This is a genomic window from Pseudoalteromonas sp. D15MCD-2 (genome assembly GCF_038562745.1).
In the GTDB taxonomy this organism is placed as follows: domain Bacteria; phylum Pseudomonadota; class Gammaproteobacteria; order Enterobacterales; family Alteromonadaceae; genus Pseudoalteromonas.
Genome location: NZ_JBCFQE010000002.1, coordinates 57,672 through 288,357, shown reverse-complemented (window position 1 = coordinate 288,357; position 230,686 = coordinate 57,672). Strand labels below are relative to the sequence as shown.

The window sequence follows — 230,686 nt, the reverse complement described above, 5'->3', positions numbered from 1 at the left end:
AAGTTAGCAAACCCACATAACGCGAATGTGACAATCGCTTGTGTGTGCGCACTTAACGTATCGCGATAATTAATAAAGTCGAGGTAAGCAACGAATTCGTTAACTACCACCTTCTGACCTATAAAACTGCCTGCGATTACTGCTTCGTTCCAAGGTACACCTAATAACCATGCAACTGGAGCGAATACGTAACCTAAAATTTCTTGTAGCGTTAATGTTGGATGATCAAACCAACCACCAATACCGCCTAATAACCCATTTAGAAGTGCAATAAGTGCTACGAAAGCAAGTAACATCGCACCTACGTTCAGTGCTAGTTGCATACCGTTTGCGGCACCTGATGCAGCTGCATCAATTACGTTAACCGGTTTTTCTTCTTGTACGTCTAAATCAGCTAAATCTTCTTTTGGTGTTTCGGTCTCTGGCACAATCATTTTTGCCATTAAGAAACCACCAGGTGCCGCCATAAAGCTGGCTGCAATTAAGTATTTAAGCTCTACACCAATTGTTACGTAACCTGCCATAACAGAACCTGCTACGGTAGCCAGGCCACCTACCATTACCGCAAATAGCTCTGACTTTGTCATGCTGGCGATAAATGGTTTAACAATCAATGGTGCTTCTGTTTGGCCAACGAAAATATTGGCGGTTGCAGAAAGCGATTCTGGGCGCGAGGTTTTCAATAGCTTTTGTAAGCCACCGCCTAGAATCTTGATTATCCAATCCATCACCCCGATGTGATACAAAACAGCAACGAGTGCTGAGAAAAACACGATAACGGGTAATACTTGTATCGCAAAAATGAACCCTAAGGTATCTTGCGATGCCAGTGAGCCAAATAAGAAGCTAATCCCGTCATTGGCATAACCAATAACCGATGAGACTCCTCGTGACATACTTGCCAGTACGTTTTTGCCCACTTCGAAGAACAAGACAAAGCCACCAATTAACACTTGAAGTAAAAAGGCGATGCCTACAGTTCTTAAATTAATTGCTTTACGGTTCGTAGAAGCCGCAAAAGCAATGCCTAGTAGCACAACAATGCCTACTAAGCTCATAAATGTTGTCATACTGACTATTTCCCGTTGTTATTGTTGCAGTAAATATTTTATTTTACTTTTAATTATATCAATGGCAACGCGATTCATACCGCCGCGTGTGACTACGAGATCAGCTTTGTGCTTTGATGGCTCAATAAACTGATAAAACATAGGTCGCACTGTCGCTTGATATTGATCAACAACGGACTGTAATGTTCTGCCACGCTGCTCCATATCTCGTTGCATACGGCGCATAAGGCAGATATCTAACGGTGTATCAATAAACACCTTAATATCAAATTCTTTTCGAAGTGCCGGATCACTCAGTAGCAAAATACCTTCAACGATAAGTACTTTTGCAGGTGCTACTCGACGCGTTTCATCGCTACGGGTATGCATTGCATAGTCATAAGTTGGTACGTCTACTGATTTTCCAGCGCGCAATTGAAGTAAGTGCTCATGCAAAAGCTCATGCTCGAAAGCATCAGGATGGTCGTAATTGGTTTGCGTTCGATGGTCAAACGGCAAATGCGACTGGTCTTTGTAATAAGCATCTTCTTCGATCACTGCGATCGCGCCCGGTTCAAGCTCATTGACTAATTCGTTATAAATTGTCTTGCTAAAAAGAGACTTGCCCGACGCAGATGCGCCAGCAATAGCTATAATTGTTCGTGTCACTAAAGTTCTCGCCCACACAGAAGGAAACATTGTTAGGTAGATCACAATAGCAAAAAAGACACGATTAATCTCTTTTGCTTCGCTTAGAGATGCAAATTTATAATGTTTCTGTTTTATGAAACAGGACTTATGTCCTGTACCAAAAATTCGAAGAGCATATAAAGTATTCACATATTGATAACGAGGTACCCATGGCAAGAGCACTCATCTTAATGGCAGATAGCCTAGGAATTGGCGCAGCACCTGACGCAGAGAAGTTTGGTGACGTAGGCGCAAATACCTTTGCTCATTTACTTAAAGCCTACGCAGAAGAAACAGGTGAGCACTTATCGCTACCTAATCTTACCCGTTTAGGTTTAGCTGATGCATGCGAAGCCGCAGGTAAAGAGCCTTGTTTAGTCAGTGACCGACAAGCACCTATTGGCGCATGGGGTTACGCTAAAGAGTTATCAAGTGGCAAAGACACGCCTTCAGGGCACTGGGAAATGGCCGGTGTACCTGTGTTATTTGATTGGGGTTACTTCCCTAATACACAGCCGTGTTTTCCACAAGAATTTGTTGACGAGCTAATTGCTCGCGCTGAGATTCCTGGCATTTTAGGTAACTGTTATGCCTCAGGAACAACCATTTTAGAACAGCTAGGTGAAGAACATATGCAAACCGGTATGCCGATTTGCTACACCTCAGTTGATAGCGTGTTTCAAATAGCCGCGCACGAAGAATCATTTGGACTGGAGAAACTTTATCAGGTTTGCGAAATCGCACGGGCGCTGCTTGATGAAATGAACATAGGAAGAGTGATTGCGCGGCCATTTTTGGGTTCGAGCCGTGACGATTTTGCCCGTACAGGCAATCGTCGTGACTATTCGGTGCTGCCACCGTCGCCAACCTTGCTTGATAAATTATCGCAAGACGGCGGTGAAGTGATCAGTATTGGTAAGATTGCCGATATCTATGCGCACCAAGGCATCACCCAAAAACACAAAGCGCCAGGGCTAATGAACTTACTTGAGAAAACATCAGAAGTAATTGCAAGCGCACCTGACCATAGTTTGATTTTTACAAACTTAGTTGATTTTGATGAAAAGTACGGTCATCGCCGTAATGCAGTTGGCTATGCCGAAGCATTAAAAGAGTTTGATGATTACCTACCGACTATTTTAAATCAGCTAAATAGTGATGATGTATTAATTATCACAGCCGATCACGGATGTGATCCAACAGCAGCAGGCACTGACCATACACGTGAATACGTGCCAGTACTTGCATACCAACCGGGAATGACAAACACCCCGCTTGGAGAACGAGCTAGTTTTGCAGACATAGGTCAAACCCTTGCCCAGTGGTTTAATCTTCCTGCACTTGAATACGGTGATAGTTTTAACGACAAGCTATTAGCGAACAAAAAAGGAAACCAATAATGAGTACTCCTCATATCAGCGCCAATGTAGGCGAATTTGCAGAAACGGTATTAATGCCGGGTGATCCGCTTCGCGCTCAATACATTGCTGAAAACTTTTTAGATGACGCAAAACAAGTAACAGGCGTTCGTAATATGTATGGTTTTACCGGTACCTACAAAGGTAAACCAGTGAGTATTATGGGCTCTGGGATGGGTATTCCATCAATGTCAATTTATGCCCGTGAATTGATCGTTAGTTACGGCGTTAAAAATCTAATCCGTATTGGTACCTGTGGCGGTATTGGTAGCGATATCAAAATCCGTGACGTTATCTTTGCACAAGGTGCAAGCACAGATTCAAACGTAAACCGTGCGCGAGTACGTGGTTACGACTTTGCCGCAATTGCTGATTTTGGTTTATTACTTAACGGTGTTAACGCAGCAAAAGAATTAGGTATTGAAGCGAAAGTAGGTAATGTATTTACAACAGATACATTCTACCAAGCAGATAACACATTCTATCAAGAATTAGACAAGCTAGGCGTACTTGCTGTTGATATGGAAACAGCTGGCATGTACGGCGTAGCTGCTGAATACGGCGCAAAAGCGATGGCACTATTTACTGTAAGTGACCACGTAATCACTGGTGAAGCAACACCAAGTGAAGAGCGTCAAAGCACTTTTAACGAAATGGTTAAAATTGCTTTAGAATCAATTTAAATAAGTTCCTTGGTAACGTATTCACTGAAATTTGGAAACACGCCCAAAGTGAAGTGAGACTAACCTCAAAGCCGCATTTATGCGGCTTTTTTTATAGCTGCCTGTTTACCTCGCGTAAAATCCTGCCCGCATCTCGCAACCGGCCCTTAAAACTTGAAAATTCAACCAATTGTTGCCACTTTTAATAGAGGAACAATAATTGAGGATGTGTATGTCTAATTGGGTTGAAGCTAAGGTAAAAGACGTTAAATGGTGGACCGACTCATTATTTAGTTTAATCGTTAATGCCGATGTCGAACCATTCACGGCTGGGCAGTTTACAAAGCTAGCGATGCAAGTGGGTGATAAACGTGTAGCTCGTGCATATTCTTATGTGAATGCACCGAACAATCCCGACCTCGAGTTTTATCTTATCAATGTCAAAGACGGTCAACTTTCTCAACAACTCGCACAATTAAAGCCGGGTGACTCAGTGACTATAGAGCGCCGCGCGACAGGCTTTTTTACCCTTGATGAAGTACCAAGCAGTGAGCAGCTCTATATGCTGAGTACAGGTACTGCGCTTGGGCCTTTTATTTCAATATTAGAGCAGGGCGAAGTGTGGCAAAAGTTTGAGCATGTTCATTTAGTGCATGGAGTTCGTCTTAATGAGGACTTAAGTTATCAGGAGCGCATTAAAGCACTACAGCAGCAGTTTCCAAATCTTTACTATTCGCCTGTAGTCAGCCGAGAGTCAGCCACAATCGGTTTTAATGGCCGGATCACAGACGTAATTAAAGATCATCGTTTATTTGATGTAATAGGGCGCCCAACTGTACCTGATACCGCACAATTTATGATTTGCGGTAACCCACAAATGGTAAAAGATACTACGGCTATTTTGTTAGAGCTTGGTTTTAGCCGCAACAGACGCCGTGAACCAGGGCAGATCACAGTAGAGCAATATTGGTAAAAAACTATGCCAAACAGCTAGAATTTGCTACCTTAGCGCCTCAAATCAGGAATGATGCATTTAGGAAAAGTATGAAACCGTTATTTTTTGCAATCAGTTTATTACTCTCTTGGCAGTCAATTGCAAGTGACGAAACCACCGAACAAACCCAACCTCAAACGAGCAATGAACAAAAAGCCGAAAAGAAGGACGTACCTAGCTTAGAGTTTATTGAAGAAAAGCCAGCTACAGAGCAAAAATCAGCGTCTGAAACTGAAAAAGCGACTGTAGAATCCGCTCAAGTAGAAGAAAAAGCTGAAGAAGCCGCGAAGGCAACGAGTGAAACAACCACAAGCAGCGACGAACAAAAAGCGACAGCCGCAGCCTTAAAAGCGGTTGCAGAAGTTGATGATAGCAAAGTACTCGGTACACAAACCCCAGCACCTGCAGAGCAACCAAAAACAGTTGCCGAAAAACAGCAAGCCGTTGCAGAAGCAGAAAAAGCCGTTAACCAAGCTAAAGAAGCACTAACAGCGAAGCAGCAAGAAAAAGCACGTCAGTCACGTGAATCGATGGCGGTGATTGAACAGCTGATTGCAGCTTATAATGCTCGTAACATTGATGCTTTTATTAAGATGTACGATGAAAACGTTGAGTTTTATACATTCCCGAATGAGTTGATGTTCACCGGTAAAGAAAAACTTATTGCACGATACGGCATCATGTTTAAAAAGCTAAAGTGCATTAAGTCATCGCCAATAAAACGCATTGTACTTGGCAACATCGTGATTGATCACGAACTCTCTGAAACCTGTACACAAGACCCCAAAGTCGTCGACAAGCGCTCTGAGTTCGTTACCAGCTACAAAATAGAAAATGGCAAAATAACCAAAGTGTTATTCTTCCGTTAGAAAAAAGAGCAGCTCAGCTGCTCTTTTTTTATGGGTGAAAGTTAGTGGGTTCAAGTTAGCGAGAGTAAAGTTAGCAAGAGTAAAGTTAGCGAGGTACGAGATTCGAGGTAGCAGCGATTTTACATCGCGTCCTAGAACCCAAAGCCTAGCGCCTAATGTTTCCCCCGTAGGACTGGCTTTAGCCGGGAATTGTCTTAAGTTAGCGAGAGTAAAGGTACGAGTAACGAGATGCGAGATATGAGATGCGAGATATGAGGTAGCAGCGATTTTACATCGTGTCCCAGCGCCTAAATCCTAGCTCCTATAACGCGGGATAAAACGTAGGCGTGAAGCTTGTTTCGCGCTATTAATCTTCATTAATTTCAGGAATTACACCTTTTAAACGGGTGATATCTTCATCACTAACGTCTGCAAAATGTTTAAAGTGAGTCGGCCAATCTTTGCAATATTCTTCAATCTCTTTAATGATGTTTTTTGCTGCTGAATTTGCTAACCCAAATCGCTTAGCCTGAGATAAAAAATTGCTTTTACTTGCATAACGCCCATCATCACCAAAGCCAAGACCATGTTGTTTTGAGTTGTTGATTGGAGTGATGTCATAGGCTGGACTTAATCGCCAATTTTTTTGTGAAAATGAATATAGGAATGCATGATTGCGAGTGTGATCATCTGTATTACCAATATACGCATTGAACACCATTCGCTTAAACAACTCTTCAGCATCACCTGCATTTTGCATCGTTTGATGCCTAATAAATTCAGCTAATTGACCATATGAGTAGTCAATTGAAAGATCACTCATAGAAACTTTGGGTTTTTGAAGTAAGCTATTCGCACTTAAAAAGTGGTGTGTTGGTAACCCATTACTAACATCAAACCGCTCAACAAGTAGCACATCACCGGTATGTGTTTTATGAATAAAGGTAGGAGCCGTTCGAATACCAAGCTGTTCCGCCATTTTCATTGCAGCATGTTCAGCACTGACTAGATTGAATAAATCATCTTGGCGATTGAATTTTGCTAAGTAGAGTTTGTTGTCAATTTGTATAGAGGTCTTTGGTCTAGCTCCCCCCATGCTTTGGCCAAATTCAAATGCTTTCTTAGCTTCATCAGAAATTGTTTTATTCGCCAGCAAGTCATCTTTAGCTTGGTCTAGCAAGGCTAAATCAGACAAGGTATTTTTGTTAGTTTTATGCTTTGAGGCACTTCGCGAGAGACTAAAAACAAGAGCTCCTACGCCATACCCAGACCCGGCTAATAAAAATTCTAACTCGTTTTTGGGTTTTGAAGTATGAAGCGAAAGAATTAACTTGCGCCCCCACGAGTCGGCTCCTGCATCACTTAATACGCCAAATACACCTCTGTTTGCGCTGTAACTGAAAATCCCCGACTTTAATGGCAGATGTATTGGATCTAGAGCAAAGGCATCGCTTCGGGCTAAATAGCTCTTACCATAGTTGAACTCACCTCGACCTGATTGATTATCTAATTTAAAGTAACCACAGATAACGGGTTTTTCTTCTAAACCATCTATAAAAACATAGCACTCAGAAGTCATCATTGATTTCCTGTGGTGAATTTCGTTTGCGCTGGCGAGCATTGTATCCACCTACGTCGGCCGCTAATTCATTTATTTCATCAAGAAGCGATCCCTGTAAGTTAAGTACAACCAGCGCTTCAAAAAGAATGTCACTTTTCACAACATCACCTTGCTCTAACTTTTGTACAGTCGAACGTGATACCCCAATCATTTTCGCAAATGTACTTTGCGTATAATGAAGTGTTCGGTGCTGGCGTATCAAATCTCCCAGCTTTTGTGCCATTTTAGTAGCCTGTTCAGAACGCATATTGATTACTTTTATAATCATTAGATATTTAATGATTAGTTTAGCGGTATTTAATGTTTTTGCAATAGAGGGGCATAAAGTTACAAGTTAGCGAGTTTCAAGGGGAAAGGAGAAGGTTACGAGATGCGAGATGTAGGAGGCGTTTTAACGCCGAACAAGTAGAAGCGATTTTACATCGCGACCTAGAACCCAGAGTCTAACGCTTATGACGCGGGATAAACCTGCTGCTACATGTAGGCGTGAAACTTGTTTCGCGCGTCTGATCGCTGACCGCTCTTTTCTACGTTCAATTCGGCACTAAAGTAACTCCTACAATGCCTCGAACAAGGTTTTCATTGCAGAGAAAAACACTCGAACTAACCAACCCCGCAGTTCGGCTGATATCTAATACCTGACCTCTAACGGCTAAAAGCCAGCGATTTCACATCGCGTCCTAGCGCCTAGGACCTAGAGCCTAGGACCTAAAACCTAAACCCTAGCACCTGATGACGCGGGATAAACCCACTGCTACACGGGTTTCGGCTATGCCGTTTCGTTTAGCAACGAATTAAAGCTGTCGTTGTCGTGAAGGCTGGCAAACGCGCTTTCGTGTAATAGCTCGTTACGTAGGTTAGGTGAATACTCAAGGGCCATACGAATATCAGCCATTGCATCGGCGTGTTTGTGCAGTAACGCATAGGCGCAAGCACGCTGCCAGTATGCGTAGCCGTAGTCGCTATCAATTTCTAATGCTTGATTACAAAGCTCGATAGCTTCACCTGTTTCGTTAATTTCTAACAGTGCATCTGCTTTATAGGCAATGGCTTCTACGTCTTCTGGTTTACGTTTTAAAATCTCGTCAAAAATCTCAATCTTATTAGCAACGTCGCTTTCTAAATTGGCACGCATCCATAAAGAGTGAACTTCATTAGTGATTGAGATCTTTTGTTGGTTTAATAAGATCTCTTCAGATCGCTCACGTAGCTTTTCTTCAAGTACTTTTAGGCGCTCTTCGTATTCTTGTGTAATCGCACTAACACGTGAGTTTACTATGTCTTCTACTTTGTTTTTCACATCACGCAGTGAATTCCAACCAACTAAAACCAAAATTGAAGCAGTAATCGTAATAATGAAAAACACATTATTAATGGTGTCTGTTGTATAAGTTAATGCTCGATCGGCAGTATCTAGTTGCGTATGAGCAACTTGTTTTGTCACATCTTCGCGCAGTTTTTGTTGGTCTTGGCGCACAGATTTTAATTCATCAAGAATATAGCGCTCTAACAATGGCTTATACATAGGTTCTTGAAGCTTATCGAGAGCTTGTTGTTGCTCTGCTTCGGTTAAAGCAGGGCGGTTTTCTGGCTCATTTTGAGCTGCTGCAAATGTACTAAAGCTCATTAAAAAAGTGATTAAAATTAAGGTATAACGCATGACATATTAATTTTTAGTGATTTCTGAGGTAACTGTAACATGCGTGAGCATTGTGGACTAGGCAAAAAAAAGCCAGCTCGGGGGAGAGCTGGCCAAACTGCTTAAACAACATAAAGTCGTAAGGGGTATCAACAGGAGTTAGGTACAATATACCCATTTTAATCTGAACAACTACTTAATACTTAATGAGTTTTTAAAAACTTATATTCGTTCTGTCAGAATCACAATGTTCGTCTAGACTTAAGGAGTCGTAAAACTAAAAGGTGAGAGTATGCGCCAACAACTAGTCCAACTGCTGTATGGAGTATCGATTTCTTCTGATCTTGATAGTGGCAATGTTGAATTAGCTGAACGCTTAATTCTGAATGCTGTACTTGATGGCCTAGAAATTGGCCGAGCTGGGATCTGGCTGTTAAACGCCGAAAATACGGCGATTGAATGCCGTTTATTACTTGATAGAGAAAACGGCAAAGAAATTCAAATGTTAGTGCTCCCTCGTGATGCATATCCTGCCTATTTTAAAGCGCTCGACACCCAACGTACGATTACCGCAGTAGATGCTCATACCGACCCTGCCACCTTTGAATTTAGCGAAAGTTACTTAACACCTCTTAACATAGGTGCAATGCTCGATGCGCCAATTCGCTATAAAGGAAAAATGATCGGAATATTTTGCTGTGAGCACATAGGTGGAACAAGGCAATGGACAGAAGATGAATGCTCATTCATCGGTGCTTTGGCAGATCTTTATGGCAGAGCGCTCTCGGCACAAGAAAACGAACGTATCAATGCTGAACTTGAGCGTGCCAATCAGCATCTAGAACAACGTGTTGCAGAACGAACTCGTACGCTTGAAAAAACCTTATCTGAACTGACTGCGATGCAAGAAAAACTCATTGAAGCCGAAAAAATGGCTTCACTAGGTAACCTTGTTGCGGGGATTGCTCATGAGGTAAATACGCCGATTGGCATAGCTGTCACAGCAAATAGCTCAGCAAAAGATAAGCTAAACACGCTTAATAAACACATAGATTCAAATACCTTAACAAAAGCGGCCTTACTTGAAGGCATGAATCATTTAAACGAGTGTATCAAAATATCGTTTACCAACCTTGAGCGGGCCGCAAAACTGATTAGTGACTTTAAACAAACGGCGGTTGATCAATCATCCCTTAATTTACTCGAAACCAACATTAAAGATTACTTTGAAAATATTTTACATAGCTTAATGCCACTTACACGAAGTCATAATGTTGAAGTAAACATCAACTGTGTTGATGACTTTTCGCTTATAACTGTTCCGGGGGCACTTAGCCAAATATTCTTAAATCTTGTAAATAACAGCTGTGTGCACGGATTTGTTGGCCGTGAGCAAAACCGCATAGATATCGCTGTAAGTATCGATAACGACACCAATAGTTACACCATAACCTATAAAGACAACGGTCATGGCATGACCGAAGATGTAATGTACAAGGTATTTGAGCCATTTTTCACTACCAAGCGAGGTAATGGTGGCAGTGGTTTAGGTATGTCGATAGTTTATAACCTTGCAACGCAAGCGCTGCAAGGCGAAGTGAACATCGATAGTAAACCTGATAACGGCGTTACTGTCACCTTCAAATTGCCGCAAAAACTCACATAACTAATTAATATTTATACAAGTTGTTGGCTAAATAATCTGGTGACTGGGTAATAAAATTAAAAATTAATCAGTTTGCTTAGCAAGGCAAGAAATATCAGTGCATTTGTTGTCTTTGCAAAACTGTTTGATACGTTTTTTAGAATATAAATAATTTATGCTTAAAGGTGTGATTAACAGTGCCAGCCAAAACAACACCGAACTTCTAAAGGTTAGCCCCACAAGCGTAGCAACTACCAGCCCCGTTAACATTAAAATAGGTAAATTGGCGATAAAAAAGTTAATGCTTAGTTGTCTAGCAACGTCAGGATTAATAGTTTTCATAAGGGCTACTCGCTGTTAAAAAATACCCTTATAAAATGGACGGTTTTACAAAATGAATCAAATCAGATTTTTCTATCGGTGCAATCGATTTAAAACCATGATCTAGATCTAGCTTTATTTATATTCAACTCCTATAGTTTTAAACAACAGGAACTTATTTGCTATTAGTTATTCATAACTATTAGAAAATCTCTCTTTATGACGAAAGGGATAAAAGCGACTTTTTAGCGTTTCGTCATATTTTTAGCTTATGAGGAGCATATAATGAGTAATGGAAAAACGGGCCAATGCCCGGTAATGCATGGTAGTAACACTGTCACTGCTCAATCAAATACTGACTGGTGGCCAAACGCGCTCAATTTCGACATTCTTCATCAACACGACAGCAAAACGAATCCTTACGGCAAAGACTTTAATTACGCAGAAGCTTTCAAATCTCTTGACCTTGAAGCTGTTAAAACCGATTTAAAAAATCTAATGACCGAAAGCCAAGAATGGTGGCCGGCTGACTGGGGCCATTACGGTGGTTTAATGATCCGTATGGCATGGCACTCAGCGGGTTCATACCGTTTAGAAGATGGCCGTGGTGGCGGTGGTACAGGTAACCAACGTTTTGCGCCATTAAATTCGTGGCCAGATAACGCTAACTTAGACAAAGCACGTCGCTTACTTTGGCCAATCAAAAAGAAATACGGTAACAAGCTTTCTTGGGCAGATTTAATGATCTTAGCCGGTAATATGGCATATGAATCAATGGGTTTAAAAACCTTTGGCTTTGCCGGTGGCCGCGAAGATATTTGGCACCCAGAAAAAGACGTTTACTGGGGCGCTGAAAAAGAATGGTTAGCACCTAGTGATGAGCGCTATTCAAATGTAGCTAAACCAGACACCATGGAAAACCCATTGGCAGCGGTACAAATGGGCTTAATTTATGTAAACCCAGAAGGCGTGAATGGTAACCCAGACCCGCTTAAAACGGCAGAACAAGTTCGCGAAACATTTGCCCGTATGGCAATGGATGACGAAGAAACTGCAGCGCTTACAGTCGGTGGCCACACTGTGGGTAAAACTCATGGTAATGGTAGTGAAGAAAACGTAGGCCCTGAGCCAGAAGCAGCTGATGTATTTGAGCAAGGCCTTGGCTGGAACAACCACAATTCACGTGGTATTGGTCGCGATACCATGACGTCGGGCATCGAAGGCGCATGGACAACTCACCCAACTAAGTGGGATAACGGCTATTGCTACTTACTGCTTAACTACGAGTGGGAACTTAAGAAGAGCCCGGCAGGTGCGTGGCAGTGGGAGCCAATCGATATTAAAGAAGAAGACAAACCAGTTGATGTAGAAGATCCATCAATTCGTTTAAATCCTATTATGACCGACGCCGATATGGCGATGAAGATGGACCCAACCTATCGTAAGATTATCGAGCGTTTTAACGATGATTTTGAATACTTTAGTGATGTGTTTGCACGTGCATGGTTCAAACTAACGCACCGTGACTTAGGTCCTAAATCACGTTATTTAGGTGCCGATGTACCAAGCGAAGATCTGATCTGGCAAGATCCGATCCCAGCTGTTGATTACACCTTATCAGACAGCGAAATTAGCGAGCTTAAAACCAAGCTACTTAACTGTGGTGTAAGCCAAGCAGATTTAATCGCAACAGCATGGGATAGCGCGCGTACTTACCGTGGTTCAGACCATCGCGGTGGTGCAAATGGTGCGCGTATTCGCCTAGCGCCACAAAAAGATTGGCAAGGTAATGAACCAGAGCGTTTAGCTAAAGTATTAAGCGCACTCGAGTCAGTACAAGCGGGTTTAAGCAAACCAGTAAGCCTCGCTGATTTAATTGTTCTGGGTGGCTCAGCAGCGGTTGAACAAGCAGCAAAAGCAGCTGGTGTTGATATAACTGTGCCATTTGCGCCTGGCCGTGGTGATGCTACAGACGAGATGACAGATGCAGACTCGTTCGACGTGCTTGAGCCAATTCACGATGGTTTCCGTAACTGGCTCAAAAAAGACTATGCGGTTTCAGCAGAAGAGCTAATGTTAGAGCGTACGCAATTAATGGGCTTAACAGCACCAGAAATGACCGCTCTTGTTGGTGGCATGCGTGTTCTTGGTACTAATCATAACGGTACTTTACACGGTGTATTTACAGATAACGTAGGCACACTCAGTACTGACTTTTTCGTTAACCTAACCGATATGGCTAATACGTGGAAGCCACTAGGTAAAGGCTATTACGACATCATTGATCGCAGCACAGGTGTAACTAAATGGACAGCAACACGCGTTGATTTAGTGTTTGGTTCAAACTCAATCCTACGCTCATACGCAGAGTTTTACGCGCAAGACGACAACAACGAACGTTTTGTAAAAGACTTTGTCGACGCATGGGTCAAAGTAATGAACGCCGATCGCTTCGATATTTAATCTAAAATTCCGTTAAGTACAAAGGCCACACAGTTTAACTGTGTGGCCTTTTTTATTTAGAGAAGTTAGCGAGTTACAAGGGGAAAGGGGAAAGTTACGAGGGGAAAGAGTAAAGTTACGAGGGGAAAGAGTAAAGTTACGAGGTAAGAGATGCGAGGGGGCAGCGATTTTACATCGCGTCCTAGAACCCAGAACCTCGCTGATGACGCGGGATAAACCCGCTGCTACACGTAGGCGTGAAACTTGTTTCGCGCGTCTGATCGCTGAAGGCTGACAGCTGACCGATTCTATATGTTGGGTGTCGCTCCGCTCGACCCAACTTACCTGGAAAGTGAAAAGGTCGAATGCTGAGAAGGACACTCGACCTAAATAACCCCACAGATCTGCTGACATCTAACATCTGACCTCTATCGACTAAAAGCCTGCGATTTTACATCGCGTCCTAGTGACTAGAACCTAGCGCCCAGCGCCTGTTGTTTTCATCCGTAGGCGTGAAACTTGTTTCGCGCGTCTGACCTGAAGGCTGAAAGCTCTTTTACTTATCAACCCCAAACCAATAACTATTTTGAAAAATACTCTCTTTTAACTCTCTTTCACTATAAGCATACGTGCTTTGCCAAAACAGACGATCAAAAAGGTACTTATCACCTTCTTTAGCAAGAATTTTAAAATTGAGTAATGATGAATAGGCAACTTCTTGATTTGCTAACACTTCATTTTTACAGCTAGTATAATCAACTGCACTTGGGCACTGTGACATCATTGCAAAGCTAATGCTGTTATCAGCTTCTAATTGCCAATAACTACTTGGCGTAAAGTTAGCTCTGTTTTCTAGGCCATATTGGTCAGCATAATAGAAGCTGCCTTTACCATCATCATTTATATACCAGTATATCTTCTGGTTGCCGCTGGTATAGCCTTGACGTAAGTAACTAAATAGCTGCTTATAGTCATCAAGTGTGATGGTTGAATCATCAATCACTTCCATAAATTCATACCCTAAGCGAGCTTGGCGTTCGTCTTTATTTCTTTCGCGCGCCATGATCATTTTGCCATCAGGCTGAGTGAAAAATTGTAAGCTAGTATCTAGGCCATTGCCTGTTACTTTAACTGTTTCGCCATTATTGTCTAAGTCGTAATGCCATTTAAACGAGTCAGTATTTTCAGGCGTATTAAATGTTACCGTTGCAGTATCGGCGGCAGTGATGGTGAAAAATGTTGGTAAATAGCGGAACGTTAGGCCTTCACCTGTATCTGAATTTTTGTTATTCAAACGGCCTGTATATGATTTGCCTACTGTAAGCTCAGGAACCGCAATAGGAGTAAGTTTGCGCAGTGTGCTAATCGTTGTTTTTACTTGCAATGCTTCAGCAAGTTCGGCTGACTCATTAATATAATTCTGAGCACTTTCATCTTGATAAGTTAGAGCATGACGTAGTTTTAGCACTAAAAAGTCATCAAATTGGGCAATGACTTCTGCATCAACAAGATCAAGATCAAATGCGACATCTACCTCATGACCAAGGTTACTAAATTGTTTTGTGTTTTGAGTTACAACTAATGTATCACTCTCAATTTTTAATGTTTTGCCATCTAACGTTGCCGAAAATTCAGCATGAGGGAATGACGTAGTATTTCCTGAAGCCGTCGGAATAAAGCTTGCTAAAGGTACTTCAAAGTAACTTTTTTCACCTGCTGCACTTAAAAAATTAACTGAGTGGAATGAGCTTTGCTCTACATCAGCGTAGTACGCAGAACTAAACTCTGTATTTGATTTATAAAGGGTAACGACTTCGCCTTTATCGGTTGAAACATTAAAAAGCTCAACACGAATAGCATCATCGCGCTTAGCCAACACTTCCATTTCAAGAAGGGCTTGTTGATTACATTCTTGCAAGCAATCAATCGCTTGGGTATTTAATGCAATCACATCAGGGTTCGACCAATCAAAACGGCTTAGCTCACCATTTTGAGCAATTACCCCGGCATCTTCAGTAGCAAATACCAGCTCTACGCTACCATCGCTTGATTGCCAATTACCCATCACTTCGCTATTGCTAAGCTCAATAGGTTGCCATGCTGCACGATTCTCGGCGACATTAACGGTTAGAGTATATTGATTACTCGCTTTACCGTCAGACACTTCCACAGTAAAAGCATGGTTAGCTACTTCGAATAAGCTTGGTTCTGCACTAAAAGTTACTTGATTACTGCTGGTGGTTACAGTCAGCCACTCTGGTTTATCAATAATCGTTGTTGTCACACTGTCGTTTTGCTCATCTTTTAAATCAACAACTAAATTAGTTGATTCAAGCGCTTTGGCTGAGAGAGTGAGTGAGCCAGAAAGCGTCGGTGCAGTATTTTGCTCTACTTTTACATCTGGCGTTTTATCTGTTGATGAACCGCCACCACAGGCTGTTAGAGCCAAAGTCAGTGCCGATACGCTGAGAAGTTTTTTCATTTAGGTCCCTTAAATTTATTGTTCTATTGAAGTCAAAGAAATTTAAGTTACCTAAAACGGGTAATTCAGTAAAGTGAATATGTAACTGAACGTAAACAAAAAAGGTGAGCTAACTTGCTCACCTTTTCTTGGAAGGGCTTATTGCGCTTGTTGCGCAACATGGTCCATATATTCGTCAAACGTGCCCTGAAAATCGATAAGCTGTTGATCTTTAATATCGATGATCCGAGTCGCTAAAGACGATACAAACTCACGGTCGTGGCTTACAAAAATTAGCGTGCCTTGGTAATCTTTTAATGCATTATTGAGTGCTTCAATGGCTTCCATATCCATGTGGTTGGTTGGCTCGTCCATAATGAGCACGTTTATGTCTTGCATCATTAACTTACCAAATAACAGGCGGTTCTTTTCACCCCCCGAGCAGTTACGTGCTTTTTTGTTAGCGTCATCTGCGGTGAATAATAAACGGCCTAACATAGCACGAACCATTAAATCGTTGTGCTTAGCGGTGCGCCACTGCGACATCCAATCAAATAAAGTTAAGTCGTTATCAAAGTCTTTACTGCTGTCTTGCGGGCAATAACCAATGCTGGCATTTTCAGACCACTTAACCACACCTTCGTTACTTTGTAATTCATTCACTAGGCAACGTAATAGGGTGGTTTTACCAACACCGTTTTCACCAATAACTGCAAGCTTAGCGCCGGCTTCAAGTAATAACTCACCACCGCTGAACAGAGTTTCGCCATCAAAGCCATGACCTAGCTTGGTAAGCTCTAATGCTTGGCGATACATCTTTTTGCCTTCGTCAAAACGGAGTGACGGGCTAATACGGCTTGACGATTTTACCTCATCAAGCTTAATTTTATCCATGCGCTTAGCACGAGAACTCGCTAGTTTTGCTTTTGATGCGTTAGCACCAAAACGGTTTACGAACTCTTGTAGCTCGTCAATTTCGGCGCTCTTCTTTGCGTTTTCCGCAAGTAGCTGTTCGCGTTGCAAGCTTGAAGCTTCAATCCACTTTTCGTAGTTACCTGGATAAATTCTTAGCTCACCGTAATCGATATCGGCCATGTGTGTACACACCGAGTTCAAGAAGTGACGGTCGTGCGAGATGATAATCATCGTACATTTACGCTGGTTAAGCTCGTTAGCTAGCCAAGTAATGGTGTGAATATCAAGGTTATTGGTTGGCTCATCAAGCAGCAAAATATCAGGGTTTGCAAATAGCGCTTGTGCTAACAGCACACGAAGTTTCCAGCCCGGCGCAACGTTTGCCATTAAGCCATAATGAAACTCTTGCTCAATACCCGCTTGGATCAAAATTTCTTCCGCACGGCTTTCTGCTGTGTAGCCATCCATTTCGGCAAAAATGCTTTCAAGCTCAGCGACTTTCATGCCGTCTTCTTCACTCATTTCTGGCAGTGAGTAGATACGGTCGCGCTCTTGTTTAACTTTCCATAGTTCTGCATCACCCATGATCACCGCATCAACCACAGTGTATTGCTCAAATGCAAACTGATCTTGGCTTAGCGTACCTAGCTTTAAACCCGGCGCAATCGACACATTGCCAGACGTTGGCACAAGCGCACCACTTAGAATTTTCATAAAGGTCGATTTGCCGCAGCCATTCGCACCAATTAAACCATAGCGATTACCGTTACCAAACTTAGCTGAAATGTTCTCAAACAGAGGCTCTGCACCAAATTGCATGGTGATATTTGCGGTTGAAATCAACGAATTGTTCCTAGAAAAATACTGACAGGGTTATGGGCGCAGCAACTGCGAAAATAAACAAGCAATAGGGTAAATAATAGGCCGCGGATTATACAGATCAGCCCCTAATAACGCTATTAAAAAAGGAAAGTTTCAAGTTACGAGGGGAAAGAGTAAAGGGGAAAGTTAGCGAGTTTCAAGGGGAAAGAGTAAAGTTACGAGATGCGAGATGCGAGATGCGAGATGCGAGATGCGAGATGCGAGATGCGAGATGCGAGTCTGTAGCAGCGATTTTACATCGCGTCCTAGAACCTAGAACCCAGATCCTAGCGCCTATGTTTCATTCGTAGGCGTGAAACTTGTTTCGCGCGTCTGAGAGCTGAAGACTGAAAGCTCTTTTTATGTTCGATTCGGCACTAAAGTACCTCCTACAATAACTCCTAAAGGCTTTTCATTGCAGAGAAAACATTCGAACTAACCAACCCCGCAGCACGCCTGACATCTAATATCTGACGTCTAACGACTAGAAACCAGCTATTTCATATAGCGTCCTAGAGCCTAGCACCCAGCGCCCAGACCCCAGCACCTAGCGCCTATGTTTCATTCGTAGGCGTGAAACTTGTTTCGCGCGTCTAAGAGCTGAAGGCTGAACGCTCTTATTTATTTTTGGTTCGGCACTGAAATACCTCCTACAAGACCTCCTACAAACGGAACAAATTACGAAAAAAACCTGAAAATATATAAATATAGTTAATACTTTAGGTAAATCAGGCGATAATACTAAGTAATATGACAACAAAGGTGGATTCAATGTCTGCAGGTATTTCTTTCAACAATTTGAGCATCACAAAAAAAATACACGCTATAACATGCATTGCCATAACGGCATTTGTCATTATCGTGGTGACGAACTATATCGCGATGAATGACAATAAAATCTCGCTCGACGAGTTAGAAAAGTCGTCTTATCAGGTAGTAAAACTTACTTCAGAAAATGTAGCATTACTCGAAAAACTAGATGAGTTATACACTCAAGCAGTCACGTTTGGTGAGTCAGACTTAGTCGATAGTGCTTCACAAACGTATAAAAAGATTAATGAAAACCTACAAAATATCATCAGCATTAACGACAGCTATGTGCAAGCCGATACAAAAAAACAATTAGAGCTTTATGCGCAAACCTCGTCGATGATTGCCACTTCAATGATCGATGGCACTGCTGACTTTAGTAAAATTCAGCAGCAAGCACAGCAAAAAACACAGCAATATGAGGCTGTTTTAGCGGGATTTAAACGTGCACAAACCCGTGCAGACGACCGCTTTTTTGAACTAGTGCAAGCAACTAAAGCCCGTTCAGACAATGCACTAAACTTAATGCTTATTGTGTCTGTAGTGTCACTGATTCTGCTTATTGCTACCTCAATTTGGATTGCTCGAGGAATTGGCTCATCAGCAAGTGCTGCGGCAAATAACTTACGTCTATTAGCTGACGGTAAAGGCTCACTAAGCACACAACTTGAAGTACACGCTAAAGATGAAATTGGCCAAGTGTCAATTAACTTTAATGCGTTTATACAGCTGTTAAAAGCGGCGGTACTTGAGGTAATAGCGGTTTGTGAACCATTAATGGAGAACTCAACGCGACTTGTGCAAGGTATGGAACGTGCAGAGCGCGCAACAACCAAACAAACATCAGATGCCGAAATCGTTAAACAGTCGATGGAAGAAATGCGTCAAAGTGTTGCTGATATTTCTCATTCAGCGGCAAATGCATCACAAGCTGCACAAACAGCCGAGCGCGAAGTTGAGCAAAGCAGAACGCAAATACAGCGCTCTGTGACTGAGTCAAAAACATTAAGTGATGAGATTAACCAAGCGGCATCAACAATTAACCAGCTGGCAAATGACACTAAAAATGTGACTCAAATCTTAAACGTAATTACCTCGATTGCAGAGCAAACCAATTTGCTTGCTTTAAATGCGGCTATTGAGGCTGCGCGTGCCGGTGAACAAGGCCGTGGCTTTGCGGTTGTAGCAGATGAAGTACGTGAGCTTGCCTCAAGAACGTCGCACTCAACTAACGAAATCAGGGAGCTGCTTTCAACTTTGACAACCGCAGCAAGCCATGCGGTAAATGCTATGAATTCGGCTCGTGATATGGCTACAAACAATGCCGAAGCTGCAGAAAATACAGGACAGTCTATTGATAAAATCTCTGAGCAGATTTTAGAAATTAACGGTATGAATTCGCAAATCGCCGCAGCCACCGAAGAGCAAACATCAGTTGCTAGTATGGTTGTTGAGAACGTGTCGAATATGCATATGTCGTTTGAGGAAACAATGGATTCATTGTCGGCGGTACGTGATGTCGCGAAAAACCTTCATTACCTTTCTGATTCGTTGCTCGACGCCACAGCTAAATTTAAAATTGAGTAATTTAAGCGAATAAAAAACCAGGCACATTTGAACTGCCTGGTTTTTTATTAATGAAAGTAAAGACTTAAAAAGTACCGACTACTTTAACTTTATCAGTTACTTTTGCTGCATCGATATAACCAATGGCGTCGCCGTTGGCTGCAACAAAATCAATAACAGCTTGATCGTTTGCTAGTTTCTCAGGTGGCGTACCTTTACCGGTAAATACCAGTTTTGACCAATAAGCGTTAAGCTGGCTGCCCGACTTACCAACCACCTTATCGTTAAACTCATCGCTTACGCTGTTGCCGTCTTGGTTTACCGGGTTTACTTTAGTGCCATCGTCAAACGATTTTGTCTTGCCAAGGTAAATCTTTTTGATTGTTCCTTCATCAATAGCATTGCCATTTGCAGGATTTACAATAACAGCAACCTCAGCAAATGCAGCGTGCGAGCAAAGAGTCATTGCTGTAGCGATTAATAATTTTTTCATCATGAGCTCCAATTAAAAAACTAAATCAACAGCAACAGCAACAACGTCGGTTTCTGTATCTGAAATGTCATCTTTAAAGCGGCTGAAATCTACTTTTAATGCAGCAGATGGGTGGAAGTCATAACGAGTACCAATGGTATACACATTGCTTTTTGCTCTAACGCCTTCAAGCACCTGATTAATACCCGCGTTTAAAGCAGGTACTGCAGGTAGCGCGTTGTAGCGATTGCTATCGTGTTTGTCGTCGTTATTTTCGTAAGTTAAGTGCACAATCCACTCATCCATACGGTAACCAACAGACGTGTAGTATTGAGTTTGTTTAGCAAGAGCACTGTTTTCTACTTCAAACTCAGTGTATTCCGCATCAAACAAAATGTCGTTGTAATCAATTGAAAAGCCCACAGCGAAGAAAGAACCATCATCTTCGTCTACCGCAATATCATCTGCTTGATCAACAAAGCCGGCAGCGCGAAGAGTTTGCTCAAGGCCATTAAGTGCAACACCTGCATCGGTGTCGTTTTCAATTGCAATTGTTGTATCGGCTACAAAGTACGCAGCACGAGCACTGAACCAGTCATAGCTCATCGTCCAGTTGATACCAGCAATATCATTAAGCTCTGTATCGCCATTAACCGATACCACAGCAATGTTGCCATCGAAGCTACCGTAAATAACTTGAACGGTTGAATCCCAATCACCTAATTGCGTGTTATGTAACAGGCTTAGGCCTTCATACGTTGAAAATGGAAGGTTATAAACAGATTGCGGCGGACGAACCCAACGGTAAGTGTAACCAACGTCTAAGAAGTCTGAATAACGGTAAAAAGGCACGCGCATTTTACCAGCACTTACTTGTAGCTCATCGCTGAACTCATAAGTTAAATAAGCCCATTCAAATTCAGCATCAAAATCATCACTACCACGCGCCACAATTTGTGCCGTAGCGCTCAGCTTTTCTTGTAAATCTGCAGAAAGCTGTAATGCGAACATACTTTCGTTTTTAAACGAAATATCGTCATCGTAACCGTAAAGAGTTGCGTCGTCGTCAAGGGCTTTACCGCCAACAATAGAAGCAAAGCCGTTTATGCGAACCTCTGCCATTGTGTTTGCAGACACAAAAGCAGCACATAGAGCCAATGCAATAGGAAGTTTTTTCATTGTGTATCCCTAGTATTTAGTATGAAAATGTTGATTTCGCTTAATATTATAGTCGTGCGTAGCGAAATGGGCGACACAAGTTACAGATAAATTGTAACTACATCAACGAATACGTCGTTATTTTTCACAAAAACGGTACTAAAAGTGGGGAAAGAGTAAAGTTGCGAGATGCGAGATGCGAGATGCGAGATGCGAGATGCGAGATGCGAGATGCGAGATGCGAGATAAGAGTTTCGAGATAAGAGTTTCGAGATAAGAGTTTCGAGATAAGAGTTTCGAGATAAGAGTTTCGAGATAAGAGTTTCGAGATACGAGATATGAGATGCGAGATATGAGATGCGAGATGTAGGAGGCGTTTTAACGCCGAACAAGTAGCAGCGATTTAACATCGCGTCCAAGCGCCTAGAACCTAGCGCCCAAAACCTAGCACCTAATGTCTTCATGCGTCTGAGGGCTTACGGCTGAAAGCTCTTGTTTTGTCGCAACTCGATTCTCGTTACTCGGACTTACTCCAACTTACTAAAATCAACTTCTGGTAGGCTCTCAAACCCTGGGCGAGCGAAGAAATACCCTTGCATTAAACTTACGCCGGCTTGGCGCAACCATTGATACTCTTCAACTGTTTCAATGCCTTCGGCAAGGGCAGTGATGTTGAGCTCTTCAAACATAGCAATGCAATGGTTCACTATGATTTGTCGTGCTTTATTTAAATGAATATCGCGTATCAGCTCCATATCGAGCTTAATAATATTGCTCTGAAAATCAGCCAATAAATTTAAACCTGAGTACCCAGAGCCAAAGTCGTCGGTTGCGGTAATAAACCCGAGTGATTGGTAATACTCAACAACACGTTTGATGTGCGTACTGTCTTCAACCTTTTCAACCTCGGTAAACTCAAACATAATTTGTTCTACCGGAAAGTCATATTGTTTAGCAGCTTCAAGGGTTGTTCTAATACAACGCTCAGGCTTGTAAATCGCGTTAGGTAAAAAGTTAATACTCAAAATAGAATCAAGCTTCAGCTTAGCTGCAAGCGAAATAGCTTTAATACGACAAAGCTGGTCGAAGGTATAACGGTTCTCATCGTTCACTTGTGAGATAACAGAATAAGCCGACTCATTATTAGGCCCTCTAACTAAAGCCTCATAGCCAAAAATATGTTTATCGGTGCAATCAATAATTGGCTGAAAAGCCATTGTAAAATCAAAACCAAGTTCTAATTTGTCTTTACAGTTATTGCAACCTGTTGGCTGGCAATGAGTTTGCTTGTCGTGCATGCTTACCTCAGACTAAAGTCTTCTTAATACATAATAGTGCTAGCAAATTGCCAATTGTGCAATGTTGTTGAGTTAAAAGTATAAAACCTCGCACCTCGTTCCTCGCACCTCGTCCCTAGCACCTCGTTCCTCGCACCTCGTTCCTCGCACCTCGTTCCTCGCACCTCGTCCCTCGCACCTCGTCCTTCGCATCTCGTCCTTCGCACCTCGCATCTCGTCCCTCGCATCTCGTCCCTCGCACCTCGCACCTCGTCCCTCGCACCTCGCACCTCGTCCCTCGCACCTCGTAACTACAACCTTCTTCCTCCCTCCAACTAACTTCTAATATCCATTCTAAAATCGTTGATTCTTAGCATCTAAAATCACATTTCATCCTTTGCGTTACCTAGCTTTAATGGTATTTTAGCGCCAAGCAATCTTGCCAATATAAAGGAAGTAACATGGCATCCAAAACCGTCGAATACTACAACCAAAATGCGCAAGCATTTGTCGATGCCACACTCGATGTAGACCTCAATGAACTTTATGACGAGTTCTTACCGCTGATCCCAAAAAAAGGCGCTTTACTCGATGCCGGTTGTGGCTCTGGCCGCGACGCTTTCATCTTTAAAGAGCGTGGTTATAGCGTAGATGCATTCGATATCAGCCCAGCTATGGCAAAGCTGGCGTCAGAATACTTAAACCAAGACGTAGCAGTAAACAGTTTTCTAGAGCTAAACGACGTTGCCAAATACGACGGCATTTGGTGCTGCGCAAGCCTTATTCACGTAGCAAAAAACGACTTAACCGACGCATTCAATAACCTTGCCCGCGCATTAAAGCAACAAGGCATCGTGTATGTATCGTTTAAATACGGCGACGGCGAGCGCGAACACAACGGTCGTGAATTTACTGACCTAAACGAACAAGCCCTTGAGAGTATTATTAAAGGCACCGACCTGTTTATCCTCAAGTCATGGCAAAGCGCCGACCAACGCCCAGAGCGCGCAACAGAAACATGGCTAAACGCCATTTTGCACAGAAGAACGATATAATAATTTATATGCGGTATAGCAGGCTGTACCGTAACTCTCCCAATATTGTATGGGTTTTAGAGTATAGCTCTACCTAAAATCCTATATTTGCTATAGCTTTTCATGCTAGATTGTTCCTAAACTAAATCGCCAATATTCAAGCTACAACAATGCGTTATGAGCATAAGTGGCAAATGTGTCGGCGTAAGCAGGGAACAGTTCATGAACTTTAAAGCACTTTTAAAAAGTACACATAAGGCTTGATTGATGATAGCCATGCAGCAGCAACTCGATTTTATTGCTTACATTCAGCGTATGCTGGTGGAAGGTGATTTTAGTGCTACCTATAAGTTTGCACTATTGCATGCCTTGGCTGATGTTTGTGTTGAGCAACCAATGATCTATGAAGCAAGCGAGTTAAACATTGATCTTGCTAAGCTTGCTGAAAAGTTAATAGAACTTTATTGGCACCATGCTGTGCCATTTTCTTCTGCTCATAGTGGTGAAAGTGCTTTACTAAAACAAAACTCGGGTGCGCAATCAAAAGTAATTGCAGTGCTATATGAGTGCCAGCAAAATAATATTCGTAGCTTGCGCCAGCTCAAATTAAGCCCTTATTGGCACACCACTTATAAAGCAGCTTTAGACACTTTAAAAACAGGCCCGTTATGGCGCTTACAAATTCTAGCCAAACAAGAAGAGTGCTTTTTATATCCGCACACAAAAGGCAAAAGCTACATAACTCTAAATGCAGGCATAGCCGCTTGCTTTAGACGCTTTTACGATTTAGTTGTGTACTTAGCTAAAAATGCATGGCTACAAAAAATTCAAAGCATTAAGCACAACCAATCGCTAATCGGCCCACAGAGCCAACTTCATGACTTTTTATTTGGTTTCGACCGCACAGCACTTAACAAAGCAAAACCAATTTTAGTCGAAATACAAAAAGGCCAGTGTTTTTATTGTCAAAAGCCACTCACAAGTGCGATAGAAGTTGATCACTTTATTCCATTTGCCCGCTACGCTAACGATTTAGGCCATAATTTTGTTGTTGCCCATCGAAGTTGTAATAACAGCAAACGCGACTTTTTAGCCGCACAATTACACCGTGAACGTTGGCAAGATCAAAACCTAGATCGCCACAGTCAGCTACTCACTGATGAACTAACTCGCTATTTTCATTGTGATGTTGATAAATCTCTTGCAGTAAGCAACTGGGCATATCAAGTTGCCAGCAGCAATGGCGCAAAACTTTGGCTTGCAAAAGATAGATTTGAGTTGGCGGGAAGTAATGTTGCTCACCAATTGCCAAGTAATGAACTTGGCTTAGTGGCGGACAGTAAGCCAACATTTGATCTTAAATAAAAAAATTGTAAGTGCAGCATTAGTGGGCAAGAACACTTTTCAAGTTTTGCCAATTACACATAACTTCTTTGCTTGATATTCAAGGGGAAATTATTTTGTTAAAAGTGACTTAAATAGCGATTTAGTGACTATTGAATTATAAATTGATACCATCTTGAGATAATTATATGTATTAATTTTTGAGCATTTTCATTGAATGTAATTGATTTTTTTTGTGGTTGTGGAGGCGCTAGTAAAGGTTTAGAACTTGCTGGTTTGAATGTTTCACTTGGAATAGATTTTGACCCAGACGCCGCTGCTACCTATCAGGCTAACTTCCCAAATGCTGAGTTTATTTTAGATGATGTTAGAAATATCAGTGTTGTAGACGTCATATCCAAAGTCCCAAACCTAACAGAGGAGCCTTTGTTACTTTGTACCTGTGCTCCTTGTCAGCCGTTCTCGAATCAAAATAATAAAAGATCTGAATCTGATATTAGGCGAACTTTACTAGACGAAACTCATAGGTTTATTTTGGCCTTAAATCCAGAGTACATTTTGCTTGAAAATGTGCCAGGTATGCAGAATGTAAACCCTGAAATTGAAGGTCCTTTCTGTCGATTCTTATCTTTTTTGAGTGATAATGGATATCAATATATTAAATTTATAGCAAATTCTGAAGATTACGGAGTTCCTCAGAAGAGAAAAAGGCTTGTATTAGTTGCAAGTAGACTAGGAGCAATTGATGAGCCTAAAAAAACTCATGGCGAAGACGGTCTTCCATTCGTGACAGTAAGAGATGCCATTGGTATGTTACCTCCTATTAAAGCAGGTCAAACATGTGACAAAGATCCAATCCATAAGTGTTCTAATTTGCAAGCTATTAATATAGAAAGAATTAGTTTAACACCTGAAGGTGGAGATAGACGCGATTGGCCAAGCCACTTGATAAATAAAGCACATAAAGGCTATAAAGGTCATTACGATACTTATGGCAGAATGAGTTGGGATAAGCTTTCTCCCACACTAACGACAAAGTGCCATGGCTATTCTAATGGGCGTTTTGGTCACCCAGACACAAACCAAAATAGAGCAATAAGTGCTAGGGAAGCAGCAAATATCCAAACATTTCCTAGTGACTATATTTTTAAAGGTGCGCTAACATCTATTACTAAACAAATAGGTAATGCTGTACCATGTGAATTAGCAAGAAATTTTGGTTTAGGAATTTTACATCACTTCAATCAAGTTCAGGAAGGACAAAATAATGGCTCAGATTAAAACAAAAGCAAGAGCTTTAGATATGTTAGGTAGGCAGCAGATCGCTGGTATACCAACTGCTTTGAGTGAATTATTTAAGAATGCTCATGATGCATATGCAGATAATGTAGAAGTTGATTATATTCGTAAAAGAAATTTACTGATTCTTCGAGATGATGGTTTAGGAATGACTCGAGGTGAGTTCGAAGAGCGTTGGTTGACTATCGGAACAGACAGTAAATTTGTTGATGAAAATAGTATTGCTTTACCTGCAATAAACACAAATAAAAAGCTACGTCCAGTAATGGGAGAAAAAGGAATTGGGCGTTTATCTATCGCCGCCATAGGTCCTCAAGTGCTTGTTTTGACAAGGGCAAAGAGAGAAGATGGTTTATCTAGTTTGGTTGCTAGTTTTATCAACTGGACTTTATTCTCTCTTCCCTCTCTAGATTTATCCGATATAGATATTCCTCTCATAGAAATTAAAAATAGTGAGATGATAACGAATGAGCAGTTTTTAGAGTTGTTATCTCAAGCAAAAGAAAATGTAAAATCACTTAATCATAAAATATCTCAGAGTAAAATTGATTCTGTTATTCATCAAATCGATTCGTTTGAATTTAACCCCGAAGTTTGGTACAGAAATTTAAAAGCTTTTGACACAAAGGTTGATGAACAATTAGAAAGCGAAGGCATAGTATCAAATAGAAAGCTCTACTTAGACGAAGATGGATTTGGTACTCACTTTGTTATTTCTCCTGTTGATGAAATCTTAAATGAAGAAGTGGAAGGCGACTTACACGCAAAAGCAGCTACAGATCAGGCTTCTCGTTTAGAAAAAGCCTTACTTGGTTTTACTAATACAATGGATCAACACAACAAGCCACCCATCGTAGCTCGTTTTAGAGACCATACAACAGATGGCTCCGTCATTGATAGAATAAGTGAATCGATATTTTTTACTCCAAACGAATTTGAACAATCAGATCATCATATTAAAGGGTCATTTAACGAGTTTGGTCAGTTTACTGGTACAGTAACCATTTACGGTGAAGAAAAAAGAGAATATGTATTGTCTTGGCCAGATGGGCTTAATAAACAAGTGTCTTGTGGTCATTTTAAGATTAACTTAGCTATCATTATGGGTACAGCTAGGGAGTCAAAATTACCAAATAACTTATGGCAAGAGATTTACAATAAAACTAATAGAATTGGTGGATTATATATTTACAGAGATGGAATTCGAGTGTTGCCTTATGGAGATTCGGACGTTGATTTCCTACATATAGAGCAAAGGCGTAGTAAATCTGGACAAGCATTCTTTTCTTACAGAAGAATGCTTGGCAGTATTGAGCTAACTAAAGAAAATAATTATGCTCTTCACGAAAAAGCAGGACGTGAAGGTTTTATTGAAAATAAAGCGTATAAGCAATTTAGATCAATTTTAGAAAATTTCTTTATTCAAACAGCTCGTGATTTCTTTAATGAAAAAGGTGATCTTTCAGACCAGTTTGTACAAATTAGATCAAGACATCAAGAAGCGTACGATTTATTGAAAAAAAGAGAAAATTTAAAAAGTACGAAGAAAAAAAAGCTGCAAGAGAAGCTAGAGCAATTTTTTGAGCGCTATGATAATGACTTTTGGGGGAGAGGAATTGCAAGTTTAACCAATAAAATTAACTATAAATTTGATAATTTTAATATTGGTTCTGACTCTGTCGATGATTTTATTTTTGATATTCAAGAATCTTTATCAAACGGAATAAAACCACTTGTTAGTAACCTCCACATTACGTTTCCTTCAGGTATAGGGTTTGGGAAACAGCTTACCGATTTATGTGATAAATATATAATTAAAAAAGAAATAATTGAAAAAGATATTTATGATTATAAGGAACAGATTGAGAAGCGTTTAGTAGAGTTTGAAGATAAATTTGGTAATCGAACGGGTATGCGTAGGAGATTTACTGACTCTATTGATACACAAACTGAATATCAACAAAAACAGCTAAATACGGTTTACAACAAAGCAAGTAAAGTATTGGAAGAATTGGAAAGTTGGACGAAAAGTGAAATTTCTAGAAATAGAGAATTAGCTAGAACAACTTTAGAACAGGTTAAACACGATTTATCTTCTGTTAGTTTTAGTGAAAAGTCAGCTCATGAATTATATGAACTTAAAGCATCGCTAGAAAATAAAATTACTGAAACTGCGAATCTCGTTCTCGATAGAGTAGAGCATTTATCAGAGCAAATCCAAACTATAAAAGAAGGTAACGAGCAGAATTCAATCTCAGGTAATAAACTCACAGAGATTCTTGAGTCAGAATATGAACATTTAAAAGAAGTCAATGAGCAAAACTCTGAGATGGTGCACTTAGGAATGGCTATTGGAATAATACACCATGAATTTAGCGGTAACGTACTAGGAATAAGGCATGCTTTAAAAGAAATGCAGCCATGGGCAAATAAAAATGAGAAGCTTAATCTGATATACCAAGATATCCGAAGTGGTTTTGAGCACCTTGAAGGTTATCTAAAATTATTTACTCCACTTACTAGAAGGTTAGCCAGAAAAAAAGTACGAATAACAGGGAAAGCGATATCAGATTTTGTTGATAGTGTTTTTTGGGAACGATTGGCAAATGAAAACATTGAATTGAAAGTAACTGATAAATTTTTAGAGCAGAGTTTACTCGGTTTTACTTCTACTATTTACCCCGCAATAATTAATCTAATCGATAACTCAATATTTTGGCTAGGAAAAGCCAGTGGAGAGAAAACGATAACCTTAGACGCTAGCAAAACGGGGTTTATAATTAAAGATTCTGGTCCAGGCATCCCAACGATAGATAAAGATAATGTGTTCGAATTTGCTTTTTCCAGAAAAGTTGGAGGTCGAGGGATGGGCTTATACGTGGTAAGAAAAACACTGGAAGATGAAGGGTTTGAAATATCTTTAGCTCCATATAATCCTAATGAAGGCGCATGCTTCACAATTACCCCAAAACAAGAACAAGATAAAATTGATACAGAGGCGTAAAGGATGACACAAGTATTAAACTTCAAAGATAATTCAAAAAAAATTGCACAGCACTTTTTACAATCGGTGGTAGCTGTTGATGATAATATTAGATTTGAACCAAGGCCCGCAGTAGATAAAGACGAACTAAAAGTACCTAATGATACAGGCTTAGGTGAGCTTGACGTTAAAAACGACGATAAAGCAGTTAAACCTTTGGATCATGGACTTTACTATCAAGATTTATCTCATGAGTTTGCTCGTAAAGGGATCATATGCGGTGGGGTTTCCCCAAAACAGGGGGATTTGGACTCTTCAATTGATGCTGTTGTCAATACTTCGAAAAATTCGGATATCACAATATTAGATTGGCAGATGGAGGTTGCTGAGGCTGACGGAAAATTTGCTACAGATGTGATTAAGAAAATTTCAGAATTAGACCAGTCTGAAGGAGGACGAACTCGTTTAATCTGCATCTACACTGCAAAAGATACTAAAGCCGTTGCAGATACTCTAAACAATTCGCTGAAATCCCTTAAACCCACATTGAAAGACTGTACGATAACATTTAGTACTCTTAACTTAACGCATTGGAAAATAGAAGTTGTAGATAAGGGTGACATTCAGGAAATTGCTTTGTGTAATTACTTGGTTAATTCCTTTACAAATCTAACAACAGGTCTATTGTCTAATGCTGCTTTAGCTTCAATAGCGGCTATACGTGATAATACTCATCATTTGTTGCATAAATTTAATAGCGGTCTAGATACAGCTTATTTATCACATGTTTTAGGTTTGATCTCTTCTCCAGATATGCGTGAACAAGCTAATGAGGTAGCATTTGATTATGCTGTGGATTTGATATCTGAGGAGTTAAAATCAGAATTACAGATAAGCCAAATAGTTAAAGACAGTCTTTCAAAAGAAGTACTAGAAACGTGGCCTAAACATATGAGCCCAAAACAAAAATCTCTTCGTTTTAAGATTAAAATGGGTCAGGAGAAAGTTGAGTTTAATAATGAGACTATGAAGCAACTCCTATCTGCGACGAAAGAAGAGGACTTAATTAATGTTTTAGAAAATAATTTAAAGTTAAAAGGCGATGGAGATAAATCTACTTTAGATTTTTTTAATAAGGCATTGATTCAATTGACATTTGATAATTATGATACAGTACCTTTACTTGATTTTTGCTCATTAGAAAGTACCAGGCGAAATTTACTTACATTAAATGATCATATACCAGTGTTAAAGCAAGGAACTCTAATTAAAGAAAAAACAAATGATGAATATTATCTCTGTATTCAGCCTCTTTGTGATACTGTCAGGCTAAAAAAAGGTTATCAAAATTTCACTTTTTTGAAGACGAGTATAAGTAATAGTGACTTTACTCATGTAATGAGAAAACTGGATGGCCATTTGAAACTAAAAATAGCACCTTCTGCTAAGAATATAAAAACAATCCACTTTCTAGTTAATGATGACAAGAAAGCCGTATTATCAGCAATCAATGAAACTGGGACACCTGAGTTTTTTAGCGGCAGTAATGAAAAACCTGTTTTATTCGAATGGTGTGGAGAATTTAAGTTCACAATATCTCAAGCGGTAGTTAATGGCTTAGCAGCACAATTAGCAAGAGTTGGTTTGGATTCTTTTGAGTGGCTTAGACAAAAACAAAAATAGAAGTTTGAATGCCATTTCATTTGATGTATTTGTTAGTAGCTTCTAACTATCAGAATTGGCATTTTTCTGGAGATAACAAGTCTTATGTACTTATTAGTTATTTAGGTTAAGCATAGCGAAGACTGGACCTTGATTATGATGCGGTTTTCGTGGTTCAGCTCGTAATTGTGGAAATGATCTTTAAGTTTTACCGCAAAGCTGATTGCGAAATTTTTATATTGCAAGTTTTCGCTTGAATTTGGAATTGCATCAATTGCATACTTAACCAACTTACCTAAAAAGCGCGAAAGTTAATTAGTCGCCCCTGCCGATGCAAGTCGGCGTTTACTTCTCTTTGGTTGCCGTCGCCAACGCGACATAACTAAATAAATAGTTAAAAGGTCACTTTTTCCTCGCCCTGAATTTGGTACAATGTGGCCTACCAAATTACACAGATGTAATGTTATGAATAAATGGATTTTAATACTCGCTACTTTGCTTGCGAGTTTCTACACGGTTGCTGAAGAGCAATATTCAAAAAGTCGCTGCGATAGTATTGAAGCTGAGCGTGAGAGCATTCGTAAAAGAATGAATCGTAGCTATACGGCTAGGCAAGGTGAACGTTGGAATCAGCGTTTAGATGAGCTTTTTACGCTGCTGGCGAGACACTGCAAACACCCAAAAAGAAGCTCTGGTAATGGCGGTAATTATACGTATCGCTCTAACCCTACCGCACTTTTAAACACCAAAGTACATAACTCTACGGTGTATTCAAATTCATATAATGACGATAAAAAACGCCATGCTTGGGGTCAATTTTATCAATTACCTGATCGCTGTAGAGCGAAAAATATTCAGCAAGCTGATTTTGTATGGTGTAGTGAAAATAAAGCTGAGCAAAAGGCGCTATTTGAATCGGCTTGGAGCGGTAAACAGAAATCAGAATACAAAGATGTAGTTATTACAGTAAAGCCAACCATTACAGAAATAAATGCCAATAAAAAACCAAACAAAGTTGTAATGAATGACCCGGTAATTGAACTGCCAATAAAACAAGCTTCGCCGCCTTTAGATGAGAGTGTCAGTCCGCAATTTACAAAGTTGAATGACCTTAAAATTTGGCAATTAGCCTTGGCTGGCATTGCAGCCATGTTTTTTGTGTTTGGTCTTTATCGTTGGTTTAAAGATTGATGTTTCACGGGCTAAAGCCCGACCTACAATGCCTCGCATCTCGCATCTCGCATCTCGCATCTCGCATCTCGCATCTCACATCTCACATCTCACATCTCGCAACTCGCAACTAAAGCACCAATACCTCTCCTTGTAAACTCGGTGAGTCTGCAATACTGGTTTGGAGTTGTTCTATCAACAACTGGGCATTCGCTGATGGTGTGCGTGAATGTGGCCAGAGAGCGTAAATTGGCCTTGCGGGAATGTTGAGGGGGGAGTCGATATAACTAAAGTTGCTGGTGTCGTCTATACAGCAAATTTCGCTCATGGGTAGTAAGCCAATGCCATAGCCTGCTTCAACCATTTTTCTGGCGATTGTAATATCAAAGCAAAAGCTTATATGTTCATACTCGGTTTTTAATTTATTTAGCAAACCGCTGGGTAATTGTGACTCTGAATAGGGCAATATCAGCCTTGATGTTGGGGCACCTGTCTTTTTAATCAGCTTTATTGCGATCATGCCTAGGCGCTTTTGAAAATAACTTGAGTCTTGTTGTTCGCCAATGCGAATGGCTAAGTCAAAACGTTTTTGGCTTAGTTGGCTGTTGGCATTACTTGGGTAAATGTGGAGGTTTAACGCAGGGTTTGCTATTGCAAACTGATTAACTGCCGCCATCAGTGGGCCCGCAATGATGTTTTGTGGGCACAACAGGTAAAACTCTTTTGCGGCGGGCGAGTCATTTAATTGCTCAAGCTGGCTGTTAAGAGCAAGCACCTGCTCGCCTAATTCGTTATACAGTGATTCACCTTTGGCGGTTAACACAATGCCTCGGGCTGTACGTTGCAGTAATGGCTCAGCGAGTTTTTCTTCTAACGCCTGAATGCGCCTTGATAGGGTCGATAGATTCAGTCCTAAATCTTTTGCTGTTTGGCTCATGCTTTTACGGCGCGCTATTTCAATAAATAAATGCAGATCATCCAGCATACGACTCCCTCAATCTTAGTTTGCATTTTCGTGACTGTTGCCACTTGGCCTGTGCAAATATAGTAACGCCAAGGAGGACATATGAAAATTCATTTTACTTTTACTGCGGCATTTTCGTTTTTAATGTCGTTTTTACTTTCGGCATGGGTCACTTATGTCAACTTAGGGCTAAGCGATACATTTTTTCTAAGTTGGATGAAGGCGTTTGCTAATGCGTGGCCTGCTGCGTTTGTGGTGGCTTTTACGGTTGCCCCGCCTATTCGGGCATTGGTTTTAAAGTTATATAGTAAGGAGTCAGTATGATTAATATCGTGGCAAAAATTACACCAAAGGCGGCATTATTTGACGACTGTAAAGGGCGTTTACAGGGCATATTAGCAGCCACTCGCGCAGAGCCTGGTTGTAATCGTTTTGAGTTGTTTGCGAGTAAAGAGCAGCGTTGTTTGTTTTTAGTTGAGCAGTTTGCATCGCAAGCCGCCCTTGATGAGCATTATGCTCAGCCTTATACCCAAGCTGTGTTCGCGTTTTATGAAAATGCCTTGGCGGAGCCTGTTGAGGTAGAGAAGGTGGAGGTGTGTTGAGAAAAAGTTAGCAAGATGCGAGGGAAAGGAGCTAGGCTCTAGGGGCTAGGTACTAGGGGAAAGTCGATCTGTGGGGTTGTTTAGGTCGAGTTTTCTCTCTGTAATAACAACCTTGTAGGAGGTATTGTAGGAGGTACTTTAGTGCCGAATGAAACATAAAAGAGCGATCAGCCGTCAGACAAAACAGGTCACGCCGACAGCTAAAAAACTAGGCTACTGGGGAAGTACTGCTATTCGTAGCCTAGTTTAACAAGGTTGAAATGGTTACAGCATATGCAGGATTTGTTTGGCTTTTTCGCGGGTTAAACACGCGGCCATTGGGCGTTTTGCAAACAACTTGGCTGAGACTGTTTGTTCTTTGCCCATGTATTGGTTATGCAGTGTTTGCACATTGACTTTGCAGGTCACCGAATGGCTGTTTTCTACATAACGAATTTCTACTCGCTCTACTTTTTTAATTAAGTTTTTATAAGGGTAGCCTTCATCGGTATCAAGCTGAGTAATTACGGGTTGGTTGGCGTAACTAAAGCTTGTGGTAAATAAAATTAATAAAATAACTTGGTATTTCATGGTGGTTGTCCTTATCTTGTCGCGGTTGGCAATATGAGTATTACTCGTGTCACCACTACTGACAAACGATTAAAAATTGCCTATGCTTAAGTTTTTGTTAACTATAAAAGCGTATGCAGTTACCCCCATTAAAAAGCCTTTGGTATTTTAAGCACGCGGCAGAGTTAGGTAGTTTTAAGCTAGCGGCAGAGCAATTGTTTGTTAGCCAAGCTGCGGTTAGCCAACAAATTCGCTTGTTAGAACAACAGCTTGATTGCAGCTTGTTTACTCGTCATACCCGTTATGTTGAGTTGACTCGCCAAGGCGAACAGCTATTACCCCATGTACTTAAGGGATTTAGTCATTTACAGGCAGGTGTGCAGGCTGTTAGCCAAGATAGCCACCCGAATACGTTAAACTTAACTGTGCTGCCTTCGTTCGCCAGTGGTTGGTTACTGGGACGTATTAGTGATTTTCAAAACAAATACCCCAATATCAAAGTGCGTATTGAACCGAGCGATCAACTTGCCGACTTTTCAGCGGGGCAGGTTGATTTAGGTATTCGATATGGGCAAGGTAGCTACCCAGATTTACACAGTGAGCTTATCAGCGACGATAGCCTATTTTTGGCTTATAAACCCGGTGCTATTGATGTTAATAAACCTCTTAAACCGCAGATTCTGGCACAAAAATTAATTAAAGATGTGTGCCCTGATGCTGAGCGCGGTTGGTCAACTTTGGCTCAGCAATTAGCAGTAAGCCCAGATGCGCTTCCCGCACTTGAAATTGATAATGCAGCATTGGTTATTCAAGCCACGTTAGCAGGGCAAGGTATTGCATTGGTAAGACGGCGCTTAATCGAAACTCAACTTCAACTTGGTCAGCTAGAGATTTATCCAAGCTTTGAATATCACTGCCAATTTAAGTATTACCTTGCAGCGCCTACCGATCATTTTAAATGGCAAAAAGTACAGCTGTTTAAAGCTTGGTTACTTGAGCAGTTTGCTATGGATGATCAGCAGTTTGATAGTGGAAATAATTAACCTTAAGCCCTTCATGATTATTGCTCGTTCGCTATGTAAAATTGTTAGGCAGGTAATTTGTCATTCTTTTAGATGAATTTGCCGCAGATTTGTTGCAGTTTTATTAGAAACTGATAATCTGTACCCCTAACCTTTACAGTGACGTAAATTAATGATTAAACGGATTTTAATGACAACAGCCTTGTTGTTGCCCGCTTTTGTTTGGGCGCAGCAAAGCGCTCCTTCAGATGCATGTCAAAGCATGCAAACCGAACGTATAGAGCTACAAATAGCCCTGCGTAAAACCAATCTTCTCGACAAAATTGAAGCCTATAAGCAGCGCATTCAAAGCTTGTCGGCGCGAATATCTGAAACTTGCTTTAGTGAAGAGCAAATTGCTGAGCTAAAGTCGTCTTTGTATAACCCTGATATTACTGAGCTTGAAAACACCTTGGCAAAGCCATTAACTGAGCAAGCCTACATCAGCAAACAAGCTGCATGGGACCGCTTTTATGTTATGCCGCCACGTTGTGCTGCTCGTTCGTTACAGTTGCAAAACCTTGAGTCGTGTCTTGAAAATAAGCAAATTCAGTTTCAGCAATTTGATATGTTATGGCAGCAAAAAAGTGCGCAACTTGCCCGTACAGAAGCAAAACCAACAGATTCGTTTCATGAGTTTGTTTTACCTAGCAAAGCCGAACGAGCTAAATTAAGCGCCGAGCAAGAATTAAAGCGCTACAGCTACAGCACAGATTCGTTCTTACCAACCAACATCATTGTGTTGTGTGCTTTAGCTGTATCGGTGTTCTTTGGTTTGATATTTATTTTCCATTGGTTAATGCGCCCACGGCCAGTGGTGAAGTGAGCATTTAGTTAGCGAGGGGAAAGTTAGCGAGGGTAAAGGGGAAAGAGTAAAGGGGAAAGAGTAAAGGGGAAAGAGTAAAGTTAGAAAGGAGCTAGGTGCTAGGAACTAGGCGCTAGGTCGCGATGTAAAATCGCTGCTTTAGTCGTTAGAGGTCAGATGTTAGATATCAGTCGAACTGTGGGGTTGGTTAGGTCGTGCGTTCTTCTCTGCATTTGAACCTTGTAGGAGGTACTTTAGTGCCGAATCAAACATAAATGAGAGCTTTCAGCCTTCAGCTCTCAGACGCGCGAAACAAGTTTCACGCCTACGGGGAAACATAGGCGCTAGGATCTGGGTTCTAGGCGCTAGGACGCGATGTAAAATCGCTGCTTTAGTCGTTAGAGGTCAGATGTTAGATATCAGTCGAACTGTGGGGTTGGTTAGGTTGTGCGTTCTTCTCTGCATTTGAACCTTGTAGGAGGTACTTTAGTGCCGAATCAAACATAAATGAGAGCTTTCAGCCTTCAGCTCTCAGACGCGCGAAACAAGTTTCACGCCTACGAATGAAACATAGGCGCTAGGATCTGGGTTCTAGGCGCTTGGACGCGATGTAAAATCGCTGCTTTAGTCATTAGAGGTCAGATGTTAGATATCAGTCGAACTGTGGTGTTGGTTAGGTCGTGCGTTCTTCTCTGCATTTGAACCTTGTAGAAGGTACTTTAGTGCCGAATCAAACATAAATGAGAGCTGTCAGCCTTCAGCTCTCAGACGCGCGAAACAAGTTTCACGCCTACGAATGAAACATAGGCGCTAGGATCTGGGTTCTAGGCGTTAGAACGCGATGTAAAATCGCTGCTACAAACTCGCATCTCGCATCTCGCATCTCGAATCTCGCATCTCGAATCTCGAATCTCGCACCTCGCATCTCGAATCTCGCACCTCGTACCTTTCCCCTCGAAACTCGTACCTCGTAACTTGATCACTCATCCGTTTTAAACTGTTTGGCGCGTTCTTCTGCGTCAATTAAGGCTTGTGATTTTGGCTGTTTGGTTTTACTTTCTATCACAGGCTTTTCGTCTGAATTTGGGTCCCAGGTTGGATCTAGCGATAAGTTCGCAAATGGATTATACGGCTTATCATCTTGTTGCTCTGGCTCTTTGTCGGCTTCTTCACTTTTTTCTTCAGGCGTTTCTTCAAGCTTATCGTCGTTACTCAGTTCGTCAGACAAATCAACAGTTTCTACCGCTGGCTGTGACGGCTCTTCTACATTAACGGAAGCTGGTTCATCTTGTAGTTCTTGTTCTAGTGCTTGTAAGGCTTTAGCTAAATCATCATCGTTAATGTCGTCGTGTTCTTCTGCTGGGTTTGGCGCAGTGACTGTGTGCTCATCTTCATTAAAATGATCAGCAAACGATAAATCATCACCCATAAATGATGATAAGTCATATTCGGGCACTTCATCTTTAGACGGTTCTTCGTCAGAAATCGGCTCTTTTGTAGAATACTCATCAAAACCGAAAGATGAAGATGCAGTAAAGCTTGGCTCTTCAAATTCTGATTTCTCTAACTCATTGATTTCCGGTTTTTCGAGTTCTTCTATCTCAGCTAATACTGGTTCATCGTCGGCAATAGGTTCTTTAGTTGAGTATTCATCAAAGCCAAACGATGACGAACTCGTAAAGCTTGGCTCCTCAATTTCTGGTTTCTCCAGCTCATCGATTTCCGGCTTTTCGAGTTCTTCTATCTCGGCTAACACGGGTTCATCGTCGGTAACAGGCTCTTTTGTAGAATACTCATCAAAACCGAAAGATGAAGATGCAGTAAAGCTTGGTTCTTCAATTTCTGGCTTCTCTAGTTCATCGATTTCCGGCTTTTCGAGTTCTTCTATCTCGGCTAATACTGGTTCATCGTCGGCAATAGGCTCTTTAGTTGAGTATTCATCAAAGCCAAACGATGACGAACTCGTAAAGCTTGGCTCTTCTAATACTGGCTTTTCAAAGTCATCAAGTTCAGTTACTTCAGGGGCCTCGGATTTAGGCTCTGCAAATGGCTCAGGTGTAAGAGGCTCGTCTTCAATAGGCTCTTTGGTTGTGTACTCGTCAAAGCCAAATGATGACGAAGCAGTATAACTCGGTTCTTCTGATTCAGGTTGTGTTTCAGGCTCGTCTTGCTGAACGTCATCAGCTTGCGGCTCAGCTTCCTCGTTGATGCTATACGATGAATCTTCTAGGCTTGCTAATTTTAGCTCTTGCTCTAGGCCGCGCTGCTCATCCAAAAAGTCGTCATCAGCGTCACTTACGTTTTTCTCGTCGTAACCTAGTTCAAGATCTTCGAATTGATGGGCATCAGCAAAGTCTTCTGCTGGTGGTTGTTCAGGTGAAGTTTCAGACTCTTGTTCTTCTTTATCACGCTGAGCACTAAAGTGCATAAGCTCAGAAAGCTCGTCATTATTGTCAGTTTCGGTTGCTGTAAATGTATCGTTGGCAAGCGGGTAGCTGTCTTCATGAGGGTGCTCTTGTTCTTCAGCCAGCACTGCGGCTGTTGCTTCTTTGAGTTCTTCAGCTTCTTTTTCAGCAGCTGCTTGTGCTTCTGCAGCTGCTTTAAGGGCTTTAGCTTGCATTAAGCTTTGTTCAAGTTCTGAATCGGCGTCTGCTTTTTTGCTTTGACGAATACGCACAATCACTAAGCCTGCAACAAGTAATACCAACAACACAATTAAGCTTGGCATTAATAATGAGCTTGAAGAGCTATCGCTGTTTGCAGGAATAGGTTCTGGCATAGGTGCAGGTGTTGGCGCAGGTTTTGGTGCCGGTTCTGCTTTTACTTCAGGTTCAGCTGGTTTTTCAGCCGTTGCAGTCTCAGCGCTTTGGGTTTTCACTTCAGCGGCTTGATCTTGAATAGCAGAGCTAGTAGTTGATTCTACTACAGGTTCTTCAGGAGCATCAGAAATCGTAATACGGTCAACTTTTGCTGGTATTTCGGTTTGTTCTGCTGAGGCACTTGTTTGTTCGACAGGCTCTGGTTCTTGAACTTCTGGCTCAATTGCTGGCATTTGCTGTTCGATAGGTTCAACGGTTTGCTCTGCAATAGGTGCCGTAGTTTCTTCAGGTTCTGCTTGAATAGCGCCTGAGTGCACCCTAGGGTTAGCCGCTGCAGTTGAATTAACTGGGGCTGTTTCTTTCGTTTGTTGTTCTAGTTTTTCGAAAGCAGCTGCATTGTTTACTGGCGTTGGATTTTTGCAGTTTTTCTCATAGTTTCTGGCAGCTGAGCGATAGTTTTTATTGCTGGTGTTAAAGCGGTACTCATGCATTTGCTGTTTTAACAAAATACACATGGCTTCGTTGTACTGCGCTTTACTCGTAAAGCTTAAGCTTAGGAGTAATAAGAGAAAAGTTGTTTTTATAATTGGCATAAGTTCTGGACCAGTAAGGTTTAGTCGATGACCTAACAGTTAATTAATTCTAAGCTGAGACGAGTAATTTATCCACATTTGGTTAACAAATTAAGCGTATTCGTAGTGGTTAATCAATTACCATGAGCGCACGGTATTCGTCGTAAGCAAATTGGTCAGTCATTCCGCTTATGTAATCTTGAATTAAGCGGCAGCGATAATAGAACTCGTAAGCGGCAAAATGATCCGGTTCGGCTTTTAGGGCATCAATGGCTTTTTGGTAGCTATTTAAATGTTTATTAGATAGTTTTTTAACAAGACGAGTTTCAATTAAGTAGTTTTGGTCGCCTTTTAACACGCGTTTAAAAGCATCAGCATCAAGGGCTAGTAAAGGTTTATAGCAGTCAAGTAAACCGCTAATTATACGGTAACCCTGTAGCTCTAAACGCTCTACTTCTTTGTGGCAAAATACATGCTTTAATGCCACTTGTTTTAAAGTGAGCGTGACGGCATGCAAGTGACTTCGATCTTCTAATAAAGCCTGATTAAAATCACCGTGGTAAATGGCTTCAATATTATTAATAAACCGCTCTGCTGCGTAGCTTACTAATGGGTGTAGCAAGGTCACGCGCAGGTAGATAAAAAATTCGCTATTAAAATTGTACGGCTGCTCTTGTGCTTTACTTAACGCATAATCAATGGCTTTTTCGGCAAAGTCGCTGTGTTTGGTATCGTCTATGGTTAGGTTCGTGAGTGTGCGGGTGTATTGCTCTTTTAACTTTTCGCAAAGCGACTCAACACTAATAATGCCTTTTTCTACGGCATCTTCAATATCGGCCAAACAATACGATATATCGTCAGCTGCTTCCATAATGTAGCTAGCAGGATGACGGCAGTATTGCTCAATTTCGAGTTCAGTTTGTAGTGCTTCAATAAACGGCTTTTCGCTGAAGTAGTAACCCACTTTTTTCATCAAGTAGTTTTTATCTTGCGGGCTGTCTATTTTCGCCATGCTGGCCGGGCGTGTATATTTTAAAATTCCGGCACTTTGGCTGTAGGTTAAGTTTAGAGAAAGTAATGAATGAATTATGCGAATACCTTGGGCATTACCTTCAAAACTTTTTATGTCTTGGGCAAGGTGTTTAAAGATCACACTAATACCAATGCCTTTACAGCGCTCAGGAGTCAGTGCGTCTAAGTGTTTATCAAACCATTGGTTGATGGCTGCTTCGCCAAAGTGACCAAACGGCGGGTTGCCTATGTCGTGCATTAGGCACGCCATTTCTACTAGGCTTTCTAGCGGGCGCTCAAGCCCAGCTAAGCCATATTCTTTTTGTTTTGCATCACTGAGCTTATTAAAAATGGTTTGCACAATAAACCTACCCACTTGTTGTACTTCAAGCGAGTGGGTAAGCCTTGAGCGCACTGCAGCATTACGTTCTAGTGGAAAAACTTGGGTTTTTTGCTGCAAACGGCGAATTGCTGCACTGTTAATAATGCGGCCCCGATCACTTTCAAGCGCCGTGTGTAAATTATTGGTAGAACGCATTTCGCGCGCTGGAGTAATTTTTTTACCAAAATCGATCATTTTTCATTCCCACAAAGCGGTAAAATCGGGCTTTTGCGTTTTGTTAGCAACATTTTGCTATTTATTAAATTAAATCTAACAGCTTGTATCTTAAATTAAAATATTCATTTTTATTAAAGTTATTACTTTAAATCGTGGCCTTTATTCATATATTATTCAGTTTTACGCACTTCTTCATTATCTTGTATTAAAAAGGAAAGCCTTTTGGCTATAAAGCAATGATGCAAACTCTGTCTCAAAAACCATGGCTCCTAGCCAGTATTTTCCTGTGTTGTATTGGTTTAACGGCTTGTAAAAGCACCCCAGAGCCAAGCGCTGAAAGCACCTTAACGGTGGCCGAAAAAAATGCCATTAAGGCCAAGCAGGGTGCACTGTATGCACGAGGTTTTTATGAAAGCCAACTTGGTAATATCAACTACGCCTCTGCTAGGCAATGCAGTAACTTTAATTTGCAGAGCCACCGTGGCTCAATTCGTTATGCAGAAAACTCGCTTAACGCGGTAATTGATGCCATCGACAACAATTTTGACGTTGTTGAGATTGATGTGCGAATTACCCGTGACGATGTGTGGGTTGTGCATCATGATGCCCGTACAGGTCGGGAAACCGGCACAGTTGACAATAAGCGCCGCAAAATTGAGTCGATGAGCTATAAAAAAGAGTGGGGCTATTTACGTCATCGTAACCAAGATACCGGGTTACTTACCGATGATATGCCACCTTCATTCAGAGAGCTTGCTGCCACATTTGCGCGCTACCGTAAGCCTCATCAAAAACTGAATATTGAAATAAAATCAAAGGCTTCAGTTAACGATTTAAAAATGCTGGATTATTTAGCATATGAATTTGTTGGTGGTGGTAACTACTTTTTTAGCAGTTTAGAAATGCGCAACCTGACTCGTATGCGCGATATTAACCCAGATATTTACTTGGCATTTATTCAGTCACCAGCAAAAGCCTCTATGAATAAGTTAGCAAGTGACCTAAAACGCGGCGCTGGTAGCGACCCAATTTACGAGCGCAACAAAGAAGAGCTTGAGAGCTTACAAGCTCTGGGTAATCGCTATCATCGTGAAAAACGTTACGACAGCCCAGTTAAGCTCGATAGATTAGCAAAACAGCTAAAACGTAACTTTGGTTATGTGCTTGATATTCGTCATTACAAGCAAAGTGCAGCACGCTTAAAGCCGGTTGCTAAAGCGCGCGGTATTATGATTGCCACTTATTCTATTAACGGCCACGACTATCATGAGCGCAGCCTATTAGCGCAGTCGCGTTCTCTTCGCCCTGACTCTGTGATTATGGACGATACCGTTTATGGCTTTTGTTCTGTGTTTGAGTTACCAAAAATGCAGCCGTATTTTAGCGATGAAGCAGACGCTAGGTTGATTGCCAGCATGCCCACAGACCTTGATTTAGAGCGCCTTGATGAGCTGTATGCTTATAAAGGGAATCAGCTTTACCCAGCGGTCGGCGGCACGCTTAAATCAACTCAGGCACAAACTTATATTCCCAAAGTAACATCGACTCCTTCAGCACCTAATTTAGAAATTGGGACTCGCCAAGCCGATGAAGATTTTAGCCTAGAAACAGATCCTGCTGTTGAACTAGAACTGCGTAAAAAACAATAAGAATAAAACTATGACTGATTTAATAAAGCCGTTTTGGTGGCGCTGTTTGCTACTTGTTTTAGCTACTTTATATTTATTACCTGAGGCAATTTTTAATGCCCAGTTAGTCTCTTTAGTCGGTTTAGGTACCCCTTCGGCAGAAGACCTTGAACACCTCGAAATTTATGGCCGAGCTGTATCTGGGGTGGGTGTTGCACTGCTGTTAGCTGACTTTTTACCTAAGGCTATGGTTGCCAAAGTGGGCCGCGGGATTATCTCGTTTATTGCTTTATTATGCTTAGTTTGGCCGGTGGTGTTTTTTGGCCAAAAATATGCCATTGAAAAAACCTTAATTGAGCCTTCAACCGCAGAGCAGCGCCAGTTTGCTACCTACAGTGCAGCACTTAGAGATGCACTGGCGATTAACTCGATTAAAGTGAATGACCTTGATTACAACCCTGAGCAATTACATAGCTCAGAAAACCTGACCTTTTTGGCGCTGTTTGGTGGCTTACTGTATAGCGATGCCGCGCTTTCAGACAACCTAGAGCAAGATAAGCGAAAGATTATTGCTGCGTTTGTACAGAAAAAAGCGTATCAAGATTTTGATAAACATTATAAAAACTACAGCCAGTTATATGATGAGCTGGTGGTTAAATACAAAGCCTATGCTGATGGCAGTAAAAAGTACAACAGCACTTTGGCAAGTATCGGTGAGCGCGAGCAAGGTTATTGGCAGCAAGTTGAACAAGAGATCAATAGCGGCTGGAACAAGTACCAACAAGCGCAAAAAGCCCATATCGCAAAAGCGTCAGCGCGTGCACAAAAGTATGGCCCGAAGATTTATGATTACCACCAAAGCATTGCAAAATGCCGTGAGCGTTATGACAAAAGCAGCGAAAAAGACCGCCGAAATCGTTGTTATGAACGCGAAGCAGCAGACTACCGAAGCAATATTTTAAAAGCCGGTATTGGCTACATAGAGCCTGATTACTGGCTTATTGAAGAAGATGTTTCGGTTGCTGAAAATGCCGCAGGCACTATTTTAATGGGGGTGCTTACTGGTGGTGTTTATACCGCATTACAAGCTGCTAGTTTAGCAACCGGTGGTGATGGCGGCTTTAAAGATAAGCGCTACAAATACACCGATGACCCAGATCATTACCAGCTGCGTTTTTTACAACATCCAAATTTTCATAAGATGTTTGTGAGTGAAACGGGCTACCCATTTACGATTGAAAACTTAATGGCGTTTCGTGCTCACGAAACAACGCAAAAGAAGCTTAGATCACATTTTGCCAGCAAAGGGTTACAGCTTGAAAGCAACTGGAATGTGAATCAACGCCAAGCATTTGCTAATGCTGTAGCCAATAAGGTTACAAGTGAAGCCAATGCACAATGGCAAAGCGAAATGCGTAAACGCGGCATGAGTTTAAAGCCAAACTTAAGCTGGGTTGCGTTTCAGCTACACCCACAAATTCAAGCAAAAATTGCCGATAGAATGGGTGATTTATACGTAAAAAACATTCGTGCCGATTGGAATAAAAAGAACTTTAAAGACAAGGTGCTTGATCCAAACATTGCAAAACGCACCGACAAATACCTAGCCATGCTTAATAGCTCAGAAGGTAAATTTGCTGATGGTGGCGAGTATGCTGAGTACGGTAAGCAAGCATTGCGTTCGGTGATTATTCCGCCTATCTCGATGTCGTTATCACTGTTTTTGATTTGCTTAACCTTTAGCAAGCTGCCGTTAAAACTGTGGCAACTGGTTAAACCTAAGCAAGAAAAGCAACCAACGACAGGTGTATCTGTTTTGCAAAAGCTGATTATGCCTGCGCTGATTTTGATAGTGCCAGTAATGTTTGTGCATAACACCTTTACCAAGGATGATCAAAGCCCTGTTAACTACTTTTTAGACAAGGTCGATGAGTCGAGCAATCCGGTGTTTAGTTATGCGATTCGTTGGACTTTGCATGCCCAGCCTCTGCTGCATCCTCTTGGTTTAAAGTTTGAAGAAAAACTGCATATTTACGAGAACTTTAGCCCGCTGAGCCATGCTTTAGCCAAGGTTGATATTTTGCGCCATGGCGATGCCAGTTTAAGTGCTGAGCAGCAACAGCGTAGACAATATCTGGTTGAGCAAAAAACTAAACTTACCATTACTACAAACCCGGCGAACGCCACTATTCGCATTATGAATATCGGCCCTAAATATCGCCCTGGCATGACTTTAAAAACTGGCGCTTATGATATTCAAGTGTCGGCGCCTGGGTATAAAACGTATCGACGTTGGCACCAAGTAGATGCTGGCGAACAAACATTAACCATTGATTTAAGCAAATAATTAAGCAAGGAATGAAAATGCAACATTGCCAAAATACGGTGTATGCCACCGATCTTCACTGTTGTGATTGTGGAGAAGCTCTTGAGCAAAAAAGACAAATGCACACGGTTGAAGAACTCAGCCCTGACTTGCTGGTTGATGTGAAAAACTATGCGCCACAAGCGAGTACGGTCACAGGCGTTGTGAAATCAATGTTTTACTATAAGCGTCGTTATAAAACCAATAACGACAACATGCTGTACGGTTATTGGTGGCTAGAAGTTGAAGACAAAGATGGCATTATTCATGAGTTTAGTGTTGATGCAGAAAAAGATGTGATTGCTAACCTACAAAAGGGCAATGTAATCACCGCATTTCAAGAAACACCGTTAACGCTTAATTATCGCATTGCTGATGGCAATGCTAGGCGGGTAGTTAAAAATGACCGCTTTATGCCAGTTGTGATTGTGCATTTTGCCGATCAACAATATCGCAGCTGGGACAAAACCATTAGCCGAAACTACACTGGCGGAACCATTTTGTGGCTGGTGCTAAGTGTTATTACATTCTTAATCATGTTGTTTGCTGCAAAGCTTGAGTTTTTACCTGCGCTACTTGCGTCATTGCCAGTTGCTATCGGGGTATTTATGGCAGAGCACAACTACCATAAAAAAGCTAAAGCCAAACAAGAAGCAAAGTATGATGCGATTTTAGCTGCAACAGATGTGATGCTATCGACCACCCTAAATCAACTGGGTTATAACATGCTGGCAAGAACGCCAAGTAAGTCAGATGTTATTTGTATCTCTTGCCAGCAGCGTATTAGCCAAGATGCTGCGCATTGTTATTGCTGTGGCGCTAAGCAACACGTTGAAGCGATTGCTGAAAAAGAACAATCACTTGCAAAAGATGATGAGCAAGCCATTAGCATTCAAAAAGCGTTAGAGTCGAGCATAACTAAACCGACCAGTATTGCTGAGCTTGAGCATGCCATTATGGATGAGTATAGCCTTGCATATGAAAACGATTACGTGCATAAAAATGTTTGGGCACGTAACGAAAAAGGCACTATTCGTCATCGTGCTGTGCTTGGCAAAGTACTAGAAAAAGAGCAAAGCGCACATGCTAATGAAACCCGCCAAACAGTGACCACGACAGAAACCACAACGACGTATCGAGGTGGCACGTATGTAGGTAGTGACGTAAAAGAGCGCGTTGAAGTTTATCGTAATCGTAGCACCACCTTAAAAGGTGAAATCATGCTCGAAACCGCATCGGGTGAACCATATATTTTTAAAGCGGGTGAAGATTTACTGGGCTCTGTTGATATTGGTGATTGGGTGTATTACGCCTACAGCAGTGTAGACACAAAACGTTATTATAAGTATTACCGAGAGTATGCCGTTAATGTGAGTAAAGACATTACTTATGACAACTCATCAGTACGCAGTTTTGGTATGGTGCATGGCTTTAACCGTATGGTACTACTTGGTCTTACATCAATAGGGTTAGCTTGGTACTTTGATGCGCAAGATTTTTATCCATTAGTAAATACACTTGTGCCAGATGTTGGCATTGATTTACTCAATGATTACCCGCAAGTGGTTGAGCACTTAGATGGCCTACCGGTTGCTGTGTTTATTGTGTTAAGTGTGGTTACAGGCGTTTGGGGCTTTATTTATAGCCAAATAAACGGCTCACGTTTAAAACGTAGTGTGAAAAAACTAGAAAGCATGATCACAAAATTTTCAAAACAGTTTGGTAAAGTTTCTGAGCAAATTAACAAATTGAACTAAAAAGGGTTTCGCATGCGTATTTGGCAATTAGTTTTAGCGGGTTTATTAGCGTTCAGCTCTCTTGTAAAAGCGGAGCAAGAGCAATCTGTGGTACTTATTTCGATAGATGGATTTCGCTGGGATTACATTGAAAAACACCATGCAAAGCACTTAAAAGCAATCAGTGAACAGGGCGTGAGAGCAAACAAAATGCGCCCTGTTTATCCGACCAAAACCTTTCCGAATCATTTGTCGATTATTACCGGTTTATTGCCTGTTAATCATGGCATTGTCGAGAACCGCTTTTGTGATACTGAGCGTAGCGACTGCTACAAAATGGGTAAAGGGAAAGACGACAGCACTTGGGTAAATGGTATTCCGCTTTGGAACCTAGCGCAAATGCAGGGCTTAAAAGCCGCAACCTATTTTTGGCCTGAATCAGATGCGCGCTTTAACGGTATGTTGCCTGATTACTTTTATCATTATTCAAAACATAGCGATTACCAAAAGCGTGTTGATCAAATTATTCAGTGGTTGAGTTTGCCAAAAGCACAGCGCCCACGTTTAGTGGTAAGTTATTTTTCGTTGGTCGATAGCATGGGGCACGAGTTTGGCCCTGATGCTAAAGAAACTTATGACGCAGTGCAAAAGCTAGATAGTTTAATGGCTGATTTATCAAGCCGTTTAAGAGTGCTTGATGAAAACATTAACTTAGTGATTGTCTCTGATCACGGTATGACGTCTGTTGATCCAAGCCTTAGTATTAAAATTGATAGCCTGCCACAAGATGAAAACTTCATAGTGCAAAACACCGGCCCTCGGGTTTTATATTATGCAAAACCAGATAGCAAAGCAGACATTAATGGATTCAGTAAAAAGCTCGCTCAAGCCGCTGATGGTCGCTATATCGTGCTAAGCGAGCAGCAAAAGCGTGATTATCACTACGATAAAGGCCCGCGCGTTGGCGATATTATTTTACAAACCGACGCACCTAGAGTGTTTACCGACAGTAAAATGGCCGGTTATTTAGGCACTCATGGTTACGCTTATAGTGAAGATATGGCCGCAACCTTTATCGCCACCGGCCCCGCCTTTAAACAAGGCCTACGTTTAGACGAAGTAAGTAATTTAGATGTGTACCCGCTGATCGCCAAAATTCTAGGCCTTGAGATTTTAAGCCCAATCGATAGCGACGGTGAAAGTTTATGGCCCGCGATTGAGGAGTAGGTGTGAGTTGGTGAGGGGAAAGGCTCTAGGGGAAAGAGTAAAGTTAGAAAGGGGAAAGGAGCTAGGAGCTGGGTATTAGGCGCTAGGCTCTAGGCTCTAGGCTCTAGGACGCGATGTAAAATCGCTGCTACGAGTTTGATTTCACCTGTAGGAGGTACTTTAGTGCCGAATAGAATCAAACATAAATGAGAGCGGTCAGCTTTCAGACGCGCGAAACAAGTTTCACGCCTACGGATTAAGACATTCGGTTCTAGGAGCTAGGCTCTAGGCTCTAGGCGCTAGGACGCGATGTAAAATCGCTGCTACAGACTCCTATCTCGCACCTCGTATCTCGTCACTTACTCAAACCATTCCCGGCTAAAGCCAGTCCTACAGGGAAGCAATTGGTGCTAGGATTTTGGTTCTTGGGCGCGATGTAAAATCGCTGCTACGAGTTTGATTTCACTTGTAGGAGGTACTTTAGTGCCGAATAGAATCAAACATAAATGAGAGCGGTCAGCTTTCAGACGCGCGAAACAAGTTTCACGCCTACGGATTAAGACATTCGGTTCTAGGAGCTGGGCGCTAGGTACTAGGCTCTAGGACGCGATGTAAAATGGCTGCTACAGACTCCTATCTCGCCCCTCGTATCTCGTCACTTACTCAAACCATTCCCGGCTAAAGCCAGTCCTACAGGGAAGCAATTGGTGCTAGGATTTTGGTTCTTGGACGCGATGTAAAATCACTGCTACAGACTCGAAACTCGTTCCTCGTATCTCATATCTCGCATCTTGTAACTCGCATCTTGTAACTCGCTAACTTTACCCTCGCATCTCGCATCTCGTATCTCGAAACTCGCTAACTTTCCCCTTTCCCCTTGAAACTAGCAACTCGTACCTCGTTACCTACATCTTCGTTACCCACCCGTATTCACCATGGCTTTGAAACTTGTAGCTTTGATTGCCGGCATCAAATTGGCCTTGTAGGGTGTTTTCTGTGAGGGTCATCACGGCTTGATGGCCTGCTTTGGCATGATCATTGACCTTGCCAAATACACTTCTATCGCCATTGCTGGCTTCGATGATGTTACTAATTTCGACGGTGTAACTGAGGTATTCGTCGATCACTAAAATAAAGTGATCGCCGGGTTGTAGGGTTTTTAGGGTGTCTAAATCAAATTCGCTGAATGCGGTGTTTGCTAATTGGTCAGGCAAACGGCCTTGTTTATATAGGTAATCGTGCGCATGATTAGATAGCTGATTAAGCGGCGCAGTTAAATTCACAATGGGTTGTGGGGCTATTTGGTCGGCTTCTGCTTTGTAAGAGGCAACAAACTGCTGTGTGCTTGGTTTTGTTTTAAAACCATCACTTTGAATATGCCACTCATTCAGTGCAAATGCTGTAAGTGGCAGAATGAAGATTAATGCAAGCGTCCTGTTCACATGTTTCTCTTACGGGTTTTTATGTTAACTCATTGTTAGTTTTTACCTCAAGTTAACAACTCGGTCAATAGTTAATCACTAAGTAGTGGTTTTTATTATCGTGTCGATAAAACTAATTTGTTTTACTCGGCTCTGAATGCTGAGCATAATCCGTGTTTTTTTGTCATCGAAACTCCAAGACTAGAGGTACCGACCATGCGCGGGTGGATCATTTATAAAGATAGCCAAGGCTTGTTAAAGCAAGAGACCTATGAAATAGGACGTTAAATATTGAAGTAGCTAAAGAGCCTTGTTTAGAGATGGTTTTAACTTTATAAAAGCGTGTTTATAACACGCCTTTTTTGTGTCATCTGTATAGTAAATAAATCTTAAAATACTACAAAAGTGTACAGTGCCATCTGGCAAATCATAGGATATGGTAGATTTTTAATTGCCAAGGAGTGTGTGTACATGAGTCAGCTCATCAGTCGAGCAACCGCGGGTTTAGTGGCCGTTATTATTGGCTTTACCAGTTCAATCGCGCTTATTTATCAGGTTGTTATGGTGTTAGGTGGCACACCTGATTTAGTTGCCAGCTGGGTATTAATGCTTGGTCTTGCGATGGGCGTTAGCTCAATTGCGTTGTCTTATTATTACAAAGTACCCATTCTTATTGCGTGGTCAACAACCGGAGCGGCACTCCTTATTTCAAGCGCCCAAGGGTATAGCTTAAACCAAGCTGTTGGTGCGTTTATGTTCTCGGCGGCGCTGGTTTTTTTGTCTGGAATTACCGGTGTGTTCGAAAAAATGATGAACAAAATTCCAAGCCAATTGGCCTGTGCCATGCTTGCAGGCGTGCTGGTGAATTTTGGTATTGATGTGTTCAACTTTATGAATGAGCTGCCTTTAGTGATTGGTTTAATGGTGGCTGTTTATTTATGTGGCAAGCGCTATTTTCCACGCTTTGCTATGCTTGCAGTGGTTGTGGCGGGCTTTTTAATAGCAGGTGTGACTGGGCAAATTGATACCTCTAGCTGGCAGTGGAAAATGAGCGAGTTTGCTTATATTGCGCCTGAGTTTGACTTAAACGCCATGATAAGTGTTGGTTTGCCGCTATTTATTGTGACCATGACGTCGCAAAACTTACCGGGTATTGCTGTTTTAAAGGCGCATCAATACAAAGCCCCTGTATCGGCAGCGTTAAATGTAACCGGACTTTTAAATGTATTTATTGCACCATTTGGTGGTTATGCCATTAACCTAGCGGCCATTACCGCTGCCATTTGTATGAGCCCTGAGGCAGATAAAAACCAAAGTAAACGTTATTGGGCAAGCATTGCTGGTGGTGTGTTTTACATTATTATGGCGCTCCTTGCGGCAACCTTGGTCGGTTTGGTAGCAAGTTTGCCACAGGCATTAATTTTGGCATTGGCAGGCATTGCGCTATTCGCCACTATTGCTAGTAGTTTACAGCAAGCATTAACTGAGGCGTATTATACCGAAGCCGCAATCGTGACCTTTTTAGTTACAGCTTCAAACCTAACTTTGTTCTCGGTTGGTTCTGCATTTTGGGGAATTGTTGCAGGTACGGTGACTTTGGTTATGACACGTAAAGATTAATGTCAGGTTTCTATATTAAAAAAGGCCCTAGTTACTGTATATAATAACTAGGGCCTTTCGTTATTTAAGTAATGGTTTTATCACTTCAAACATCGCATTGATATGGTCATCGCGGGTATTCAATGCAGGAATGTAGCGGTACTTTTCACCGCCTGCGTGTTCAAAGTTTTCGCGGTTTTCGCCTTCGAGTTCTTCTAACGTTTCTAAACAGTCGGCACTAAATGCAGGGCTTAAAATTGCAACGTCTTTAATACCTTCAGCAGGGTAGCTTTCAAGGGTTGCGTCTGTGTATGGCTTCAACCATTCAGCTTTACCAAAACGGCTTTGGAAAGTTGTTACAGCAAAGTCTTTCTCAAAGCCAAGTTTCTCTGCCACTAAACGTGTGGTTTGCATACAAAAACAATAGTAAGGGTCGCCGTTTTCTAAAAATAGTTTCGGTGTACCATGGTACGAAAACACCAACTTTTGCGGCGTGCCATGGGCATTTAGATCTTCGCTAATGCTAGCAGCTAGGGCATCAATGTAAGTCGGATTGTCGTGATAACCATTAATAAAGTGCAGCTCTGGTACCCAGCGCCACTTACGAAGAACATTCGATACAGCATCAAACGTTGAGCCAATAGTAGTGCTTGAATATTGCGGGTACATTGGCAGCACAATCACACGAGTGATGCCTTTTTCGCGCAGCTCTTCAAGGCCTGCTTCAATTGAAGGGTTACCATAGCGCATGGCCATAACCACTTCGGTGTCGTGGTGTCCTTTGTCTTTTAAAAGGGCTGCCAATTTTTTGCTTTGCTCTCGGGTAATATGCGTGAGCGGTGAACCGTTTTCAGTCCAGATGCTTCTATAAAGTGCTGCTGAGCGTTTTGGGCGTAACGTAAGTACAAAGCAATAAAGGATGATCATCCAAATAAAACGTGGGATCTCGACAATTCGAGGGTCCGATAAAAACTCGCGTAAATAAGTTCTAAGTGCCGCGGTAGTAGGGGCGTCTGGGCTACCTAAGTTAGTCAGTAAAATGCCCGTTTTTTTGTTGAATCGGCCGTCATGCGGCTTATCGGTAATGGCGGAAAATCGCGACACTGAGTGCTCCTGTATGAAGTAATCGTAATATAAATCACATTGTAACGAAGTAAGCTGATTATGTGATCACTTTATTCGCTAATTTTTGATCATGATCCTGAAAGGGTTCGGTTTTCTTGCTTCAAGCTGCTGCAGTTTTGCAATTGATTTTGCGCCAAACACATGCCCTTTAGGTAATAACAAAATACCGTCGTAGCTTCTTAATGCATGTCCAAGTACCATCCCGTTTTTAAGATCTTGAGCCGAGATAATTTTCATGGTGCCGACTTTTTGATCGCTCGCACAGGTTATTTTAATGCTATCTAATACGTCTAAAATTTTTGGGTGATAGTGAGTGCCGCTGTATAGCCGTAGCTGATCAAGTGCGCTTTCGTAACGGCTGTTATCTTGCACTGTGATATGCGCAATTGCCTGCCAGAAATCGCGGGCTACCGCTAAAATCATTGCCGTAATTGGTATTTCTTTGCCCTTTAAGCCCTTCGGTGTGCCCGAGCCATTGTAATGCTCAAACTGGTAATAAATCGCCTCAGAGACATCATGTAGATGGGTCGCTGGCATGAGCATCAGCTGAGCGGTACTAGGGTGGGTGTAAAAGATTTTTTTTTGGTTTTCGGTTAGTTCCCTTGTTGGCTTTTTATAAAGCTCAGGCTCCATGGCGAGCAAGCCTATTTGTGCAAGATAACCTGCCATTTCAGCTCTTTCGATATGTTGTTTATCTAAACCAAGTTGCTCTGCAATTTGCTTACTGGTGGCAGCAATGTTTTGTGCTTGCATACCATCAAGGTACGGATTGGCATTGATAAAGTTATATAAAATTTCAAAAGTACTGCGATGCTCGTGTTTTTCACGCTCATTGACTTCTTCGAGCTGTTTGAGCACTTTTCGAATTTGTAACGTACGCTTTTCTACCATTTGCTCAAGGTTGTTGTTTAGCTCTTTTAACTGGCTGTTTTGCGCTTTTATTTTTTGCTCTAACTGCTTGTTTTGGCGCTTTAATGAGGTTTTTTCTATGCCATCACTAATATTGCGTAACAGTAATTCGTTTTGCCATGGCTTTTGGATATAGGCATGGATTTTACCTCTATTAACGGCGGCAATGGTGTTGTCTATATCTGAGTAACCGGTTAGCAAAATTCGGTGTGGTTCTGGGTCTATATTAAGTGCTTGTGCAAAGAAGTCGGCGCCGTCCATATTTGGCATACGCATGTCGCAAATGATCACATCAAAGCTATAAGTAGCCAAAACCTTTAGCCCTTCAAGTGGATCTGAGCAGGCTTTTGCAGTGATGTTATTCGCTGATAACAGGCGCAAAAGAGTCCTCAAGACGATTTCGTCGTCATCAATGCATAAAACCTGAATATGTTGCTTGCTAACTTGTTCTGCCATACCGTTTTACTATGAGTCATCGTTAATCAATAACATAGCCTTAAATCAAGCCTTGTGCTAGGTTTTAAAAGAGACAAACAGAGTTTGAGACGAATATGGATGACTTTAAGCAAGCCTATTTGTTAGAAAAAGCGGCCAGAGAAGAAGCTGAACAATTGCTCGCAGACAAAAGCCGTATTCTAGTGGCATTAAACAGTGAGCTTGAGCAAAAAATTGCTGATTTAGAGCATCATCAAGCTATGTTCATTCAAGCCGAAAAAATGGCCACTTTGGGCACTCTTTGTGCTGGGGTTGCCCATGAAATAAATAACCCTCTTGCCTATAGCATTAGTAATGTCGATTGTTTAAAAAATTACTGTAATTACTTTAGCGAGTTACTTGCTGTATGTGATGAATTTGCCTGCAACGATGCTGATAAAGCTACGTTTTGTAAGCAGTTAACAGAGCTTAATAAAGTGCACTCGTTTCGCTTTATGGCTGATGACTTACCTGAACTAATAAGCGACACCTCACAAGGCTTGCAAAGGATCAGTAAAATTGTTGCCAATTTACTGGATTTTTCTCGGCCAAAAGGTCACGACAAGCAATTTGCTGATATGACCGAGGCGGTAAAAAGTGCCGTTAAACTACTAGCAAACCAACTCCGTGATTGTAATTTACAAACCCAATACAGTCCTATATCGCAAAGTTGGTGTAACTTACCCGCAATAAGCCAAGTAATTGTCAATATTCTGATAAATGCTAAGCAAGCGTGTAACAGCCTAGGTGAAAAAGCTGAAATATCTGTCGCTGTGTATGAGCTTGAACAGCATATTTATATCGATGTTGAGGACAATGGCGCCGGCATGTCAGAAGAAACCATTGCGAAAATATACGATCCCTTTTACTCCACCAAACCCGTTGGAGAAGGTACCGGCATGGGGATGACCATGGTATATGCCATAGTGCATGAACATCAAGGGTGTATTGATATTCAAAGTACAGAAGGAATGGGCACACGAATTAGCTGCGTGTTCCCGGTACAAAGTCAGGTCAGGAAGACTGTAACTAGCTGACTGTATTTCAGTTGTTGCAAAAATTTGTGAATTCGCTAGGGTAGGAATACACCCTTACCAAAACAACATGTAAAGGCTCAATATGCTTAACCAACAAAGTTCGGATGTATTTAAAAATTACCTCGCTAGTCAAAGCGAAACTAATCAAGTCAGCTTGGATCAAGTGATTGGCTATATGTCTGGTTTGTTAGCCTGCTCAGAGTTTTTTGGTGAGTCAGAGTTAGCAAATTATATTGCCGATAATGATGAAGCGGTATTCAACACCTTAATGACAGATTCAGAGCCGCGCGATGCAATGATTGAACTGCTCGACAACGTAACCGAAGCACAAGTTGAACAAAAGAAAATCTTAGCCGAATTATACCCAAATGAAGTTAACAGCAATGAACCAAGCCAAGCACTACAAGACTTTTGTAGCGGGTATATTGCAGCGTACATTGTGAACCAAGATATTTGGCACAGCGATTTACAATTTTTACTCAAGGCTGATTCGCAGCAAGAAAACGAAAGCGAAGATGGCCAGTTGTTTATTGATAATTTTGAAGCAACACTCGATTTACTTACTACTTTTGCAATGTGGGATCAGGCGCTGGCAAATCATCCTGAACCAGAAAAACTAGGCGAAGGGTTTGTCACCTTCTTTAATGCGCTAGACGAGAGCTTATCTGAGATTGCCACTATGGCGTTAATGCTTGAAGATGAAAAACTGGCGATGCTTGAGCAAGATCAGTAAACATTTCCCTCCTCAGTAGAGATAAGCTGATAGTTGCATTATTTTGCTTATTTCTACTGAAAAACGAATAATTCCAACTTTAAAAATTCCATTAATACTACAAATGGAAATATTTATACCTAAGTCGTACCTGATTTTTCTTTCATTTTGTGGATTTGTTGATAGGATGTTTTGCAAGAGTTAATTCGCAGGCTTGAGTTAGCTTTCAAAATCGTGATTTCTAAAATCAACAACACGTGCTTAGTGCTTTTCTTAATTTCTCCAAAAGGGGCGTCTTTTTGTTTTAAGGAAAGCCGGAATATCAACAGGATACACATGACAACACATTCTTTAAGTATGCTGGCCGTTGCGGTTAGTGTGGCTGTTTCTGCGACTTCAGTGCAGGCAGCAGAGCAAGCATCTGCTGTAAAAGCAGATAAAAACATCGAACAAATCTCTGTATTAGGCTCACGAGTTGCCAATCGTACAGCTACCGAATCAACATCGCCGGTTGATTTGATTGATGCTGACGACTTAAACAAAGGTGGTTTCACTGAACTGGGCCAAAGTCTGCAAGCGACGGCTCCTTCATTTAACTTTTCTCGAACGCAAGTGTCAGATGGCTCTGACTTATTTAGACCTGCAACTCTTCGTGGTTTACAGCCAGACCAAACGTTAGTGCTTATCAATGGTAAACGCCGTCATAACCAATCTATTTTTGGTTTAAATGGTACTGTAGGTGCCGGTGCTGCAGGTACCGATATGAATGCGATTCCGCTTACTGCGTTAAAAGGTGTTGAAGTACTTCGTGATGGTGCTGCGGCGCAATATGGTTCTGATGCGATTGCCGGTGTTATCAACTTATCGTTAAACGATTCAACGGGTGTTACAACGGGCTATGTGCAAGCGGGTCGCACGGGGGAAGGCGATGGTGACACTATTTCAATGGGTTTAAACCATGGCTTTGATTTAGGTGATGAAGGCGGCTTCATTAACTTTTCTTTAGAATACCGTGATGCTGATGGCACCAACCGAGCTGAGCGTGATACTGGAGGCTCAGTTGATGTACCAGTCGGTACGCTGTCTGACGAAGTTCGTTGGGGACAGGGTAATGCTGATAGCGAATTTACCTCTGTGTTTTATAACATGGCATTACCATTTGGTGAGACCGAGCTTTACTCATTTGGCGGATACTCAAACCGTACTGCGCTAGGTAATGGTTTTTACCGTAACTTTGACCAAGCAGCGAAGAACGTTGTGCAAGTATATGGCGATGGCTTTTTACCTCGTATCGATAACGAAGCCGAAGATATTTCGTTTTCACTTGGTTTGCGCGGAGAGTTAAATCCAGATTGGAGCTATGACGTATCTGCCGTATATGGTGAAAATAGCTATGATTTCACTTCAAAAAATACTCTAAATGCGTCATATGCTGCTGAATATGTGGCGAATAACCCAGATGCAAGTGATGCTGATATTGCTGCTAATGCAGGCCCTTCAGGCGGATACTCTGGTGGCTTTAGGTTTGATCAAACAACCGTTAATGCAGACCTTAATGGTATTGTAGATATTGGTCGCAGCGAGCCTTTATATGTATCTGTGGGTGCTGAGTACCGTAAAGAAAATTATGAAATCGTGCCGGGCGAAGAAGCCTCTTATGCATGTGGTTTAGCTAATTCAGATAGCTCATACCCTGCGGTAAACGACAGCAGCGTATTCGCTGAGTGTGGTTTCCAAGCTTATAACGGTTTGCGCCCTGAAGCGTCAAACAAAGAGAGCCGTCACAGCTATGCATTTTATGTAAATGCCGAAACGCTGATCACGGACGCATGGCAAGTAAGCACAGCGCTTCGTTATGAAGACTTCTCTGATGCCGGTGATGACATCATTGGTAAGCTCGCAACGCGCTATGAAATTACCGATGACTTTGCCGTGCGTGGTGCGATTTCTTCTGGCTTTAGAGCACCATCACTGCAACAAAGTGCCTATACAGCTTACACCACAAACTTAGGTGCTGGTGGCGTGTTATTGCAATCATTCACAGCAACAGCGGGCTCTGATTTTCCGTCAGCACTTGGCGTCGATAGCCTTGGCCTTGAAAGCTCAGAAAACTTAAGTGCAGGTTTTGTTTACAACGTAACCAGCGATTTATCGCTAACCGTTGATTTTTACCATGTTGCTATTAAAGACAGAATTACCCTTGGCAGCTTAATGTCGGCGGACGATGTTTCGTTTAGTGCCGAGGCCGTGGCCGCGCTTAATGCAACAGGAGCACAGCAAGCTAACTACTTCTCAAACTCAGTTGATTCAACCACTAAAGGGGTTGATATTATTGCTTCGTACCGCACCGATTTGTACGACGGTAATTTCTCAGCAACCTTTGCGGGTAACATTAACGAAACTGAAATTGATGATGTAAATGCACCTGAGGGTATTCCTGAATCAATCGCCCTTGATGATTTACAACGTAGTTTCTTAACAGACGGTCAACCAGGTGAGCGTGCTACGCTAACGTTTGAATACGATCGTGGCGATTTCAACAGCATGCTACGCTTTAACTACTATGGTGAAACAGACGTTAAATACTTTGGTAATGACCACATTGGTTTACCTGATGAGCTATCACCTACCGGTGAGTTTAAAGACACAAGCACGGTAGAGTCTGCGGTATTAGTGGATGTTAACGTGGGCTATCAGCTAACCGATGAACTCATGCTATCGGCGGGTATTGATAATATCTTTGATGTAACGCCAGACGAGCTAGGCGAAGATGAAGCACTTGATTTTATTACGAATAAAGCATTCAAATACCCTGTTCGTGCACTACCTTATGGTTTTGATGGTATGACCTACTATGCAAAATTAAGTTTTAGTTTTTAATTCCTAAGTTGATATGAAACTTAAATAGCGCCTAATGGCGCTATTTTTTTGCTTAATTGTAGTATCCGACATTTGTCGCTTTATCAATGACAGTTGTCTTTAATTAGAGAGTTGCAAGGGGAAAGTTTGCGAGTTTCGAGGTGCGAGAAACGAGAAACGAGATACGAGATGGGAGATGGGAGATGCGAGATACGAGATACGAGATACGAGATACGAGATACGAGATGCGAGATACGAGATACGAGATACGAGATACGAGATACGAGACACGAGACACGAGATGCGAGACACGAGATACGAGATACGAGATACGAGACACGAGATGCGAGATGCGAGATACGAGATACGAGATAAGAGATGCGAGATGCGAGATAAGAGATGCGAGATAAGAGATGCGAGATAAGAGATGCGAGATAAGAGATGCGAGATAAGAGATGCGAGATGCGAGATAAGAGATGCGAGATGCGAGATGCGAGGTGCGAGATGCGAGACAAGAGATGCGAGTCTGTAGCAGCGATTTTATATCGCGTTTTATTTCGCTTTTTTGAGTTTTCATCTGCATTTAAGCACTTCAAAATCTATTTAGTAGAATGCTTCCAAATAACAAAATCAAACTTGTAATTATAATTGTGTAGTAGATAGTCGAGTTTATTATTGGCTCTAAAGTGAAGTGCGATGAAAATATGTTTTTTACCGGTTTAAAGAATAGCTTTGGGTTTAAGCTACCCGCTAAAATTATAAGTGAAATTGCTAGACAACTAATGAACTCTAACCAGTCTAGGCCTTGTAATATAAGCAAATAAACACCGACAGTTAAATTAATAGTTGCTGCCAATCCGAACAAAATAGATAGCAGCTTTTCCTTTTTATTAAGCGTTTCCATACTGTAATACTCCTTATTACATTATTTAATACCTTTATATTTCGGTAAGCTACGAGAGTAAAATTGTAAGGGGAAAGTTAAGGAGTTTCGAGATGCGAGACACGAGTCTGTAGCAGCGATTTTATATCGCGTTTATTCACGCATCTCGCATCCCGCACCTCGAACATCTCATCTCATAATTCGCACCCCTCACCAATGGCGCGGAATAAAGCTGCTGCTACGTAGGCGTTATGCTTGCATGGCGCGCGAAATAAATTTCACGCCTACGTCGAGTAGTCTTATATTTGTGTGGTGTTTGAGAGTTCATGGCTGAAGCCATTCCTACGAACGCATCAGATTTATATCGCGTTTACTCTCGTATCTCGTATCTCTCACCACGCATCTCGCACCTCGCACCTCGCATCTCGAACCTAGCTCCTAGTTCCTAGTCCCTAGCACCTAACCCCTCGAACCTAGTCCCTTTTAACTCGTTCGCATATCTCGCGCATTTGTTGTTTTATTTCGGGTTCTTTTTCATCGAATAATTTGGTGATACGTTCGATATAGGCATGGTTTTCTTCGAATGGCACGCCGATTTCGTAGACATCGGCAGCTTCTCGTAGCATTTCTTTATCAAACTCACTGAAAATATCGACCATCCCTTGGGCTTTTTCTCGCTCGATACCAAGTGCCTCAAAGGCTGAACGGCCCATGCGCATGGTGCTGTCGTAAGTTTCGCGAATAATATCTCGACATCCGTAAGCCCATAAATCGTATACATGATGGCGGTCTACAGCGCGGGCAACTACATGTAAATGCGGGTAATTTTGCATCGCATAACGAACCAATTTAGTGATTTGTTCGGCATCATCAAGCGCAACAACCAGCAGTTTTGCATCTTCAATGCCTGCAGCACTGAGTAGATCTGGTCGAGTGGCATCACCAAAAAAGTTACGAATACCAACACGCTCAAGGGCTTCGAGTTGCTTGTAGTTGTAATCAATCACAGTGGTTTTATAACCGCCAGCTTGTAAAATACGGTCAACCAGCCCACCCATTCTGCCCGAGCCTGCAATGATCACATGGCTATCATCAGGGAACTCTTCTGTTTCTTGCCCTGCTTGCTCACAAATAAAGCGTGGTGCTATCACACGTTGATACAGAATAAATAATCCCGGCGAAACCAGCATGGATAAGGTCACAACCAGTAATAGCTGGTCGGCAACGGCTGTGGCTAAAACATTATTAGAAACACTGTAAGCAAGTAGTACAAAACCAAACTCACCAGCTTGTGCAAGCCCCAGTGCTAGCAACCAAAGTGCGGCGCCTTTTAGGCCAAAAATACGGCCTAAAATTAATAGCACAACTGTTTTAGTTACAATCAGTGCGCTAGTTAATAGCACGATGTTGGCTAGGTTATCTGCGAGTAATTGAAAATTGATACTTGCGCCAACGGTGATAAAGAATAATCCAAGTAATAGTCCTTTAAAGGGATCGATATTACTTTCGAGCTCATGTTTATAAGGTGAGTTTGCAAGTACAACACCCGCTAAAAAGGTGCCAAGCGCAGGGGATAAGCCAACTAACGACATCATTAAAGCGATACCAATAACAAAGAATAGGGCTGTTGCGGTAAATAACTCGCGAAGCCGTGCCAGTGCTACAAATCTAAAAATCGGTGCGGTTAAGTAGTTACCACCAAAAACGACGAGCGCGATCATACCTAAAGTAACCAGCGCTGCTTGCCAGCTTTCAAGGCCCGCCACCAAGCTTAAGCGAGCATGACCGTCTTCGCTTGCATGGGTTGTATCTGCAATAGCGGGCGCTAATTCAGGTAAAGCCAGTAATGGAATAAACGCAAGCATAGGAATAACGGCTATATCTTGGGTGAGTAATACGCTAAATGAGGCTTGGCCACCATCTGATTTTAATAGCCCGCGCTCTGAAAGCGTTTGCAGTACAATAGCGGTCGATGAAAGCGATAATATTAAGCCTATTGTAAGTGCTGTTTGCCATGCATGACCAAATGCTAAACCAATTCCAGTAAAAGCGGCTGCTGAGAAAACCACCTGTCCGCCACCTAGGCCAATAAGCTGCTTTCGCATTGACCAAAGCGCTTTGGGTTCAAGTTCTAAGCCAACAATAAATAACATCATTACCACACCAAACTCAGCAAAATGCTGGATGGCAATCACATCAACATTTAAAAATGTCAGTGTTGGCCCAATAACAATACCTGCGAGTAAGTAGCCAAGCACTGAGCCAAGTCCAAACTTGCTGGCAATAGGCACGGCAATAATGCCTGCAATAAGGAAAATATAGGCGATTAAGAGAAAGTCAGTCATCGTAATCCTGTTTGTTTTTAATTAACTATGATTGTTTTCGCTAGTTTTGCCAGCAGTTAGGTAGTGAATGCAATAAAAATACGAATTTAGTCAGAAAAATGACAACAAGGCATGGTGTTTAGTAAAAGCGCTTAAGACAAAATAAGTGGGGAAATCGTCGTTTTTTTCTTAAAAACCGCTTGCGTAGCGCTTAGGTAGGTATATACTCGCAACACTTTAAATAGGAGCAAAAAATGAGCAAAAAGAAACAACGTACACAAGGCCAAGTTGATACTGGTCGTGGTGTAATTAACGATAATGTGTACGCCGCAATGGTTACATCTAAGCTGTTCACCGCAAAAGTAGAGAAACCTAAAAAAGGTAAAGGTGCATATCAACGTAAGGCAAAGCATGCAGGACGAGAGTCCTATTTAATCGCTGCTTAATTAAGTTGTGATCAAATAGGATTTTTGTGAAAAGCAAACACTGAGTGTTTGCTTTTTTTATGACTAAAATTCGTGTTAAGAATAATTTTCACTCAATTTTTATAGAAATTTTTACTTGAAAACTAATTTATTCGTTATATACCCATAATCGACACAATCATTATTTTCACCTACCCTCACACAAGTGTTGCTTGTTTTTTATACAAGTCAGGAGTGCCGCGCTTTCCGTGGTTAAATTATTGTTAATTTTATGTTCATTTTCACTCGGTAGAATCATCCTCGTTTTTGCTTTTTGATAAAAATAATTAATTCTTTTTTAGTGGTTTTAACTGAGCCTAGCATCAAAAAGTGTGTTTATTTTACCCTTTATAGGTAAATGCAAGCTTGACGTAATAGCGTTGTGTGTTACTTTAAAGTTGGATTTGTAAAATAAATGTTATTAAAACTTTGGGCGGAGGGAGCGAATGAGCTCGCATAAATTAATAAAAAATGCCTTTAAACTGAGTGCGCTGTCACTAGGTTTATACGGCTTTACAGCACAGGCTGCGATTGATTGCAGCAACTTAGAAGTGTGGCAACAAGGGCAAACACATGTTGGTGGTGATCAGGTTCAGGCACAAGGTAGCGCTTATGAAGCTAAGTGGTGGACGCAAACCAACCCTGTGGAGACTTCTGGTGTCGATCAAGAATGGCGTTTATTGGGCGTCTGTGACAGCGTTGTCAATGAGAATCAAGCGCCTCAAATTAGCAGCTTAACACCCGCAGAGGGTTCTTTATTTACCACTAGTGACAGCGTTGTCATAAGTGCTGTCGCTACTGATCCTGATGGTAGCGTGGCAAGTGTAGAGTTTTTTGTTGATGGAACATCGCTGGGTGCTGTGACAAGCACACCTTACTCAGCGAGCTGGCAAGCAACGCAAGGCAGCCATGTGATTAGTGCGGTCGCAACGGATGATTTAGGGCTAACCTCTACAGCGGTTGCACATTCAGTGAGTGTGTCTGATGACGTTGAGCCGGTTAACCAAGCGCCAGTGGCAAGCATTGAATTTAGCTCACTGCCATCACAAGTAATGGTGGGTGACAGTGTGGTGTTTGCGCTTTCTGGCACTGATAGCGATGGCCAAGTAACCGCATTATCGTTAACTGAAAACAGCACTGAAGTTCATCAAGCAAGTGCCGCTTCTTCAAGTTACAGTTGGCAGGCTCCAGCACTTGGGCAATTTTCATTTACCTTAACAGTGACCGATAACGAAGGCGCGACGGATACACAAAGCAAAGTTGTTAATGTTGTTGAAGCAACAGAACCCGGTACAGATTGTAAACCACAAGGCTTATACCAAACACCGGGTGTCAATACCCCATACTGTAGCGTGTATGATGAAAATGGTCGCGAGAAAATGGGCGCCGATCATCCACGCCGAGTTATTGGTTATTTTACGAGTTGGCGAAATGGTGCCAACGGTCAGCCAAGCTACTTAGTTAACGATATTCCTTGGGACAAGATCACCCATATTAACTATGCCTTCGCGCATGTTGATGGCAATAACAAGGTCTCGATTGGTGATCCAAATGCTGCTGGCAACCCAGCGACAAACATGACTTGGCCGGGCGTTACAGGCGCTGAAATGGATCCAAGTTTTAGTTACACAGGTCACTTTAACTTACTCAATAAATTCAAAAAACAACACCCAGATGTAAAAACCTTAATCTCTGTAGGTGGCTGGGCTGAAACCGGTGGTTATTTTGGTGAAGACGGTACTCGCGTAAATAGCGGTGGTTTCTACACGATGACAACCAATGCCGATGGCTCTGTGAACCAAGCGGGAATTGATGCTTTTGCGAAAAGCGCGGTTGAGTTTATTGAAACCTACGGTTTTGATGGTGTCGATATTGATTACGAATACCCATCGTCAATGAATGACTCAGGCCACCCTGATGATTTTCCTATCTCTAATGCACGTCGCGCAGGTCTTAACGCCTCGTATCGTGTATTGATGCAAAAACTACGTGAAGAACTTGATATTGCAGGTGAAAAGGCTGGTAAGCATTACTTGCTAACGATTGCTTCGCCATCTTCGGGTTACTTATTACGTGGTATGGAAACATTCCAAAGCGTGAAGTATCTCGATTACGTTAACATTATGTCTTATGACTTACATGGTGCATGGAATTCACATGTAGGGCACAACGCAGCCTTGTTTGATACCGGTCTTGATTCTGAATTAGCGCAGTGGGGCGTTTATACCACCGCTGAGTTTGAAGGAATTGGCTACTTAAATACGGATTGGGCTGTGCGTTACTTCCGCGGCGCGGTCTCTGCAGGTCGAATCAATATTGGTATTCCATATTACACCCGTGGCTTTAAAGATGTGTCGGGTGGTACTAATGGTTTATGGGGCCAAGCGGCGCTGCCAGATCAATCAAAATGTGCGAAAGGGACCGGCGTTGGTGAGAAAAACCAATGCGGTAATGGTGCACTTGGCATTGATAACCTATGGCACGATAAGAACGATGTTGGTGAAGAAATGCCAGCAGGTTCGAACCCACTATGGCATGCGAAAAATCTCGAAAATGGCATTAACCCTTCTTACCTTGAAATCTATGGCCTAACGCCAGAAACCGATGCAGATGATGTATTAACCGGAACTTACACACGTTTCTACGATGATGTAGCTGTTGCTCCATGGCTTTGGAATGCAGAGAAAAAGGTATTCTTATCAATTGAAGATGAGCAATCAATGGCAACCAAAGTTGATTATGTTATCAACAATGGCCTTGGTGGCATCATGTTCTGGGAGCTTGCTGGTGACTATGATTATGACTCAGCGAAAGGTGAGTATTTCATGGGCTCAAGCTTAACCACACTTGCTTACGATAAATTTAACCAAAGTGGTGTGGCTTACAACACTCATCAAGGTAATGTCGATTTCACCATGCCAAGCGAAGCTGTTGACGTAAGCTTTACAGTGAAAGACTTCCCAATTGGTGATGATAACTATCCAATTTCACCTACATTCGCATTCACCAATAACTCAGATATCGATTTAAGCGGCGCGAAAATCAGCTTTGATGTGCCCGTTTCTACCTCGGCAATTTTCAAATCGAATTGGAATGCACAAGAAAAGCTCGGCATGGCAGTTGAAGCGAATGGCTCTAATGCGGCTGGCGATAATATCGGTGGCTTTGAAAATGAGTTCCATCGTTTTTCAATCACCTTAGTGAATGAGTGGGGCGGTATCGAAAAGTCATTTAACACAGGTGAAACCGTTGAGGCGCAAGTTATGTACTACATGCCAATTACGGGGCCATCTAACTTCACGATTGAGAAAAATGGTAAAACCTACGCCTTTAAATTTGAATACCCAATGCTACCAGATGGCACAGCTGGCAGTGGTGATACTGGCGGTGACACCGGTGGTGAGGGAAGCTGTAATGGTGTTGATGTAGCAAGCATCCCTGTGTATCCAAATTGGCCGCAAACTGACTGGGCTGGTAACCCAAGCCATGCTGTTGGCGGCGACCTAATGAATCACAACAACGTGATTTACGAAGCAAAGTGGTGGACGAGCACAGAGCCAGGCACATCTGCTGACTGGACGGTGAGTTGCACGCTTTAACCAACTAAGCGGAGCAAGGACTTTGCTCCGCATTTCTACAGCGAGAACAACAATGAAAGTAATGAAATCAAAGGCATTGTCTTTATCGGCAGTGGCAACCAGCATGCTGCTTGCCTGTGCATCAAGCCATGTGAATGCCCACGGATTCTTAGAAAGCCCGAAGGCACGCCAAGCATTTTGTAATGCTGATGGCGGGTACTGGTGGCCTGCTGATGGCACGGGGATCCCTAACCTTGCTTGTCGTGCAGCGTTTGTTGAAGCAGGGCATGTACAGTTTGTGCAAGACATTGAATTTTCGGCTAATACCATTGATTACACAAACCTAGAGGCAGTAAAGCAAAGTGTACCTGATGGCCGATTATGTGCAGCAGGCGACCCAGAAAAACGCGGTATGGATTTACCTTCAGCGCATTGGCAACGCAGTGAGGTTATTCCTAATGCTAATGGCGATATTTTAGTGCGCTTTTTAGCGAGTACGCCGCATAACCCGAGTTTTTGGCAGTTTTATTTAACAAAACCGGGCTTTGATAGTGCGACTCAAGTGCTTACTTGGGATGACCTAGAGCTTGTTGAAGAGTACGATAATCTTGATTTTAGCATTGATGCTAACAACGACCGTTACTATGAAATGAGCGTGTCTATTCCACAAGGGCGCAGTGGCGATGCCATTTTATACACGCGTTGGCAGCGAGATGATGCCGGCGGCGAAGGCTTCTACAACTGTAGCGATATTAATATTGTCAGCGATGCGACCCCGACAGAGCCAACCGATTGGGCAGCAATTAGCTACTTTGTTCGTCAAGGACAAGACGCTGAGGTTGGCGGTAGTGTGTCAGCTCGGTTATTTGATGAAAATGGCCAAGAGTTACTTACTCAACAAATGCAGATCACAGCTGATAATCAAGCTAATTGGCAGGCTGAATTTGCAGCGCTGTTAAACCTTAATTACGCGCACTTAGTTAATATTGGCGTGCAAAATAGCGCCGGAGATATTGCCTTTGATGCGTCTGATTTAATGACTAATCAGGTCTTTACAACGAATGCAAACTACAGCTTTGCACTAAGCGTACAAGCGGCTCCTGACAATACCGCGCCAATTATTCATCAACCAGATGACCTTCAAGTTGAAGAAAAAAGCAGCACCGCGATACACCTACACGCCTTTGATGATCAACAAAGCACATTAACTTATAGCTGGGATGTACCTGCACCACTGAGCTTTACGGGTAGCGATGCCAACATCACGCTAAATGCCCCCGCTGTAGATGCTGATGCAAGTTACACCGTAAGTGTATCGGTGTCAGATGGCGAGCTCACAAGCCAAGTTAGTTTTACCGTGACTGTGCTTAATAGCACTGTGGTCGACCCTGATCCAGTTGATCCGAGCGTGCCTGCTTGGAATAGCACAAGCCAATACAACACGGGCGATAAAGTGAGTTTTAACGGCGGAGTTTACAGTGCGAAATGGTGGAACCAAGGCGCACAACCAGACAGTAGTGATGCATGGCAGCTTGAATCTGGCAGTGTATCAATCGAATGGAACAGCGGCAAAGCCTATCAAGGCGGCGACGAAGTAACCTATCAAGGACAGCGCTATCGAGCGCAGTGGTGGACCCAAGGAGATGTACCGGGTGCCAGCCAAGTATGGAAAGAAATCTAAAGTTTTGTAGTTCAAACTTTATCAATAACAGCGTAACGCTATATAAAAATAGATAAGAGAGAATCATGAATATAAAACAATTAAGCGCAGCCATTGGTGTTGCACTCTTTGCAAGTGCAGCGAATGCGGCACCATCAACACCAACCATTATTTGGGAGCCACAAGAATACTCATTTGTTGAGGTTGATCTTGAAGGTACAGGTTCATACAAGAGCTTGGTGAACCGTGTTGATGAAGTCACTATCAGCATTGAATGGAACGCATGGAGTGGTGACGGCGGCGACAGCTACAAAGTGTATTTCGATGATATGCTGGTTAATGAAGGCTCGCTGGCAGCAGGTACCAAAAGTGGTGTTATTAGCTTCCCGTATGATAAAGCAGGTCGTCACACATTATATGTAGAACTATGTGAAGGCGGTACCACCTGTGCTCGCAGTGAAGGTAAGCCAATTGTTATTGCCGATACAGATGGCGGCCACTTAGCGCCATTGCCGATGGATTATGATCCAAATAACCAAGATATTGGCACCAAAGACGGCCTAGTAACAGGCGCCTACTTTGTTGAATGGGGTATTTATGGTCGTGACTATGATGTAACCAATATTCCAGCGCAAAACCTCAGTCATATCTTGTATGGTTTTATTCCAATTTGTGGACCGAATGACTCGTTAACGGGCGGCCCTAAAAACGCGCTAAATACTGCTTGTGCGGGTTCTCAAGATTTTGAAGTGGTGATCCACGACCCATGGGCTGCGATTCAAAAAGCGCTACCAGGTGTTGATAGTAATGACCCAATTCGTGGTACGTATTCGCAGTTAATGGCGTTAAAGCAACGTTATCCTGATCTGAAAATTTTACCATCGGTGGGTGGTTGGACTTTATCAGACCCATTTGCCTACTTTACCGATAAAGCCAATCGCGACACGTTTGTGGCATCAATGGAAGAGTTTTTAAGAACGTGGAAGTTCTACGATGGTGTTGATATTGACTGGGAATACCCGGGTGGTCAGGGTGCTAATCCAAACTTAGGCGACCCAGTTGCTGATGGCCCTGCATACGTTGCGCTAATGCAAGAGCTGCGCGCGATGCTCGATAAGCTTGAAGCAGAGACAGGTCGTGAGTATGAGTTAACATCAGCGATTGGTGCAGGTTACGACAAAATTGAAGATGTCGACTACTCACAAGCTCAGCAATATATGGATTACATTTTCTTAATGAGCTACGACTACTATGGTGCATGGAGCAATGTAACTGGCCATCAGGCTGCGCTTTATTGTTCATCGCATTTCCGTGTTGGTCAGTGTGATGGCACGGGTGTTGATGAAGAAGGCATTCCATATAAAGGCCCTGCTTATACAACTGATAATGCAGTGCAAAATCTACTTGCGCAAAACGTACCATCGAAAAAAATCGTGGTAGGTGCTGCTATGTATGGCCGTGGCTGGGAAGGTGTTTATCCAGAAAACGCGACTATTGCTGATAACCCTATGACAGCACCGGGCAGCGGCAAACTTAAAGGCACTACAGCGCAAGGCGTATGGGAAGACGGTGTAATCGATTATAAAGGCATCAAAACTTACATGTTGGGCGCTGCAGAAAATGGCATCAATGGGTTTGAGACAGGTTATGATGAACAAGCCGAAGCCGCTTATGTATGGAACCGTAGCAACGGTAAATTAATTACATACGATAACCGTCGTTCTGTTTTGGCAAAAGGTGCTTATGTTAATCAATATAATCTAGGTGGTCTGTTTGCATGGGAAATTGACGCTGATAATGGCGATATTCTTAATGCCATGCATGAGGCACTTGGTGGTACCGTCACTGAGCCTAGCAATAGAGCGCCAGTGCTATCTGTATCAAGTACAGTATCTGTTAATGCGGGCGAAAGTGTATCTGTGACTGCATCGGCAACTGACGCAGATAACGATCCACTAAGCTTTAGCTGGACAGCTGACAGTGCGTTAACAGTAACTGGCGAAAATTCAAATACCCTTGTAATCACAGCGCCATCAGTGACTGCTGATACGCAATACACGGTTGCTGTGAGTGTGAGCGATGGCGAGGCAAGTGTAAGCCGTAACGTTACAGTAAATGTAGTAGCACCAACGACAGGCGAGAACCAAGCACCAGTCGTTGCGGCAATTACTGATAAAACAGTGGCAGAAGATGCGAGTGTGGACGTGGCTGTTTCGGCATCTGATGCTGATGGCGATGCGCTTTCATACAGCTGGACAGTGCCAGCAGGCTTAACGCTAGTGGGCTCAGGTGCTGATGTGAGTTTACAAGCGGGCAGCGTTGATGCAGATACTAGTTATGTTGTGTCGGTTTCGGTAAGTGATGGCCAAACAGCAACAGCAGTGAGCTTTAATGTCACCGTGACAGACTCGGGTACAACAACTCCGCCAGATGGTGAAACGACATGGGATGCAGCGGCTATCTATGTAGGTGGTGATACGGTAATTTATAACGGCGTAGAGTACACCGCTAAATGGTGGACACAAGGCGAGCGCCCTGATTTAGGCGGCCCATGGGAAGCAACTTCACAACCAACCGACGGTAATGGTGATGTTGTATGGCAAGCTGCGGGTATCTATAACGGTGGCGACCAAGTTACTCACCAAGGTAATAAATACGAAGCGAAATGGTGGACTCAAGGAGACGAGCCAGGTGTCGCGGATGTATGGAAAGCACTTTAAGTGCAATAACCACATTTAATGCCCATCATTAAAATGTGATTTCCCTTCAAAGCAGCCGTATGGCTGCTTTTTTGTGGGGGAAGTAAGAAAGAGTAAAGTTAGCGAGGGGAAAGGGGAAAGAAGCTGTCAGCTTTCAGCGGTCAGACGACCTGTGGGGTTGGTTAGGTCGAGTGTTCATCTTAGCGATTTAAGTCTTGTAGGAGGTACTTTAGTGGCGAATAGAACCCAACATAGTCCATGTAAACCTTTCAAATTTCCTATCTTCAGACGCGCGAAACAAGTTTCACGCTTACGAATGAAAACATTAGGCTCTAGGTTCTAGGTTCTAGGACGCGATGTAAAATCGCTGCCACAGACTCGTACCTCGCACCTCGAATCTCGTACCTCGCAACTTTACTCTTTCCCCTTGAAACTCGCTAACTTAAGACATTTCCCGGCTAAAGCCAGTCCTACGGGGGAAACATCAGGCGCTAGGTTCTGGGTGCTAGGACGCGATGTAAAATCGCTGCTACAGACTCGTATCTCGCATCTCGTATATCGCACCTCGTATCTCGTACCTCGCACCTAGAATCTCGTACCTCGCAACTTTACTCTTTCCCCTTGAAACTCGCTAACTTAAGACATTTCCCGGCTAAAGCCAGTCCTACGGGGGAAACATCAGGCGCTAGGTTCTGGGTTCTAGGACGCGATGTAAAATCGCTGCCACAGACTCTTACCTCGCACCTCGAATCTCGCACCTCGCACCTCGAATCTCGCACCTCGAATCTCGAATCTCGCAACTTTACTCTTTCCCCTTGAAGCTTGCTAACTTTCCTTCATACCTCACTGAATTTTCCTTTCTCTGCTTGCTAACTTTCTGTTTCCCACTTCACACATTGGTCTTTCAGACATTATCAACCATACTTGAATAATATGATCTGTAAGTATTTAAACTAAGGTGGCTTAATGGGGTTAAAAGCGCTGTTTTTACTTGTTGTTGCTGTATTGAGTAACTCGGCTTTTAGCTGCGATAAAACCCTAAAAGTGGGGATTAGTCAGCAGTGGGCACCTTATGCTTTTAAGCAAAATGGCAAGCTCACCGGAATTGATATTGATGTGGTTAATTTAGTGCTAAAAGAAGCAGGATTTTGCGCTAAATATGTTGTTATGCCTTCATCTAAACGGGGCTTTGCAGAGCTTAAGCACGGTAAAGTCGATTTACTACCGGCAGCAAGCTATAGCACTGAGCGTGACTCTTTTAGTTTCTTTTCAGAGCCTTACCGTAATGAAGTGATGCGTTTGTTTTGGTACCCGCATGGCCGCTTAGAGTCTCTAGACTTACAAGGACTGCTCGAACATCAGCAAGTTATTTTAACTAATAGTGGTAGTTATTTTGGCCCTGACTTTACTCATTTAAAAGAAGACGCAAAATATAAAGAACAACTCGTTACTGTATCATCTTTGCGTCAGCGCCTCGCTATGCTAGTTGCTAGGCGGGTCGATTTTTTTGTTGATGATGAACTAGCTGGTTTATATTTAATTCAAAAAAATAATCAGCAGGGTATCGAGCTGCATCCGTATATTGTCAATAATGACAGCGTTTATTTTATGCTGAGTGAAACAACCCTGTTAGCAGAAGACAGAGCGGCTATTAACTCAGCAATTTTAAACAACCAGCAAGCGATAACTGAGATCATCGCTCGCTATGTTAAGCACTAAACTATCCCAAACACTAAACTATCCTAAACGAGTCACCCGCAGTTTAATACGCCCCGCATTCGCCCCATAAAAGCGGTTTAGGTCGTTAGCAAAAGGGCAAAACTCGCCTGATTTAGCAATACGAATATCGGCACCTTCAGCAATTTCAAACAAATGATCGTCGTTGTTATCGATAGCGCCAATCAACGCAAACCATTGTGCGTGGGGTAAACGTCTAAACGGTTCAAGCACGGCCATCGGGATTTCTTTCACCCCAAGTTGGATATTGTCACGGTGCCAGCCGGCAGGGCCACAACTAATGCCGTCGTCATACCAAGTTTGCTCTGGATAAGGCGTAAATCGGTAAGTACCACCTTGCTCTAACATTAAGCCTGTGTGGTTGTATTTTTCAGCGCCATAAACAAACACATCTTTACTTTCGTCTATGCTCAGCACCGTCATATTTTGTTTATCAAGCGCAATATGCGGGCTTAAACCCTTAAAGCTTAAGCGAGTTTCGTCATTATAAAGTACGTCGTAGTGAAGGCTCTTTAACGATTCAGGGCGATAGCTCGTTAAACGATTAATACGCTCTGCTACTGTGTAATGAATAGTTGGCGCGAGCTTGCTTTGTTCGTTATCAACCAATACACAGCATTCGCGATCTACCAGTTTAAACAAAGGGTTAAACCAAAAATAGTTTTGCTGATGGCTTAGTGCCAATGGATCTGGTGTAACGGTGACATCATCTTGAGCAATGAGGTTACGATGCTCTTCTGGGAGCAAGGTGTTGTAATTGATATCCGCACTGGTAAGTAAGTTTAGTGCGACGGTTTGTTCAATCAGCCACTCAATCGCATAGCGTAGGCAAATGTCGGCTAAACCATCACGATAATAGCCGCCACCCACATCTGAATGAGCGCCCGCAAACCAGATCTCTTGTACATGCGGCGCACTATTAATAAGTGTAGGTTCAAATGCACGGCGCTTTTCATCAAGTGCCACGCAATGAAGGGCTGCTTTTATATTGCTTGCAAGTGTGTAGTTTTCAAAAATAACGTGCTCAGCACCGCGGGTTGCTTTTGTTACCTTTGAAAAACCAATTGATGCAACAGTATCAAATACACATAAGTAAACATCATCACTAATAAATGGCTCTAAACATTTGGCAAAGCGCCTAGCAAGGGCAGCACCGCGGCTAAAACCAGTTAGTAGTATTTTATCACCCACAGTGTAGTAGCTTTTAAAGTCGCTCATAGCACGGTTTAAAATGCTAGCTACATCATCACCTCTTGGTGCAAGGGCTTGATTGAATAAACGTCGAAAGCGGCTACCTTGGGTGCCTATACCCTGATAATAAAAGCTAAGTTGGGTTGGAAATGGTGTTTCGGGTTCGCTATTGAGTGCGCCACCAAAAAGTAAATGAAGTTTAAGAATATTAGAAATACTGGCGTCTTCTTTGAAGTGTGCAGCGCTGAATTGTTCTGCATCACGAGGCTCGCTGCCTGTGCCATCAAAGTTGAAAATCAGCGTTTTAGCGGTCATAGCGTCATTCCTTTAGTGGTTTGTATAAACATACTCCCACTTTATGAAAATTAGAAGACAAATATGCGGCGCTTTAATGAAAAATGGGCTTTGATTTTAAAGCCCATTTATTTGCTATTTATAAAATTAGCCGACTCTGGCTACGGTATGCTTTTGTAAAATTTCTAACAAAATTTCGTAGTCTTTTTCGATTTCGAGTAGCTTAAGTTGAATATCTTTTAGCGTATTGCCCTTACTTGCGGCCAGTACCTCTAGTTCAGTAAAGTGCAGGTGCAATTTGGCTGCGCCCACATCGCCGCAGGTCCCTTTAAGCGCATGGCTGGTGGTTGCAATCGCATGGTAGTCTTTGTCTTTGATTGCTTGTGTTAGCAGCGTTATTTTTTTATGTGAGCTTTCTAAAAACATCTTACTCACTTTGTTTAATAGCACCTCGTTATTCATCAAACGACCGAGGGCTGCTTCGCGATTCCAATGCTGTTTTTCTTCATCGATTAATTCTTCTTGCAGTATAGCGGGCGACTGATTTACCTCAGGCACAGCAATCGTTTTTGGCGCTGTATGATGTTTAGGGTACGTTGATGCAACCCATTTCGCCGTAGTGGTAATCAATTTATCTGCACTGATAGGTTTTGTGATGTAATCGCTCATACCTGCATTTAAGCACTTTTTACGCTCACCGAGCATGGCATTGGCTGTCATGGCAATAATAGGAATGTCGCTATGGTACTCTCCACCAGCCCCTTTGCGTATTTGTGCTGCTGCATCATAGCCATTTAACACGGGCATTTGGCAGTCCATTAATACGCAGTTAAATGGGTCGTCCTCAGGTGCACTGGCCAATATTTCAATGGCTTGCTGACCATTCGACGCCATTTCAAAGCGCAGTGCCAAGCTCATTAATGTGCCTTTGGCAACTGCAGCATTTATATCGTTATCATCAACGATCAGGATTTTTGCTCCAGCAATATCAACATCTATGTGAATTTGCGTATCAGTCTCGCGACGAAGTGGTGTTGTGTCTTGAGCAGGCTGCTCTTTTATGAGTCGTTCATCAGCTAGTTTAAGTAAAAACTCAGAGATAAGCACAGGTTTAGATAAGCGCATAAATGTGCAGAATTTAGCTTGCGGTGGTGGTTCGGTTGGGTTTATAAGCACCACTAATTTAAAGGGCAGGCTATGGTCATAGGTATTTTCACTAAAGCTATCAAGTTTTGCGAGTAACGGATTGCCAGGCTCTAAAATTAGCGTATCAAAGGGCATGTTATCGCTTACCTCAAAGCTTTCTAGGTCAACATTCGTGAGCTGTCCACCGCAATGAGAGATTAGTTTTGTTAGGCTTCTTTCAAGCTCAGGTTGTTTGACCGACACAGCAAAAACGCTGTCTTTTAAGCGGCTGCTTGGTTGGCGTTTTTCTACATTTTGGCTGTCTAACTGAATGGTAAATGTGAAAGTACTCCCTTTACCTTCGGTTGATTCAAAGGAAATTTGCCCATTTAACAAACTAGCTAGCTGCTTACAAATTGATAAACCGAGCCCTGTGCCTCCGTATTGTGCGGCCACACTGTTATCGGCTTGGGTGAAAGCACTAAACAATTTATTTTGATTTTCAGGCGCAATACCAATTCCGGTATCTTGAATTGTGCAGCATAGCTCAACGTTATCATCGCTAAGTCGTTTGCTTGTGGCGGTAAATTTTATAAAGCCCGTTTTAGTAAATTTAATTGCGTTATTAATTAAATTGGTAATCACTTGTGAGTAGCGATGAGGGTCTGTAACAATCGAGCTGTACTCAACATCGGCAATATCTAAAATAAATTCAAGGTTTTTCTCTTGTGCTTTAACAGCCATGCTGCCACTTAAGCTTTCAAAAAACTTAATAGGGTTAAACGCTTTTTTGTCCAAGTCGAGTTTGCCAGCCTCAATTTTTGATAAATCAAGAATGTCGTTAATAAGTACGTTCAAGCTATTAACGCTTACCTCTGTCATTTCTAAATAATGCTGTTGTTGATTACTTAGTGACTCTCGTTTTATTAAATTGAGTGTGCCAATAACACCGTTTAGTGGTGTTCGCATCTCATGACTGATATTTGATATAAAAGCGCTTTTAACTTGGCTGGCTTTTTCTAGCTGGGCAGTTCTTTGTGCTACTTTAATTTCGAGTTCGTTATTTATTTGCTTAATTTTGTCGCTCGCTTGCTTTTCAACGGTAGTGTCGCGAATGAGGATGGCTGTGCCGTTGTGTTGATGATGTTCATCAAAGATAGCTGAAAAAGCGAGTGCTAAATGAGTCGTGTGTTGATTGCTTTGCTGATAGTCGACTTCAATTTCATGTTGCTTTCGTCGGCTTTTAACCTCGTTACATACCTCTTTAATGTTAATATTTGGAAATAGATTCAGTTTGTTTATATCTGCCCCTAAGACTTGTTCACGTTGAAAACCAAATAATTCAGTGGCTGCTTTATTCCAACTAGACACTAGGCCGATCTCACTTATTGCAATAATGGCATCTTTTGAGCCGCTAATAATGGCTGAAGATACCGCTCTTGCCTCGGCAAGCTCGCGGTTACGCTTTAAATTTCGATGCAAAAATCCAAGTACAAACACCAAAAAAGCAGATACGCCGAACAAAAATGCATAAGTGCTGATCCTTTGCTCGCGTTCCATCGCATTAATTTCAGAGTGAGGTAGCATAATGTGGGCATCTATAAACCCCGTTTCTAAATCTCCAGTAAATGGAATGCGCTTAGTTAACGCTTCGTATTGTTGTTTACCAGCAAAGTTAGAGCTAATACTGAGTATATTTTCTAAATAGGCAGGTTCAGACTTATACGCTGAGTCCCAGCGTTTGTTTGGTGCTAAGTCACGGCTAAAGCGAAAGTCTTCATTAGGGTGAACTAAAAAGTAGCCTTCGCTGTCTGTTAGGATCAATGAGTTTGGTGCTTGTACCATCGCATTAAGAGATGCAAATAACTGAGATGTATTAATGTTTGCAATAATCAGCCCATAGCGCTGCATATTTTCATCAAAGATCGGTAAGGCAATACGTAGCATAGGTTTATAAGGATAATCGAGCTTTCCATATTCTCGGTTAAGTGTTATTGCTGATAAATACATATCACCCTGTGACAATTGCGAACTTTGCTGGTAATAGTCACGGCCACTTTTATCCTGTAACTGATTATCTGCTTTTACAACTATGCCACCGGCAGCTCTGTCTACCCTGATCAGTTCTTGTCCTGCTCGTTGTGTACTGATGATACGTAATTGCTCGAATTCAGAATTTGATTGTAAAAATGCAACGAATATCGTTTCTAAACGTTTTTTCCATTGCTCTGAGGTAGTGTTATCAAGAGGGTCGTTACCACCATTTGCTGCAGCTCTGGCAAGTCCTGATATAGGTGGAGTAGAATATAAAAACTGTAAATCGTTTTTATATTTATTTATTTTTTCATGGACTTGCACATCTACGGTAGCGCTTGATTCTCTCAGTCTTTCTGCAACGCTGTTTTTAATATTTTTATGAAGTTGTAGTTCGAAAAAGAAAATTGCTGAGCACATAATTGCGGCTATAAAAGCAATCGCTAATGGTATTAAAAAGCGTCCTTCAGAGGTTGTCGCTTTTTTCTGGTGTAATACTTCGTAATCCATGGTTTAGCCCTCCATACCGAAAACGTGAGTTGGTAGTAAGGTTTGATTTAGCTCAAAAGCTAAAACTGGGTTCAGCAAGTATGCAAACACAGCGGTTTCTCCCTTGATGCTTGGCTTGATATAGCGCTTTATCGGCACAGCGAATTAGTTCGTCAGTGTCGATGGCTTCATGCCCAGAAAATGTTGCGCTACCAATACTAATAGAGAGTACTCCAGAGGTTGCATGTGGGTGTTCAATATTTAGTTCACGGATGTTTGCCAACAGCTTGTGAGCAATAAATTGTGCCCCTTGAATATCGGTGTCTGGCAAAACACATAAAAATTCTTCACCACCATAGCGAATAGTGGTATCAGTTGGGCGATTAACACTTTTTTTGATTTCATCAGCAACGCGTTTTAGGCATTCGTCACCTTGTTGATGACCAAGAGAGTCGTTGTACTGTTTAAAGTAATCAATATCGAGCATTAATACCGAAAGAGCTTTATCGTTTCTGACTGCTAATCGAATGTTTTGATCAAGGGTATTTTGTAAAAATCGTCGGTTGTTTAAACCAGTGAGGCTGTCGTGCTCACAAAGACTTTTGAGTAAATCGGCTTGTTTTTTTAAGGTCAAATGCGCTTTTACGCGATTAAGTAATGTGACGCCATAAACCGGTTTTGACACAAAATCGACAGCACCTGCTTGCCAACAGCGATTTTGGTCATCTTGATCCATAATGGCGGTAATAAATATCACCGGAATATCTTTGTATTGGGAGTGTTTTTTTAATTGCTTGCAAACATCAAGGCCGCTCATGGTGCCAAGCATCACGTCAAGCAGTATTAAATCAGGCTTAACGGTCTCGCACAGGTGCAGTACGTTTTCACCGCAATCTGTTGTGTGGGTTTTATAGAAGGGTGAGAGCAAACTTTCTATTACGGTTGTATTAATTGGTTCATCATCAACAATTAAAATAACAGAATCTTTAAGCTTTAAATCTGTGCGACTAGCTACCGGTTGCAAACTATTCCCTCCAAGCGATGAATAAAGCATAGACTGGATTTTGGGATTTTCTACAACTTAAGAATTAAAAAGTTATTTTTTATATTGGCGCGTCTGGTGAGATAGGACTAGAGTTTTTTTATGTACTACTTGCAGAGGCGATGGATATGCTTTTTTCTCATCATGAAAATTCACACAACAAAGTGCTTGTAGTGGATGATGAGCCTACTAGTTTGATGATTATGGCAGAGTCGCTTAGCGACCTTGGTGAGATAGTTTGTTGCGATAATGGTGCTCAAGCAATTGAAAAAGCAACTTTCTTTCAGCCTGATGTTATTTTACTAGATATCGAAATGCCTGGTATGAATGGCTTTGAGGTATGTAAAAAACTTAAAAACAACCCAAAAACAGCACAGAGCCATGTGATTTTTGTTACTTCTCACAATGAACAAATTTTTGAGTATCAAAGTTTTGCAAGCGGCGGGATTGATCTTATTCATAAGCCCGTTGATTTGAATATCTGCCGGCTCAGAGTACAAAACCAGTTAAAGCTTAAACACCAAGAAGCACAGATATTAGCTGCACGAAATGATATTTCGACACTCGTTGCTCAAGTACCTGTGTATATATCTTACTGGTCAAATACCGAGGAAAACCTTTTCAGCAATGATGAAACCAGCCATTGGTTTTCAAAAAGCAGCGAGCAAATGTTAGGTTGTTTCGCCAAAGATGTATTACCTGATGAATTGTATAAGGCTTTTCATCGCTGCTTGACTGAGGGAATAGAGCAAGAAGTTTTAAATATTCAGTTGCCTAGCCCTCGCAATAAGATTGAATATGTTAGAGCGCAAATAAGTTTAAGAATAAAAGAGCGAGAAGTTGTAGGTGTTATTCTTACTCTTTCGGACATCACCTCAATTACCCATACAAAAAAACTGCTATCGAATGAGTCTGAACGTTTACGGGTTATGCTTAATTCTATTGGTGATGCTGTAATAGCCACGGACAACAACGCAATTATTAACTTTATGAACCCCATTGCTGAGCGATTAACAGGTTGGCTCGTTGAAGAGGCAAAAGGGCGCCATATTGAAGAGGTAATGAAGCTCGTTGATGCAACATCGAACAAAACACTCGTCAATCCTATATCTGTTGCTTTAAAAGAGCAGCGCATTGTTGCTATGGCGTTAAACAGTCAATTAACCGGGCTTGATGGGCGAGTTTATAGGGTCGAAGATTCAGCTGCGCCAATACGAGATATTGAAGGTAACATCATCGGCGGTATTATCGTGTTTCATGATGTCAGTGAATCAATCGCGATGGCCGTGAAAATGAGTCATTTAGCAAATCATGATTTACTAACCGATTTGCCTAATCGGGTGTTGTTACATGATAGAGTCACCCATGCATGTAAAGTTGCTCGTAGTATGAAGAAAAAAGTGGCTTTAATGCTGATTGATATTGACCACTTTAAGTACTTAAACGATACCCTAGGTCATCATCAAGGCGATTTAATTATTAAACATGTGGCTAAGCGCCTTGAGTCTCTCATCGATTTAAACACCACGTTAGCTAGAATTGGCGGTGATGAATTTGTGATTTTATTACCTGACGTGCAGAGCACCTCCGCGATAGATGCCATTGCCAGCGACATTATTAACACCATGAATGAGCCGTTTCGTATTGATAGCCAAGAGTATATTTTATCGGTCAGTGTGGGGGTGAGTGTTAACCCTGCTGACTCTACTCAAGCAGAAGAAATGATGACTCATGCAGATGCAGCCATGTATCGTGCGAAAGAGCAGGGGCGTAACCGTTTTTGCTATTACTCCGATGACTTAGAGTATCAATTTAAGCAGCGGCAAAGCGTTGAAAAGCTCTTAAGACATGCTATTGAGCAAGATAAGATTGAGGTGTTTTATCAGCCGAAACTAGCTCTCGCAACCCGGAAAATCATTGGTGTCGAAGCCTTAGTACGGCTTCGAGATAACGACAATAAACTTATTTCACCACTGGATTTTATACCCCTTGCAGAAGAAACAGGTCTCATTCATGCTTTGGGTCAGTCAGTGCTTAAGCAAAGCTGTAAAGCGGCTAAAGAGTGGGCCGACAAAGGGCATAACATAAAGGTTGCCGTGAACATTGCAGCAAAACAATTTACCGATGGTAATTTTTGTAATCTCGTTGCTGATACGATTGAACAAGCGGGGCTTGCCAGTGAACTGTTAGAGCTTGAAGTAACCGAAAGCGCGTTGATGCATGATTTTGAAGAAATAAAAATCATGCTTAATAAACTCTCTGATTTGGGGTTAACCATTGCTATAGATGACTTTGGTACGGGCTATTCAAGTTTGTCTTATTTAAAACTCTTCCCCGTTGATGTACTCAAAATAGATCAATCTTTTGTGAGAGATATGCTCACTGATACGCAAAGTATGGACATTGTTAGAACCATCACCAGTTTAGCGCATACCTTGAATTTGCAAATTGTGGCTGAAGGTATTGAAGAAAAACAGCATTTGAATAGTTTAATCGATTTAGGCTGCGAACTTGGGCAAGGGTACTATTTTCATAAGCCCATGCCCAAAGAAGAGTTTGATAAGCTATTAGGTTAAGCCATGGTGTGGCTGTACAGGATTCCACAACCAATAAAGATAAGTGCAACACCGCCGATTGCTTCGGCTTTTTTGCCAACCCAGCCACTTATTACGTTACCAAGTAGCGCGCCGATGGTAACCATAATTGTGGTTGCTAGGCCTATCATGGCGGCTGCTAAGTAAATATTTACTTTCATGAAAGCTAGGCTAATACCGACTGTCATCGCATCTATACTGGTGCCAATAGCGGTTAGTAATGTGGCAATGAAAGAGCGCTTAGTGTTAGGTGTAACTTCTTCTTCATCGTCGTCATCTTCTTTACGACTCTCAAGCAACATATGGATGCCTAAACCCACTAACAACACAAAGGCAATCCAGTGATCAAACGCTTCAACGTAATCTGCACCGGCACTGCCAATTAGCCAGCCAACAATCGGTGCGATAGCTTCGATACAGCCAAACAATAAACCAAGCTTGATTGCACTCAGAACGCGAGGATTTTTAAGCGTACTGCCTTTGGTGATTGAAGCTGCAAAAGCATCAGTCGACATAGCAAGCGATAAAACGCTTAGGGTAATAATATTCAATTTTTGCGCCCCACAAAAAGTGGGCATTATACGCGGCTGAGCCGTAAACAGATAGGTTAATTTACGGCTCAAATAGCTAAGGAGCTTAATAAGCGCTGTACTGATAATTATTCATTACAGTGCCATCTTTGGGTGCAAGTTTTGGCTCAAGTTTAATAAGCTCTTCATAAACATCAGGGACAAAAACTTTTAGACGCTGGGCACGACGAAAGTGGTTAGGCTCATATTGCTCAACAAGTTTTAATGCGCTTGGCATATAGTCTGCGAGGGTTTGTGTGTTATAGCTTTGCTCCAGTGCTTGGTCGAGAATATCAAGCCCAGGCTTAGAAAAATCATGCGTAACTGCAAGGCTCATTAAAAACTCAACTGCTGCATTTGAATGCATGCTTGCATAAAAATACATATCGTTGTTTTGCATGTCTTTTAATGAAAAATCAAAGCCGTTGTCAGCTAATGTTTGCCATTGTTCTAACGCTAACTTAGTAAATACATAAAGATTTTCTGGTGCGGTTGGGTCGACTCTGTTTTGCCAAATAGACGTCAGTTGTTGAGGGTTTTCTATTGTTGCTGCAAGCAACATATTTGTCTGGTGGGTACTGAGTTTTGCTGTTTGGGTAATCGTTGCAACAGTATTAAGGTCTTTTTCGACAATTGCTTCTTTAAAGGCTTGATACTGCGTTGAGGTTTGATATTTATAATCATTTAAATGCAAGAATTGCCAATTATGAACCTGCACTGGGTCGATTTCTTGAAGCATATTGGGAGTTAGTAAGCCTTGTTGAGCTTCGAGCGTTTCTAATTCTTCGAGTGCTTGAGAGCGTGTTTTTATCGCTTCTAGTGAATTGATCCGCTGATCTATCGTTTCACACTCAGGAGTTATTTTTTTGGCTTGCTGTTTTTGTCTCTCATAGGCACTGAGAGCTTTTGATATTACAGAGTTATCTTTTTCTTTACGTTTAAATGCTTGGTTATTTGGGATTAGCTTTAAATCTTTGAACTGAGAAAAAGCATCATTAGCAACTTGGTCGCCAACAAATAAAAGGCTACTCGGTAAGAATGAAGATTTAAGCATCAGTAGCCTATCGTTCGGTGTGTCGCGCACAAGCTCGCCGTGAGCTCGATAACCTTTATTTTTTAGATAACTTAGTGTTTCTAAGTGTTTGCTCTCTAGTGGCTGTACTTCGCTATTTGAGCTGCCCTTAAGGTTTACAATGGCTATATCCATCGCTGTAAATACATTTGGCTGATTAGTGGGCTCAATACCTCGTTCACTTAACAACTTTAAAATTGGTACGTTAAATTCACTCACAGCCACATCAGCAAGGTTTAAATACAGTTGTTCATCCATAAAGTCATCACTCATTGCTGTAGGCGAGCCGTTTAGCTGTGCTGGTTGAGAGATCAGTGCTGTTAAATAATCATTAGGTAAGTTGCTTTTTAAAGCCACAGCGATATCGTTAACAGTAAACTCTTTGCTGGATATTGCGTTTTCAAACTCAGTCAAACTAAGCGTATGAGCATTAGCAAGAAACAAAATAGATGGTGAAATGAGCCGTGATGGACCGATTTTAAATGGTGTTTTTAAATAGGTATTAAAATCATCGTTGTTATCTAATAGTTTGTACAATGCTGTTTTGTTTACTTGCTCAGGTAATGGAACATTAAACATCATTGAACCTGTATTTTGGCTAAGGGGTCCATTAATTGCCGTTAGTTGATTGATTGTATCTGCATCAAAATAATCAATGACCTCAAGCCCTTGCCAGCTTTTTAATATGTTAACTGATGAGGCATATTGAAATTGCTGTTCTGCATTCTCTTTGATGGCGTTAATAACTAAGGTATTAAATGAACGGTAAGATATTTTCACAAGTTCCGAATAACTTAAAATATCTTCAAGAGAGTCGCCGTCTTTTAATGCTTGTTTAATCGCTGCCTCTATTTGACTGTGATCAGCTGCAACTTGAGTGGCTTTTAAACTTTGTTGCTTACACTGGCGTTTGGCTAGCTTGAGTTTAGCCAGCTCCAATGCTTTACTATTTGGCTGGCTTAATGGTTCAAATAAACTCGTAGCGTTATTTTGTTCAGCGACAGTAGCAGTAGATGTTGAGACTTCATTGCTTATCGCTTCAATGGGAGTGGGGTTATCTAATATCAGGTAGGTACCAAAGGCACAAAACCCTGCAAAAACGGTTAGCGAAATACCTTTTTTCATATTCAATCCATGGATTTATCTTGCCTGAAGTGTATGTCTTTATAGTTTAATGTCAATGACTTGGGGACGAAGTGCACAAGTAGCCGACAAACAACTAATTTGTCGGCTTTATGCCGTAGCTTAATGCAGTTTCATTTTTGGCCTAACAACGCGTAGTACTTTTTCGCTGATCCACAGTGCAAAGGTTTTTGCACTGCCATGAATGGCACGTTGATGCATACGATAGAGCGAAATATACATAAATCGCGCTATTTTACCCTCTATAAAAAAGCTATTGCTGGTTAGGTTGCCCATTAAACTGCCTACCGTGCTGTAGCGTGACAAGTTAACTAAAGAGCCATGATCACTGTAAGTAAAGGCACTGAGTGGCTGGTCTTTGAGTGTAGCTATAAGGTTTTTTTCAACACATTGCGCCATTTGATGGGCCGATTGCGCTCTGGGTGGCACTTGTGTGCCATCTTCTTGAGTAAATGCACAGCAATCACCAATCACAAAAATGTCGTCGTTAACGCTACTTTGCAGATATTGGTTCACCTTAATTTGGTTATTGCGGGTAAGTTCAAAGATACCAATGTCTTTTATGAAATCAGGTGCTTTTACACCCGCAGCCCAAACCATAATGTCGGCTTTGATATGTTCATCGTTTTTGGTGATAAAGCTGTTTTCTGTGGCCTCTTTTACTTGCGTTCCTTCGCGTACTGTTACCCCTAATTTAACCAGTTCACGCTTAGCTGAGTTTGCAATGCGCTCTGGTAACGCGGGTAAAATTCGCGGCCCTGCTTCAATTAAATCAATATGTAAGCGTTTAGCGGTCATTTTATTCAGGCCATACATTTTTAGCATGTCTGATACATGATAAAGCTCTGCCGACAGCTCGACCCCAGTTGCACCACCCCCCACTATGGCAATGGTTAAGGAGTGCTGTGGGTCATCATCTTGATGTAAGCGGGTGAAGTTATCGAGTAGAGCATGCTGAAAGCGCTCAGCTTGCTGGTTTGAATCAAGGTAAAAACAGTGCTTGTTAACACCTGGGGTATTAAAGTCGTTACTAACACTGCCAATGGCAAGTACGAGGTAGTCATAACTGACTTGGCGCTCAGGTAAAATACGGTGGCCAAGCTCGTCTTTTAACTCGCTTAAAGTAATGGTTTTGTTGGTTTGATCTAAGTGGCAAAAGCTGCCGAGTTGAAAATTATAATGGTGTTTTGCTGCATGAGCTGAGTATACAACGCCGTCTAAATCGGCATCAATCGACCCCGTCGCTACTTCATGAAGTAACGGCTTCCAAATATGGCTGCGGTTTTTATCGATTAAAAGTATCTCTGCTTGGCGTTTTTTCCCGAGTTTGTGTCCTAATTGTGTTGCTAGTTCTAAGCCACCAGCGCCACCACCGACTATCACGATTTTAGGAGGTTGGTTAATCATTACGTTGCCCTCAAAAGTATAATACCTAAACACTCTTGCGAAAAAGCGCTTAGGTATTGCAAGTCCATCCTTCAATACCCCATGGCAACGTGCTCATTGTGCGCCTTTTTGATGATTTTGTCAGTACCTGTTAAGAACAATATAGTGCGCTTAGTTATATCAACGGCCTTGGGAGATTGAGTTAAACAGGTTAACATGGCTAATTCGCAGTAAGAGACCTATCATTACCTGAAAAGGGAAATGACAGTGAGGGATCAGGATGACTACACCACTACACACTTCGTTGAATCAATACTTTGGCTTTAATGAGTTTCGCCAAGGTCAGCAACAAACCATTGAGCAGTTATTAAATCAGCAATCGTCGTTGGCAATTTTTCCAACTGGCTCGGGTAAATCCTTGTGCTATCAATTAACTGCAATGCACCTACCTAATTTGACCTTAGTGGTTTCGCCATTATTGGCGCTGATGAAAGACCAGATCAGCTTTTTAAATAGCAAAGGTATTTACGCGGCAAGCCTTGATTCAAGCCAAACCAGTGAGCAAAGTCATACGGTAATGAGTGATGTACGAGCAGGAAAGGTGAAAATTTTAATGGTCTCAGTTGAGCGTTTTAAGAATGAGCGCTTTCGTGAATTTATTAAACAAGTGCCTATTTCGATGCTGGTGGTTGATGAAGCGCACTGTATATCTGAATGGGGTCACAATTTTAGGCCTGATTACCTAAAACTGCCGCGCTATCGTGAAGAGCTTAATATTCCACTGGTATTACTTCTCACTGCTACAGCGACTAAAAAAGTAAAGCGCGATATGTGTGAGCGTTTTGCTATTGCCCCAGAATGTGTGGTGCAAACTGGCTTTTACCGAAGCAACCTCGACTTATCAGTGCTCAGTGTTGCAAGCCAAGAAAAACCTCAGCAATTAGCCAGTATTATAGCCAGCCAACAAGGTGCTGGGATTGTTTATGTCACCTTACAACATACCGCTGAGCAAGTAGCAGAAGGTTTGGCAAGAGCCGGCTTTGATGCGGTGGCCTATCATGCAGGCCTTGAGGATGATAAACGCTGGCAAATTCAAGATGATTTTATGGCGGGTAAAATCAATATCGTCGTGGCAACTATTGCTTTTGGGATGGGTGTTGATAAGTCTGATATTCGTTTTGTGATCCACTATGATTTGCCAAAATCGATTGAAAACTATAGCCAAGAGATTGGCCGTGCAGGGCGAGATGGTGCGCCGTCAAACTGTTTTACCCTAGCAAACCTTGATGGCTTGAATACCGTTGAGAACTTTGTTTATGCCGACACTCCCGAGCAAAGTGGGATTGACTATGTCATTAATAACATTCGCAACGAGCAAACGAACAACCAGTGGGAAATGCAAGAGTACAGCTTATCGAGCGAAAGTAATATTCGTGCTTTAGCGTTAAAAACCTTACTAGTACAGTTAGAGATGCAAGGGGCTATTACGCCTTTATATGCCTATTATGCCGATTTTAAATATAAGTTTTTAACGGATCAAAATGAGCTTCTTAGCCAGTTTGATGCTGACCGACAAGCGTTTTTACAACAGGTATTTAAACATACTGAGTTTAAGAAAATTTGGGGCACACTTAATTTTGATGCATTAACCAGTGCTACTCAAGTAGATAGAAAGCGCGTAGTTGCAGCGCTCGATTATTTGGCTGAAAAGGGCCACATAGCCCTTGAAACCAAACGTATTACGCAAGTGTATGAGGTGAATAACTCGGTAATAAACCACGCTGATTTAGCACAGCAACTTCACCAATATTTTATCGAAAAAGAGCAGGCCGAAATTAAACGTATCGCCACTTTAGTACGCTTTTTTGAACTTGATAGCTGCTTAAGTTATAACTTAGCTCGCTATTTTGATGACCAGAATGCACCCCAGCAATGTGGCCATTGTTCAGTGTGTAGAGGCCAGCAGGTAAAACTTAGTTACTCATTAGTGCATCAAATGCCTGAGCAAAATGTGATTGCTAGCAAAGTTGCTGAGCTTAAACAGCACTTAGCTGCTAAAGGGATTAGTGATGTCAGCATCGATACTCAGTGCCGCTTTTTAGCGGGCATGAGCGTGCCTTTATTTACCCGCAACAAAGTCAGGCAGCTATCAGGTTTTGGCCTTTGCGAGCAACAACGATACAGTGACATTAAAGCCCTGCTACAGCAGTTGTAGCAGGGCTTTAGGTGTAGAGTTTTGCCATTAAAAAGTGCCAAAACTGTACACTTAACCAATTTGAATACTGGTAGTCGGGTAGGTCAAAGGTTGGCTGTGCTGGCGAGCAAAACAATAAGCAAACGTTAATGGCCCAACCCGACCTATCAACATCAATAGTATGATGATGAGCTGACTAGGCGCACTTAAATCCCCAGTTATACCACGTGAAAGGCCCACGGTACTCAGTGCCGAAATTGCCTCAAAGGTGATATCAAGTAACGACCCTTGTTCAAGCTTGGTGATGATCATAATGCTGGTAAAAGCGATAAATAAGTACAGTATCATGACGCTTAGTGCCTTGATCACCAACTTGTCGCTCAGCTGGCGGTTAAACACGGTGACCGTGGTTTGCTGTTTTAAATAGCTGCGCATCGCTAAAATTAGGATCACAAAGGTGCCGAGCTTTATGCCACTTGCCGTACTAACTGAACCACCGCCAATCACCATCAGCAGCATAGTCAAAAGCGTTGAATCTTGACTCAAACCATCAATTGGCAGGGTATTAAATCCTGCGGTACGAGGTGTCACCGCTTGAAACCAAGCCGTTAATATTTGCTCAGACGTTGATAGCGGCGCTAATGTCGCCGGATTGGCGTGTTCAAAGAAAAAAATCAATATAAATGCGATGCAGTTGAGCATTAAGGTGGCAATTAACACCAAGCGGGTATTGGTTGATAGTAACGACCAGCGCTTTTGTTTGTAGATATCAATCAGTACAGTAAACCCTAAGCCGCCGATGATAAACAAAGCGGTGATCACCACGTTTACGGTTATATCGCCTTTGAATGCCGTTAAGCTATCGCCGCTTAACGCAAAGCCCGCATTATTGAACGCCGAAATCGTATAAAACAGACTGTGATAGGCGCTTTTTAGTACACCGTAGTCATCGAACCAACTAATAAAGAGTAAGCAAAATGCCACCGACTCAATCACTAATGAATACACTAAAACATACTTAGCAACCTTGATCACCGAGGTTAAATCGTTAGTGTCAAAAGCGCGACTGGCTAGTAAGCGTTGCTGTAAGCCTAGAGTTTTTCCTAAACTTAATATTGAAATCACCGCCACGGTCATAAAGCCAATGCCACCTATTTGAATCAGCAGCATGACCACGCTTTGACCAAATACAGTCAGATCAGTACCGGTGTCGATGACCACCAGCCCTGTTACTGTAACCGCAGAGGCTGCCATAAATAATGCATCGAGCCAGCTGATCGGTTGGGTGCTTGCCATTGGCAGCATGAGTAAGCCTGTGCCAAGCATAATTAACACAATAAAGCCGATAGTGAGCACTAAAGGTGGGTTTACTTTTTGCCGCTTACGACACTTTACACCGCTAAATTGTTTAGGGTAAACATTGGCTTGCCAGTTAATCATAATGCACGAAACCGTTTTGCTAATTTAGTTAAGTAAGTCTTAGAGCCCAGTAGCACCAGACTATCGCCGTGGCGCAGTTCGGTGTCGTTAGTCAGCTCTGTATTGAAGTAGTCATCACGGCGAAGTGTTAGCGGTTTTATATCGCTATTACGCTCTTTGAGGAGCCAGCCAATTTTGCGACCTGAAAGCTGCAGATCAATGCCTAGTTCAACAATAAACGTGGATTGGTTAAGCGGGAAATATTGATTAACCATCGGGTAGTTTAGCGCTTGTGCAACCCTTACGCCCATTTCTTCTTCAGGGTGAATGATACGGTCAACGCCGAGTTTACTTAGAATTTGATGGTGGCTTTTGGTACAGGCCTTTACCCAAATTTGCTTTACACCTAAGTTCTTTAAATGCAATACACATAAAATACTGGCTTCAATATTCTCGCCAATGGCCACCAATACGGCTTGGCAACTGGGTAAATCGAGCCGTGCTAATTGTGTTTCATCACTGGCATCAACCACTACGGTAAAACTGAGTTGGTCGGCATAGTGATTAACGGTGCTTTCGCTAATATCGGCGGCACATACTGTATGACCTTGTTTTGAAAGTTCTAAACAGGCGGTTACGCCAAAACGTCCTAATCCGATTACTGCAAACTGAGCCATTGTCTTTCTCGCTATTGTGGGTACGCGCTAAATGCTAATGGCAAAAAAACAGAAGTCTTTAGAGAGCTTGAAAGCTTTATAAAGATTTTATGCTGAGATAAAAAAACTTTATAAAAACTTTATAGTGACAAAATTAAAAACCCTTTAATCTAATAGGGACAAACGATAAGTGAAAAGATGATGCAGTCAGTATTCAAAATACAGTATTTAAAAGCCGCATTTTTAAGTGTGTTGATGCCACTTGTGGTGGTGCTCGCGATATTTCCATTTCGAGAACTGTTTACAACCACCGATATTGTGATGCTACAGCTGCTGTGGGTGACATGGGTTGCGGTGCGCAGTAATCGTCGTGTTGCAGCGCTTACCACCTTGGTGAGTGTTGCCTGCACGGACTGGTTTTATGTGGTGCCTTACTTTACTTTTCATATCGAAAATATTGAATATGTGGTCACTTTTTTGGTGATGTTGATTGTGGGTTTAGTGATAAGCCACTTAGCCGGGGAGCTCAATACCAAGGTTCGCGATGTGCAAGCCCATGCTAGTAATAGTCGCTTATTGTATGAGTTAGCTAAAAAGCTTAATGATCTCGATAGCCTTGAGGAGCAAAAGCAGCTGTTTTTAACAACCATGGCCGCGCATTTAAAGGTTGCGTGTGATTGGCAGCTAGCAGCCTCTAAGCAGTTTATTTATTTAAATGAACAACAAGCTGAATTTGGCGGCATCGCGTTTGCTAAAGCGCTTAATGCCGAGCAACTTGCTTTGGCGAATACAGCGTGCTCTTTACTGTATCAGGTTCAAGAAAAAACCTTACTACGCGAGCAATCAGCGGCGATTAAAGTACAGGCGGAGTTAGAGAGGTCAAAAAACACCTTGTTGCGCAGTTTATCCCATGACTTACGAACACCATTAGCGACTATTATGGGTGCATCAAGCATGTTGGCTGATGATGATATTCAACTAAGCTCTGAGGTTATCAAAGAGCAAGCTGCTAATATTTATGAGCAAAGTAAAATACTTAACCAGCACTTTGATAAAGTCATGGAGCTCAGTAAAGTGAATAAGTTAGCTGAGAATATTAAATGGCAAAAACTACCCATTTTGACCTTAATTAGCGAAGCTAAATCACGCCGTCAGCAACAACTACAAAACTTTAAACTGCATATCGAAGCTCAGCAACAAAGCATCTGTTTTGGCGATGAAACCTTACTTGAAATTGCCTTTGCCAATATGCTCGAAAACGCAGCTCGTTATGGAGATGGTTCGGCGAACATGCAATTTATTGAAACACTGGATGAATACCAAATTGTGTTAACTAACCCTTTTGCTAATAAGCACGAGACGAGTCAAGATGAAGGCGTTGGCCTAGGGAGTGTTATTTGCGATGTGGTTGCTAAATGTCATCAGGGGCGCTTTGAATTAACCCTCAATGAGCAGACAAAGCAGGCAACAGCTATATTAATTTGGAGTAACAGCCGTGGCTAATATTTTGGTTTTAGAGGACTCACCGCCTCTGCAAAGTTTTTTAAAAACACTGCTCAAAGCAAGTAACCATGAAGTCAGTGTGTGCGCGAAAGGGCTTGATGCGTTTGCACTTTTAAGCCAGCAGCAGTTTGATTTAGTGCTGCTTGATTTAGGTTTGCTCGATATGGATGGGCAAGATTGGCTGGTGGAGTTTAGGCAGTGGAGTTTACTCCCTGTTCTGGTACTTTCTGCGCGCGACGGCGAAACAGAAAAAGTCACCGCCCTTGATAACGGCGCTAACGATTACCTAACTAAACCATTCAGCGCAAACGAATTACTAGCACGTATTCGGGTGCTACTTCGCACACAAACAACACCAAGCCTAACGTTGCAATGTGGCGATATTCACATAGACCCGCATAAACATGTGGTGCGTAAAGGTGCTGAAGAAGTCAAACTAACTAAAAAAGAGTACGCTATTTTGCTGTTGTTATTTCAGCAAAAAGATAAGGTGTTAACGCATAACGCCATATTATCTGAGGTGTGGGGCGAGCAGTATATTAATCGCCCTGAATATGTGCGTGTACATATTGGTCAGTTAAGACAAAAGCTTGAACAAAATGCGGCGAGTCCTAAACATATCTTAACCGAGCCCGCCGTAGGTTACCGCTTAGTTGAATAAACTATCGCTTAACAACGCTTTAAGTTGTGTTTGTAACAGACCTTAGGTACTGTTTTAGGAAATAAAATAATAAAGCGGAAGTCTTTTCATTGGCTATGCATCAAAATACCGGACACGGCATTAGTTCACTGTCGAATACACAGCTTGAAGAGGTTATTGCAGAAATCGAGCAAGCCATTAAGTGGCACCAGTCATGGTATAGAAATTTATTAAGGTGCTTAATTGCAGACATACCTGCAGATGAACAAGACTTAGCAGATAATGCTCATAACCTTTGTCGTTTTGGGCAATGGTTTAATAAGCTACCCGAGCAGACCATAAATCTTCACCCTTACTTTTCTGAAATCGCTTGTGCGCATCAAAAGATGCATCAAGGTGCCAAAGTCCTGTTATCGTTAAAAGAGTCTAAGTCTGTTATTCCGGCTAATTTATTGGACCAGTTTCATGCTGATTTAGATAGCTTGCATGAATTTTTTGAAACTCTTATCGATGAATTCTCTGAGCTGCTTCACACAAGAGATCCTTTAACGGGGGCATCGAACCGAACAAACTTAGTAGAAAACCTGCAAAAAGAGCATGAGCTGTGCAAGCGTAAATCGCTGAGCTGCGCGCTGGTAATGATCGACCTTGATCACTTTAAGCAAGTGAACGATGAGTTTGGTCATGCTGCGGGTGATAAGGTATTAATCGCCCTGGTTAAATGCATTAAATCTCATCTAAGAGAGTACGATCAACTATATCGCTATGGCGGCGAAGAATTTTTAGTCTGCTTACCCCAAACAGAGCTAGAAGGTGCCAAATCATTTTCTGAGCGATTAAGAGCAGGCGTTGAAGCTTTAAAAATCGAAATCGGTAATGATCAACACATTAATGTAACAGGCTCATTTGGCGTTGCGCTAATAAATGCTGAAGATGATATCGAAAAGGCAATCGAGAGGGCCGACCAAGCCATGTATCAAGCTAAAAAGTCAGGCCGCAATCGAGTGTCTGTGGCTTGATTAGTAGCTTTGGAGCTTTATTTTATTGAACAGGGAAACAGTGACAGTGTACACACTGTCACTGCACATCAGGTCAGTCGTATTTCGCTTCTAACTCGTTTGCTGTGTGATAACTTTCGTGAGTTTTTAGCTGCTCTAAATAACGTTTAATTTCAGGGAAGTGCGCAAGCAGACCTGCCTCATCAGCTTTTTCTACAACAAAAGACATCATGAAATCAGCACCGGTCAATTCCTCATTTACTAAGTACTGCTTACCTTTTAATTGCTGGTTTACATAACTCAGTATCTTGCCAATTTCATGGTCAGCATAATCACCAATAAAGTTGGTTTTACAGCCATCTTTTGTAATAAATAATTTTAATAAAAAAGGGACCATTGCTGAGCTTTCTGCAAAATGAAGCCATTGCTGATAGTCAACATAGCTGTCGCTTTGCTGGCTCGGCATATACTTGCTTTTGCCGTAATTACTAATTAAGTAGTCGGTAATTGCGCCAGACTCAGTAATTACTTTGCCGTTATCTTCAAGAACGGGCGCTTTGCCCAGAGGATGAATTTGTTTTAATTCATCGGGTGCTAAAAATGTTTCTTTATTGCGTTGATAAGCAACAATGTCGTAATCTACGTCTAGCTCTTCGAGTAACCAAATAATTCGTTTAGAGCGTGATTTATTTAAATGGTGTAATTTAATCATTTGTTATCCTGAATAGTGACGCAACACTGTTTACTGCGCCTAAAAATTTTAAATTGGTTGCTGAACTTGCACGACCGTTTTACCGAAGTTTTCACCATTTAACATTGCATTAAAGGCGTTTAGGGTATTTTCAAAATCAGCTTCAAGGTGTTCTTTATATTTGACTTTTCCCTCGCTTAGCCACGCTTGCATGTCTTTTGCGAATTCATCATAACGGTGAGCGTAATCATCAAAAATTATAAAGCCTTGCATTTTAATTCGTTTGGTAAGGATTTGACCCATAAGCATCGATAAACGGTCTGGACCTGGGGGTAATTCGGTCGCATTATATTGCGACACTAGCCCACACAATGGCACCCGTGCTTTTGTATTCAACAGGGGTAACACGGCATCAAATACATGGCCACCGACATTTTCGTAATAAACATCAATACCATTATTACACGCTGCGCTTAACTGCTCTGCAAAATCATTTGCTTTGTGATCAATACAAGCATCAAAGCCTAGGTTTTCAACAGCATGTTGACATTTTTCTTTACCGCCAGCTACGCCAACGACCTTACAGCCTTTTAATTTAGCTATTTGCCCTACAGTTGCACCGACAGGCCCTGTAGCTGCAGCAACCACTACTGTTTCGCCCTGTTTTGGCTCACCAATATCTAAAAGCCCCATGTAAGCGGTAAAACCAGGCATACCCATAATACCAAGTGCATACGAAGGGTTTTCAGGGTTTTTCCCCAGTTTCATTAAGCCTTCAGTGTCGCTTATTGCGTATTCTTGCCAGCCTGTGTATGCCAATACCCACTCGCCCTTTTGATAATCAGGGTGGTTCGACTGCTCAACTTGGCATACGGTTGCGCCTACCATCACATCACCAATCTTTACAGGATCAGCGTATGATTCAGCATCGCTCATTCGTCCTCGCATGTAGGGATCAAGTGATAGATAAATTGTTCTAAGTAATACCTCACCATCTTTTGGCGCAGGTACTGAGTTTGTTTTTAATACAACATTGTTATCATTCGCTACGCCATTTGGACGCGATTTAAGAATATATTGACGATTTTGAATATCAGACATACTAAGCTCCTTTTGCCAGCAGTAAATTAAGATACGCCTTTAACGTTTTGCGGGCATAACATTAAAAATCAATACTAAAATTGTAATTGCTGAGTAACACGCTCATTATAGGGTTATTCACGGTTTTGAACTGGTTATAGGAACGGTGTATGCTAAATCTAGTTTAAGCTTATCAAAAGGATTGATATGAAGCGTATTTTACTATTGATTGCAGCGGTTTTTGCAACCTCTTTGCAAGCCAACACTGATGTACTATCGGTAGATCCGGTCATGCTCTCTGGCAGTGCTTTTTCATTTGAGAATGATGCCAAGCGTTACCCTAAGCAAAGCCAATTTAGCATTGTCCATAGTGTATTAATGAGCAGTGAAAGTGGTCGCCGTTTAGCGGTTGTGACGATTGAAAATAAAGCATCGGGATCGCGAATTCTTCAGGCTGACCATATTATGGCGCTGTTTGCCGATGGGCGTCGTGTTCATCCTCAGAGCTTTGACGAAGGTATTAAGTTAGATGATGGCGAAAAGCGTTCTTTGACCTTATCTTTTGGCGAAAACGAATACCCGATTTTAGCGGTATACACGAGTTTAAATGAGTAAAAGGAAGTCCTATGAAACGACTAAAGCCACTGGCAATAACACTACTTTTAAGCTCACCGTTAAGCTTTGCAGTTGATAGCCAAGACTTTGTTAAAGATAACGTTTTTACGCAAGGCGTTGAAGGGCCAACCATGTATAACGGTGCCTTATACGCGGTGAACTATGCCCAGCAAGGAACCATTGGCCGCGTTGATAATATGGGCAAAACATCTTTATTTGTGCGGTTGCCGAATGACAGCGTTGGTAATGGCCTCCAGTTTGACTCACAAGGTAATTTGTTTATTGCGGACTATGTTAACCACAATATTTTAAAAGTCCCTGCTGGCAGCAATAAAGCAGAAGTGTTTGCCCATAATAGTAAAATGAATCAACCCAATGACATTGCTATCACTAAAAACGGGGCGCTGTTTGCAAGTGACCCTAACTGGGCGGAAGAAACGGGTCAGCTGTGGCGTATAAATGCAGATGGCAGCACCCATTTACTCGAAAAAAACATGGGAACCACCAATGGGGTAGCGGTTAATCACGACAACACCAAGCTTTATGTGAACGAGAGTGTGCAGCGAGTTGTTTGGCAATATGACTTAGATGAGAACTTAAACATTAGTAATAAAAAAACTTTGATTAAGTTTGCTGATCATGGCTTAGATGGCATGCGCGTTAATAATCAAGGGCATGTGTTTATTACTCGCTACGGCGCAGGGAAAGTGCTTGAAGTATCGCCTACGGGCAAGCTCTTAAATAGCTACCAATTAAAAGGCCAGCATCCAACGAATTTGGCTTTCAACGAAACGCAAAACAAAGTGTATGTCACCATGCAAAAGCGCGGTGCAATAGAAGTCATTGAGCTTTAGCCTTGTTTTGCTCGCGCAATCGCGGCAGTGATTGCCGCTTTTGCCTGCGGACTATTCTTCCAGCAATTTGAATGTAGCATCGACGCGACTCGCTCAGCAATGGTATTTGCATCAAACCCGGCTAACTTCTCAAACGATTCAATACCAATTTCTTCAAACCGTTTTATCACTGTTGGCCCAACACCTTTGAGTGCTAAAAGCACGCTGCGCTCTTGCTCGTTAAATGGCATGTGTTACTCCTTATAAATCCTTTTTTTGGTACTTTGCCATATTAATTGTGCATAGCAAGTCTAATTTTTAGGTAATAAAAAAGCGCACCGGGCAGGGTGCGCTTGAGGGGATCAATCCTGTGTAGCTAAAACAGTAGGATTAATTAAAAGCTTGGGGCATATCTCAGTGAAACACCGACTGAGCGGCCAATCACACTATAATCACTTACGGTGTTAAAGTGGTTTGCGCCTACTTCAGGTGTTGGTGGTTCACGGTCTAATAAGTTATCGACACCAAAGTTAACAGCAAGTTCCTCATTAACTTGCCATGCAGCAGCAAAATCTAAGTAATTTTGTGCTGAGATTGTTTCTGAACGGTCGACAGCATACTCTACTTCACCGATTCTGCGCCAGCCAAGTTGGAAATTCATGTTATCTAACTGCCAATCAATGCTTGCGCGGTGTTTGTAGTCAGCTTGCAAGATACTCGCAAAGTCACCCGAACAGGCGCTGCCATAAGTTCCTTTACAGTCTACTTCAGGTACAGTGCTGTTGTTCTGACGGGTTTGTTTAGTAACAAAGTTACCTTGGTACGAAAACCTAAAACGACCACCCATTTGCTCTGGTGCATCAATCACATAATTTGCTGCAACGTCGATACCTTCTTGCTCAATAGCGGCTAAGTTAAAGTCATTAACGATGGCTGTGCTAATAAAGCCAGTGTTTGGATCGCGAAGTACCGCACCACACAGTGGGTTGTTTGGATTCGGGTCATCAACATAACAGCTTTGCAGTGCTGCACCAGGTTGAATTTGGCTTACCGCATCAGTTACGCGAATACTGTAGTAATCAAGTGATAAATCAAAGCCTTCTAAATAGCTAGGTGTATAAACAATGCCTAATGTATCTGATTCAGCTTGCTCAGGTTTAATATTCGGGTTACCACCATAGGTGTACTCTGCGGTACTTGAATCAAACTCGGTGCCAACAGGCGGCGCACCAAACGCAGCACATTGAGTTGCATCACCGGTGCCAAGTAAACATGGATCGCCGTTATAACGCCCTGCTAGTCGTGGCACAAACTGGTCGCTATTTTGGTCGAATAACGATAACGATAGCGCTGTGATTGGGCTGGCAAACTCACCTAAGTTAGGTGCTCTAAATGCGGTTAAGCGGTTGGCGCGAATACGAATGTCGCTGTTTATTGCCCAGTTGATACCTAGTTTGTAAGTATCTTCTGCTTCGGTATTTGAGTAATCAGAAATACGGTAGGCACCTTCAAAGCTAAGCTCTTCAGCAAAAGGTTTATCAACTAAGATAGGCACTAAAATTTCAGCATAGAACTCTTCAGAGCTAAAGCTTGCATCCATATCAAATGCGCTGATAGACGCAAAACTGGTGGAGTTTCTAAATGCATCGCCCGGTGTTTGTTTACCGGTTTCTTTACGGTATTCATAACCAATTGCAAAATCGATAGCACCGGCTGGTAATTCAAATAAGAACCCAGAATCACCTGATAGTGTTGCTGAGATCACACTTTGTGTACGGTCGCGAGTGGTATATAGCAATGGGTCGCTAAAGTCGCTGAAATCATGGTTTGGATCAAAAATATCCACTGAATTTGCAAGGGCAGCAAAGCGACTATTACCGCTGTTATCATTACGGTATGCGTTGTTGTAAATGGTGGCTACTTCGTCAGTTTTGCCATACTGGCCATATACGTCGTAGTATAGGTAGTCTGTTATATCACCTTTTAAGCCCAGTTGAAATTGCATTGAATCACGTACCGCTTCGGTGTGTTGCACACCTAAACCTAGGTTACGTTCAACATTAACAAGGGCATTGCCTTCGCTATCAAACGTAAGTTGGTTACGTAGTTCATCTGGAATATACGCGTTGTCTTGCGTGAGGGTCACTTGTTCGTTAACAAAAATGGGTGTTTGGCCACTGGCCCCCGCACCATTTACGGTCACTTTAGAATACATTGCGCGGCCATAAGCAATGGCACTGTCGCTTACATCAACGTCAAATAATAAGCCCGCAGATAAACGGTCCATCGGTTGAGTTAAATAACGATCTGATGTGAAATCAGTTGTTTGACGATCACTTGTTACAGCACCTGAATCAGCAATACCTATGCTGTTGCCAGATGCAACGTCAGTATAATAACCACCGCTGTTGATCATTGCCGTTGAGTTTTCAAGCGCATAGTCACGCTCGCCGGCTAATAACTCTTTTCGCTCTGTATAACCAATATAGCCTGTTACATGGCCGCGGCCATCGGCGATGTCACCACCAAAAATAGCCTCAAAGTTAAGCTTTTCGTTACCGCCGTCGGCACTTTCATAACTGGTTGAGAACTCAGCGCCAGTAAAATCATCGTCTAAAACAAAGTTAACAACACCGGCTACTGCATCTGCGCCGTAAACCGCTGCTGCACCACCGGTTAATACATCAACACGTTTTATTAATCCGGCTGGAATGGTGTTCACGTCAACCGAGTTACGAAAACTAAATGGTACTGCGCGAGTACCGTCAATAAGTACCAACGTACGGTTTTGGCCAAGGCCGCGTAAATCTATGGTTGATGAGCCAAATGAGTCACCGACTGTGGCACCGGTGCTGTTGGCACCTGCTGCAGCTTGAGGCAGTTTTGCGGTAATATCTTCAACGTTCACTGCACGGTCTAGGTGAATTTGTGCTTCATCAACGCTCACCACTGGGCTACTTGAAACCAGCTCGGTACGTTGAATACGTGAACCTGTTACGGTGATCACTTCAGGTTTTTTTACTTCAGTAGTTTCTTCTGCGTGGGCATAACTAATTACTGAACTTACAGCGAGAGCTAAAGGTGATAGCAGCAATAGCGAGCGATGCCCTGTTGATGTATTTGCTTTCATGATGATTCCCTTGCGTTTTATCATTTAAATCAACGCAGGTTGGTGAATGACCTAGACCATTTAGTTAATTTAATGAGTCATACTTTTTGTTATGATGCTTGTGTGTTCTCCTTTTGGGGAGCTCACCGGTACAGTTTTAAAGCAATTTAAAAGTCTTTGCAATAATTATTCTTTAAATCTATTATTTTAAAATATAAACTATTCCAAGTCGTCAACCCGCTTATTTACATCTAATAAGCTGATTTTAAGTGATTTATTTATGCATCAACATATTGAAAAACTGTATTTAAGCGCAAAAAAAGAAAGAAAATTAATAATTGGTCTAATGAGTGGTACCTCGTTAGATGGCCTTGATATCGCGCTATGCGAAGTATCAGGGCAGGGCATGAACACTCATGTAGAAGTATTAAAGTTTACTACCGTTGATTACGACGATGATTATAAAACACGTGTAAAAAGAGTGTTCGCCAAACGAGAATGTGACCTTGAAGAAGTCACTTTACTTAACCCTTGGATTGGCCAATTACATGGTGAAATGGTCGCCAAAACGTTAGCGGGCTGGGGAATAGCAAAAGAACTTGTTGATGTGATTGCCAGCCACGGGCAAACCATTTATCACTGCCCAAAAAACCAACACAAGCGTGCAGAATATGGTAATGCAACACTACAAATTGGTGACAGCGATCACCTAGCCGTGACTTCTGGCATTACTACCATAGGTGACTTCAGACAAAAGCATATTGCAGCGGGTGGCGAAGGCGCACCGCTTGCGGTATATGGTGACTATTTGTATTTCACAAGCACCAGCGAAAACCGAATTTTGCTTAATATGGGCGGCATTGCAAACTTAACCTACTTACCAAAATCAGCAGATGCACGAGCGGTTTTTAGTTCTGATATTGGCCCAGGTAATACCATTATGGATGCCTATGTACAGCGTTATTTTGCTCCACTTCAATATGATAAAGATGCTGCTATTGCAGCAAAAGGCACGGTAAATGAAACTTTACTAGCTGCGCTGTGTGATGATTCGTTTTTTGCTTTAGGGCTTCCAAAAACCACCGGGCCAGAAGTGTTTAATCTAGAGTATTTAGCAGCAGCACAAGCACGCTCGAATACGCAGAGTTTATCGCACTTTGATGTGATGGCAACCTTAGTGCAGTTTTCAGGGGGAATGATTGCTAAAGCAATTAACCAATGCAGCGAAGGCTTGACCGATGTGGCTGTATACACCAGTGGTGGCGGGGTTCATAACCCATTATTAATGAAAACTATTTTGGCTAATTGCCCAGCGCTTTCTGTGATAAATAACACCGATTCGTTGGGCATAAACCCAGATGCAAAAGAAGCCGTGTTATTTGCTATTTTAGCGAACGAATGTTTGTCGGGTGGGCAACAACGCTTTGGTAATACCGAGCAAGGGATCCCCGATATTACCATGGGTAAAATTAGCTTTGCTGACTAGAAAAAGGCTAAAAAGCTTGCGCCAAGATTACTGATGTAATGGCGTAAGCCATTGTTTTTAGATTGATCGCCAGTTAGCAGCTCTGGTGATGTGCTTGCTGCAATGCTGACATCAAATTGGGCGCTGTCTTTAAGTGTTGCATGCATGCCGTGTAGCATTAATTGCAAAACAAATTCACCACTGTGAGTAACATCCTCTAACGTAAGCATAATAACGTGCTGATCTAGATCGTGCTGCGTTAAAGTGTGCGCAGTAAAATAGGCCGATTCACGAGCATCAGGGCGTGTCGCGCTGATAGAGATCACGTCACCTTCATGGGCATCATCTGGCAGCACACAACAAAATACAACACGCTTTTGCTCATTAGCCGCAAAATGCAATTGTTCATATTCCATTGTATGCGCAAGCGCAGCACATAAAGGGTCTTCACTAGAGGGGAGTGCAAACGAAAGTTGCACCAAGGCACTGTCCATTACTTCTTCATTACGTTAGCTGATTAAATTAGCGTCAATTATTGATCAGTTAGATGACAGAATTATGACTATTGTCATATTGCGGATTATTTATTTCAGAAACAGAGAAACGTTGAATGTTTGATTCGTTTGGTCGGATATAAGTCTGTATCTTTTGGTTGTTGAGCTCCTATTAAAAAGCTAAGAAAAAACAATATTTCGTCCTCTTCTTTTTGCCTCATAAAGGTGTAAGTCGACTCTTTTGGCTGCCTGTTCTGACGTTTCGTTTGGTGCAATTTCTATAACACCTAAGCTTATCGTTGCGCTTATAGACAAAGATGTATGTTCCTTTTCGGCAACTGAAAGTCTAATACGCTCGGCAATATCTTTTGCATGCTCTAAAGATTGATTCTCAAGCACAATTAAAAACTCTTCGCCGCCGACACGACCTACCCGATCAGAACAACGGACTGTTTGCACAATCGTATTGGTTATAGATATGATTAATTCATCACCAATATCGTGACCGTATTGATCATTGACCGCTTTAAAATGATCAATATCGATAGAAATCAAAGAGCTTACTTGCTGATTTAGTTTGTTTTGCAGCATGACACTTCGTTTTAAATTCAATATAGCTCTTCGATTTGCTATGCCTGTTAGTTCATCTTTTAAAGCGAGTATTTCAAAGTACTTTTTCAGGCGAACTTGTTTGAATGTATAAACGGCGAATAAGAGTAAGCACAAGCAAGTGACCATCACAGTTAAGCCTTGCCAAAAAGATTTATCTTCGGCCACCGCTAAAAATTTTTGTTGTAGCTTTGACTCATGCTCTAAACGAGAAATCTCAAGGATCTGCTGTTCATAATTAAAGTTTAATCTGGCAGATATAAGCGTGTTATTTGCGATAGCTTGTTGTTTATCTTTAATTAAAGCGATTAATTGTTGTTGAGATGTTATTTGTAAGGAAGTATCTCCTGTTGCAGCTGCAAGCTGCGAGGTTAAATTTAAATAACGCTCCTTTAAGCTCTCGGGCCAATATTGTTGTTGCCCGGCTATCTTCTCATAAGATGTAAGGGCGGCTTGCAACTGATAGGTAGCCAAGTACCATTCTGATTTAGTAAAGTTGTATAGTGTCAAAATCCAGCTGTCAGTAACCGAGAGCGTGTTCAACTCAGTTAGATATGACTCACCCTGAGATAAGCTATTAAGTTTTATATTGAGTTCTGTCAGTTTAATTAATATGTAAGCATAGCCATTTTCGCTTTCGAAACGACGAACATCTTTTTTTATCGACTCGTATAGCTCAACTGCCTTTATTAAGTCGCCTTTTTCTTCATAGGCATACGCGAGTTGATCCGCTACTTTGTACTGCTCTTGCTCATTGAATTTCGTTAACGCTAATTTGGCTCGCTGCAGTTGTTCAATTGCAAGTTCATAGTTGTACAACGCTATGTGAATATCGGCAATTTCTTTTAATGCGAGTGCTTTTTCGTAGTCATTACCTGCTTTTTCAAATAACTGATAAGCCGTTTTAGCAGAGTCGAATGCCTCTTGATAGTCGCCTTTAGTTAACTGAATACGGTTAAGTACTATGTGAGCAAGAGCAATGATTGACAATTTTTTTGAAGAGGTTATTTCGTCTACTGACGGCGTGTTAATTATTGGTTTTAAGTGTTCGAGAGCTTTCTGGTAGTTACCTTGCGTATACTCTTGGTTTGCTTCACAAACAGCAAGTTCCTGTATTAAGTTTAAATTGTTTACTTGTTGAATGATTGGTTTGGCTGTTTCTAGAAATTTTTTATATTCATTAATCCCGTTTGGGGTTGATAGATTAGAAAACCAACATTTAAACGCCATTACTTGCGCATCATCTAGCACATTTTCATAAGGCATTTGCTTTTCTAATCTAGCTAAAATTTCGACAGATTCAGAATATGTTGTATAGCCGTGAAGAGCACGGCTGATTTCACTCTGAACATCCTTTGCTGTCACATTGGTTGCAAATAGCAACAAGCACAATATCCTTATCATTTGAGCATTACTCCATACAGCTACTCTGATGCCAATCAATGATATTTTCTTATAATTGCAGCTAGCTTAGCATAATGAAATTGTTGCTTATAAGATTTTACGTTGAAAAAATATAAATAATTTAATACTTTAAGCTATGGTTGGTTACTTTTGGGATTTGAAAGCAGCTCAACACAAAGTAATGGAATTGTGTACCTAAAATGATATGGTTACTTTAAATAGTTTTAATTAAAAGGATGTTTTTTTTCATGTTAAACAAAATATTACTTTGTAGTGCTTTGTTATTTTCTGTTACAGCACTGGCTGAAAGACCAGATTATTTTAATGATGAGATAGAGCAAGAGTATCTCGCGGTTTTAAAGCATATGGACGAAATGATGCCGCAAACCGATGTAGAGCTTGCCTATTTACCCTCTTTTTACCCGTTTAGCATTTTTGATATTCATGCCACAAAATTTAAAAATGACAAGGATAAGCAAGCGTTCACTAACTTTAATTTAGGAGTGCTTGGTAGTCAGTATTTAAATGTTGAACAGCAGATTGGAACAAAACTTCCTAATTTATTTATTTGCAAAAAAGATCAGTGTACTGAACAAAGGCTTAAGTTAATTAGGCCGTTTTTAGATTTATCTGAGGAACAAATTTTAGCATTTAAAAATAGCCAAAATTTGAAACTCATACAGCAATCTGCGCCGCACGTTTACCGTGTTAACAATACTTTTTACTCTCCTACTCAATTGTTAAGCTATACACCATCAAAATATGCGGGGTTTGTACCATCTGCCGATTATAAAACTCTATCACCCGGTGAAGCCCCTAGCTTGATGGAGCTATCAGCCGATTCACAAAAACTCAGAGATTTAATGGTTAAATTTAAGGTTGCAGCAGTAACAAAAGATGAGTATGACAACATTAATGTGATTTTCGGTGGTCTTAGTGATAATCATTGGGGAGTGGTCCTTTTAGATAAATATAGTATACCTAGGGAAGGCGATAGGAATGCTCTAGGCCTTGAGTATGAAATAATCAAACCACTCTCAAAGACAAGTTTTTATTATCAAACTAATTAAACCAAGTTTTATCAACAAACAGTTATCAATGGAGTAAACAATGGGGTTGTCTGAAAATAACAAACCAAAGCCCCATAGTTTTGTGTTGAAAAGTTTTGGATTAATAGCACTTTTTGTATCTTTAACAGGATATGCCACCGAGCAGCAAATTCAGCAGCACGTAGATGCGTTTATTCAGAGCCAATATAAAGATCATTTTCCAGAATTAGTCTCTGATGATGAAATTGGCCGATTAAAGCGTTTTTATGAGCATAGTGATGGAAGAGTCTCTATATTTTGGACTTATCAATCAGGCAATGTTTGGTTAGAGAAGCTGACTCTCATTAAGGTGCAAGATGATGGTTATAGCGAATTGTCGTCTATTTCTTTTAACGGCGTAGTAGATAGTACGAAAAAGATTGGCGAACAGCTTGTTATACAATTACGTACATATGATGAAAGTGATCCTCGTTGCTGCCCCAGCAAGAAAATCACTTTACGCTACCGTATTTATAAGAGTGATTTAGTTAAGTTATAGCCTGATTGTTTTGCTTCAGGCTATAAATTAAGAATCAGCAAATATGATATTCACCATGTGGTTTGTTGCTGAACATAAAGGCTTGTAACTCAGATTTAAGTACCTCGACAATATCCGTGGTAAAGGGCGTTCTGATTTCACCAGAGTCTAAATACCTCAGTAAATCAATTTCATGTTTGAGTGCAGACTGAATCGAATAACTAATTGGGTAGGTTACTTTAAACTGCTTACGTGATATCACGTTGTCGTGGTTTTCAATCTCAACATAGAAAGTTAATTGCTCATCTTCTTCGCAAATGTCGCTACAGGTGCCTTGCTCACGAATACAATCCAAGACAATATTTCTGATGAAAATATCAAATTCGTTCATATTAATCCCTCAATTTTTGCCCATCCATTGGGTACAACTGAAATCTAGCAAAAAATAGTTAATCTAGCCAACTCAATTTTGCATCTTTTGGATTAACTCTTTCTGGGTAGGTTGATTTAAAAGTGCTAGGGGGAGGGGCGTGGTCAGTTTATAGGGGGTAATCCTTAGGGATTGGTCGTTAGGGGATAGGATGCGCGAAACACGTTTCACGCCTACGTTGTAGCAGCGGCTTTATGCCGCGACATTGATAAATTTTTACGAGAAACGAGAAACGAGAAACGAGAAACGAGAGGCGAAATACGAGAGGCGAGATACGAGAGGCGAAATACGAGATACGAGAGGCGAGATACGAGAGGCGAGATACGAGATACGAGAGGCGAGATACGAGATACGATGGGCGAGGTAAAAACGCGATGTAAAATCGCTGCTACACAATCAGGTTCAGACTAAATTTAAAAACTGACGGGCTAAAGCCCGACCTACAATGTAGGTCGTCATTTATGGCGATAAGGGTTGAGGTAGACGTGCACCTCGCTCCTCGCACCTTGACCCTCGCATCTCGACCCTCGCATCTCGAACCTCGATCCTCGCAACTTTCCCCTTTCCCCTTGAAACTTGCTAACTCAATTACTAATTTCCCCCCTAACAATCTCTGCGCCTTTACTTAGCGCACTAAGCTTGGCGCTTGCTATGTGGCGAGGGAGAGGGGCCATACCGCAGTTTGTGCATGGGTAAAGCTTGTCGGCATCAACATATTTTAGGGCTTCGCGTAATGTGTGTGCCACTTCATCAGGGGTTTCAATTTCATTGCTTGCTACATCAATGGCACCCACCATCACCTTTTTACCGCGAATGAGTGCTAATAGTTCAATGGGCACGCGAGAGTTGTGACACTCAAGAGAAATAATATCGATATTCGACTTTTGAAGTTTTGGGAATACTTCTTCATATTGACGCCATTCATTGCCCAGTGTTTGTTTCCAATCAGTGTTGGCTTTAATGCCATAGCCGTAGCAAATGTGCACGGCGGTTTCGCACTTTAAGCCTTCCATTGCTCTTTCTAGGCACTTAATGCCCCAGTCATTAACATCATCGAAGAACACATTAAACGCAGGCTCATCAAATTGAATAATATCAACACCCGCGGCTTCGAGCTCTTTCGCCTCTTGGTTGAGAATTTTGGCAAATTCCCACGCTAGTTTTTCACGGCTTTGATAGTGGGCGTCATACAAGGTGTCGATCATGGTCATAGGCCCTGGTAATGCCCACTTTATAGGTTGTTTGGTCTGCGAACGTAAAAACTTGGCGTCTTCAACAAACACGGGTTTGCTGCGTGACACCGGGCCAATCACACTTGGTACACTGGCTTCGTAGCGATTACGAATGGTCACTGTTTTACGGTTTTCAAAATCAACGCCATTTAAGTGTTCGATAAAGGTCGTTACAAAGTGCTGGCGGGTTTGCTCGCCGTCGCTCACGATATCAACGCCAGCTTGTTGTTGCTCTTGTAAGGCAACGCGCAGCGCGTTTTGTTTGCCGTCGATAAGTTCTGCACCTTGCAATTTCCAAGGTGACCATAAGGTTTCAGGCTCAGCAAGCCAAGCAGGTTTTGGTAAGCTGCCAGCTGTCGATGTAGGTAATAACTTTTTCATTTTTACTCTCTTTAAATCGCGTAGTTTGCAGACCATTTTTCAAGTACTGATTGATAAGGTTTAATAAAGTGCTGCTCAGTAAATTTACCTTGTGCAATCGCCAGTTGGCTGCGCTCTTCACGGTCGTAAACAATTTGCGTGATAGAGTGATCAGCATTTCTTAAATTTGGTTGATAGCAACTACCCGCCACAGCATTGGCGTTATAAATTTCTGGACGGTAGATTTTCTGGAATGTTTCCATGGTGCTAATCGTGCTGATCAACTCTAAGTTGGTGTAATCGTTCAGTAAGTCACCAAAGAAATAAAACGCCAGCGGAGCAACAGTGTTTGGTGGCATAAAATAGCGCACCTGCAAGCCCATTTTTTTAAAGTATTGCTCGGTTAATGACGACTCATTTGGTAGGTACTCTGCACCTAAAATTGGGTGTTGGTTTTCTGTACGATGGTACGTTTTGTTATCAGACACGCTTAAACAAATAACCGGTGGTTTTTTAAAGTGCTGTTTGTAAGTCTCTGAGTCAATAAAGTATTTAAAGAGTTTACCGTGTAAGTCACCAAAGTTTTCGGGAATGCTAAACTCGTTTTTCGCTTTATTATGATCAAGCAGCAGTACGCTAAAATCATAATCACGCACGTAAGATGAAAAGTTATTACCAACAATACCTTCGATACGTTCATTAGTTTGGTGATCAATGATATTAGTTTTTAGCACTTCAATTGACGGGAATGCTTCTGTGCTTTGTGCAATTTCTAAATCAACAGAGATGATCTCAAGCTCTACAGAGTAGCGGTCGCCTTGCGGGTTATCCCAGTTTGCTAGCGCATTAAAGCGGCTATCAATCATTTTTAACGCATTACGTAAATTCTGCTGGCGACTTTCACCGCGAGCTAGGTTTGCAAAGTTTGTGGTAAGTCGTGTGCTATTTGACGGATGATAATTCTCGTCGAGGCAAATGCTTTTAATTGTAAATCTGAAATCGTTGTTCATGGCAATGTATCCAAAAGTCCTGAGATAAATGATTGCTGCTCACCTTCCTTAAATCGCTAGGCCATTAACCTTAGGTTGCTCTGCAGCGCTAATAAATTTATACGTGGTCAGCACCATGAAGAAAAACGTTTTTATTTCAGGTAAAACATGAGGCAGATTCATAAATATTTGCTGTTTTAGTAAAACATTTAGGAAGGGATAGTGAAAAAATACTTCAAAGTCATTTTAGACGTCTGGATTTCTAAATTGGTTTGTTGAAGTTGCAGTAATTTCATATAAAACGTGAGTAATATTCACTACTTAACCCTACTTTTGAGAACAAGCCCGTACTTTATTGTTGTTATACTCGGTTCCCTAAACCAACAAAACAGACAAATACAATGAATGAATTAATCGTGCTTATTATTGCTTGCGCCATACTTGGTAGCGGGGTGGGCTTTTTAGCGGGGCTCTTAGGAATTGGTGGAGGCTTAGTTATTGTGCCCATATTAAGCATGATCTTGCTGCACTTTCAGGTGTTACCTGCTGAGCAAGTTGTGCTGGTGGCGATTGCTACATCGCTTGCCTCAATTCTTTTTACTTCAACGTCATCAGCTATCGCTCACCACAAAAATGGTAATGTGCCTTGGCAATTGGCTCCGTGGGTGATGACAGGGGTTGCACTAGGCGCTCTTATCAGTGGCTTTTTGGCTTCGCTATTACCTGCAAATGTGGTGCGAATTGTGTTTGCTGTGAGTGTAGTGCTTATTGCATTAAAAATGATTTTCAGTAGTAAAAATGACAGCCAATCAACACGAATGCTACCCAATAAAGGCCTTTTGACACTTTATACAACCATTACGGGTGGTCTATCAGCCATGATAGGCATTGGCGGTGGTGCGGTACTTGTGCCGTTACTGACGTTTTTCTCGGTTGATATGAAAAAAGCCATTGGCTGTGCCTCGGCCTGCGGTATTGTCATTGCGCTATTTGGATCTGTGGGTTACATCAGTTCGGGTAGTCAGTACTTTACATTAAAAGAGGGCTTTGCCGGTTTTGTTTATTTACCGGCCTTGTTTGGTATTGTTTGTACTTCGTGGTTTACCGCACCATTAGGAGCAAAAGCAACGCATCATTTGCCTGTGTCTACCATCAAGAAAATCTTTGCAGGACTTTTGGTTATTATGGCTGTGAATATGCTTACTAAATAGTGTTAACTATTAAATCTACTTTGCGATTTATTTAAAGTTAGCAGTGCTTTTTAAACCAACACTCAAAAAACTCTATAAACGCTTTCACTTGCCGAGGTTGGAATTGCCTGCTTGGATATATCACCTGTAGGCCGACACTTTTTTTATCGCTGTGGCTAAAGCCTCGAACATACTCATCTAGTATCAAATTAAGGTCGCCTGTTTTGAGGTCATTTTTGATATCAATGTATGATTTTAAGGCTATGCCATGGCCTTGATTTGCCCAGCGTCTTACCACCTCACCGTCTGAGCATGAAAGGTGGGGAGCTACTTTAATAGAAAAGTGCGTGTTATCTACCTCAAAATGCCAGTCATTTAGCGGTTGCCCAAGTCGCTCAAGTACAAGGCAACGATGATTTTTTAAATCTTCGGGATGCCTTGGCAAGCCAAATGATTCTATATAGCTAGGTGAGGCGCAAAGCACACGGCGGTTATTACATAGCGGGCGGCTAATCAAGTTACTATCAGGCAAATTGCCGAATCTAAATGCCAGATCAATACCTTCCTCAACAATATTGGCAACCCCATCTGTCAGTACTAAATGCGGTTTAACATTTGGGTGGTTATTGATGAATTCTGCTAATGCGGGTGCAACAAACTGGCGACCAAAGTCAGATGTTGCAGAGAGTTTCAGCTGGCCTCTTAGGCTTTGTTGCGACTCTTGAAGTATGTTTTCTGTGTTTTCGACTTCTGCTAATACTCTTAAACAGCCACTATAAAAACGTTCGCCTGCATCTGTTAAGGCAATACTGCGCGTATTACGCGTTAACAATCGCGTATCGTAATTTTGCTCAATTTTATTAATTCGTGCTGTCATGCTTGCAGGCGAAAGCCCCAATTTTCTTCCCGCAGCGGCTAAACCTCCCGCTTTTACAACGTGAACAAAAAGTGCCATATCATCAATTTTTGACATTATTCTTCAGTTTTAATGAATACTTATTTAACTCTAAGGCTAATTATCAATTTAGTCAAAATAGTTAAACTCATTTCATCACTTGAAGGAGATAGAAATGCAGCTTAATCACGCTCTGCTTTTAGCAACGAATATCCAGCACATGGCTCAGTTTTTAGAGTCGTCGTTAGGCCTTAAAAAGGGGCCAAGGCCAGCATTTGGTTTTGATGGTGTTTGGTTATATGACGACTTGGATACGCTATGCATTCATATAGCAGCTAAGTTTGGGGTAAATGAATCGCAGTCTAATTACTTAACCCAAGCTTCGGTATCAACAGAAGCAGTTGGCTTATCAACGGTTGACCACCTTGCTTTCTTTGCAACTGATTATCATGAAGTTAAAGCACGGCTAGAAGCAACTTCAATACCATTCGTTGAGCGGGAAGTGCCGGCAGCGAATGAGCATCAAGTGTTTATTCAAGGGCCTGATGGCTTAAAAATAGAAATTTTATTTACACGCAGCGAGCTTATTTAAAAGGTATACATATGAAAAATAGAATATTTAATACAGACCAAATTGGTCATCATAAAACCGCAAATAAAATAGTGATGGCTCCAATGACCCGTTCACGTACGGCTCAACCAGACGATATTCCGACAAGTCTAATGGCAGAATATTATGCGCAACGAGCCAGTGCGGGTTTTATAGTATCAGAGGCGACGCAAATTTCTGCACAAGGAAAGGGCTACTCATTTACCCCCGGGATTTATACTGAAGAGCAAATCAATGGATGGCGCAAAGTAACGCAGGCTGTTCATCAGCAAAATGGACTCATTTTTTCTCAGTTATGGCATGTTGGCAGAATGTCGCATAGTGTCTTTCATCCAGACGGCTTGCCGGTTGCGCCAAGTGCTATTGCTCCCAATGCGCAAGTGTGGGTGGTTGATGAAAATGGCGAAGGCCAAATGCTTGATTGTCCTACGCCACGTGAATTATCGACCAATGAAATTAAGGGCATTGTTGAAGACTATAAACAAGCTGCTTTGAATGCGATTGCAGCAGGGTTTGATGGCGTTGAGGTACATGCAGGCAATGGCTATTTAATCGATCAATTTCTAAGACAAACATCAAACAAACGTACCGATGAATACGGCGGTAATATTGAAAATAGAGCAAAGTTCGCGCTGCAAATCATTACCGCAATTAGCCAAGCTATCGGCCCAGAAAAAACGGCTATTCGATTAGCTCCTTTTATTACACAAAGAGGCATGGATGATCCGCAAGCAATCGATGCCATTTTATATCTAGCTAAAAAGTTTGATGAACTTGGCATTGCTTATCTGCATTTAGCGGAAGCTGATTGGGATGATGCTCCCCTCGTAACAGATGAGTTTAGAGTTAAATTACGTGAAAGCTTTGGTGGCAAAATAGTGGTTGCAGGAAATTACACATTAGCAAAGGCCGATAAACTAATAGGTGAAGGCTTAGTTGACTATGTTGCATTTGGCAGAAAGTTTATTGCAAACCCTGATTTACCTTATCGTTTAGAGCACAATTTACCTTTGAATGAAATATCAGATCCTACTACTTTATTTGGTGGTGATGAGCGAGGTTACATAGACTACCCAGTATATCAGGGAAATAAATGATGAAATTTTTAAAGCCAATTTTAATTGCGTCGGTGTTTGTTCTAAGCTCCTTAGGTGTAGCTCAAGCTAAGGAGGCAACATCTGTATTTTGGCCTGATGATGCTCAACTTGTGATCTCAATTTCGATGCAGTTTGAGGCAACAGCGCAAGACCAATCAGATCCAGGCCCGTTTCCACCGCAAGAGCTGGGTTATCCAGACACTATTTCACCCTCTTGGTACCAGTACGGCATGAATGAAGGCATACCTAGGCTGCTAGATTTATGGGATAAGCATCATATTAAAGTAACCTCACACATGGTTGGCCGAGCGGTTGAATTAAACCCTGAGTTAGCAAAAGAGATCGTGCGGCGCGGGCATGAAGCATCAGGGCACGGACAAACATGGACCCCTCAATACTCTATGAGTGAAGAGCAAGAGCGACAGTCATACATAAAAAGTGCAAATATCATTGAAAAAGTAACAGGGCAGCGACCTGTGGGGTTTAATGCTTTTTGGATGAGGCATTCAAAAAATACACTCAAAATCCTTAAAGAGTTAGGTTTTATTTATCATATAGACGATTTATCTCGTGATGAACCATCGCTAACACCTGTTGGAAGTGACGACATTGTTGTTGTTCCATACACTTTTAGAAACAACGATATAGTTCGATACACTGGCAGCACAGCCATGACTGGTAAAGCGTATTTACAAGAGCTTAAAGACGAGTTTGATGTGCTCTACAAAGAAGGCAAACAACACAGAAGAATGATGTCTATCAGTGCTCACGATAGATTAGCGGGCACTCCCGCCAGAGTGAAAGCGTTGGATGACTTTATAACTTATGCAAAGCAGCACAAGGGGGTTAAGTTTATGCGTAAAGATGACATAGCAAAATGGATTTTACGCCAAGACAATGTGCCAAAAAACTCGCCCCGAACTTTTGAAGAGGATTTGTTATGAAATACACACTAACCTTTATTACATTACTTTTATCTGGCTGTGCCTCACAGCAGCAAATGGGTGAGTTTGAGGATGTAGTAATCGCAGATCATCATTGCCCAGGGGAAATAGATCGAAGTTATAACACCACGATTTATAGCTCAGACGAACCTGAAAAAATTGGCAAAACTGAAGTCACTACACATTGCACTCCAGTTAAAACAGAAACTGAATTTGAAAGAGACTTAAGGGAGCATCAGTAACTTCTTTATACTCCTCAAAATATATTTGCTAAGGCTGCAATTATGCTTGTTAAATAGTATTAACGTATTAATTCGACAACACGAAAGTCGTTTGTTAGTGTCAGTTAAGCCGTTTTTAGGCTGCTTAACTGACTTTTTTCGAAAGCTGTAGGCGCTAATTAAGGACTATTTTTTAAGGAAAATGTTATGGAACGTTGGTGCTTTCAAGCGAGTAAAAAAACACTAAGCTCTTTATTCGTTGCTCTATCACTAATGGCTTTGCCAGTGACTGCTGAGCCTACAAAGCCTCTCGAAACTCACCATGCTTTAATGGGCCAAGTTCTCAATGCAAACCAACAAGCTCCCCTTAAAGGTTTTGCACTTCATGTCATTGTTGATGATGGACATGCTTTTTCAACGGTAAAGCAAAGTAAAGAAAATGCGCCGCAAGTTATCAACCCAAATAGTTTATTTAGAATTGCCAGTGTGACCAAAACCTTTACTGCGGCAACGGTGTTACGTTTGCACGAGGAAGGAAAACTAAGCCTTGATACAACGCTCGATAAGTTAATTTCTGACGACTTTTTTGCGCTTCTTGAAAGCGATGGTTATGCCCTAGATAAAATGACGCTTAAGCAAGTGCTGAGTCATACGGCAGGGCTATACGATCACGCCCAAAGCGATCAGTATTTAGCTGGCATAATGGCACATCCGCAGCAAGATATTACGATGCGCGAGCAAATTAAAGGGTGTGTAGAGTGGGGCGACCCAATTGGTAAACCTGGTGAGCGTTTTTCATATTCAGATACCGGTTATGTGTTACTCGGCCATATTATTGAAAGAGTGACAGATTTACCGCTACCTGAAGCGGTTCGCCAATACTTAAGTTTCGATAAAAATCATATCGAAAATGTGGTCTGGGAACGGGGGGATTCGGTTGCTGTGGATGAGTCTCGACGTGTACATCAATACTTGCATGGCACCGATACTTTTAATTGGAGCCCAACTGTCGATTTATATGGTGGCGGTGGGCTTGTTGCCAGCCCAATCGGTATGGCTAAATTTTATCAGGCTTTATTTTCAGGTAAGGTCTTCAAACATCCAGAAACGCTCAAACTCATGCTATCGGTTAAAGGCTTACCAGCAGATAGCCCTTACCGTTTAGGTGTATTTGCAAAAGAATATAACGGCACCTTGGTTTATCAACATGGTGGCTTTTGGGGCACTTTGGTGATGTATGAGCCAACAACGCAGGTGGTGGTCGCAGGGGCTGTTACTCAGCAAAAAGACTACGCTAAGCTTGAAAAAGTAATGAGTGACTACCTCACCCTACAGGCAAATTAGCTTCACAAAGCTAATTAATGCTTTACTTGGATGCGCTTATGGGCGGGAGAAACACCCGTCCAGCTACTGTAAGCGCGAACAAACGAATTTGTTTCGCTAAAACCGAGTAAAAAAGCGATTTCGATAATTGGTAACTCAGTTTGCATTAAGTAGTGCTGCGCAAGATCTTCTCGTACTTGTTGTAAGACTTTTTGATAATTTTGCTTTTCAGCTGTAAGTTTTCGTTGTAGAGAGCGTTTGCTTAGTGCCAGCTCTGAGGCAACATGCTCAATGTTACTTTGCCCTTGAGGTAGGGATTTAAACAAAATACTTGATACCTTGTCAGTAAGGCTTTGTTCGCTGATAACATCTTGCAGCTTACGTTTTAAATCTCCCTCAAAGCACGACAACATTACTTGATTACTAGTTAAAAATGGCGCTTTTGCATCTTCTGCTAAAAATGTCACGCTAGGGGTATTCCCCACTTTCAGCGGGCAACCAAAGTAGGTTTCGTATTCCATGAGCTTTTCAGGTAGCTCTGGCACAATAACCGTAACAGGGTTAATTTGTTTTCGAGTAGCAAGGCGAGTTAGTTGTGTAAAAAATACCAGCTCTGCCAAGCTGTAGCACTTGGGCAGCGTATCAATAAAACCATAACAGCTTACTTGGGCTTTAGTATGAGTGTTGGTAATTTCAAGTGCTAGTTCCATAGGGCCAATTAGTGGTTTGTACTGCTGTAACCTTGCTAAAGCGGCATTTAAGTTTGGGCTACAGATCGCGGCAAAAATTGGTACGTCAAATGATTCTATTGTCATTACTTCGGCAAGTTTTAAGGGTAACTCAATGCCGTTTGCTGCTGTCTCTATACCCTGCCATAATTGGAAGTATTGAGCCGGCGTTAAGTATATTTTATCTTGAGAAAATAAACCTGAAGGCAACTGGGCATAAGCCAGTGCCTCTTCTAGGTTGATTTCTAAATCATTGAGTAATACTTGCCAGTTGGGAGGGATCAAAAACTTGCTGGCTCGTTTCATATTAGTTTCCGCTTTTTTCCATAAACTGACGAGAAATTTTTAACACAGTTTTGCGAGGCAATAAAGGGATCACCCAATTGAGCATAAATTTAAGCGGCGCTTCATTAAAAGCAATTAACTGACCTTTTTGCATTGCCTTGTAACCACACAGTGCTACAGAGTGTGCTGATTTAGCATTCTTCCAAGCATCTACCCCTTGTAGATCACCTGCTTCAACAAAGCCTGTTGCTACTGTTCCTGGGCATAACGCGGTGACAGTAATGTTTTTATCTTTTACTTCTTCTGCAATTGCTTGGCTGAATGAAGTCACAAACGCTTTCGTTGCATAATATACCGCTTGCAGTGGGCCTGGCATAAAGGAAGCTGTAGACGAAATATTTAAAATTTTGCCACGATTTCGCTCAACCATGCCTTGTAAGTAATAGTGGCTTAGGTTTGTTAATGTCACAATATTAAGTTGCATCATCGTTTGTTCTGCACTGAGTTCACGCTCATGAAACTTGCCATGTCCGCCAATGCCAGCATTATTCACCAATATATCTATGTGCAAACCAAGTGCCTCAGTATGTGTAAAAACATACTCAGCTGAATCTGGCTTAGATAAATCGGCAGCAATAACCGTAACCTTTATGTTGTGTTTCGATTCAAGATGTTGTTTAAGATCATTCAGTTTGTTTTCTGAACGAGCTACCAGCACTAAATTATCGCCATGCTGTGCGTGAATATGCGCAAGTTCTAAACCAATCCCGTTTGATGCGCCAGTGATCAATGCTGTTGATGTCATATTTTTACTCCATTAATTTGAGATGTTGTTTTGTTATATGCATGGTAGGCCATCTATTGGTGCCACATAACATCAGATCGCGCCATCGTCATTGTAAAACGCGCCATTTATAAAATTCAGCTTGTAAATGCTATATAACGAAAATATTATATAACCAAATTATTATGGAGTGAGCAGTGAAAGTTCTCTTTTTATGTACAGAAAATTCAGCCCGTTCAATTATGGCTGAGGCGTTGCTTAAACATCATGGTAAAGGTGAGTTTGAGGTGTTTAGTGCGGGTACTGAACCTTATGCGGTAGACCCTCGTACGCTTGCGGCGATTGAGCATTTTGGTTTAAAAACCGATGACTTACACTCAAAGCACTTAAACGATGTAACTAACCTGAATTTTGATTACGTCATTACCTTATGTGATGACGCTGCCAAAGAATGCGCCAATCGCGTCGATGGCAGCCATTGCCTTGCATGGGATTTTATCGATCCTAAAACGCGTCCTGAACCTCACGCCTTTGAAAAAACCTTGCAAGAGCTCAATGAGCGAATCAAACAGTTTGTGCAATCCCATAACAAAGAAAAACCAGTATCGATTTCGCCAACCATATTTTATAAAGCCCTTGCAGATGATATTCGTTTAAAAAGCTTATTGCTTATCGCCGTTGAGCAAGAGGTTTGCGTATGCGAACTAATGACGGCACTTAACGAGCAGAGTCAGCCAAAGGTTTCAAGGCATTTAGCGCAACTTAAAAAACAGGGTATTTTGTCGGATAGAAAACACCAGCAGTGGGTGTTTTACTCTTTAAACCCGACTCTACCTATGTGGATGAAACAAACAATTACCTCGACCGTGGTAAACGAACCGAATTTCATAGAAAACGAGTTAGCAAGGCTAAATGCGATGGGGGATGATCGCCCAACCCGTGTTGCTCGTTGCTGCAATTAAGGACTGAAAATGGGTGTTTTTGAACGATATTTATCTGTATGGGTTGCTGCTGCTATCGCCATCGGTGTGACGCTTGGGGTGATGTTCCCGCCTTTATTTGAGCTAATTGCCAAAGCCGAAGTGGCGCATGTAAACATTGTTGTTGCACTGTTTATTTGGGTAATGATCTACCCGATGATGGTGCAAGTTGATTTTTCAACAATCAAAGAAGTCGGTAAAAACCCTAAAGGGCTGATGCTCACTTTAATCATTAACTGGCTTATCAAACCGTTTTCAATGGCCTCATTAGGTTGGCTATTTTTTGAAGGGTTATTTGCTGATTTCGTTAGCCCTGAAACTGCGCAAGAATATATTGCTGGGATGATTTTGCTTGGTGTTGCACCTTGTACGGCAATGGTGTTTGTGTGGTCACAACTGACCAAAGGCGATGCAAATTACACCTTAGTGCAAGTGTCTGTGAACGACATCATTATGATTTTTGCTTTTGCACCTATTGCGGGGTTATTGCTGGGTGTATCTGATATTCATGTGCCTTGGCTTACACTGATGATTTCGGTTGTGCTGTATGTATTGCTACCACTCATTGCCGGGGTATTAACACGAAAAGCTCTTAATAATTCAGCACAAAATGAGGCTGCTGTGCAGTCATTTTTAGAGAAAATTAAACCTTACTCAGTTATTGGTTTACTGGCCACAGTGGTCTTGCTATTTGGGTTTCAGGCGAACACGATTTTAGCCCAACCGCTTAACATTGTACTGATTGCAATTCCGCTTGTTTTGCAAACCTACGGTATTTTTGCAATCACTTATTTCATTGCGTTAAAGCTTAGGCTTAAGCACAACATTGCAGGGCCTGCATGTTTAATTGGTACTTCTAACTTTTTTGAGTTAGCAGTCGCAGTGGCTATTTCATTATTTGGTTTGCACTCGGGCGCAGCATTAGCAACCGTTGTTGGGGTGTTGGTCGAAGTACCTGTGATGCTGTCGTTGGTTGCAATCGTTAATAAAACAACACATTGGTTTAAAGAGTAATTGGGGAATCATAATGCAATCACATCCATTTGATATTTTACAGCTAGAAACTGGGGCATTTATTTTTACCCCTTGCCCTGGCACAAAAGGCGTTGGTTTATCGCAGTCTGTAGCAGATTTAAAAGCGGCAGGTGCAAAAGCCATTATTACTCTAATGTACGGTGAAGAGCTTATTAAAAATGGCGCGCAGCAGCTTGCAATCGAATGTGAGCAAGCCGGTCTTAGCTGGTTTCAATTACCTATTGTTGATGATGACGCGCCAAGCGAAGCGTTTAGTTTAGCTTTCAACAAACACCTTAACGAGATTCTTGCCATCATAAAAAGCGGTGGTAGCGTGGCTGTGCACTGTAAAGGCGGCTCCGGCCGTACAGGCTTAGTTATTGGTTTATTAATGCATGAGCTTGGCTATGCTAAAAACGACATAGTTAATCAAGTGCAGGCTATTCGCCCTAAATCGTTGCATAACCCAGTACAACGTTCATTTTTCGACAATTTTCAAAAAGTAGGAGCTTAACAATGGCAATTAAAGTAGGCATTAATGGTTTTGGCCGTATGGGTCGTTTATCACTAAGAGCAGCGTTTGCATGGGACGACGTTGAGTTTGTGCAAATTAATGACCCTGCGGGTGATGCAGCAACACTCGCTCACTTACTAAAGTATGATTCGGTACACGGAATTTGGCCTCATGAGGTTGAAAGTAGCGATAACGCTGTGATCATCGATGGCCACGAAATTAACGTTACGCAAAACAAAGCGATTGCAGACACTGATTGGTCTGGTTGCGATATTGTTATTGAAGCCTCTGGTGTGATGAAAAAAACCGAGTTACTGCAAGCTTATCTTGATCAAGGTGTGAAGAAAGTTGTTGTCACTGCCCCTGTAAAAGAAGACGGTGTGCTGAACGTTGTAATGGGTGTAAATGATGATTTATACGATGTACAGCAGCACGATATTGTGACTGCTGCATCATGCACTACCAACTGTTTAGCGCCTGTGGTTAAAGTTCTGCAAGAGAAAATTGGTATCAAACATGGTTCAATGACCACTATTCACGATATCACTAATACGCAAACTATCTTAGATGCGCCCCATAAAGATTTACGCCGTGCTCGCGCATGCGGCATGAGCTTAATTCCAACTACAACCGGCTCTGCAACAGCGATTACACATATTTTCCCTGAACTTAAAGGCAAATTAAACGGCCACGCGGTTCGTGTGCCGTTAGCAAATGCATCAATCACCGACTGTGTGTTTGAAGTTGAAAAGCCAACCACCGCTGAGCAAATTAACCAATGGATGCAAGAAGCCGCAGAGGGCCAGCTAAAAGGCATTTTGGGCTATGAAGAAAAGCCACTTGTTTCTATCGATTACAAAACCGATCCACGCTCAAGCATTGTTGATGCGCTATCAACCATGGTTGTCAACGAGACTCAAGTTAAGCTGTATGTTTGGTACGATAACGAATGGGGTTACGCAAACCGCACCGCTGAACTTGCCCGTAAAGTTGCGCGATCACTACAAGGTTAAAAGCAATGACGCGTTTTGCTAATCTTCCCGTAGATATAAAGCAGTACTTAATTGTCACCGGGAATTACTGGGCATTTACGCTAACAGATGGCGCATTGAGAATGTTGGTGGTACTGCATTTTCATGCGCTTGGCTACTCGCCTTTGAGTATTGCCATGCTGTTTTTGTTTTATGAGATTTTTGGTGTTGTCACTAACTTAGTGGGCGGTTATTTAGGCGCAAGGCTTGGTTTAAACAAGACCATGAACATTGGCCTTGCCATACAGGTTGCAGCTTTGTTCATGCTGGCAGTCCCTCCTGAATGGCTGAGTGTTGCCTATGTGATGGTGGCGCAAGCGCTGTCGGGCATTGCAAAAGATCTCAATAAAATGAGCGCTAAAAGCTCAATTAAAATGCTGGTTGCTAGTGGCCAAGAAGGCACCTTGTTTAAATGGGTAGCGATACTAACAGGCTCTAAAAACGCCTTAAAAGGTGTGGGCTTCTTTTTAGGTGGCTTACTACTGACATTAATGTCGTTTAAAGGCGCAATGCTTGCTATGGCAGCCACTTTGCTGGTGGTGTGGTGTTTTAGTATTTATGCACTTAAAAATGATTTAGGCAAAGCTAAAAACAAACCTAAGTTTAACGAGATATTTTCAAAAAGTAGTTCAATCAATATCTTGTCAGCCGCGAGGTTGTTTTTGTTTGGTGCCCGTGATGTTTGGTTTGTAGTTGCACTTCCGGTGTTTTTATCACAAGCCTTTGGTTGGGACCATTGGACCGTGGGGGCTTTTATAGCTGTGTGGATCATTGGTTATGGGGTAGTGCAATCTTTTGCACCTAAAATCATTAAGCTTAATAAGCAAACATCACCAAGCGCAGAAACAGTTAAGTGGGCATCCTTGCTTGCTGTAGTCACCTTAGCCATTGCCCTTGCTATTGGGTTTGACTGGGCTGTAAAACCAATGCTGATAGGCGGGTTGATGTTATTTGGCGTGGTCTTCGCGATTAACTCATCTTTGCACAGCTACTTAATTGTTAGTATGGCTGATGCCGATGGCGTATCACTCGATGTCGGGTTTTACTATATGGCTAATGCCATGGGTCGCTTAATTGGTACTGTGTTGTCGGGCTTAGTGTTTCAACTTTATGGCTTAGCTGCCTGTTTAGCTATATCTCTGTTATTTATTGTAATTACCGCCCTTATATCGACTAAATTGCCAAAACAAATTTAGTTAAATCTAAACACGCCATATAAAGGTAAGCATACTTTCTTGCTTACCTTATTTTCCTAAATTATTTTGCAAAAATATTTGACCTGTCTACAGCTTTATACTTCATACTTATTATATTCAAAAGCCTTATAGGCCTATTTCATCATGTATTTAATTTCAGAGTTAGCAGCAAAGCTTGGTTTGTCGCGCACGGCTGTGTTGTATTACGAGAAGCTTAAAATCATTAAGGGGCGCAGGCTTGCAAATGGTTATCGCTATTATAGCGAGGCTGATTTACAACGCTTGGTTTTGATCCAGCAGTTACAAAGCGCGGGGTTAACCTTAAAAGAATGTCAAAGTTGTTTAGATGTAGAGCTAGATAAAGCTATTTTGCAACAGCGCTTAGCACAACTTGAAGATGAAATTACCGCTAAGTTACAAGCCAAAGATTTGTTACTTAGTTTGCTTGGCGAACGCTCTCAAAAACACTTACATGATGAGCTAAATAAGCGTGCGCCAAGTGCACATTTAAATTGGTTGCTAAAGCAAGGCTACACAGAAAAAGAGGCATTGCGGCTTCGTTGGTTATCAAAAGATATGAGTGACCATGAAAGCTACATGCACGATTTCATGACTGTGTTTGAGCCATTAGAGCGATGGGGGCCTGGTAGCGAAGAAGCCACAGTAAAAGCCGTTGCTGCTGTTCCTAACAATGCCAAACAAATTTTAGAAATTGGCTGTGGTAAAGGCTCATCAACATTATTAATAGCCAAGCAAACTGATGCCAAGATCACGGCTTTAGATAATGAGTCATCGGCACTTGCTTATTTACAGGAGCGATTGCACAAAGAGCAATTGGCTGAGCGTGTGTCTTTGACTTGCGCATCGATGACTGCACTGCCTTTTAAAGCAAATTCATTCGATGTTATTTGGGCTGAAGGATGCGTGTATGTCATGGGGATGCAAAGCGCACTATCAAGCTGGAAACCGTTTCTTCGCCGTGATGGGGTAATTGTGGTCAGTGATTTAGTTTGGCTTAACAGCCAGCCTGAAATGGCGGTTAAAGAATATTGGCAAGCGAATTACCCAGATATGCAATCAATCGAAAGCCGCATAGCCTTATTTGATGAGCTTGGATATGAGCTTATAGAGCAGTTTTCGCTTGATCAGCAAGCTTGGCAAAGCTATTGGCAACCACTCAAGGCGCGCCTTGCTGAGTTAGCGCCATCGATAAGTGAGTCTCAAGCTGTAAAAGACATACAAACAGAAATTGCTCTTTACGAAAATGAGACTGGGAAAAACTTTACTTATCACTATTTTATTTTAAAACTTAAGGAGTCTAAGTGAATTTTTCAATTTACGAACAGAGCCAAAAAAGCGACATTATTGCGCTATACTTGGCAACATTCAGTGCATCAGAGTCAAAACAAGAAGGCGAGCAAGTTGCCCGTTTAGTCACTGACTTTTTAGCTGAGCCATTTCCATCAACTGATTTATATGTGTTTGTCGCGACAGATGAGCAACGGATCGTGGGCGCTATTGTGCTGTCGCGTTTACAGTTTGCGCACGCTAAAGAGGTGTTTTTACTCTCACCTGTTGCAGTGGCAACGGATTGTCAGGGACAAGGCATAGGACAAAAGCTGATCCAATTTGGCTGTGATAAGTTAGCTGAACAAAATGTCAGCCTAGTGATGACCTATGGCGATATCAACTTTTATGGAAAAGTCGGTTTTTCCGTTGTGAGTGAAGAAATTATTCAAGCTCCTCATAACTTATCTTACCCAAAAGGCTGGCTGGCTAAACCAGTTTTAGATGATGAAATTTTGCCAATTACTGGTAAGCCAAGTTGCCTTAAACCACTCGATAACCCTGCGCTTTGGTAAACACTATGCAAACCCCTTCACTGATAGAATTAGGTATGCGACCTTTCTTTCAACAACAGCTGAGTTTAGATGAGCTAGAAAACAGCCATTTAGGGCGTGTTGTTGAGCATCACAAAACAGAGGTCGTATTGCTTGGCGAGCAAGGCACGGTGCGGTTTGCTTTAACACCGGGTCTTGAACAAATTTGCGTAGGTGATTGGGTGGTATTTGATGAGTCGCGTATTTTACGGGTACTAGAAAGAGCTTCAATCATTAAGCGCAAGGCTGCAGGCTCTAAACACGAGTTTCAATTAATCGCGGCGAATATTGATACCGTGTTTATTGTTACATCGCTTAATGATGACTTTAGTTTAAATCGGATAGAGCGATATTTAGCCTTGGTTAAAAATGCCCACATTGAGCCTGTGGTGGTGTTAACCAAAGCAGATACTTGCCCAGACGTTGAAAAGTACAACCAGCAAGTACAAAACCTAGATTCTCTTTTGAGTGTCATTGCTATTAATGCGTTAAAAGAAGAGGGCTGTGATTTACTTACACCTTATTGCCGAAAGGGACAAACGCTCGCATTTATGGGCTCATCTGGAGTGGGCAAGTCGACCATTGTTAATGCATTACTTGGTTCCGATGAATTAAAAACAGCAGGTATTCGTGAACAAGATAGCAAAGGCCGTCATACAACAACCTTTAGATCGATTAAAAGATTGCCTAATGGTGCGTTATTGATGGACACACCGGGCGTGCGAGAATTGCAATTAAGTGACTCAAAGCAAGGTATTGAACGTGCATTTGAAGATGTTGAGCTACTCGCAAGTAGCTGTCGATTTAAAGATTGCCAACACCAAACAGAGCCGGACTGCGCTGTTATTAAAGCAATTGAAATGGGCTCATTATCAACAAGACGCTTAGAAAATTACCGTAAGTTGTTAGCTGAAAATGAGCACAACAATGCCACCATGGCTGAAAAGCGCGCCAAGCAGCGCGCGTTTTCAAAAATGGTTAATACTGTTCAAAAGCAAAATAGGTCAATTAAAAAGACTCAAGAGTGACCATTAGTTGGGTGTTGCTTAATGCAAACGAAGCGAAACCGCAGTTAAGTTTCGCTTTCATCCTTGTTTTCTTGTAACTTACTTAGAAACAAAAATGATAAGTATGTTGTTATGTCTAGGTATGCTTTTATTAGGCAAGGAATAAAGCCATTTTTAATAGTGGTTTTGGCATTGTTGTTCGTTATGTATATATATTTTTCTCAAGAATCAGCAATCTTTGCAACCAATTCAGAATCTTTAAATGATATAAAAACTACGCAGAAAGTTGTGGCACAAGTAAGCATGACTGCCACAAAGCCTGACACGAGTTTGTTAGCTGATGAATCAGCTGAGCAAGGGAGTGAAGTTAATGGTAGCCGTGAACTTATTATCAAAAATGCACCGAAATGGCATTTTGATGGTGTGTTTATTGACTATTTTACAGAGCTAAAGCAACGCGCTGAGCAAGGTGATGCTGAGGCTAACTACCTCATCGCGCAAAACCTTAAGTATTGTTTTAATGCGCCTTTAGATGAACAGGCGCTTGAAGAAAAATTGGCTGAAATCTATGAGTTTAGTGATGCTGGCGATATACAAAGCCGTGTTTTAGATAAATATGAGTATTGCCAAGGATTAGATTTAGCAACGCGGCGTTCTTTTTACAGTTATTTGGCAGAGGCTGCAGAAAATGGCTCGGCTTATGCGCAGCAAACGTTTGCTGGGCTAACGCCCGAATTTTATATGAAGTCGCAATTTCCTGAGAAGTTGTCACGTGCAGAGTTCATCAAAAATCGTGATAGTTTTAAAGAGCGTAAAACCGTATTTTTAGAGCAAGCAGCTAAGCAGGGTAGTGAACAAGCGCTGATGAGTTTAGCGAGCATGTATTACAGCGAACAAGTTGGTGAGCATAGTGCAGCAAAAGCCTACGCTATAAATCGACTCATTATGGAAATCACGCAAAATAACGATGTGTATAATCGTTATGCGTGGTTTGAGCAAAGACAATACCCGACACTTTCAGATGATGAGCTGAGTATTGCGAACAACTTATATGATCAATGGCTTTTGCAAATAAAGCAAAATGGTACGCTATACCCAAAGAATTAATAACCCAAAGCAAGGATGACAATGATGTTTGAACCAAACTATGCAAGTTACACTCTTGATGAGTTATTAGATTGCAAAGCAAATATAGATTCACAAGCATGGCCTGATCGCCTAAAAGACATCGAAAATGCACTCAGTGTTTATGCCAGCCAATCTGCTGAGCACGCAAAACAGTACAAACAAGCAGTTTTTAATGCGTATTGTGAAACGTTACGCCACGATCTAACCATCAGTATCGACGATAATATTCTGTGGTTTTTAAGACCTTTTTCTAAGCAAGCTGAAGATATTACCCCAAGCACTTTTATTGGCGAAGTTTGCCCACTTTGCAAAGCAAAGCTTAACGCAACCACATGGGCTGCTGGCTGGCAGTTGAGCTGCGAACATTGTGAAGTAACGGGGATTGTTGTTGAAAAGTTTGGCTATTAAAAAAGTTAGCTTATTGAAATTGCTGCGTAATTATTCGCAGCAATATATAACAATTTTATAATGTTATCAGGCTTTTTTAACAAACTTAGCGGTAACCATCATTTCACCAACGCCATCAACTTTACAGTCTAATTCGTGGTCTTTTTTATCTAACACGCGGCGGATCACGGCTTTGGTGCCAATTTTAATTACTTGTGAGCTGCCTTTAATTTTTAGGTCTTTCGCAACAGTCACTTTATCGCCATCAGCTAATAAAGTGCCGTTAGCATCTTTCACATTGATCACATCATCGGTATCAACCGCATTAGGATCCCACTCATGAGCGCATTCTGGGCATACTAAATTGTTTTGATCTTCATACACGTATTCAGAGTTACATTGTGGGCAAGGAGGAAAAGACATAAATGGCACCATGGTTGATTTTAAAAGGGTATTTTAATGGCTAAGAGTAAACTATGCGAGTACAAGGCTTTTATTTTATGACTCAGGCGTTTCGAGCGTTTTGGTAATAGAGAATATCCCTCTTAGATCACCAAGCCGATAGCCTGTGGCTAAATCATTTGGGTAATGTTCGCTAAGCGCTTGCTTTACTTCTGGCGCAATTGTTTGGCCATGACAATTGAGGCAAACTGGCGCGACTTTTATCGCTTTAGCAAAGCGAAATTGACCATCTTTATTGGTTGAAAAAGTCACATTGTCGATGCTCTCTGTGTTTCTGATCATATCGAGCAGCTGGGCGATTTTTTCAGCTTCCCATTCATCGGGTTGATTATTTGGATTACGGTTTTTAGTGCTTTTACGTGCTACCGTCCAACCATCAGTTGATAAGCTATCGCTAATAGCCGGGGCTTGCATTTTGCACACGTTAATTCCTTCAACTAAACCGCCTTGTTTTATTGCAGCTCCCAATGCTGATTTAAGCGTAGTGGCAAATTCAGTTGCTCGCTCCGCTGCTTGAGTTTCTAGAGTCGCTGATTTTGTTTCGGCATAAAGACTAGGTGAAAGTAACACAGTACAAATCACAATTGTTCTGAAGGAAAACATAGTAAAACCTTATATTAGATATATCTAATATAGTAGTTTGTTTTTACTCTACATGCCAATTTAACCTGCAAAAAATAACGATTCTTTGCACAAAGCCTGCTGGAGTGTTGTTGCTAAATTGGTTAAGGTGAAGAAAATATCTTGAGAACAAATAAAATGAAAAAACTAATTTATATCGCCGCTTTGTTATTCTCTGCCCTGACATTTGCAGGTACCGCTCCATACAGTGGAGAGATAAGTCGTGATGACTTACTTAAAGACTACTCTGCGTTTAGTGAAGAGTACGATGAATACTCACCGAGCAAAGAAGAGTTAAGCACTATAAAAGCACTGCAAGGTAAGCAGGTTTTGGTGTTCTTGGGCACTTGGTGTCATGACTCAAAACGTGAAGTGCCTCGATTTTTGAAGCTTCTCGATACTGCAAAGGTGCAGTTAGGCTCACTTAAACTAGTGGCCGTTGGCTACGACAAGCTAGACCCTGCAGGGTTAGCAAAACAGTATGACTTAATGTATACGCCAACCATTATAGTCCTTGATGGTGAAAAAGAGCTTTCCCGTATGATCGAAAAGCCAAAACAAAGCTTGGCAGTGGACCTTACGCAACCGGGTCAAACGCTATAAAATCATCAATAGATAAGGGCATTGATATTAAGTAACCTTGAATATAATCAATACCTTTATCACTCACCAACTGCCATTGCTCTGAGCTTTCGACCCCTTCTGCAGTAATCGTTAAGTCTAGTTGATGGGCTAAATCACTCATCGTTTGTAAAAATAAACCATCTCGTGGGTTATCAACGCAGTTACAAATAAAGGCACGGTCAATCTTAACGTTATCTAACGGAAACTGCTGAATCGACGACAGCGATGAATAACCCGTTCCAAAGTCATCAAGTGATAAATTAAAACCTGCTAATTTAAGTTCATGCATTAGATTTATTGCGTATTGGGTATTTTGAAATAGGGCGGATTCGGTGATCTCAAGATTAATTTTTTGATTAGCCGGAAACAGCTTAGCTTTTTCTTTACTGAGTCGTTTAACTAAATGCACATCAGAGAACTGCTTACGCGAGAGATTGATCGACACTTTAATGCGAATGTTGTTATCAACCATGCGGTGGCAATCTTCAGCAACCTTAGCAACAATCCAACGAGATAATAAATTAATGAGCTCTGATTGCTCAGCGATGGCAATAAACTCAACAGGTGACACAAAGCCTCGAACAGGGTGCTGCCAACGTACAAGCGCTTCACAGCCAATCAGTGTGCCATCTAGAGTGTTTACAATTGGCTGATACACCATACTTAGCTGCTCGTTGGCCGCAAGCGCATGGCGTAGATCACTTTCGAGGTTACTTTGTGCGATAAGCTTATCTTTTAGAGATTGGCTATAAACTGTGAAGGGTTTTTGTGTGCGAGGGCATTCATTCATCGCAATGAGGGCTGTGTTGATTTGCTCAGCCGCATCGATGTTTTGTAAATGCGGATAGCCCACGCCAATGTATAAGTGGTAAAAATGAGCGCTACCAGCGGTTTCAATAATACCGCCGACCTGATGCTGTAATCTATCTAATAGGGCGGCGAGTTTTTCATCAAAAATGGCTTCTTTTAGTAATATTAAAAAACAGCCAGGTTTTATATGAGCGCAAAACGCTTGATGTAAGTCAGAAAATTCAATTAGCCGGTTAGCTAGCGTTGTCTGTAGTTCATTTAAGTAATCTTGACCGTAAATATCTTCTAATTGACGATAGCCTTTGATCTCGGCACACAATAAAGTAAGGCCGCTACTGTATTGGTCTTCAGGGCATAAACTAGCGATATATTTTTCGCTGTAATGGCGATTGGCAAGGCCGGTGACCGAGTCAAAATGTGCTTGCTGGTAAAGCTCATGTTGGCGTTGTTTTTCAGCACTGATGTCTTTAATCGTACCAACCAAGGTGTTGGTTTTAGGGTTCCATTCAGCGTGTTCATGAAACCAGCGTTTTTCTCCATTGAGTTTAATCGTGTATTCAATTTCAGTCGGGCTACTAGGCTTAGTATGAATAAAATTTAAAAACGAATTTTTATAAAAGCTATCGATTTTTTTACAGACATCAGTAATTGATTGCGCTTTGCTTTGTTCTTTGAATAGCGATTTAGCTTGTGATGATAATTGCCTAATGCTTTTATCAGGCGACAGATGCCAACTGCCTACGCCACTGAGTGACTGAGCTTGTTTTAATTCAAGTGCCTGTTCAGACAGCTCTAAGGTTTGCTTTTGCACAAGTTTTTCGAGGTTTTGCTCATGCTCACGTAACCGACAAGTAATCGTAATCAAATAGCAGCTAACCGATGAAAGTAACAGAGCTATGAGTAGTAATACTAAAAATTCAACATGCGCTCGATAAGCAAACTCGTCTTTAATACCCACAACCCAATGTTGATTTTCAACATCGAGGTTGTAAGTTGACCAGTGGCTTTGCTCAAAACCGTTGTTATTTAAAAGCGGCGCGTAGCTATTCGCTGTTTTTTGCCAAACCTCATAGAGGTGAGGGTGTGAAGTAGTTTTAGGGCTCAAATTTGCTATAAATTCTGGAAAACGCAGCACCGCGATTGCAAACCCCCAAAACTCATTTTGATCAAAAATTGGTAATCGAGCGACTAAGCCTTGACCACCTTGAGCCAACTCTTTAGGTCCATCGATTTGCATTTTTTGAGTATCAATGGCTGTTTGTAATGACTTTTCAATACTTTGCATCTTGAATAAGTCGACACCAATCACACTCTCGTGACTGGTTAGCGGGTAGCTGTATTGAATAACCCCTTTTGGTGCAAGTTGAATAGTTTGGCTACCATCACTATGAGTTAATATCTCAGTGGCAAGGGTTTCGAATTCAGTTTGTGTGTATGTAAAGTCACGCATCGCGGCGCGAACAAGGTAAGGACCAAGGAGTGCGCTATCAAGTGCTTTTTCAAGGTTACTGCTGTAACTGTTAAGTGCTGAATTTTGCTCAATTTCATGCATTTCTTGTCTATCGTAAAACACTTTTAGTGCGATCGCCGAAAATAAACAGAAACTGAGAAAAAAAGAAGTAAATAACAACGAAAAATATGTAATATTACGCAATGGCGTCTCTGAATTAAGTGGGTATTTAAGTACTAATCTTGCTTTTAAAAATACTAGTTTAGGGTTAGCTGGTTGTCTAGCAAATATCTAGAATTTTAGTTAAATTTTTAGCAAGTTAAAAAAATAATTGTACCTAAATACAATGAATTGCAAGCACAAGTAAGATTAAACACTATGTACCAAGCTGTTATAAAAGCGATAGATGCAGCGAATGCTGTCGACCCAAATCGTGTAAAACAAGATGATCAAGAGCTAGCAAAAGAGTCTTTATATGCAATGCGTATGACCGATATGCTAAACCGTTTCAACCCACAAGCCGATGAGTTGATGCATATTGCTGCGCGAGGCCAACATATTGAGCGTTGGCGCTCTCCTCGCAATGATTTTCCTATGGGTAAGCAAGGTTATTATCAATGGCGAACGGCTTTATATGATTTTCATGCCGAGCGTGTAACAGCCCTTATGAAAACGGCGGGTTACGCACCGGAAGAATGTGAGCGCGTATACGCAGCCGTTGCTAAAAAGAACATAAAACGAAACCCCGATAGCCAATTGATTGAAGACATTGCAAGCCTTGTTTTTATTGAACATTACATGCTTGATTTTGCAAGTAGTAAGCCTGACTACGATGAGCAAAAATGGTTGGGTATTATTCGTAAAACATGGCAAAAAATGTCAAACGAAGCACATGACTTTGTATTAGCTGGTAACATCAGCTTACCTGAGCCGCTTAAACCGTTAATAATAAAAGCGCTAAATTAATTATAAAAACAAGGATGGTCTATGTTTTGCCCGCGTACTAAAACAGCCCTTAAAGCAATGAGCATTGGTGATGTTAAAGTATATTTATCAAAATCTGGTGGCGTATTTTTTGATAACCGACAAATATTTCACTTTAGCGATCCAAGTTTAAAACCCGCGCAAGTGCTGGTGGCTCATTTACAAACCCTGCCAACAGAATGTGTTGATTTAGCAAAGCGAATTAATTGCCCGAATTGCCCTGACGTGGTGATGATGCGACGCTTTTTTACGCCACTAAAGGTGGTTGAAATAGATGAATGTCCAAATTGTGCGGCTATTTGGCTTGATCATGGTGAGCTTGAAAAGATCCATGAAAATCATTTAACGCCAAAAGAGCGTGAAATGCTGCGTATTGATATGGCCAATAATCATGGTTTTATTCAAGTTAAGATCCCGAAAAGGCGTTATTCTGTTCATGCTGAAAAGCCTGAGCCTAAAGCAACGTCATCATTAGAAAAACTAGCAGAACTTGCGTATTTATCGATTTTGAATGACTGATAATTTATATAAAACACCTGACGCTGAACTTACTCGCGGATCTGTCTATCTTTCGAAACTTTAAGATTTAAAACTGTTTACAGAGTTGTGATTTATAGGCGATGGCATACACTTTAAACCTAACGAAATAAATTGATCAGGTAACCTATGCTAATAACAATAATATTGGTTTCAGTGTGGGCGCTGTTAATGCTTTATGCTGCGAGCGCTGAATATAAATACTATCAATCGGTTAAAACTTTAGAGCCGGAACTGTGGCAACAGCTAGGTGCACCGCGATTTTTAAAAGTACCTATGGTGTTTGTATCTAAAAAGGGTTTAGCACTTTTAAATTCCATAGAGAACGAAACTGTGCGAGCGAATGCAAAAAAACATCGCCAAGCTGGGATTTTGTTTCTTTCCTATGTGGGGTTGGTGCTTGTTTCGGCAATCGTATTTTTTAAACTTGCCTAAAAGAAGCCTGTACCAACTAAGATACAGGCTTTATTAGTTATTAAGCGTTAAAGCTTAACCAGCATTTTTCCTTTATTTTTACCTTCGAACAGACCAAGAAATGCATCAACGGCATTTTCAATAGCGTGGTATATCGTTTCTTCAGATTTAATCTTGCCTTCGCTGATCAGAGCGTTTCGACCAATCCTCGAAGCTTATGACTTAACCTATCCGCAATATATTGTGATGCATTCTCTTTGGTATAATAACCAAGTGAGCTTAAAAGCGCTTTCTCATGACACGCACCTTGATTCAGGCACCTTAACACCAATAGTTAAGCGCCTAGAAAGCAAAGGTTTATTGACTCGTCAGGTATCAAATGAAGATGAGCGTAAAAAAAGTAATTTCGTTAACAGAGCAGGGTATGCAACTTAAAGTTGATGCTGAAGAATTAACGGCGAAGTTAATGGCACGCTCAAATATGAGTGTGGAGCGAATCGAGTTATTACGCGAGTTAACCCTTGAGCTGCATACTGACCTAACAAAAACGGACCTTACAAAAAGCTAATCTTCTAATAAACACACTAAAGTGCCTTCAATAGCACGAACATACGCATAATGCTGGGCGTCTTTTTTAGTTGGCGGGCATAATGGCTCAGCACCAGCAAGTACAGCTTTATCGTAACTTTCGACTAAATTATGGCAGCTAAACCTTAGCTCAAAGCCTAGTGCAGGTTGCTTAGGGTGGGCACGAATATACCCTTGCTTAAAATATGACTGCGCATGCGGGTGGGTCGCAAAAGCAAGTTTTACAGACCCTGTAACAAGTTCACCGTACTCGGCATCGTCACTGATATGGTTGGTATTTAAACCAAATGCTTGATAGTAAAAGTCGAGTACTTCTTCTACGTTATCGACGTAAATAACCTGACTTAAAAATACCATTTATGCTGCTCTATTTATTGTTCGTTTATTAAATAAAGCATAGTTTTAGCAATAAAAAAACCTTGTAAGTCATACTCACAAGGTTTTTTTAATACTTAAAGCTTAGCTGTAGTAGCTACGACTTGTTGCGGTTTTCTTTCGCAAATGCACGAATTTTACGTTTTTGCGATAAAGTCACTTTATTAGTACGACCCGCGTATGGATTATCGCCTTCTCTAAATTCAATTTTAATCGGCGTACCCATAATACCTAATGCTTTACGGTAGTAGTTCATTAAGTAGCGTTTGTAGCTATCAGGTAAGTCATGAACTTGGTTACCGTGGATCACGATACGTGGTGGGTTATAGCCACCTGCGTGAGCATATTTAAGTTTTACACGACGACCGCGAACAAGTGGCGGTTGGTGATCGGCTTGTGCCATATCCATGATACGACGCAGCATCGCTGTGCTAATACGTTTAGTTGCTGATTCGTATGCTTCGTCTACCGATTCAAATAAGTGACCTACACCTGTGCCATGTAAAGCTGAGATAAAGTGTAAACGTGCGAAATCGATGAAACCTAAACGACGGTCAAGCTCTGACTTAATACGTTCTTTAACGTAATCGTCAAGGCCGTCCCATTTGTTAACAGCAACAACCAATGAACGACCTGCGTTTAAGGCAAAACCTAGTAAGCTTAAATCTTGATCAGAAATACCTTCGCGCGCATCAACCACAAGCAATACCACGTTAGCGTCTTCAATCGCTTTAAGGGTTTTGATCACAGAGAATTTTTCTACAACATCGCTTACTTTCTTACGCTTACGAACACCCGCAGTATCAATAAGAATGTACTCTTTGTCGTTACGTGTCATTGGAATATAGATAGAATCACGGGTTGTACCCGGCATATCGTAAACGATTACACGTTCTTCACCTAAGATACGGTTTGTAAGTGTTGACTTACCAACGTTAGGGCGACCGATAATAGCAAGCTTTACTGGCTTGTCAGCAAAGGCTTGCTGGTTGTCTTCGCCTTCTTCATCTTCGCTGTAAAGATCAACCAATTCGTCATCACTTTCTTCAAGTTCTTCAGCTTCGCCTGCAAGTTCTGCAATAACAGGCTGTAGAGTTGTTTCAAGTAATTGCGTTATACCACGGCCATGCGCCGCAGCAATGTGATGCACGTCACCTAAGCTTAACTGGTAGAACTCAGCACAGTATGAATCTGCATCAATGCCATCAACTTTGTTTGCCACAACAAAACATTTCTTTTGTTGTTTACGAAGGTGGTTAGCAATCGCTTGGTCTGCGGCGGTCATACCTGCGCGGGCATCAACTAAAAATAGCACGATATCGGCTTCTTCAATCGCTAGTAGCGATTGCTCAGCCATTTCAGTTTCGATACCTTGCTCAGAACCGTCAATACCACCCGTGTCTACCACGATAAATTCATAGCCATCGTAATCAGCTTGGCCATATTTTCTATCTCGTGTTAAGCCTGGAAAGTCGGCTACGAGGGCGTCACGAGTACGTGTTAAACGGTTAAATAATGTGGATTTGCCCACATTGGGTCGCCCAACAAGAGCGATCACGGGAAGCATAAACTACCTCTTAAAAAAACAACAAAAGGCTTCGCCAAGCGAAGCCTTAGAAAAATAACATTTACTATTAGTAAGTTAGTTTGGAATTTTAACCGCGCTAACTTCACCATCTCGGGTGTATATAATTAATTTATCACCGGCAACAACTGGCTCAATAAAGAAACCTGAGCTGTCAAAGTCTTCGCGCGATACAAGCTCGCCCGTTTCTTTGTCTAACCAGTGTAGGTTACCTTCTTGGTCACCTAGTGCTAAATATTTACCAGCCACGGTAGGGCCTGTTAAGTACCAGCCGCGCAGTGCCGGTTGGCTCCAACGCTCAATACCTGATGTTTTATCCAGACCGTAAACAACACCATCGCTATCAACAACATAGATAGACTGGCTATCCATCGATAAATCACGGTAGCTGCTGTACTCACGTTTCCAAACAACATTACCAGAACGAATATCAACGGCTGCTAAGTTACCATTATAGGCGATTGCATAAGCATATGGACCGCTGATTAATGCTTGTGTATCTACATCAACCAAACGTTCAAACTCAGACGCACCTTTTGGAGAAGCAATTTCAGCACTCCACGCAGAGTAACCATTTTCAGAAATTAATACGCTTAATTTACCTGTTTCAAGACCTAGTAATACACCACCGTTGGCTACAGTTGGTGAACTTTGACCACGTAGCGTTAGTGGTGGCACTTCTTGTTCAAAGCTCCAACGCTCTTCACCTGTATCTGGGTGTACAGCTAATAATTTACCTGAGCCTAGGTTTACAAAAATTAGGCCGTCGCCTGCAGCTGGTTTAGAAAGTACTTCGCCTGGCATAGTTTTGCGCCAAACGATTTCACCTGTTTCACGGTCAAGAGCAGTTAAGTAACCATGCTCAGAACCAACGAAAATTTTGCCGTAAGCTTGTAAAATACCGCCCGATAGCTTGGCACTTTCTGTGGTTTCCCAAGGCCAAAAGGCTGGGTTTTCACGTACATCGGTTTGCCATAGCGTATCGCCATTTTCAAGCGATAGGGCTTCAACTTCACCTTCGCGGTTTGCTACATACACAACATCGTTATGAATAGCCGGCGTTAAGCGCGAGAAATAGTGCTGAACACCATCACCAATTGATTCTTGCCAAACCACTTCTGTCTCAAATTGATTAACAATTTCAGGCAGTACTAGTTCTTCTTCGTCATCACTTGACGAACACCCAGTCAGGGTTGCGATACACAGAGCAAGTGTTGCCGCTGTTAACTTCTTCATCTTAACCCCTTACGCCGCTGGGCTAGTTTGTGCTAAGTCATCAAGTTTAATTTGTAATAACGGATTGTTTTCAAGGCCGCCATTATCAGCAGCAGCTTGGTATTGGCTGCGAGCTTGGTCTTTGTCGCCTTGTGCAGCATAAACATCGCCTTTTAATTCAGCGACTGCAGCAGCAAATGATGCTGGAAGCTGGGCGTTTAGCGTTGTTAACGCTTGCTCATATTGCTTTTGTGCAAGGTGAACACGAGCAAGGCGCGTTGTTGCCGTTGCTTTAAGCTCAGGGTTTTGCTCGTTGGTGATGATCCAGTTAAGCTTTTCGCTTGCTGCATCAAGGTCATTCTTTTCAACGGCTTCTTTCGCTGCTACAAATGCTGTTAGCGTGCTGTAGCTTGACTCGCCATTGTCTTTAATAAACGTATCCGCTTTTTCTAGCACGGCACCGCTTTCAACAAGTTGTGTGAAAGAGTCAGATGCTTTCTCAGCTGTGGTGATTTGGTTTTGGTTATAAGCTTTCCAACCATATAAACCACCTAAACCTGCAACAATACCAATTGCAAGTGCTAAACCGTTTTCACGGAAAAAGCGTTTGATCGCTTCTTCTTGTTGTTCTTCTGTTGAATAAATTTCCATGCTTACCTCTGTTGCTAGCTGGGCTTAAATAAGCTCAGCTAGTAGCGTTTTCGCTTCTTCTAGTTCTAAGGTGACTTGTTCTTTACGCTCACGTAAGTACTTAATAGTCACAACGCCTTGTTCTAATTCATCTTCGCCGATAATAACTGCGACTAGCGCATCGCTTTTATCTGCGCGTTTTAATTGCTTTTTAAAGTTGCCACCGCCTGCGTGCACCATAACACGTAGACCTGCAACATCTTTACGTAATTGAGCGGCAATGATAGGCGCTTGAATGCTGGCTTTATCGCCCATGGCTGCCAAATATACATCAGCACTACGGCGGATGTCACCTACACTTTCTAGCGCTTGAAGTAGTAACACTAAACGCTCAAGACCCATTGCAAAACCTACCGCTGGTGTTGCTTTACCGCCTAGTTGTTCAACTAGACCATCGTAACGACCACCGGCACAAACGGTTCCTTGTGCGCCTAGGCTATCGGTTACCCACTCAAAAACAGTGCGGTTATAGTAGTCAAGGCCACGTACAAGCTTTTCATTTACCGTGTATTCGACGCCTGCAGCGTCTAAACGTTCACATAAATTTTCAAAATGTTCTTTTGATTCAGCGTCTAAGTGCTCAGATAGTTTAGGCGCATCAGTTAAAATAGCTTGTACATCAGGGTTTTTGCTATCTAACACACGTAAAGGGTTGGTGTGCATACGACGCTTAGAGTCTTCATCAAGTACATCGACGTGTTGCTCTAAGTAAGCAACAAGTGCATCACGGTAGTCTGCACGCGCTTCATTTGAACCCAGTGAGTTAAGCTCAAGACGAACGTGTTCATTGATACCAAACTCTTTCCATAATTGGGCTGTCAGCAAAATAACTTCTGCATCAATATCGGCAGTGGCAATGCCGAATGTTTCTAAACCAAATTGGTGGAATTGACGGTAACGACCTTTTTGTGGACGCTCGTGACGGAACATCGGGCCCATGTACCATAAACGTTGTTCTTGGTTATACAGTAAACCGTTTTGATTACCTGCACGCACACATACTGCCGTACCTTCAGGGCGAAGTGTTAAGTTATCGCCATTACGGTCTGCAAAGGTGTACATTTCTTTTTCGACGATATCGGTTACTTCACCGATAGAGCGCTTGAATAGGTCGGTTGATTCAACAATTGGAAAACGAATTTCTTGATAACCAAACGATGAAACTGTTTCACGTAAAATGTCTTCTACTTTCTGCCAAATTTGCGTATCGCCTGGCAGACAATCGTTCATACCACGAACTGCCTGAATTTGTTTTGCCACTGATAAATCCTAAATACTGTACTTGCGCTGAAAAAATCGCGCCTCAAGAAAAACTAAAAAATTGACCCGCTATTATAGCGTTTTGGCTATAAAGGTAAACGGCAAACCCAAGGGTTTGCCGAGTATATGCGAATTATTCAACGATTTTGATGTCGATTGGCGTTTCTTTCTCTTTTTTAGCGATAAAGTCGCGCACATAGCCTTCAAGTTGGTCGACAATGTTATCGTTATCGATACGTGCTTTTTGGCGCTCACCATTGATGTATAAGCCAGAGCGACGGTTGGCACCAGCAAGGCCGATATCACTAACCAGCGCTTCGCCAGGACCATTAACTACACAACCAATCACCGACACTGACATAGGCTCAACCACGTCTTCAAGGCGCTCTTCAAGTTGGTTCATGGTGCTTACCACATCAAACTCTTGGCGTGAGCAGCTCGGGCAGGCAATAAAGTTAATACCGCGTGAGCGAATGCGTAATGATTTTAAAATATCAAAACCCACTTTGATCTCTTGTACCGGATCGGCAGCAAGTGATACGCGTAATGTGTCACCAATGCCTTCGGCAAGTAGCATACCTAAACCAACAGCCGATTTAACCGAACCTGAGCGCATACCGCCTGCTTCGGTAATACCTAAATGCAGTGGCTGGTCGATTTCTTTCGCAAGTAATCGATATGCACCGACCGCTAAAAATACATCTGACGCTTTAACGGATACTTTGAATTGGTCAAAGTCTAAACGTTGTAAGATCTCAACATGGCGCATAGCTGATTCAAGTAAAGCTTCTGGCGTTGGTTCACCGTATTTTTCTTGTAAGTCGCGCTCTAATGAGCCGCCATTAACACCAATACGAATAGGGATGTTATGCTCACGTGCAGAGTCTACAACGGCACGAATACGCTCTTCGCTACCAATGTTACCCGGGTTTATACGTAAACAATCCGCACCATACTGAGCCACTTTTAATGCAATACGGTAATCAAAGTGAATATCTGTTACCAGCGGGATAGTGACTTGTTCTTTAATGCTTTTAAATGCTTCAGCTGCTTCCATGGTAGGTACAGACACACGCACAATATCGGCGCCGGCATCTTGAATAGCTTGAATTTGTGCAACCGTTGCATCGATATCTAGGGTGTTGGTGTTAGTCATCGACTGAACGGCAATTGGCGCACCATCACCAATTGGCACGTTACCTACGTTAATACGGGTCGATTTTCTGCGTTTAATAGGAGATTCTGAAAACATTGCGGTTACTCTGATAACGGTAAAGTAAATTTAGCTAAGCGATTTTTGGCAAAATGTGAGGTATCGACGGCTTGACCTTGAAAAGTAATATCGACTACTTGGTGCTTGCCTAATACTACATTAAACGGCTGTGGGCCGGTTACTGTCATAATGTAACCTGCTTTTTTAACACCAAAAGCAATACGATCGCCGTTGCCATCGTGAATTTCTACCCAGCTATCTTCATTGAAGTGCATCACCACTTCGCTATGCTCAGGATCAGCCTTTTCAGTTTGTGGCTGAGCAGCAGGTTGGTTTTGTGATGCAGCTTGATTTTGTGCTTCGTTGCTGGTCGTTGGCGCATCAGCTTCAGGCTGAACTATTTCTTGCTCGCCTTCAGCGAGTGGTTGAATGGTTTCTTCAACTGGCGCTTCTACAGCTAAGTCGGGTGAAATATCACTGCTTTCGAGCTGATTTGGCATCGCAGTCGTGACCGGCTCTTCGATATTCTGGTTGCTATTTTGCCACCACCAAAACACAGACGAACCAATGATCACCGCTAAGATAAAGTAGCTAAACAGCATTAAACGGCTGTCATGTGCTTCTTTTTCTGTGCGGCGAGAAAAGCTCTGCATTTTTGACTTTTTCTCAGGCTCAACGTGCTCTGGCAGTAATTCAAGCATGGCTTGGCTATCGATTCTAAGCTCACGGCAATAGCTTCTGATATAACCTTTTACAAAGGTCGCAGGGCCTAGTAGTTCGTGCTCGTCGTTTTCTAGTCGTTGTAACTGTAAAACTGATAACTTTAATGCACCAGCAAGTTGCTCAAGGCTCATTCCTGCGTCTTCGCGGCGCTTTTTTAGCGCTTGGCCGAGCGTTTCTTGTGGTTGTTCTAAATTGTTTTCTTCATTCATAATGCGTATGAGTCTGGATCTACCAATAAGAGTCTATGCCCAGGTTCTAGGGCTACATCTGGGCTCAATTTGTTCCAGCGCATTAACTGATCGATCAATACGCTATGCTGTGTGGCTATGCTAAAGAGTGTGTCGCCATCATTGATGTCGTGATAAATGTTCGGATCGTTCAAATAAATGCGAGTACCGTTTTGTACACGATCCGATTCTTTTAAGCCATTCCACAGCAAAATCTTCTGTAGTTTAACATTGTATCGCACCGAAATGCTAAAGAGGTTTTCACCATTTTCAATAATATGATACGGGATATTCAGCGCCGGTACATTTGCGTTCAGCATGGGTAAGTTAAGCGGCTCGTTTGTCACGCTAAAGTCAGTGCTATTGGCGGTTGACGTCGTTGTTTGACTGCCACTAAATACGTTTTCGTCTTTTTCTGCTTCGTAAAACACCACAGTGCTGGCATCATTTTTGGTATTTTGCGAGTTTGCTGGCGTTTGTTGTTGAACGCTTGGCGTTTGCGGTGCACCAAATGACACTATGGTCACTTCATCATTGCTTTGCGTGCTTGTTTGTTGCTTTGCAATAACAGCAGTCTGTTCAACTTTTCGAGAGCTAACCGTTTGGAAACCTTCGTCAGTTTGCTTTGTGAGCGTCTCTGGCGTTGTATTGACTGTTTGAGAAGAGGCGAGTGTCTCTGTTACGGGCTTTTCTTCGCTGTCTGAGTTTACCTCAGTAGGCACCTGCTTATTACTTTGCGCTACAGTTTGTGGCTCGGGTTGAGTTTTGTTTACAGTTGGCTGCTCAACTAGAGAAGTTTGTTCATTAGTTGTTGGAACATTTGTGGTCTTTACAAGGCTTTGCCCGGTAGCAGCCACTGGCGCCTGTGCAACAACAGCTTGTTTAGCAGGCGCTTTTCTTTTCACGATGCGAATTTTTGGCTGATCTTTGCTAACCGTGCTGTTATCGCTTGAGATTTTCAGTTCTTCAAGCTGCGCTTGACGGTATTTTTCACGTAGAACTTCAAATTCTGAGCGTTTAGTTCTCCCTGTAGTAATTGCTTTTGCTTCGCTCGAACCTGGGTAGGTTTGTAAAATGATACCTGCCGTTGTTTCGGCTTTTTCAATATGGCCCATCCGTTGCTGAATTAAGTAGCTGAGCATGAGTGCACGGGGGGTTACGCGGCCTAACGATTCGTATCTTTCAATGATATCTTCAGCTTTGTGAAGATCGCTTTTTGCGTAATATAAACCAGCAAGACTAATCATTGATGATGGACGCTGCGAGCTGTGGTTTAGCGCAGATTTTAGATATTTTTCTGCGTTTTCAAAATCATCAAATTCAATCGCACATAAGGCTAAGTTTTCGTAACTTTCAGCTACACGGATATAGCTAGGAACAGCAATCGCTTTAAGAAGTTCTTCTGCAGCGCGATCATATTCGCCAATGCCACACAAAAAGACACCATAGTTATTTAAGGTGTTCGGATCATTAGGGGCGATTTTTAGTGCGCGTTGATAGGCTTTATCGGCTAGCTCAGGTTCATCAACTTGTTGATAGTAATAAGCTAAAGAGTAGTGAACTTCTGGGAGGTCAGGTGCAAAATCTGCGGCGCGTTCTAAATTATATTTTGCTTGCGAGTTGTTGCCTGTTTTTAAGTACTGTAACGCAAGGGCGATACGAGTACGGGCAGCACCGGTATTATTAACCTGTTTTTCAACAACGGGTCTGTCGCTACCTTCGTAGCTGTTTTCTGTAACACACCCTGTTAATGCGAATGCACCAACAGTAATGGCAAGTATAGAACGCATTACCTAATCTCTTCTTTGATTCCGTATGCCTATCTTACCGAAAAGCCTTTGTGTTGCATCTATTATTTTAAAAATAACGAGTTTGTCACAAAGGCTTATCTTTAGAAATTACGCTTATGCTTGGTGAACATTTACCGCAATAGCGTTATCTTCGCGCATTTTCTTTTTCGCTAAACGTTTAGTTCGGTCTACAACATCACCCACTAATTGCCCACAAGCTGCGTCAATATCATCACCACGGGTACGGCGAACAATACAGGTAATTCCCGCTGCTTGTAATACTTTAGAGAAGCGGTCGATGCGGCTGTTGCTCGAACGGCCATATTCATTACCTGGGAATGGGTTAAACGGAATTAGGTTCACTTTTGAAGGTGTTCCTTTTAATGTTTTAACCAATTCGTGTGCTTGATCTGTGCTGTCGTTTACACCTTGTAGCATCACGTATTCGATAGTCACATCTTTGTTTGCTTTAGAGCCATCAATATAACGACGACACGCCGCTAAGAACTCTTCGATAGGGTACTTTTTATTAATTGGTACCAGTACATCACGTAGTTCATTGTTTGGCGCGTGAAGTGAAATAGCCAGCGCTACGTCAATTTTCTCTTTTAATAAATCAAGAGCAGGCACCACACCAGAGGTACTTAAAGTAACGCGACGCTTTGATAAACCAAAACCCCAGTCGTCCATCATAAGTTCCATTGCTGGTACTACATTTTTAAGGTTGAGTAATGGCTCACCCATACCCATCATTACCACGTTAGTAACTGGTCGCTTAGTGCTATCGCCGTTTAAACCAATGTCTTTTGCAACACGCCATACCTGACCGATGATCTCAGATACAGATAAGTTACGGTTAAAGCCTTGTTGTGCTGTTGAGCAGAAAGTACACTCAAGGGCACAACCTACTTGTGATGAAACACATAATGTTGCACGGTCTTTTTCTGGGATCCAAACAGCTTCTACTTCTTGGCCACCTTGTAGCATCAGGGCGTATTTGATGGTGCCATCACTTGCCTGTTGTCTAACTGAGATTTCAGGAGCAACAATTTCACATTCAGCTTTTAGTTTTTCTTTTAGCTTTTTGTTGACGTTTGTCATGTCGTCAAAATTGTCTACGCCAAAATGATAAATCCATTTCATCACCTGATCGCCACGGAATGGCTTTTCACCGAATGATACAAAAAGCTCACGCATTGCATCTCGGTTTAAATCTAATAAGTTAATCTTTTTTTCAGTGGTCATGAAACAACCTCAATCAGTGACGGTGGTAAGTAGTTTGGGTGCGCGATTGTACATTATTTAATCGACTTAGTCATTAGCTAAACATATTTACAATAAGCTTAGCTAATGACTAAAAAAGGGCCCGAAAGCCCTTTTTCTTCTGCATCACAGACTTAGCTGTGAACTCGAAATTAACGAGTACGTGGGCAGATTTCTTCGTCAGCGAAGAAGTATGCGATTTCACGTGCAGCTGATTCAACAGCGTCAGAACCGTGAACAGCATTTTCGTCGATGCTGTCTGCGTAGTCAGCACGTAAAGTACCAGCTAGTGCTTCAGCAGGGTTAGTAGCACCCATGATTTCACGGTTTTTAAGTACTGCGTTCTCACCTTCAAGAACAGTAACCATTACTGGACCAGATGTCATGAACTCAACTAAAGCACCGAAGAAAGGACGCTCGCTGTGCTCAGCGTAGAAACCTTCAGCTTTTTCTTTTGAAAGGTGAACCATTTTAGCTGCAACGATTTTAAGACCCGCAGTTTCGAAACGGTTGTAGATAGCACCGATGTGGTTTTTAGCAACTGCATCAGGTTTTACGATTGAAAAAGTACGCTCTAAAGCCATCTTTATGCTCCAATAATTTTAAATTTAAAAGGTTAAATATTAACGGGCGCGAATTATACGCGCTTTACGTGAAAATTCCTAATTTAATTAAATAGTCATTTGATGGCATTTTCATGAACCCTAACCATGTATAGCAACGCGGGTATAAAGTGTGAGCGAATTTTAGCAGTTAAGTACTTGTTGCGGGCTATTTTATAGGCAATTATTAACTCAAGAAATGATAAAACTAATAAGGACAATAATGAAAAATCTTTTACTGGCTAGTTTACTTGCAAGCTGTTTAGCTGGCTGTAATTCAGACTCAAACGATGAGCTTGAGTGCTCTCCTTACCCCATTGCAATCGATATTAATAATTATGTTGTAACCCCAGAGCAAAGCGCAGCTAATACAGCACTCGCCTATGATGCCTATACCATTAAATTAGGCGGTGTTGGTGAAGGTGTTTATAGTGAAGGAAATGAGCCCGACCCTAATAAAGAGTATGCAGAGTGTGCTATCCCAGCTGTGGTACTAGGGAGCGCGAATACCATTACAGCTATTAATATTTACTCAAGCGCTGATTACAACAATGAATTCACCGCGGGTACGAGTTTAAATAGCGTGTTTGATATCACAGAGATGTTTGTTAATGATTTTGATTATTACAGTGATGGCAACTATGCCAGTGTAGAAGACTTCACAAGCGTATTCCCCACTATTGCACCTATATTTATTGAACTAAAACCTAACCAAGCTCCTGAAATTGAAAGTAGCCATATTTTTTATATCGATATTAGTTTTGCAAACGGCAAAACCTTTGCGCTTGAAACTGAAGAAGTGCTGTTGTTGTAGTTTTTGTAATCAAAAAATCACATTTAGCATATAATATAACTACATAATTATTAAAGAATATATGTTGTAGCTTTTTTGGCTGTTAACATTAGCAAATCCAAACCAATTACCCTGGATAGTTAATTGAGTTTGATCTAAAAAGGTGGCCATAGGATTGGTCACCTTTTTTCTTTTTATTGGCACACAGCTTGTTTGCTGAGTTTTCACCAATCATGATCTAGATCAATAAAATTACTGGGCAGGTTATTATACTGCCGCGCTTCATTATCGTATTAATTCATGCAACCGACTTGTACTCGGTTCGATGTGTGGAGCTTTCATGTCGTCACCTATTTTGACCCCTCGTCCTTTTACGCCTGAGTTGTTATCACCTGCGGGTAGTTTAAAGAATATGCGTTATGCCTTTGCCTATGGTGCAGATGCCGTTTACGCTGGCCAGCCTCGTTATAGCCTTCGTGTTCGTAACAATGAGTTTGACCTAGATAATCTGCAAGTTGGTATCAACGAAGCCCATGCGCAAAATAAAAAGTTGTATGTGGTGTCGAACATTGCTCCTCACAATGCCAAGGTAAAATCGTATTTACGCGATATTGAGCCTGTCATTGAGATGCAGCCAGATGCGCTGATCATGTCTGATCCTGGGCTTATTATGTTAGTGCGTGAAAAGTGGCCAGATATGCCTATTCACTTATCTGTGCAGGCCAATGCGGTGAACTATGCCACAGTGAACTTTTGGGCTCAGCAGGGTATTGAACGAGTCATTTTATCGCGCGAATTATCGCTTGAAGAAATCGCTGAAATTCGTGAACTATGCCCAAATACAGAACTTGAAGTGTTTGTTCACGGTGCACTTTGTATGGCGTACTCTGGCCGTTGTTTGCTATCGGGTTATATAAATAAACGCGATCCAAATCAAGGAACGTGTACCAATGCATGTCGATGGAACTACGATGTGAAACCAGGCACCGAGAATGAAACCGGCGAAATGGTGCATAAAATTGACCCTAAAGCGGTGATCCCAACCCTAGGTGATGGTGCACCAAGTAACGAAGTATTCATGCTTGAAGAGCAAGGGCGCCCTGGTGAGTACATGCCTGCTTTTGAAGACGAGCATGGCACTTACATTATGAACTCAAAAGATTTACGTGCAGTTCAATATGTTGATCAACTGACGAAAATGGGCGTGCATAGTTTAAAAATTGAAGGCCGTACCAAGTCTTTCTACTATGTTGCTCGTACTGCACAAGTGTATCGTAAAGCCATTGATGATGCCGTTGCTGGCCGTCCATTTGACGCAAACTTATTTAAAACTCTTGAGAATTTAGCGCACCGCGGCTACACCGAAGGGTTCTTAAAACGCCATGCACATCAAGACTATCAAAACTATGAGTACGGTCATTCGGTATCAGATAAACAGCAGTTTGTCGGTGAAGTATTAGGTCGCAACGATAATGGCTTAGTTGAAATTGATGTGAAAAATAAGTTCTGTACTGGTCATTCACTTGAGCTTATGACACCAAAAGGCAACATCAACTTTAAGTTGGATTTTATGGAAAACAAAAAAGGCGAAGCCATTAGCGATGCAAAAGGCTCTGGTCATATTGTTAAAATTCCTCTGCCAGAAGATATCGATTTAGATCACGCAATCTTAATGCGTAATCTAGATGCCGACCAAGATACCCGTAATCCATTCAAAAAAGCATAATAAAAGATGCGCTAAGTCATACTTAGCGCATTGATCTCATCTTTTTTTGGTATTTCACTGTCGTTACTAGCTATTTTTACTATTCTTTTTTCTAAGGGTAATAATTAAACATAGTCAAAAACTATAGTGAAATACGTTGTTCATCCATCACATCATAAAGAGCTTTTACACACAGTACCTTATGTTGCGGTAGGGGTATTGCTGCTGGCTATTGTCTTACTACTTGAGCGATTAGGGCTTATTGCTGCTATTCCTTTTTATGTAGCAATGCATACGAGCGTCGAATTGTTCTCAGTTGTGATCTCGTTTTTAATTTTTGCAATTGGTTGGAACACTTGGCATTTCACCAATAACTACAAACTGTTATTACTTTCTTGCACCATGTTGTGCGTTGCCATTTTTGATTCATTGCACTTTTTAGCTTTTGACAGCATGCACGAAGGCAATGCAGACATGAACTTGGTATTAAGTTTTTGGCTCATTGCTCGGTTATTTAATGGAGCTGCTTTTTTAATTATTGCAGCAGGGATTTGGGTTAAATATAAACCGTTAAATGCGCGTGCCTTACTTACCTCTTTACTGCTTTTTAGTTTGTTTATTGCAAGCTCTCTTTTTTATTTTCCAGGTTTACTGCCAGACATATACATAGAAGGAGTCGGTGGTAGCCATATTAAGTTTTTAATTGATCTACTTGTTTTAGCGCTATACGGTGCCGCTGTTTTGATGTTTTCGACACAACTTCGTAAGCCCAGAACAAATTTAAATATTGCCGGTAAAACATTAGTTTGCCTATTAGCTATTTTAAGTGAGGCCTGTTTTGTGGTGTCTAATGATGCGTCGCATACCACCAACACCTTTAATTTTTTTGGGCATGTATATAAAGGGCTCACCTACTTTTTACTGTATAAAATCCTCTTTGTTGAAACTGTAACTAAACCGTATGCAGCACTAGATAACTCCTCTAATCAGTTAAAAGCAACACTTACTGCACTGCCAGACTCTGTGTTTGAGCTAGAAAAAGACGGTACTTTTCGCGAAGTCTTCAGTGATAACTCCGATAGCCATGTCTTTACTAAAGCGATGGTTGGGCAAAATATTAGTAGTATGTTTGAAAAATCTGATGCGCAAGATTTTATGCGCACGTTAATGGAGGCAAAAAAATCAGCTGTTTGTTTGGTCAATACCTTACCCATTAGCGTAAATGGTTGGGTTATTCATTTTGAATTTTCGATTACCTTGTTCGAACACGATAATGATGGCCCAACCTATTTGGTGAATGCTCGCGATGTGTCGGATAAAGTTGGGCGTATGGCGGCACTTGCTCAGCAAAGTAAATTTAATAGGGGTTTATTACAGCTAACCGAAATTTCGTTTCAAGACGATCAAGATGTGTTGTTGAATTATGCTGTTAATCAAGCCCTCGAAATTACCAATTGCGATGGCGCAGCCTTGTTTATTTGTAACGAACAAAAGCAACATGATTATCGAGCCCAGAAAGGTAATGTTTTTGATGTGTGCACTGAAAAGTTACAAGGCAAAATTGCGGCAGGGCAAGCTGTCATTGTTAACCGAAAACATGCGAAAGAATACGGGTTACCTGGCGACTCTAACTCATTGTTAGTGGTGCCAGTGATACGCCATAGTCAGTGCCATATGGCCATTATTTTGCAGCATCAAAGCAAGGTGTTTAGTGTACAAGATAAAAACATGCTAACGGTTTGGGCTGAGTCAGTGTGGCAATGGTTTCATAAAATTACTCTAAACAAACGCATGCACATATTGTCTCAAGCGGTTGAGCAAAACCCACACCCCATTATGTTTACCAATACAGATGCAAAAATTGAGTATATGAATCGCGCTTACCTCGATATGTGTCAGTACGAGTATGATGAACTAATAGGTCAGAGCCCGCATAAAATCAGTGCCGGTCAAACTGAACCAGCTGTTTATCAAACAATGTGGGAGCACTTAAAAAATCGAAAAGCCTGGGTGGGTGCTTTGGTTAACATGACCAAGCACGGTAAGGTGATTGTTGAGCAAACGACCATTTACCCAATAATGGATAAGCAAGGGAAGGTAAGTAACTACATTTCGTTTCAGCATGATGTAACCAAAGAAGTCGAAAGTGAAACCCTCATACATCAACTTTCTTATTTTGATCAGCTAACGGGGCTTGCAAACCAAGACAAGTTGCAGATGGAATTTGAACAAACCATTAAGCTTCAAGCAGATACAAAAGCAGCCTTTATTTTAATTGGTTTAGATAACTTTAAAATTCTCAATAAAGCATTGGGTATGGCAAGTTGCAACCTAGTGTTACAAAGCTTGAGTGCGCGAATTTGTAACTTTATGGGTGAGCATATTATGGTTTCACGGCTGCAAAGCGACCGCTTTGCATTTATCACGCCCTATACCTCCACCGGCGCTATAAATAAGAGCAGCCACGATTTATTAAAAGTGATCAGTGAGCCACTTACAATAAATGATGAACTCATTGTTGTTACAGCATCGGTCGGGGTTTCCTTGTTTCCAATTGATGGTAAAGAATTTGAGCCCCTATTGCAAATGGCTGAATCAGCGATGTTTGAGGTTAAGCGGTTAGGTAGAAACAATGCGTTATTTTACGCCGAAGAAATGAATAAATCTGGGCTTAGGCAATTACAAATCATCAATGCTCTTAATTTTGCCCTTGAAGATAATGAGCTTTATTTAGTCTTTCAACCGCAAATTGATATTGCCTCAGGTGCTGTGGTGGCTGTTGAAGTATTATTACGTTGGCACAGCGAAACATTAGGCAATGTATCACCTGCTGAGTTTATTCCCATTGCTGAAAGCAGTGGCCTCATTAGCAAAATTGATGACTGGGTATTCGAAAATACTGTTAAAACAATTCGCCAGTGGCAAGATGACAATATGCCAGCAATGACCTTTGCAATAAATCTATCGGCAACGAAGTTTGTTAAAAAGCAGCTGCTTGGTGATTTAATTTCGGTATTACAAACTTACTCTATTGAGCCTGAATGTATTGAACTTGAATTAACGGAAACAATTGCCATTGGTAACCCTCAGTTTGCTTTAAGTACGATTACTAAACTGCGTGAAGCAGGGTTTAAAATGTCGATTGATGACTTTGGCACAGGCTACTCATCAATGAATTACTTAAAAGACTTTGCGCTTGATAAGCTCAAAATAGACAAATCATTTATTGATGATTTAGAAAACCCCAGCGATGCTGATAAGGCAATTGTTAAAGCCATGATTGATTTAGCCAGCGCGTTAAATATGGAGTCAATTGCTGAAGGCGTTGAAAGCGAGCAGCAGCTGAACATACTGAAAGAGCTTGAGTGTTCTCAAGTACAAGGCTATTACTTTAGTAAACCCCTGCCAATTACAGTGTTGTATAAGTTTGTGAAGTCACCAAGTTTTTCAAGGTAAGCCTACTTTTTAAATTGACTGGCAAGCTCTGCAAGCGACACTTCAGCAAAACGTTTTAATAACAGTGCTTCTGCGTCATCCATCGCATTTTGCAGGGCGCTGTTAACTGCATGCTCAATAGGGCAGTTGCTGTGCTCATCGGTTAGACCAATTACAAATAGGTTCTTTTCGCCAAGCGCTTGGTGAATATCAAATAAAGTGATGTCTGTTAAGGGAGTGGCCAGTAGCCAGCCGCCATTGTGACCTTTTATTGCCGATACATAACCCGCTTGACGTAGTAACGCCATAGTACGGCGTACAACCACAGGGTTGGTCATTAACATGTTTGCTAATGTCTCTGATGTAACAGGGTGGCTGTAACTGTTTAAATGGATCAGCACATGTAAAACCCGCGATAGTCGGCTGTCTTTTCTCATCTTAAATCGTCAATATGCGTTTTTTGCAGTGTATCACGAACTGCTTAATATTAACTGTTTGAATTACCAAACTAATGCTTACTAAGCCAATTCCAAGACAGCCAATTTGCTGAAATTGCTCATTTAAAATCACGATAGCCAGTACGGTGGCGATAATAGGCTCAAGTAAAGTAATGAGCACGGCTTGGCTCGCAGCTATGGTTTTTAAGCCAATACTAAATAGCCAATAACCGAAAAACATCGGCACTATGGCCATGTAAAGCGCCACGCTGGTATTAGTAACTGTGGCAAAAAGCGTATCTCCAGTGATCAATAACGAAGGCAAGAGTACACATGCAGCGCCGCCAAATAGGCTTGCCATAGTCGCTCTTGAATGAACGCCGTTGCTAATTAAACGTTTGGCAACCCATGAATAGCCCGCATAGGTAAGCCCTGCAATTAAGCCAAGTAAAATGCCGATGTTTTGGCTAAACAGCCCCTTAGCAGCAGAGTGTGAGTCTTTGCCTAACGCGATTAAGCAAATGCCTACTGCACCAAAGCAAAAGCTGACTAGCCAGCGAGTTGCAAAAGGCTTTTTCTCAATTAAGTATTCCAATAAGACGGTAAATAAAGGGGCGCTGGCAATCGAAACAACAGTGCCAATTGCTACGCCAGCGCTATTCATTGAGGTATAAAATGCTAGAGGATATATAGCCACACAGGCTGAGCCTAGTAGGGTTAGAGGGTAATGCTTACGCAGTGTACTCGCATTGTTTATTAGCTGAGTTAGTGAGGTTAGGCAAAGTAATACCCCGCCAAATCCCATCGCAAAGGCTCCTATTGCAAAAGGGTTAATGTCTGGTGCAAAGCTTGCGGCTGTACCCGTTGTGCCCCAAAACACACTGGCAACTAAAACGGCAATGGTCGCGATGGTATGGTTCATTGGTGATTCGCTTTAAATTTAAGATATCAAAAGCATAATCAGAATTGATGTGCAATTTTTGACAAAAAGGACGGTTTTGTTGACGTTAAAAACTAAAGTTATTTTTTGAATTTACTTGGTGATAAACCAAAGTACTTTGAAAAACTGCGGCTAAAAGACGAAAGCTCATTGTAACCAACTAACTCACTAATACGTTGTAACGGATAGTCGGTATGGCTGAGTAAGGCTTGGGCTTTTTCCATTCGCTGTTTGGTTACATAGTTCATGACAGTCAATCCGGTTTGTTGCTTAAACAGCAACTTAAATTGCGTTGGGCTTAAACAGGCAATGCTGGCAAGGTGTTTGATGTGAAGAGCAATGCTTAAGTGACTGTCAATATAAAGCAGTGCCTCGCTAATTCGGCTGTCGACCTTAGGCTGCATAATTTGCTCAGCTAGCAGCAAATCGAAGGTGTTAAACATGGCAAGTTCTAACTCATTATTAACCGCTTGCTCAAGTTGCTTTGCCACAAACTGCAAAAATGCCCAAAGTGATTGATTAATAGCAAACACGCAGCGCTCAGCAGTGGCCAGGTTATCTGGTAGCTTTGGCATATCGGCCACCACGAACCGGGCTTCTGGCATTGCGGTAAACAGGTGCGTTTGCGAGGCTTTGACAACCACGCATTCACCGGGGGCGACTTTACCTTGAAAATCACCCACACTAATAGCAATCACACCTTTTAAAGGCAGTACAAGTTGATGATAGTCATGGCTATGACTAACAGGCTTAGTACTGTAAGAGCGAATAGATAGATTGCCTTGCATCGTTTTGTGATAACTGTTTGCTGAATAAGGCTATTATGCCTGTTTGCTCGGGATGATCAATTTTAGGCCATTAACGGGGTCAGCACATGCTCGTAGGCAATCATTAGCGCGACATAAACCAACAAAACAGCCATCAGTTTATTAAACACATTAAAAACACCCGGTCGTGATACTTGTTTGCCAAGCATTAAGCCAGCTAACGAGTAACTTGTAGGAGCACCAAAGGCAAGAATGGCTAAAATAAGAGACCAAAATACGATTGCAGCGCCGGTAATATCTGCGCTTGGGAACTGAATCGTAGCAATTGGCAAAGTGGCCACCAAGGCTTTTGGATTTAATAGCTGCATAAACAGGCCATCGAAAAAGCTAAGTGAGGTATCCCCTGAGGTATCACTCACTTGTACATTTGCTTTTGCGACCTTCCAAGCAATATACAAAATATAGCCGCAACCAATTAAGCTCACATAAGGCAAAAACTGCGGATTGATCACTTGTAAGCCAAGGTAGCCAAGCAGCACAAATAAGATAAACATCGCGCTACCCACGCCGATAAAAAACCCAAGGTGTGAACGTGTTTGTTTATTTAAGCCACTGCTTAAACCGAGTAAATTGATTGGCCCAGGGGTGTACATAATGCCAATAGCATATGCAAAAATATCTGCCATAACAGCTCCAAATCAGTAATTTAGCTCTATCTACGAGCCCATTGCAGTTGAAATTGTTTTGGTGTCATACCGAATACTCGTTTGAAGTTACGATTGAGGTGGCTGGCATCTGCAAAACCAGATTCAACCGCCACGCTGGTGGCATCGCGGCCAACCTGTAACGCTCTACGGGCATAATTAATACGACAGTTCAAAACATATTGATGTGGAGTAATACCGAAGTGCTCGCGAAAGCGGCGGATAAAATGAAACTTCGACATAGTGGCAGCATGGGCAATGTCATCAATAGAGATGTCATTGTCGATATTTGCCAAAATATAGTCTTTTGCGCGCAGTAGTAAGCTATCAACACGGGTGCTTAATGCCGGTAAATCAAGGCTTCCGTTGAGCCTTACTAAAGACTGCGCCATTTGCAGTAGTGCAGCTTCTCGCTCTATTTTGCTCGTGCAATCTGTTTGTAAAAGCCTTGATAAGTGAATCACTTGATTACGCAGTAATGGATCAGCATATAAGGTGTTTGCCATACGTAATGTGCAATCTTGCTTATATCCTAGCGCTTTGAACAAAGGCTGAAATTCATCGGGATGAATATACAGCATTAGATACTCTAGGTTTTGCTCAGTGCCAGAGTGACCATCGTGAATATCTTCAGGGTTAAACAAAATAACATTGCCAGGTACGCTTTTATAAAACGCATTACGACAAAAGAAGTCTTGCCGCCCCTGTAGAGTAATGCCAATTGAATACTCTTCGTGAGCATGTTTTGCATAGGTAAAATCACTCATAGTCGCAGTCAACATCGAGATGCTCTGATGCTGTTCGTTGTTGATGTACTTAAAGTGATTGTCTTTGCTCACAGATGCTCCTGAAGGTTGTGCGCTTCGTTATTATTCCTACGCCAATATAGCGAAGCAGGCAACCTAAAAACTTGAACAAAATTGCTTATATGAGTTATACCGATTTCTTTTTTCCTAAATAACAGCAAATAGTGTCGATTTTTTCTCGGTTTTTCAGTTGCCTAGATAAACTAATACTCAGACTTTTCTTGTATTTTATTTAATTATGAATGTTTTTACCCCTAACTAAGGTCTTTTAAACAAGCAGTAGAGAGGGGTTTAAATGAATTTACGTACATCAAATAATTTAGTGGTTGCAATTATCACCATCAGTTTTTCGTTATTGGGCTTGTCTTTTATCTTGGGAGCAAATCCCAATGCCATTGGCAGTATCTTTTCATTTTATAAATTAGACGCTCAGGTGCCAGCTCATATCATGAGTATGCTCGCAGGCTTTGCATTTTGCTTTGTTGGCATTACCAGCCTTCATTCACATTTAGGGTTTCTTAATAGAGCGCTTCCGAGCATCACTGCATTTGCTATATCACTGCTCTGTTTGATTACGCTGTTTGGCGCTAATCGTTGGCTTGCAAGTGAAGGGGGCTTTCCTGTAATTGGGTCGGGGCAGGGGATCATTAAGTATTTTGCTGTTATTCCGCTGTTTTTATTTGTGTTTTATAAAGATGCTTTAAGTGATAAAGCGCATATTGCCTTAAATTATGTATCGGTAGCATTAGTGTTGGTTTGGATTGGCGCCATGAAGTTTTTTGCTTTTGAAGCAAATGCGATTGTTAGCCTTGTTGAATCTTCACCGTTTATGTCTTGGTTGTATATTGTTTTTAGCGTGCAAGGAGCATCAAATGCGATTGGCGTATTTGATATTTTGAGTGTGGCGCTGTTAGGTGTTGGCTTGTATATCAGAAATGCGAAACTTATTTTACTTGCTGGACTAGCCTGTTGCTCGGTATTTATCATGACACAAACATTTTTAATTACCGCACCTAATGCGCTTAGCAGCGTTACAGTGTTTGAGCGATTAGGTCAGTTTGTAATTAAAGATCTGTGGTTTATAGCGAATTTAGTGATTATTTATCATCTAGCTGTATTCAACAATACACCTAAAGAAACAGCAGAATAAAATAAAAAGGCCTCAAAAGAGGCCTTCACCATAACAATTAAATAACTACAACGGCTTTTTGCTTTTGAACTTTAGAAAACTCAAGGGCATCGTTGAGATTGTTAAATTCAAAGTCAGTGGGTTCTTCAACATTTAAAGTACCCGAAGCAATGTCATTAAGGAGCTTTTCTCCATCACTTACAAGGCGTTGCCATTGCTGTGTATCACCATAATCATGTAATGCACCAAGGGCAATTTCATGATAAGAAATAGTGCGCGTGAATGGCTCATCGACTGGTGTTTCAATGCGTCCTAAAATACTGATCACATGACCATTTGCCTGTAGAAGTGGCACTAACTTTTTAGCTTCTTCAGGACCATTAGCATCAAAGAGTGCAAAGTAGCCACCCTCAGAAGGCGCGTCGCGTAATACTAACTTAACGCCAAGCTTTTCGGCTTGCTCAGTCGTTAGGCTTTTTGATAAAGCATGTACTTCAAAGCCACTGTGATTCAGCATTTGTGTAAGCAGTTTATTAACAGCTCCCATGCCGGTTACTAATACTTTTTCATCTTTGCGTAATGGTATTTTGCTAAAAGCTTGCCATGCAGTAAGCAGTGGGCAAGGTAATGCAGCAGCAACATTAGCAGCTAACCCTTTTGGCACCTGCATAACACGCTCTGCATAAAGTACTGTGTGTTTAGCAAAGCTACCGTTTTCACTCAAACTATGATGATAAGCGACTGTTTTACCGATTAGTTTGCTATCGACACCATCGCCTACCTGCTCAATAACCCCAGCACCGTCTACGCCAGGTGTATGTGTATCTGTCCAATTAATAGGATCAGCTTGAATAAACTTCCAATCAACTGGATTGATGCCAACCGCTAGATTTCGGACTAAAATTTGCCCTGCTTTAAGTGCTGGTACAGCTTTTAATCCCAAAGCGAGTGCTTTATCAGCACCTTGAAACTGCCAAGCATGAGTTGTCTTTACTTCATCATGATCCCAGTCAGGAGCAAAATCCGGGTTTGCTTGCCTGTCGCCGCAACTAAGGGCATCAATTTGATTGATCTCGTCTTGGCTTAAGCTAAACGAAAGGGCTTTTAAGTTGGTAGCCATATTTTCGCGTTTGGTCGATGACGGTATCGTCACCATGTCATGAGCTAATTCCCAAGCAATGACCACTTCAGCGGTGCTCACTTGGTGTTTGTCTGCAATCGCTTTAATGGTTGGATCTTTAAGTACTTTACCTACCGCAAATGGCATATAGCCAGTAACGAGAATGTCGTTTTGCGCACAAAAATCACGTACTTTTTGGTTGGTTAGGTAGGGGTGAACTTCAACTTGATTGGTAAATAACGCGCCTTTTGGCAAAATACTTAAGGCTTCTTCCATTTGTGCAATGGTAAAGTTTGAAACACCAATTTCTTTCGTTAAACCAAGCTCTTTTGCTGATTGTAACTCGGTTAAATACTCATGCATGCTTTCGCCATTGGCTGGGCTTGGCCAATGAATAAGCAGTAAGTCGACGTGATCTAGTTGTAGTTTAGTCAGGCTCTCTTTTACGCTGTTAATAAAGTCCGTTTTATTTAACTTATCATTCCATACTTTGGTGGTAATAAATAACTCACCACGTGCAACACCACTGTCTTTAATCGCTCGGCCAACAGCTTCTTCGTTACCGTAAATTTGCGCGGTGTCGATGTGTCTAAAGCCCTCTTCAATAGCTGTTAGCACACTTTGATATGCAACTTCGTCTTGTAATCTAAATGTACCAAAACCCAGTTTTGGCATAATTGATTGTGACATCATAACTCCTTAATTATGGAACTTGGGCAAAACATGTTCGCCGATGTGCTTTAATGCCCATTCGATGGGTAATTCGTTACGTCTAAAATGCAGGCCAATGTGATTCACACCGGCATTTTTCATTGCCTTTAGCTCTGAGATGAGTCCGTTGACGCCTGTTTCAACCCCAAAACGGTGACGTTTTATAGGTGCATCAGGATCATCTAATAAATTTAAATGAATAAAACTAACGTACGGCTTATTACCTGCGACATCTCGCCACAAGGCGACACGCTTTTGATGATCATCAGGTGTGCCTGGGTAAGCAAGCCAGCCGTCCATGTTTTCGCCAACCCATTGAGGGCTTTGCTGAGCAAGACCTGCTACATAAAGTGGGAAATCTTTCACTTCTGGTAGTAGCTTTTGACCCGCTTCTAAAGGTCGCTTAGGGGCGCCTTTAAGTAGCGAAACAGATTCACGTAGTTGCTCACCACGGCTTGCAAAATTAATATCGAATAAAGGGTATTCAATGGGTCTATCACCACTGGCAACACCTAAAATTAGCCGATCATTACTTAGCGCTTGCACAGTATTTGCTGCCTTTTTAACAAGCCAAGGTTGGCGCAATGGCAATACAACCGCTGCGGTGCCAAGTAATATATTCTTGGTTTTAGCTGCTAAATAGCCAAGGTAGCTGAAAGTTTCATAAACTTGGGCAGCATCACCAAATTGAGGGTCATAAATCGGCACGTCGCGAACCCATGCCGCAACATAGCCAAGCTCATCAGCAAGTTGAACACGTGATTCATGGTTAGCTAAATCAGGGATCCCAAATGATTGATTTGATTGTTGTTTGAAATTTGCCCAGTCATTATCAAGTGGAAGTTCAACACCAATTGAGAATGGCTTATGTGCTAATTTATCAAAACTCATTATGACTCCAAACTTTAAGGGGCATAGCTAAGCGAAACTTAACAATTTAATGCGGCCCTGAAAGTGATTTATGGTTAAGTAATGAGGGTATTGTGGCGCTAATTTTTTTTGCGAAAAACAGCAGGGATAACAAAACACCTTTGTTGTTTTTGCAAAGGTGTTTTAATCTTTATGAATTAGCTTCTTCTTTTGAAAGGGTAAAGTATGCGCGAGTGACTGGGTAGGCAATTTGTGAAATCAGTGCAGTGCCCCAAAGTATGTTGCCAATGAGCGAAGGTACATGAGGTAAAATAGGAATAGTAACCAAAGCGAGTATAAGGCCAAACATTCTTACTTTAGCTGTTGCAAAACGATGCGCTACACGGTGTTCGATCATTAACTGGATCCACAATAAACTCAATAAGTAGCCTGCTAACCCTACACAGCCAATGACCCCATATTTAAGTGGGTAAGGTTGCCAAAACCCAGCTTTCACTTCGCCGGCGAGTGCAACGCCAACCATAACTGCACATAACATTAAAAATAGGTGTGCTAACCACCAACTTACGAGTGTCCATTTATGCTGATTTTTAGGTTTACCATTGCCAACAAAGTCAAAGTAAATCCAGCATTGCACAAATACTGCAATACCGCCAAACATAAAGTTAGCTAGTACAGAGGGGTCGACTTTATAAATTCCTTTTTCTGATAAAGTAATCACCAATTTAAAGAAACCTTCGCCTAAGACAATGAGCAGTAAAAGGGCAAAGCGCTCAGACATATGCCCAAGGCGTGGTAAAAAACGTTTATTTTCAAGTACACCAATTTTTGGAGCCATATATAAAACTTGGATAGCGGCAATCGCAGTGCCAAATACCCAATAACTATAGGGTGCAGGCATAAAAGCTGTGGTTGCGAAGATAATGGCAAGAGCAAAGTAGTTACGGCTCACACTGCGTGCTAATTTTGTTGATTCGATCCCTAATTGATTGGTGCGATGAAATAAATACGCTGTAATAAGTCGGTTAGCTGCATAGGCCAATGCAAAATATGTCCAGCCTTTGTCAAGTACATGGGGAATAGAGGCTGCCATAACCATGGCGGTGACAATTTGGCAGGCCATGATCAGCCGATGTTTTACATCTGTACTGACATAGAGTGAGTTAAAAACGCTGGAGTCAGCCCACGCGAACCATACGGTGATGAATAAACCTGCAAAAGTAAGAAAACCACTTAAATGTAAGTGGTCGCTTAAAAAATTACCTAGCAGAAAAATGATTACCACATGAATAAGGTCATAAAATAATTCAACCCAATGAACATGGTCATGTGAACTTTTTAAATCTAGGTGATGCTTAGGTAAGCGCCACATAGGGTGGTTTTCTAATGCCATAATTGCTCCTACCTATTTGCTCTCAACAATAATTGCAGTGATGGTGGTTTCACCTTCATTTTTGACTTGGTGAGTCCATGCGTCATGCCACATCACATAGCCATTGGGGATCTCAAGTGTTGTTTGTGACTCTTTTGTACTGATGGTTGCCTTACCACCTGTCTCAAAGTAGACAGTTTCAGCATTATGCTTATGCCAATTATCTTGCTCACCTGGTGCTAAAGTCATACGCAAAACAAGTACGTCACTGTTATCTAGCAATACTTCATAGTGATTAGGTGAAGCAATATGTGCATGGGGGAGTTGTGCTGAAAAGGCATGTGGCGAGCACATTATTATGCTCACCAAGCCAATCAGCAAAGTTGTAAATTTGCTCATGGCTACTCTCTACTTATGCATACCGCGAATTGGGTAGTTATTTTTTGGATCGCGTATCCAGTTAAGCCCACTTACCAAGGTTGCTAAATCAGGTCTTACAAATGGGTTATTAGAATAATCAACCACATGTACATTACCTTGCTCGTTAACCACAAACAGTGCAGGCTCTGCGAAAGGGTGATCTGTTTCTTGCGGTGAACGGGGATCAGATATGTAAGTACCTAATGTTTTCATTTGCTCTGTAGTCAAACCGTAAGCAAGTGAAAATGACACTGATAACTGCTCTAAATGCGCTTCTAACTGCTCTTTGCTATCGCCTGAAACAGCAATTACATCAACACCCGTTTCTAATAGCGCAGCTTTGTACTGCTCGAGGCTGTTTAAATAGCGAGTACATAAAGGGCAATGCTTACCACGATAAACAACAACAAGCTGCCAGCTTGCACTGTGTTGAGGTTGACCAAGAACAGTCTTTTCACCATTCAAAAGTGCAGCACTAATACTAGGAAATGCACTGCCCGGATGGAGTTTATTGCTATAAACAGATTCGTTACTCATGAGTGTTCCTTAAAAAATTTCGTTTAAGTGTTTTTCAAAGCGCGCAAAGTCGCTCTCGATGTCTGCATTTTTCATCACGTCATAACAGGCGAAAGTAGGTAACCCTTGCATACCGAAGAATTTAAAGTTCATATGCATTGGGAAAACAAGGTCATCAACACTTTTACCTTCAAAAAAGTCAGCGGCATCTGCAAATGATTCTGCAGGTGCATTTAAGGTCAGCGACATCATATATTGAGTGTTATTTAAGGTGCCGCCTTTACCGTAATTGGCTTTTGGATTGTCTTGATGGCGACCATCACCATGGCAAAGCGCTCCACCCATGCCTGCTGTGTACACTTCATCCATGTATTTTTTGAATGACCAAGTCATGCCCATCCAATTAATAGGTGATTGCAAAAAGACGATATCTGCCCATTGATGGTTCTCAAGTTCAGTTTCTACATCAAATTCGTCTTGTGTATTAACCACACGAGTTTGATAGCCTTTTGCTTGAAAAAAAGCGTCGGCTTTTTCGATTAAAGCAGCATTTAACTTACCTTCAGAAAAAGGGTAATAGTGATGTGCGTTAATAATTAATACGTTTTTCATAGTTGAGTATCCGTTTGCTAATTACTTTATCGTGTTCAAAATACATTCCGTGGTATATAATAGTAACCTAGGTTATTTAATCAACCAGTCACCTTTTTGTAACTAGGCTGAAAAACGCGAGGTTGTTTTGGAAAGTTCAGTAGAAACAGATAGTAAGGGTAGAAAAAAAGTTTTAAATGCTTGCATGGAGCCGTGTGCTATTGAAAAAGGCATGCGTTTGATTGGCGGTAAATGGACGGGCTCTATTATCTATCATTTAAAAGATGGCCCTGTGCGCTTTAATGATTTAACGCGCATGCTCGGTGGTGCAAGCAAAAAGATGATAGACCAGCGCCTAAAAGAGCTTGAAAGTAGAGCGATGATCACCCGTCATGTTATTAGCACCCGCCCGATAGCAGTGACCTATGAACTTACTGATTTTGGCCGCTCAGCACTGCATATACTCGATGAGTTACGGGTTTGGTCTGAATCGAATGAGATTTAATTAGCTTAGAGAGGGCAGGGAATGCATAAGGAACAATTTGGAGAGGTTGAATCAATTAAAAAGCCACCTCATTATGAGGCGATTCATCAACTTGCGCTTGATATTGTTAATGCTAACAATAAACAACAAGAGTGGGTGGCGTACAATCAAATAAAAGAAATCTGCGACAAGTTTGCAGGCACACCGCTTGATCATCCGTTTCAGTGGGAAACGCTCGCTGACTTTACCTATCATAATCCAGAAATTGCACTTAGCTATTATTTCAAGGCGCTAGAGTTAGCAATGCTATTCAAACTAGAGGATTATTTAGCGTCGATTAATTTTGCGATTGCAGAGAATTACCTAGTGAAAGCCGATAAGGCCCAAGCACTAAACCTTGCCAATACAGCTTTAACTTTCACGGAACAAACAGCAGATGATGAATTACAGTTAGAAATTAACGAACTGATTCTCGAAGCTAATTCCTTGCCATAAAATTATTTATAAAAAAGCCAGCGCTATGCACTGGCGTTTATCAATTACGGAAAAGAGTAGCGCACAATTCGTTTTACGACAGAAAAGTACTGGCGAAAGAAGCCGCCGGTATTGTAGTGGATACCGTGTTCTTTAAAGATAGCTTGTACCTTAGGGGCAATTTCGCGGTAGCGTTTTGCGGGTAAATCGGGGAATAAGTGATGCTCTATTTGATAGCTCAAGTGCCCAGTCATTACATGAAACAGGTTACCGCCTTTGATATTTGATGAGCCCAACGCTTGGCGGTAATACCACTGACCTTGTGATTCATTTTCGCAGTCTTGCTGGTTAAATGTTTCAACTTCACCGGTAAAGTGCCCGCAAAAGATAATGGTTGAGGTCCACAGGTTACGTAATAAATTAGCCGCTAGGTTGCCCGCCAAAACCCACAAAAATAAAGGCCCAGCAATCAGTGGAAAGAGCAGGTAGTCTTTCACTAGCTGGCGCGCACCTTTACTAAAAAAGCGCTTTTTCAGTTCGCTGTGCGGTACTTTGTAATCGCGGTCATCTTTTTTCTTGCCAAAAAATACTCGCTCGGCTGCCATTTCATGGTACGACACTCCCCATTGGAACAGCACACTGAGTAATAGGTAAGTAACAAATTGCCATAGGTTTTTTACCCGCCAACGAAAGTCATTCGATAAGCGAAGTAATCCATAGCCAAAGTCGCGATCTTTACCAATAATATTGGTATAGGTGTGGTGCTCGTAGTTGTGAACACGGTTCCAACTAGCCCCATCGCACGCTATATCCCACTCGTAAGACTTTGAATTTATGTATTTATCATTCATCCAGTCGTATTGGCCATGCATCACATTGTGGCCAATTTCCATGTTATCGAGGATTTTTGCTGTGGTTAAACTAAGCACACCCACTAGCCATAAAACAGGCTGAATAAAGCCTAGCATTAATAAAACTCGGCCACCCCATTCAAACACTCGCTGGCAAACAATAACGCGGCGAATGTATTTTGCATCTTGCTCACCGAGTTTTGATTTTACATCTGCTTTAACGCTATCGAGTTGAGCTGCTAATTTTTCAAAATTGACTGTTTTTGTTGTGTTCATGCTGATAACTCCACGTCACTGACAGGTTGCGATATGCAAAGTTGAATTAATTGCTCTGAGCTATCAGAGAGCTCACCGGTACGAATATCACGCACGATGCCTTGCTTTTTAACGCATTGGCATTGATGGCAAATTCCCATACCACAGCCAACTGACACCGGTTGTTCATTCGCTTGTAAATGAGTCAGTAAGGTTTGTTGGTTATCAATAGTGAATGTTTTGCCCTGATGAGTGAGTGTTAGTTCGTGCTTATCAGAGGTTGCTAAAACAGCAGGGACTGCACTGAAATGCTCACTGTCTATAGGCGTATTTAATTGCTTAGCTAAAGCGGCTGCTTGCTTATACAAAGCTGCTGGGCCGCACACTAACCAGTGTTTATGCGTATTTGTTGTCAGCCATGTTGTCGCATCGCCATCTTTGTTGCGCTCAAGTAAGTGATAATCAAAATTGCTCAGCGATTGCTTTAGTTGCTCAAGTTCATCTTTAAGCCAGTGGCTGTTCGGCTTTGCATAATAAAGCAGGGTTATAGTTTGTTTGCTATCAGCAGGTATTGATTTAAGCATGGCTATAAATGGCGTAATGCCTGAGCCACCGGCAAGCATGATTAAAGAACGCGCGGTATTTGGCATAACAAACTGGCCTTTAGGCTCAGAAATATTAAGCCATTGCCCTGGCCTCAAGTTTGTTAGCTTTGACGTAAATGCGCCGCTCTCTTGGCTGCGGATCAATAAACGAATTTGTCGCTGCTGCCTTGCCAGTTGTGGTTCGCTTGCGATGGTAAATACACGCGTTAGCAGTCGACCATTCGTTTGTATTGTTAACGCAATGTGCTGGCCTGCTTGATGAACTGGCCATGTTTTTTCTGGCTCAATAATCACCTCAACGCTTTGTTCAGCAAACACCTGTACATGTTTTACTTGTGCACGAAAGTAGCCTTCGCGCCAGCCAGGTTTAAAGCACTGAACCACCGGCTCCCAGTACCCAGCCCATGATTGATGATGCAGTAAATGTTTTGATAATGAATTTAATAACGCTCTCATTTTTCGCCTATAGCTTACAGGTGTACGCTCACTTGGCGTACGAGTGTAAGCTGAAAAGCGATAATTGCAAGCCTAATTTGAGTATTAGCTCTAAATTGGAGGGCATTAGCTCGCTATTAAGAGTTTATATTTAATAAAATATAGTTAAATGGATTGCTATTTTTTCCTTTAAATTCATAGTTATATACTTATTTATTTAGCGTGGCTTGGCATGTATCTAAGGAGGGGAAGCCTTGCACTCTTTTACTAAGAATAATCAAAAGGCTCATTAATTTCGGTTATTAATTAAAAACAGTTTTAGCCGTTTTGGTCTGAAGCTCTGCCACCGGCTCTAGTGGCAAAGCTTAATTTACAGTTCGAGGTGTAATATGGGGATATTCGTTGGTTTGTGAGCCAATTTAATCTAGTTAATTCTTATGCAAACATTATCCCATCTGAATCTTGTTTAAAGTTATTCTGAGTTTCAACTTTACGCCACACTTTTTCGTGAAAGTAAAACGCAACAGTGTTTACAGCTGGCTCAACAATAGCAACCAAGCCACCAATTAAAAAACTACCGGTTAAAAAATAAGTCACTGCAAAAGCGATTGCGAAGTGCATCATTGCAAAAGTAACTGTCTTAATCATTTTGAATACCCTAACTCTCATAATTTGATGATTTTAGTATTGCTCATTATTGTTCATCTTTAAAATGGAATAAAAAGATTGTAGTGATTGATTAAATGGAATGGTGGGACTCGGTTTTACTTGTGAATTTTTAAGTTGAAATGTGCACCTTAACGTAGAAGTTTAGAACTGTTCGTAAACATGCTTTCTACTGTAATAATTAAACTTGTAATTTACAACAACACTAGGTGAGGCTTAAGTGCAGCGGAGGAGTAGCGTGCTACTCACTTATTTAAAGGGCCACTAAAAGTGCATAAGGGCCTAGACTTATTGTAAGTCTAGGCCCACAAAGTTTTGTTTGAATATAAGTAGCTAATTAAAAACTACTCTTCAGCATGGGGTAAAACAAATGAAAGTGTTGCTAAGTGCTCGGTCTTATCAAATACAGCGAGATTGGTACTTTTTTCATCATATATTGCGGCAACTACGTTTAAACCTTGATTACGTAGTGGCAATGTCACCACGCCTTCATGATTGCTTATCAGAGGCTTTTGATCTGGGTCGTTCACAATATCATTAATCACTTTAGCGCCTTGAACTGCCTTACCATTAAATATTATGCGATAACTAACCAATGCACCTTTTTGATCTGAAAAGTTCTCACCTATTGGGATAATTTGTAACTGTTGTTCTTTAAGTTGAGGAATTTCTGTAAGAGGGCCACGCAAGTGTACAGCATGTTTTTTTGTATGCTCGCTTAAAACTGCATCAGGGATTTGATCACGGCCACTAGCAAACCATTTACCATCTTTAGTTTTGCTCCATAAACCGTTATCTAGCATTCCTGTAACAGCATAAACCGTGTTATCGCTCAGTATCATCATATGTCCTGACTCAACAAGTTTTACACTTTGTTTTTGCCAATTTTTGTTATAGCCAGTAACTGTTTTAACTTTGTCTTGGCGCTTAACGGTGTCTAAATCTTGTGCGCCTTCACCATATATCAGTGCTAGTTGTGATGAGCGCTCAGCAAACCATATTGCATGTGCTTGTGTTTTTGCGGTGTAAATGCTGGAAATTGATATAGCTAATGTAATGCAGGCTAAAGTAACTTTGTTCATTTTTTTCTCTAAGTGTTTATAAATCGAGCGTTGATTTAAGTTTTTTAATTTCTGTTGTTTGCGAGGCTAGTTCTCGGCTGTTTAATTGTATATCATACTATAAATGATAAGTATTATTAATTGCGTATACAGATAATTGATAATGTAAGCCCTTACCTAATAACTACAAGCTTTATTGAATAACTACATTCATACCTGAGAGATAGAATGAACAGATACCAAAAATCAGCCCTTTCAATCATGATTAGCGCAATTTTTACATCTTCCGTATATGCCACTACAGAGCCATCAGACATAGAAAAAATATCTGTGTCGGGTGTAAGACAAGCTTTTCGTGGGGATGTTCCTTTAAATGAGCAGCCACAATCTGTCGAGTTTATTTCATCAGACACACTTCATGAGGCTGGTGTAACCACCTTAAGTGACATTTTCGATTTAACTCCAAGTATTTCAGAACAAAATGATTTTGGTGGTTTATGGGAAAGCTTCGCTATACGTGGTTTAGTGGGCGATGAGAATATTCCATCAGGCTTTTTAATTAACGGTTTCTCGTCTGGACGTAGCTTTAGCGGTGTTCGTGATACGAGTAATATTGATTATGTCGAAATCATGAAAGGAACTGGCTCTGCACTTTATGGACGCTCTGAGCCTGGCGGTACGATTAATATCATTACAAAAAAACCGCAGTTTGAACAACAAGGCTATGTAAAAGTGACAGCTGGTAGCTGGCAAAGTTATCGCGCAGAAGGCGACTATACTAACGCAATTACGGACCAAGTGGCCTTTAGAGTTAATGGTGCAGTTGAAGATAGTGAAGGTTTTAGAGACTACCATGAATCGGAAAAAACGGTATTAACACCTTCAATTTTATGGCTAATTTCAGATAAAACGAAGTTGAATTATGAGCTAGAGTACGTTGATCAAAGTTTAACTTTCGATCGAGGTATTGTTGCTGTAGATGGTAAAATTGATGCACTACCCATTGAAACTTTTTTAGGTGAGCCAAGTGATAAACCTACAGAAGTTAAGGCTATTTCTCATCAGCTTACCCTTGAGCATCAATTAGGAGAATGGTCGCTTCTAACAGGTATTAGTTATAGCGATTCAGAGTTTTTGAGCGAATCAAGTGATGCTGAGCTTGCTCCCAGTCGGCAAGTTTATTTTATTGATGGCGTGACACTGAGCAGACAACATAATCAACGTGACTTTCAAACTAACTATATGTCTGTACGTTCGGAGCTCAGCGGCAGTATAGAAGCTGCTGGTTTCACTCATCATCTTTTAATTGGTGCTGATGCTAGTAAGTTTGACTTTGATAAGGTTTGGTACAGATATCGCCCGACTCTCGAAGACACGAGTTACGCTATAAATATGTATGAGCCTGAATATGGTAAAACGGCGCCTGAAGGTTCACTGTTATTCGACACTACAGAAGTACAGAATAGCTATGGTATTTATATTCAAGACCAAGTCGACATCACTGAAAAATGGAAAATGCAAATTGGGGGTCGTTACGATTGGTTTGATCAAAGAATTGATAACCATAAAAACGTAACCCGTTCAGAGGCTGACAAAAGCACATTCAGCCCTCGAGCAGGTTTAGTGTATGCTCATTCTGAAGACCTACAATTTTATAGCAGTTACTCTGAAGGGTTTAGACCTAATAGCGGTTTCGATGCTGATGGAGAAGCATTTGAGCCTGAAGAGACAACCTCTATTGAAGTTGGAGTTAAGTTTAATACCGACATTGTTAGTGGTAGCTTTACAGTATTTAATGCGCAAAAGAGCAACATGCTAAGCACAGACTTACAAGCAGGTGTATCTAGGGCTCTAGGCGAGGTTACAAGTGATGGTGTTGAACTAGACTTACACGGTAATATTACTAGCCAAACTTCGTTTGATCTTGCATACACTTATACTGATGCCAAAACAGCAAAAGATACGGTTAATACCGATTGGTGGGTTAGTTTGCCAAAAGGTAGCCCTTTACTGAATATTCCAAAGCACAGTGCCAATGCACAAATTAAACGAGGTCTTAGCGATTTAATCGATTCGAATTCAACGGTTGGTGTGTCTGTTCAATATGTTGGTGAACGTTTAGGTGAAGCGATTGATCCTACCTATTATTTACCTTCATATACCTTGGTAAATCTGTTTGCAAATTACCACGTTAATGATGATTTGAGCTTACAGTTTGTTGTAAATAACGTATTGGATAAAACTTATTACGCTAATTCATACTCTGCAATTTGGACTCAACCAGGTGAGCCATTAAATTATAAGGTTAGCTTAAAATATAATTTTTAAACTAGACCAAAATACAGCAGGCTAGAGCACTTAGCTCTTACTCATATTCATGAGTAAGAGCGCCGCTGAGACTGTTAGAGTTAAAAGTAAAACGAACCTTAGGGTTCGTTTTTTGTTTTATAAGTTGGTGGTTTTTTACTCAATAGACAGAGTTCACACTGAAAATACAAGAGAGGGAGTTGTACGCAAAAATACTTTCTATTGTGGTAATGCGAAAGCGTATTGCCAACGATAATATAAGGCTCTGAACTAGAAAAAGTGATCTTTTATAATCCTCCAGCAGTAAATAAGCTCTTTGTAAACTATGTTTGGAGCTTAGAGTTAACTTACATGGTTTCTAACTTCTCTTTGTACCCATTCATCTTAATGTACTTTTAATAACCAATTATATTTGTATGATGATAAAAATTAGTCAAATCTTGAGTTCATAATCCAAAGGAACATACCTAATGTGGTTTACTAATCGCAAACTGTTATCCGAAAATATTTATTTAAAAGAGCAGGCTGCTGAATACGAAAACATAAAGCATGAGCTCAAAGAAGAGATGTTGTATTTTCTACTGAACAAAAATAGCACCATCATTGAAGTAAATGAGCGATTTGCAGCAGCGCTAGACCTTCAAGCGAATGATCTAATTGGTAAAAACTTAAATGATTTGCTCCTAAAAAAATCAATTAATAAACCCCACACACAAAAATTACTCTCGGCAATAAATAAGTTAAACCATTGGCACGGCGCCTTACAATTACAAACTAATACAGGTCGTGAACTATGGCTCAGGAGCATTTTACAACCAATAAATGGCGAACTTGCCGTGTATTCAGCTGAACTGACAAGAACCATCTCTCAATCAAGAGAGAAAGAAGATATGCTTACTGCCCTCAGTCGCTCTTCTGCTGTGATTGAATTTAGCCTGGATGGCATAATACTCAATGCTAACGATAACTTTTTGAAAGCCATGGGGTACTCTCAAGATCAAATACTAGGAAAGCACCACAGTATGTTTTGTGATCCACATGAAGTTGAATCGAGTGCTTATAAACAGTTTTGGTCTGAGCTGAAGCAAGGGCGCTTTATTTCAGATCGTTTTAAAAGGATTGATAGCCACGGTAATGAGGTATGGCTTGAAGCATCATATAACCCAATTCATGACGACAATGGTGATTTATATAAAGTTGCTAAGTTCGCGACTGTCATTACAGAACAAATGAAAAGAGAGCAAGCAATCTCACAGACTGCAGAGATTGCTTACGATATTTCAAAGCAAACAGACGCAGATGCAGAAAACGGTTTAGAAGTTGTTAAGCAAACAATATCAACGATGAAAGCCCTCTCTAAGAAACTCGAAACAGCCAGTGAAGGTATCAATAAATTAGATGTACAGTCAGCTAAAGTAGCTGACTTGGTCGATAGTATTAAAGGTATTGCAGACCAAACTAATCTTCTTGCTCTCAATGCTGCAATAGAAGCTGCAAGAGCTGGAGAGCAAGGACGCGGTTTTTCTGTTGTGGCTGATGAAGTAAGGCAGCTTGCTTCAAGAACGAGTGCCGCTACTGAGCAGATAATAGGTGTCGTGACTGAAAATAAAGTACTAACACAAGATGCGGTAACTCAAATTGAATCTAGTCTAGTAGAAGCAAAAGATGCATTAGAGTTATCTAATAGCGCAGGAAGTGTAATCGATGATATTCAAAAAGGTGCTAAAGAAGTGGTTGAGGCCGTCAGTCAATTTAAAACGAATCTTTAGTAAAGGGTTATCGAATAAAGGAGTAGTTGTTCAGGGGAAGATCACTATAAAATTATATTCACATGAAAGTTTAGGGTGTCTAATAAATGTATGAAAGGATTTTGAAAGGACTCTTGTTTGGCATATTAGGCTACACAAGTACTATGTTTGGAATGTCATATAGAAGTAGTGAGCAGTTCATTTTAGTTCAAAAACGCTGCTTAAATGGCATTTTAGAGTCTTGTTTATCAGATAGTGATAAAGCCACACTACTTGCTAGTTGGTCACCTTATAATTTGTACTATTTAATTGTTTTAATCATTAGCTTTGCAATACTAATATTGCTAGATGACATATTGAAATTTGTGTCACTTGCATATAGCAAGGCAAATCAAAAGCGCTGACAAAACCAGTTGCTTTGCTCTTGCCTGACAAACCGCATGTCACAAAGACTTAAATATCACGTAACTTAAGGAATCTGAACATGGATGACCCTATTGAGAACTTAGATAAAATCGATATCGTTGGAGAAAGAAAAGATGGTGGTGTCGATTTGGTTATTGTATTGTCAAGTGCACTAAGGGATTGTGAGTATCACGAACAACTTCTGAAAACTAAGATTCAAAGTTATACGGATACCATCTTCTCCGATGAGTGGATTGGACTTCCCAGAGTTTGCTAGACACCCAATGAGTTACATTGTAACTTCTAATTAGAGGTGTTTTATGAGCAAAGGCAAACGGTATACCCAAGAATTTAAAATAGAAGCTGTTAAACAAATTACTGAACGTGGTTATTCAGTTGCTGAAGTATCAGAACGATTAGGTATTTGTACTAAAACCTTATATCACTGGCGCACCCAGCTATCAGATAAACCTAAATCGGTTAAGTCATCAGAAGAACAACTTAGGATCGCTAAACTTGAGGCTGAATTGAAACGTGTCACGGAGGAGCGGGATATTCTAAAAAAGGCCGCAAGGTACTTTGCCAGCAACCCCGAGTAAAGTACGGCTTCATCCGAGATCACCAAGATGAGTTTTCCATTACTACGATGTGCCGCCTTTTTAAGCTGCATCGCAGTGGTTTTTATGCGTGGTTAAAAAAGCCTGTAAGTGATAGAGCGCTTGAAGATAGTCGCTTGCTTAAGCTTATTAAAGAGTTTTACGTTGCCAGTGGTGGCACTTACGGCAGTCCTTGGATACACGCAGATTTACGTGAAGCCGGTGAGCAATGTAGTGTTAATCGAGTAGCTAAGATCATGCGTCAACATAAGCTCAAAGCGCAAATAGGTTATAAACGTCGCCATATTAAAAGTGGTAAAACATCACGCATTGCAGATAACTTGTTAGCTCGTCAGTTTAATCCTCCTGAGCCGAATCAAACTTGGGTAAGTGATATTACTTATGTGAGAACCTATGAAGGCTTCTTGTATGTAGCAACTGTCATGGATTTATTCTCTAGGCGCATAGTAGGCTGGTCGATGGATAAAAACATGGACAAGCACTTAGTGATTAAAGCATTGCTCATGGCAGTTTATCAGCGCCAACCCAAAACTGACGTATTGGTACATAGTGATCAAGGAAGCCAATATGGTAGTGCTGATTACTTAGCCTTTATGAAAGAACATAACCTTGTACCTTCCATGAGTCGAGCTGGGAATTGTCACGATAATGCAGTTGCTGAAAGCTTTTTTGCAACGATTAAAAAGCAGATAATTAAAAGGAAGATTTACTCAACACGCAATGATGCGAAAGCAGAGATATTTAATTTTATAGAAATGTTTTACAATCCGAAAAAACGTCACTCGCATACAGGCGGTGTTTCACCTGCTAAATTTGAGGAAGCGTATTTTTCTGAGTTAGAAACTGTCTAGTGAAAGCTGGGAAGTCCAGATATCCAAGTATGGTCAGGGTAATAGCGATATTTATATCAAAGCCCAAGTAATGCCTGAACAAGAAATTATTAATCTAATAGGTGCAATTAAAAAACACCTAAAGGAATTCAATATTGATTTGTGGTTGGAAGTTGCATAACAAATTAAAGCTGCATATTGCTATAGCCTTTTCGCATTCCGAATAAGCAGAAAAATATGTAGCTCGCACTATCAAATTATTATGCATCTAGGGACAGACCAAATGGACGCAGACATTGAACTTAATATCAGCTTCAGATTCTTGGCTCTTTCAGAAGAGTTAGTAAGCGAAGCTAAATTAAGCCTTAAAGTCTCATCTTGTAGACCAAACAAAAAGCTAGGTGGTTATGTTGTATGTATTCCTCTGACTCAATCTTCTCTGGTATCGATAACAAGTTTTGTGACATCAAATAATATAAAAATAGAAAATACAGATATCTTCATTTCGTTTGCTACTGAATATGACTCTAGGATCTTAAAGTTACCAAGCCTTATTGCAAAGGCTTCTGTTTATATTGGTTCACCAGTTACTCTTTCTTATACGGTAGTTTAGGTGAAGTTCAAATCTCACTCACTTCGTTCGGTAGAACAAACAAGCAGCTTCGTTCCGTATTATAATTCAAGAGTATAAACGTGGTTGCTTTAAATCACCATTTGGGTAAAAGTAGCCCTAACAATCTAATAAACAAGGACAAAAAACAGTTTGCTGTTTTGGCTCCTCAACATTTAGCAAACAATTTTTAGCCCCTTATCGGAGCGTTGATACTTATGGAAGATTTCTGCACTTGTCTCGAAAATTAAAGTTTGTAACTGCAATAACACAGATGACTGAAAATGGTGCCCCCATTCATGGCGGGTTTAATCATTTCAGAGGTGAGGCTATATTCACGTCCACTATGAATACGTGTTATTTCGAAGACAAAACTCTCGTTAAGGTCAAAGGCGGAGGTTTAAATGGTAGCAACTATAAATGCTCTAATTCTGGTGAGTTTTACAGAGTAATGAAATTTGATAGGCTGTAATAAACACGTATATAAAAAAATTATGTCGCCCGTAAGCTGATTGGGGCAAAAGGAAAGTATGAAGTTTGTTTTTAAGTTTATTGGGTTGATTTGGACTATTTCTTTCCTTTCATTTTTTGTTCTATTTATCTACGTTGGAAGTGGAGGTGAAATACCTCCTTTAGCTCAAGAGTATGTGATCTACTTTCAGGCAGTTTTATCGTCTTTTCTCACTTCAAACTGGTTTTATGTTGTTTTTGTAGTTGGTTGGTTTGGAGTTTGTTATGGACTAGGAAAAGAAAGTGGTTGGCAAAGCTTAGCTAAAAGGTACAGAAAAAATAATGACTGTGATTTAGAAGAAAGCTTCCGAATTGGAAGTGGGTATATTGGTAAAATACGACATAACGGAATCTTAAAGGTTGCAGCAAATAACAGGGGGCTTTATTTAAGAGTGCTTTTTCCCTTTAAGTTTGGTCATAAAAACCTGTTTATTCCCTGGCAAGAAGTCTCGGCTGTTACATTACAAAGTGGTTTATTTTCAGAAAATACTCCGAGCTTTCTCAAGCGTATGGCTAAACCGGTTTCAAAAACTGAGTACTTAAATATTCAACTACATGAGTTCCCAAAGCAGCGTTTAACTATTCAAAGTTCTGAACAATTACTTCGCTATATTCCAAAAACCTTTAGAGGTAGTGCTGAGTGAATGGTTGATAAATGACCGTCTCAGTCACTCATTAGTGCTCGTTGGGACAAAAACACGCAGGCTCCCTTCGCTCCCTTTCGTATTATAGCCTGCGTATTTGTGCCCTAAGTGGGTGTTATGTATTTAGGAGTATCAATTGGCAAATCGTTCTTATCTATTTTCATCTAATATAAAACCTAATGATAGTAACTCACTAGTATTAACTGGTTTGTCTGAATGGAACTCAGAAATCCCTCTTCTTTATAAAATACTTTTTTCAGGAGGGAAAGCTGAGGAATGTAAATCTTTAATCTGGAATTTAGATGAACCTCTAGCACTATCTATCAGTTATGAAACAGCAATAAAAAATATTTGCTACTTTAACGAAATTGTTTCATCTGTTTATGAATCAGATGTAATTAAGTCAGCAATTAAGTTTTTATTAAAAGATGAAAATCGAGGTGAATTTTTATTTTTAGAACCCTATGAAATCTACCTTTTAAATGATGAAGTTGAGCTTGTACAGCAACGAGACCTCTTAGCGGAACTCCATTTGTTGGACGTAAAAAAAACTGCGGAAGATTTCATCCAGAGTAATCACAAAAAGAATAAAAAAAGCTTTAAATCAATTTTTAAGAAAAATTCGATAGATTGTAGGCAATTTGAAGAATCCCTTATTCTTTTGGGCTTTAACGAGTGGAGCAATCATTTATGCTACGCGCCTTATCCTCCTAAAGAAAAAGTCGATACACCCAGTTATGAATATTCTAAAATTGTTAAGTTTGAGCTCAGTAACCTTAATTCTTATGCTTGGTTCAAAAGTATTGAAATTAACAGAGATTCTAAGCAAGTTCATCTTGTAGAACATCGAAATAGACGAGAGTTTATAGCTTTATTAGTTGATGAAAATCGAGATGTAAATGACAGGCTGAATTTTAGGTTTAATATAGAGCCTAAAACAAAACATGATCTAATGCATGTTTTTAGTTTAATGAAAGGCTTTGGAAAAGATGATGTATGGAGGCTAAGTTCTTCATCTTTAGAAAATAAAGATGGCGAGATTACCCTACGCTCTGTAAGTGAAATAGAAGAATATTCTTTTAAAGAAAATACATAACAAGCCGCTAAATACTTATTTTTCACTACCTGGCTAAAATTTATAAATCTTAGCCACTTCGCGCCTACAACAGGCTCGCGGAGCATTACGATTAAATCCTCTATCGCACTTTTGTCCATAAACGAATTATGTTCATACCGAAATCCTACTTAGTTACCATAAAACTTCTCACTTATTTCATCACATAGCTTGGTTCGGTGGATAAATCCACTCCATTACTACTGTAATATCGGATTAGAGAATCTAAACCACTTTTAAATTTGATCTAGATCAAAGAAACTTCATTCGCAGCAATCTATATTACGCGGCTGCAATTTTCGTTGCTTTTTGAAATCTAGATTAGCTTTTAAAGGCAATACTCCATCATCGTGCTTAAAGGTGTGTCATGGCATTACTCATCAATAACAAATGTATTAACTGTGATAAGTACTAGGTGCCAGAATTTAATGAGGAAAAACAAATAGTTGAATTTTGCTGTGTTCTTTTTTGTGTTGGTGATTTTTGACAAATCAACAACAAAACTAAGTATTAACTAAGTTTGATGGAAAAGCAAATTGTATTAACTAAATCGACTTTTTTATCAATTTTATGCATTTTTCCACACGCTTTTCCTCCTTTATTTTCTCTTAATTACTACGTAACACAGCACCATTAACTCGTAACACAGAATGATAAATGCGTAACACAGAGATGAAACTTACCTCTGCTACTTACCATTCATTACCATCACGCAAGCCTAGTTAGTGTTAGGTCAAACACTAACGAGGAAACTCATGAGTACATCAAAATCACAATTCATCAGAGAGTATCAACGCGCGAGTAAATCACCTTGGGATGACAATTCAACGATTCTGCTATTAGCAGATGTTGATGAAGCGTCTACAAGCGACTCAATCGAGCTTAGTTTTAGCCATTACATTTATATGCACAGAGATAGGGTAGGCAGTGTATTGGGTATAAGCATCTCAAAGCAGCTTTTTGATGATAATCCTGATTTTTCAGGGCGCTATTTAGATGGTGTAGAAATGTATGCTTTTTTGCTTCTATACATTGAGCAAATAAAAGAATTCTGTCATTTATTTTCAGCAGAGTTCGAAGCGATATTTTTAACTAAACCAACAATTTTCTTCAGTTACGCTGAAGAGAGTTGGTTAGAAATCATCGAAAAAAGTTAATACTGGCGAACCTTCGGGTTCGCTTTCTTAATATTTCCCCTTCATCGTTCCTTTTTAGTTAAAAGCCGTAACTGCGGCTTAAAACCCATTCAAAAATAAAGGAGCATATCTATGTTCAGATATATATCAACGCAAGATCTTCTAACTTTAGTTGACTCAATCCGCAGTATCATTCTCAAAAACGACCATAAAATTAATCATTTAATGTTAAACAAAGAAAACCCTGATTTTGAGGGGCTTTGGTCAATTGTCGAGCCTGATGTTTATGCTAATAAGCAACTGAACTATCGTGGTGTAAAAGTGCTGTTTTATAAAATGATGGTTTTTCTGCTCGAAGATATTCAGGAGGGCACTTTTGATTATTCGGATTACGATGATCAATCTTGCAACGAAAACCCTGAGCGCTTTGATGATTTATTCGATACGGAATTAGAGAATGACTTCGATGATCACTTTAGGGAAAAAATTGAGCGTGAGTTCGAGCCAGAGCTTAAGAATGAGCGTACTCAAAATTCTATAAAAGAGACTATATCGCAAATCAAACAAATGCATTCATAGGATAAATAAAGCTATTTTTGCATTTAAAAATAGCGGCCTAATCTTAACTCACGAAATACGCCACGAGCCGTTATTTGCCGGCTCACTACTCAATGTCTGGGTAGTCAGAGTTCATCTGATAATACTAGTGAGGGAATTGTACGCAAATATACTTTTCCATTGTGGTAATGCAAAAGCGTATTGCCAACGATAATGTAGGGCGGGGCTTAAGGGCAATAAAGGAGTAGCGTGCTACTCCTTTTTTAATTTATTACGAAAGAAAACTTGGAGAGCGGTTTTTCAGACTAATGCTCGAGCATTTATAAATTCAATATCTTACGCATATTTACATTGCAGTTTTTACATTTAAAAAGTAATCTATTTCAGTTGTTTGAATATGGATATTGTAAGTAATATGGAAAGTAGCAATGACTCTACACACTTCGATGAAAAAGATCACCAAGCAGAAAGTAATGGCCAAGATAAGCTCTCATCTAATCATGAGCTAGTTAAGCAATGGCGATTAAATCTGGAATCTATTAAGAATGATATTAGCTTTGAGCTCCCCTCAGAGCCTGATAATACGAATGAAAGTTTATTAGCTGCTCTTGAAGCGTTAGAGTATTTAGATAAGAAAAATACTCTACTAGACGAAAATAAAGATTTTCAGTTTACAGACGATGGATTTGAGGCTTATAAAGCCAAGTATCATGTTGCTTTTGAGTACTTGTCTGGACTAGAAAAATGTAATCCTAATAAATCACCTGCAAAATTCTACTTTTTCTCAAGAACTAAGCAACTTGAGCAACGGCTAAAAATGAGTAGCTGGATACATTCACTTTTTCACCTTTTAATGTTGTTAATTATTATTTTGACTTTGGGAGGAATTAGTCTTTTGATTTTACAACAGACTCAGGGCAATTTGTTTGTAAAATTATTGCTGGGGTGGTTTTGGATTGAAAGTATTAAAAGCTCTGCACACTTAGTAAGTAAATACAAACAAGTCGCTAGTACTCCCTTTCGCTTTAGCGTTAGCTTGTTAGGCATTCACTCAGTAAATATTTTACTAAAAGTAATTACCTTATTGGTTATACCTTTTGTTTTTATCTTAAGTTACAACAAATATTGGATTGATGATTTTATAATTATTGGTTTATTTCTGTCTTGTGTTATTAACTTTAAACTCGATGATGAGCCGACTGAAGAGTCAAATAAACAGGAAATTACAAGAGTTGAGAGTGCAAATGTTTAAGTGGAGTATCTTTATTGCCCTTATGGCTTTTAGCACTACATGCTTAGCAAAAATAGATATTGACCTCGCCTGCAAAGAAAAGAAAGAACAGCAACATTCTCTACTAGAAAGACTATCAACATCTCTTACTGAAGCTCATTTAGCTGGACAATGTACTGGTTTTAAATCTGTATATAGGATTAATTTGAAAGAAGCTTGCTCTGAGTTTTTAGAGCAAAAAGCATCGCTATTAAGCTCTTTAAGTACCTCTTTAAAAGAAGCTAATCTGGCAGGTATGTGTGTTGGCGCTATTTATAAATTAGCCAAAGAGTGTAAAGCAGATACTTACAACATTGATTACACTGATATCGCAAGAGGAAGCATTACGGTAGAAATTGTTGAGCAGCGCCTCGGTTGCTACGGAAATACTTATGGCTGGTAAAAATACAAGTATTGCGGCTGTTGCTTGTCAGGCATTAGGAATTGACCGTAATTTGTTACCAGAGCGGTTAAGAAGTCGTTTAAATTATTACGTTAAAGATAAAAATCTCAATGCCAAACTACTGGATGAGGCCGATATAAAATCTGAGTCAGTCGACTATGTACCTAAGCCTATTAAAGCAGGTAATCACATATTTATACGAAACCTTGTAATTTTAGACACTCTATTTGAAGATAAAAAGTTAGTCGTAAAGTGGTTAAACGGTGAAAAAGTCAATTCTGAAAATTTTGAGCAATTTGCTAAGGAATGGAAGGCTAAAAAATTACTCTTTCAAGCACTAGATAGGCGAATCGGAGATTTAAGGCTTTTTTTAATAAATAAAAATATAGATTGGTCACAAGATGAAATCCCATACCCATTTAGTGATGGTAAATATAGTTCAATGGAGTTGATTGCTAATTCTATAGAACTTGATAACCATTCGAGCCCATATGATTTAGCGCTAAAAGCTGTTATTGACGGAGAGTTTGGGGCTTTAGGTAAATTGATTTCTAATAATCCAGGTGCTTTTATCAGCGAACACGGTCAGTGGCTAGTAAATTTATACAACACTAGAAAAGCAGAGTACGAAGAATACAGTATGTTGCTCAATAAATATTAAAATATTTAATCTTTTCCTTTTTTGTGACTTTCACAGTTTGATACTTGCTCTTGAAGTCACCGCACAATGCGGTGACATTAGGAGATTCAAATGAATAGATTTATAGTTTTTGAAGGGCTTGATGCCTGCGGAAAAACTACACTAAGTTCTTTATATGCAAAAGAAAAAAATGTTGTTGTTCATTCAGCTATAGTGGAAGAAGCACTGGAGTTGAGAAAGATCATTGATTCTTTTGAGTCGAAAGAGAGTGCTTTTTTGTTTTTTTTACTTAATAACTTTCTGAGAAGTCATACTGTCTCCGGAGCAATAAAGTCACAGGATGTCGTAGTCGACAGATATATTTTTTCAACTTTAGCGTATCAGACGATCATGCTTGGAGAAAAACTCGTTAAGAATACCTTTGATACACTTAATATCTCTCAAAACATTCTTCTGCCAGAAGTCATTATATTTGTTAAGGCTGATGCGGAAACAATAAATAGTAGGATAGGGGCTAGATGTTGCAGTATTCAATGGTATGGAGATGCTATTACACAAAATTGGACTTCCCAGAGTTTGCTAGACACCCAATGAGTTACATTGTAACTTCTAATTAGAGGTGTTTTATGAGCAAAGGCAAACGGTATACCCAAGAATTTAAAATAGAAGCTGTTAAACAAATTACTGAACGTGGTTATTCAGTTGCTGAAGTATCAGAACGATTAGGTATTTGTACTAAAACCTTATATCACTGGCGCACCCAGCTATCAGATAAACCTAAATCGGTTAAGTCATCAGAAGAACAACTTAGGATCGCTAAACTTGAGGCTGAATTGAAACGTGTCACGGAGGAGCGGGATATTCTAAAAAAGGCCGCAAGGTACTTTGCCAGCAACCCCGAGTAAAGTACGGCTTCATCCGAGATCACCAAGATGAGTTTTCCATTACTACGATGTGCCGCCTTTTTAAGCTGCATCGCAGTGGTTTTTATGCGTGGTTAAAAAAGCCTGTAAGTGATAGAGCGCTTGAAGATAGTCGCTTGCTTAAGCTTATTAAAGAGTTTTACGTTGCCAGTGGTGGCACTTACGGCAGTCCTTGGATACACGCAGATTTACGTGAAGCCGGTGAGCAATGTAGTGTTAATCGAGTAGCTAAGATCATGCGTCAACATAAGCTCAAAGCGCAAATAGGTTATAAACGTCGCCATATTAAAAGTGGTAAAACATCACGCATTGCAGATAACTTGTTAGCTCGTCAGTTTAATCCTCCTGAGCCGAATCAAACTTGGGTAAGTGATATTACTTATGTGAGAACCTATGAAGGCTTCTTGTATGTAGCAACTGTCATGGATTTATTCTCTAGGCGCATAGTAGGCTGGTCGATGGATAAAAACATGGACAAGCACTTAGTGATTAAAGCATTGCTCATGGCAGTTTATCAGCGCCAACCCAAAACTGACGTATTGGTACATAGTGATCAAGGAAGCCAATATGGTAGTGCTGATTACTTAGCCTTTATGAAAGAACATAACCTTGTACCTTCCATGAGTCGAGCTGGGAATTGTCACGATAATGCAGTTGCTGAAAGCTTTTTTGCAACGATTAAAAAGCAGATAATTAAAAGGAAGATTTACTCAACACGCAATGATGCGAAAGCAGAGATATTTAATTTTATAGAAATGTTTTACAATCCGAAAAAACGTCACTCGCATACAGGCGGTGTTTCACCTGCTAAATTTGAGGAAGCGTATTTTTCTGAGTTAGAAACTGTCTAGTGAAAGCTGGGAAGTCCAAAGATCTAAACAAATACTCAGTGAAATTACGGATCATGTTTCAAGTAGCTTAGTGTTTTCTTGCTCATTCTCTTCCGAACCTGATTTACTGTCACAGTGGAGAAGCTATTGCCCGCAAGATGGAGGCTTTTCTATTGGCTTTGATAAAGAGTTATTGCAAAAAAGTATCTGCGGTCATAATCCGACAGGCAATATAAGACGTTTTGATGATTGTATTTATGACGAATCTGAAAAGCTAAGGCAAGCTGAAGTAATAGCTGATGGTTGTTGTAAGGGCATAGACCTACACTTTGAAAAAATGGGTAGGGATGTTTTCTATAATACGTTCCTGGAGTTTCTTTTCTATAGTTTCCGTTGTAAAAATAGTCACTTTATTGAAGAAAAAGAAGTTAGAGTTTTCACTTATGCTCACAATAAATTTGAAAGGATAAGTATCAATGACGGTTCTGGCTTCCCTGCAATAGAATTCTTTTCAAAAGAAAATGTTCAGTTTAGAACAAACAAAAACATATTTATTCCATACTTGAAGCAAAGCTTTCCGATTGAAGCTATAAAAGAAATCTATGTGGGTCCATGTAAAAACCGAGATGTTGTCGTTCAAGGTCTTCAATTGTTTCTTCAAAATTTAGGGCTAATAAATCAAGTAAACATAATTCTTTCAAATATTCCATATAGGCGCTTTTAGCACTTAACAAACGGTTTAAAGTGGACAAAATTCAGTTGGCTGGTTTCGCTCCGCTTACAATTATAGCCAACTAAATTTTGCCCATTAACCGGGCGTTAGTTTCTTATTTATTTTCGGAGCATAGTTGTGCCAAAAATCGAAGTTTCAAAAGATATGAATGATATATTAAGAGGGATTTGGCATGACAGACTGTCCCCAAAAGGAATTATCTTTACTTACTTGTGTGCGAAGGCGTTTAATGTAGTTAGGTATCCTTCGACACCAGATCGTAGTTTAGATGGAATAGATATAGCTAATGAAGAATTAACAACATTAATTAACTCTTATGGAGTCGAAAAAATTTCATTATTAGTTAAAGAAGTTATTGAGATAAAAAAACAAACGAAAGCTTTGTTACAAAAAAAATACCACAATAATTTTGTTACTCTTCAAAGAGCACTTTCCCCTCTAAATGACTCCCAATATCAAACCGCATTAAGAGCATGTGATAGGCCAGAGTTGTTTCCTATGTTAGTTATTGCATCACAGGAAGCTGACATAGCTTCTTTTAAAATAGACGTCGACATTGTTAGTGGTTGGTCTACCTATTCCTCGAATAGGTACGGTAGCTTACATATCGAGAAAGACTGGCATATAGATGACATCATTATTGTATCTGATTATATTTGCTCGAGTAATGGTGGCTCTGGAGCCCTTGAGAGTAATGAATGGCTTTGCTTAAACAGAAATGAAAATGGTTTGATGGAATTCGTTACAAGTAAATGCTTAGTAAACGATGCCCCCCAATATCTCTATAATAAGGTTGAAAATACACTCAATACAAAAGGATACGAATACTTAAAAATGGAATGTTTAAAAATGTCATCTGCTCGAATAGTTAACCCTAGAGTAATACCAAATATCAACATCCCTCGTGAAGAATTATCATTCAAAGAAAAGTTTAAAATTCTGTTCGGAATAAAGTAGAAACTAACAAGCTGTTTAAGGCGGGACTGCTAAAGTTTGGCTCGGTTTCGCTTCGCTACACATTTTTGCCAAACATTATCAGCCCTTTAACAGGGCGTTATACGTTTCTAGAGTTCGGAGTAAATTAAGTGCCTGAAGAAGCAATTACGTTTGCGAAAAAGCTGCTGGAAAGCGATGAAGATTACTTAGAAAACGTAATTAAGTTATGGCGTATTGGTAATGAAAAGTATGGCCAATGCTGGAACACTGAATTTCATATTTTTGGTGAAATTGAATCAGAAACAGATCATTTACCCTTAACTCATGTTAGGTCAAAGTGCTCAGAAGAGTTTCTGGCTAAAGCTGATAAAGAATTAAAAGAAACTATCGAGTATTATCGGGACAGTGTTACTAAAGCTTGTAACATCATTATCAGTGGTAAAAACGTATAACAAGCGCATTAATGAACGGACGTCTAAAGCTTGGCTGACGCTCGTTCCTCGCTGATTTTAGCCAAGCATTATCCGCCCATTATGCGGGCGTTAGGCATCTAAATGAGAAACGAAGGATTAGTTAAAGTTCACGTATCTTTACCCAATCACTGGATGATTGGTGGCGAGTCTATGTGGGCAGAGCCGCTAGGGAATAATATTTATCGGCTTGAAAACGTTCCATTCTTTTTGTACTCGTTAAACTTCAAGGATGAAGTAAAAGCTTTTGAGGACGATAACGGCATATTGGAAATTGAAAATGTCATAGCAAGAAGCGGTAACCGCACTCTCAGAATAATTTTTGACAAATCAATTGATAGAGATAAACAAGATTTTTATATTGAAAAAATTCGCGATTTGGATTGTTCATTGGAAAGATGGGATGAAACATACTTAACTGTCAATGTTCGTAAATCTGCTTGCTATTTAGATGTAATCAAAAAGTTTGATATCTGGGATGCGGAAGAAATTTTTGCTTATGAAACATGTGACGAGCAAATTCCAGGATCCTTCGATGCTGAGCCGGATGACGATGCCTAACAAACTGTTTAAAGTGGACAAAATTACGTTGGCTTGGTTTCGCTCCGCTTCACAATTTAGCCAACATAATTTTGCCCATTAACAGGGCGTTATATTTTCAGAGGTAGTCCGTTGGAAACTGAATTAAGCATTGAGGGAAGTGTTACTGAATCTAAATCAAGAAAAGAGCTCATTCCTCTATGGATTAAAATATTTGGGTGGCTTTTCTTGGTACTTGGCGTTGTTGCTCCAATTTTATATGTGGCTTCTGCCATTTTCGACTTTGAAGCAACATATGAAATGTTTGGGTTAAGTTACACTGGTAGCGCATATGCAGCTATGCCTATGCTCATATCATTTATAATTTTAGTTAATGGTTTATGCGCGTATGGGCTTTTATTTCAAAAGGATTGGGGGTTAATGTCTTGTTTGGTTATGGGTTACATCGGCTTGCTTATAACTCTAGTAAGTATGTTTATTTACCTGCCAGATTTAACTATCCGTTTAGAACCATTGCTACAAATACCGTATTTAGTAAAGTTGCATAAAATGAAACCTCAGTGGTAATGAAAATATAACAAAGCAATAATGAATGGGACGCAAAAAGCTTGGCTGCGCTCATTCTTCGCTTAGTATAGCCAAGCTTTTGTGCGCCCCATATTGCGGCGTTACTGATTAAATACTCTAACGTGTTTTTGTCCATCGACGAGTCATAAATATAGGTCACGTTAACCCACAATGCGTTAACGTAAGCCTTGAAGTGTATAAATTGAAAGGATGATTACGATTGTAGTTGCAATTCAGAGAGCTGCTTTGATATCAAACTCTTTTGATGAGAAATGACCTTTCATTAATATACTCTCACTTTGATAGTTTCTTTACTAACCCTATTTTAAACTTTTAATGAGTGCAACAAGAGTTGAGAAATATTGTGTTGTTGTTCGGGTTGATATTAATAATTGTTTTTCATTAAGAGAATGTCTATTAGGGTACACAGTATAGCCATTCAGGCATATTATTGTCGAAATAGTGGAGAGATCAAACACTATGAAGTATCTCCTCTTCGATTCAAAACATCGACATTGAGTTAATATGAAATCATAGCTACCACAGATATATTTCAATTTTTCTTAAGATCTAGGATTTTTAAGCGCAGTGTCAACTCTAATCGACATCCGTCCAAATATGAGCTAGAAGCAACGCCTGGCTTAACATTTTATGTGTCTGTTTGATCCTTCCTACAAGAGACCTTAATCAAAAGATCTCATCTTATTAACTCAGAGCGAACTTTATATTCTTAAAGTGGTGCATTCTTTTTGAGTGAACGGGATTAAATGTTCGGGTAGTTTTATAGGTAATTCAGGTTCAATAATACGTTTACCTTTTTTAAAAGCATCTAAGCCTTGCAGAATAATTGCTTCATTAATTAAAAAATATTTATACGCCGTTTCTGCTCTTAAATCATAAAGCTCATCGTTTTTATCGTAATGCTCTCCTGAACGGTCATGCTCTCTTCCTGTATGTCCAAGTATTAGTTTTGACTCAATTTGCGCATTGCTGAGTGAATAACCTTCTTCTTTTACTAGATATTTGACAACATTGGTTTTAGCGTGCTGTCTAAGTAAGGTAAAGCAAGGTCCAGCTGTACCTTTCACATAAAGGTCTTCCTGAGATGATTTATAGATGTCATTAGGGCAAATCATCATGAAGTATTCCCTTAAAGAATTATACGGCATCGCTTTAGTACAGTCTTTAAAGCTGAAAAATAAGTACTCATTAGGCTTATCAGGATGTAGTGATAACTGATTTTTGATTATTTTAGTCATTTGCAGAGTTAACTTTATTTTGAATTGTCCTTTGTTCTTCATGGCTCCTTCTTTGGTCATTGTGGATTTCGGATAAGTTATATATTTAGGGTTCTTTAAGTTATCTAGATAGCTTGTTTTTAATTCAATTATGTTAACTGGCCTAACAGCTGTGAAAGCCATTAAAAGTACAGCGTTCTTTTTTTGGGTGTTGGGCTCCTCTTCTAATCTATACATGAGCTTTGAAATACCCTCGCCATCGGTATACCCATTAAAAGTAGACTTGATAGGTGCTGGAATATAGTTAGTACGAATTTCGTTGATAGATTTATTCTTAAGATTTAGCTTTTCTGAAGCAAAAGCAAATAATGATTTAACTCTATTAGAAACATCATATGTATAATTTGCTCTCTTTTCTTCATTTAGTTTGTCAAAAGCAGACTTTATTTCTTCTTGGCTTATATCTAAGAACTTTGCAGAACTGCCAACTACATTCACAAAGGCATTTATTTGTGATGAATATGTTTTGATAGTTTTTTTAGAAATGACTCTTTTATCATTTTCATGTTTCATTGAGAGGCTTTCAATGAATTTTTCAGCAACTTCTCCAAGCGTTTGACCATATAGGTGATTATATAAAATGATGGCGCTAAGCCTAGCAGCTTCAGCGACTGTCATTGTTTCAAAGTTACCTAAAAGAGTACTTTTTAACCCATCTATTTTAGGAAAATCTGCAAAAACTTTTACGACTCCATTTGGATAAAAAACGTATCTTAAGTTTTTTTCACTGTCATATTTAGACATCCTACGATCTTTTTTTGGTTGACCTGGTTCTGGTTCTGGGTATTTAATTGCTGCAGCGCATTCAGATAATATTAAAATATCTTTATCACTATATGGTGGTTTAATACTGTCGAATTTCGACTTGCTAATACACTCACTTTCACTTTGCTTCTCAGACTCATTTTCACTTGTTATCTTAGATAGGTTTTCACTTGTTATCTTAGATAGGTTTTTAATTTTATCTAATATTCTGCTTATTTTATTTTTCTTAAACTTCTTGTTGGTTTTTTTCATATTTTATTAAGTCTTTATTATTTCATCTGGGATGAATTAACGTTGTCGCTTTTTTATTATGTTGAATGAGTTTTTTGATTGCTGCAAGAGGGGGAAGCCTTGCCAGCTATGGCTTTAAGCCTATGACTACTAAGATCATTTTGGTGGTGAAATTAAATGGCTTTGTTTAACCTACTGATATGTCGTTTATAAGCTTATTATCAAATCTGAGCTTTTTGGTGGTGTATTAGTATGTTTTGGGTACTAAACTTTTTTAAATTTTTTTTCATAAAATTTTTTAACGATTTTTGTGTATTTTTTATAAATTCTTTGTAAGTTCATCAAAATTCAATACTTTTCTTCGTTCTATCGTTAAATTTATTTTTGCCAATACTATTTATTATTTTTGAGCGAAAAGTGTTCATTATCTTTGCTGTTGTACGAAAAATGACCCGGCTTTACGCTAAGTCATTATTTAGTTTCTATATGCTCTTTCAGTATACTTTTCGGATGAGTATTTAGCTTAAACAGCAATATCATCAAGGTAACTTTCGATTACAGTTCTACCATCTTTAGTCAGAATTAACTCTTTAACTGATTTTCCTGTATCGCCAAAAGGCTGATTTATGAATTGAATGTATGCACCTTTATGGACAAGCGATGCTTTAATTCGCTCTCTTAGCGCTTTCTTATGTTCCTTATCTTTGATTATTTTTTGTTGGTTTACATGAAATGCTGTAGGCCTTAACTCTAAGCTTTGAAACTCATGGACTCGTTTTAAAATGCTGACCTCGTGTAACTTAAATACATTAAACTTAAGCTTTGTTGAAGTGCCGTAGAGCTCTTCAGATTTATCGTAGTTAAGCCCATTCGGATCATCAGACTTTCTCAAATGATGAAGTGCTAAACGGGTTAAGTCTTCTGCATGCTTAAAGTGGTAGCCGTTTGATACCATAAGCTCTTTTGTATTGGATTTAAAAAAGCTTCTACACATAGTACAAAATGCACCCGCAGAGCCTTTCATTACAATCTGTTCGATATCACCTTTTACTGCATCAAATGGAGAATAGTCTTTGATAATTTTATCGAGGGAGCGTTTAGAAAATTGCTTCATAGGGTCGCGTGGTTGCAGAAAAATGAACTCTTGATTGCAATTAGGTCGTGCCGATTCCATCCATGCCCTTTGTTCAAGGATAATAGTTCGCATCATTTTTGTTAGTGGGAGTCTGTATTCTTTTTGGTTTTTCATTTCACCACGTACACCTACGATGGATGACGGAAAAGTTATTAAGGTCGGAAAGGTAATACTATTCAGCCATGACCATTTCATTTGAGGAATGTTGATAGGCCTCAAGCCCGTTAAAATCATAAACCTGGCTGCGTTCTTCTGGTGAATGCATGGCGTAGTTGCAAGGTTGATCCACAACTCTGCAATTGAATCTAAGTCAGTGTAGGCTTGACACGGACGGGGAGTATCAACTCGATCCGAAACATAATAATCATCAATGTCAGCAGCAGGATTACGGCCATTGTTAAACTTATTTTTGGCAAACTTCCATATACGCCTTATTTGAGCAAATAGTTCAATGGCTTGGTTGTTGGATTCGCTAGCAATAATTTTATCAATGATTCGCTCAAGATCCCCTGCCGTAATACTTTGAAATCTCGTTTTCATATTAAAGTACTGCTTAAGCTTTTTTACTCTGCACTTATATGTTCTCAATGAACCGGCTGCAAACTTTGTTGGTGCGAGTAAATGTCGGTTTGTCAGGTTCTGCTCATATTCTTTAAAAATAGTGTTTAAATCGGCGAATATCGTTCTTCCCTCCAATATCGTTTGCGTAAGCTCTCTTGCTTTTGCAATGGTGAGTTCTGGTAACTCCCCTAGCTTTACGTTTCGGATCTCTAATTTTTTTGGGAAATTAGAATAGAAGATGACCTTACCTTTTGGGGTGAAAACGAGCCGTAAATTGTGTTGTTGCTCATATTTAGACAAACGAACCAAGGGCTTATTTTTAATCCCTTGTTTTAAAGCAACTTTTCTCTCAAAATTTGAAATTATTTGAATCGCAGTAACACACTTTTTTATGTACAACATTGAAAAAGGTGCCTTCGTCTCTTTCCAAACTGCTTTTGCTTTGATGTATTCGGCTTTTGTAGTGGGTTTATTCGTGTTTTTCATTTCTCTAAAACTCAGGTTTATTAAGCCCTGTAGGCCTGTCGTTTGATCTAGATCAACAAAATTTAGAGTGGGGTAAAGTAGAATGCGCGACCGCTTTTGTAATGGCTGCTCATAAACAGAGTGTGCTACGAATTGTGTTATTATTTATCGAATATTTTTTAAACTAAGCTTGTTTGAAAAATATATGTGTTACATACCTACTCATGTAACTATTTGTTTTATAGTGATTTATGTTCGAGGGCATTAAATGGCATTACTCATCAATAACAAATGTATTAACTGTGATATGTGTGATCCTGAGTGCCCGAATGAAGCTATTTATATGGGCGCGAAAATATATCAAATAGACCCAAATAAATGCACTGAGTGTGTTGGGCATTACGATAACCCTACATGTGTTAGTGTGTGTCCTATTGATTGCATTAAGCCAGATCCAAATCATCGTGAAACTTTAGATGAGTTGGCTGAGAAATACGTTAAATTGACCTCTCAAGCTTCTTAGTTAAATCACTTTTCTTAATTCTTTTTGCTTATCTTAAAGTAGCGCCCTGCGATAATTGTTCTACAATTTTATGAACAACAACACGTTAATAAAAAATCAGGGCGTTTTATGTGGTTTAGTAAATCCTTACAGGCTGAAATTGATACGTTAAAAGCTGAGCTTTATCCGCTAAAAGATCTCACTTCGGGTATTGATGAAGAGATGTTGGTGCTTAGGCTGCGTGCAGATGGCACGATGGCTTATATTAACCAGAACTTTTTAGATGAATTAGGCTACTCGCATAACCAGCTAATTGACTCACCCTTCCAAGATATTATTACTGAACAATCTCGAAATACTGACCAGTTTGTAGAGCTAAAAAACGCCATTGAAAATCAACAGCATGGAGTAGGGCACTTACAAATAACTCGCTATGACGGCAAGCTTGAGTGGCTCCGTTTGATTGCACACCCGGTACACACAGAGCAAGGTGAGCTCAATTACTTTGCTATTTACGGCACTGTGCTTACCGATGCAATTTCTACTTCTCGTGAACAGCGCGATACTATTAATGCCATCTATCGCTCAATGGCGGTTATTGAGTTTGACTTAGAGGGTAAGGTTATTAACGCAAATGAACCGTTTTTAGAGAGCATGGGTTATAAGAGAGAGGAGATAGTAGGAAAGCACCACAGTATGTTTTGTGAGCCTGAACTTGCTGAGTCAGCTGAGTATGAGAAGTTTTGGCAGCGCTTAAAGCGTGGTGAGTTTGTTGTTGATCGGTTTAAACGTGTTGACCGTCATGGCAATGAAGTGTGGCTTGAAGCTTCATACAACCCCATTTCAAATGATTTTGGTGAGCTTTACAAAGTGATGAAGTTTGCCACTGTGATCACTGAGCAAGTTAATCGTGAACAGGCAATTTCTCAAGCGGCCGAAATTGCGTATGGCACATCAACCGAGACCGATAAACTGGCTCAACAAGGGGCTGAGGTGTTACAAAACACCATGACGGTGATGAATGAATTAGCCCAGCAGATGGAGCAAGCAGCCCAAGAGATTTCAGCACTTGATAAACAGTCACAGCAAATTGCAGCTATTGTGCAAAGTATAAGTAGCATTGCGGAGCAAACGAACTTGCTGGCGCTAAACGCAGCAATTGAAGCTGCTCGTGCCGGTGAGCAAGGACGAGGTTTTGCGGTGGTGGCTGATGAAGTCAGACAGCTTGCTTCAAGAACATCAAAAGCCACCGAAGAAATTGTTGAAGTGGTAAATAATAATCAGTCACTTACGCAAAATACAGTAAAGGTTATTGAGCAAGGTAAGGTGAAAGCTGAGCAAGGCGTGTCTTTATCAAATGAGTCTGGTCAAGTGATGGAAGACATACAACACGGTGCGCAGCAAGTGGTTGATGCAGTTGGGCAATTTGCAAACCAACTGAATCACTGACAAAAAGCCTACTCAGTTAGGCTTTTATAATGCTATTTAATTAAATCATTTCTTATTTTGCCTCAAGAAACTTCCTATTGTTTTGAAAGCCAGTATTCATCCAACTTTTTTACGCTAAAATCATTTGGCGGTACAGAAGTTAGTAGTTCTTATCGAGCTACTCTGTGATGATTTTGGTATTAAAGGTGGGATGATTTATGTTTTTTACCCAACCATTGAAAGAAAGGATAGCTCAGTTAGAAGATGAATTGTTTCGTGTATCTCAAGTGAAAGATACATTAGATAATAGAATGTTTACGCTGGAACTCGATAGGGAAGGTCATATCACGTTTGCCAATACGCAAGTATTAGCAGAACTCGGCTTTACAGAAGCACAACTAATAGGAAAACCTCTGCTTGATTTGGTGCCTAGCAGCGCCAAAGACGCAAAGCATTATCTTCATTTTAAACGAGCTATTTTAGATAAATCAGCATGGTTCGGTGCTGTTCAACTTTTAAATACGCAGGGCCAGCATGTTTGGTTAAGAGTATTTTTCCATCCAATTTTAAATAAACAGCAGGGCTTTGAAAAGTTTGATCTTCACGCCAGTGTGCTGACCCGAACAATTGAAACATCGCAAGAAAATAAAGACTTAGTGAAAGCAATTAATCGGTCTATGGCGGTTATTGAGTTTGATTTAGATGGCCATGTTTTAAAAGCGAATGAGCAATTTCTAGCGGGGGTTGGTTATACAAAAGACGAAATTATCGGTAAACATCACCGTATGTTTTGTGAACCAGCTGAAGCAAACTCAACTGGCTATGCTGAGTTTTGGCAGAAATTACAAAAAGGCCAATTTATCTCGTCACGATTTAAGCGGGTGAATAAATTTGGTGAATCCATTTGGTTGGAGGCGACTTATAATCCGGTTTTTAACGAGCAAGATGTGCTTTATAAAGTCGTTAAGTTTGCCACCGTCATCACCGAACAAGTGAATCTAGAAATGGCTGTGTCTCAAGCGGCGGATATTGCCTACAGCACATCCACTGAAACCGATAAAGCAGCAAAGCAAGGTGCCACCGTTTTAGATGAAATGGTTCATGTAATGGACGATTTAGCGAAGCAAATGGAACAAGCTGCAGCTGAAATGGCTGAGCTCGATAAGCAATCGCAACATATTTCTGCCATCGTACAAAGTATTAGTAGTATTGCAGATCAAACAAACTTACTGGCGCTTAATGCTGCCATTGAGGCGGCTCGTGCAGGTGATCAAGGCCGAGGCTTTGCGGTGGTGGCTGATGAAGTAAGACAACTTGCTTTAAGAACCTCTAATTCGACAGTCGAGATTGTTGATGTTGTAAAACAAAATAGGTCTTTGACTAAACAAACGGTTGAAGTTATCGAATTAGGAAAAGCAAAAGCTGAACAAGGTTTTAAACTTGCTTCAGAGTCTGGTAGCGTGATGAGCGACATTCAACATGGCGCTCGAAAAGTGGTAGATGCGGTTGGGCAGTTTTCACAAAAGATAAAATAACTTTATCTATGTTTATATTGGGTTTTACAGTAACCACGGGATATATCTGGATGGCGTATTTTTAAGTGTTTGGTTTGCCTACCCGCTGCGCGTTTTCGCCAAAGTTTAAAACTCGAGCTTGTTAATTGCTCACGCATTAGCGCGATAACGCTTTTTTCATTTAAACCAAACTGTTGGTTTATTGCTTCAAACGGGGTTCTATCTTCCCACGCCATCTCTATGATGCGTGATATTTCATGATCTAAGTGCTGCATTACGGCTCCTTTTTGTAGCTTATACGTATTTGCAGCAGGTTTAGATTATAAAATATCGTGTTGCCAGTGCTCTGCTAAAAAGTCGATGAACGCTCTGGCCACATTTTGTTGGAAGTTACGTGATAAATACACTGCCCATAAGTGAGAGCCCATAGTAGTATGCTCAGGCAGTACTTTAACAAGCTCACCTGATGCCAAATAGTCATTGGCGAGATCACATGGTAGGTGAGCTACCCCGATTCCTTGTTTCGCTGCTTTTAAAAGCACCCCCATATCGTTGGCAACAATGTTGCCCTTAACCGTGACTTTTTGTGTGTTGTCGTCGTGTTGAAATTGCCAAATAGTGTGTTTGTTATGAACAAGGCAATTATGTGCGGTTAAGTCACTCGGCTCATTAATCGGTGGGTTCGCAGCTAAATAATCGTTAGAAGCACATACTGCGGTTGCGATATACATTAGCTTACGGGCAATAAGACCTTCATCGGGCTGGTGGATGTAACGCAAAGCGATATCAACGCGGTCATCAACCAGCTGCGATAAACTATCTGAAAGTAACAGTTCAAAGCGCGTCTGAGGATGGCGCTTGGTGAATACTTCAATGGCATCAAACAGTTTATGTTGGCCAAGCCCAATCGGAGAGGCAACTCGAATGGTACCTACCAATTCATTGTTATGGCTGTGTGCTCTGCTTTGTAAATCAGACACTTGATTTAATATTTGCTGGCAATAGCTAAGGGCTTCTTCGCCTTGAATTGTTAAACTTACTTTGCGTGTTGTGCGATGAAACAATCTTAAATTTAGCCACTTTTCTATATCTTGAATATGTCTAGAAACTTGTAATCGGCTTAAACCTAAATGCTCTGCAGCCTGAGTAAAGCTGCCGGTACGGGCAACCTCGACAAAGCTAGTAATTGAATTGAGTTTATCCATTGGTATCTTCAAGTGAAACAATGTGTATCTATATAGTGTATTTATCAGTAATTAGTGAACAAGTAAACTGCATTCATTGAAACAAACAACGGAGAATTCCTCATGAAATTAGCAGTTATTGGCGCAACAGGTTGGATTGGCAGCCACATTACTTCAGAAGCAATCGCACGTGGTCATCAAGTAAATGCATTAGTTAGAGACGCAAGTAAAGTAACCCAAGATAACGTTACTGTGACTGAATTTGATTTAACTAAAGACGATATCGCAACTGCAGCTGCAGGTAGTGATGTTGTTATTGCTGCAATTGGTGGTCGTGCTTTAGGTAACCATGAAATTGTGGCAAATACAGCAAAACAATTACTAAACGCACTTGCAGGTACTAACACACGTATTTTATGGGTGGGCGGTGCAGGTAGCTTAGAAGTCGCACCCGGTGTAACACTGGTATCAAGTCCAGATTTTCCTACTGAATACAAAGCAGAAGCCATAGCTCAAGGTGAGGCACTTGATGTGTTTAGAGCCTCAAAAGTAGATACAGCTTGGACTTTTGTATCACCAGCTGCGGTCATTTACCCTGGTGAGTCAGAAGGCCCGTACCGTGTTGGTGGCGACAGCTTCTTTACTGATGCAAAAGGCGAAAGCAAAATATCAGTCACTGATTATGCTAAAGCGATGCTTGATGAAGCACAATCGGCCGCTCATTTAAATCAACGTATTAGTATTGCTTACTAATAGCGAGCCTTTCTTCAGGCTCATAAAATGGTATTCTTAAACTATGTGTTAAGTTACCTATTTAATTTATGAGCCTGTTATTTTCTATTGCACTTGCAACCATACCTGCCTTACCTGAACCCGTCGCGAACAATGCTGTTGCCAAAGTTGTTATTGATGAACAAGCCTACTTTTTAAGTTTTATGGGCTTGAGCTCAGGCAAAGCACATACAGATGTTCACAATAAAGTGTGGGTCCTTAAAGTGGGCGATAAGGCGTGGCAAGCAGCTAAAGCCGTACCAAGTACGTTGCCCCTTACTGGCCGTTTGGCGAGTACCGCAGTGGGTGTGGGTAAGCATGCCTATGTATTTGGTGGGTATACCGTTAGCGCCGATCATCAAGAAATCTCTACACCCGATGTATATCGCTATGATGTGCTCTCTAATTCATATACGCAACTGGCCAATATGCCTGTGCCGGTGGATGACAGTGTGGCGCTTTCGTACCAGCAGCGTTATATCTATTTAGTCAGTGGTTGGCATAATGATGGGAATGTAAACCTTGTACAAGTGTATGATACGCATACAGATACTTGGCAACAGGCTTCGCCATTTTTAGGTCAACCGGTGTTTGGCCAAGCGGCGGCAATTAGTGGGAACACTATATTGGTGTGTGATGGCGTTAAAACACAGGCGAATGCTGATAAACGTCGTTCTTTCGCTGCGGTTGCACAGTGTTTAAAAGGTACGATTGATGCAAATAACCCATTAAAGATAGATTGGCGTACCGTGCCACACCCAACAGGTGTTGCCCATTACCGTATGGCAGCAACCAGTTTTAATGGCGACATTTATATGATGGGCGGCTCTGATAACCCATATAACTACAACGGTATGGGGTACGATGGTAAACCAGCGCCAGCGAGTGATCATGTTTGGCGCTTTGATGTTGATAAAAACACGTGGCATTTAATGCCAAAGGCCGATACCGCGAGCATGGATCATCGAGGTTTATTAGAGCACCAAGGAAGTTTGTATCGTCTTGGTGGTATGGATAATAATCAACAAGTGACAGCCGATGCACTTGGTTACAAGGTAAAGTTATCTCTATGAATACACTCTATATTACTGGGGCAGGTGTGAGTGCCGCTAGCGGTATACCGACCTTTCGTGGCGAAGATGGTTATTGGACCATTGGCAGCAAAAATTATACGCCGATGGAAATGGCAACACGTGCTATGTACGAAAATAATCCCCGCGAATTTTTAGCTTGGTATTATCATCGTTTTGCAACCTATCGCCATCACGGTCCCAATCAAGTGCATCATTGGTTGAGTGATAAAAATCTCATTACGCAAAATATCGATGGCCTTGATGGTAAAGCAGGTAACACCGATTTTATTGCTATTCATGGTCGCTTAGATCAAATGACACTGTTTCACCATCAAGGTGACGATGTGATGGCTTTTAACGCGCCGTGGGACAAAGTCAACGAAGACAACCTCCACAACTCACTGCTCGAGGTTTTTAATATTGATAATGAAAGCCCCAAGCTTAACGAATCGTTTAAGCCTTACGTGCTGTTATTTGACGAATACTACACTGAACTTTATCGAATTTCAGAGGCGCAACAGCGTATGCTCGATGCTGATAAAATCGTCTTTATCGGCACCTCTTTTAGTGTCAATATAACGCAAATGGCACTCGATATTGCACGTAGCCAAGGCACGCCAATTGAGGTGGTTGACCCGGATCCTACTCATGTATTTCATCCTAATGTGACATACCACAAAATGACAGCGCTTGAGTATGTTCAGCAGCAAGGGTAAAAATAAGGCGCTTATATTAAGCGCCTTATTTGATTACTTTTCAGCTTTTGTTTCTGTGATGTTTAACCGAGCTTGTAAGGGATCCGGTAAAAACTCTGCAGTCCCTGATTTACTCATTTTCAGTATAAAAGATTCATCATTTTTATATGCTTGCCAAGTCGGTAAACCCGGGCCATTTGGTGTGCCTAATTTAATAAAATTCGTCACATAACGGTGCATTATTTTAGAGGCTTGCTTATCTTGCTCAGTGGTTACATGGCCATATTTCGCTGCCACAGTATTAAAAAAGTACGGAATTTCGCTGGCGTGCTCTGCACCGGGTTTATCTAAAGTTTGCGCCACATAACCAAAACGATATAAAAAGGCATTGTTACCCATATCTGTCACACGTTTTGCAACGAACCTTGCTGGCTCTTGCATCAAAGCATCTTGCCCAACTTGGTAATTGAGTAAAGGCAATGGCGTTTCGCCGCTTGCATCGTAAGTCATTTTTGCTTGTGTACTGTGCGGAGCAAAACTTGCGAATAGCGCCTCTTTAGAAGCAAAATTAGCAAAGCCTAAATCCATATCTGTTGTACCGACCATGGTCGCAACATGGCTAAACGTGCCTTTACTCAAGCGCGCTTCTGTCGCCGAATTGATGATGGTGCCATCAATAATTGGCCCGCCAACGTACGTAGGTTCAACATCATTTTGTCGGTTTAATGTGCTCAGATTTAGGTCATCAACCACGTCTTCGGCAGATAACTCACGTAGTGCAGCAAGGGCATTTTCATCACTGCCTAAAATGGTGTGTTGTTTGGCAAAGTTTTCGCCAATTTTTTCGGCACTTAATACGGTGTCATCATCACTAGTTAGAGGCAACTGCTTAAAAAGCTCTCGTCCGCCCGCTGACATAATAATCGCTTGCTGGAATAAGCCATTAGCAGCAGGTGTTTGCATCATCGCATGTACCGATGCGCCTCCTGCAGATTCACCCATGAGTGTCACTTTTGCAGCATCACCACCAAATTGAGCAATATTTTGTTTAACCCATTCAAGGGCCGCAATTTGATCCATTAAAGCGTAGTTGCCAAGCGCATCGTTCTCAAAACGACTAAGAGCAGGGTGCGCAAAAAAGCCAAATCGGCCTAGGCGATAATTAAAGCTAACAAAAATAACCCCTTGTTTAGCAAAACTTTCACCAGAGTAAACTGCGGGTGATGCACCACCATTTACAAAGCCACCACCGTGTATCCATACCACAACAGGGTAAGGGGTATCGCTGTGTTTAGTGGGTTTAAATACATTTAAATAAAGGCAATCTTCCGAAGGAGTTGTTGTAAGCGGTGCAGCGTCGGCTGCAAACGGCTTTTGCATACAGTCAGGCGCGTAATCGTTAAGTACTTTTACATCTTGCCACTTAGGAACAGGCTCTGGTGCTCGCCAGCGTAACTCTCCCACCGGAGCTGCAGCATACGGAATGCCTTTATAGGCAATAAAACGCCCTTCTTTTTGCCCTTGGATAAGCCCGCCAGTGACGGCGATTTGATCTGATTGAGGCTGTTCTTGGCAGCCTTGCAAAAATACGGCAGAGCCTAATAGAAAAGATGAGTAAAAAATTGATTTGAGAATACGCGATGTCATAACAAAGCCTAGGCTGTTTGGGTAAGGCTTATAATATTATATATTTGCTCAATGTTTAAGAAGAAAGCGCTTTAGTGTAAGAACAGGCAGTTGGTTAACCTGTTAATCATTAAGAAAAAAGAACCATTTTGTAATTCTATTTCTTATGCTACTGAGCTAATATTTATTTAACGACCCTAATAACTGGTGTTTCAATGTGGTTTAGTAAAAATAAAGATCAACTCATTGATGCCTTGCAGCATGATGTTGATAAAAGTCAGCAATATTTAGCTGGGATCAGAGAAAATATTGCTTATATCGAATTTACACCAGATGGAACTGTTCTCGAAGCCAATGATTTGTTTTGTAAAACAATGAAAGTGCAAGCTGGCGATATTATTGGTCAGCATCATAGTAAGTTTTGTGCGCCTGAATATAGCAGCTCAAAAGAGTATCAAACGTTTTGGCAAGATATTGCTAGAGGCCAAGCAAAGTCGGGGGTTTTCTCGCGCATAAATGGTGCCGGCGAAGATATTTGGCTGCGTGCAACCTATTTTCCTGTTCGCGGTGATGATGGCAAGGTGCGCTGTGCAATTAAGTTCGCTTCAGAAATTACTAAAGAAGTCGAAAAACTTGATGAGATGTCGGCAATCTATGATGCCGTTAATAAAAGCACTGCGATGATCCGCTTTACGCCGGATGGTCATATTATTTCTGCGAATGATAATTTCTTAAATGTTGTAGGTTACAGTCTTGCTGAAATTCAAGGTCAGCATCACAAACTGTTTTGTTATGACGACTTTTATCAAAAGAACCCCAACTTTTGGCAAGATCTTGCAAACGGGCGCATTTTCTCTGGGCAATTTTCTCGTAAAAAACGTGATGGCAGCCCACTTTATTTAGAAGCAACCTACAACCCTATTTTTAATAAACAGGGTAAAGTGACGCAGATCATTAAGTTTGCATCTGATGTCACCGCCAGAGTTAACAGCACCGAAGAAGTTAAACATGCAGCAGAAAATGCCGGCCACACGTCTGAAGAGACCTCGCAAGTTGTGACGAATGGTCAGCAGCGAATTTTAAGTAGTGTTGCGTCATCAAAAAAAGTGAGCGAGCAGGTTCATCAAACTCGTGAACTGTCGGATGTGTTAGCGCAGCAGTCATCACAAATAGGTGAAATTGTAACCACCATTAATAGCATCGCAGAGCAAACAAACTTACTCGCCTTAAATGCAGCGATTGAAGCTGCCAGAGCCGGGGAGCATGGTCGTGGCTTTGCGGTGGTTGCCGATGAAGTAAGAAATTTATCGCAACGTACTTCTGTGTCGACCAGTGAAATATCAGGCCTGATTGGAAAGACGCAAGAAATCGCAGCAAAAATGACGGCTCTTATCGAAGAAATCGAAGCTCTGTCTGGTGAGTCTCAGCAAAATGTTGAAGAAGTCAGCATGATCATGGAAGACATTAAAACCGGTGCAGATAAAGTGGTGGATCAAATATCTGAAGTAATTATTCGTTACGACACACTCTAAACAACAAAAAGCCCGCAGTGCGGGCTTTTTAATGGGGGTATTGATTCCAATATTATTCAGAAACAGTGAAAGACACGTCTAAGTCTTCACCCGATGTTACTGTAATTGGTTTTACTTGATAAAGCGTAAATGCTTCGTCTTGCGTTTCAACGTCATCGATATGCGCTGCACAGGTATAAGCAAGTTGGTAGTCACCCGGTTGAATGAACGCAAGTTCAAATTCGTATTGGTTATCTTCGCTATCGAAAACAACATCCGCCGTTGCAAGAGGTGCATCTAATGGTGTTTCGTCTTCGTTAACTTCATAGTTGTCCATTGGCATTTCAACATCGCTGCTGTATAGGTAAACAGCATGACCGAATGAGCCATCTTCTAGTGCGATATCGATATTATCAGTTTCACAGTTAGCGATAAGTACATCGCTTACAGTGCCTTCGATATCTTCAGATTCAGCAAGGTTTTCTAAGCGAACACCGCGTGGTTTTAAGAAGATCTCATCACTATTTTGTGGATCAACTAGTGACTTTTTAAGGTCAAATTCAATAACAAAGTCGTTACCAGCTTGGTTAAGGGTAAAGCCATCAAGTTGGATTTCACCGATACCATCGTTGCCTTTACGTTTAACAACCAGTGGTGCAATGCTGTCATCTTCGTAAACAACATGCGAAGTCATGGTTAAATCGTTTGTGTCACCATTGATAACATCTGCACGGATCCATTGATATTCGCCAGCAGCTACTTCTTCATCTTCTAATAAAGAAAACACATCATCACCTGTGTAGTCTAATAGGTTAACCATTTCAGGCATGGTTTCATCATCATCTTCACGGGTCTCAAAAGTGAACTCTTCACCACCTTGGGTTTTCAATGTGATTGAATCAAACACAACATTAACAGCTTTTAAACCTGTCACTGGTGCATCAGACACACCTAATGTGAACTGTGCAGTTTGCGGCTGAGGATCAACCGAGTCGTTCTTGTCGTCATCTGAGCCACAACCAACAAGTGCAAATAAAACGGCGCTGCTAAGTAATGTAGTTTTAAAGTTCATCATTTCTTCCCTTTGTGTTCTAAAAATTTACTAATAGTGTAATAACTAAAACTTAATGTAACTTGAATTGCTAATAATAAGTTTCGATTAACACCTTTGTACCTTTTATGTAACAAGCTGAAAGCCACGACAAAATATAAATGCAAATTTAGCGTGCTTTTTAAGCAAATCCATTTTTCTTCCACATTTTGCTGACACCATGGCAATAAATAAGAACCTAGGAACGAAAATGAAGGTTATTGACTTGGAAAAGCGCTTTGAGCTTATGAGCTGGGCGTTATTAAGTGCACTTAATGTGCTCTTATTGATTGGCTTTATGAGTAGTAAATCGGAGGTAGGTAATCTACTTTTTAGTTTTTTACTGTGTACTGTTTCTTTACTAATTGCTCTGTTGGTGTTTAATTCAAAGCGTAATTTGACGGTGTGTCGTCATGGTGTGCATTACCGTAATATATTTGGGCAATGCCGCCATATGCATGCAAGACAAGTGCAGTTTATTCACCATTACTCATTTTTTGGTTTACGGTTAGTACTTATTATGGGTGAAAAATATATCTGCATTGCACCGTTTTACAGTCTCAGCGATAAGCAACAACAGCGTCTTAAGCGCTACGATAATGATTTGTTCGATTGGCTAAAGAACTTACAAAAGACCAATGATTTTTGTTAAGCAGGCTGCAATGCCTGCCTAACCATCAATCAGTTATTAGGTTTTATAACGGCTTACATTTTGTTCTAACTGCGTTGCCGTGTCTGTTAGTTCATGCATGTACGATGTGGCTACATCGGTATCATTAGCGGTTTTGTTAGCAATATCGACAATGGTCGTCATGTTTTGATTAATGGCTTCAGACACTGACGTTTGCTCTTCAGCGGCTGTGGCAATTTGTGCATTTTGTGATGTGATGGTGTTAACCGAAAGCAGTACTTCATTAAGCGCTTTTTCGACTTCGCCTGCCTCATTAACACTGGTTGCACTGCCAGATTTGATTGACTGCATAATGCTATTTACAGTTGTTGTTCCTTGCTGTACTTGCTCAATCATTGCCTCTATTTCATGAGTACTATCTTGCGTGCGTTTTGCTAGAGTTCGCACTTCATCAGCCACCACCGCAAAGCCACGACCCGCTTCACCAGCTCGGGCAGATTCAATAGCTGCGTTCAGTGCCAGTAGATTTGTTTGCTCGGCAATGTTTCTGATCACATCAAGCACACTACCAATTTGACTCGATTGTTGATTAAGCTGATCGACCGCATTAGCCCCTTCATCAACTTGTTTGGCAAGGCCATTAATCACTTTCATGGCAATGAGTAATTGGTTGTTAGCTTGTTTTACTAAATGATCGGCATGTTCAGCAGCGGTTGAGGCCTCTTGAGCACTGCGGGCAACTTCCATTGACGCTGCCGACATTTCGTTTATTGCGGTTGCAACTTGTTCACTTTCTTCATGTTGACGATTAATACCTGCGTGCATATTGGCAAGTAGCTCGTTGAGTTTGTGTGACGCTTGATTCATCGATTGCGATGATTGGCGAATATCAATAACCATCTTACCAACGTCATCGGCAAAACGGTTAAACGAACTGCCAAGCTTGCCGAGTTCATCGTCTCGTTTCACCATTAAACGTTGGGTTAAATCGCCATCACCTTGTGATATATCGTTCATTGCTAGTACGGTTGTGTGCAGAGGGCTAGTAATACTGCGCGATACCACCACTGCAATCGCTGCGGTAATTGCAACTGCGAATATTGAAGCGATGACGGTGTTTATAAAGGCATTATCGATACCTTCATTAACACGTTGCTCTGTCACTGCAACTTGTTGCTCAAGGCCACTGATCCAAAAACCGGTTCCTAGCACCCAGTTCCATTTTGGTAGCAAAGCGGCAAAACCGAGTTTAGGGTTTACACTGCCATTGGTATTTTTCCAAGAATACTGCACATAGCCACCGCCTTTCTTCGCAGCATCAATCAGCTCTCGTATCAGATAAACCCCATTAGGATCTTTAAAATCATAAAGGTTTTTACCCTCAAGTGAGGCGTTAACGCCATGAGCAATGTTGACACCTTTTACATCATATACAAACACATAGCCTGTATCGCCAGCATCATCAAAACGCAAATTACGCAAAATGCTTTTTGCTTGGTTTTGTAGCTGTTCAGTATTAGAGCCATCATCTTGTGCGATGAGATGAGCAATCGAACTCATGGCAATTTTTTGATAGTTACTAACTTCTGCTTTTCGGTCGTTTTCCATTTGTGTGGCAAAACTTTCAACGGTTTGTGCACCACTGTGTTTTGATTGCACATAGTTGTAGAGTGTCAGCATAATTGCAATGAGTAGGGGGGGAAGTAGGGCTAGAAAGAGTACCCGTTGCTGTATTGATAGCGCCATTTATCGCTCCTAATAAAATCCGCAGTACTAGTTTAGTACGTTTATAGATTTTTATTAGTCGACTTTATGATTATATCAATTGGCTATAAAAAGCAGATCTAGGCGACCTGCTTATAAAAATACACCGTTGCGTCAAATTCACCGGATGAGCTTTTCGCAAAACCAGGAATCGTGCCAGCTTCAATATAATCGAGTTTGCGATACAAATATGAAGCAGTGTCGCCTTGGCGGGTATCAAGAATTAATAATTGAACACCTAAGATACGGGCGTCGGTTTCTAGGTTATTCATCAATTGTTTTGCTATTCCTTTACCTTGATGTTCGCTGTGCACCATGAGCTTTTCAACCTCGCCGCGGTGAGTGCCATTGGCTTTAGCGCACAAAGAAAGCTGCACTGAGCCAATCACCGTATCACCATCAAGGGCAAGATAAAGCCTACGGTAAGGCGTTGCTAAATCCCCATCGACTCCTTGCCAGTAGTCATGTGCTGACTGTAATGATAGCGGGGCAATAAAGCCGATTGATGCGCCACTGGCAACGCTATCAATCAGTAAACTATTGAGTGATTTAGACACCCCTTTAATAGAGTGTACAGCTTTAATTTTCATTATTTATTCTTGTTGAAATGGATACACAGAGCCTAAGTTAAGTAAGCTGGTTAACTCATCAAGTGCCTGGTAGCTTTCGGTTAAAAGCATTGGATCGGCAAAGTCGTCACTACTTAAAGAGTCACGGTAATGCTTATTCGCCCAACTTACTAATTGGTTATATTTTTCTTCGCTGAATCGTACACCCGGATTGACTGCGGCTAGTTCGTCAGTATTGAGCGCTACACGCAAGCGTAAACAAGCAGGGCCACCGCCATTTTGCATGCTTTGGCGCAAGTCAAAAAAGCGCACTTGCTGAACTGGGTTATCAGCCAAAATCATTTCTTGAATGTAATCGTGAACAGCTTGATTACGCTGACACTCTTTAGGTGCAACCAGCATCATTCTGTCATCACTTAAGGTAATTAATTGGCTATTAAATAAATAGCTGCCTACAGCATCAGTAATGCTCACTTTGTTGGTTGGCACTTCAATAATATGGAGTGGCTTGTTACCTAAGTAAGCTTGTTTAATCTGTTTTAGCGTATCAGCTTGATGTAAAAACGCTTGTTCGTGGCATAAAAGTACATTGCCATTGGCTACAGCGATTACATCGTTATGGAAGACACCTTGGTCTATCACATCAGGATTTTGTTGAATAAATAACTGATTTTCTGGCTTTAGCTGATGTAGACGGGCAATTGCTTGCGAAGCTTCAAGAGATTGTCTTGCAGGAAATTTAACGGGTTTTGGTAAGGCGCTATTAAAGCTACTTGCCCCATAAACAAAGATCTCAAGCCCTGTATCTGCATGGCTGTCGCATAATCGATTATGGTTTGCGGCGCCTTCATCACCAAAAAAGCCTTGATCAGGTAAGTGCGTATGATGGCTAAAGTAACGCTCATCGTTAAACATGGCTTTTAATAAAGCCGTAGTTGTAACGGGCTCTAGCGAGCGGTGAAATTTGTTATTTAAGTTAGCAGCTGTAAAGTGCACTTTGCCATCAAGCGTATCGACTGAAGGCGAGATAGTGCCAGCATTGGCTGTCCACATGGCCGATGCACTATAACAAGCTCGCAGTAAAATAGGGTCTGCTTTAAATGCTTTTTCAATAATTTGGCTATCACTGCCTGAGAAGCCTAAACGCTTTAGCACATTAATGTCGGGGCGAGCATGAGGTGCAAAAATACCTTGTTCTAGCCCTAATTCGTGCATTGCCTTCATTTTTTCAAGGCCTTGAAGCACGGCCTCTTTAGGGTTGGAATGCGAAGAGGCGTGACTTAGTGAAGCGACATTGCCATACGATAATCCCGCGTAATTGTGAGTAGGCCCCACTAAGCCATCAAAGTTTACTTCTACTGCGTGCATACTTAATCCATCATTATTGTGCGTGTATTTTAACCATACAGGAGTTATTTAGCTGAAGCTAGCTAACTCCATTTCTACATTACGTAGACTTTGTTGAAGGCGCTTCTGAGTGGCAATTAAATACGCTTTTTGTTTGTTCTGTTTAACTTGTTGCTGTCGTGCGGCTTTATATAACACACGCTTAGGAATGTCGTACTGCTCAGACGCTTCGGTGATTGTCAGTTGGTGAACCGAAATTTTTTTAAGCGCTTCAATAAATGCGGGGTCATTATTTAACATAGCGACGCTCCAAATCAGCCACATTATGCGGATCGTTTGCTTCATGCATATGCCATGTGCTGATGTCTAATCGCCAAAGTAGATAAAGAGTGTGAAAGAAGTTAGTCACGTTAGTCTCCTTGTTAGTGCCAGTTCATACTCACTATTGGAAGATCTGTGCCAAACCTTTATTAAAATTAAATACATTAAAAATCAATTGGTTAATATTCAGCGGTAAGGGCGTCCCCAAAAACTGGCACTAAAATAGTGAAAGGCAAGCGTAGAATGCACTTTAATGATGCGTGTTTTTATTGTTGAGCAAGGAAGTACGCGATGTAAAATCGCTGCTACTTGCTCGCCCCTCGCTTCTCGTCCCTCGCTTCTCGCTTCTCGCTTCTTTACTCTCGTATCCCGTTTTTCGTAGCAGCGGCTTTATGCCGCGATATTGGTGAGGTAGGAGAGATACGAGAATAAAACGCGATGTGAAATCGCTGCTACATAGTCACATCTCGTAACTTTACTCTCGCTAACTTTCCCCTCGTAACTCGAAACTAATTCATTCCTCGTCACTCAAACCCCTCCAACACAAGCTTTCCGCGAGCTTTATGAGATTCTAAAATCCCATGGGCTTTAATAAGGTTTGCTACGTTTATTTTACCTAAATGCTCACCCAATGTTGTTTTGATTGTGCCGTTATCAACTAAGGTCGAGAGCTCAGAAAGAAGCTGATGCTGGGCAATCATATCATCGGTTTGGAACATTGAGCGGGTATACATAAACTCCCAATGCAACGAAATACTTTTACGCTTTAACTTTAAAATATCAAAGCTTGCAGGGTCGTCGATCAGTGCCAATTTACCTTGTGGCTTGATCACTTCCATAATGCTATCAAGGTGTTGGTCGGTGTGCGTTAAGCTCACTACGTAATCAAATTCATTCAGATCGGCCGCAAGACGTTGCTCGTTAAGGTTTTTGCTATGATCAAGCACATGATCAACACCTAAGTCTTTAAGCCAGTTGGCGCTTTCTTCTCGTGCGGCGGTACCAACAACTGTTAAATTGGTAAGCTGTTTGGCAAGCTGCACTAAAATTGAGCCTACACCACCTGCGGCACCTATCACTAATACAGAGGCTGGCTTATTGCTTTTAGATTTTTCAATCTGTAAGCGGTCAAACAATAACTCCCATGCCGTAATACTGGTTAATGGCAGGGCGGCTGCTTCACTATTACTGAGGCTTGTTGGTGCAAGACCGACAATGCGTTCATCAACAAGTTGCAGCTCAGCATTACTGCCTTGGCGCGTTAAGTCGCCAGCATAAAACACACGATCACCGACATTAAATAACGAAACTTTGTCGCCAACAGCTTTAACGGTTCCCACGGCGTCCCAGCCAATAACTTTGTAGCCATTGCCTGGTGACACATTGGCGCGAATTTTAGTATCAACAGGGTTTACTGAAATTGCTTCTACGGCGACAAGAATGTCGTGACCTGTCGCAACGGGATCAGGTAATTCAATCGCTTGTAATGATGAGTCCGATAACGTTGGGGTTGCTGTAGTGTATCCAAATGCTTTCATGATGGTGTCCGTATTGATGAGTTTTGAACACTATAGCGTATAGAATTATATTAAAAAGAGGTTTAGATACCAGCTCGCAATAATACGTAATCATTTTGAGGGAGCAAACCTGTCGCTACCAGCGTTAAAAATTTCTCATTTAGAACAACTAAATAACGAAATTTTTGCCTTGTTATCAACGAGGTTTTCTTGCCTCAAAAAGCCCACTTTATTAAGCAAGTTGGTATTATCCAAATTCACTTTCAAATAATTTTTGTTAATTAAGGTCACTATTTACTAAATCGAGTAACTCAATCAGTTGCAGTGCTTGTTGTTCGTTAATGCTTGGGAAGCGACAACGAATTTGCGACGGTATATCGGCAGCTTGATCTTGCATCGCCTTGCCTTTGGCTTCGAGCTGCACGAGTCGTTTGCGTTTATCTTGGCTATCTTTGGTGATCGACAACAATGCTTTATCGCTCATTTTTTTCAAAATTTGCGTCATTGCACCACCATCAATGGCGGTTTTTTCAAGTAATTCAGCAATGCTGATCTGATCTTTTTCCCACAGCGCCATCATCACTACGTATTGCGGGTAGGTTAAATCTAATTGATTAAGAGAATCTCTATACGCACGGGCAATCCCATTCGATGCCATATATAAGCGATGGCATAGCTGGTTATCTAATTTTAGCTGTGGGTATTTCATACTCGATCCTCAAAATTCAATACGTGTATTTTAATTTGCATACAAAGTATTTGCAATCCCGAAAAAGCTGGTCTAATATATTTTGCATGCAAAGTATATTTTCACTCAATTAGGAGAGTAATCATGAAAGAACTACAAAGCGTCGCATACACAGCAAAAGCAACAGCAACAGGTGGCCGTGAAGGCACAGCAAAATCAGATGATGGTCGTTTAGATGTGGCACTATCAACTCCTAAAGGGTTAGGTGGTGATGATGGTCAAGGTACAAACCCTGAGCAATTATTTGCAGCAGGTTACGCGGCTTGTTTTATCGGTGCATTAAAGTTAGTGGCTGGCCAAGCAAAAGTTAAATTACCTGCAGATACTCACATTAACTCTGAAGTATCAATTGGTCCTATCGAAGGTGGTTTTGGTATTGCTGTTAAGCTTGCGGTATCGGTAGGTGATCTTGATAAAGACACTGCTCTTGCACTGGTTAATAAAGCGCACGAAGTATGCCCATACTCAAACGCAACGCGTGGTAACATTGCTGTAGAATTATCAGTGATCTAATTGCTATTTATCAAAATAGGCCGTGCTTTATGCACGGCTTTTTTGTTTTTCAGCAATCGATTTTGCTAAATCACCTGAACCAGTAAGCGCTGATACTAGGCCTTCGCGTGGTTCACTAAATTCTATTGGCTTTATCTTGCTTGCTCGGGCTGCATCGAATACCGGCACTTGGCTCATTGCATATTCCGACAATGCGGTAATGGTTAATGATGGGTTTACCCCTAAATTACCCGGTATGATTGAGCCGTCAATAACTCGTAGGTTTTGATAGCCGAACACTTCTCCAGAGCTATCAACTACGCCGTTAGAGGCATCAGTTCCCATGGCGACTCCACTCATTATATGCGCCGTCATTGGGGCACCAAAGAGCACTTCAGATAAGGCTGAGCCCGGCACGCCACCGAGTTTTTCGGCGTAGAGTTTGGTTGCTTCTTCTGCTTTTGGAAAACTAACACTAAGCGGCGTGTCATTGTCTTTTTGCACCGCAGTAATGCCGTTTTTAAATAATCGATACCATTTACGTCGCCATTCAAGGTGAATAAACGCCTCTGATTTTTGCATCACCAAAAATAGAATCGAGCTGCGGGCTTTACCTTTTGGCCGCAAGACTTTGGCTGTTTTTATTGGATGGCGCAGTGTATTAACTAAAAACTTAGCAATACGCTTGAGGCCTTTTCCAGTCACCATAGGAACGTAAGGTAAATATAGCCATGTGCCATCGGCGCCTTCTCTAAAGCGGCAAATTTCAATATTGGTGTCTTTGTCGACCGAAATAAATGAGCTGATCGCAACACCATCATCAACTTTTTTAGTGGTGTTGTTCGCGGTGGTGAGGGTTTCTGAATTAGTGCGAATTTGCTGACCTAGCCAAGCTGAAATATTGGGCAATGTTTTGTCTTTATCGCGCATTTTTAAAAGCAAAGGCACGGTGCCCATGACCCCTGCGCTTAGCACAACGCCACGTGTTGTTAGCGTATAAATATGGCTGTTGCGATGACTGGTATCTTTAATCTTAATTTTGTATCCGGCGCTGCCATCTGCATTGAGCGGGGTGATTTTGATTACTTCAGAGCTGGGTCTTATCTCTACGCCATTGCGCTCGGCAAAGTACAGATAGTTTTTCATTAAGGTGTTTTTGGCATTATGGCGACAACCAATCATGCAGCTACCACAGTAATGGCAGGTATTTCGCCTTGGACCATCGCCATTAAAGTATGGGTCGGGTAGCTCTTTGTTATAGGCTTCGCCGGGTTTTGCAAAAAGTACCCCAGTGTTCACGGTTTTGAATGAGTCACCTTGACCCATCTGCTCGGCAATCTCTTTTAGTGTGTGATCGGCAACATTGGTATAAGTATTTTTGGCACTGCCTAACATGCGCTGTGCAAGGCCATAGTAGGGCTTTAGACTTTCTTTCCAGTCTGATTTTATTCGTGTCCACGCTGGAGATTGAAATACTTCATCATCAGGAATAAGGTGCACATTGGCATAAATTTGTGAGCCACCACCCACACCCACGCCATGCAGCACAGTGACTTTGCTGGTAAACGAAAATTGAATGCAGCCTTTTAGGCCAATTTCTGGCTGCCACATATAATTTTTGATATCTAGGTTGGTCTTTGGAAACTCCTTATCGTCGCGACGTAGGCCTTTTTCGAGTACTAAAACCCGGTTGCCTTTTTCGCTTAGGCGAAGCGCACTAACCGAGCCACCAAATCCAGAGCCTATAATAATTTGGTCAAAATCAAATGTGTGTTGCTGCATTATTATCACCTGTTGGTGTTTATTATTATGAATTTAATTTACTTAAAAAGGCTAAAAGCTTATCGGCAAATCTACCGTAAGGCGGCATTAAAAATTTCACGCTCGAAAACTTGGCTTGATAAAACACCGGACGTAATTTTGAAAAGGTTAAAAAGCCTTCATAGCCATGGTAATGCCCCATACCACTGGCACCTACGCCACCAAAAGGTAAGTCGTGCTGACCGACATGAAACAGGGCATCGTTAACGCTTACACCACCCGACATCACCTGCTCAATATAAAAGTTAATAAGCTGTCTGTCGTAGCTAAAAGGGTAAAAAGCTAAAGGCCTATCTCGCCCTGCAATATAATCAACGACCTGCTGCGAGTCTTGATAGGTTTTTACCATTAAAATAGGTCCAAATGTCTCGCGAGTATCAATGCTCATACTGTCATTGCTGTTTAAAATTAATGTCAGAGGCAGCTTTCGCGTATTGGCATCTGCAACTTGGTCGCTAAGCGTAATAACGTCAGCGCCGAGTTGCTTGGCTTCTTCAATACAGGTTGTAAGGCGTTTAAATGCGCGGTCATCAATAATGGCTGTGTAGTCTTGGCTATGAATATCTGGTACATGCTTTTTTGCCCAGCGTGTTGCTGTATCGATAAATAGCGCAAGTTGAGACTGATGCACAAATACATAATCAACATTGGTACAAATTTGCCCCGCGTTCATTTGTTTTACATACATGATGCGCTCTACAGCTTTTTGCATCGGGTAATCAGTCGCAATCACAGCAGGAGATTTACCACCTAACTCAAGGGTTACAGGCGTTAGGTTTTGCGCTGCGGCAGCCATCACTTTTTTACCGGTTTCACCTGAGCCTGTGAACATTAAATGATCAAAGGGAAGCTTTGAAAAGGCGATGCCTACTTCACCAGTCTCACAGTAAAATTGCAGCTTTTCGGGTTTGAAATAGTGGCCTACAAGCTCCCCTAAAAGCGCACTTAAATGCCGAGAGTTTTCAGACATTTTAACCATCGCCTTGTTACCTGCTGCAAATGCAGCAGCTAATTGACTAAAGGCTAAATTTATCGGGAAATTCCACGGCACAATTAACCCTACAACACCAAGCGGCTGTGGAATAACTCGGTTTTTTGCCCCTAAATACATACGATGATCAACATGTCGCTTTTGCACTTTCATCCACTTTTTTAGGTGCTTTAAAGTGCTATTGATATCTGCACAGGCATTAATGATTTCGGCAAGTAAGGTTTCATGGCGAGAGCGATTACCATAGTCTTGATTAATAGCCTCGATAATACGTGCTTGGTTTTCAGTGATCATAGCTTTTAACGCAAGTAAGTGTTCACGTCTTTGCTGGTAGTTTTCAATACCCTCAGCTTTAGCGTGGCTGCGCTGCGCGACTAAGTCGGCCATTAAAATGTTGTCGATGTTTATCGGTTTTGCTGCAATGTTCATCTGTATGTTCTATTTGTCAGAGTTTGTTCTAGCATAAATAAATCACTTGCAGTTGGTTTGACTTTTTAGGACACTGAAATGACTCTTTAGGACAAAAGGCACACTGCGTGGAAAGTTTAATTCGCTCTTCTAGTTTAGCTGGGTTTGAGAATTTAGTGAGACAATATGGTGTAAACCCTATTACTTTGTTGGAGAAAGCGGGTATTTTACCCGCACAACTACGCGACCCAGACAGCTTCGTTGTTTACGCTCATTACCTTGAATTACTTGAACTTGCTGCCCAAGTGTGTGATGAGCCATGTTTTGGCTTAAAGCTTGGCGCATCACAAAGTATGAGCACTGTGGGCTTGATTGGTGCTTACATGTCTCGCCAACCTACGATTCTTGATGCCCTTAATGTTGCTCAAAAATACATATACCTGCATGCCGAAGGCATTGTGCTAAACCTTGCCTTATTTGGGCAAACGAGTTGTGAGGTCCGTTTTGTCCGACTCTCTGACGAAAAACACGAGTTTGAGCAAAAATCGCAGTTGGCAGTGTGTTTGGTCAATAAAATATTAAAAGAATTAGTTGGCCCGAAATGGCGCGCCGATAAAGTGTGTTTACGGCAATCTGTCGCGGTGAACCAGCGGCCTTTATTTAATAAAGTGCTAAATTGCGAGGTTGAGTTTAAAAGTGACGTTGATGCGATTTACTTTTCAAGCGCATTTTTATCCTATAAACCTCAGCTCAATGATGCCATTTTAGACACCTTAATAGCCGACCAACTTGAGCTGCAACGTCTTAACAAACTCCCCGATGAAATGCTGCAAATAGAAAGTGCGATGAAAATGTTGCTAGCAACCGGTGAGTGCAATAAAGAAAATACCGCCAAAAGTGTAGGGCTCCACCCCAAAAAGCTGCAACGTATATTAACCGAGCATAACACCAGTTATCGGCAATTGTTGGACGAAGTAAGAAAGTCAGAGGCAATGCGGCTATTACAAAAAAAGCATATAAATATGACCGACTTAGCACTGCGTTTAGGGTATGCGGAGCTGTCGATTTTTAGTCGTCGCTTTAAGCTATGGTTTGGTGTGTCACCCACCGAATGGCAGCAAAATTTGCGCTAACTTAACAAAGCGGCCTAATCACACTAAAACTCCATACTTTTTTTCTAATTGTCCCTGTAAAGTCATGCAAATGGTCTAAACTATTAGCAAACCTACAATAAAAACAGGAAATGTCGATGCGGCAGTTAGCATTAGCGAAAAAGTTATTATGGCTTACGGTAGGCAGTATATTTATTACTGTGTTTGTTTTATCGAGTGTTTTATGGTGGCAACTGTCAAACAGTAACCAACAGTTAGCTGCGCAATCAGAAAAGCTGATTGTTGCTGAAGTTGAAGACAAACTCGCCTCAAATGCTGCCGCGTATGGTGAACAGGTTGCCGGATTTATTAACGAAGCGTACCGAGTGCCTTATTCATTTGCCGCTATTTTAGGCGATCATGATGCGGCAGGTACCTTAACTCGCGATGCTGTGGTTGAGTTGAATCGCTCTCTGTTACAAAAAAATACTATTCTTTCATCTATTTATTCGCAATTTGAAGCAAATGCGTTTGATGGCCGTGATGCTAATTTTATCAGCGGGTATGATCATTCTGTAGCAGGCGTTGGCACACTCGAAATCTATTTTACGCGCAACCGAGACGGCGCAATTGAACAACAAGTGGTTGACGATGTAGCTGAGAAATATGTCGATACGCTCAATGAATTTGGCCAGCGGGAAGCTGAGTGGTACTTGTGTGTAAAAGACACCAAAGTACCCTGCATTATGGAGCCCTACCTATACGAAATCACCCCAGGTTACTCTGAAATGATGACCTCTTTAACTGTGCCCATTCTTCGTGATAACGAATTTATTGGTGTTGCTGGGGTTGATTTAACATTGCCTGTATTTCAAAGTATGACTGAAAAGCTCTCAAAAGAGCTGTATAACGGTAAAGCCCGCGTCACTTTATTAAGCTCACTCGATTTAGTGGTTGGGAGTAGCCATTACAAAGATAAGCTAGGCAGACCGTTAAAAGAGGCGGTGGCAAAAAGCACTTTAGACAATTACGTAAAAGCGAAAAAACAAAGTGGTGTATTTAAAGTTGGTGATGAGTATTTAGTTAACTACCCAATTAGCATTAAGCTTGCAAAAACACAGTGGAACCTATTGATAGAAGTACCCGCTGAGCTTGCCCTTGAAGGGCCGCATGCACTGGCAAATAGCATGAGTGAAAATGCCAATACACTAGGCGGCTTAATCTTGGTTACAGGTATTATTATTGCTGGTGCCGCCTTTGTGATCATGACCTTAGTGATCCGCACAATTGTGGCACCACTACAACAAATTCAACAGCGCGTTGATAACCTTGCCAGTGCTGAAGGTGACTTAACTCAAACCTTGCATGTTGATACCCACGCTGAGCTAATCGCACTGGCTACAGGCTTTAATGCATTTCTTGCTAAATTACGTGATTTAATTGGTGAGCTTAAAAATGTATCAACGCAAACCAAAGAGCAGGCTCACTTAGCGACCAGTGTTGCTGTTGATACTAAGCACAACGTTCAAGCGCAGTTCCAAGAAATTGAGAGCGTAGTAACCGCCATGAACGAAATGAGCGCAACAGCACTCGAAGTAGCAAGAGCCTCAGAGCAGTCAGCGCAACAAGCCGATGAAATAAACAGCCTTGTGGTGAGCAGTGAATCGAGCTTGTCGTCTGCAGTTACCCAAGTTAAAACAATGTCGGATGAAATCAAAGAGGCTAACCAAGCGGTTGAAAAAGTTGCGGCACGCAGTAACGACATTACACAAATTTTAGATGTGATCAGAACAATTGCAGAGCAAACAAACTTACTTGCACTGAATGCGGCAATTGAAGCGGCAAGGGCCGGTGAACAAGGCCGTGGCTTTGCGGTTGTGGCTGATGAAGTAAGGGCACTTGCTTCAAAAACACGTTCATCAACCGATGACATCAGTGGCCTAATCGACAGCTTACAGCTAGAAGTAGGCAACGCGTCTAAAGTAATTGAACAAGGAGTTGTGCGTGCACAAACCGCGGTAGATGAAACCTCCGTTGCATTTGATGCATTACACGAAGTTGTCGTCAAAGTGGACGAAATCACGCAGCAAATTACCCATATTGCAACGGCTGCAGAAGAGCAAAGCTCAGTCACAGAAGAGATAAACCGCAACCTGACGTTAATTTCAGATGCCGCATCGCAACTAGCTGAGCTATCTACCCAAGCCGGAGATGGTAGCCAAACACTCAATGCACTCGTTGCACAACAAGATGATGAGTTGAATAAGTTAAAGACGAAATAGTTGCTAGTTAATAGTTACTAGTTACTAGTTACAAGAGTAAAGGGGCTATGTGCTAGGTTCGAGAAAAACGCGATGTAAAATCGCTGCTACAAGCTCGCCCCTAGCATCTCGTTTCTCGCCCCTAGCATCTCGTTCCTTGTAACTTTACTCTCGTAACTCGTAACTAATACCTTGTTTCGCGCGCTAAGCAAGCGTGACGCCTACAGGTTACAGCGGCTTTATGCCGCGACAAAGGGTAAAAATATCGTTATGCGATGAAGTAATCGAACCTAAAATCGATTAAGGGTGGTTATACATCGCTCGTAATTGTTAGATAATTATTTTTACCAAAAGTAACGTAATAAATGGGTAAAAATAGTCCCGATAGTAAGTTTCTGCTCATAGTGTTCGAAACAGTTACTTTATTTGATTGAATATCTTTGACAGAAAGTTTAGGGCTAGAGCACCAATCAATGGAGAACCAGATAAATTCAGCGTCATCAGGTATTGTGTAGTTGGCTAAAGAGTTGGGTTTGACTTTGCCGATTTTTTTAGAGTCGGCCCATAAAGTGTAATCTCTAATTTTATCATGATATTGTTTTGGTCTGTTTACTTCAATTTCCATTTGAACCTCACAAGGATAGTAATTCCATTAAACTTAACGGGCTTATAGCTCGTTTTCTTCCATAGTCAGTGTATTTTTAACAGAGCCGTTAATTAATTACTAGTCGTATAGTGCAAGGAGTCTTAAGCTCATTCTCGCATCTCGCATCTCGCATCTCGCATCTTGCATCTCGCACCTCACATCTCGTAGGAATGACTTTAGTCATGAATAATTAACCACCACACAAAAGTTAGATCCTTGGACGTAAGCGTGAAACTTGTTTCGCGCGCCAAGCAAGCGTGACGCCTACAAGGTAGCAGCAGCTTTATGCCGCGACATGGGTGAGGTAAGGGCGATAGGAGAATAAAACGCGATATAAAATCGCTGCTACATGCTCGCACCTCGCACCTCGCATCTCGTACCTCGTACCTCGTACCTCGCATCTCGCACCTCGCATCTCGCACCTCGCATCTCGTATCTTTACTCTCGTATCTTTACTCTCGTATCTTTACTCTCGTATCTTTACTCTCGTATCTTTACTCTCGTAACTAGCAACTCGAAACTCATTCTAACTACATTGCGCCTGGTTACGGCCTTGGTTTTTGGCTTGGTACAATGCTTTATCGGCGCGTTTTAACATCGATTCTATGTGCTGTTCGCTTGCTTGTAAGGTGCTTACGCCAATACTCACGGTGAATTTAACGTGTTTGTTGTCGGCGATGATGTCTTGTTGTTCGATATCGGCTCTGATCTTTTCTGCGATAGCAAAGGCTGTGTGGTTATTTGCCATAGGTAAAAATAAGACAAATTCTTCACCACCAATGCGTCCCGCAATATCTGATGCTTTGCTATGTTGGATGAGCTTATGTGCGGTGGTTCGTATTACTTCATCGCCAGTAGCGTGGCCAAACTTGTCGTTTATAGCTTTAAATTGGTCTAAGTCTAACAGTAATAAGGAGCAGGTACCTTGCGCGTCATGATATTTTGCAAACTGCTGATTAACCTTTTCGAAGAAACCACGGCGATTATAAAGTTGTGTTAAATGATCTGTCATAGATAAGGCTAATGCTTCATGCTTAGCACGCTCTAGCTCATAGGTTCGTTCTTCTACTTTTTGTTCGAGCATGGTGGTTAGTTTTTGTTGTTCTTTCTTGCGCTGAATAAATACGGCTTGAATGAGTAATACCGCTGAAAGAGTGAATAAAAAGAAAAACTGCATGGTCACTTCAGCTGTTTTAGGATGATGATAATAAAAATACCCCCAGCCTTGATTACTTCCGACCCAAGCTGCAAAAAATACCAACATATTCATGCAGCTGGTGGCGGTTGGTGATAACCGCGTAGCTGCATAAAGCAGCGGAAACAATAGTAATGCAGGTTGCAAAAATGGTAATGTCATGGTTGTGTATGCGGGGCCAAAAATAAAATAACACAACAAAACCACGGTCAAAGTTAGCAACAGAAGTTTAGAAAATTCACTAGGCGTGACCGGGTGTGGCCAATTTCGCCAGAAAAAGTAAAGGGCTGGGGTGAATACAATCGCCGCTAGGGCATTGCTAATGCTCCAATTTAATATGCCAACATACAAGCCATTAAACCACTCGATACTAACTAGCGAGTATATGCCCACACCGAAAAGCGCAGAAATCACGCCAATCGCAATGCAAGCAACAATAAACACTCTGGCTAAACTGGTGACGCTTGTCAGCAGTGTGTGTTGTTTAAGTTTTCGGTTAATTAGCCAAAATGCAGTTAAAGCAGCGAGAGTATTACCTGTGGTTGTTGCGGCATTTATTGCTATGTGTTTAAACGTGAATGGATTTAAGCCGCTGAGATAAAAGTAACAAAGCACAACTAAACAGGTGCCTGATGCAACGCCCAACCAGGCTTTACGACCAAATAACATCAAGCCTGCTAATGCGACTCCTGCTGGTGGCCATACCGCCAGTGTTTTTAACACTTGCATAGTAAACAAGCCAAACAGCAGATAAACAGAGCAAACAATGATATTAAATTGCCAAGGTTTGAGCTGTGTGTTCATACATCCCTTTATGCGCTTATGTAAGAAAGCCACCGACCGGCGAGTTAGTATTAATAAAGCTACTAATAAATTAGTATATTAGCAGTTGGAGAATAGGCAAATTAGATTAAACTAAAAGTGATTTTTCTCTAGTTGTTTGCTATTCATACAATTTATTAGACTAATAGTTAATGTGCTTAAAAAACAACCAAGAGCTTATTCTTTAAAAGGGTTTATTATCAGTAATTCAATAAATATCAATGTATTAAGATTATATTCAGATGTTCTCAACTTATTAAAAACACCTATTTTATAAATTCATACCCGACCTTTTGCCTAATCGTGTTTTGTATCTGGCTGCTTTACCCTAACTGCATAATAAAAACTCACACAATTTTTCAAGATAGGCAGTAGGAGAACTCATGAATACGAGGCAGCAATCAGCGTCAAAAACGCCTGCTGAACAAGGATCGGATACTCATACCGACCAGCAAAGCTATCAAGCACTTCATAAACCAAGTAGTGAATTTTCGAGTCGTGACGAATACCTTGAACACGAATTACAAATTATGCAGCCTAAGCGCTGGCGTCCTAACTTACCGTTTCGTGATTATCGGTTTGAATTAGAAGACTCTATCCCTGCCATGGCAGGCACCATAGGCAAGGTGGTCATGGTGGGTGCAATTGCTGCAACATTTGCCGCGCCATTGGGCTTAGGTGAAGGCTTTATTCTAGAAAACGTGCGTTATGAACTGTTAATTGTATCGATCTTCATTTTATTATTTTCGGGCTTCTTTTTACCAACAGCAAACTTAGCGGGTACGCATGGGCCGCTTATTCCTTTGATCCCTATTGTGGTTGCTGCAGGGGGTCACCCAATGGCCTTCGGTCTATTAATAGGGGTGTTTGGTCTGTTACTGGCACTTAGTAAAGGCGGGAGTTTACTGGCGGGGTTAACCAGCCGAGGCGTGTGTGGAGGTTTACTGCTCTACCTTGGTTTTATTGGCACGATTTCGCAGGTTAAAAAGCTGTTTGCATGGGCTGAAGGTATTGATATGACCCATATTGCTTTCATTGTGATTTTGTCGACTATCGTGTTATATGCATTACTTGAGCACTACAAAAAACGTTGGTTAGCCGTGCCATTAAGCTGTTTACTTGGCGGTTTAATTGCATTTTTACTGGGAGCGCCGTTTGAGTTTAAAACAGCACCGGGTTTACCAAATATGAACCCAATGTATTGGTGGGGTGAAAACACTGGTTGGATGCTGGGTTTACCGACCCTAGAGAGCTTTGTTGTGGTATTGCCATTCGCGGTGCTTGCGGTTGCTATGTGGTCACCTGACTTTTTAGGGCATCAAGTATTCCAAAAAATTAGTTACCCAGAACGCACAGAAAAAGTACAAATGAACATTGACGATACCATGTTCAGTGCTTCAATCCGCCAAACGTTTGGTTCTTTGTTAGGCGGCTCTAACTTTACCTCTTCATGGGGAACCTACATCGTGCCAGCAGCCATCGCTAAACGCCCAATTCCAGCAGGTGCGGTATTAACGGCGTTATTTTGTATTATTGCCAGTATTTGGGGTTACCCAATGGATTTAGCTATTTGGCAACCCGTGTTATGCGTTGCGCTAATAGTTGGTGTGTTTATCCCACTTCTAGAAGCGGGTATGGAAATGACCCGCGAAGGTAAAACTACGCAATCGGCTGCTATTGTGGTGTTTTCATCGACTTTAGTGAATCCTGCATTTGGCTGGTCATTAACTATGTTGCTCGACAATCTGGGCTTAATTGGTTGTAAAGAACGAAGCTCTGAACTAACTCCAATGAGCCGCTGGATCATTCCATTAGTGATGTTTGTTATCTTAACAAGCGTAATGGCGATGGTAGGTATGCTGCCAGGTATTCCAGCATTAATGGCTGACTTTAGGCATTGATAAAAAAGGGTAAGGTGATAAAAGCCTTACCCTTTTTTAAAGCTTTTATTTAAACTTAACTGTTTTTTCGCTGCGGGTGTAAGTTCGGGTATCGGGTTTTGTCCATTGACCTTTTTTAAGGTAAGAGGTCGACACCACAAAGCTGTTGTCTTTAAACTCGCTTGTCGATTTCACCTTAGTGATCCCTTCTTTATTACCCGTTACATTTTCATAAGCAACAAATTGAGTAGGGCTAAGTACATTCATTGTGCCTTGGGTATAAAAACCTGCCGTAGTGAAGTAATAAAACACCAAAGACTGCTTTTTATTGTCCCAAAAAATCATCGACTCACCACCATATTCACCTTCATTGATAGAGTGAATAGTTTTAATCGCCATGCCATTGAGCGCGCGTTGCCAGGTACTCACATCTTGCACCGCAGGTTTACCTGCTGAGACATTAAAGTCAGACTGCCACGTGCCTAAGTAAGGCTCAAACACTTTTAGCTTGTCATCAAGTTGTTGCTCTGCTGCCATAGCAGAAAGTGAACATAGGCAGATTGATAGTAAAAGTGATTTTAGGTATGCCATAATAGCGCCCCGATAAAATTAATTTGTTTTGCAGAGTATAGGTGATAATTCGTTGATTAAGAAAACATTAATTACATTTTCATTGTTGTTTCTAGCGCTGCTATGGCTGGTATCGTGGCAACTTAATATTACTTACTTTATTGCAGGCACTTACAGCGTAGCGAGCTTAATAAGCTTTTTGGTATATGGCTGGGATAAACGTTTAGCGATGCAACATGGCGAGCATGTGATAAGAGTACCTGAGCGTACACTGCATATTTTAGGATTAATCGGCGGCTGGCCAGGTTCATTAATTGCACAGCAATGGTTAAGACACAAATCAAAAAAACGCAGTTTTATTGCCGTACTTTGGTTAACAATTATTGTTAATTGCAGTGCACTGTCGTCACTGTATTATTTGCAGTTGATTTAAAAGAAGATCAAAAAAAAGGAAAGCCATTGCTTTCCTTTTTTATTAAAACCACTTATTGAGCAGCTTGAATTGATTCAATACTATCAAGCTCAATCGTTAGAATTGTTTTCTTATCAACAACAACCCATTTACGGTAAGTTAAGTAACCTGGCTTAGTTACTTCAATATCGTATTTACCTTCATCAAGTTCGATACCATCTTCATAAACAGGTTTAATATTCATAATACGAACACGCGCATCATCAGGTGTTGTGACCACCGTTAATGAAATTACCGATTCATCTACAACCACTTCAGGTGTTACTTCTGCAATAGGCTCAGGTTGCGGCTCAACATCATGGCTTGATGAACAACCTGCTAAAACCAATAAGGCAAATAATGCGCTTAACTTTTTCATAAATACTCCATTTAATAGTTCACAATAAACGAAACCGCTTATAGTTTGAAAACTCATGAAGAATCAAGGAATAACAATAGAGGGGGATAGCTATTATTCGTCTTCCGTGACTTTCATATTTATCATCAATAATAAATTTTGAGCTATTTTAGTATGTATCCTAATAAGGTTCAAATTATAGTTTCATTAATGTTATTAATTAATGATTTTTACCTATTATGTTTGTTGTGGTTTTGAAAGTAATGTTTATTGGTTTTCATCATTATTTTCTTTGTCAAAAGCTATGCTAAATTTACCCTGCCGAGTGAGTTTAAAAATCGCACGTTGCCAATTTTCTGGTTGATTTTGTATTGCAGAATCAAACAGTGTTTTAAATAAATCAATAATATGGTCAGAAACGGCAATAGGGTGCTGAGTTTCATCGGCCTCTTTTTCATAAAAGGCCTGGCATGTAATGACTTCATCATGCTGGCAATCTAAAACTAACATTGCTTTCGACCAGTCATCGTTAATTTGTTGATAGAGGTATTGACCCAGTTGTTGTGGGATTTGTGAGTTGGGTGTCATGTGCTGTCCTTAGCGTTGTTGCTATAAAGTGCCGTTTTCGTATTTATTGGCAAGCTCTTTCCATGTGTCAAAAAATCCACCATGAAAGAAATAGCTATCAGAGATATTCAATATTTGATAATTTGTTGTCTCATGGTCTTTCCGTGAATAGTTTGATAGGCTATATCCTTGATCGCCTCTAGCATTTAACCGCCCCATTAGTCTTGTAATACCGATATCCTCAGCCTCAACTAAATCGTCAGTGCTTATTTTTCCATGGGGTAACCCACCTTCGTGAGGCATTTTAGTAAAAAACTCAAATTTATTAACGAACCAAGGTAAAATTGACAGCGGTGCATCAAATTGCCTAGTAGCTAAAAATGGGGCTTGACCTTTTGGTGAAATAATCCTATGAAGGATAACTGATAAGTATCCGTTTTGATTGTAAAAGGAGTGATAACGGCCAGGATAATTTAATGAATCTTCAATTGTAATTAGATGTTTTATCCCTTTTGGTGGATTCTCTGGGTCTTTTATTTCTTTTAGTTGGGGTAAAAATTGTGTCGTCATTATTAATTACCGGGATTAAGTGGTTTAATTACTGGTGTAATATTTAAGGAATCACCAAATTGCTCTAAGTTGATCAGCTTTCTCTCAAAATTAAATGTTTCAACTACACAATAGTCTGCTCCTTTGAATAAACTGTTTAACTAACGGAATTTCTCTGTATTAGTTTTAGTTATATTGCCAACATCCATATTGTTAAAGAGCGGTTACTGTCGTTTATTAATTTGGCTCTGTTGGTGGTGTTACATCAATTAGCCATGCTGGAATGTAGCCATTGTCAACTGTGAGCTTATAGCCTTTTACGTCTTTAGCGATGATGGCTAAGGCTGTTAAAGCTAATGGGATGGCACCTTCGTTTGCACCTTCGTGGTCTTCGTTGTTGTAATATTCTCTATGGGCCAGCAGGGCTTTTTCCATGGCTTGATTATATTCTTGCTCACCGTTATCAGTGAATATGGCGGTGATCACCGGGATAAGCGGCCATTCCAAGCGACTAACATATAAGTAAATTTCATCATCGGCATAATCATCTGGATTACAAGTTAGGTATGCTTGCTCAATCAAGTTGGCTAAATCAGCACTAGGGTTAAATAAGCCTTTTAGTAAATCAGATAATGCATAATCAAATGGGGTGCGCTGTTCACTTAGCCTTGCTTGTTTAAATACATCGTTGTCGACAGTAATCAGGTAGTTAATAGCTTCGTTATTACGAGCAATGATGCTGCTATAAAATGCAAGTAACCAGTTATTGTGTTTAGTGCCATAGTCGTCTTTTTTTCCAATCACTTCTATATATTCATCATCGTAAAAGAAAGGGAAAGGTTGGCCGTCATGGGCGTTACTTTGAAATATGCCGTGGCCTAATTGCGAAGCGCGAATAACATAGAGCCAAGCATGGTAGCTATTGGGGTTTTGAATCGCTTCCATGGGGAACGAGTCAATGATATTACGGGTAAACTGTGTATAGAGTCCTAAGCTAGGATTCTTTTGAATACGGAGTATATTTTTATCTTCGTGCTTTTTATAGCGCTCTACCATATGGTCATAACTAACTTGTGAAAAGCTGTAATGGCTCTCAATCATTTTATTAGTTCCTTAAAATCCTATGTCAAAAATCGATACATCAATTACATCAACAAGCCCAGCATCATTGGCTTTTGATACATGATTAGTATTAACGGCAGCAAAGCAGGGTATAAGTTCATGATTGCTGCCAACATCCATGTTGTTAAAGAGCGGTTACTGTCGTTTATTAATTTGGGTCTGTTGGTGGTGTTACATCAATTAGCCATGCTGGAATGTAGCCATTTTCAACAGTGAGCTTATAGCCTTTTACGTCTTTAGCGATGATGGCTAAGGCTGTTAAAGCTAATGGGATGGCACCTTCGTTTGCACCTTCGTGGTCTTCGTTGTTGTAATATTCTCTATGGGCCAGCAGGGCTTTTTCCATGGCTTGATTATATTCTTGCTCACCGTTATCAGTGAATATGGCGGTGATCACCGGGATAAGCGGCCATTCCAAGCGACTTACATAGAGGTATGCTTCATCATCAACGTAATCATCTGGGTTACAGGTAAGGTATGCTTGCTCAATTAAGTTGGCTAAATCCGCGCTAGGGTTAAATAAGCCTTTAAGTAAATCAGACAATGCATAATCAAAGGGTCTCAGCTGATTGCCATAATTAGCTGTTTTAAACACATCATTGTCGATGGCCGTTAAGTAAGCGATGGCATCATGGTTACGGGCGATAATACTGCTGAAAAAAGCAAGTAGCCACACGGGGTGCTCAGCATGTTCAGGGTCACGTTTACCAGTTACTTCTAAATATTCATCATCGTAAAAGAAAGGGAAAGGTTGGCCGTCATGGGCATTGCTTTGGAAAATACCATGTCCTAATTGCGAAGCGCGAATAACATAGAGCCAAGCATGGTAGCTATTAGGGTTTTGAATCGCTTCCATGGGGAACGAGTCAATGATATTGCGGGTAAACTGTGTATAGAGTCCTAAGCGAGGATTCTTTTGAATACGGGGTATATTTTTATCTTCGTGCTTTTTATAGCGCTCTGCCATATGGTCATAACTAACTTGTGCAAAGCTGTAATGGCTTTCAATCATTTTATTAGTTCCTTAAAATCCTATATCAAAAATCGATACGTCAATAACTTCGATAAGCCCGGCATCATTGGCTTTTTGTTGAATACCTATGTATTCAATTGCTCCATCTAATCTTGCATCATCAATATCATCCAGCATATCTTGAATGCCTTGAACCTCTTTCACAAAATCTTTATCGCCCGCTAAGTAGCGAGGGTCTTTTGTTAATGTACGAAGTTTATCGTGGTAATTCTTTATTATCGAATTCATATACTTTTCAGAGCCTTGCTGGGCTCTTTCTTTACCAGCACTCCGGCTACCCCAACTGGCATTACCGCCTTTGGCTTCGATAATTAATACTTTACCGTCTTCTGTTGCATACACTTGGTCAAATTGGCCTTGTTTGCCTTTACCTGGGAGTTTGCTTGCCAATGGTGTGGCATCTGGATAATTTTGTTTCACATAAATGCGCGCGGCTTCTTCACCCAGTGCTTCACTGGCTAAGCGCATCGCACTTTGCGCTTCTTTTAATGCAGTGGCGTTTCCGGCAAGGAGTGCGGCATCACGCTTGGCGACAGCTTGATTGCGTGCAGCTTCAAACTGTTTGAGTCGCTGTTTAACGTTGTCACTTAAATTAGCATGATTTATCTTTAATTTTTGCGCTATTTTGTTAAACACATTTATTTGATCTGACACGGGCACTAAATTACCATTTTCGTAACGTAATTTAGGGGGCTTTTTGCCATCAAGGCGGCTAATAATGACTTTACCTTCACTGTTGGTATATGCGCGGTAATTGCCGCGAATATCGTCAGATAATTCAGTGAGTAATAAATATTCAGCATGGTCTTTTGCTGACACATGCGTTGCCACAGCGTGGTTTTTACTTGGCTGTAACTGTGTATCTGGTTTGGTTATTTTGGCTGAAACAGTCGGATGTTCAGCCGTCACAGCGTGTGATAACTGTTTATTTAGCTGCTTGCGTTTAACAATCTCGGCAATCTGAGTCAGTGCTTTATTTGCTTTTGCTAAATACCGTGATTTACTTGCCAGTGAAGCGGCCGCACCCACGCCACCTGTGAGCAGTGCTAATACGACCTCAAATGCCAAAATACCCGTTAATCGTTCTTGCTCTACGTGTGAGTGGGCATCAATATACTCGTAAGGGAAACGCGCTAGCGCCAAGCGGGTTTGTTCATCATCAAGTAGAATGTAAAGTAACTCACATGCTTGAGTAAGTGATTGGGCTGATTTTTGTGAGAAAGAAATAATTGTTTCTAACTCATATTTAACGGCTTCTTTATCACCGCGAGCAATGGCTTCTATAATTCTAAAGCAAGCAGAGTACACACTTATGTTAATATCAATACCGAGTACAATCAGGTCCGCTACGCCCTCAATAAGTGACTTTGTACCTTGATAAAAACCAGTGGCATTTGCACCTAGCTCTATCATGTATTGGTTAAATAGGCTTTCTTGTTCAAACAAGGCATCTTCAATGGCCGCTTTTTGTCGAACTTCATTTAGCATCGCTTCTAGGGTCTGCTTAAACTCATTACGCAGTGCAACTAAACGCTGTTCGTCGGCATCAGATGAAGCAATAAAACGAACCTGACTTTGACCTTGCGGCACGTTGGCCAGTTGCGCTTTGCCATTACTGAGTGAGCCGGTGTGCTCATGGCCAAGGCTATCGATAAGCGAGTAACGAATATTGTCTTCAGCACTGCCATCTAGGTAGCAATAGCTTAAGTCTAGTGTGCATAGTGTAGTAGAATCGAGTGAGCTATCAGCCAAATCAAATGATGAAATAGCAGGCGCGCGACTCACATTAACGCTTTGTGCACGCGCTGTACTTGGGCTTTCAATATCGTAATCAACGGGGCCATCAAAATTTATAAATGTGCCATCGAGGGTGAGTACATCGGTGGCAATAATCTCAACATTTCCTTGACTGTCGAGTTTAATTTCGCCGCCTTCGTTATGGAGAATTAAATCACCACGGCCTGAGCCTGTAATCGCGATTGACTGGTTGGTTTGTAAAAATGTTGAGCCATTGGGGGCCGAAATAGTTAAGTCACTTGAGCTAGTTTTAAGCTGAATATCGCTTTGCGCAAAGGCTTTAACTGCGCGACCACTGACCATCGACAGTGCTTGACGAGATTCAATAAGGGTGTTTTTTCCTTGCCATGCTTGGCTACCTGCACTTTGCATGTTGATATCGCGGTTTTGAGTGCTGAGCGAAACATTGTTTTTAACATCAATAAACTGATTATTTTTAATCACAAACTGAATGTTGTCGTTCTCAGTTGTTAGGCAGAGGTCTTTACCTGCATGTAAGTTAATGGTGCCGAGCTGGCTTATCCATTCTATAAATTGGCGGCCTGATTTTTTGGCATTGAGCTCAAGATAGTGCTCACTGGCTAAGGTTTGTAAAATGATTTTAGGTGCTTGCTTGTCATCATCAAACTGCAGCTCGTTTTGCGCCGCACTGACCAGCCTGTTTTGCGTATTATTTGCAGCGGTGACAACACTTGGCTGCGATTCATTCATCGCAAAACCCATTAAAAACGTGTTGTTAGGGTCGTTATTTATACAGCCAATAAGTACCTCAGAACCACCAACAAGGGGGAAGTGCCAGCCAGTGGCCTGAGGTTGGTTTTGACATGCGTATAAAGCAAGTTGCTGAATTGCTTGGCTTGATTGCGCAATTGGCCTTGCTGTTGTGTCAAAATTAGTTCGCACACGGTAGCAACCTAACTCATCAATGAAACTAGAAGTCGTTAAAGACTCTACCTTAGCCGGAAATACCATAGGTTTGGCTTGATGTGGCAAAGGTTTGGCTTTAAAAGGCGTACCACGTTCGATAAATTGGGCTTTACAACTATAGCGTGTTAAACCTTGGTGACTATTTTCGTCATTAGGTTGTTCACTGCTGTGATACACGCTAACACACAGTAAATCAGCACTACTGCCCGTGCCGGTTTGGTCGTCAATTGCAACTGAGCTACCCGCAAATAAATCACATACATTACCCACTAGTTGCGTTGTTTTATTAAGAGAGGCTAACGCGTTACTGAAATCTTGCGCTTGTAATGAGGCGGCACTGGGTGAGGCTGCGCATGGTTCAAAGTAAGATTGACTGTTACTTGCGACCTTTAAATATTGTCCATGGGCCACGCAGTCAGTGCGATCATTGTAAATAGAGTGATGTACTTGGCTGTTAAAAAAGCCAACATAAGCGGTATTTTCATCGTTATTCATACCGGCTGAGTTTTTGACTGATACAACACCGCGCTGCAAATATGGGCTGTTTAAGTTACTATCACTGATCACTAACAATTCGACGTTATTTTTTGTTTCAAACCAAAAAAACAAGCCAAATTGGGTTAGTATGCGTTGTAGAAAGTGCCAGTTGGTTTCCATTGCTTGCACACACTGTGGAAGCGCTGGCAGTGATGAGCCGACACGAAAATCAATTTGCCCTGGTGAATAGCCAGCTTGGCCTGCTAAATAAAAAATAATATCTTTTAAATTAACGCCAATAAAAACCTTACTGTTCGTAATGTTTTTTAATGCGCTCAATCTATCTTTAATAATTATTTTATATCGATATCTACCTTTGAATGTACCTAAATTTTCACACTCAAAAATGCTCCCTGCTAGGTGGCGAAAAAAATTATCTTTATTAACGAATGTAATTAATGCGCTTTGTAAAAGCAGATGCTCTAAAAGAATTTGCTGGCTGGATTCACCAATGAGAATAAACTCAAACCCTTGATTTAGTTGCTCAACTCCATCTACCTGAGTGACATTTAGGGTTATGTTATTTACATCAATTAATAGTCGAGAATTAGACACATCCTTGTCCTTTTTTAACTAAGTCTTGTAGCAAGAAATGGGAAAATACACACTTATTAATCAATATTCAATAGAATAATTGTAACCGCAATAATTGCGTCATAATTTTGTTCATAATGCCATTAAATGCTAATTAATACGTTTTTATTAGTTTTTATATTGATTCGAAATTAGTTTTATTTTTGAGCTGTATTGAGTTGACTTTTTTGAAAGGATGTTTGTATTATGCCCCCGTTTTAAGGACTAACGTACCAAAAGTATGACATGGCTTTGTACTTTTTTTGGTTAATCAAGGATGATTTTATGGATAAAAAATTATTTATAAATCAAGTCGATAACTTTTATTTTTTGGCTTGGTCTCTTACTAAAAGTATCTCTTCCTTACTTGATCAGACCGGTATTCCAGCACATCGAGTGTTTTCAGCGTCGGTGATCGATCAGTTTTTCTTTTTCCTGAATAGTCCACCTAAAAATGAAGGTAAAATCATTTTAATTAAAGAAGATGTTAGTGCTTATATTGATGAGTTGATTGTACTAAATACAAAAATAATATCTTCTGTAGATGATGTGGTTATTAAGTCTCTGGCTGTTGATAATCAAGAAAATAAACGTTCAGGTATTTTTCCTAAAATATTCAATAGTCATAAATGGTCCGATTGCGCATCAATGCGATTTAATCGAGTAATCTGTCCTGTTTACGAAGAAGTTCTTTGTAAAAATTAATTAATCTAATAAATCAATGGGGTTTTGAATGCGTTTTGCAATTAAAAAGGCAGTGCTAATTACTTTGTTTATGTCTTTAACAGCATGTATGAGCACAAATGTAGAGCTAGATATCACTGCGACAGATAATCTTAATTTGAACCAATTTGATGAAGCTTTGCCTGTGGTACTCAGAGTGTATCAACTTTCAGATATACAGAGCTTTAAAACAGCTACGTTTGAAGATTTGTGGAAATCAGATAAGTCAGTTCTGTCAAATACGTTGATCACCGTAGAAGAAAAAACAATTAACCCCGCTGAGAAAACAAAAATAGAATTTGAACAAGCGGAAAATGCGCGTTTTGTTGCTATTGTCGCCCTTTTTAGAGATCGCCAAGGTGATAAATGGAAAACGTTTTATCCGCTCGGTGACGGGCCCGTTAAATTATCTACATCGTTAGATGTATTGATTACAAACAACGAAGTTCAATTACCAGATGAAGACGAGGCTGAGTAATGAACATTAAAGGGCCAATGAAACCTGTATGGGCTGAAGGCGTGTTGCTAGCACAGCAGCATTTTCAGTTGTTTGATGACTACCATGAGCAAAATCAGATTGTTAGACAAGGCTTGATTTCGCCATTGGCCTTTGGTTTACACCACCTCACTATTGATGAATCAGCACTCGCTCGCGGTATTTTAAAGGTGATCAGCTTTAAAGCGATTCTTGAAAATGGGCGTTTACTTGAGTTTGATCGTCAACATCACGAAGAACTAAAGCTTGAATTAGCTGCCGATACAGATGAAGTCACTGTGTACTTAGCGATTGCTGCAAATAAAGTTGTGAGCGACATTGAAGGTTATGCAACTAGTGGCCAACTCAGTGCCTATCAAGCAGATTACATTGAGTTTAGTGATCACCACGATGCAGCAAGAAACCGTGAAGTGCTAATTGCACAACCTAACTATATTTTGCTGACAGATAACGATGTAAAAACCTATTTTGATACGCTTGCTTGTATCAAAATTATGCGCGCTGAAGACGGCTCGTTTAAAGTCAGCAAAGAGTTTGTTCCGCCATTATTATCGATACAGGCCTCGTTTTATTTAACCGAGTTGCTTAATAGAACGGCGAACTTGGTAAATGCAAAAGTGAACGTATTGCTTGGTCGCAGAAAGAATTTTGGTTCGGTTACTGATTTTGGACCTAACGAAATGAACAGCTTTCTGTTGTTAAATGCAATGGCACCATCTGCAAAACGTTTAGACCATCTAAAAAACGTACAACTAGTTCATCCAGAGCGATTATATTGCGAGCTTGTTGACTTAATTAGCTCTGTGTCGATGTTCGAGCACAGTGATTTAGTGAGTCAAATCCCGCCTTATCAGCATAAGCAATTGACTCATGTCTTTGGCACCTTAGATATTTTATTGAGTAAATTACTTGAAGGTGTTGTTCCTAAAAAGATGGCAGGTCTTAAACTCGAGAAAGTATCGAACGCCATTTACCAGGTTGCCACCATTGATTCAGCCATTTTTGATAATAACGACTTCTACTTGGCCGTATACTTTGAATCTGAAGATACCAAGTGGATTGATACGTTTAGTGATCAGGTCAAAGTTGGCGCCACAGAAAAGCTCGAAATTATGATTGCATCGGCTCTTGCGGGCGTGCAGTTAACACATTGTCAGCGACCACCTAATAAACTAGCTATCAAAAGTGGCTATGAATACTTCCGTTTAGAGACTCATGGTTTTATTTGGCAGCAAATTGTTGAAGAGCAATCGCTTAGTTTATTTATTCCATTTGGCTTACAAGCGGCGCAGGTCGAAATTGTTACTGTGGCAAGAAATTAGGACGCTAGACAATGCAAGAAGCAAAAAACGAACTTGATTTAATCGCCTGTATTGCGCCAGTGATAAACGCGCTTGCGCCTTTAAAGTTAAAGCAATCGACAGATCTTGAACTAAACGACTTTCGGGAGCAGTTACTTACGAGTTTTGATGAGTTTGAACGTAATTGTTATACCCAGCAAGTAACAACCAGCGTTATGCAGGAAGTTAAGTTTGCCCTGACTGCAATGTGTGATGAATTTGTAATGAGCTCTGGCGCGCATTTTCGAATGGATTGGATGTCGAGACCCTTACAGCTTGAGTTTTTTGGTAATAATCGAGCGGGTGAAGAGTTTTTTGAGCGATTAGCAAAACTTCGTACCGGTGGTGAGCCAAAGTTTGCAGCATTAGAAGTGTATTACATTTGTTTGCAACTTGGCTTTGAGGGTATCTACAAAGTGAAAGGAATTGAGCAACTTAAAGCCTTAATTGTTGATGTACGTGCGCAAATAGAAGATGTACGCGGTACTCCACGAGGGCAACTATCTGATAATGGCGCGCCACTTGAAGGGTTTGCAATGAAGGTAGGCCGAAACATTCCTTATTGGGTAATTTTATCAATTTGCTTGGCATCGATTGTTTCGCTTTTTGCTGGTTTTCATTTTGTTATTAACAAGCAAGCAACTCAGAGCAGCCAACGTATAGATAATCAAGTAGAAGTACTTACGCAATTAAGTAAAACCAACGAGACTCGATAGGAAAAGTAATGCAAGGAAGAGTGAACAAAAGCGGCCTAGTGCACTTTTTACTGGGCTTAGTGTCATCAAGAGCAACAGGGCAGTTAATTGGCTTAATTGCTGTGCTCAGTATTATTTGGTTTGCTGGCCGAATCGTTGGTTTAGACACGACAGATAAAAAGCTTATCGCGATGGCTGCGGTAACAGCTGTTTTTATCGTTTTTATTTTTATCCGTTGGTTATGGACAAAGCGTTCGGGCGATAAGCTAGCCTCTGAACTTGCGAGCCATAATGCGGGTTCAAGTGCTGAACTTGATGAAATAAAAGAAAAGATGCAAGAAGCATTAAGCTCGTTAAAAGCTTCCCATCTTGGCGCAGGATACCGTGGTAATACAGCTTTGTATGCACTACCTTGGTATATGATCATTGGTCCTTCAGCCACCGGAAAGAGTACATTATTTGCTAACTCTGGCTTGCATTTTCCATACTCAAATTCAAATGAACTGCACATCCAAGGTTTTGGTGGCACGCGTAACTGTGACTGGTGGTTTTCAGATCAAGCAATTCTGATCGATACCGCAGGGCGTTACACAACAGAGCAATCTGAAAACAAAGAGTGGTTATCTTTTTTAAGCTTGCTCAAAAAATATCGTCCTAAACTGCCTATTAATGGTGTGATGGTCGCGATTAGTGTTGCAGATGTTTTAACCTCAGACAGTGAAGAGATTCGTCAACACGTAAAACTAGTTCGTGAGCGTATTGAAGAGCTCATTACGCAACTTGGGGTGATCTTCCCGGTTTATATAACCTTTACCAAAACAGACTTGATCAGCGGCTTTGAGCCATTTTTTAATGACTTAACAGAAAAAGAACGTGAGCAAGTGTTTGGTGCTTATTTGCTAGATATTAGTGAAGATCAACAAAATGATCCGGCTGAAATGTTTGAAGTGCGCATGGAGGAGTTATACCAACGCCTTTGTGAGCAACGTTTGAGCAAGGTTGCCCGCGAACGTAATGAACACCGTAAGCAGTTAATTTTAGATTTCCCGAATCAATTTAAATCAGCATCAACAAAGTTGACTGAGTTTGTAAACTTGTTATTTAAAGCCAACCCGTATCAAGAGGTTCCTTGGTTTGCTGGTGTATATTTTACCTCTGGCACGCAAGAGGGCACACCGATTGAACGTATTACGAATGGCGTAAGGGATCAATTTGGTGCTGTCGTTGTTGAGCAAAAACAAGAAAGCATTACGCAAAGCTACTTTATCAATCGTGTTTTTAATGATGTGATTTTCAAGTTACAAGACCTAACTCGTGGTAACCGCAAAAAGCGCTTGGTTGGCCGCTGGTTAAAAGGTTTAACAGTGACTTCAGGTTTGGCAAGTATTGCCGCCGTGACAGCATTACTCATTACTTCTTATACCAGTAACCAGCTATTGTTGAATCAAGGTGAAGCCCGTGTAAAAGCGATTGTAGAAGCGAATGTAAATAAAGCAAAAGATGAGCAAAAACTTGCAGCTACGCTTGATTTATTTGAGCATTATCAATCGCTTAATAATTATGAAAAGCAGTTGCCATGGTATTTCATTTTTGGCATTTACGAGGGTGACGAAACTCTAACTAGTGTTTCGCAGGTTTTGTTTAATCAATTAAATCAGTTGATCACCCTTCCTGCAGAAAAACAAACGCTTGCGCAGCTGAAAGAGTTTGAAGCTATTTGGTCAGCAGATGATGCCGATGCTCGCGCAGCAAGTCGTCAGGCATATTATGATGCTTTGAAATTACATCTAATGTTAAGTGCTCACCCTGAACACAAAGACGATGAGTTTGCCAAGCAGCAGTTACTTAGTTTTATTAGCCAGCACTTTAACATTGAGATTGATGCTCAAGCTGATTCACCGATCACCTCACAATTAAACGATTTAGTTGATTTATATTTAGCGAACATAAGCACAGATCTAGAAAACCCAGGTGAAATTTTATTTTGGCAAAATAATGAAACGGCTGTATTAAATGCAAGGAATAGCCTGAACACACAACCTGAAGCCGAACCTCTATATCAACAAATTATTAGTAGCTTTGCTGAGCGTAAAAAAGCCATTCAACTAAAACAGTTTATGACTGCGAAAAATCGCGATGTACTGAAAAGCAACTTTAGTATTCCTTATGTCTATACCAATGCAGGTTGGCAAGAGTATGTTTATCCAGAAATTAAACGTATTTCTCGACTGGTATTCTCTGGTGATTGGGTAATGGGCACAAGTAATGAAAGCGGTCAAAATGCGGTTGATGAAGCGCAAGCTGATGCACTGGCAAAAGCAATGCGTAGTTATTACTTCAAAGACTATGGCAATACATGGTTCGCGTTTTTGAACAGTATAAAAGTGCCTACTTTTAGAGATTTAAATGATGCCAGTATTAATTTTGCACGCCTTTCGTCAACTGATGGGCCACTCATTGATCTGATGACGTTGGTGAATGACAACATCGTTGTTGCAGATAAACCATCTGCGGTTAGTGCAAACAACGACAAAATAGCGACCATTCTTTCTGGTGCAACAGATACGGCGGCTAAAAAAGTGGCCAAAGGAAAGTTAGCAAAACAAGTTGCAGAGCGCCCTGATTTTTCTCAAGTTAGTACTGTTAGAGCCCCTGAACTTGAAACACGTTTTGCTGACTTGCGTCGCTTCTCGCAGCATGATGAAGATAAGCAGATGTCTGATTATATGAGTCAGTACATTAGTTCTTTGAGCAGCATTCACTCAGATATAAAAGCGATGGCTGCCAGCAATGAAGATGATGCGCAAGCAATGGTGTTTGTACAAGACTTATTGTCTGGAAATAGCCAAGATAATGCATTGCAATCGTCTTGGATCATTATAGAAAGCCAAACTCGTGCGCTAGACCCAGAAACAAAAGACACGCTTGATGTGTTATTTAAAGCGCCATTGCAGTCAGGCATTGCAAGTATCATGGCAAAAGCACGTAGCCAGTTAAATGAAGAATGGGAAAACCAAGTTTATACCATGTATAGCAGCAGCATTGCTGGTAAGTACCCATTCAACTTAACTGGCCCTGATGCTGCTATTGCCGATGTTTCTGAGTTCTTAAATAGTGAAACCGGAGTGCTTTGGAACTTTATTAATAGCCAACTTAAACCATTCATGAAAGTACGCCGAGGTGTATGGGAAGAAAAGCAATGGAACGGTGTGGGGATTGGCTTTAATCAAGAGTTATTAGACGGTTTAACAAAAGCAAATAAAGTAACACGCTCTTTATTCTTGAACGGCTCAGACGCGGCTGGTTTTAACTTCCAAATGATGCCCGTACCACAAAAAGGCATTCGCGAAACGTATTTAGGGTTCTCTGAGCAAGGTTATCGCTATAGAAATGAACCGGAAGAGTGGCGTAATTTCTCATGGCCAGGAAGAGGCGCAGCAGAAAAAGCTATTTTGTATGGTTTAGATAACGCCGGACGAAGAGTCACTATTGAGCAAGATGGTCCATGGGCTTTATTAAAAGTACTTAACCAAGCAAATGTGAAATGGATAAAGGGTACAGAGTTTCTTGCTACCTGGGAATTAGTTGATAAATCAGAGCAAAGTTTAAAAGTACAGTTCTCATTAAAGTCTGGTCGCAATAGCGGTATTTTTTCAAAGTACATGTTGACCTCTTTTGCATTGCCTAATTCGTTATTTGCACCTAAGCCACAACTTGCGCAAGCAAGCAGAGCCTCGGTTCAATAGGGGCAGGTATGTTTAATTTGTTTACCAAGAAAAAGTCGCCAACGCTGGTTAAGCAGTTTACCTACGGGTACATGGGGAAAACTCCTGTTAGGCCTGATTTTGTAAAGTTAAATATATCTTCTCGGGAGTCTGTTGCATTAGACCATTGGTTGCAAGAAGGTTTCGCGCATATAAACCGAGGTGTTATTGGCGGTAAAACAACTGCATTAAATGGTGTTTCTTCGTTATTTTTTGTATCTGGTAACAGTGACGACAGTAGTTTGTTAGGTGTTTTACAGCCAAGCACTGATAGCAGCGGTCGTTTTTACCCGTTTAGTTCGTTTATTCATAGCGGACTTG

The 230,686-nt window shown here is 41.1% G+C and carries 197 protein-coding genes and 2 pseudogenes (2 of these 199 only partly in view); 107 read left to right on the top strand and 92 right to left on the bottom strand.

What is annotated here, in order from left to right:
• Positions 1-1,070, bottom strand: partial view of a NupC/NupG family nucleoside CNT transporter gene (locus AADY36_RS17985; protein ID WP_054563193.1) — the 5' portion only. It extends 154 nt beyond the left edge of the window; the window shows 1,070 of its 1,224 coding nt (coding positions 1-1,070); it begins with the start codon at positions 1,068-1,070; its stop codon lies off the left edge, out of view.
• Positions 1,071-1,088: 18 nt separating this feature from the next.
• The gene (gene udk / locus AADY36_RS17980; protein ID WP_054553619.1) at positions 1,089-1,718 is read right to left on the bottom strand and encodes a uridine kinase; all 630 of its coding nucleotides are present in this window, start codon (positions 1,716-1,718) and stop codon (positions 1,089-1,091) included.
• Between the two features lie 191 nt (positions 1,719-1,909).
• On the opposite strand from udk, the gene AADY36_RS17975 reads away from it, so the two are divergent.
• The 4 genes from AADY36_RS17975 to AADY36_RS17960 all read left to right on the top strand — a co-directional run bounded on the left by AADY36_RS17975 (position 1,910) and on the right by AADY36_RS17960 (position 5,682).
• Positions 1,910-3,139, top strand: coding sequence for a phosphopentomutase (locus AADY36_RS17975; RefSeq protein WP_054563194.1), 1,230 nt, complete (start codon positions 1,910-1,912; stop codon positions 3,137-3,139).
• Complete coding sequence (deoD, locus tag AADY36_RS17970; protein ID WP_036972525.1) at positions 3,139-3,840, top strand: purine-nucleoside phosphorylase; 702 nt, start codon at positions 3,139-3,141, stop codon at positions 3,838-3,840. Before AADY36_RS17975 ends, deoD begins: the two co-directional genes overlap by 1 nt.
• Positions 3,841-4,051: 211 nt before the next feature.
• Entirely contained in the window at positions 4,052-4,792 is a 741-nt protein-coding gene (locus AADY36_RS17965; RefSeq protein WP_055021788.1) for a ferredoxin--NADP reductase, read from the top strand.
• Positions 4,793-4,863: 71 nt separating this feature from the next.
• Positions 4,864-5,682 (top strand): nuclear transport factor 2 family protein, encoded by an 819-nt coding sequence (locus tag AADY36_RS17960; protein WP_054563197.1) that lies wholly within the window; start codon positions 4,864-4,866, stop codon positions 5,680-5,682.
• A 346-nt stretch (positions 5,683-6,028) separates the two neighbouring features.
• Here AADY36_RS17960 and AADY36_RS17955 read toward each other — a convergent pair whose 3' ends face one another.
• From AADY36_RS17955 to AADY36_RS17945, 3 genes are all read right to left on the bottom strand, one after another.
• Complete coding sequence (locus AADY36_RS17955; protein WP_342409652.1) at positions 6,029-7,240, bottom strand: type II toxin-antitoxin system HipA family toxin; 1,212 nt, start codon at positions 7,238-7,240, stop codon at positions 6,029-6,031.
• Positions 7,230-7,529 carry a helix-turn-helix transcriptional regulator gene (locus tag AADY36_RS17950; RefSeq protein WP_054563199.1) on the bottom strand — a complete coding sequence of 100 codons (300 nt, stop codon included), beginning with the start codon at positions 7,527-7,529 and terminating at the stop codon, positions 7,230-7,232. The genes AADY36_RS17955 and AADY36_RS17950 overlap by 11 nt, the downstream gene beginning before the upstream one ends.
• A 522-nt stretch (positions 7,530-8,051) precedes the next feature.
• Positions 8,052-8,942 (bottom strand): tetratricopeptide repeat protein, encoded by an 891-nt coding sequence (locus AADY36_RS17945; protein WP_054563200.1) that lies wholly within the window; start codon positions 8,940-8,942, stop codon positions 8,052-8,054.
• 271 nt (positions 8,943-9,213) lie between these two features.
• Here AADY36_RS17945 and AADY36_RS17940 point away from each other — a divergent pair, with 271 nt between their 5' ends.
• Positions 9,214-10,587: a GAF domain-containing sensor histidine kinase gene (locus AADY36_RS17940; RefSeq protein ID WP_285221114.1), complete on the top strand. Its 1,374-nt coding sequence runs from the start codon at positions 9,214-9,216 to the stop codon at positions 10,585-10,587.
• A gap of 63 nt (positions 10,588-10,650) precedes the next feature.
• Here the strand turns inward: AADY36_RS17940 and AADY36_RS17935 are convergent, their stop codons facing one another.
• Positions 10,651-10,908, bottom strand: a complete 258-nt coding sequence (locus tag AADY36_RS17935; RefSeq protein WP_342409404.1) for a hypothetical protein — start codon at positions 10,906-10,908, stop codon at positions 10,651-10,653.
• A gap of 264 nt (positions 10,909-11,172) precedes the next feature.
• Here AADY36_RS17935 and katG point away from each other — a divergent pair, with 264 nt between their 5' ends.
• Positions 11,173-13,350, top strand: a complete 2,178-nt coding sequence (katG, locus tag AADY36_RS17930; RefSeq protein ID WP_054563203.1) for a catalase/peroxidase HPI — start codon at positions 11,173-11,175, stop codon at positions 13,348-13,350.
• Between the two features lie 535 nt (positions 13,351-13,885).
• Here katG and AADY36_RS17925 read toward each other — a convergent pair.
• Together AADY36_RS17925 and AADY36_RS17920 are read right to left on the bottom strand one after the other, a co-directional pair.
• Positions 13,886-15,811, bottom strand: a complete 1,926-nt coding sequence (locus AADY36_RS17925) for a hypothetical protein (protein WP_342409403.1) — start codon at positions 15,809-15,811, stop codon at positions 13,886-13,888.
• Positions 15,812-15,949: 138 nt separating this feature from the next.
• Complete coding sequence (locus AADY36_RS17920) at positions 15,950-17,548, bottom strand: ABC-F family ATPase (RefSeq protein WP_095209795.1); 1,599 nt, start codon at positions 17,546-17,548, stop codon at positions 15,950-15,952.
• Between the two features lie 789 nt (positions 17,549-18,337).
• On the opposite strand from AADY36_RS17920, the gene AADY36_RS17915 reads away from it, so the two are divergent.
• Positions 18,338-19,963 carry a methyl-accepting chemotaxis protein gene (locus AADY36_RS17915; RefSeq protein WP_054563205.1) on the top strand — a complete coding sequence of 542 codons (1,626 nt, stop codon included), beginning with the start codon at positions 18,338-18,340 and terminating at the stop codon, positions 19,961-19,963.
• A 64-nt stretch (positions 19,964-20,027) separates the two neighbouring features.
• On the opposite strand, the gene AADY36_RS17910 is transcribed toward AADY36_RS17915, so the two are convergent.
• The 3 genes from AADY36_RS17910 to AADY36_RS17900 form a co-directional block, all read right to left on the bottom strand.
• Positions 20,028-20,435: a hypothetical protein gene (locus AADY36_RS17910; RefSeq protein ID WP_054563206.1), complete on the bottom strand. Its 408-nt coding sequence runs from the start codon at positions 20,433-20,435 to the stop codon at positions 20,028-20,030.
• A 12-nt stretch (positions 20,436-20,447) separates the two neighbouring features.
• A complete protein-coding gene (locus AADY36_RS17905; RefSeq protein ID WP_055022127.1) occupies positions 20,448-21,593 on the bottom strand; it encodes a porin in 1,146 nt (381 codons plus the stop codon).
• 506 nt (positions 21,594-22,099) lie between these two features.
• Positions 22,100-22,870, bottom strand: a complete 771-nt coding sequence (locus AADY36_RS17900; RefSeq protein ID WP_239963540.1) for an EAL domain-containing protein — start codon at positions 22,868-22,870, stop codon at positions 22,100-22,102.
• 440 nt (positions 22,871-23,310) lie between these two features.
• Here AADY36_RS17900 and AADY36_RS17895 point away from each other — a divergent pair, with 440 nt between their 5' ends.
• The 6 genes from AADY36_RS17895 to AADY36_RS17870 all read left to right on the top strand — a co-directional run bounded on the left by AADY36_RS17895 (position 23,311) and on the right by AADY36_RS17870 (position 32,362).
• On the top strand, positions 23,311-23,904 hold the full coding sequence (locus AADY36_RS17895) for a class I SAM-dependent DNA methyltransferase (RefSeq protein ID WP_342409402.1): 594 nt from the start codon (positions 23,311-23,313) through the stop codon (positions 23,902-23,904).
• 255 nt (positions 23,905-24,159) lie between these two features.
• Positions 24,160-25,248: an HNH endonuclease gene (locus AADY36_RS17890; RefSeq protein ID WP_342409401.1), complete on the top strand. Its 1,089-nt coding sequence runs from the start codon at positions 24,160-24,162 to the stop codon at positions 25,246-25,248.
• 192 nt (positions 25,249-25,440) lie between these two features.
• Positions 25,441-26,508, top strand: a complete 1,068-nt coding sequence (locus AADY36_RS17885) for a DNA cytosine methyltransferase (protein WP_342409400.1) — start codon at positions 25,441-25,443, stop codon at positions 26,506-26,508.
• Complete coding sequence (locus AADY36_RS17880) at positions 26,495-29,530, top strand: ATP-binding protein (RefSeq protein ID WP_342409399.1); 3,036 nt, start codon at positions 26,495-26,497, stop codon at positions 29,528-29,530. The genes AADY36_RS17885 and AADY36_RS17880 overlap by 14 nt, the downstream gene beginning before the upstream one ends.
• Positions 29,531-29,533: 3 nt before the next feature.
• Positions 29,534-31,192, top strand: a complete 1,659-nt coding sequence (locus AADY36_RS17875) for a response regulator receiver domain (protein WP_342409398.1) — start codon at positions 29,534-29,536, stop codon at positions 31,190-31,192.
• A 444-nt stretch (positions 31,193-31,636) separates the two neighbouring features.
• Positions 31,637-32,362 carry a hypothetical protein gene (locus AADY36_RS17870; RefSeq protein ID WP_342409397.1) on the top strand — a complete coding sequence of 242 codons (726 nt, stop codon included), beginning with the start codon at positions 31,637-31,639 and terminating at the stop codon, positions 32,360-32,362.
• A gap of 109 nt (positions 32,363-32,471) precedes the next feature.
• Here the strand turns inward: AADY36_RS17870 and AADY36_RS17865 are convergent, their stop codons facing one another.
• Positions 32,472-33,326, bottom strand: coding sequence for a LysR family transcriptional regulator (locus tag AADY36_RS17865; protein ID WP_342409396.1), 855 nt, complete (start codon positions 33,324-33,326; stop codon positions 32,472-32,474).
• 81 nt (positions 33,327-33,407) lie between these two features.
• Between AADY36_RS17865 and AADY36_RS17860 the strand changes: the two genes are divergently transcribed.
• Both AADY36_RS17860 and AADY36_RS17855 read left to right on the top strand, forming a co-directional pair.
• A complete protein-coding gene (locus AADY36_RS17860; protein WP_054563225.1) occupies positions 33,408-33,629 on the top strand; it encodes a DUF2798 domain-containing protein in 222 nt (73 codons plus the stop codon).
• Positions 33,626-33,907 carry a putative quinol monooxygenase gene (locus tag AADY36_RS17855; protein ID WP_342409395.1) on the top strand — a complete coding sequence of 94 codons (282 nt, stop codon included), beginning with the start codon at positions 33,626-33,628 and terminating at the stop codon, positions 33,905-33,907. The genes AADY36_RS17860 and AADY36_RS17855 overlap by 4 nt, the downstream gene beginning before the upstream one ends.
• A 264-nt stretch (positions 33,908-34,171) precedes the next feature.
• Here AADY36_RS17855 and AADY36_RS17850 read toward each other — a convergent pair whose 3' ends face one another.
• Entirely contained in the window at positions 34,172-34,477 is a 306-nt protein-coding gene (locus AADY36_RS17850) for a hypothetical protein (protein ID WP_342409394.1), read from the bottom strand.
• A gap of 113 nt (positions 34,478-34,590) precedes the next feature.
• Between AADY36_RS17850 and AADY36_RS17845 the strand changes: the two genes are divergently transcribed.
• The gene (locus AADY36_RS17845; RefSeq protein WP_342409393.1) at positions 34,591-35,499 is read left to right on the top strand and encodes a LysR substrate-binding domain-containing protein; all 909 of its coding nucleotides are present in this window, start codon (positions 34,591-34,593) and stop codon (positions 35,497-35,499) included.
• 151 nt (positions 35,500-35,650) lie between these two features.
• Positions 35,651-36,343 carry a hypothetical protein gene (locus tag AADY36_RS17840; RefSeq protein ID WP_342409392.1) on the top strand — a complete coding sequence of 231 codons (693 nt, stop codon included), beginning with the start codon at positions 35,651-35,653 and terminating at the stop codon, positions 36,341-36,343.
• A 958-nt stretch (positions 36,344-37,301) separates the two neighbouring features.
• Here the strand turns inward: AADY36_RS17840 and AADY36_RS17835 are convergent.
• Positions 37,302-39,734, bottom strand: a complete 2,433-nt coding sequence (locus AADY36_RS17835) for a hypothetical protein (protein WP_342409391.1) — start codon at positions 39,732-39,734, stop codon at positions 37,302-37,304.
• 109 nt (positions 39,735-39,843) lie between these two features.
• On the bottom strand, positions 39,844-41,301 hold the full coding sequence (dgt, locus tag AADY36_RS17830; RefSeq protein ID WP_054563229.1) for a dGTPase: 1,458 nt from the start codon (positions 41,299-41,301) through the stop codon (positions 39,844-39,846).
• A 218-nt stretch (positions 41,302-41,519) separates the two neighbouring features.
• On the opposite strand from dgt, the gene AADY36_RS17825 reads away from it, so the two are divergent.
• Genes AADY36_RS17825 through AADY36_RS17810 form a run of 4 tightly spaced genes read left to right on the top strand, consistent with a single transcriptional unit; the run spans position 41,520 to position 48,239 of the window.
• Positions 41,520-42,932: a glycerophosphodiester phosphodiesterase gene (locus tag AADY36_RS17825; RefSeq protein WP_342409390.1), complete on the top strand. Its 1,413-nt coding sequence runs from the start codon at positions 41,520-41,522 to the stop codon at positions 42,930-42,932.
• Between the two features lie 10 nt (positions 42,933-42,942).
• A complete protein-coding gene (locus AADY36_RS17820; protein WP_342409389.1) occupies positions 42,943-45,258 on the top strand; it encodes a PEGA domain-containing protein in 2,316 nt (771 codons plus the stop codon).
• A gap of 17 nt (positions 45,259-45,275) precedes the next feature.
• On the top strand, positions 45,276-47,033 hold the full coding sequence (locus AADY36_RS17815) for a hypothetical protein (RefSeq protein WP_342409388.1): 1,758 nt from the start codon (positions 45,276-45,278) through the stop codon (positions 47,031-47,033).
• 12 nt (positions 47,034-47,045) lie between these two features.
• A complete protein-coding gene (locus AADY36_RS17810; protein ID WP_342409387.1) occupies positions 47,046-48,239 on the top strand; it encodes an alkaline phosphatase family protein in 1,194 nt (397 codons plus the stop codon).
• Between the two features lie 884 nt (positions 48,240-49,123).
• Here AADY36_RS17810 and AADY36_RS17805 read toward each other — a convergent pair.
• A complete protein-coding gene (locus AADY36_RS17805) occupies positions 49,124-49,660 on the bottom strand; it encodes a hypothetical protein (RefSeq protein ID WP_054563234.1) in 537 nt (178 codons plus the stop codon).
• 450 nt (positions 49,661-50,110) lie between these two features.
• On the opposite strand from AADY36_RS17805, the gene AADY36_RS17800 reads away from it, so the two are divergent.
• The gene (locus AADY36_RS17800) at positions 50,111-51,259 is read left to right on the top strand and encodes a benzoate/H(+) symporter BenE family transporter (protein WP_054563235.1); all 1,149 of its coding nucleotides are present in this window, start codon (positions 50,111-50,113) and stop codon (positions 51,257-51,259) included.
• 60 nt (positions 51,260-51,319) lie between these two features.
• Here the strand turns inward: AADY36_RS17800 and hemH are convergent, their stop codons facing one another.
• A complete protein-coding gene (gene hemH / locus AADY36_RS17795; RefSeq protein ID WP_054563236.1) occupies positions 51,320-52,342 on the bottom strand; it encodes a ferrochelatase in 1,023 nt (340 codons plus the stop codon).
• 78 nt (positions 52,343-52,420) lie between these two features.
• The gene (locus tag AADY36_RS17790) at positions 52,421-53,728 is read right to left on the bottom strand and encodes an HD domain-containing phosphohydrolase (RefSeq protein ID WP_055022433.1); all 1,308 of its coding nucleotides are present in this window, start codon (positions 53,726-53,728) and stop codon (positions 52,421-52,423) included.
• 95 nt (positions 53,729-53,823) lie between these two features.
• On the opposite strand from AADY36_RS17790, the gene AADY36_RS17785 reads away from it, so the two are divergent.
• The 3 genes from AADY36_RS17785 to AADY36_RS17775 all read left to right on the top strand — a co-directional run bounded on the left by AADY36_RS17785 (position 53,824) and on the right by AADY36_RS17775 (position 58,375).
• Positions 53,824-54,783: a sensor histidine kinase gene (locus tag AADY36_RS17785; RefSeq protein WP_055199086.1), complete on the top strand. Its 960-nt coding sequence runs from the start codon at positions 53,824-53,826 to the stop codon at positions 54,781-54,783.
• An 82-nt stretch (positions 54,784-54,865) separates the two neighbouring features.
• Positions 54,866-55,516 carry a UPF0149 family protein gene (locus tag AADY36_RS17780; protein WP_054563239.1) on the top strand — a complete coding sequence of 217 codons (651 nt, stop codon included), beginning with the start codon at positions 54,866-54,868 and terminating at the stop codon, positions 55,514-55,516.
• A gap of 315 nt (positions 55,517-55,831) precedes the next feature.
• Complete coding sequence (locus tag AADY36_RS17775) at positions 55,832-58,375, top strand: TonB-dependent receptor plug domain-containing protein (RefSeq protein WP_342409386.1); 2,544 nt, start codon at positions 55,832-55,834, stop codon at positions 58,373-58,375.
• A 1,335-nt stretch (positions 58,376-59,710) separates the two neighbouring features.
• Here AADY36_RS17775 and AADY36_RS17770 read toward each other — a convergent pair.
• A complete protein-coding gene (locus tag AADY36_RS17770; protein ID WP_055199082.1) occupies positions 59,711-61,582 on the bottom strand; it encodes a monovalent cation:proton antiporter-2 (CPA2) family protein in 1,872 nt (623 codons plus the stop codon).
• 233 nt (positions 61,583-61,815) lie between these two features.
• On the opposite strand from AADY36_RS17770, the gene arfA reads away from it, so the two are divergent.
• From arfA to AADY36_RS17745, 5 genes are all read left to right on the top strand, one after another.
• The gene (arfA, locus tag AADY36_RS17765) at positions 61,816-62,007 is read left to right on the top strand and encodes an alternative ribosome rescue factor ArfA (protein ID WP_054563243.1); all 192 of its coding nucleotides are present in this window, start codon (positions 61,816-61,818) and stop codon (positions 62,005-62,007) included.
• Between the two features lie 464 nt (positions 62,008-62,471).
• Positions 62,472-65,624, top strand: a complete 3,153-nt coding sequence (locus AADY36_RS17760; protein WP_342409385.1) for a glycosyl hydrolase family 18 protein — start codon at positions 62,472-62,474, stop codon at positions 65,622-65,624.
• 52 nt (positions 65,625-65,676) lie between these two features.
• Positions 65,677-67,284 carry a lytic polysaccharide monooxygenase gene (locus tag AADY36_RS17755; protein WP_342409384.1) on the top strand — a complete coding sequence of 536 codons (1,608 nt, stop codon included), beginning with the start codon at positions 65,677-65,679 and terminating at the stop codon, positions 67,282-67,284.
• Between the two features lie 65 nt (positions 67,285-67,349).
• Positions 67,350-69,983 carry a glycosyl hydrolase family 18 protein gene (locus AADY36_RS17750; protein WP_342409383.1) on the top strand — a complete coding sequence of 878 codons (2,634 nt, stop codon included), beginning with the start codon at positions 67,350-67,352 and terminating at the stop codon, positions 69,981-69,983.
• Between the two features lie 945 nt (positions 69,984-70,928).
• Positions 70,929-71,681 carry a substrate-binding periplasmic protein gene (locus tag AADY36_RS17745; protein WP_054563247.1) on the top strand — a complete coding sequence of 251 codons (753 nt, stop codon included), beginning with the start codon at positions 70,929-70,931 and terminating at the stop codon, positions 71,679-71,681.
• 18 nt (positions 71,682-71,699) lie between these two features.
• Here AADY36_RS17745 and AADY36_RS17740 read toward each other — a convergent pair whose 3' ends face one another.
• The 3 genes from AADY36_RS17740 to AADY36_RS17730 all read right to left on the bottom strand — a co-directional run bounded on the left by AADY36_RS17740 (position 71,700) and on the right by AADY36_RS17730 (position 77,856).
• On the bottom strand, positions 71,700-73,205 hold the full coding sequence (locus tag AADY36_RS17740) for a DUF2235 domain-containing protein (protein WP_342409382.1): 1,506 nt from the start codon (positions 73,203-73,205) through the stop codon (positions 71,700-71,702).
• Between the two features lie 126 nt (positions 73,206-73,331).
• Positions 73,332-76,853, bottom strand: a complete 3,522-nt coding sequence (locus tag AADY36_RS17735; RefSeq protein ID WP_342409381.1) for an ATP-binding protein — start codon at positions 76,851-76,853, stop codon at positions 73,332-73,334.
• A gap of 52 nt (positions 76,854-76,905) precedes the next feature.
• Positions 76,906-77,856, bottom strand: a complete 951-nt coding sequence (locus AADY36_RS17730; protein WP_235575503.1) for a GGDEF domain-containing response regulator — start codon at positions 77,854-77,856, stop codon at positions 76,906-76,908.
• A 146-nt stretch (positions 77,857-78,002) separates the two neighbouring features.
• Between AADY36_RS17730 and AADY36_RS17725 the strand changes: the two genes are divergently transcribed.
• Positions 78,003-80,450, top strand: a complete 2,448-nt coding sequence (locus AADY36_RS17725) for an EAL domain-containing protein (RefSeq protein WP_342409380.1) — start codon at positions 78,003-78,005, stop codon at positions 80,448-80,450.
• Here AADY36_RS17725 and AADY36_RS17720 read toward each other — a convergent pair.
• The 3 genes from AADY36_RS17720 to AADY36_RS17710 all read right to left on the bottom strand — a co-directional run bounded on the left by AADY36_RS17720 (position 80,447) and on the right by AADY36_RS17710 (position 84,659).
• Entirely contained in the window at positions 80,447-81,019 is a 573-nt protein-coding gene (locus AADY36_RS17720; RefSeq protein ID WP_054563298.1) for a manganese efflux pump MntP, read from the bottom strand. The two genes, AADY36_RS17725 and AADY36_RS17720, sit on opposite strands and share 4 nt — an antisense overlap.
• 85 nt (positions 81,020-81,104) lie before the next feature.
• Positions 81,105-83,234: a hypothetical protein gene (locus AADY36_RS17715; protein ID WP_055021826.1), complete on the bottom strand. Its 2,130-nt coding sequence runs from the start codon at positions 83,232-83,234 to the stop codon at positions 81,105-81,107.
• A 120-nt stretch (positions 83,235-83,354) separates the two neighbouring features.
• Positions 83,355-84,659: an NAD(P)/FAD-dependent oxidoreductase gene (locus AADY36_RS17710; RefSeq protein ID WP_054563253.1), complete on the bottom strand. Its 1,305-nt coding sequence runs from the start codon at positions 84,657-84,659 to the stop codon at positions 83,355-83,357.
• A gap of 259 nt (positions 84,660-84,918) precedes the next feature.
• Between AADY36_RS17710 and AADY36_RS17705 the strand changes: the two genes are divergently transcribed.
• The gene (locus AADY36_RS17705; protein ID WP_054563254.1) at positions 84,919-86,853 is read left to right on the top strand and encodes a RecQ family ATP-dependent DNA helicase; all 1,935 of its coding nucleotides are present in this window, start codon (positions 84,919-84,921) and stop codon (positions 86,851-86,853) included.
• 51 nt (positions 86,854-86,904) lie between these two features.
• Here the strand turns inward: AADY36_RS17705 and AADY36_RS17700 are convergent, their stop codons facing one another.
• Together AADY36_RS17700 and AADY36_RS17695 are read right to left on the bottom strand one after the other, a co-directional pair.
• A complete protein-coding gene (locus tag AADY36_RS17700) occupies positions 86,905-88,272 on the bottom strand; it encodes a TrkH family potassium uptake protein (RefSeq protein WP_342409379.1) in 1,368 nt (455 codons plus the stop codon).
• Positions 88,269-88,928, bottom strand: coding sequence for a potassium channel family protein (locus tag AADY36_RS17695; protein WP_054553462.1), 660 nt, complete (start codon positions 88,926-88,928; stop codon positions 88,269-88,271). Before AADY36_RS17695 ends, AADY36_RS17700 begins: the two co-directional genes overlap by 4 nt.
• Positions 88,929-89,105: 177 nt before the next feature.
• Here AADY36_RS17695 and AADY36_RS17690 point away from each other — a divergent pair, with 177 nt between their 5' ends.
• From AADY36_RS17690 to AADY36_RS17680, 3 genes are all read left to right on the top strand, one after another.
• Positions 89,106-90,410, top strand: coding sequence for a DUF4118 domain-containing protein (locus tag AADY36_RS17690; protein ID WP_054563257.1), 1,305 nt, complete (start codon positions 89,106-89,108; stop codon positions 90,408-90,410).
• Positions 90,403-91,071, top strand: a complete 669-nt coding sequence (locus tag AADY36_RS17685) for a response regulator (RefSeq protein ID WP_054563258.1) — start codon at positions 90,403-90,405, stop codon at positions 91,069-91,071. Before AADY36_RS17690 ends, AADY36_RS17685 begins: the two co-directional genes overlap by 8 nt.
• A gap of 95 nt (positions 91,072-91,166) precedes the next feature.
• Complete coding sequence (locus tag AADY36_RS17680; RefSeq protein ID WP_082401700.1) at positions 91,167-92,069, top strand: diguanylate cyclase; 903 nt, start codon at positions 91,167-91,169, stop codon at positions 92,067-92,069.
• A gap of 73 nt (positions 92,070-92,142) precedes the next feature.
• Here the strand turns inward: AADY36_RS17680 and AADY36_RS17675 are convergent, their stop codons facing one another.
• A complete protein-coding gene (locus tag AADY36_RS17675; protein WP_054563259.1) occupies positions 92,143-92,760 on the bottom strand; it encodes a glutathione S-transferase family protein in 618 nt (205 codons plus the stop codon).
• Positions 92,761-92,808: 48 nt separating this feature from the next.
• Positions 92,809-93,840 carry an NADP-dependent oxidoreductase gene (locus AADY36_RS17670; protein ID WP_054563260.1) on the bottom strand — a complete coding sequence of 344 codons (1,032 nt, stop codon included), beginning with the start codon at positions 93,838-93,840 and terminating at the stop codon, positions 92,809-92,811.
• Positions 93,841-94,026: 186 nt separating this feature from the next.
• On the opposite strand from AADY36_RS17670, the gene AADY36_RS17665 reads away from it, so the two are divergent.
• A complete protein-coding gene (locus AADY36_RS17665; RefSeq protein WP_054563261.1) occupies positions 94,027-94,434 on the top strand; it encodes a hypothetical protein in 408 nt (135 codons plus the stop codon).
• Positions 94,435-94,445: 11 nt separating this feature from the next.
• Complete coding sequence (locus tag AADY36_RS17660; RefSeq protein ID WP_055021827.1) at positions 94,446-95,288, top strand: SMP-30/gluconolactonase/LRE family protein; 843 nt, start codon at positions 94,446-94,448, stop codon at positions 95,286-95,288.
• Here the strand turns inward: AADY36_RS17660 and AADY36_RS17655 are convergent.
• Both AADY36_RS17655 and AADY36_RS17650 read right to left on the bottom strand, forming a co-directional pair.
• Positions 95,285-95,518, bottom strand: coding sequence for a helix-hairpin-helix domain-containing protein (locus tag AADY36_RS17655; protein WP_054563262.1), 234 nt, complete (start codon positions 95,516-95,518; stop codon positions 95,285-95,287). The genes AADY36_RS17660 and AADY36_RS17655 overlap by 4 nt on opposite strands.
• Positions 95,519-95,661: 143 nt before the next feature.
• Positions 95,662-98,397 carry a TonB-dependent receptor domain-containing protein gene (locus AADY36_RS17650; RefSeq protein ID WP_342409378.1) on the bottom strand — a complete coding sequence of 912 codons (2,736 nt, stop codon included), beginning with the start codon at positions 98,395-98,397 and terminating at the stop codon, positions 95,662-95,664.
• Between the two features lie 259 nt (positions 98,398-98,656).
• On the opposite strand from AADY36_RS17650, the gene AADY36_RS17645 reads away from it, so the two are divergent.
• Positions 98,657-99,862: an anhydro-N-acetylmuramic acid kinase gene (locus AADY36_RS17645; protein WP_342409377.1), complete on the top strand. Its 1,206-nt coding sequence runs from the start codon at positions 98,657-98,659 to the stop codon at positions 99,860-99,862.
• Here AADY36_RS17645 and AADY36_RS17640 read toward each other — a convergent pair.
• Entirely contained in the window at positions 99,859-100,335 is a 477-nt protein-coding gene (locus AADY36_RS17640; RefSeq protein ID WP_274168474.1) for a hypothetical protein, read from the bottom strand. The two genes, AADY36_RS17645 and AADY36_RS17640, sit on opposite strands and share 4 nt — an antisense overlap.
• A 180-nt stretch (positions 100,336-100,515) precedes the next feature.
• Positions 100,516-102,387 carry a GGDEF domain-containing protein gene (locus AADY36_RS17635; RefSeq protein ID WP_342409376.1) on the bottom strand — a complete coding sequence of 624 codons (1,872 nt, stop codon included), beginning with the start codon at positions 102,385-102,387 and terminating at the stop codon, positions 100,516-100,518.
• A 209-nt stretch (positions 102,388-102,596) separates the two neighbouring features.
• On the opposite strand from AADY36_RS17635, the gene AADY36_RS17630 reads away from it, so the two are divergent.
• Together AADY36_RS17630 and AADY36_RS17625 are read left to right on the top strand one after the other, a co-directional pair.
• Positions 102,597-103,418, top strand: a complete 822-nt coding sequence (locus tag AADY36_RS17630) for a hypothetical protein (RefSeq protein WP_342409375.1) — start codon at positions 102,597-102,599, stop codon at positions 103,416-103,418.
• A gap of 40 nt (positions 103,419-103,458) precedes the next feature.
• Positions 103,459-103,935 (top strand): hypothetical protein, encoded by a 477-nt coding sequence (locus AADY36_RS17625; protein WP_285221073.1) that lies wholly within the window; start codon positions 103,459-103,461, stop codon positions 103,933-103,935.
• Positions 103,936-103,969: 34 nt separating this feature from the next.
• Here AADY36_RS17625 and AADY36_RS17620 read toward each other — a convergent pair whose 3' ends face one another.
• The 3 genes from AADY36_RS17620 to AADY36_RS17610 form a co-directional block, all read right to left on the bottom strand.
• Entirely contained in the window at positions 103,970-104,305 is a 336-nt protein-coding gene (locus tag AADY36_RS17620) for a hypothetical protein (RefSeq protein ID WP_342409374.1), read from the bottom strand.
• 623 nt (positions 104,306-104,928) lie between these two features.
• The gene (locus tag AADY36_RS17615; RefSeq protein WP_342409373.1) at positions 104,929-105,957 is read right to left on the bottom strand and encodes a methionine synthase; all 1,029 of its coding nucleotides are present in this window, start codon (positions 105,955-105,957) and stop codon (positions 104,929-104,931) included.
• A gap of 11 nt (positions 105,958-105,968) precedes the next feature.
• Positions 105,969-106,946 carry a DUF1852 domain-containing protein gene (locus AADY36_RS17610; protein ID WP_342409372.1) on the bottom strand — a complete coding sequence of 326 codons (978 nt, stop codon included), beginning with the start codon at positions 106,944-106,946 and terminating at the stop codon, positions 105,969-105,971.
• 380 nt (positions 106,947-107,326) lie between these two features.
• On the opposite strand from AADY36_RS17610, the gene AADY36_RS17605 reads away from it, so the two are divergent.
• The gene (locus AADY36_RS17605; protein WP_055199043.1) at positions 107,327-108,136 is read left to right on the top strand and encodes a sulfite exporter TauE/SafE family protein; all 810 of its coding nucleotides are present in this window, start codon (positions 107,327-107,329) and stop codon (positions 108,134-108,136) included.
• Between the two features lie 37 nt (positions 108,137-108,173).
• Here AADY36_RS17605 and AADY36_RS17600 read toward each other — a convergent pair whose 3' ends face one another.
• Positions 108,174-109,088, bottom strand: a complete 915-nt coding sequence (locus AADY36_RS17600) for a LysR family transcriptional regulator (RefSeq protein ID WP_342409371.1) — start codon at positions 109,086-109,088, stop codon at positions 108,174-108,176.
• A 97-nt stretch (positions 109,089-109,185) separates the two neighbouring features.
• On the opposite strand from AADY36_RS17600, the gene AADY36_RS17595 reads away from it, so the two are divergent.
• From AADY36_RS17595 to AADY36_RS17575, 5 genes are all read left to right on the top strand, one after another.
• Complete coding sequence (locus tag AADY36_RS17595) at positions 109,186-109,602, top strand: lactoylglutathione lyase (protein WP_342409370.1); 417 nt, start codon at positions 109,186-109,188, stop codon at positions 109,600-109,602.
• Between the two features lie 11 nt (positions 109,603-109,613).
• A complete protein-coding gene (locus AADY36_RS17590) occupies positions 109,614-110,717 on the top strand; it encodes an alkene reductase (RefSeq protein ID WP_342409369.1) in 1,104 nt (367 codons plus the stop codon).
• Positions 110,714-111,661, top strand: a complete 948-nt coding sequence (locus AADY36_RS17585) for a polysaccharide deacetylase family protein (protein WP_446728744.1) — start codon at positions 110,714-110,716, stop codon at positions 111,659-111,661. Before AADY36_RS17590 ends, AADY36_RS17585 begins: the two co-directional genes overlap by 4 nt.
• Positions 111,658-111,903, top strand: coding sequence for a hypothetical protein (locus AADY36_RS17580; protein ID WP_342409368.1), 246 nt, complete (start codon positions 111,658-111,660; stop codon positions 111,901-111,903). The genes AADY36_RS17585 and AADY36_RS17580 overlap by 4 nt, the downstream gene beginning before the upstream one ends.
• A gap of 186 nt (positions 111,904-112,089) precedes the next feature.
• Entirely contained in the window at positions 112,090-113,226 is a 1,137-nt protein-coding gene (locus AADY36_RS17575) for a serine hydrolase domain-containing protein (protein WP_342409367.1), read from the top strand.
• Positions 113,227-113,240: 14 nt separating this feature from the next.
• Here AADY36_RS17575 and AADY36_RS17570 read toward each other — a convergent pair whose 3' ends face one another.
• Positions 113,241-114,239 (bottom strand): AraC family transcriptional regulator, encoded by a 999-nt coding sequence (locus AADY36_RS17570; RefSeq protein ID WP_342409366.1) that lies wholly within the window; start codon positions 114,237-114,239, stop codon positions 113,241-113,243.
• A 1-nt stretch (position 114,240) separates the two neighbouring features.
• Positions 114,241-115,023 carry an SDR family NAD(P)-dependent oxidoreductase gene (locus AADY36_RS17565; protein ID WP_342409365.1) on the bottom strand — a complete coding sequence of 261 codons (783 nt, stop codon included), beginning with the start codon at positions 115,021-115,023 and terminating at the stop codon, positions 114,241-114,243.
• Positions 115,024-115,199: 176 nt separating this feature from the next.
• Between AADY36_RS17565 and AADY36_RS17560 the strand changes: the two genes are divergently transcribed.
• From AADY36_RS17560 to AADY36_RS17515, 10 genes are all read left to right on the top strand, one after another.
• Positions 115,200-115,964, top strand: a complete 765-nt coding sequence (locus AADY36_RS17560; protein ID WP_054563277.1) for a metalloregulator ArsR/SmtB family transcription factor — start codon at positions 115,200-115,202, stop codon at positions 115,962-115,964.
• A 9-nt stretch (positions 115,965-115,973) separates the two neighbouring features.
• Complete coding sequence (gene arsB / locus AADY36_RS17555) at positions 115,974-116,996, top strand: ACR3 family arsenite efflux transporter (RefSeq protein WP_239963549.1); 1,023 nt, start codon at positions 115,974-115,976, stop codon at positions 116,994-116,996.
• Positions 116,997-117,009: 13 nt separating this feature from the next.
• The gene (locus AADY36_RS17550; protein ID WP_342409364.1) at positions 117,010-117,510 is read left to right on the top strand and encodes a phosphatase domain-containing putative toxin; all 501 of its coding nucleotides are present in this window, start codon (positions 117,010-117,012) and stop codon (positions 117,508-117,510) included.
• A 2-nt stretch (positions 117,511-117,512) separates the two neighbouring features.
• Positions 117,513-118,523, top strand: coding sequence for an ArsJ-associated glyceraldehyde-3-phosphate dehydrogenase (locus tag AADY36_RS17545; RefSeq protein ID WP_342409363.1), 1,011 nt, complete (start codon positions 117,513-117,515; stop codon positions 118,521-118,523).
• Positions 118,524-118,528: 5 nt separating this feature from the next.
• Complete coding sequence (gene arsJ / locus AADY36_RS17540) at positions 118,529-119,737, top strand: organoarsenical effux MFS transporter ArsJ (RefSeq protein WP_342409362.1); 1,209 nt, start codon at positions 118,529-118,531, stop codon at positions 119,735-119,737.
• Positions 119,738-119,881: 144 nt separating this feature from the next.
• Complete coding sequence (locus AADY36_RS17535; RefSeq protein ID WP_342409361.1) at positions 119,882-121,063, top strand: MerR family transcriptional regulator; 1,182 nt, start codon at positions 119,882-119,884, stop codon at positions 121,061-121,063.
• On the top strand, positions 121,060-121,599 hold the full coding sequence (locus tag AADY36_RS17530; RefSeq protein ID WP_342409360.1) for a GNAT family N-acetyltransferase: 540 nt from the start codon (positions 121,060-121,062) through the stop codon (positions 121,597-121,599). The genes AADY36_RS17535 and AADY36_RS17530 overlap by 4 nt, the downstream gene beginning before the upstream one ends.
• A gap of 5 nt (positions 121,600-121,604) precedes the next feature.
• Entirely contained in the window at positions 121,605-122,645 is a 1,041-nt protein-coding gene (rsgA, locus tag AADY36_RS17525; protein WP_342409359.1) for a ribosome small subunit-dependent GTPase A, read from the top strand.
• Between the two features lie 183 nt (positions 122,646-122,828).
• On the top strand, positions 122,829-123,731 hold the full coding sequence (locus AADY36_RS17520) for a hypothetical protein (protein ID WP_342409358.1): 903 nt from the start codon (positions 122,829-122,831) through the stop codon (positions 123,729-123,731).
• Positions 123,732-123,752: 21 nt separating this feature from the next.
• Positions 123,753-124,160 carry a hypothetical protein gene (locus AADY36_RS17515; RefSeq protein ID WP_342409357.1) on the top strand — a complete coding sequence of 136 codons (408 nt, stop codon included), beginning with the start codon at positions 123,753-123,755 and terminating at the stop codon, positions 124,158-124,160.
• Between the two features lie 66 nt (positions 124,161-124,226).
• On the opposite strand, the gene AADY36_RS17510 is transcribed toward AADY36_RS17515, so the two are convergent.
• Together AADY36_RS17510 and AADY36_RS17505 are read right to left on the bottom strand one after the other, a co-directional pair.
• Positions 124,227-124,562, bottom strand: a complete 336-nt coding sequence (locus AADY36_RS17510; protein WP_054553514.1) for a zinc ribbon domain-containing protein YjdM — start codon at positions 124,560-124,562, stop codon at positions 124,227-124,229.
• Positions 124,563-124,637: 75 nt separating this feature from the next.
• Positions 124,638-125,204 carry a Tll0287-like domain-containing protein gene (locus AADY36_RS17505; RefSeq protein WP_055021840.1) on the bottom strand — a complete coding sequence of 189 codons (567 nt, stop codon included), beginning with the start codon at positions 125,202-125,204 and terminating at the stop codon, positions 124,638-124,640.
• Positions 125,205-125,360: 156 nt separating this feature from the next.
• Between AADY36_RS17505 and AADY36_RS17500 the strand changes: the two genes are divergently transcribed.
• Complete coding sequence (locus tag AADY36_RS17500; RefSeq protein ID WP_054563289.1) at positions 125,361-125,825, top strand: TlpA family protein disulfide reductase; 465 nt, start codon at positions 125,361-125,363, stop codon at positions 125,823-125,825.
• On the opposite strand, the gene AADY36_RS17495 is transcribed toward AADY36_RS17500, so the two are convergent.
• Positions 125,800-128,229 carry a bifunctional diguanylate cyclase/phosphodiesterase gene (locus tag AADY36_RS17495; RefSeq protein WP_342409356.1) on the bottom strand — a complete coding sequence of 810 codons (2,430 nt, stop codon included), beginning with the start codon at positions 128,227-128,229 and terminating at the stop codon, positions 125,800-125,802. The genes AADY36_RS17500 and AADY36_RS17495 overlap by 26 nt on opposite strands.
• Before the next feature lie 255 nt (positions 128,230-128,484).
• Here AADY36_RS17495 and AADY36_RS17490 point away from each other — a divergent pair, with 255 nt between their 5' ends.
• The 5 genes from AADY36_RS17490 to AADY36_RS17470 all read left to right on the top strand — a co-directional run bounded on the left by AADY36_RS17490 (position 128,485) and on the right by AADY36_RS17470 (position 130,609).
• On the top strand, positions 128,485-129,072 hold the full coding sequence (locus AADY36_RS17490; protein WP_342409355.1) for a DUF4202 domain-containing protein: 588 nt from the start codon (positions 128,485-128,487) through the stop codon (positions 129,070-129,072).
• A gap of 21 nt (positions 129,073-129,093) precedes the next feature.
• The gene (locus AADY36_RS17485; RefSeq protein WP_342409354.1) at positions 129,094-129,609 is read left to right on the top strand and encodes a TFIIB-type zinc ribbon-containing protein; all 516 of its coding nucleotides are present in this window, start codon (positions 129,094-129,096) and stop codon (positions 129,607-129,609) included.
• Positions 129,610-129,756: 147 nt separating this feature from the next.
• Positions 129,757-130,062: a hypothetical protein gene (locus AADY36_RS17480; RefSeq protein ID WP_055021844.1), complete on the top strand. Its 306-nt coding sequence runs from the start codon at positions 129,757-129,759 to the stop codon at positions 130,060-130,062.
• A gap of 153 nt (positions 130,063-130,215) precedes the next feature.
• Positions 130,216-130,476 (top strand): MarR family winged helix-turn-helix transcriptional regulator, encoded by a 261-nt coding sequence (locus AADY36_RS17475; RefSeq protein WP_342409353.1) that lies wholly within the window; start codon positions 130,216-130,218, stop codon positions 130,474-130,476.
• A complete protein-coding gene (locus AADY36_RS17470) occupies positions 130,466-130,609 on the top strand; it encodes a hypothetical protein (protein ID WP_342409352.1) in 144 nt (47 codons plus the stop codon). The genes AADY36_RS17475 and AADY36_RS17470 overlap by 11 nt, the downstream gene beginning before the upstream one ends.
• Here AADY36_RS17470 and AADY36_RS17465 read toward each other — a convergent pair.
• The 10 genes from AADY36_RS17465 to ndk form a co-directional block, all read right to left on the bottom strand.
• Positions 130,606-130,986, bottom strand: coding sequence for a VOC family protein (locus AADY36_RS17465; protein WP_055022061.1), 381 nt, complete (start codon positions 130,984-130,986; stop codon positions 130,606-130,608). The two genes, AADY36_RS17470 and AADY36_RS17465, sit on opposite strands and share 4 nt — an antisense overlap.
• Positions 130,987-131,101: 115 nt before the next feature.
• Positions 131,102-132,571, bottom strand: coding sequence for a ribosome biogenesis GTPase Der (gene der / locus AADY36_RS17460; protein WP_054553521.1), 1,470 nt, complete (start codon positions 132,569-132,571; stop codon positions 131,102-131,104).
• Positions 132,572-132,646: 75 nt separating this feature from the next.
• A complete protein-coding gene (gene bamB / locus AADY36_RS17455) occupies positions 132,647-133,825 on the bottom strand; it encodes an outer membrane protein assembly factor BamB (protein WP_342409351.1) in 1,179 nt (392 codons plus the stop codon).
• Positions 133,826-133,834: 9 nt separating this feature from the next.
• The gene (locus tag AADY36_RS17450) at positions 133,835-134,455 is read right to left on the bottom strand and encodes a YfgM family protein (protein WP_055022059.1); all 621 of its coding nucleotides are present in this window, start codon (positions 134,453-134,455) and stop codon (positions 133,835-133,837) included.
• A 24-nt stretch (positions 134,456-134,479) separates the two neighbouring features.
• Entirely contained in the window at positions 134,480-135,754 is a 1,275-nt protein-coding gene (gene hisS, locus AADY36_RS17445) for a histidine--tRNA ligase (RefSeq protein ID WP_342409350.1), read from the bottom strand.
• A 133-nt stretch (positions 135,755-135,887) separates the two neighbouring features.
• Entirely contained in the window at positions 135,888-137,006 is a 1,119-nt protein-coding gene (ispG, locus tag AADY36_RS17440; protein WP_054553525.1) for a flavodoxin-dependent (E)-4-hydroxy-3-methylbut-2-enyl-diphosphate synthase, read from the bottom strand.
• Between the two features lie 5 nt (positions 137,007-137,011).
• Positions 137,012-137,899 carry a RodZ domain-containing protein gene (locus tag AADY36_RS17435; RefSeq protein ID WP_054562630.1) on the bottom strand — a complete coding sequence of 296 codons (888 nt, stop codon included), beginning with the start codon at positions 137,897-137,899 and terminating at the stop codon, positions 137,012-137,014.
• On the bottom strand, positions 137,896-139,707 hold the full coding sequence (gene pilW / locus AADY36_RS17430) for a type IV pilus biogenesis/stability protein PilW (protein WP_342409349.1): 1,812 nt from the start codon (positions 139,705-139,707) through the stop codon (positions 137,896-137,898). Before pilW ends, AADY36_RS17435 begins: the two co-directional genes overlap by 4 nt.
• A 114-nt stretch (positions 139,708-139,821) precedes the next feature.
• Entirely contained in the window at positions 139,822-140,952 is a 1,131-nt protein-coding gene (locus tag AADY36_RS17425; protein ID WP_239964020.1) for a bifunctional tRNA (adenosine(37)-C2)-methyltransferase TrmG/ribosomal RNA large subunit methyltransferase RlmN, read from the bottom strand.
• Positions 140,953-141,122: 170 nt separating this feature from the next.
• Entirely contained in the window at positions 141,123-141,554 is a 432-nt protein-coding gene (ndk, locus tag AADY36_RS17420; RefSeq protein ID WP_036972405.1) for a nucleoside-diphosphate kinase, read from the bottom strand.
• 241 nt (positions 141,555-141,795) lie between these two features.
• On the opposite strand from ndk, the gene AADY36_RS17415 reads away from it, so the two are divergent.
• The 3 genes from AADY36_RS17415 to AADY36_RS17405 all read left to right on the top strand — a co-directional run bounded on the left by AADY36_RS17415 (position 141,796) and on the right by AADY36_RS17405 (position 147,526).
• Complete coding sequence (locus AADY36_RS17415; RefSeq protein WP_239964852.1) at positions 141,796-142,386, top strand: DUF5034 domain-containing protein; 591 nt, start codon at positions 141,796-141,798, stop codon at positions 142,384-142,386.
• A gap of 319 nt (positions 142,387-142,705) precedes the next feature.
• Positions 142,706-144,091 carry a prephenate-dependent tRNA uridine(34) hydroxylase TrhP gene (gene trhP / locus AADY36_RS17410; protein WP_054562626.1) on the top strand — a complete coding sequence of 462 codons (1,386 nt, stop codon included), beginning with the start codon at positions 142,706-142,708 and terminating at the stop codon, positions 144,089-144,091.
• 126 nt (positions 144,092-144,217) lie between these two features.
• Entirely contained in the window at positions 144,218-147,526 is a 3,309-nt protein-coding gene (locus AADY36_RS17405; RefSeq protein ID WP_054562625.1) for a bifunctional diguanylate cyclase/phosphodiesterase, read from the top strand.
• 2 nt (positions 147,527-147,528) lie between these two features.
• Here the strand turns inward: AADY36_RS17405 and AADY36_RS17400 are convergent, their stop codons facing one another.
• The 5 genes from AADY36_RS17400 to AADY36_RS17380 form a co-directional block, all read right to left on the bottom strand.
• Entirely contained in the window at positions 147,529-147,942 is a 414-nt protein-coding gene (locus AADY36_RS17400) for an Rrf2 family transcriptional regulator (RefSeq protein ID WP_054562624.1), read from the bottom strand.
• A gap of 1 nt (position 147,943) precedes the next feature.
• On the bottom strand, positions 147,944-148,864 hold the full coding sequence (locus AADY36_RS17395; RefSeq protein WP_342409348.1) for a DMT family transporter: 921 nt from the start codon (positions 148,862-148,864) through the stop codon (positions 147,944-147,946).
• A 98-nt stretch (positions 148,865-148,962) separates the two neighbouring features.
• Positions 148,963-149,670: an AraC family transcriptional regulator gene (locus tag AADY36_RS17390; RefSeq protein ID WP_054562622.1), complete on the bottom strand. Its 708-nt coding sequence runs from the start codon at positions 149,668-149,670 to the stop codon at positions 148,963-148,965.
• Between the two features lie 62 nt (positions 149,671-149,732).
• Positions 149,733-150,335, bottom strand: a complete 603-nt coding sequence (locus AADY36_RS17385) for a LysE family translocator (RefSeq protein ID WP_055022051.1) — start codon at positions 150,333-150,335, stop codon at positions 149,733-149,735.
• 26 nt (positions 150,336-150,361) lie between these two features.
• Complete coding sequence (locus AADY36_RS17380) at positions 150,362-151,192, bottom strand: helix-turn-helix transcriptional regulator (RefSeq protein ID WP_054562620.1); 831 nt, start codon at positions 151,190-151,192, stop codon at positions 150,362-150,364.
• Between the two features lie 262 nt (positions 151,193-151,454).
• Here AADY36_RS17380 and AADY36_RS17375 point away from each other — a divergent pair, with 262 nt between their 5' ends.
• Positions 151,455-152,309 carry a DUF417 family protein gene (locus tag AADY36_RS17375; protein WP_342409347.1) on the top strand — a complete coding sequence of 285 codons (855 nt, stop codon included), beginning with the start codon at positions 151,455-151,457 and terminating at the stop codon, positions 152,307-152,309.
• Between the two features lie 37 nt (positions 152,310-152,346).
• Here AADY36_RS17375 and AADY36_RS17370 read toward each other — a convergent pair whose 3' ends face one another.
• The 7 genes and pseudogenes from AADY36_RS17370 to AADY36_RS17340 form a co-directional block, all read right to left on the bottom strand.
• The gene (locus AADY36_RS17370; RefSeq protein WP_342409649.1) at positions 152,347-153,231 is read right to left on the bottom strand and encodes an alcohol dehydrogenase catalytic domain-containing protein; all 885 of its coding nucleotides are present in this window, start codon (positions 153,229-153,231) and stop codon (positions 152,347-152,349) included.
• A 60-nt stretch (positions 153,232-153,291) separates the two neighbouring features.
• Positions 153,292-154,098 (bottom strand): annotated as a pseudogene (gene dkgB, locus AADY36_RS17365) (2,5-didehydrogluconate reductase DkgB); the annotation flags it as partial.
• Positions 154,099-154,107: 9 nt separating this feature from the next.
• Positions 154,108-155,010 (bottom strand): TIGR03571 family LLM class oxidoreductase, encoded by a 903-nt coding sequence (locus tag AADY36_RS17360; protein ID WP_342409346.1) that lies wholly within the window; start codon positions 155,008-155,010, stop codon positions 154,108-154,110.
• Between the two features lie 169 nt (positions 155,011-155,179).
• Positions 155,180-156,382 (bottom strand): low temperature requirement protein A, encoded by a 1,203-nt coding sequence (locus tag AADY36_RS17355; RefSeq protein ID WP_342409345.1) that lies wholly within the window; start codon positions 156,380-156,382, stop codon positions 155,180-155,182.
• 12 nt (positions 156,383-156,394) lie between these two features.
• Entirely contained in the window at positions 156,395-156,760 is a 366-nt protein-coding gene (locus AADY36_RS17350; RefSeq protein ID WP_054562616.1) for a hypothetical protein, read from the bottom strand.
• 9 nt (positions 156,761-156,769) lie between these two features.
• The gene (locus AADY36_RS17345; RefSeq protein ID WP_342409344.1) at positions 156,770-157,318 is read right to left on the bottom strand and encodes a redoxin domain-containing protein; all 549 of its coding nucleotides are present in this window, start codon (positions 157,316-157,318) and stop codon (positions 156,770-156,772) included.
• 9 nt (positions 157,319-157,327) lie between these two features.
• Positions 157,328-157,909: an NAD(P)H-dependent oxidoreductase gene (locus tag AADY36_RS17340; protein ID WP_342409343.1), complete on the bottom strand. Its 582-nt coding sequence runs from the start codon at positions 157,907-157,909 to the stop codon at positions 157,328-157,330.
• Between the two features lie 127 nt (positions 157,910-158,036).
• Here AADY36_RS17340 and AADY36_RS17335 point away from each other — a divergent pair, with 127 nt between their 5' ends.
• Complete coding sequence (locus AADY36_RS17335) at positions 158,037-158,393, top strand: winged helix-turn-helix transcriptional regulator (RefSeq protein ID WP_054553546.1); 357 nt, start codon at positions 158,037-158,039, stop codon at positions 158,391-158,393.
• Between the two features lie 21 nt (positions 158,394-158,414).
• The gene (locus AADY36_RS17330; RefSeq protein ID WP_342409342.1) at positions 158,415-158,867 is read left to right on the top strand and encodes a hypothetical protein; all 453 of its coding nucleotides are present in this window, start codon (positions 158,415-158,417) and stop codon (positions 158,865-158,867) included.
• A gap of 44 nt (positions 158,868-158,911) precedes the next feature.
• Here the strand turns inward: AADY36_RS17330 and AADY36_RS17325 are convergent, their stop codons facing one another.
• The 4 genes from AADY36_RS17325 to AADY36_RS17310 all read right to left on the bottom strand — a co-directional run bounded on the left by AADY36_RS17325 (position 158,912) and on the right by AADY36_RS17310 (position 162,740).
• A complete protein-coding gene (locus tag AADY36_RS17325; RefSeq protein ID WP_054562612.1) occupies positions 158,912-159,973 on the bottom strand; it encodes a fatty acid desaturase family protein in 1,062 nt (353 codons plus the stop codon).
• Positions 159,970-161,013 carry a flavin reductase family protein gene (locus AADY36_RS17320; RefSeq protein ID WP_342409341.1) on the bottom strand — a complete coding sequence of 348 codons (1,044 nt, stop codon included), beginning with the start codon at positions 161,011-161,013 and terminating at the stop codon, positions 159,970-159,972. The genes AADY36_RS17325 and AADY36_RS17320 overlap by 4 nt, the downstream gene beginning before the upstream one ends.
• A gap of 414 nt (positions 161,014-161,427) precedes the next feature.
• Positions 161,428-161,640 carry a DUF2061 domain-containing protein gene (locus tag AADY36_RS17315; protein WP_054562611.1) on the bottom strand — a complete coding sequence of 71 codons (213 nt, stop codon included), beginning with the start codon at positions 161,638-161,640 and terminating at the stop codon, positions 161,428-161,430.
• A 362-nt stretch (positions 161,641-162,002) separates the two neighbouring features.
• Positions 162,003-162,740 carry a DUF4198 domain-containing protein gene (locus AADY36_RS17310; protein ID WP_342409340.1) on the bottom strand — a complete coding sequence of 246 codons (738 nt, stop codon included), beginning with the start codon at positions 162,738-162,740 and terminating at the stop codon, positions 162,003-162,005.
• 207 nt (positions 162,741-162,947) lie between these two features.
• Here AADY36_RS17310 and AADY36_RS17305 point away from each other — a divergent pair, with 207 nt between their 5' ends.
• The 19 genes from AADY36_RS17305 to AADY36_RS17215 all read left to right on the top strand — a co-directional run bounded on the left by AADY36_RS17305 (position 162,948) and on the right by AADY36_RS17215 (position 180,510).
• Entirely contained in the window at positions 162,948-165,047 is a 2,100-nt protein-coding gene (locus AADY36_RS17305; protein WP_342409339.1) for a TonB-dependent siderophore receptor, read from the top strand.
• A gap of 449 nt (positions 165,048-165,496) precedes the next feature.
• A complete protein-coding gene (locus AADY36_RS17300; RefSeq protein ID WP_054562608.1) occupies positions 165,497-166,795 on the top strand; it encodes a PAS domain-containing methyl-accepting chemotaxis protein in 1,299 nt (432 codons plus the stop codon).
• A 463-nt stretch (positions 166,796-167,258) separates the two neighbouring features.
• Positions 167,259-167,456, top strand: coding sequence for a hypothetical protein (locus AADY36_RS17295; protein ID WP_342409338.1), 198 nt, complete (start codon positions 167,259-167,261; stop codon positions 167,454-167,456).
• A 43-nt stretch (positions 167,457-167,499) separates the two neighbouring features.
• Positions 167,500-168,647 (top strand): IS3 family transposase gene (locus tag AADY36_RS17290; protein ID WP_342409330.1). Its coding sequence is split into 2 segments (ribosomal slippage): positions 167,500-167,737 and positions 167,737-168,647, totalling 1,149 coding nucleotides; the frame shifts between segments, so codons are not numbered across the junction.
• A gap of 262 nt (positions 168,648-168,909) precedes the next feature.
• Positions 168,910-169,239, top strand: a complete 330-nt coding sequence (locus AADY36_RS17285; protein WP_285221041.1) for a hypothetical protein — start codon at positions 168,910-168,912, stop codon at positions 169,237-169,239.
• 527 nt (positions 169,240-169,766) lie between these two features.
• Positions 169,767-170,390, top strand: a complete 624-nt coding sequence (locus tag AADY36_RS17280; RefSeq protein WP_055197394.1) for a hypothetical protein — start codon at positions 169,767-169,769, stop codon at positions 170,388-170,390.
• A gap of 136 nt (positions 170,391-170,526) precedes the next feature.
• Entirely contained in the window at positions 170,527-171,486 is a 960-nt protein-coding gene (locus AADY36_RS17275; RefSeq protein WP_342409337.1) for a DUF7822 domain-containing protein, read from the top strand.
• 773 nt (positions 171,487-172,259) lie between these two features.
• Positions 172,260-172,661: a hypothetical protein gene (locus tag AADY36_RS17270; protein ID WP_342409336.1), complete on the top strand. Its 402-nt coding sequence runs from the start codon at positions 172,260-172,262 to the stop codon at positions 172,659-172,661.
• Positions 172,662-172,772: 111 nt separating this feature from the next.
• Positions 172,773-173,219, top strand: coding sequence for a hypothetical protein (locus tag AADY36_RS17265; protein ID WP_342409335.1), 447 nt, complete (start codon positions 172,773-172,775; stop codon positions 173,217-173,219).
• 376 nt (positions 173,220-173,595) lie between these two features.
• Complete coding sequence (locus AADY36_RS17260; protein ID WP_342409334.1) at positions 173,596-174,450, top strand: hypothetical protein; 855 nt, start codon at positions 173,596-173,598, stop codon at positions 174,448-174,450.
• On the top strand, positions 174,443-174,871 hold the full coding sequence (locus AADY36_RS17255; protein ID WP_342409333.1) for a hypothetical protein: 429 nt from the start codon (positions 174,443-174,445) through the stop codon (positions 174,869-174,871). Before AADY36_RS17260 ends, AADY36_RS17255 begins: the two co-directional genes overlap by 8 nt.
• A complete protein-coding gene (locus tag AADY36_RS17250; RefSeq protein ID WP_342409332.1) occupies positions 174,861-175,532 on the top strand; it encodes a hypothetical protein in 672 nt (223 codons plus the stop codon). Before AADY36_RS17255 ends, AADY36_RS17250 begins: the two co-directional genes overlap by 11 nt.
• A 90-nt stretch (positions 175,533-175,622) precedes the next feature.
• Positions 175,623-176,105 (top strand): deoxynucleoside kinase, encoded by a 483-nt coding sequence (locus AADY36_RS17245; protein WP_342409331.1) that lies wholly within the window; start codon positions 175,623-175,625, stop codon positions 176,103-176,105.
• Between the two features lie 32 nt (positions 176,106-176,137).
• Positions 176,138-177,285, top strand: a protein-coding gene (locus AADY36_RS17240) for an IS3 family transposase (protein WP_342409330.1) whose coding sequence is annotated in 2 segments (ribosomal slippage) — positions 176,138-176,375 and positions 176,375-177,285 — 1,149 coding nt in all. Because the reading frame shifts where the segments join, the coding sequence is not laid out codon by codon here.
• A 70-nt stretch (positions 177,286-177,355) separates the two neighbouring features.
• The gene (locus AADY36_RS17235; RefSeq protein ID WP_342409329.1) at positions 177,356-177,988 is read left to right on the top strand and encodes a DUF2971 domain-containing protein; all 633 of its coding nucleotides are present in this window, start codon (positions 177,356-177,358) and stop codon (positions 177,986-177,988) included.
• 126 nt (positions 177,989-178,114) lie between these two features.
• On the top strand, positions 178,115-178,954 hold the full coding sequence (locus AADY36_RS17230; RefSeq protein WP_342409328.1) for a hypothetical protein: 840 nt from the start codon (positions 178,115-178,117) through the stop codon (positions 178,952-178,954).
• A gap of 128 nt (positions 178,955-179,082) precedes the next feature.
• A complete protein-coding gene (locus tag AADY36_RS17225; RefSeq protein ID WP_342409327.1) occupies positions 179,083-179,385 on the top strand; it encodes a hypothetical protein in 303 nt (100 codons plus the stop codon).
• A 102-nt stretch (positions 179,386-179,487) separates the two neighbouring features.
• Complete coding sequence (locus AADY36_RS17220) at positions 179,488-179,964, top strand: DUF4265 domain-containing protein (protein WP_342409326.1); 477 nt, start codon at positions 179,488-179,490, stop codon at positions 179,962-179,964.
• Positions 179,965-180,075: 111 nt separating this feature from the next.
• Entirely contained in the window at positions 180,076-180,510 is a 435-nt protein-coding gene (locus tag AADY36_RS17215; RefSeq protein ID WP_217876927.1) for a hypothetical protein, read from the top strand.
• 722 nt (positions 180,511-181,232) lie between these two features.
• On the opposite strand, the gene AADY36_RS17210 is transcribed toward AADY36_RS17215, so the two are convergent.
• The gene (locus tag AADY36_RS17210; protein WP_342409325.1) at positions 181,233-182,825 is read right to left on the bottom strand and encodes a hypothetical protein; all 1,593 of its coding nucleotides are present in this window, start codon (positions 182,823-182,825) and stop codon (positions 181,233-181,235) included.
• A gap of 502 nt (positions 182,826-183,327) precedes the next feature.
• Complete coding sequence (locus AADY36_RS17205; protein WP_342409324.1) at positions 183,328-184,986, bottom strand: tyrosine-type recombinase/integrase; 1,659 nt, start codon at positions 184,984-184,986, stop codon at positions 183,328-183,330.
• A 247-nt stretch (positions 184,987-185,233) separates the two neighbouring features.
• Here AADY36_RS17205 and AADY36_RS17200 point away from each other — a divergent pair, with 247 nt between their 5' ends.
• From AADY36_RS17200 to AADY36_RS17185, 4 genes and pseudogenes are all read left to right on the top strand, one after another.
• Positions 185,234-185,488, top strand: coding sequence for a YfhL family 4Fe-4S dicluster ferredoxin (locus AADY36_RS17200; RefSeq protein ID WP_054562570.1), 255 nt, complete (start codon positions 185,234-185,236; stop codon positions 185,486-185,488).
• A gap of 108 nt (positions 185,489-185,596) precedes the next feature.
• Positions 185,597-186,376 (top strand): annotated as a pseudogene (locus tag AADY36_RS17195) (PAS domain-containing protein); the annotation flags it as partial.
• Between the two features lie 99 nt (positions 186,377-186,475).
• Positions 186,476-186,916 carry a methyl-accepting chemotaxis protein gene (locus AADY36_RS17190; RefSeq protein ID WP_432212408.1) on the top strand — a complete coding sequence of 147 codons (441 nt, stop codon included), beginning with the start codon at positions 186,476-186,478 and terminating at the stop codon, positions 186,914-186,916.
• A 197-nt stretch (positions 186,917-187,113) separates the two neighbouring features.
• Positions 187,114-188,430: a methyl-accepting chemotaxis protein gene (locus tag AADY36_RS17185; RefSeq protein ID WP_239964423.1), complete on the top strand. Its 1,317-nt coding sequence runs from the start codon at positions 187,114-187,116 to the stop codon at positions 188,428-188,430.
• 2 nt (positions 188,431-188,432) lie between these two features.
• Here AADY36_RS17185 and AADY36_RS17180 read toward each other — a convergent pair whose 3' ends face one another.
• On the bottom strand, positions 188,433-188,684 hold the full coding sequence (locus AADY36_RS17180) for a TIGR03643 family protein (RefSeq protein WP_054562567.1): 252 nt from the start codon (positions 188,682-188,684) through the stop codon (positions 188,433-188,435).
• A gap of 45 nt (positions 188,685-188,729) precedes the next feature.
• Positions 188,730-189,614, bottom strand: coding sequence for a LysR family transcriptional regulator (locus tag AADY36_RS17175; protein WP_342409323.1), 885 nt, complete (start codon positions 189,612-189,614; stop codon positions 188,730-188,732).
• A gap of 102 nt (positions 189,615-189,716) precedes the next feature.
• Here AADY36_RS17175 and AADY36_RS17170 point away from each other — a divergent pair, with 102 nt between their 5' ends.
• The 3 genes from AADY36_RS17170 (at position 189,717) to AADY36_RS17160 (ending at position 192,153) form a co-directional block, all read left to right on the top strand.
• Positions 189,717-190,346 (top strand): NAD(P)-dependent oxidoreductase, encoded by a 630-nt coding sequence (locus tag AADY36_RS17170; protein WP_054562565.1) that lies wholly within the window; start codon positions 189,717-189,719, stop codon positions 190,344-190,346.
• Between the two features lie 68 nt (positions 190,347-190,414).
• Positions 190,415-191,437: a Kelch repeat-containing protein gene (locus AADY36_RS17165; RefSeq protein WP_055021589.1), complete on the top strand. Its 1,023-nt coding sequence runs from the start codon at positions 190,415-190,417 to the stop codon at positions 191,435-191,437.
• Positions 191,434-192,153 (top strand): SIR2 family NAD-dependent protein deacylase, encoded by a 720-nt coding sequence (locus tag AADY36_RS17160; RefSeq protein ID WP_054562563.1) that lies wholly within the window; start codon positions 191,434-191,436, stop codon positions 192,151-192,153. The genes AADY36_RS17165 and AADY36_RS17160 overlap by 4 nt, the downstream gene beginning before the upstream one ends.
• Positions 192,154-192,186: 33 nt before the next feature.
• Here the strand turns inward: AADY36_RS17160 and AADY36_RS17155 are convergent, their stop codons facing one another.
• Positions 192,187-193,779, bottom strand: coding sequence for a carboxylesterase/lipase family protein (locus AADY36_RS17155; RefSeq protein ID WP_342409322.1), 1,593 nt, complete (start codon positions 193,777-193,779; stop codon positions 192,187-192,189).
• A 194-nt stretch (positions 193,780-193,973) separates the two neighbouring features.
• Here AADY36_RS17155 and AADY36_RS17150 point away from each other — a divergent pair, with 194 nt between their 5' ends.
• Complete coding sequence (locus AADY36_RS17150; protein ID WP_055021591.1) at positions 193,974-195,290, top strand: methyl-accepting chemotaxis protein; 1,317 nt, start codon at positions 193,974-193,976, stop codon at positions 195,288-195,290.
• 52 nt (positions 195,291-195,342) lie between these two features.
• On the opposite strand, the gene AADY36_RS17145 is transcribed toward AADY36_RS17150, so the two are convergent.
• Positions 195,343-196,341 (bottom strand): DUF4382 domain-containing protein, encoded by a 999-nt coding sequence (locus tag AADY36_RS17145; protein ID WP_239963833.1) that lies wholly within the window; start codon positions 196,339-196,341, stop codon positions 195,343-195,345.
• Between the two features lie 229 nt (positions 196,342-196,570).
• Here AADY36_RS17145 and AADY36_RS17140 point away from each other — a divergent pair, with 229 nt between their 5' ends.
• On the top strand, positions 196,571-197,011 hold the full coding sequence (locus tag AADY36_RS17140) for a hypothetical protein (RefSeq protein WP_055021594.1): 441 nt from the start codon (positions 196,571-196,573) through the stop codon (positions 197,009-197,011).
• Positions 197,012-197,047: 36 nt separating this feature from the next.
• Here the strand turns inward: AADY36_RS17140 and AADY36_RS17135 are convergent, their stop codons facing one another.
• The 6 genes from AADY36_RS17135 to AADY36_RS17110 form a co-directional block, all read right to left on the bottom strand.
• Positions 197,048-198,736 carry a methyl-accepting chemotaxis protein gene (locus AADY36_RS17135; RefSeq protein WP_285221033.1) on the bottom strand — a complete coding sequence of 563 codons (1,689 nt, stop codon included), beginning with the start codon at positions 198,734-198,736 and terminating at the stop codon, positions 197,048-197,050.
• Between the two features lie 98 nt (positions 198,737-198,834).
• Positions 198,835-199,344: a GNAT family N-acetyltransferase gene (locus AADY36_RS17130; RefSeq protein WP_342409321.1), complete on the bottom strand. Its 510-nt coding sequence runs from the start codon at positions 199,342-199,344 to the stop codon at positions 198,835-198,837.
• A 3-nt stretch (positions 199,345-199,347) separates the two neighbouring features.
• Complete coding sequence (astB, locus tag AADY36_RS17125) at positions 199,348-200,691, bottom strand: N-succinylarginine dihydrolase (protein WP_342409320.1); 1,344 nt, start codon at positions 200,689-200,691, stop codon at positions 199,348-199,350.
• Between the two features lie 48 nt (positions 200,692-200,739).
• Positions 200,740-200,970, bottom strand: coding sequence for a helix-turn-helix domain-containing protein (locus AADY36_RS17120; protein WP_054562555.1), 231 nt, complete (start codon positions 200,968-200,970; stop codon positions 200,740-200,742).
• Positions 200,971-201,515: 545 nt separating this feature from the next.
• On the bottom strand, positions 201,516-202,529 hold the full coding sequence (locus tag AADY36_RS17115) for a zinc-binding alcohol dehydrogenase family protein (RefSeq protein WP_342409319.1): 1,014 nt from the start codon (positions 202,527-202,529) through the stop codon (positions 201,516-201,518).
• A 256-nt stretch (positions 202,530-202,785) separates the two neighbouring features.
• Positions 202,786-203,217 (bottom strand): MarR family winged helix-turn-helix transcriptional regulator, encoded by a 432-nt coding sequence (locus AADY36_RS17110; RefSeq protein ID WP_055197371.1) that lies wholly within the window; start codon positions 203,215-203,217, stop codon positions 202,786-202,788.
• A gap of 123 nt (positions 203,218-203,340) precedes the next feature.
• Here AADY36_RS17110 and AADY36_RS17105 point away from each other — a divergent pair, with 123 nt between their 5' ends.
• Entirely contained in the window at positions 203,341-203,769 is a 429-nt protein-coding gene (locus AADY36_RS17105; RefSeq protein ID WP_054562552.1) for an organic hydroperoxide resistance protein, read from the top strand.
• Positions 203,770-203,796: 27 nt separating this feature from the next.
• Here the strand turns inward: AADY36_RS17105 and AADY36_RS17100 are convergent, their stop codons facing one another.
• Positions 203,797-205,530: a GMC family oxidoreductase gene (locus AADY36_RS17100; RefSeq protein ID WP_054562551.1), complete on the bottom strand. Its 1,734-nt coding sequence runs from the start codon at positions 205,528-205,530 to the stop codon at positions 203,797-203,799.
• A 25-nt stretch (positions 205,531-205,555) separates the two neighbouring features.
• Positions 205,556-206,989, bottom strand: a complete 1,434-nt coding sequence (locus AADY36_RS17095) for a coniferyl aldehyde dehydrogenase (RefSeq protein ID WP_287202827.1) — start codon at positions 206,987-206,989, stop codon at positions 205,556-205,558.
• 107 nt (positions 206,990-207,096) lie between these two features.
• On the opposite strand from AADY36_RS17095, the gene AADY36_RS17090 reads away from it, so the two are divergent.
• Together AADY36_RS17090 and AADY36_RS17085 are read left to right on the top strand one after the other, a co-directional pair.
• Positions 207,097-208,101 carry an AraC family transcriptional regulator gene (locus AADY36_RS17090; RefSeq protein WP_054562549.1) on the top strand — a complete coding sequence of 335 codons (1,005 nt, stop codon included), beginning with the start codon at positions 207,097-207,099 and terminating at the stop codon, positions 208,099-208,101.
• A gap of 116 nt (positions 208,102-208,217) precedes the next feature.
• Positions 208,218-210,341 carry a methyl-accepting chemotaxis protein gene (locus tag AADY36_RS17085; RefSeq protein ID WP_054562548.1) on the top strand — a complete coding sequence of 708 codons (2,124 nt, stop codon included), beginning with the start codon at positions 208,218-208,220 and terminating at the stop codon, positions 210,339-210,341.
• 289 nt (positions 210,342-210,630) lie between these two features.
• On the opposite strand, the gene AADY36_RS17080 is transcribed toward AADY36_RS17085, so the two are convergent.
• Together AADY36_RS17080 and AADY36_RS17075 are read right to left on the bottom strand one after the other, a co-directional pair.
• Entirely contained in the window at positions 210,631-210,945 is a 315-nt protein-coding gene (locus AADY36_RS17080; protein WP_054562547.1) for a hypothetical protein, read from the bottom strand.
• A 547-nt stretch (positions 210,946-211,492) separates the two neighbouring features.
• The gene (locus tag AADY36_RS17075; RefSeq protein ID WP_342409318.1) at positions 211,493-212,965 is read right to left on the bottom strand and encodes a sensor domain-containing diguanylate cyclase; all 1,473 of its coding nucleotides are present in this window, start codon (positions 212,963-212,965) and stop codon (positions 211,493-211,495) included.
• A 401-nt stretch (positions 212,966-213,366) separates the two neighbouring features.
• Between AADY36_RS17075 and AADY36_RS17070 the strand changes: the two genes are divergently transcribed.
• Entirely contained in the window at positions 213,367-214,884 is a 1,518-nt protein-coding gene (locus AADY36_RS17070; RefSeq protein ID WP_342409317.1) for a DUF3360 family protein, read from the top strand.
• Between the two features lie 45 nt (positions 214,885-214,929).
• On the opposite strand, the gene AADY36_RS17065 is transcribed toward AADY36_RS17070, so the two are convergent.
• Positions 214,930-215,454: a hypothetical protein gene (locus AADY36_RS17065; RefSeq protein ID WP_054562544.1), complete on the bottom strand. Its 525-nt coding sequence runs from the start codon at positions 215,452-215,454 to the stop codon at positions 214,930-214,932.
• A 52-nt stretch (positions 215,455-215,506) separates the two neighbouring features.
• Between AADY36_RS17065 and AADY36_RS17060 the strand changes: the two genes are divergently transcribed.
• Entirely contained in the window at positions 215,507-215,866 is a 360-nt protein-coding gene (locus AADY36_RS17060; RefSeq protein ID WP_054562543.1) for a DUF1294 domain-containing protein, read from the top strand.
• Positions 215,867-215,918: 52 nt separating this feature from the next.
• On the opposite strand, the gene AADY36_RS17055 is transcribed toward AADY36_RS17060, so the two are convergent.
• The 7 genes from AADY36_RS17055 to AADY36_RS17025 all read right to left on the bottom strand — a co-directional run bounded on the left by AADY36_RS17055 (position 215,919) and on the right by AADY36_RS17025 (position 223,329).
• On the bottom strand, positions 215,919-216,263 hold the full coding sequence (locus AADY36_RS17055; protein WP_055197357.1) for a PEGA domain-containing protein: 345 nt from the start codon (positions 216,261-216,263) through the stop codon (positions 215,919-215,921).
• A gap of 246 nt (positions 216,264-216,509) precedes the next feature.
• Positions 216,510-216,830 carry an immunity protein YezG family protein gene (locus AADY36_RS17050; protein WP_287202811.1) on the bottom strand — a complete coding sequence of 107 codons (321 nt, stop codon included), beginning with the start codon at positions 216,828-216,830 and terminating at the stop codon, positions 216,510-216,512.
• Positions 216,831-216,851: 21 nt separating this feature from the next.
• Complete coding sequence (locus AADY36_RS17045) at positions 216,852-217,379, bottom strand: hypothetical protein (protein WP_342409316.1); 528 nt, start codon at positions 217,377-217,379, stop codon at positions 216,852-216,854.
• Between the two features lie 216 nt (positions 217,380-217,595).
• A complete protein-coding gene (locus AADY36_RS17040; protein ID WP_342409315.1) occupies positions 217,596-218,459 on the bottom strand; it encodes an immunity 49 family protein in 864 nt (287 codons plus the stop codon).
• Between the two features lie 12 nt (positions 218,460-218,471).
• Positions 218,472-218,600, bottom strand: a complete 129-nt coding sequence (locus AADY36_RS17035; RefSeq protein ID WP_342409314.1) for a hypothetical protein — start codon at positions 218,598-218,600, stop codon at positions 218,472-218,474.
• A gap of 28 nt (positions 218,601-218,628) precedes the next feature.
• Positions 218,629-219,492, bottom strand: coding sequence for an immunity 49 family protein (locus AADY36_RS17030; protein ID WP_342409313.1), 864 nt, complete (start codon positions 219,490-219,492; stop codon positions 218,629-218,631).
• Between the two features lie 12 nt (positions 219,493-219,504).
• On the bottom strand, positions 219,505-223,329 hold the full coding sequence (locus tag AADY36_RS17025) for a contractile injection system protein, VgrG/Pvc8 family (protein ID WP_342409312.1): 3,825 nt from the start codon (positions 223,327-223,329) through the stop codon (positions 219,505-219,507).
• Between the two features lie 303 nt (positions 223,330-223,632).
• Between AADY36_RS17025 and AADY36_RS17020 the strand changes: the two genes are divergently transcribed.
• The 6 genes in view from AADY36_RS17020 to tagF are tightly spaced (at most 28 nt apart) and all read left to right on the top strand, a layout consistent with a single transcriptional unit that may run on beyond the window.
• Positions 223,633-224,052: a hypothetical protein gene (locus tag AADY36_RS17020; RefSeq protein WP_342409311.1), complete on the top strand. Its 420-nt coding sequence runs from the start codon at positions 223,633-223,635 to the stop codon at positions 224,050-224,052.
• A 28-nt stretch (positions 224,053-224,080) separates the two neighbouring features.
• Entirely contained in the window at positions 224,081-224,548 is a 468-nt protein-coding gene (gene tssJ, locus AADY36_RS17015) for a type VI secretion system lipoprotein TssJ (RefSeq protein WP_082389302.1), read from the top strand.
• Entirely contained in the window at positions 224,548-225,888 is a 1,341-nt protein-coding gene (tssK, locus tag AADY36_RS17010) for a type VI secretion system baseplate subunit TssK (RefSeq protein WP_342409310.1), read from the top strand. Before tssJ ends, tssK begins: the two co-directional genes overlap by 1 nt.
• Positions 225,889-225,899: 11 nt before the next feature.
• Positions 225,900-226,622 (top strand): type IVB secretion system protein IcmH/DotU, encoded by a 723-nt coding sequence (icmH, locus tag AADY36_RS17005; protein ID WP_054554075.1) that lies wholly within the window; start codon positions 225,900-225,902, stop codon positions 226,620-226,622.
• Positions 226,623-226,630: 8 nt separating this feature from the next.
• Positions 226,631-230,347, top strand: coding sequence for a type VI secretion system membrane subunit TssM (gene tssM, locus AADY36_RS17000; protein WP_287201915.1), 3,717 nt, complete (start codon positions 226,631-226,633; stop codon positions 230,345-230,347).
• An 8-nt stretch (positions 230,348-230,355) separates the two neighbouring features.
• Positions 230,356-230,686, top strand: partial view of a type VI secretion system-associated protein TagF gene (tagF, locus tag AADY36_RS16995; protein WP_055197346.1) — the 5' end (the start) only. 662 nt of this gene lie beyond the right edge of the window; 331 of the gene's 993 nt are visible here — the first part of the coding sequence; its start codon is at positions 230,356-230,358; its stop codon lies beyond the right edge, outside the window.

Coding starts and splice junctions, on each gene's coding strand:
- AADY36_RS17975 (WP_054563194.1), top strand. CDS start 1,910: ATGGCAAGAGCACTCATCTTAATGGCAGATAGCCTAGGAATTGGCGCA.
- deoD (WP_036972525.1), top strand. CDS start 3,139: ATGAGTACTCCTCATATCAGCGCCAATGTAGGCGAATTTGCAGAAACG.
- AADY36_RS17965 (WP_055021788.1), top strand. CDS start 4,052: ATGTCTAATTGGGTTGAAGCTAAGGTAAAAGACGTTAAATGGTGGACC.
- AADY36_RS17960 (WP_054563197.1), top strand. CDS start 4,864: ATGAAACCGTTATTTTTTGCAATCAGTTTATTACTCTCTTGGCAGTCA.
- AADY36_RS17955 (WP_342409652.1), bottom strand. CDS start 7,240: ATGACTTCTGAGTGCTATGTTTTTATAGATGGTTTAGAAGAAAAACCC.
- AADY36_RS17950 (WP_054563199.1), bottom strand. CDS start 7,529: ATGCGTTCTGAACAGGCTACTAAAATGGCACAAAAGCTGGGAGATTTG.
- AADY36_RS17945 (WP_054563200.1), bottom strand. CDS start 8,942: ATGCGTTATACCTTAATTTTAATCACTTTTTTAATGAGCTTTAGTACA.
- AADY36_RS17940 (WP_285221114.1), top strand. CDS start 9,214: ATGCGCCAACAACTAGTCCAACTGCTGTATGGAGTATCGATTTCTTCT.
- AADY36_RS17935 (WP_342409404.1), bottom strand. CDS start 10,908: ATGAAAACTATTAATCCTGACGTTGCTAGACAACTAAGCATTAACTTT.
- katG (WP_054563203.1), top strand. CDS start 11,173: ATGAGTAATGGAAAAACGGGCCAATGCCCGGTAATGCATGGTAGTAAC.
- AADY36_RS17925 (WP_342409403.1), bottom strand. CDS start 15,811: ATGAAAAAACTTCTCAGCGTATCGGCACTGACTTTGGCTCTAACAGCC.
- AADY36_RS17915 (WP_054563205.1), top strand. CDS start 18,338: ATGTCTGCAGGTATTTCTTTCAACAATTTGAGCATCACAAAAAAAATA.
- AADY36_RS17910 (WP_054563206.1), bottom strand. CDS start 20,435: ATGAAAAAATTATTAATCGCTACAGCAATGACTCTTTGCTCGCACGCT.
- AADY36_RS17905 (WP_055022127.1), bottom strand. CDS start 21,593: ATGAAAAAACTTCCTATTGCATTGGCTCTATGTGCTGCTTTTGTGTCT.
- AADY36_RS17900 (WP_239963540.1), bottom strand. CDS start 22,870: ATGCACGACAAGCAAACTCATTGCCAGCCAACAGGTTGCAATAACTGT.
- AADY36_RS17895 (WP_342409402.1), top strand. CDS start 23,311: ATGGCATCCAAAACCGTCGAATACTACAACCAAAATGCGCAAGCATTT.
- AADY36_RS17890 (WP_342409401.1), top strand. CDS start 24,160: ATGCAGCAGCAACTCGATTTTATTGCTTACATTCAGCGTATGCTGGTG.
- AADY36_RS17880 (WP_342409399.1), top strand. CDS start 26,495: ATGGCTCAGATTAAAACAAAAGCAAGAGCTTTAGATATGTTAGGTAGG.
- AADY36_RS17875 (WP_342409398.1), top strand. CDS start 29,534: ATGACACAAGTATTAAACTTCAAAGATAATTCAAAAAAAATTGCACAG.
- AADY36_RS17870 (WP_342409397.1), top strand. CDS start 31,637: ATGAATAAATGGATTTTAATACTCGCTACTTTGCTTGCGAGTTTCTAC.
- AADY36_RS17865 (WP_342409396.1), bottom strand. CDS start 33,326: ATGCTGGATGATCTGCATTTATTTATTGAAATAGCGCGCCGTAAAAGC.
- AADY36_RS17860 (WP_054563225.1), top strand. CDS start 33,408: ATGAAAATTCATTTTACTTTTACTGCGGCATTTTCGTTTTTAATGTCG.
- AADY36_RS17855 (WP_342409395.1), top strand. CDS start 33,626: ATGATTAATATCGTGGCAAAAATTACACCAAAGGCGGCATTATTTGAC.
- AADY36_RS17850 (WP_342409394.1), bottom strand. CDS start 34,477: ATGAAATACCAAGTTATTTTATTAATTTTATTTACCACAAGCTTTAGT.
- AADY36_RS17845 (WP_342409393.1), top strand. CDS start 34,591: ATGCAGTTACCCCCATTAAAAAGCCTTTGGTATTTTAAGCACGCGGCA.
- AADY36_RS17840 (WP_342409392.1), top strand. CDS start 35,651: ATGATTAAACGGATTTTAATGACAACAGCCTTGTTGTTGCCCGCTTTT.
- AADY36_RS17835 (WP_342409391.1), bottom strand. CDS start 39,734: ATGCCAATTATAAAAACAACTTTTCTCTTATTACTCCTAAGCTTAAGC.
- dgt (WP_054563229.1), bottom strand. CDS start 41,301: ATGATCGATTTTGGTAAAAAAATTACTCCAGCGCGCGAAATGCGTTCT.
- AADY36_RS17825 (WP_342409390.1), top strand. CDS start 41,520: ATGATGCAAACTCTGTCTCAAAAACCATGGCTCCTAGCCAGTATTTTC.
- AADY36_RS17820 (WP_342409389.1), top strand. CDS start 42,943: ATGACTGATTTAATAAAGCCGTTTTGGTGGCGCTGTTTGCTACTTGTT.
- AADY36_RS17815 (WP_342409388.1), top strand. CDS start 45,276: ATGCAACATTGCCAAAATACGGTGTATGCCACCGATCTTCACTGTTGT.
- AADY36_RS17810 (WP_342409387.1), top strand. CDS start 47,046: ATGCGTATTTGGCAATTAGTTTTAGCGGGTTTATTAGCGTTCAGCTCT.
- AADY36_RS17800 (WP_054563235.1), top strand. CDS start 50,111: ATGAGTCAGCTCATCAGTCGAGCAACCGCGGGTTTAGTGGCCGTTATT.
- AADY36_RS17790 (WP_055022433.1), bottom strand. CDS start 53,728: ATGGCAGAACAAGTTAGCAAGCAACATATTCAGGTTTTATGCATTGAT.
- AADY36_RS17785 (WP_055199086.1), top strand. CDS start 53,824: ATGGATGACTTTAAGCAAGCCTATTTGTTAGAAAAAGCGGCCAGAGAA.
- AADY36_RS17780 (WP_054563239.1), top strand. CDS start 54,866: ATGCTTAACCAACAAAGTTCGGATGTATTTAAAAATTACCTCGCTAGT.
- AADY36_RS17775 (WP_342409386.1), top strand. CDS start 55,832: ATGACAACACATTCTTTAAGTATGCTGGCCGTTGCGGTTAGTGTGGCT.
- AADY36_RS17770 (WP_055199082.1), bottom strand. CDS start 61,582: ATGACTGACTTTCTCTTAATCGCCTATATTTTCCTTATTGCAGGCATT.
- arfA (WP_054563243.1), top strand. CDS start 61,816: ATGAGCAAAAAGAAACAACGTACACAAGGCCAAGTTGATACTGGTCGT.
- AADY36_RS17760 (WP_342409385.1), top strand. CDS start 62,472: ATGAGCTCGCATAAATTAATAAAAAATGCCTTTAAACTGAGTGCGCTG.
- AADY36_RS17755 (WP_342409384.1), top strand. CDS start 65,677: ATGAAAGTAATGAAATCAAAGGCATTGTCTTTATCGGCAGTGGCAACC.
- AADY36_RS17750 (WP_342409383.1), top strand. CDS start 67,350: ATGAATATAAAACAATTAAGCGCAGCCATTGGTGTTGCACTCTTTGCA.
- AADY36_RS17745 (WP_054563247.1), top strand. CDS start 70,929: ATGGGGTTAAAAGCGCTGTTTTTACTTGTTGTTGCTGTATTGAGTAAC.
- AADY36_RS17740 (WP_342409382.1), bottom strand. CDS start 73,205: ATGACCGCTAAAACGCTGATTTTCAACTTTGATGGCACAGGCAGCGAG.
- AADY36_RS17735 (WP_342409381.1), bottom strand. CDS start 76,853: ATGGATTACGAAGTATTACACCAGAAAAAAGCGACAACCTCTGAAGGA.
- AADY36_RS17725 (WP_342409380.1), top strand. CDS start 78,003: ATGCTTTTTTCTCATCATGAAAATTCACACAACAAAGTGCTTGTAGTG.
- AADY36_RS17715 (WP_055021826.1), bottom strand. CDS start 83,234: ATGAAAAAAGGTATTTCGCTAACCGTTTTTGCAGGGTTTTGTGCCTTT.
- AADY36_RS17710 (WP_054563253.1), bottom strand. CDS start 84,659: ATGATTAACCAACCTCCTAAAATCGTGATAGTCGGTGGTGGCGCTGGT.
- AADY36_RS17705 (WP_054563254.1), top strand. CDS start 84,919: ATGACTACACCACTACACACTTCGTTGAATCAATACTTTGGCTTTAAT.
- AADY36_RS17700 (WP_342409379.1), bottom strand. CDS start 88,272: ATGATTAACTGGCAAGCCAATGTTTACCCTAAACAATTTAGCGGTGTA.
- AADY36_RS17695 (WP_054553462.1), bottom strand. CDS start 88,928: ATGGCTCAGTTTGCAGTAATCGGATTAGGACGTTTTGGCGTAACCGCC.
- AADY36_RS17690 (WP_054563257.1), top strand. CDS start 89,106: ATGATGCAGTCAGTATTCAAAATACAGTATTTAAAAGCCGCATTTTTA.
- AADY36_RS17680 (WP_082401700.1), top strand. CDS start 91,167: ATGCATCAAAATACCGGACACGGCATTAGTTCACTGTCGAATACACAG.
- AADY36_RS17675 (WP_054563259.1), bottom strand. CDS start 92,760: ATGATTAAATTACACCATTTAAATAAATCACGCTCTAAACGAATTATT.
- AADY36_RS17670 (WP_054563260.1), bottom strand. CDS start 93,840: ATGTCTGATATTCAAAATCGTCAATATATTCTTAAATCGCGTCCAAAT.
- AADY36_RS17665 (WP_054563261.1), top strand. CDS start 94,027: ATGAAGCGTATTTTACTATTGATTGCAGCGGTTTTTGCAACCTCTTTG.
- AADY36_RS17660 (WP_055021827.1), top strand. CDS start 94,446: ATGAAACGACTAAAGCCACTGGCAATAACACTACTTTTAAGCTCACCG.
- AADY36_RS17655 (WP_054563262.1), bottom strand. CDS start 95,518: ATGCCATTTAACGAGCAAGAGCGCAGCGTGCTTTTAGCACTCAAAGGT.
- AADY36_RS17650 (WP_342409378.1), bottom strand. CDS start 98,397: ATGAAAGCAAATACATCAACAGGGCATCGCTCGCTATTGCTGCTATCA.
- AADY36_RS17645 (WP_342409377.1), top strand. CDS start 98,657: ATGCATCAACATATTGAAAAACTGTATTTAAGCGCAAAAAAAGAAAGA.
- AADY36_RS17640 (WP_274168474.1), bottom strand. CDS start 100,335: ATGGACAGTGCCTTGGTGCAACTTTCGTTTGCACTCCCCTCTAGTGAA.
- AADY36_RS17630 (WP_342409375.1), top strand. CDS start 102,597: ATGTTAAACAAAATATTACTTTGTAGTGCTTTGTTATTTTCTGTTACA.
- AADY36_RS17625 (WP_285221073.1), top strand. CDS start 103,459: ATGGGGTTGTCTGAAAATAACAAACCAAAGCCCCATAGTTTTGTGTTG.
- AADY36_RS17620 (WP_342409374.1), bottom strand. CDS start 104,305: ATGAACGAATTTGATATTTTCATCAGAAATATTGTCTTGGATTGTATT.
- AADY36_RS17615 (WP_342409373.1), bottom strand. CDS start 105,957: ATGAAAAAGTTATTACCTACATCGACAGCTGGCAGCTTACCAAAACCT.
- AADY36_RS17610 (WP_342409372.1), bottom strand. CDS start 106,946: ATGAACAACGATTTCAGATTTACAATTAAAAGCATTTGCCTCGACGAG.
- AADY36_RS17605 (WP_055199043.1), top strand. CDS start 107,327: ATGAATGAATTAATCGTGCTTATTATTGCTTGCGCCATACTTGGTAGC.
- AADY36_RS17600 (WP_342409371.1), bottom strand. CDS start 109,088: ATGTCAAAAATTGATGATATGGCACTTTTTGTTCACGTTGTAAAAGCG.
- AADY36_RS17595 (WP_342409370.1), top strand. CDS start 109,186: ATGCAGCTTAATCACGCTCTGCTTTTAGCAACGAATATCCAGCACATG.
- AADY36_RS17590 (WP_342409369.1), top strand. CDS start 109,614: ATGAAAAATAGAATATTTAATACAGACCAAATTGGTCATCATAAAACC.
- AADY36_RS17585 (WP_446728744.1), top strand. CDS start 110,714: ATGATGAAATTTTTAAAGCCAATTTTAATTGCGTCGGTGTTTGTTCTA.
- AADY36_RS17580 (WP_342409368.1), top strand. CDS start 111,658: ATGAAATACACACTAACCTTTATTACATTACTTTTATCTGGCTGTGCC.
- AADY36_RS17575 (WP_342409367.1), top strand. CDS start 112,090: ATGGAACGTTGGTGCTTTCAAGCGAGTAAAAAAACACTAAGCTCTTTA.
- AADY36_RS17570 (WP_342409366.1), bottom strand. CDS start 114,239: ATGAAACGAGCCAGCAAGTTTTTGATCCCTCCCAACTGGCAAGTATTA.
- AADY36_RS17565 (WP_342409365.1), bottom strand. CDS start 115,023: ATGACATCAACAGCATTGATCACTGGCGCATCAAACGGGATTGGTTTA.
- arsB (WP_239963549.1), top strand. CDS start 115,974: ATGGGTGTTTTTGAACGATATTTATCTGTATGGGTTGCTGCTGCTATC.
- AADY36_RS17550 (WP_342409364.1), top strand. CDS start 117,010: ATGCAATCACATCCATTTGATATTTTACAGCTAGAAACTGGGGCATTT.
- AADY36_RS17545 (WP_342409363.1), top strand. CDS start 117,513: ATGGCAATTAAAGTAGGCATTAATGGTTTTGGCCGTATGGGTCGTTTA.
- arsJ (WP_342409362.1), top strand. CDS start 118,529: ATGACGCGTTTTGCTAATCTTCCCGTAGATATAAAGCAGTACTTAATT.
- AADY36_RS17535 (WP_342409361.1), top strand. CDS start 119,882: ATGTATTTAATTTCAGAGTTAGCAGCAAAGCTTGGTTTGTCGCGCACG.
- rsgA (WP_342409359.1), top strand. CDS start 121,605: ATGCAAACCCCTTCACTGATAGAATTAGGTATGCGACCTTTCTTTCAA.
- AADY36_RS17520 (WP_342409358.1), top strand. CDS start 122,829: ATGTATATATATTTTTCTCAAGAATCAGCAATCTTTGCAACCAATTCA.
- AADY36_RS17515 (WP_342409357.1), top strand. CDS start 123,753: ATGATGTTTGAACCAAACTATGCAAGTTACACTCTTGATGAGTTATTA.
- AADY36_RS17510 (WP_054553514.1), bottom strand. CDS start 124,562: ATGTCTTTTCCTCCTTGCCCACAATGTAACTCTGAATACGTGTATGAA.
- AADY36_RS17505 (WP_055021840.1), bottom strand. CDS start 125,204: ATGTTTTCCTTCAGAACAATTGTGATTTGTACTGTGTTACTTTCACCT.
- AADY36_RS17500 (WP_054563289.1), top strand. CDS start 125,361: ATGAAAAAACTAATTTATATCGCCGCTTTGTTATTCTCTGCCCTGACA.
- AADY36_RS17490 (WP_342409355.1), top strand. CDS start 128,485: ATGTACCAAGCTGTTATAAAAGCGATAGATGCAGCGAATGCTGTCGAC.
- AADY36_RS17485 (WP_342409354.1), top strand. CDS start 129,094: ATGTTTTGCCCGCGTACTAAAACAGCCCTTAAAGCAATGAGCATTGGT.
- AADY36_RS17480 (WP_055021844.1), top strand. CDS start 129,757: ATGCTAATAACAATAATATTGGTTTCAGTGTGGGCGCTGTTAATGCTT.
- AADY36_RS17470 (WP_342409352.1), top strand. CDS start 130,466: ATGCAACTTAAAGTTGATGCTGAAGAATTAACGGCGAAGTTAATGGCA.
- AADY36_RS17465 (WP_055022061.1), bottom strand. CDS start 130,986: ATGGTATTTTTAAGTCAGGTTATTTACGTCGATAACGTAGAAGAAGTA.
- der (WP_054553521.1), bottom strand. CDS start 132,571: ATGCTTCCCGTGATCGCTCTTGTTGGGCGACCCAATGTGGGCAAATCC.
- bamB (WP_342409351.1), bottom strand. CDS start 133,825: ATGAAGAAGTTAACAGCGGCAACACTTGCTCTGTGTATCGCAACCCTG.
- AADY36_RS17450 (WP_055022059.1), bottom strand. CDS start 134,455: ATGGAAATTTATTCAACAGAAGAACAACAAGAAGAAGCGATCAAACGC.
- ispG (WP_054553525.1), bottom strand. CDS start 137,006: ATGTTTTCAGAATCTCCTATTAAACGCAGAAAATCGACCCGTATTAAC.
- AADY36_RS17435 (WP_054562630.1), bottom strand. CDS start 137,899: ATGAATGAAGAAAACAATTTAGAACAACCACAAGAAACGCTCGGCCAA.
- pilW (WP_342409349.1), bottom strand. CDS start 139,707: ATGCGTTCTATACTTGCCATTACTGTTGGTGCATTCGCATTAACAGGG.
- AADY36_RS17425 (WP_239964020.1), bottom strand. CDS start 140,952: ATGACCACTGAAAAAAAGATTAACTTATTAGATTTAAACCGAGATGCA.
- ndk (WP_036972405.1), bottom strand. CDS start 141,554: ATGGCTTTAGAGCGTACTTTTTCAATCGTAAAACCTGATGCAGTTGCT.
- AADY36_RS17415 (WP_239964852.1), top strand. CDS start 141,796: ATGAAAAATCTTTTACTGGCTAGTTTACTTGCAAGCTGTTTAGCTGGC.
- trhP (WP_054562626.1), top strand. CDS start 142,706: ATGTCGTCACCTATTTTGACCCCTCGTCCTTTTACGCCTGAGTTGTTA.
- AADY36_RS17400 (WP_054562624.1), bottom strand. CDS start 147,942: ATGAGAAAAGACAGCCGACTATCGCGGGTTTTACATGTGCTGATCCAT.
- AADY36_RS17395 (WP_342409348.1), bottom strand. CDS start 148,864: ATGAACCATACCATCGCGACCATTGCCGTTTTAGTTGCCAGTGTGTTT.
- AADY36_RS17390 (WP_054562622.1), bottom strand. CDS start 149,670: ATGCAAGGCAATCTATCTATTCGCTCTTACAGTACTAAGCCTGTTAGT.
- AADY36_RS17385 (WP_055022051.1), bottom strand. CDS start 150,335: ATGGCAGATATTTTTGCATATGCTATTGGCATTATGTACACCCCTGGG.
- AADY36_RS17375 (WP_342409347.1), top strand. CDS start 151,455: ATGAATTTACGTACATCAAATAATTTAGTGGTTGCAATTATCACCATC.
- AADY36_RS17360 (WP_342409346.1), bottom strand. CDS start 155,010: ATGAGTTTTGATAAATTAGCACATAAGCCATTCTCAATTGGTGTTGAA.
- AADY36_RS17355 (WP_342409345.1), bottom strand. CDS start 156,382: ATGGCATTAGAAAACCACCCTATGTGGCGCTTACCTAAGCATCACCTA.
- AADY36_RS17350 (WP_054562616.1), bottom strand. CDS start 156,760: ATGAGCAAATTTACAACTTTGCTGATTGGCTTGGTGAGCATAATAATG.
- AADY36_RS17345 (WP_342409344.1), bottom strand. CDS start 157,318: ATGAGTAACGAATCTGTTTATAGCAATAAACTCCATCCGGGCAGTGCA.
- AADY36_RS17340 (WP_342409343.1), bottom strand. CDS start 157,909: ATGAAAAACGTATTAATTATTAACGCACATCACTATTACCCTTTTTCT.
- AADY36_RS17330 (WP_342409342.1), top strand. CDS start 158,415: ATGCATAAGGAACAATTTGGAGAGGTTGAATCAATTAAAAAGCCACCT.
- AADY36_RS17325 (WP_054562612.1), bottom strand. CDS start 159,973: ATGAACACAACAAAAACAGTCAATTTTGAAAAATTAGCAGCTCAACTC.
- AADY36_RS17320 (WP_342409341.1), bottom strand. CDS start 161,013: ATGAGAGCGTTATTAAATTCATTATCAAAACATTTACTGCATCATCAA.
- AADY36_RS17315 (WP_054562611.1), bottom strand. CDS start 161,640: ATGATTAAGACAGTTACTTTTGCAATGATGCACTTCGCAATCGCTTTT.
- AADY36_RS17310 (WP_342409340.1), bottom strand. CDS start 162,740: ATGAACAAAGTTACTTTAGCCTGCATTACATTAGCTATATCAATTTCC.
- AADY36_RS17305 (WP_342409339.1), top strand. CDS start 162,948: ATGAACAGATACCAAAAATCAGCCCTTTCAATCATGATTAGCGCAATT.
- AADY36_RS17300 (WP_054562608.1), top strand. CDS start 165,497: ATGTGGTTTACTAATCGCAAACTGTTATCCGAAAATATTTATTTAAAA.
- AADY36_RS17295 (WP_342409338.1), top strand. CDS start 167,259: ATGGATGACCCTATTGAGAACTTAGATAAAATCGATATCGTTGGAGAA.
- AADY36_RS17285 (WP_285221041.1), top strand. CDS start 168,910: ATGGACGCAGACATTGAACTTAATATCAGCTTCAGATTCTTGGCTCTT.
- AADY36_RS17280 (WP_055197394.1), top strand. CDS start 169,767: ATGAAGTTTGTTTTTAAGTTTATTGGGTTGATTTGGACTATTTCTTTC.
- AADY36_RS17270 (WP_342409336.1), top strand. CDS start 172,260: ATGAGTACATCAAAATCACAATTCATCAGAGAGTATCAACGCGCGAGT.
- AADY36_RS17265 (WP_342409335.1), top strand. CDS start 172,773: ATGTTCAGATATATATCAACGCAAGATCTTCTAACTTTAGTTGACTCA.
- AADY36_RS17260 (WP_342409334.1), top strand. CDS start 173,596: ATGGATATTGTAAGTAATATGGAAAGTAGCAATGACTCTACACACTTC.
- AADY36_RS17255 (WP_342409333.1), top strand. CDS start 174,443: ATGTTTAAGTGGAGTATCTTTATTGCCCTTATGGCTTTTAGCACTACA.
- AADY36_RS17250 (WP_342409332.1), top strand. CDS start 174,861: ATGGCTGGTAAAAATACAAGTATTGCGGCTGTTGCTTGTCAGGCATTA.
- AADY36_RS17245 (WP_342409331.1), top strand. CDS start 175,623: ATGAATAGATTTATAGTTTTTGAAGGGCTTGATGCCTGCGGAAAAACT.
- AADY36_RS17220 (WP_342409326.1), top strand. CDS start 179,488: ATGAGAAACGAAGGATTAGTTAAAGTTCACGTATCTTTACCCAATCAC.
- AADY36_RS17210 (WP_342409325.1), bottom strand. CDS start 182,825: ATGAAAAAAACCAACAAGAAGTTTAAGAAAAATAAAATAAGCAGAATA.
- AADY36_RS17205 (WP_342409324.1), bottom strand. CDS start 184,986: ATGAAAAACACGAATAAACCCACTACAAAAGCCGAATACATCAAAGCA.
- AADY36_RS17200 (WP_054562570.1), top strand. CDS start 185,234: ATGGCATTACTCATCAATAACAAATGTATTAACTGTGATATGTGTGAT.
- AADY36_RS17190 (WP_432212408.1), top strand. CDS start 186,476: ATGACGGTGATGAATGAATTAGCCCAGCAGATGGAGCAAGCAGCCCAA.
- AADY36_RS17185 (WP_239964423.1), top strand. CDS start 187,114: ATGTTTTTTACCCAACCATTGAAAGAAAGGATAGCTCAGTTAGAAGAT.
- AADY36_RS17180 (WP_054562567.1), bottom strand. CDS start 188,684: ATGCAGCACTTAGATCATGAAATATCACGCATCATAGAGATGGCGTGG.
- AADY36_RS17175 (WP_342409323.1), bottom strand. CDS start 189,614: ATGGATAAACTCAATTCAATTACTAGCTTTGTCGAGGTTGCCCGTACC.
- AADY36_RS17170 (WP_054562565.1), top strand. CDS start 189,717: ATGAAATTAGCAGTTATTGGCGCAACAGGTTGGATTGGCAGCCACATT.
- AADY36_RS17165 (WP_055021589.1), top strand. CDS start 190,415: ATGAGCCTGTTATTTTCTATTGCACTTGCAACCATACCTGCCTTACCT.
- AADY36_RS17160 (WP_054562563.1), top strand. CDS start 191,434: ATGAATACACTCTATATTACTGGGGCAGGTGTGAGTGCCGCTAGCGGT.
- AADY36_RS17155 (WP_342409322.1), bottom strand. CDS start 193,779: ATGACATCGCGTATTCTCAAATCAATTTTTTACTCATCTTTTCTATTA.
- AADY36_RS17150 (WP_055021591.1), top strand. CDS start 193,974: ATGTGGTTTAGTAAAAATAAAGATCAACTCATTGATGCCTTGCAGCAT.
- AADY36_RS17145 (WP_239963833.1), bottom strand. CDS start 196,341: ATGAACTTTAAAACTACATTACTTAGCAGCGCCGTTTTATTTGCACTT.
- AADY36_RS17140 (WP_055021594.1), top strand. CDS start 196,571: ATGAAGGTTATTGACTTGGAAAAGCGCTTTGAGCTTATGAGCTGGGCG.
- AADY36_RS17135 (WP_285221033.1), bottom strand. CDS start 198,736: ATGGCGCTATCAATACAGCAACGGGTACTCTTTCTAGCCCTACTTCCC.
- AADY36_RS17130 (WP_342409321.1), bottom strand. CDS start 199,344: ATGAAAATTAAAGCTGTACACTCTATTAAAGGGGTGTCTAAATCACTC.
- astB (WP_342409320.1), bottom strand. CDS start 200,691: ATGCACGCAGTAGAAGTAAACTTTGATGGCTTAGTGGGGCCTACTCAC.
- AADY36_RS17120 (WP_054562555.1), bottom strand. CDS start 200,970: ATGTTAAATAATGACCCCGCATTTATTGAAGCGCTTAAAAAAATTTCG.
- AADY36_RS17115 (WP_342409319.1), bottom strand. CDS start 202,529: ATGAAAGCATTTGGATACACTACAGCAACCCCAACGTTATCGGACTCA.
- AADY36_RS17110 (WP_055197371.1), bottom strand. CDS start 203,217: ATGAAATACCCACAGCTAAAATTAGATAACCAGCTATGCCATCGCTTA.
- AADY36_RS17105 (WP_054562552.1), top strand. CDS start 203,341: ATGAAAGAACTACAAAGCGTCGCATACACAGCAAAAGCAACAGCAACA.
- AADY36_RS17100 (WP_054562551.1), bottom strand. CDS start 205,530: ATGCAGCAACACACATTTGATTTTGACCAAATTATTATAGGCTCTGGA.
- AADY36_RS17095 (WP_287202827.1), bottom strand. CDS start 206,989: ATGAACATTGCAGCAAAACCGATAAACATCGACAACATTTTAATGGCC.
- AADY36_RS17085 (WP_054562548.1), top strand. CDS start 208,218: ATGCGGCAGTTAGCATTAGCGAAAAAGTTATTATGGCTTACGGTAGGC.
- AADY36_RS17080 (WP_054562547.1), bottom strand. CDS start 210,945: ATGGAAATTGAAGTAAACAGACCAAAACAATATCATGATAAAATTAGA.
- AADY36_RS17075 (WP_342409318.1), bottom strand. CDS start 212,965: ATGAACACACAGCTCAAACCTTGGCAATTTAATATCATTGTTTGCTCT.
- AADY36_RS17070 (WP_342409317.1), top strand. CDS start 213,367: ATGAATACGAGGCAGCAATCAGCGTCAAAAACGCCTGCTGAACAAGGA.
- AADY36_RS17065 (WP_054562544.1), bottom strand. CDS start 215,454: ATGGCATACCTAAAATCACTTTTACTATCAATCTGCCTATGTTCACTT.
- AADY36_RS17055 (WP_055197357.1), bottom strand. CDS start 216,263: ATGAAAAAGTTAAGCGCATTATTTGCCTTATTGGTTTTAGCAGGTTGT.
- AADY36_RS17050 (WP_287202811.1), bottom strand. CDS start 216,830: ATGACACCCAACTCACAAATCCCACAACAACTGGGTCAATACCTCTAT.
- AADY36_RS17045 (WP_342409316.1), bottom strand. CDS start 217,379: ATGACGACACAATTTTTACCCCAACTAAAAGAAATAAAAGACCCAGAG.
- AADY36_RS17040 (WP_342409315.1), bottom strand. CDS start 218,459: ATGATTGAGAGCCATTACAGCTTTTCACAAGTTAGTTATGACCATATG.
- AADY36_RS17035 (WP_342409314.1), bottom strand. CDS start 218,600: ATGGATGTTGGCAGCAATCATGAACTTATACCCTGCTTTGCTGCCGTT.
- AADY36_RS17030 (WP_342409313.1), bottom strand. CDS start 219,492: ATGATTGAAAGCCATTACAGCTTTGCACAAGTTAGTTATGACCATATG.
- AADY36_RS17020 (WP_342409311.1), top strand. CDS start 223,633: ATGGATAAAAAATTATTTATAAATCAAGTCGATAACTTTTATTTTTTG.
- tssJ (WP_082389302.1), top strand. CDS start 224,081: ATGCGTTTTGCAATTAAAAAGGCAGTGCTAATTACTTTGTTTATGTCT.
- tssK (WP_342409310.1), top strand. CDS start 224,548: ATGAACATTAAAGGGCCAATGAAACCTGTATGGGCTGAAGGCGTGTTG.
- icmH (WP_054554075.1), top strand. CDS start 225,900: ATGCAAGAAGCAAAAAACGAACTTGATTTAATCGCCTGTATTGCGCCA.
- tssM (WP_287201915.1), top strand. CDS start 226,631: ATGCAAGGAAGAGTGAACAAAAGCGGCCTAGTGCACTTTTTACTGGGC.